The following is a 230,686-nucleotide window of genomic DNA, read 5'->3' as shown; positions in this document are numbered from 1 at the left end:
ACCATAGGTTGATGGATAGAGAATATTGCCTTTGATATCTTTTACTTCAGATACGGAATCAATTTGCTGATCGGTACCTGCTTCGCCGGTAATAAAAAATGTTTCTAACAGTTCATCCCGGTTGGAGCGCATGTTGCTTTGCAAACTGGTGTATGCACCAAGGTGTAATAAACTGGTTTTTTTATTTGCCGTATCAACTTTTAATTTGATCATGTACTGCACACCCAGGTCTAAGAATGGTGCACCAAAAGTGTTGCGTATCTTCTTTTGTCCGCTGCGGTACCGGCCCGGTACTGAATCGTTGTAGATATTTACACGTGTTGTATAATCGGCGGTTCCAAAACGATAACCTGTATTAAAACCGAAGCTGAAATTTTTGATGCCGATAGCCGAACCAAGAAATGCCTGGTAGCTACCACCTGATCCTTCGTAAAGATTAATGAGACTATCGCCAGCGGGTATGCTGGTGATGGATTGAATGCTGTAACTCACCTTAGTTAAAGGGCGAAGACCAAAGGCCAATCCCCAATCGTATTTTGCTTTGGGTGGTTTTATCTGAAAACCTGCTGCCAGGTAAGGAACCACCGCATTGTTGGATGTGTAAGTATCACCCCTGTTGTTACTCAATTTCCGGCTGTTGATATCGATTCCAATATCGAGGATCGACCGTTGCAGTCCAAAGCGGCGGTATGAAGCTGGATTAACGAAGTTGATGGTTTGAAAGTCGTTATAAGCAGCGCCAATATGACCCATGCCCCTGTTTACGATATTACCTGAAGGAACAATATCACCCAAACCATAACGGCTCCAAGGGGAATTATCCTGTGAAATAGCGGCAGAAATAACTGATAACGATAGCACGAACACCAACGAAACACGCTTACCGATTGAACTCACTGATTGCATACAGACCTTTAAATATTAGTTGAGGGTCTGCAAATATCATGTTTTTGAGCAGAGGAGCAAAATGAAGGGTATCGCCCCCGGTTAATTGCACGTTAAAGTTGCCATACTTTTCCCTGTATGCATCAATGATGCCATCGATTTCTTTGGCCATTCCCCAAGCCACACCACTGAGCAAATTGGTCTTGGTATCGTAGCCAATCAACGGGAAGTTCCACTCCATATTTACCAATGGCAGCTTGGCTGTAAACCCATGCATGGCTTTGAAACGCATTTCAAGTCCCGGCGAAATGCCACCGCCTAAAAACTGATTCTGATTATTGATGAAATTATAGGTAATGCAGGTGCCCAAACCAATGGCTAAATTATTTTTATTGGGGAACAGGTACACTGCGGCTGCACAAAGCGCCAACCGGTCGGCACCAATGGTTTCGGGTTTGCCAACAGGCGTGGTAAATGGCAGCTTGGTGGTATGCGATAATTTATGAAAATGCGTATGCGACGCCAATACATCTTCTACGATTGGCTGATGATCAATTACCGAAGAAAGAATTGTAAACTGTGGTTTGTATTTCTGAATGATCTCTTCAATGGTTGAACGGTTGTCGTCCGGAAGAATAATAATTTCTTTCAGTTGATCCTGTTCAAACACCGCCGCTTTTAAACGGGTGTTGCCGAAATCGAAACAGATGGTAATGCTCATGTGTGCAAGTTAAAGATCAAAATCAAACGATGTAAGATTCCTGAAATGCCCGTTTAGTTTTACTTTATCTTTTAAGCTTTCCATTTCAGTGAGCATAGGAATTACTTTTCCCAAATGCCTTTTTAAATACTCCTGCCGTTGTGCTTCCCTGAACAAACTGAGCAGTTCGTATTCTTCTTCTATATTCAATCCCATATGATGGGCTACATCAAAGGCTTTTAATTCTTCCTCAGGCTTTTTAAAATCTTTACTTACTTCCAGCAGTTTGTGCAGTTCTTTAATTCCTTTTACCACCTGCTGCATCAGTAACTGCTTGCCATCATCTTCATCTTCGGGATAAGTAACAATAGCTCCACTGTATAATTTATCGGGTACTTCTTTCACCACTTCCAGCAACCGAAACACTTTAATACCTCTTGTACTGATATCCATTTTCCCATCTTCATATACCTGTTTGATGGCTGTTATTTCGATCAATGTACCAAGGTCTTTTAATTCTTTGTTTACAACCGCAGGTATACCAAACGGTTTTTTCTGCTCTACACATTCCAGGATGAGTTGTTTGTAACGTGGTTCAAAAATGTGGAGGTTCAGCGTTTCGCCGGGGAATACAATAATGCTGAGAGGGAAGATGGGAATAAAATTGGTCATACTGCCTGGTTCTGTTTACAAAATAACAAAGAAACAGGCTTCACTGTTTGTTTGCTTTTTGCAGGCGGTACAATGTGTTGTATTTAGTGCGTGTGTAGCTATACGTTGTGCTGGCAATGAGGAAGCCTTCACGACCGTCTAAAAAACCCAGCTTCAAAATGTAATGATTGAAAAACGCAAAGAGCGGCGAAATGAAACGTTTGAGCCACGCTCCTTTTTTGCCGGCTTTGAAATACTGCTCACCACTTTTAATTCCATAGTTCGTCATCTTTTGCTGGTATTGCTCCAACGACTGCACTGTTTTGTGCAGCAATGATCCTTTTAAACGTTTTATGACACAGCCGGGCGGATAGATCAATTTTTCATGGACAAAATCATCGTTCCAGGCTGCATGTTCACGATGAAACAATCGAAACGGCTCATCTTTCCGCCATTCACCGTATCGTATTTGTTTTTCTTTAAAGAAATTTTTTCGACGGACGCTGAAGATCTGTTTCTCATCTTTTAAATTAAGCGACAGCAATGTTTGCAGCAACTCATCGTCCACTACCTCATCTGCATCTAATTGAAATATCCAGTCGTAAATGGCACGATTGTTTGCAATGTTTTTTGTGGGTCCGTGTCCTTTCCATTCTTCTTCGATCACCGAAGCCCCATTTTTTTTTGCCACCGGAATAGTAGCATCGTTACTACCGGTATCGCATACCAGAATATCATCAGTTAATTGCTGTACACTTTGCAGTGTGGCGGCAAGCAGATGAGCAGCATTTCTTGTTATAATTACAACTGAGATAGGTTGCATATCAGGTTTTGGGTTGGCGAATAGTTTGGTTCCAGAACAACGTGAAAAAGGTAAACAAATACACACCAAACTGATCGTCAATGGTGGTTTCGTAAAGAAATATAATATTCATGAATAACAGAAAAAAAAGAGCCTGTTTGTTTTGACGCCATTCTTTTTGAAAAAAGGGCATCAGTATAACTACTGTAAATAAAATAACTGTAGCAATACCTGCTCCGCTTCCACTGGTGATCCATTGATTGAGCGGCAGAAACTGTTCTGATGACGGAACAGCCGGTGCATCTGTTGCATACCATTTAGCAGTTTCGGAACGTATATCGCCATAGCCTACCCCGGTAAGCCAATTCTGTTTGAACACATACCAGCCGCTTTTAACAGACAGTAACCGGTTTTGATCGCTAAACCCACCGGCAAAATTTTCTGACTCCCAATTCTGCTGTTCAAAAAATACATACTGCACCCTTGCACGAAATGTAGAAAAACTATAATACGCCACTACCGGTAAGCAACATGCGCCCAGCAATACTGCTATTGCCAACTGTTTCATCTTTGCTTCCATCAATTTCCAGATCAACAACGGCAGCACAATTATATATACACCCAGCAAGCCGGTTTTTGCACCAAGCAAATGCAGATAAATGATCAGCCAAAAAGCCATGCTTCTGAACACCCATACCCACACAGCAGAATTGATTGCCTTCCATTCTTCCAGTTGCAGCCATAGTAATAACGCAATGATGATGGCCATACTGAAACGGATATGATCGTTATCGGCAGGAGTAGGTAACACTTTCGAAAAACGATACAGCGCTTCGTAGGTTTGTCCGTTGCCGATAAAATGAGCTGCACTCCAAAGTGAACCTGCAAACAACAAACTCATCCAGCAGATCGTAAACAATACAATATGTTTGCGCTCCACTCCTTTTTGTACTGCCATCGCAAATGGCAATAACAGCAATGGCAGTTTATCCTGCATCGCTTCCTGCCAGGTGCCAACATCACTACTCCATAAACCCGATAGAAAAGGGAAGAGAAACAAACAACTCATCCCGATGAGAAATTTATTGGCTGCAAAAACAGCCAGCCGTTCTTTCAAATCATTTTGTAAAAACCCATTGGCAATGACGACGAACATACCAATACTCAGCAAGGCCCGGCTAAGGAGAAAACCCACCAGCATCAATACAATACCTGTACAGAAAAGATAAAAATGTATGGTGGGTCTGCCGGTAGTCATGTTTTCGTTTACAAATAAACATTATTTCAATGGCTTCCTTTCTGCTTTTTATAGCTGTGTTCACAAACCACATAACTGTGTGCTGCTCTTCAATGAAACTGTATTGTAAGAAAGCCGTTTGTTCATTTGCATAATTTTTTCAATTAGGTTTGTACCATGTGGGAAAACTTATCTGCAGAAGTTCAACAGGGACATTTTAAAAGCCTGGCACGTTGTATTTCATTAATTGAAAACGAAGTGGCCGGCTATGAAACATTCCTGCAATCGCTTCCCGCTTCCTCTACTCCGATCATCGGTATCACCGGACCGCCGGGAGCCGGTAAAAGCACGCTCGTTGATTCATTGATCGGATTGTTAGTTGAGCAGAATAAAAAAGTTGCCGTGCTTTGTGTAGACCCTTCCTCTCCTTTTAATTTGGGCGCATTGCTGGGCGATCGTATCCGCATGAGCAATTGGTATAATCATCCGAACGTGTTCATCCGTTCGTTAGCAACCCGAGGATCATTAGGCGGATTGCATCCGAAAATTTTAGAGATCGCCGATGTGTGTAAAGTTGCTCCATTCGATTATGTAATTGTAGAAACCGTTGGTGTTGGTCAAAGTGAAATTGAAATTGCAGGATTGGCCGATAGTACCGTTGTGGTATTGGTACCTGAAGCAGGTGATGAAGTACAAACTATGAAAGCGGGGTTGATGGAGATCGCCGATATTTTTGTGGTGAACAAAGCCGACCGGCCGGAAGCAGATCTGTTTGTCCGGAATTTACGACTTATGTTAGCGCCTGCTTTTGCAACACATCAACAGGAGATACCGGTTGTAAAAACCATTGCAACGGCTCCGCATGCTGCGGCTGAGTTGCTGGAAAAAATACAGCAGTTATTAAATCTTCACCAGGTGAATGAACGTAAGAGTTGGTTGCTGGCTGAAAAAGCATACTATCTGCTGCAACAGCAACGGATGAAAGACATCAGCAAGCAAGTATTGAAACAACAAATTGCTGCAGCCATGCAGGAGTTGAATTTTAACCTATACCGTTTTATTCAACCATTCATTGAAAAAAAGAATTAAACGTTTGCATAAAAAAACCGCTTCGTACTGAAGCGGTTTTCTTTTTTATTTCGTGAGGTATTTTTTATACCAATCAATATGACGCTGGTAGCGATGCACAATGTAACTCGGTACACTGAGTCCGTGATTCTGGTTGGGGTATATCACCAACTCTGTAGGAATGCCTACTGATTTAAATGACTGGTACATTTGTTCAGCACCTGCAACGGGCACATTAAAATCATCTTCACTCGCCATAAATAACGTAGGTGTTTTAATTTTCTCCACGTTAAAGAATGGATACGAAACATCCATCCACTTCTTTGGATTTTTCCATGGTGCGCCTAACTCCTGCTCATATTGTTTGATGTATTGATCTGTTCCGTAGATGGACCACTGCAACGAACTGCCCGCTCCACTTACCGCTGCTTTAAACCGTTGATCGGTTGCAATGGTATAATTGGTGAGAATACCTCCGTAACTCCATCCACCAATGCCCATTCTGTTTGCATCGGCATAACCGGTCTTAACAAGATAATCGGCAGCGCCAATAATATCCATCACTTCTTTCTTCCCCCAATCAGCATAAATGGATTTTGTAAACGCTTGCCCTCTGCCGTTGCTGCCTCTGTAATTTACAGCAGCAACTGCAAAACCGGCACCGCAAAGAATCTCACGGTACTGATCAAACGCATAATCGTCCTGACTAACGGGGCCTCCGTGAATAAACATAATAGCAGGAAGATTTTTCGAAGTTGAATCAGGTAGATAAAGTATACCAGACACGGTTGTTCCATCTTTTGAAACGGACGTAAATCCTTTTTTGTAGGCTTTCTTCAAACTGCTCATAAACGGTTTATTCAACTGTGTAACCGCTCTGAATTTATTTTCATCCCATGCATAAATTTCTTCAGGCATATCAGGATTGCTGAACAATGTAATGAACTGGCCTTTTGCATTTGTGTTCAACGACTGATACACCACATCGCCTGTTGTTAATGCTTCAACTGTATTAGCTCCAACAGTTGCTTTGTGAAGATGTTGCTTCCGGTCGTCTTCTGCTAAAAAGAAGAGTTGTTTGCTGTCTGCTGACCAAACAACACTGGTGATAGGTCGGTCCAATGTACCGGCAATGGTTTGTGCAACACCTGTTGCAAGATTGATGACTTTGAGTTGATCGAGATCATACATATTGAATCCATCTTCTGTATTGGATTGTTTGTAAGCGATCCAGTTACCATCGGGACTAAACATTGGTGAATCGTCTGCACCTTTGAATGTTGTCAGCTGCTTTGATGTTTTTGTTTTTATATCCAACACAAACACATCGGTATTTGAATTAAGATCAGGATCTGCGGTTGTATTGCTGACATATACGATCTTACTTCCGTCAGGGTGAAACGAGGGATTGGTTTCATTCGCATTACCACGGGTAAGCGTATCAACTTTTTTCGTTTCCAGGTTGAACAGATAGAGGTGTGTTTTTCTATTATCCAGGTAACCTTCATTATCCTGTTTGAATTGATAACGATTGATCTCGTATGGCTTCCGCACTTTTGTTTTTGCTGTATCGGCCGTATTGGGATCTTTCATTGCCAGCACGATCTGCTTTCCATCTTTACTCCAGTTATACGATTGAATTTGCCCTTTCACACTGGTCAGCTGAATCGGTTCACCACCTCTTCTGTCCATTACAAAAATCTGTCGTACCAGTTCGTCTTTGGGTGTAGTGATAAAGGAAATATATTTCCCATCAGGACTCCAATCGTGTGCGCCGGGGCTTTGTGTTTGTTCGGTCAACGACACGGTTTCTTTTCCATCCCAACTTACCATGTATAACTTACTGTTGAATTTGTCTTTCACCGAATCGGCTTTTGAAACACTGTACAAGATCCATTGTCCATCGGGTGATAACTTCGGAGTACGAATACTCTGCAGTTTATAAAGATCTTTGGGTTGAATAAATGGCTGTGCGTACAACGAAGTAAAACAACCCAGCAGGATTGCCAGTAAAAGTAAACGTATCATAAAAGTTGGTTTTGGAATATACCTATAATATTAAGGCATTTTTTTAAAAGACGAAAGTTGTAAAAGAAACAAACCCTCGTCATCCAACGTAGAGTGGATGCCGCAGCCAGGCTCCATATATCAGTGCAACTAAGGCTTGCTTAGTTTTTCGATAATCAGCGGGGCAATACTGCGTTAAATACTTTTTTGGGTTGCAGGTTTCGATCGAACAGTAGTGGATGATCTTTTCTTCCCCGTACAGGGAAGTTATCCAGCCAGCTGGAGCGGTCAGAAATATTCCAGAACGTAACTGATTTAATACTGTGTTTGTACTTTCTGAATTTCTCAAAGCATAGTTTGTAGATCGCAATCTGCTTTGTTTCTTTTTCTTTACTATAGGCCGTATCACTGTCTTCCTGTTTGCGCTCCCTTGCGTTGTGTTCTTTTGGGTACACCGAAATATCGAGTTCGGTAATATGAAGTTGCAATCCCAGTTTACTGAAATCCGTCAAGGTTGCTTCCAGTTGATGCTCGTCGGGTTCATTCACAGCCCAATGTGCCTGTAACCCTACGCCATGAATGGGAATTCCTTTTGCCTGTAAACCTTTGATCATTTTAATGATCTTTTTCCGTTTTACAGGATTGATCTCATCATAATCATTGTAAAATAATAATGCTTTTGGGTCAGCTGCATGTGCAAACTCAAACGCTTTTGCAATAAATTCTTCGCCGATTATTTGATAGAACAATGAAGGCCGGTAAAATTCGTCGGCTTTATCGCTGATCACTTCATTAGCTACATCCCATGCATAGATCACATCTTTGTAACGTGTAACAACTGTTGTAATATGATCTTTCATGCGTTGCAGCAGTACTTCTTTACTCACTTGTTTACCTGTAGTATCTGTAAAAAACCAACGTGGCGTTTGCGTATGCCAAACAAGACAATGACCACGCATTTTCATTGCATTTCTTTTTGCAAATGCAGCAATTGAATCTGCACCTGCCCAGTTGTATTCATTTTCCCGTGGATGAACCGGACCCATCTTCATTGCATTCTCAGCAGTAATACTGTTGAAATGCTTCAATACCAATCCCGCTTCATCCGTCTTTAATGCTCTGGGAGAAACCGCTACACCAATATTGAAAAACTTTTGATAATAATCCTTCAGCCCTTTGATTGAATCTGTAAGAACAGTTTGTTGTTGAACCGAGCTTGTTTCATTGAAAGCGAATGCCAGAACAATAAAAGCAACTACAGCAGGAACAAATAATCGTTTCATACTTACTAAATAAACGTGTTAAGAATTAATACACCGATCAACCCCAAAACAGAAATAAGCGTTTCCATCACTGTCCACGATAAAAATGTTTGCTTGAGTGTAAGATTAAAAAACTCCTTGAACATCCAGAAACCGGAATCATTGATGTGCGATCCAAAAACACTACCCGTTCCTACAGCTAACACCATCAACTCAGGCGACACAACACCTGAAGCTACTAACGGTGTAACCACACCCGCAGCTGTAATACCGGCAACCGTAGCAGACCCAATGGCAACACGTAACAATGCTGTAACTACCCATCCGAAAATCAGTGGCGGCATTTGCCATTTACCACTGAACGAAGCAATGTATTTATCCGTGCCGCTATCCTGCAACACTTGCTTGAACACACCACCTGCTGTTATGATCAATAAGATAAGAGCAATACCTGCAATGGCATCAGCCAGCCATTTCATAGTTGTTTCCATTGTTTTACCTGCCCTGATACCAAAATACCAGATCGCAATAAAAACGGTTAACAATAATGCAATGGTTGTATCGCCAATGAAAAGAATTATTTTCTTCAACAGTTGATCGGGCAAAAAATTATCAGCAATTACAGCCAGTGTAATTAACAGCACGGGAAGTAACCCAATTAAAAAACTGGGAAATGCAGCCGGCAATTCCCGTTCAGGAGTTTGTTGAGGAGAAAGAAATGTTCCTGCAATTTTTACTTCAATACGTTGCAGTACACGGCCTAAAAAAGGACCAGCCACTATTACAACCGGTATTGTGATCATCAAACCATAGATCAATGTTTTGCCCATATCTGCATTAAATGCATTTACCAGGAAAACAGGACTTGGATGCGGCGGAAGAAAACAATGTGTGGTAGATAACGATGCAGCCATTGGAATAGCAACGTATAACAATGGAAGTTTTGCTTTGCTTGCAATGGAAAAAACCAGCGGCACTAATATGATAAAGCCTGCATTATAATAAAGTGGAATGCCAATTAAAAAACCAGTCAGCAGTACAGCCCATTGAATATTTTTTTGTCCAAACCCATTGATCAGCGTCGTGGAAATTTTTTCTGCAGCTCCACCTGCTTCCAGTACTTTCCCAAGTATTGCGCCAAGACAAATGATGAGCGCCAATCCTCCTAATGTATTGCCAACTCCTTTTTCAACTGATTTAATTACCTGCATTGGTTCCATGCCCAGAAAAAGACCGGCTAAAATGGCCACCAGCAACAATGATAAAAATGGACTTACTTTTTTATAAGTCAAAAATATCTGCAAACAAATGGCAAGAAAGATGACAAGCAATTCCATAATTATTTCGTTGAGTGCGCCGTATTATTATTTCAGCTTCGCCGGAACATTCAACACCGCATTGAGTGCAGGTTTCGGCTGATGATTTCGATCCCATAGCAACGGGTAATTCGTACGGTTCGGAATTGGATAATCATTTTTCCAATTCATTCCATCCTGCACACCCCACAAAGTAACTCTTGCAATTTTTTCTTTTCGCTTGTAAAAGATAGCGAATAGTTCTTCATAACGTTTGGTCAATAAATTTTGAATACTATCCGGCAGTCCATTGCTGTACGGATCAAGGAAGGTTTTAAATTCTTCGAGTTGAAATTGTTTATCACTCATTCCCTGCCCAATGATCTGTCCTTCCTTTGTTAATGGCAGTACATCTACATCCAGCTCGGTGATCATTACTTTTACACCACATGCTGCATATGCATCAATAGCTGCTTCAATGTATTCAGTTTTTGGATAGTTCAATCCCCAATGACCCTGTATACCCACTCCATCTATACGGATACCTTCTTTCTGCAACATTTTTACAAGTCGTACGATGCCATCTCTTTTTGCAGGACGCCATGCATTAAAATCGTTGTAATATAATTCTGTATTGGGAGCAAACTCGCTGGCAAACTTAAACGCATACTTTACCAAAGTATCACCATTGCCAAATGCATTCACCCATGTGGTGGGGCGATAGCTGCCATCGTTATCAATTACTTCATTCACCACATCCCATGCATGTACTTTACCTGCGTACCGTCCGGCAACTGTTTTGATATGATTACGAAGTTGTTCGATCTGTTCTGCTTTTGAATTTGGTTTGCCGGTTGCGTTGGTAAAGAACCAGGCAGGGGTTTGATTGTGCCAAACCAACGTGTGACCAATGATAAACATTTTATGTTTTTCACCAAAAGCTACAAATGCATCTGCCGGACCAAAATTAAAAACGTTTGGCTGCGGATTGATCAATGCAGCTTTCATGCTGTTCTCCAACGTAATTGTATTGAAGTGCTTCACCACAATATCCTGCGATGCTTTTGCTGAACCTGAAACGATTGGATCGTTCACAGCAACGCCCATAAGAAAGGCATCTTTGTAAACGTCTTTTAAAACTAATCCATTATTAGCTCCTTTACCTGCACGTTTCGATTGACTGCAACCCAATAACAGCGCTGTTGCTGTAACTGAAAAAAAGAATAGTTGTTTGAACATAATCTGTTTTAATGAACGATCAGTTATTCCTGTAAAAAGGAAATCATTATTTTACTGTGTTTTGCAATGTGCCGATGCCATCAATGCTGATGCTGATTTCATCACCACTTTGCAAAGTAAAATCGCTGCCCGGAACGATTCCTGTTCCTGTCATGATCAAACAACCATGCGGAAAACTGCTTTCACGATAGATAAATGAAACCAGTTCCTGTGGCGTACGTTTCATTTGACTGATAGCAATTGTTCCTTCAAATACTACTGCCGCATTTCGTTTAATCGAAAGATGAATGGATGTTTCGGGCTTGAGCGGTTCATTTGTAAGATAAACACATGGACCTACTGCTGCACAACCATCGTATGTTTTTGCTTGTGGCAGGTATAATGGATTTTCGCCTTCAATACTGCGGCTGCTCATATCGTTACCCACTGTATAACCAATGATCTTACCGGATGATGTCACCACTAATGTTAGCTCAGGCTCCGGTACATCCCATGTACTGTCTTTACGGATGCGGACAAAATCATTATGACCTACAACACGATGAAACGAGCTTTTGAAAAAACATTCAGGTCGTTCGGCTTCATATACTTTACTATAAAAATCGGCGCCACCTGCTGCTTTGCTTTCTTCCTGCCTGCCCACCATGCTTCGATAGTAGGTTACACCACAAGCCCATAACTCCTGGTTGCTGCCCATAGGTGGCAACACTTCACTAATTAATGTTTTATCGGATGCAGACAATTTAGAAGTAAGCGCTTTTGCTTTTTCAAACACATCATCATTGTTAATAAACTCATCCCAGTTTTCATCTGTAACTAAAAAAAACTGATCGGCCTGTTCAATAACAACTCCTGCTTTGGTCTTAAATAATTTCATGTTTGTATGATTATCTGTTTATTTATTTGTGATATCGCTCCATAGCCAGATCAATGATTCCGGCAATATACTGCCTCCATGTTTGCCGCTATGTGTGCCTGTGCCTTTTTCAAATTTAAATTCATAGCCTTTGAATTTTAAGGCCGATTCCATTTCCAAATTCGCAAGCCACCAGTTACCATGTTCATTGTTCAGATCGTTTGAGCCATCCTGCATAAAAATTCTGATGTCTTTCTTTTTATGCTTGCGGATGATCGATGGATAGTTATTTCCTCCACGGATATTTGTATAGCTGCCTATATGACTCAACACTTTGCTGAAGTATTCAGGATGTTCCCATGCAGCAGTAAATGCACAAATGGCTCCACTTGATAAACCACCTATGCCATGCATCTTCGGATCGTTGCTGATATTATAGTTCTTTTTCAGTTCAGGAATAATTTCATCCATCAGCATTATTGCATAACGATCATCCAGTACATCATATTCATCAGCCCGGTTTCTTGACGCATACCTGTTTTGCGGATAGTCCTTTGTATTGTGACCCGGATTTACAAACAAGCAGATCGTAACAGGTAATTTCTTTTCGTGAATTAAATTATCATACACAATGGGAACACGAAAATCACCTGAATCATTTACATAACTATGCCCATCCTGGAAAACCATTAATGCTGCAGGTTTCGATGCATCATATTGTGCAGGTATGTAAACATAGTACTCACGGAAATTATTATAGAGCTTGCTTTGCCATTCGTGTTTTGTAACGGTTCCTTTTGGTACGCCCTCTTTTCGTTGCGAATCCGGCCCCAGCTTATAAAGCGAATCCTGCGCTACACATGCAACGGATGTAGTTAGAAAAATGAGGAATAAAAATTTCTTCACGATGGCTGATAATTTATTTTCTCATTTTAAAACGTAATACCTGCATATCGTTACTGATGTACAAAGTTTTTTCATCAGCACTCAGTGCACAGTTCGATGTGGGGTTTTTCAGTTTTAATTTGCCCAGTACTTTTCCTTCTTTGTTGAAGATCCAGATACCGCCGGGTCCTGTTGCAAATACATTTCCTTTACTGTCAACTTTTAAACCATCAGGTAAGCCGGGTTGTCCTTTTGCAGAAGCAATATCATTATAAAAAAGTCGTCCGTTCGTTAACGAATCACCAACCACATCATAGATAAACCAGTTTGGGTTTTTCCAATCGGAGCTGGCGACAATGATTTGCTTTTCACCGGGGAGGAATGCAATACCATTAGGTCGGGGAATACTATCAACCAATAAGATCACTTCACCATTGGTTTTTACTTTGTATACTCCGTTGAATGGAATTTCTTTTTTGGGATCATTATCTCTTTGCGACTCTAAACCGTAAGGTGGATCAGTAAAAAACAATTCACCTGCACTGTTGTACACTGCATCATTCGGACTGCTCAAACGCTTGCCTTGATATTTATCTGCAAGCGTAACAAACTTCGCTGCGGGTTGATTGAGTGGCGCATCCATTCGTGCCATCTGCCTGTTTCCATGCTGACATAAAACCAGATTGCCATTTGCATCCAGCAGCAAACCATTGCTACCTGTTTCACCTCCACGCTTTACAGTATCGGTATAACCGGAAGGAGTGAGATAGACTTCTTTGCCCTTCGCTTCCGTCCATTTGTAAACTGTATTGGTTGGAACATCAGAGAACAACAGCATGTTTTCTTTTTCGATCCACAAGGTTCCTTCGCTCCATTCAAAACCTTCGGCGATGATCTCTGCCGTTGCATCTGTCTCAACAATTGAATCTAATGCAGCATCGATTCGTTCAACTGTTCCTGTTGTCTGATATTCACTCATAGTTTGTTTCTCTTCATTACTGCATGAAAGCATGACAATTATTGCAATAGTGAATGTTGATTTATGTAACCTCATATTTTTAATTAACCCTTTTTATCTTTTGTATCAGCGTCATCCGTGTTTCTATCATCAATGTGAATCCCTCGTTACTTCACTACCCGAACTTCCTTGTAAGAAATCAAGATCAGCACCTTTATCTGCGCCCATCACATGCTTAATATACATGCTTACATAACCACGGGTGGCTGCGGGCTTCGGAGCGAGCCATACTGCTTTACGTTTTGCTAATTCTTCATCACTCACATGCAATTGCAATAATCTTTTTTCTACATCCAGTTCGATCATGTCGCCATTGTGCACCAATGCCAATGCGCCACCAATTGCACTTTCAGGTGATACATGCAATACAGCTGTACCGTATGCTGTGCCACTCATACGTCCATCGCTGATGCGCACCATGTCTTTAATTCCTTTCTCCAATATTTTTTTCGGCAACGCCATGTTCCCAACTTCAGGCATGCCGGGATAACCAACAGGTCCAACATATTTCAACACCATCACGCAGGTTTCGTCTATATCAAGTTCCGGATCATCGATGCGTGCATTGTAATCTTCAATACTTTCAAACACTACCGCCCGGCCTGTATGTTTCATTAATGCGGGTGTAGCTGCTGATGGTTTGATGACCGCACCGTTTGTTGCAAGATTTCCTTTTACCACTACACAACCTGCTTCCGGTTTTATAGGCGATTCATATTTAGCGATCACATCTTCATTGTAACATTCTGTATTACCTGCAATGTTATCGTGATGATTTTTTCCGGTAACCGTGATCACATTTTTATGTAACACTTTTTGCATTTCATTCAGGATAACTGGTAAGCCGCCTGCATAATAAAAATCTTCCATCAGATATTTACCTGAAGGCATCAGGTTTAACAACAGAGGAATTTTACTGCCGAGTGTGTCAAAATCTTCTAAGTTCAAATCAACACCAATTCTTCCTGCAATAGCTGTGAGATGAATAATGAAATTGGATGAACCACCAACAGCAGCATTTACTTTGATCGCATTCTCAAATGCTTCTCTTGTTAATATTTTATCGATAGTTAAATTTTCTTTCACCATTTCTACGATACGTCGGCCACTCAATTGCGCCATTACTTTTTTTCTGCTGTCTGCAGCAGGTATGGCTGATGCCCCGCTCAATGTTAATCCCAATGATTCAACCATTACTGCCATGGTGCTTGCAGTTCCCATCGTCATACAATGTCCAATACTTCTGCTCATACAACTCTCAGCATATTCAACTTCTTCCTGGCTCATCTTGCCCGTCTTCATGTCTTCATCAAACTTCCACACATGTGTACCGCTGCCGATGGTTTGTCCTCTGTAACGTCCATTCAACATGGGGCCGCCAGGAACAACAATGGTTGGCAAACCAACACTCGCTGCACCCATTACTGTTGATGGAGTAGTTTTATCGCAACCTGTTAATAATACAACGCCATCAATAGGATTACCACGAATACTTTCTTCAGCATCCATGCTTGCTAAATTGCGAAACAACATTGCTGTTGGTTTCAACAAAGTTTCACCCAAACTCATGATCGGAAATTCCAATGGAAAGCCACCTGCTTCCAACACGCCACGTTTCACTGCTTCTGCATGGTCACGAAAATGTGCATTACATGGTGTGAGCTCACTGAATGTATTGCAAATGCCAATCACCGGCCTGCCATCAAACATATCCGTAGGCATTCCCTGGTTCTTCATCCAGCTCCGGTAAATAATGCCGTCTTTATTTTTTTTGCCAAACCAATCGTGGCTTCTTAAATGTGTACTCATCTTATTCTGTTTATAAATTTCATTGGTTGGCTTTTGTCGGCTAATTTAATTCTTTATTCGTCCTTTCTCCATTAATTAACCTCCAAATACCAAGCGTGTTTTTACTTTTTAATTCAAGCGGCAATAATGTGTCGGGCATGTTCTGATAACAAACCGGTCTTGTGAATCGATAGATCGCTGCTGTACCAACTGATGTAGACTTACTATCGGTAGTTGACGGGAATGGTCCACCATGCACCATTGCACTGCAAACTTCTACGCCGGTAGGAAAACCATTGATTACAAGCCGACCAACTTTTTGTTCGAGAACATCGATCAATTCTTTGTACTCTGCTAATTCATCTTCTGTTCCGTGAACAGTAGCGGTAAGATGACCGGAAAGTTTTTTAGCGATCTCGATCATTTCCTTTTTCCCTGCAGTAGTAACAGCAATACTTGCAGGTCCAAAAATTTCTTCACTTAATTCAGGGTTATTAATAAATGTTTCACTGTTAGTTGAGAAAAGTACCGGTGTTGCAATATTATTTTCTTTTGCAGCATTACCCACTGCCAGTTGTGCTACACCATTTACATGAACATGTTGCGCTACAGCTTTTGTATAAGACTGAAAAATAGAAGCTGCTAACATTACACCTCCGTTTGTTTTTTCAAACTCCTGTTTCAATGCACTTGTAAATCCGTCTTCATTCTCTTTATAAAATAAAATGCCCGGGTTTGTACAAAACTGTCCAACACCCATTGTTACAGATCCTGAATAGCCAGCTGCAATTGCTGCACCTCTTTCTTTCATTGCCTGCGGTAAAATAAACACAGGATTACTACTTCCCATTTCTGCATAAACGGGTATTGGTTCAGGCCTGCTTACAGCAGCATCATATAATGCCTTGCCTGCTTTAAAGGAACCTGTAAAACCAACTGCTTTTACCTGCGGATGTTTTACTAACTGTATACCTGTTGTAGTACCATCGCCAAACAACAACGAAAAAACACCATCGGGCATATTGGTTTTACGTGCAGCAATTTGTATGGCTTTACCAACAATTGAAGATGTAGCAGGGTGGGCACTGTGTGCCTTTACAATAACCGGACAGCCTGCTGCAAGTGCAGATGCCGTATCGCCGCCTGCAACAGAAAATGCCAGTGGAAAATTACTTGCACCAAAAACCACAACTGGTCCTATGGCGATATGCATAAAACGAATATCAGGTTTGGGTAACGGAACACGATCAGGAATTGCTGTTTCAATCCGTGCATCTACCCATGAACCTTCCCGCAGCAATGCAGCAAACATTCTCAGTTGATTTACTGTTCGTCCTCTTTCACCTTCAATACGTGCTTGCGGCAAGCCGGTTTCGTTGCAGCAAACTGTTAGCAACACATCGCCGGTATTCATAATTTCCGCTGCGATCGTTTCCAAAAAAACAGCTTTCTCTTCTCCGCTTTTCTTGTAATACTGTTGGAAAGCTGCTGCAGCTTTTTCAACTGCCATATCCACTTCAGCAAATGTAGCTTTCGAAAAAGTAAATTCGTTATTCAATGCCGTTGCCGGATTGTATGAAAAAAATGTTTCACTTCCTTCATCCGAAAATTGATACCCGATGATCTGTTTCTCTTTTATCATATTTATATTTTCATTCCCTGTAATTATGCAGTATCGAAAAGACCCTTTGTAGATACAAAAGGTCTATTGCTAACGATAGATTGCTGTTGCAAGTTTGATATTGCTTAGCTATTTACAATCAATTGTTTCAGTTGTACATGTTTAGTCAACCCATTTTGTGCTTATAACTTATCCCAAAATACTCTGGATGATAATTTATCTCCACCAATAGCCGTAGCGCCTGCGTTATAGTTTGCTGTATTGGAAGATGCTTCCAGATCAGGATAAGAAAGTCTCCTTGCAAAACCAACACTGCCAAGCGCACCTGGAACAGGATTGGGTGTTAACGCAGGGAAACCGCTTCTTCTAAAATTGGCAAATGCTTCTGTTCCGTTTCTGATGTTTACGATCCAGTATTGCGTGTTAATTAATCTCAATGCATCGGCAGGAGTATATACTACAGCAGGATCATTCAAATAAGCGGTTACATCTGCACCTGAGATAGGAGTAGTGCCCGTGTAAAGAGCATAAGCTGCCATGTCGGCGGTGATCGCATTATCATAATAGATCTTTGCTTGTACATCTGCACCAGGCACCCATCCTCTCTTCGCTGCCTCTGCTAACAGCAATGATGTTTGCGCATACGTTACCCAGAACTCAGGTACTCCCGGAGCAGCAACAATGTTTACGTTAAACTGAGAGTAATTAAGTCCTGATCCTCTGCCACCTCTGTAAGGGGCGCCAGCTAAGATAGCATCACTGGTAACTCCGATCGGTGCGCCATATTGATTTGCTAAAACCATATCGGGCGTAAGATTATTTGCAATAGCACCGGGATCCGGATATTGTGCAATCAGAAATTTACCTCTTGGATCGTTGGTTAATTTCAATTGATTTACAAATGGCTCTGCAGCATAATTAAATTGAGAGAAATTTCGCAACGCCGCATTATCGGGTTGTGAAAAAGCTGTTCCATCATTTTTTACAAATGCATTATCTGCGTTTGATGTCATTACTCCACCGGCAAATGCTTCAGCAACAATTGTCTGGGCTTTTGCAGGATCAAGTTTACTGTACCGCATTCCCAAACGTAACAATAGTGAATTGCCTAATTTTTTCCATTTTGCGACCTGGTCTGAAGCGGTGGTTGTTCTGGTTGATGGCTGTGCATTTGCGCCATAGAACAGATCAGCAGAAATATATTCACCACTTGTACTTAATGCAGCAATTGATTCTTTAAGCTCTTTATACAGGTCTTCATAAATGGCTGCATCATCATCATACTTAGGAAAAAATACAGCATCTGAAACCGCTTTGCCCGACTCTGAATAAGGAACGTCTCCATAGTTATCAACCAGACCCATAAATACCTGTGCTTTCCAGATGCGGATCATGCTCTTTAAATTAACACGAGGTGTATTATCTCCCAACAGTATCAATGCCTGCGTAAGGTTTTTGATGGGTGGTGCATTACCATTACTTCCATTTGCATACGATTGATCCCACTTGGCATTACTATTGAGATCAATATCCACATTGAAGCTAAAACCCTGATTTGCTCCCGTGTTGTAAGGAACCACAAATTGCTGCACAATGATATGTTCTGCATTCCATGTGCCGATATGAGTTCGTTGAGCGCCGGCAAGCAAAAGAGCAGGATCAATTGATGTTACCGCATACGGGTTCGTGTTTATCTTTTCAAAATCCTTATCACATGCCGTTAATAAACAGCCGCTGCAAACAATAAGGATCAGTTGTTTAAATATTTTAAGCATGTCGTTAGAATTTAACATTTAAAGTAAGATTGTAATTGCGTGTAGTTGGTAATGATGAATTCTCATAACCAGCTCTGATATCTCCGGATGACTGAACCGCTTCAGGATCAAGACCCGGCAGATCTTTATAAAGGATGGCCACATTGCGGCATGAAGCAGACAATGAAATTCCTTTTATAAAGTTGAACAGTGGAACTTTATTTAAAAGACTTGTAAAATTATACGCTACTGAAATGTTTCTGAGTTTTACAAAATCAGACTTGAATGTAAACGGATCGCCTATCTGATCGTTTCTGTAACCTGTCCATAAATTTTGTAACCCATTACCTGCAACAGTAATTGCAACAGTGTTGGGTAAACCTGTGTTTACATTAACTCCCGGGAAAACATAACCACCTTCACGACCGGTCAATGACAATTTGCTATGCCCTTGTCTTGTCATATTCAACAATGTGGATGTTAATACGGTACCTCCAAACTTGTAATCGATGTTTATTCCAACACTCAGATTTTTATACGTAAAGTTATTATTCCAACCACCTGTGAATTTAGGGATGGCACTTCCAACAGGGTTAAAACCTCCCGTAATACCTGCGGGATTTGTATTTGAAGGCAGCGGACGACCATCGTTACCTACCAGGATTTCACCTTTAGCATTTCTCCTGTATGTTCTTGTGTAAAGTTGGTTCATTGCCAACCCTTCTGTATATCTTATTTCGCCGAGGAATTCGTTTCCTGTGCCGTTAAAATAAAGCAACATGATTGTTCCGCTTGGATTACCCACATTCAGAACTTCTGTTTTAAGAAACGCATTGTTCCATGAAGTTGTCCAGCTAAAATCCCTTTTTTGTACGGCTTTGTATTCTATTAAACTTTCCAAGCCGCTGTTCTTTAAGGAAGCTTCATTTTGTTTTGAAGTAGAATACCCCGATGCAGTGGAAAGATTTACATCGATGATCTGTTCGGTGGTTACTTTATCAAAGTAGGCAACATCAACCAACAACTTGTTTTTAAACATCCTCAACTCAACACCTACTTCTTTTTCCGTTACGGTAAATGGCTGTAACAAAGGGTTCGGTGCGCCGGTGCCGTTAATACTTGCTGTAGTTTGACCATTGAACAGATTTGCACCGAGACCATATGTGAGTACACCATCATAAGGGTTCACTAAGGCAACACTACCTACCTGTGCCCATGAGGCTCTTAACTTTCCGAAAGAAAGCCAGTTTACATTACTTAACAGTTCGGAGAAAACAAAACTACCCGATACAGATGAGTAAAATTTACTGTTATTGCTTGGGTTTAAAATCGAAAACCAATCATTTCTTCCGGTAGCATTAATGAATAAAAGTCCATTGTATCCTAATTCAAGTGAGCCATAAAGTGAGTTAACACGTTGCTGACTGTAATTATAACCATCACCTGCACCTTTTACTGTACCGTTCCTGTAAGAGTAAAGATCAGGAACAGTAAAATTAGTTGCTGTTTGTACGATGTTTTTCCACTCCGAACGTAATGTGTTTCCACCAACGCTTGCATCAACAGAGAACTTTCCAATTTGATGACTGGTACCAACAAGGAAATCAGCATTGACATCGGTTGTTGTGGTTTTGTTCAGATTGTAACCACCTCTGTATGTAACAGTGGGAGTAGTAGTGGCAATTCTTGTGTTTGCACCAGTACCATTCAGCGTAAACCACTCTGCGAAATTATCGCCACGATCGTAGTTAAATCTACCCTGTGCATAAAGCCAGTCGGTAATATCATAACGTAATGTAGCAGTTCCAAGAAAACGGTTTCTGTCTTCCTTGTAGCGTTGACCGTTTTGTAAAGCAAAATATGGATTATTCACTGTGCCCTGGAAGCCGTTGGTTCTCCATTCGGCTCCTGTAGCCGGATCTTTCGCACTCTCCCGATAGGCAGAGAGTGGAGTGGAAATTGGCATGCGGGTAAAGAAGTTTACTGCACCATCGCCCTGTGTACCAATTTGTGGCGGATTGATATAATCCTCATCTGCGTAGTTAACGTTTACCAGCAACTTGAGTTTTTTAGCAATCGTTTGATTGATCCCCACATTGAAGATCCTGCGTTTATATTCATTGCTTGGCACAATACCTTTTGCACTTGTTGTTGAAATAGAAGTTCTGAAACTTCCGTTTGGACCACCGCCAGACAAACCAAGTGTATTGGTTAAGTTTGAACCGGTTTGCAGGAAGTCAAAAAGTTGATGCGGATTAGCAGAATAGGGCCGCATTTGTCCATCGAAATTGATCGTAGGTTGACCATCTAATTTTGCTCCCCATCCAAACTGTCCATTACCCTGTATCTGTGCAGCGGTTGTAAACTTGTTACCTCCCTGGCCTTGGCCATATTCAGTTTGTACAATTTCGTCCATGAAATTCAATGCCTGTGATGTAGTGTAACTGGAAGTAAAATCAACGCCGATACCGGAATTTTTTGAACCCGATTTAGTGGTGATGATGATGGCACCGGCAGCAGCCCTTGAACCATAAAGTGCCGCAGCAGCAGCTCCTTTCAACACAGTCATGCTTTCAATATCATCCGGATTAATATTTGCTAAATTATCGCCACGGTCACGTTGCTGGCCAGCGCCCTCAGCATTCCTGACGCCCTGATCCATAGGGAGACCGTTAATAACTAAAAGAGGTGAGTTCGTTGCTCCCGCAAAACCAACTTGTCCACGTAAACGAATCTGATTACTTGCACCGGCACCGGCAGCAGGAGGTGTGATATTTAATCCCGCAACTTTACCTACCATTGATTCTCCGATATTGGTGGTTCGCTGTCTTACAAGTTCATCCGCATTAACAGTGGTTGTGGAATAACCCAATTTCTTTGCTGCACGTTTTTCTCCCAACGCTATCACTACCACTTCTTCCATATTTGTTTCAGCGGGGGTGAGCGTTACAGAAACAGTTGTTCTGCCGTTGAGGGGAACTTCTAAGTTTGTAAATCCAATAAACGTAATCACCAATACATCTGTTCCCGCAGCATTAATGCTGAAATTACCGGAAGCATTTGTAGTGGTTGCTTTGCTTGTACCTTTTACTGTTACAGTTGCCCCGTTAACGGGTTTGCTTTCCTCATCCAGCACGGTGCCGGTAACTGTTTGCGCATTTGCTGCTGTAAAAATTGTTAAGAGGAAGAATGAAACCAGAAGCCGGATCAAACCCGTATTGGTTACGGCTTGAAATTTTACCTTCATAATGCAATCGTTTTGGTTATGTGATGAGTGACTTGGGGGAATTGGCATAATCCCACACTTTACTAAAACTTATGCTAAAGTATTTACACTGTGATGCAAAAACTTCCAATAAAAAACTTCGTTGATTTTTGCAAATGCAGATGAGATAAATTGATTTTCTTTATGCAAGCTGTTATTGATAACAACGATTGCGGAACGATGATTTCCTAAAGCTTGCCCTGGTTTTTATATGAATCAATTTGTGCTTTGCCATAATGTTGCCTCTGAGTTGCGATTGTTTCCGCATATTATTGAAATAGGCGTAATCAAAAATCCTGCAATACGTCTCAATGGGTTCCCTTGTGAAATTGATCGTTGTTTAAAACTGTATTATATACAGGAAGGAAAATTTGAATGGAGCATTAATGATCGGTCATATATACTTTTCCCCGGCGATGTTGCATTGATATTGCCCGGTACTTCGTTCGGCAATGAAAGTAATGTACTGGAGATCGGTTGCTTTTCATGGATCCATTTACAGATCGGCAAAAATGAAAAAGGTGAATTGGAAAATCCTGCGTGGAGCAGTTTATCTGAAACCGAAAGCTATGCCATCAATAAAATTCTGCAATCGGACCACACTCCTATACTTCAAAAATTTACAGATGCCGGTGTTATTCTGAAAGGAATACAAACGGAATTATTTAAACAGGAAATCGGTTTTCAGGCAAGGGTCAATCATTTGATCGATGAAATTTTTATACAGGTAAGCAGACAGTTTACCAGAATGTCGAACCCGGGTCGTGACTTTCCGAAAACATTCATGAAGCTGGAACAGGAACTACGTCAAAATCTTTCGCACCAATGGACGGTGGAAGAAATGGCGGCACTGGTAGGATTGGGTACAACACTGTTCAATGAGAAAGTAAAAAGTTATTCCGGTTTTTCTCCGCTTAACTATCTGATCAATATCCGTATTTCAGAAGCGATCAAGCTATTGAAGATACCGAAAATCAGTCTCACAGATATTGCACTGGATACAGGCTTTTATTCATCACAACATTTCTCGACAACGTTTAAAAAACTAACCGGCTATACACCCAGCGAATTCAGAAAAAACCATATTGGAACAAACTAATTTATACTCAAATGGAATGTATCATTACTATAGAACTCGGCACCAATGCAGTAAGAGTTTACGCATTTGATCTTGATGGAAATATCATTGGCTCGTTGAAAGGATACTGTCCCACTTTTCACAGTGAGCCCGATTACAGCGAGCAAGATCCCGACCAGATATTTATCACCATGCTTTATGTATTGAAAAATCTGTTGAATGAAACACTGCATCCAAAAAAATACAAAGTACGATGTATTTGTTTCAGCTCATCCATGCATAGTGTACTTGCAGTAGATAAACGAGGCAATCCAATGGGCCATGCTATTACATGGGCCGATAACAGAGCCAACAAAGAAGCAGCCGAACTTAAAAACTCACCACTTGGGAAAAAGATTTACAGTGCTACCGGCACGCCGCTTCATCCCATGTCGCCTCTTACAAAAATTGCATGGATCAAAAACAACGAAAAAGAAAAATTTAAACAGGTCAGTAAATTCTTATCGCTGAAAGCCTACATTCTGCAGCAACTTACGGGAGAGTATGTAATTGATTACAGTATTGCGTCGGCAACAGGATTGCTGAATATTCATAAAATAAAATGGGAACCGGAATCACTCAAGTTTGCAGGTATTACCGCTGCGATGTTACCAGACTTAGTACCGGTAGATACAAAGGTTGGAAAATTAAACAAAGCATACCAGGCATCGTTAGGTTTATCAGCCGATACAAAAATTCTGGTTGGTTCAAGTGATGGCTGCATGGCTGTTCTGGGAGATGGTGTAAATGAAGAAGGTGTAGCAACAATTACAGTTGAAGACAGTGGAGCTGTAAGGGTAGTGAGTGATAAAGTAATGCAGGACGACAAACAGCGCTTCTTCAATTACCTGCTTACAGAAAATAAATATATCTCAGGTGGGCCCACGAATAACGGCGGTGTCATCTTCGAATGGTTCACCCGTCAGTTTGGTGATTTTAAAAATCCATTTGACTTAGAGCATACTATGCTTGAGTTGATCAATGATGCATCAAAAGTTCCGGCAGGTTCAGATGGATTGATCTTCCTTCCTTATTTACTCGGTGAACGTGCCCCCATATGGAACCCCAATGCAAGAGGTGTTTTATTTGGCATAAATATTAAACACGAAAAATCACATTTTGTACGGGCTGCTATTGAAGGTATTCTCTATGAAATTTACAGTATTGGAAAAACGCTGGAAGAACACAGAACAATCAACAGCCTTTCGATCAATGGAAGTTTTGGCACGTTGCCTTTCTTTACACAAATGGTGGCCGACATTTATAACAAACCTGTTCGCTTACGACAAAACTATCAAAGCGTAAGTTATGGATCGTACTTATTAAGCGCAACCGAAATGGGTATTTACAAATCGCTTGATGAGGCTGCAAAAACTGTTGTGCTGCCCGACCTTGCTACGCCAGACAAGCAGAACAATAAAATGTATCTGAAATACTTTAAAATATTCGAACGGTTAAGTACCAAGCTCGCAAGTGAGTTTGCTGATATTGCTGCACTACAGCATCAGTAACTATCTATTGTCACAATTTGATCTCTGCTTTCAAGCAGAGATACCGGTCAGTTAAAAAGTTTGTATCAACTACTAAAAGAATCAATGAATCATGGAGCGTAAACCAAAACCAATTGTTTTCTCTGTACTTGCTGTATTGTTTGCAATCGTATCCATTGTACTTTGGTTCACAGGGTATATCAACCTATCCGGTTGGTCGTTGGTCCTGTTTTTTTTAAGCCTTGCATTTGCATTCAGAGGCATGGCATTATTAAAAGGCCTTTCGTTCACTGCTATCATTTTTGCTTCTGTAGTGTTGGCAATGTGGCACCCGGAATATTTTACTACCTGGGGTAATTTTTCGTTAAGCAGTACCATTATTCCGCTCATACAGATACTCATGTTTGGCATGGGCTCTTCCATGAGTTTAAACGATTTCGCTGCCGTTGTTAAATCACCAAAAGGAGTGGTGATCGGTGTAGCAAGTCAGTTTGTAATAATGCCATTGCTTGGCTTTACACTAGCGAGTGCAACCAACTTTCCTCCTGAAATAGCAGCAGGGATTATTCTGATCGGATGTTCACCAAGCGGGCTGGCATCAAACGTAATGGCTTACTTGTCAAAAGCAAATCTTGCATTATCGATCACCATCACATCCATCACTACATTAATTGCACCATTTGTTACACCACTATTGATGAAATTATTTGCCGGCGCCTTAATTGAAATCGATTTATTAAAGATGATGTGGGATATTTTTAAAATGATCATCATCCCCATTGGAGCAGGGCTATTATTCAATAAACTGTTGAAAGGAAAAATGAAGTGGTTGGATAGTGCAATGCCTTTCATTTCCATGTTTGCTATTACCTGTATTGTTACAATTATTGTAGCCTCCGGAAGAGACAACCTGCTTAAAATCGGATTACTGTTAATTGGAATTGCATTGGTGCATAACAGCTTTGGATACCTGCTGGGCTATTGGAGTGGCCGTTTATTTAAACTGAATGAAAGGGATTGCAGAACCATTGCCATTGAAGTGGGAATGCAAAATGCTGGGCTTGCATCAGGCATTGCAAAAGAATTAGGAAAAATTGCCACTATCGGTTTAGCAGCTGCTGTATTTGGACCATTGATGAATATCACAGGTTCGGCATTGGCAAGCTGGTGGCATAATCGTCCGCCTGTTGATAAAACAAATGAAAAAGAAATGAACCACATTACTCAATAAAAACAATCGCCATGATCAAAATTAAAAACGGATTGCTTGTGTTGTTGCTACTTGTATTTCTTCAAACATTGCAGGCACAACAAGTACAGATCAGCAAAGAACATTTGATTTCATTAACACCGCTTTGGACAGGTGAACGTTTCCCCGACGGTCGACCAAAAGTTCCCGATCAACTTTTACAACGCATGAAAAATGTAAGTGTTGAAGAAGCGTGGGCCGTTATGAAAAACGCAGGCTATGCATATCAAATTGCAGAAGGCTGGCAGATGATTCATCCCGACAGTGTATTGGTTGGTCGTGCTGTAACAGCAACGTTTATGCCCGGACGACCCGATGTTTGGAAAGCCATCGATTCAGTTGGGAAAAAAGCAGGCAAGCGTGGACAAAATACGTGGGCTGTTGACATACTTGTAAAAGGTGATGTATATGTGGCCGATCAATTTGGTGCACAAAAAAACGGGCCTACCATTGGAGACAATGTGGGTAATGCCATTTATGCAAAAACAGGAAACGGAATTGTGTACGATGGTGCCTTGCGTGATGTAGAAGGATTGAAAGAAATTCCGGGCTTCACTTCTTATTACACCAGCTACGATCCTTCCTTTCATAATCCGCCCGGTGATTTAACTACCATGATCGTAGGCATTAATCATCCTACACGTATTCGAAGAGTGACTGTAATGCCGGGTGATGTTGTGCTTGGTAAACTCGGAGTGGTGGTATTTATTCCACCTCACCTTGCAGAACGTGTTGTTACAACTTCAGAGATCGTTCGATTAAGAGATCTGTTTGGTCATCAACGTTTGCGTGAAGGAAAATATACTGCCGGACAAATTGATGCAAGATGGAGTGATGAAATTGAACGTGATTTTTCAAAGTGGCTCAACGATCATATCAGTGAGCTGCCTGTTCCAAAAGAATTTATACAGCAATACTTAAAAGACAGAACCTGGTAACATCTATTCAACAATCGATTCACTCACTACCTAAAAATATATTACATGAAGAATAATAATTCACGCAGATCATTTTTATCAAAAGCTGCACTTGCATCGGCATTGATGCCACTTGCTTCTATACAGGCTTTTGGTGAAGGCTACAAAGATGCAGTTGATCGTACACCCAAACCATCAGCTCCATCTGATCTCAAAATTACAGACATCAAATGTGGTTACATACGTGGAAGCCTGTTTGTAAAAATTTATACCAACCAGGATATTTATGGTGTGGGTGAAGGAGTGGATGCTGTTCCCGGCACGTATCATCTGGTGAAAAATTTTGGATTTCGATTAAGAGGAAAAAGTCCGTTGAATGTGCACCGTTTGTTTGAAGATATCCGCAAAGGTGGTTTTTTTCAAGGCGCACAGGCGGGTATGTATATTGCTGTTTTATCAGCCATTGAAACTGCGTTATGGGATCTTGCAGGTAAAGCATTGAACATTCCTGTGTATCAATTACTCGGCGGAAAATTTCGTGATAAAATAAGAGTGTATTGCGATACGGCTTTGTATCAACGCAATTTACCAACGCCAAAAGATTTTGCAGAAGCTGCATTGAATTCAAAAAAGATGGGTTTCAACGCTATTAAGTTTGATCTCGACCAGGCAAATGATCCCAATAAATATGATGCGTACAACTGGACGGCAAGTCCTATGGAACTGCAACGTATGTACGATCAGATAGCAGCAGCAAGAGAAGCAGTTGGACCAAACATTGACATCTGTGTGGATATGCATGGCCGTTATGATGCTGTTACAGCACAGGCAGTAGCAAAACGATTGGAACCACTGAATTTAATGTGGTTGGAAGAACCGATTCCTGCTGAAAACGTGGAGGCATATAAATTAATAACAGAAAGTACGAGTACACCTATTTGTGCAGGAGAAAATCATTATCTGGCTTATGGTTTCAGACGCATGCTTGAAATAGGGGCGGTTGATATTGTGATGCCTGATCTGCAAAAGGCTGGTGGACTTGGTGAAGGTCAACGTATTGCCAACCTTGCCAATTTGTATTACACGCCGTTTGCTCCACACATGGTGGCATCGTTCCTTGGTGCAATGGCTGCCGCACATGTTTGTGCATCAGTTCCCAACTTTTTGATATTGGAATGGCAATCGTATTTCCACACCAATCCTATGTTCAAAGAAATTGTAACGTATGATGGTGAGTGGGTGAAAGACAGTTACATCACATTATCGGAGAAGCCAGGTATAGGTGTAGATATTAATGAAACAGCCATGAAAAAATATGCAGTGCCAAACGTGCCGTTTTTTGAATAACCAGTTGAAAAGAAATTCTAACAGATAAAAAAATCCTGTAGCGAATTCGATTGCTACAGGATTTTTTTTAACGAACATATACAGTTACTGAATTTTTATTTTTTTACCGGTTGCCATTGCCTCATAAACGGAGGTGATCAGTTTCACATCTCTTCTTCCCATTTCACCGGAAGCAATCGATGGTTGATTTTTCATCATTGATAAAGCCATCGCATCCATTTGTTTCGCCTGCTGATTGATATTTGTAAAATTCATGGGACCTTCAGGTGTTTTGCCTCTTAATCCGCCATAGTTATAAGCAGGCGATAATTCAAACATTCCTTTCTCTGCTTCTGCTCTCAAAAAGTTCATGTTGCTTCCATAGCTTGCTTCTCCTTCAGCCATTAAACCGTTCGGCATTTCAAATTGCCATTTCAACGATTGTTCTACCTCTTTGAATTTATCTGCTATTGTTTTCGGCCCCTCCTGTGCTGTAACAGAAACAGGAATCATACCGGTTGTGTAGCACAAACCCTGAACACAATAAATACCGAGATCCTGCATGGGGCCACCGCCGGCTAAATCTTTTTTCAACCGCCATTGTGTTGGATCGCCGATCATAAAACCAAAACCCGCTGTCATTTTTTTAATATCGCCATAAACTTTTGTTGTACCCAATCGCATCATTTCTAAATTGTGTGGCTCAAATTGTAAACGATAACCAACGGATAATTGTTTACCTGCTTTCTTTGATGCAGCAATCATTTTATCACAATCAGCTACAGTAAGTGCCATTGGCTTTTCACAGATCACATGTTTACCCGCTGCAAAACCACGGATGACATATTCTGCATGCATACTGTTGGGCAATACAACATAGATGATATCAATATCAGGATTGTCTTTGATTGAATCATAATTATCGTAGTTGTAAATATTCTTATCCGGAATATTATACTTCTCTTTCCATACAGGAATTTTAGAAGGAGTACCCGTTACAATACCGGCGAGATAACAATGTTCAGTTTGCTGCAATGCAGGAGCCAATTGCCCGCCTGCATAACCGCCAAGACCCACTAACGCAATACCGAGCTTACCTTCTTTCTTTTGTTGCATGGTTGTTTGTTTTTGTTCATCAGCAAAGGTGGAAGAAGCCAGGGGGATACTCAATCCTGCCAGGCTTAACTGATAAAGAAATGCTCTTCTGGATTTAGTTGTGTTGTGTTCCATCTGAAACGTTTTAAATCGTTATAGAATGATTGCATTTGACTTGTTCTGAGAACGGATTATTCAAAACTGATCCAATCAACTTCCACCTGCTTTCCATCTTTTGAAACAACAAACAGATTTTGAACACCTGTTTGTGTTTTCAGCACGGTTGCTTTGGTCAACTTCCATTCATTGCTTTTTGCAATACGAAGTTCAGCAATTACAGGTCCGGTGATACTATTGGCACGAAGTTGCAACACACCTCCATCAGTTGAAATTGCATTTACTGAAACTGTTTTCAATGGTTTGCTCCCAAAATCAACACTGTTGTACTGCAGCCATGCACCTGCACCGTTGAAGATGGTTTTCCATCCTTTGAATGTGTTGAGTGTATCAAGAAATACAATCGATGTTCCCTGTTCACTCAGTTGAGTATAGCGATCGATCTGAATTTGTTTGTTGGCAGCGGTTACGCCAACACCACGTAATGTAGGAATTACTTTTTGAATAGTTCCATCTGCATTAAACGACAAACTATCTAAACGGATCGAACGGGCTTTATCAAACTTGGGTGAATAATCGTTGTGATGATAAAACAAATACCATTGCTTTTTGAACTCAATGATCGAGTGATGGTTGGTCCAGCAGCCCGTTGGTGATTCATCCATAATGGCACCAACAATCTTAAATGGCCCAAGCGGATTTGTGCCGATGGCATATTCCAGCCGTTCGATTTTATTTTCAACATGCGGATAGGTCATGTAATAAATTCCATTACGTTCAAATACAAACGGACCTTCTTTTAATCCTTTTGTTGGCAACTCACCCAATATCTTCACTTCTGAATCAAGCTCCAGCATATTTGCTTTTAATTTGGCGCCATAAATATTTCCTGCAGACCAGTAGAGATACGCTTGTCCGTCTTTATCAATAAAAACATTGGGATCAATCCCTCTCACACCTGCAATGGGTGTTGCTTGCGGAACATAAGGACCTTCCGGTTTATCAGCCACGGCCACACCAATGGTAAAGCCACGCCCATACGCAACAGTATCTTTCGCTGCTGTCGGGAAATAGAAATAATATTTCCCATTCCGTTCAATACAATCGGGCGCCCACATGCTGTAACTATCAGGACGAACCCAAGGCACTTTATTTTGTGTAACGATCACGCCATGATCGGTCCAGTCGGTGAGATTGGTTGATGAGAATGTATGATAATCTTCCATACAAAACCAACCGACACGACCTTTGCCTTCCTGTGCAAGAATATCATGCGAAGGAAAAACAAATACCCTGTCGCCAAATACACGTGCAGAAGGATCGGCAGTAAACTGATTGGTAATAAAAGGATTTTGTGCCTGTAACTCTGCAATGCTAAGCAACATTATTGCTACTGTGAGAAGGAATGAATGTATACGCATAGTTATTTGTTATTTCGATTGTTGTTTTGCCTGCCGTGGTCGGTGTCCTCACCGACCACTATTTCGATTGCTGTTTTTGTTTTACATATTCTGCTACATCGATCATGGTAGCGATCCAGAGTTCTTTTTCCTGTTGTTTGAGATAGCGTAAAAATTTCCGGTGCTCTTCAATCGATACATTCAAACCGTTACCGCCACCAACACCATGAAAAAGAATCACCAGCAGTGAATTGGTTTCCTTTGCTTTCTTTACCCATTGAATCATTTGTTCAGCAGTATGATTATTCACCATGTAACAATCAACATCAGCCAGGTTTACCTCGTTCAGCTTGTGCATTTCATTCCGTACACTTCGCATGGCAACAAAATCCCGTTGAATGTCTTTGCTGAAATCAATGCCACCTGCTTTTGTATCGCCACATGTAAATGCAAAAGTTCGTTTGGTTTTGCCATCGAGTGATTGAAGGAATGTATTCGTCATACGAACTTCATCTATCATTCGTTGCACAGTATAGTTGCTAAGATCATAATCGGGCTTCACCCATTCACGCCCAACACCACCTATGCAGGGGTGATAAAGTGTATGGTTACCCAACTCATGTCCTTTTACTGCAAGGGCTTTCCATTCTGTCAATCGCCGTTTTGTTGACTCAGCAAAAGCAGTGACATAAAACGATGCTTTTAACTGCAATGAATCCAACACAGGAATCGCATTATCCAAATGTTCATCAATCGCATCATCGTAGGTAATAACAACGGCAGCTTGTTTTCCATTCCAACTGCCTGAATTTTGTGCAGTACCATACCCGGTTAAAAAAAACGATAAGAGGCCAATGAAAATTTGTTTCCGGTTCATGTTATTTCTTGTTTACAAATCGTTTATGTTTTTTGTACTTACTTAATTCCCGGTAATTGAATCACTGATCCTGAAATAATCAAAGTCAGCAAACCCTCCTGTTTCTTTTGTTGCATAATTGAACAACGTAAAACGATAACCCATAAAATGCGGAAGGGTGTAGGTCATCTTTAATTGTGTTCCAATAGACTTCCAGCTTTTTCCATCAAGGCTGTAAAAGAAATTGGCTACATCTTTTCTGTCAGTAAAATTGCATTCGGCTTTAAAGTAAACTGTTGATTGATTGATTGGAATGTTTTCAACTTCAACAGGCTTTCCGGTACTTGCATTGATCATCACGATCATTTTACTTCCGCCATTAACTCTCACACCCACCAGGCCATAGTTCTTTTGTAAAAGGCCAAGCCCTGCAAAATCACCATCTTTCATGTTTGAAACATCCAGTGAAGTTGTACCTGTACAAACAGGACCAATGGTGCGTTGTGTTAACGAGTTTTTTGCTGATAAAAAACTTGTGTCAACTCTGCCGGTTGTTAATCGTAAAAAACCTTTCCGTGCTTTGAGCGACCACAAACTGTTATCAGGATTATGATTCCATTGCCAAGCGAGCGGAAGAGCAGCTTCTCCTTTTTTTCGATTGAATTCATCGGAAACAACAATACCCGGAATCAAACCTTTGCTTGCTGGTAAGTTGAGTGTTGCAGGTACTTTTCCATTTTCACCTAATACCGGCCAGCCATCTTCCCATTTCACAGGAACCAGATATGGAATACGACCTACTGCACCATTATCACGAAACAGATAAGAAAACCATCTGCCATCAGGCATATCGATCAATCCACCTTGTGCAACGCCGAGATCCTGTAACGCAACTCTTCCTTCCCATGGACCGGTTAATTTATCCGCACGATGAATCACTACTGTACGCATGCCGCCTCTTGGCCAGGTGATATTGAAGAGATAATACTTACCGTTTACTTTAAACAATTGTGAGCCTTCTCCTAAATTACTTTTTGCAACTTTTTCGCTGGGCGCACTTGCATTTTCTACCACCACTTGATTAAAGCCACCTGGTTTAATACCGGATACATCTTCATTCAATTCAACCAACGTGAGTTTATGGTTGCCATACAGCATATAAACTTTGCCATCATCATCAAAAAACAACGAATGATCATGAAGGCTTGGTTGAAATGAAACATGCTTCCAAGGGCCCTTCTCAATATTTTTTGTTGAGTAGACATGTGTTTTACCACTTGTAGCCGCAAATGTCGAAACATAGTATGTGCCTTTGTGGTAACGGATGCTGCTGGCCCATGAACCCCGGCCATAAGTAGATTTTCCATTCTCCAGATTCATATCATCATTGCTCACCAATGTATCATACGTATAGCCGATCAACTTCCAGTTTACAAGATCAGTTGATTTCATAATCGGCACGCCCGGACTCATGTGCATGGTAGTACTGCTCATATAGTAATTGTTGCCCACTCTTATCATGGCCATGTCCGGCACATCTGCATGAATAACGGGGTTGATTGCCTGTTTTGTTTGTGCAGTTACATGAACAATCATGCAAATCGATAATCCTGTTATAACTAAATACTTCTTCATCGTTTCAACTGGTAGCTTTAAAAAGTTATGCTGTTAATCTTTAATTACTTGACTGGTTTCACACCTTCTGTTGTTTGAATAATTTTTTGAATGGTTCCGTCTTCGTTGTAATACATGTAGTCCACACAAATGGAGCGTCGGTAACTGCCACCGGTTGGTAACGTGCCGTTATGATAAAAGAAATAGGATTTCCCTTTGTAATCAATGATGCCCGGATGTGTAGTAAAACTATTCGGTACATTTTCCTGTATAATGCCTTTGTATTCCCAAGGACCCGTTGCATTCTTGGCCATACAGTATTCAATCATTTCGGGTTTCGTACCTGCACTTGCATACACGAGGTAATACCATCCGTTACGTTTATAAATCCAGGGGCCTTCAATAAAATTTTTGATTGCTACTACATTGATAGGCCCATCCAGCTCAATCATGTTTTCTTTCAGCTTTACCCACTTGCAACTTCCGTTGCCCCAGTACATGTAGGCTTGTCCGTCATCATCGATCATTACAGTTGGGTCAATATCATCCCATGCGTGTTTCTTATCTGTTGTCATTTCGTTGATCACAAGTGCTTTTCCAATTGCATCTTTAAACGGTCCTGTTGGCTTGTCCGACACCGCAACACCAATGGCTGCACCACCATTACTCACACTGTCCTTTTTATGAAACGTTGAAACAAACCAGTAAAATTTTCCATTGCGTTCAATACACTGTGCCGCATACGCATCGCCGGTAGCCCATGAAAAAGTTTGCGGTGAAAGCTGTACACCATGATCTTTCCAGTTCTTCATATCGGTTGTAGAAAATACATGCCAGTCGGGCATTTTATAATTGGTAGCGGTTACTGATGCAGTATCATGACCTGTGTATAAGTATAAAGTGCCCTTGTGTACGATGGGCGAAGGATCAGCAGTGAACATGTGTTTAATGATGGGGTTTTGTGCAAAAGACAATGTGCTTATGAAACATGCAACTGATGCAAATAAGAATTTTTTCATGTTTGGTTTTATTTTGTTTTGATCCGAATCACCGTGAGCGACATAGCTGGTGTTTCGTAATTGAATTTTTTACTAATGTTGAATATTGATGTTACAGGTGCAATTGCAGTGCTGTTGACAAATGAATTTTCTGCCGCTCCAATTCCACTTAGCTGTGTAAGGCTTGCCGCAGGAATTAACTTCTGAAAAGCAGGAAGATTGATCTGAAACTTTTGTGCTGCTGTTCCGCCATTCACAAGTTTGAGAATAATATCACCGGTTTTACTATTGTACACACAAGAGCCTGCCAGCAATGAATCTGCATTGTTTTTTGAGATCACTTTGTCAACATAATAATCACCAGCGTTTGCAGAAAACATTTTTTGTACATGATAATTCGGTGTCAGGTAGTAACTGTTGTTGTTGAAAAAGATCATATCTGTTTTCCACTGCGTAAACTTATCTTTTGCCAACAGAGGTGCATACGATGCCATGCTTACAATGTCGCCATTGCGTTCAAGCCCCGTCATATACAACGCTTCGGCAATGGCATTCGATAATTTATTCCCCCATGATGCATATTCACCGAGATAAACTTTGCTGGCTTTGCGATTGTAAGCATCATAACGGTATTGATTGCTGATAAGCCATTCAGGCTGCACATAATAATGTTCATCAATTATATCTACTTTCAATTGATTGGCAACAGCCCATCCTTTGTCGAAATCTTCACCCGAATGAAAAGGTCCGCTTGTACCAACAAGAATAATGTTTGGATATTTTGCTTCTACAGCATCATGTATCATTTTAAACCGCTGTTCAAATTCAGGTGTGATCTTATCTTCATTTCCAATACCAATATATTCAAGATTGAATGGAGCAGGATGACCTGCTGCTGCACGTTTTGCTCCCCAAGTTGATGTAACAGGTCCGTTTGCCCATTCAATGAGATCCAATACTTCCTGGATATACTCCTGCATTTCTTCCATCGGCAATGCACGTTGACCCGTGCCACCAATGCGCCATGTGCCACCTGAATTCTGGCAACTGACTGCAGCCGGTAAAACAGGTAATGGTTTGGCGCCGATATCTTCACAGAACTGGAAGTATTCAAAATAACCGATGCCTGTTGTTTGATGATAGCCCCAGATATTGCGTTGTGCTTTTCGTTCTTCAATAGGACCAATTGTATTTTTCCAACGATACATATTTCCCAAACCATCGCCATGCACCAAACATCCACCGGGAAAGCGAATGAACGCAGGTTTCATATCAGCCAGTAATTGTGCAAGATCTGTTCGTAGTCCGTTCGGCCTGTTGCGAAATGTTTTTTCAGGAAACAGCGACACTACATCAATTGCTGTTTTTCCTTTTGTAGTTGCGAGTATCACTAATTGCGCCGTATCATGACTTTGATTCGCCGTTAAAACAGCCGTATATTTTTTCCAATCAACGGAAGATGTTGTCAGCTTTGTTTCCGCAAGTATTTTTCCTTGCGGTGTTTGCAACGTAATTGTAAATGATACAGGTTCTTTACTGAGTTGCCGTGCATGCATGGCAAAATTGTAGCGTTCATTTGCCTTTACAATCATTCCTTCAAAGCCGAAATTCTTAATGCCTACACCTGAAACTCCTGTAAATTTTTCTTCCTTGCCTACATGTTCTACATCAAGAACAATGTAATGTGGATTGTTTGCGTGAACAGGATTGTTTGTCTCTACACTGATTCTTCCGTATGAAAAACCAGTAGTGATGTATTCCCAATAAGAAAGCGGATGCCACTCTTTGCGTTCAGTTGGATTGTATTCGAACGATCTGTTTTGCACCTGCTCTGCATATAAACCTCCATCGGCTGCATAGTTGATGTCTTCAAAAAACAAACCGAATAAATCGGTGCTGATCTTTTTACTATTTGGAATGATTGCATTTTTTTGTTGTGCAAAGCTGAGTGAACATACTGCAACAAAAGCAACCAATATAGCTGCCTTCCTTAGTACCCGAATTCTTATACTAATTTTCATTTTTATTTTTTTACTAATCTCACATCATACACTGCCCCGGCCGTGTGTTCCGGTAATGCCTGAAACTTTACCCGTATTGTTTTCTTTCCTATGAGCATAGAAGCAGGAATAGCATATTCAACTTCCCTGAACTGTTGAACATTCCATTTGCCGTTGATATTTTCTGTAATAAGTTTTTCATCATCAATATAAATATCAAAAGTGCGGTTTCCTTTTTCTGCACCCCAAAAGCGAACAAGTAGTTTCAATGTCGTTTCACTATTCGTTGACAATTGATAACTGAAATAACCATTGCTGCGTGCCGACCGCCAGAAAGCATCAAGATAATTTCCTGTAGTTGAGTTATTCTGTTGAATAAAATGATCTGCTTCCGGTTGTTGCTCACCGGGAGTAACAGCATCAACGGTACGCTTTTGTAATTCTATACGCTTTTGCTCTATCACTGTTAATGAATCAATGTAATGTTTGTACTGATTGCTTGTCAACGTCATCCAGTACATCATATACCTTGCATCATGCAACTGGTAAAACGGTTGTAACTCCAAACGACTGTTGTTCTTGATTTCCACACCTGATAATGTAAAATGCAATGGCTTCCCTTTCACCGGTTTTACTGCAGCAACAACTGCAGATTGATTGTTGCTCACAATAACAGGTGCCTGATCGATAGGTAACTTTTTTCCGTGAGCAATATGACCCCAGCGACTGTTATCGGCAGTAAGTCCTTTCAAATCTTCTGTACCTGCTTTTGATGCAAGCAATACGGGGCCATGCAGAAATGCAATGTACTCCGGTACATTCGGCATCGTTTCGATCCTTGTCTGCATCGGCAGTTTTACCAATACCACATCACCTTTCTTCCAGTTGCGGCGAAGACTGATATAGGAATCCTTGTTCACCTGATACTGCACCGGTTTCCCGTTCACGAATATGCTCACCTGATTTTGTTTCACCCACGATGGATAACGGATGAGCAACGAAAAAGAAGAAGCACCTTCTGTAACAGTAAGTTTTGTTTGTTCTTCGTATGGAAAATTTGTTTCCTGTTTCAGCTTTATGCCTTTTTTTCTCCAATTGAGTTCGGATGCAATAAACAGATTTAAGAACAAGGAATCATTTTGATGCGTATAGATAAACTCATTGTACTTGCCGTGATTTTCCATGCCGCTTCCCACGCAACACCACATAGCTTCGTTCGGTGTTGAATACACTCTGTAATGACGTGGCCTCGCCGGTGTAAAATATACATAGCCTCCATGTTCCGGATGTTGAGTGGAGAGGATATGATTGTACAAAGTGCGTTCGTAATAATCAATATATTTTGCTGATGGATGCAGACGGAAAAGATCTTGTGTAAGCTTGAGCATATTGTACGAGTTGCAACTCTCAGGTCCTTCCACTTCATTTACAAACTCATGTGATGCAGCTACACTTGGAAAAAATTCACGTCTGCTGTTTCCGCCAAATGCCAGTGTCCGGTTCTTTGTAACTGTTTCCCAGAAAAAACTTCCGGCATTCAAATAAGTTTGATCATTTGCCAGTTCACCAATGCGTTGAAAGCCGATGGCTTTGGGCACCTGTGTATTGGCATGTTTATTATCCAGCTCATCTTTATTTACCGATAATGGTTCAAGGATTTGCCTGTGAGAAAAACGTTTGGCTGCAACAAGATATTTCTGATCGCCTGTTATTTGATAGGCATCTGCAAATACTTCATTCATGCCACCATGTTCATTGCCGAGCATCTCTTCCATCTTTGCATCGCTCAATGCTTTTGTAATTTCAATTGCCCAATCACAAAACTGCAGGAACATTTTTTTTGCATCTTCATCGCCTGCATACATCCATGCATCTTTTAAACCTGCATACATTTTGTGTACGTTGTACCAAGGCACCCAATATTTCCAGATAGCACTTGCATCACCTTCTTTGATCTTTGGCCAAAGATCTTTTCCATTTGGCACTGCACCTACATAACCAACTGCCCACGACGGATACAATGCAGCATTCGCTTCCATGCATAGCTTCAGTTCAGCAATCATATACTCCATGCGGCGTTTACATTCTGCATTTCCTGTGGCTGCATAGTTCATAGCTAATGCAGACAAATAATGACCACCTACATGACCATCCAATCCTTCCCAGTTGGCGAAGATGGTTGCTTTGGCGGGCAGACCTGCTTCTTTTCTGTAACCGGCCAGTAAACGACCCGTATCGTATTGTAACAATGTTTTAATGTTGAGATCACGTGCATGTTGAAACGGACCCTTCAACAATTGCACATCCTTTAAGGCAAATGCATTGGGATATAATTTATCCTGTGCGTTTACTGTTTGCAATAAACACATACCGCCAATGCATACATTCAACAACTTCTTCTGTATTGTACTTCGAATCAAACTCATAATTACTTCAAAAAAATTAATAACTTCTATTTACTATTCTTACTTCATTGTATAGCCTAAGAGTGCCAGCATTTTTTCTGCATATCGTTTTCCAAACTCCCGATAACCTTCCGCATTGAAATGAAGATTGTCCGGAGAGTCTGCACATCCTTTCGAAGAAATCACATGTGCTGTTGGAATGATGGCCGGCAACTGATTGATGATGGTATTCATACCGGCACAAACACCGCCCTGTTCCGCATGCACTACTTCACCAGCCAGCAATGGAACATTTTGTGCATTGAGTTGAAGATCGCTTATCAGATTTGTATAAACCATGTTTACTTTTCGTGGCCAACTTGTATCACCATTGTTTGATTCACCCTGGTGCATTAAAATTCCTTTGATCACACCTTCTTTTTGTGCAAGCTTTGCCATTTCAACCAAACGACCATACGGATTACCATCGTACTCTTTCAATGCATTCATCATCCAGTTTGGTGCTGCAGCTGTGTATGTTTGATAATTATCCCGATCAAACAATTCAATTTTACAACCACCAACAGAAACATTGATCACGCCAATTTTTACATTCGCCGGAAGATTCGTTAATAAAGTTCTTCCAAAATAATCAACAGGTGTTAAACCGGTTCTGCATCTGCATAAAGGTGGAACAGCCGTGTACCATTTTCCTTTTTCTCTGTTGATTGCCGGACAATCAACTGCTTCCAATACCTGAAAGCGAGGATCGACATTGGTTGTGTCCTGTGCTTCAATTCTTGCATAGCCTTCCATGTTGGATTGACCGAAGCTGAGAAAAATATAAAAGTTGGGATCCTGTGCAACAACTGTTGTATAAGTTGAGAGAAAAATGAATGCGGCGATTATAACTTTTTTGATCTTCATAATGTGTTTTCTTATTAATGAAATTGCATCTTATAGATACTGAATAAATCCTTTTTTGTTTGTTCTGATCTTGTATACTTTACTATAGCTGACAATGTACAACGTTTTCAGATCGGTATCTCCAAAACATAGACTTACGGGGAACGAAGGAAGATTGATCATACCAACGAACGTTCCTTTTGCATTAAATATCTGTACACCATAGTAAGTGGCCACGTAAAGATTTCCATCTGTATCAATAGCCATACCATCAGCACTGGATGATTTTCCTTTTCGATCCAATACATTTTCTGTAAGGAATAACGTGGCAAATTTCCTTCCGTTACTGATGCTGCCGTCGGCATTCACATCGTAGGCCCAGATATGATTATCCTTTTCGCTGTTGACAGGATACCACGATTCATTATCATAGCAGTTATTGATATAAAGTGTTTTGCCATCTGGAGATAACAGTATTCCATTGGGCATTGCGAATTCATTTGGCTCAACAACCCTTGTTATTTTTCCTTCATTAGAAACATAATACACTGCACGGCCGGGTTGAAATTTTGTTGGCTCCATCGTAAACTGCGGATCGGTAAAATAAAAACCTCCTTTCGCATCGGTGATCACATCATTGGGTCCGTCAATTGATTTGCCTTCATATTTATCTGCCAATACTTTTACCACTTCACCATTCGTGGTCATTTCCACAACACGGTGGCCCATCATATCACAAACAATCAGGTTTCCATTTTTATAAGGATACAATCCATTAGTTTGCATTTTTCCTTCCGAAATATTTCTGTACGTTCCGTTAAGATCAAGTTCAACCGTTGAACTTTTCTTTGGGTTCGCACCCCAGTTCTGATCAAAGAACATATTGGAGAGATAAATTTTTCCGTTCATCCATTTCGGTCCTTCTGTAAAAAATAATTCAGGCTTTGTTTTTTTGCCATCAACCAACAACTCCGGTTTTGCATCAGCAGGAATAATTTCATGATAAGCTGCAAGCCTTGCTTTTTCTTTTTCAAGATAATCTTCTCTAGCAGGCCAGAAAATATCCAATGCATCACAACCCAACTCGCCAATAGTCGCACCATGCACCATGTTACCGGGAATACGCACCATGCTGTTAGTTTTCATTTCCTGCTCACCGTCCAATAAAATCTCACGACAATCGCCCCGTAACACAAACATCAATTGCTCTTCCGGATGTATATGATGCGGAAAAACAGAACCCGGGTCCATCGAGATAAAACTCAACTGCATATTTCTGCCCGATAATATCCGTGAATGCGCATCGGGTGTAAGTGCGGTGAGTTGCAGGTTGTACAGATCATATAGTTTGTTTGCTGTGATATTTGGTTGCATCACATTCTTCAAATCCGGAATTTCTGTTGGTGCATTTGCTACACCTGCTTTTTGCAGATAGTCGGCACGCAGCGGACTATACACTTCCAATAACTTTGCTCCTGATGCACCGGCTTTAATCGTAGATGTTGTTCCTTTTTCTGAATAAACAAAATCTGTTCTTGATGTGCCGCTATGCGTTCCATCTGGACTTTCACGTTTTTGTGACAGCATCGAAAGTGTGGTACCGTTAACAGTATGTTCAACAGTTCCTTCCAACAGAAATAAAAACCGGTCGGCAGTTAATACTTCTTCAGGTATGATCGCATTCGGTTGAAGCTGCAATACACTCACCATATTTCCTGCTCCCCAGAAAATTTTTGCAGTCACGCCTGTATGCAGCACAGTACTATCTAACTGATCGAGGCTGGCTACTTTCGCAGGTTCAATATTCGATTCAACTATTGAAACAGGCAAGCCTTCTATTGTGCGTTTCTTGAGTTGATGCTGTTTGATCAGTTCATTGTTTGTTTTTTCCCAGGCTGCTTCGGGTACAGTGTTGCAATTTGAAAGACCTAAGGAAAAAAGCAACAATGCGCTTATATGTAAAATCGATTTGAATGAGTTTAACCGCATGATTCGTTCGTTTATTTTTTAAGTATTTATCTGTTTCGTTTTCTAGTCAAAGCTTTCTTCATCTTTCCCGATATTTTTTACAGCAGTTGCACCCAGCCGTTCTTTCAGTTGTGTTAAGTAAAGACTCCGTGGTGCTACATGCTGATCCATCCATTCCACATAACCATTGGGTTTGGAAAGATCCTGCAAAGCCCTGTTAAAGATCACTGATGCAAGACCTTTATGACCAATGGAATAGTTCTGTGCTGTTGGTGGTTGTTGAATCAGAAAATCGCCTTCGCAATTCCAGAATACAATGTTTGCACCTGCCCAACCAATGCTGATATCTTTCCAGAATCTGGCAGTAAGCGGCGCTTTTACATTATCATACAACGCACCATTTACCCAATTTGCATGCGGCTCGCTGGAAGAATAGGGTTGCGTTGCTTCGCAATTGAAAAATACATTTCCACTGGAGGAAGAAGTTTGCATTACAAACGAGTGACGCCCTTTTTGCGAATAACATCGCTGCACCAAACTCAACTGCCCATTCAGTTGATAGGTAAAACGTCTTGCTCCTGCCCGCATGGAAACAGGTTCTCTTGATTCACAATCCTGCACCGTGATCCATTTGGTACCTGCTGTTGTAAGTACAACGCTGCTGCCAAAATGTAAGGCACTGATATTTCGCACCCATGCATTTTTTGTATTGCTGAAATTGATAAAATTGAAATAGTGATTTTCGTCTGCATAGTATTCGCCTCCTTCATATTTCGAACCGGGTCCGTCGTATGATCCACGATCCATATTCCCATAATCTTTTCTTCTTACTGAAGGATTATATTCAGAGACGCCTCTGATATTTTCGATGCCAATCTGTTCAATACGACCGGTATCTGTGTACTTCACAATATCTCCACCGCCCCACCTGGTTTCAATGGCACAAAATACAGGTGCATCAATTGTTATTGTATTCCCATTGATGGCAGTGATCACCCGGTCGTAAGTGATCGTGAAAGGTTTCCAACGGTATCGCCCAACCGATAATGTATCCTGTCCAAGTTCTTTGATCCATTCTTCATTACCATATCTGCGAACGAGAATTTTGTTGCCCACCTTGAATCCTTTTGCTGAACCAACGTTGAAACTTTTTGCACCAACAGGAACATACTGATCAGTGATCAGTTGTTTTGGTTCACCTGCTTCCACAGCACCTGCAGTTCCGGTTACATTAATGAGTGCCGGTTGACGAAAGCCCGGCCCTTGCGTTTGTTCATTTGTTTTACCAATGAGGATTGTACCCAGGTCACTCATTCCTTCTCCACGAAGTACAATGCCCGAAGCACGGATGTAAATGGGTTTTGCAAGATGATAGATGCCCATCTTCAGCAGCACTGCTCCTCTGAAACCAGTTGCCTCAACCGGCATAGCAGCAACACGATCAATAGCAGCTTGTATCAATTCTGCATTATCGCCTTGCACCGGCCATACAGTTACTTTCACTGCCACATACGGAATACGAACACCACCGCCTTTGTAACCTGCGTTGGAAAAATCTGGTATTACATTTCCGATGCTATCAGCTACATACAACAGCTTGCCATCAACACCCGGATAAACGAGTGATGAAGTTGGCTGCATGTCCTGTGCGTTACTGCTGCTCACAGCAACACACAAATGCATACTGATTAATATGACAGGTGATCGAAAAAACATTTACATTCTTTATCGTTGCTCATCATCGCCCATTACATCGTAACCTTTCCACTTGAATTGTGTGGCCAAACCGGATGCTGCAGGCCAGGCAATATCGTGTTGTTTACTTGCCACCCATTTTCTGCGGTTCTCTTCTGTATCAAATGAAATTTGTATCTGGTAATTGTAAGTAGTAGGCTCGGCCTGAATTTCTTTTGATCTGTTTTCCGGAAACAACCGAAGCAATTTTGATCCGAGATAACCGGTTTGAACTTTCATCGCAGGAACATAAATGGAGTAGTACATTTTCTCAAACGCTTCGGCATTTTCCTTCGGCACAACAAATTCCATTTGCAAAGCCATTGCTTTGGGTTTGATCAATGGTTTATTGATCGTCAGATAATCCTGTTTGGATGCAGCAATACCAATCACCAATAGTTCAAGATCTTCTTTGCTGTTGTTGGCAATGATCGGTTGTTCGCCAAGCGAACCAAAGAACGATTCATCCTGTTTTACAGATGCGTTTTGATTATTTAACGTAACAGTTCCCTTTCCTTTTATTACATAGTACACTTCTTCTATGCCATTCAGTTGACGTGTTACTGAACTATCGGCCGGAATAACAATGTGATCTACATGGTTCCAGTTGGTAGAAAAAATATCCGGACCAAAAACCCTTCTGCTCATCGATGGTTTAAAACCGGGCGGCATATTTTGATTATTGGTTTGCTGTTTTTCCAGTTTACCTGAAACAAAAACAGGTACGGGATCAAGCGATGAACCCACTCTGTTATCTCCCAAATCAAATGCATCCGATTTTCCTTTTTGTTGACTCACTGCAAAATTCAACCAACGCACAGGTTCGTTTGATGCATTGTAAATCGCATGCGAATCCCCTGCTTTGCAGGGCACCACAGCAGGAGCTTTTATTTTTGATGTACGACCGTTGATGGTGAATTGTGCTTCTCCAGTAAGCAATACATACATTTCTTCAATACCGTGATGAAAATGATGACCAATTCCTGATTTCGCTTTTATAGTACCGACATGCAGATAAAGAAAATTGGTTGAAAGTTCCGTACGTCCGATCAATTGTGTGAATCCCATTTCACCAGCACCTGCATGCACCGCAGACAACATCCTGTATTTTGCCGGATCATTCAAAACAATTCGTTGCTGAATCGGTTGCGCAACTGTGTGAAGTGCTGCGAGTATAACGAAAGGGATGAATAATTTTTTCATGTTGCTTGCTTGTTTAACAGTTCATAATATGCAGAACAGTACTTTTATTTTTTAATGTCGGGTAATGCATAAACCAGATAGCCTCTTGGCAAAGCACCGGGTTTGGCAGCATGATTATAGCTGTCTTTCGCAAATGTGCCCGTTGCATTTACGACTAAATATTGCTTACCATTTTTTGTAAACATGATGGGCTGCCCATTGGTTTCATGACTCAATGTTGTTTCCCATAAAACAGTTCCATTATCTGCATCAAATGCATAGAGCTTACCACCTTTTGCAGTAGCGAATACAATTCCTGTTGATGTAACTACCATTCCTTTTCGTAAAACACCACTCGGTGCCCCGGTTGTTTTATCGCCTTTGCTGTAAAGTGAATCTTCACCAATTGGTTTTCTCCATTTGATGGTACCGGTATTCAAATCGTAAGCAACCAATGATGACCAGGGAGGTGATAATAATCCCATCCAGTCTAACCCATAATCAGTTGTATAGCGATCAACCGGATGATCTACTCCTTCGGGATAATCAAACATCGCAGCACCTCTGTTTGCATCTGGTTTTATTTTGGCACCACCGGATGCAACTACCGGTCCATTTACTTTTGATGTGGTATCTATTCTTCTGGAGAAATTTGGTCGTGCCGGGTTTCCTCCGAGATAGCGGTACAATGCAGTAATGGTTTGTTCGTCCACATGTACAAAGCCAGGCATCTGTCCACGACCATTCAGCACAATACCTTTGAACTCATCATAAAAAATTCGCTGGCCTGCATTTACCAATGATGGTGCAAGACCTCCTTCCATATTAGCACCATGACAGGTTTTACAAGTTGTGGTATAAAATGCTTTCACACGTTTTACTTCATCGTTCGACAAATTCGCTGAAGGAGGAAGTACTTTTTTTAATCGATAGGTGGAAGCATATTCCTGTGTCATCACATACATGATTCCTTTGCCGGGATTGGAACCTGTATTACCATAGTTGGCACCTCCCAATGCACCCGGCATCATCACCGTTTCATATTTATCTGATGGCGGAAGATATAAGCCAGACTTTGATGAATCAAGACGCTTAAGCCATTGTTGTTTGATGCTGTCAGGAAAAAATGGATTGAGTGTTTCCTTGGTTACAGCATGCCTTGTAAAATCAGGTAATGAAGAAATGGGTTGTGTGGGCCACGCCTGTTCGCCGGGCATTTCACTGGCAGGGAATGGTTTTTCCTCGATTGGGAAAAGTGGTTCACCCGTTTCCCGATTAAACACAAACATAAAACCATGTTTCGTGGCTACCGCAACTGCATCAATATTTTTTCCATTGTGCTTAACCGTTAGTAACTGCGGTGCGGAAGCAAGATCATAATCCCACAGATCATGATGTACCGTTTGGTAGTGCCAGATGCGTTTCCCTGTTTTTGCATCAAGTGCCACTAAACTATTGCCGAACAGGTTGGCACCAATGCGATCAGCGCCGTAATAATCATACGTGGGAGAACCCAGCGGCAGATACACAATGCCTCTTTTTTCATCGACGGACATTTCACTCCACACATTTACGGCGCCTGTATATTTGTAAGCATCTTTTGGCCAGGTATCGTATCCAAATTCACCGGGAAGCGGAATGGTATGAAAGGTCCATTCTAATTTTCCTGTAACTACATTGTAAGCTCTTATATGACCCGGTGGTGAAAAATAATTTTCGCCGGGAGCGGAGCCAAGTATAACAAGATCGTTGTAAATAATGCCCGGCATCATGGATTGCATTCTTCTGATAGAAGAAGGATCACGATCAAGGCCCTGCCGCAGATCAACATAACCACTATCGCCAAAACTCAGAATACTTTTTCCTGTAACCGCATCGATTGCCTGCAACGAATTATTCAACGTAAAGATGAGTCGTTTGTCTTTTTTATCACTGCTCTCCCAATAGTTGATTCCTCTTCTTGATAAACCCATCAGCTTGGTGTGTATCCAGACTTCTTTACCGGTATTTACATTCACGGCCACCAGTGAAAAGTTTTTCGCCATCACATACATCATGCTATCCACAACAACAGGACTGAAAAAGTAAGACAGACTATCTCCTGAATGATACATCCAAGCTACCTGTAACTGCTGCACATTGTTTTTCGTAATTTCAGGTGCATCGAAATATTTCGACTGATCGGGACCGCCACCGTATTGCGACCATGTAGTATGGTTATACGTGGATGCCCCCGAATTACAACTGATATAAAAAGACAACAACAGCAATGCAGCAACTGCAAAGCTGAGTTTGGCTGACAATCGTTTCATGATCATAAAGTGACCATTGTTTTATGGTTTTTTATCAATGAGAGAATCTTTCTATACAATATGCTCCCTGTTTATTTACCAATCGTTACTTGAACAGTAATTGTGCAAAATTGTACAGGTTGTTTCTCCATACCGGCCATGTATGTCCGCCGGGATATTCACTGTACGTGTATTTGATCTTCATTTCATCAAACCGTTCCATCATGGTTTGACAATTCTTCCAGGCAATATCTTCTTTCCCACCCATGGCGATCCAGAACTGTTTCAGATTTGTATTGATGGTACTTGCGTTTGTTTTCATGAATTCATATTGCGGATTGGAAAGTGCAGGTTGATTGCTCCACCATCCTGAACTGAATACACCGAGATAAGAAAACATGTTTGTATTTCGTACCCCTGCATGCAGTGTTTGTAAACCACCCATCGATAAACCTGCCAATGCTCTGCTGTTTGCATCTGTTGCAACACGATAATTTTTTTCAATGAAAGGGATGAGTGTTTGCTTTAGTTCATTTTCAAAAGCACGTAAAGCTTGTTCACCAAATCCACCGGGGCCGCCTGCTGAAACGTTGCCATCCATCATCACAATGATCATGGGTTTTGCTTTTTGCTCTGCAATTAAATTATCAAGGATGATATCTGTTTTGCCTTGCATGGCCCAACCACGTTCATCTTCACCACCACCGTGTAATAAATAAAGGACTGGATACTTTGCCGATGTGTTTGCATCATAACCGGGAGGTGTGTAGATATAACATTGACGCCATGAACGTGTTACGGCTGAATAATATTTTTTGATGCGAATGTCGCCATGCGGTACATCTTTCAACGCATAATAGCCATCACCTTTAAACGGAATTTCAATACCACTTGCCATGCGTCCCATACCGTAAAACGTTTCACTGGCAGGATCAGCTACTGCAACACCATCAATCAACAGTGAATAATAGTGAAAGCCTTCACTGATTGAATCGGTGGTAACGATCCAGTAACCACCGGTATCTTTCTGCAGATCATATTTCTTTCCTAAGTCAATCTGTACTTTTTGTGCATCAGGAGCTTTGATACGAAACATCACACGACTGTCGGGTAAGATCTGCGGATATTTTGCAGAACGGATATTTGTTGCAGCTGCTGTTCCCAAAACCGTGTACTTCGAAAACTGTGATGCATCTACCGGTTTAAATAAGAATTGCGAAAACATATACAATCCGTTTTTCCAAACTTTGAAATCATGTCCGCCCGGTTCTAAGTAATAAATATGTGGCACATCGTTTTGACGCAGGTAATCATGTGTGCGTTTACTAAATGAAAGCAATCCATCGTTATCACCGCAAGAGATAAATAATAATTTCAGTTGTTGTTTTGCTTTTGCAGGATCGGGCACTAATTCGTTTGGCAACTTCGTATTGGGGGCTGAAGAAAAACCACCCACCCATGCAAACTGATCAAGGTTTCCTAATCCAAAATTCAATGATTGTCCGCCACCCATAGATAGGCCTGCGATCGCTCTGTTTTCACGATCCTTGTGAACAGGAAATTTCTTTTCAATAAATGGGATGAGATCATTTAACAGGTCTTGTTCAAATGTTGCAAAGGCCTGCACTTTATCCGGCGCCATAATGTTGCCTGTTGCACGGTCGTCTTTCATTGCTCTGCCATTTGGCATTACAACGATCATTGGTTGCAGCTTTCCTTCCGCATACAGATTATCAAGAATTACCTGTGGTTTGCCGCCATTCAACCATTCTTTTTCGTCACCACCAATTCCATGCAATAAATACAGTACAGGATATTTTTTCTTTTTGGAAAAGCCGGGTGGTGTGTACACAAGCGCTCTTCTGTTTGCACCTACTGTTTTTGAATTGTATGTTATCGTATCAATTTTTCCCTTTGCAATTTCTGTACGCACTTCATCAAATCCTTTCGGCATCTGCTTCTGTATTTCCTGTGCCTGCATATGCACCATTGAACAAATTAAAATAGCAGCACTAAATAGTTTTTTTATCATGATCGAAATTTATCGGCTTTGAATGAACCGGTTGTAAACGGATGCTTAATTAAAAAGAGATGGTGCCATTTCGTATAAACTTCTCCGCCAGCTTTGAAATTCATGTGCTGTGCCTGGCGAAACATAGGTAGCCACTTTATAGCCTGCAGCTTTTAAATCTGCTTCTACTTTAGGAAGCGCTTCAGCACCACGGGTTTCTTTACTTCCGTAGGAAATAAAAATATATTTTGGTTTCATTTTACCTTCCAGTTGCGCAGGTGTATAATTGCCACCGCTTAATAATCCCCAATAACCAAATACTTCCGGCTTTGCTAATGTGATCGTATGCGTTTCAAAACCACCCATTGATAAACCGGCCATCGCCCTGTTGTCTCTGTTGGCTTTTGTGCGGAAGTGTGCATCGATGTAAGGAATTAATTCATCGAGTAATACAGTTTGAAATGCACCCACGCCGGTAATTTCACCAGCAGTAATTCCTGTAGCTACTCTACCCGGTGCACCCATTCCACCTCCGGCGGGAGGTGCAGGAGTAGGGGTTGTTGTTGTTGTACCAGCCGGAGCAGGTGGTGGCGTTGGTCTGCGACCGATTGGCATACCGGTATTCGTCATACCATACGTCATTACAACAATGAAAGGTTTTATTCTTCCTGATGCGATCATGTTATCCATGATGAGGTTTGTTTTTCCCTGTACAGCCCATGAGGTTTCATTCTCGCCCCAGCCATGTTGCAGGTAGAGCACAGGATATTTTGTATTGCCTTTTTCATAGCCGGGAGGAGTATATACCACTGCTGCTCTTTGCGTGTTGGTACTTTTCGATGGAAAAATGATGTGCTGCATATTGCCATGTGGTACATCTTTCAATGCATAAATGTCCTGGTCTTTTGCAGGAATTTCAATGCCGCTTTCCCAGCGTTGCGATCCATAAAAGAATCCGGTGCCGGGATCATTAAACGTAGCACCATCAACATTTACTCTGTAATAATGAAAACCTTCATCCATCGGGCCTGCAGTAGTTCCAATGAAATAGCCGCTATCTGCCTTCAGTAATTTTGTTCCTCCTTGGCCACCAAGACCAAGACTTACTCTAACACTATCTGCATTGGGTGCATAAATTCTAAACCTTGCATAACCTTGTGAGTTTACCTGTGGGTATGCCTGAAATGGTTGATTAAATGGAGATGGTTTAAAATCTTCTTTGATCTCGGTTTGCGAAAAACACATTGTGCTTACAAGCAATGCAGCGAATAAAAAAACTGATTGACGATTCATATGTCAGGTTTTAAGGTTAAAGAGATATTTATTGGTTTATCGAAAAATTTCCTGAAGTGTAGTTGCTAAATACAATTTGCAATTCATCCATGTATGTCCGCCGGGTACGATGTAACTTTTTAGTTTGATCTTTTTCTCTTCAAACATGGCGATGTTCTTCTTTACCGGTTCGTATAAAAAATCTTCTGTGCCAACACTGATGGTAAAGAGTTTTAGCTGTTGATTGATCTTATCAGCATCAGGTGAGTAGTTGGCAAAATTTTTCTGAAACTCTTCCGTTGCTGTAAACGGTGCATACGAACTGATATAAGCAAACTTGTCGGTGTTGGTTAAACCAATATTCAGAGTTTGTCCGCCGCCAACAGAGAAGCCTGTAATTGCACGATGTTTACTATCAGTATGCACCGGATAATTTGCTTCAATAAATGGAATGATATCGTTCATCACATCTTTTGTAAAGTCGGGCATTGGTTTGGGCCGCACATTACCATAAGGCATTACAATGATCATGGGCACTGCTTTGCCTTGTGCAATCAGATTATCTGCAATGAAATTTGCGTTACCAACTTTTGTCCATGTTTCTTCTGTATCCGATCCGCCATGAATGAGATACAAAACAGGATATTTTGTTTTGCTGTTGGCATTAAAGCCCGGCGGTGTGTACACCAGCAACTGGCGTGTAGTACCTAATGTTGCCGAGTTATAATAGCGATAGCTGACTTTTCCGTGTGGTACATTTTGCAATGAATGAACCAATGGCGTTTTGCCGGGAACATCAACAATACTTCGTTTGAAACGTTCGTTGGCGAAGATGTAAGTATTGTTTGGATCGGCTATCTCAACATTATCTACGTTAAAACTATAGGGATAGATATCCGGCTTTATATTCGGAACAGTAACTGACCATATCCCGGATGTATCTTTTACAAACGGAAGCGGAGCAGAAAGAAACTCGCCCTTAAGTATAACACTTTGTGCAGTTCGTGAATAGTAGCGAAAAGTAACGCTGCCATCAGCATTCACATCTGGTGAACTGATAACAGGTGGCCGTTGTTGTGCACATACAATACAGCCAATAAATAAACATACAGTTGCTATGAAGAATGATTTCATTTTTATACTTATTTAAAAAGTAAGGGGACTGTTTGTGTTACATAATCTTTCACATTCATCCAGGTATGTCCACCACCGGTGATTAGACTTTTGTGATTGATGTTCTTTGCTTTTAAATAATCGATGAACTCCACAGTTGATTTGTATAAAAAATCTTCGTTGCCCACACTTACCCAAAGCAGTTTGAAATCTTTATTTGTTTGCGCAGGGTTGTCCACTAAATTTTTATACCTGCTGTCCATTTCCTGCGGGGAGAGGTAGGCACTGTAACAACAGATCCATGAAAACTTATCGGTATTACTGAAAGCTGTTCGTAAAGTTTGTCCTCCACCTCTTGAAAAACCACCAATCGCTCTGCTGTTCTTGTTGTTGATGGTGCGGTAATTTTTTTCGATGTAAGGAATAACATTGCTTACAAGATCTGTTTCAAACAACTTTGCACGAGTAACCGCATCTTCACTATCTCTTCCAACAATATCACCCGGCTTTGGTTGTTTTTTCTGTTCTGCAATACGAGCCATGGGATTACCGTAAGGCATCACAACTATCATCGGAACAGCTTTTCCTTCAGCGATGAGATTATCGAGAATGAAATTGGTTTTACCCACTTTGAAAAAGGTTTCTTCAGTATCGGTTGTTCCGCTGATGAGATAGAAGACAGGATATGTTTTACCGGACGATTGATCATAACCCGGCGGCGTGTAAACTACTACTGATCCGGTTGAACCTTCAACAGAAGGATAATATTCATAAGTAACTGTACCATGCGGAACATTTTTGATCGAATGGATCAAGGGTGTTTCGCCCGGAATATCAACAAGGCTTGCTTTGAACCGTTCGTTTGGGAAAAAGGAAACATTGGCTGGGTCCATGACCGTTACGCCATCAACAGTAAAACTGTATGGATAGATATCAGGTTTGATGGGTCCCACTGTTATGCTCCAGATACCAATGGAATCTTTTGTCATTGGAAGTTGAGCAGCACCAAACTGGCTTCCACCCAGTTTCACTTCTTTCGCTGCAGGAGCGAGATAACGGAACGTTACTTTTTTATCTGAATGTACCTGTGGGGAAATGACAAACGGCCCACGTGGTGGCTGTGCAGTTGTATCTAATGCGCAGACAATAATTGCTGCCAAAAAAACAAGCCGCCGAAAGGATGTAGTTATCATTTTTTTGCTTTCGTTTAAGTTTTGCGTGAGTACCTGACTGTGCTGAACTAATACCGAAGGTTTAAGATCTTCTTGAATGGCTGATTACGGGCTTTGGACAATACAGGCTATTCCTGTTGCCAAAATTGCCCGCAACAGTGGCGGCAGTTGATGAAATAGTCAAGCAATTTTTCGTTAGTGGTTGAATTGTGTTAAACGCTACAAGTTACCGAGGCCTGCTATCTTAAACTTCCAAAAAACCACAGCGGAAAATATTACACAATACATCAGAATTAAATACCAATCGTTCGTAAAATGGCTGGACAAAAACCGGGGTTCACTTTTGTTTCGATGCTGGTTTATCGTGTCGAGATCATTCTGCTATCAGCGTTATCGTTTGTCCGGGTTTTGTAGCGATATCGTACAAAAACGTTTTGCTTAACAGCAGAGGTGCAATGGTTGCTTTTTCAGAAACAACAGGTTCTTTGATGGTTTCTGTTGCATAAAAGGGATTTGGGTTTTCACCAACTGCATTCTTGAAAGCTGAGCCACCCGTTGACCTCATTTGATTGGGCACCCTTACTCTCAAATTGCCGCCTAAGGTTGATTTGATCACTGCTTTCACAACTGTTCCGTTTTTCCATTCCATGCTTACAATTTCAAAACCACCTCTTGCACGCAGCCCGGTAATACTTCCACCGCTTTTCCAGACAGCAGGTAATGCAGGAAGCAAATTAATCGCTCCGTCTGCACTCTGCATCAGCATTTCAGTGATGCCCGATGTACAACCAAAATTTCCATCGATTTGAAAAGGAGCGTGTGCATCAAACAGATTGTTGTATGTACCACCGCCACCTTCAACAGTGCCAACCGGTGTTAATTGATTCTGGATGAGTTTGTATGCATGATCGCCATCCAGCATTTTTGCCCACCAGTTTACTTTCCAACCCATGCTCCATCCTGTTGAAATATCGCCCCGATGCAATAATGTAATTTTTGCTGCACTGTGTAGTTGTGCTGTTCGGTAAGCTGAGATCTGGTTGGAAGGAAACAAACCATAGAGGTGTGAAATATGACGATGCTTGTCGTTCGGATCATCAATATCATCGAGCCATTCCTGTAATTGACCATGCTGACCAATATGCATCGGCGCCAAACGATCACGCATTTTTTTGAGTGAGTCAACAAACGATTTGTCTTTCTTCAAAATTTCTGCTGCACGTATCGTTGAACTGAATACATCAAACACAATTTGATTGGTCATGGTTGTTCCTGCATCAAGTGAAGATCCTTGATGTGCTTTAGGTGCGTTCTCCGGCGACATATCGGGATTCATCAGTAACCATTTTTTAGTTGGATGCTCCATTAAAAAATCAACATAAAATAACGCTGCACCTTTTAACACCGGATAAGCAGTTGCCAAAAACGTTTTATTGCCATTGTACAAATAATGTTCCCACAAATGCTGACTTAACCAACCGCCACCATTGGCCCATGCTCCCCAAAATGCACCATCCACTGCACCGGTTGCACGCCAGATGTCTGTATTGTGATGCGCCATCCAACCTCTTGCACCATACATATCTTTTGCCGTTTGCACACCTGTTATCGATAACTCTTTCACCATTTGTAACAATGGCTCATGCAACTCCGACAAATTTGTTTTTTCTGCCGGCCAGTAATTCATTTCTGTATTGATGTTGATGGTGTACTTGCTGTCCCATGGTGGACGGAGTTTATTATTCCAGATACCTTGCAGGTTTGCAGGTTGTCCTCCGGGTTGCGAAGAAGAGATCAGTAAGTAACGACCAAACTGATAGTACAATGCAACAAACTGCGGATCGTTGACGGTATTAAAATTCTTCAACCGTTCATTGGTTGGATGAATTGCTGCATCGGTTGTACCCAGATCGATCTTTACACGATTGAAATATTTTTGATACGCTGCAATATGCAATGGCTTGATCTGTAAAAATGATTTTGCAACTGCTTTGTTGAGATAAGAAGCTGCACGTTCATTTTCATTTCCGCTTACATCATTGTAGTTATTAAAACTTGTTGCAATGGAAATATAAATAGTAACGGCGTTTGCATTTTTAATATTGATAGAAGTATCATTTGAAGAAGAAGTACCACCTTCTGTTTTTATTTGTGAAATGCCTTTGTAGCGAAGCATTCCTTTTACGCCTTCATGATCAACCGTTGTGCCGGCGATCGTCAATTGTTTTCCGCCAACGGTTTTTCGTTGCGTATTCGGAAGAACAGATGTATAGAAAGCAGTGAATGAAATACTGTTGGGTTTACTGGCGGTAAGATGCATCACGATCACACGATCAGGAAAGGAAGCCAGCACTTCTCTTGTATAATTGATGCCTGCAACGCTGTATCTTGTTTTGGCAATTGCTTTTTCAATATCCAGTTCACGGTAATAGTTACTGTAGCTATCATGGCCTTCAAAACGAAGATGCAATTCACCGGCAGGTTCAAACATTTGCCCGTGTGATTTTTTGCTGATGATGACTCTGTTGGCTAAACGTTCAGCTTCTTTTTGCTTGCCATCAAATATCAATTGGCGAAGCTGAGCTAACGAATCCAATGCAAGCGGATTATCGTTTCTGTTCGGGCTTCCGCTCCACAATGTATGTTCGTTCAACTGAATTGTTTCGGTTGAAACGTTGCCGTAGATCATCGCACCTAATCGTCCGTTGCCAATGGGCAATGCATTTTCCCATGTTTTACCCGAGGGTGTGTTGTACCATAGCTTCAACCCCGGATTCGTTTGTGCAAAACTGGCAACTGAAACGATCAAACTAAAAAATAGGAAACTGTTTTTCATTTCTCAGAGATGTTTTTTTAACGGGCTGCTCTTGTATAAGAAAGCATTCTGTTTGCCCACGGTATAAAGAATTTAAAGTTCGGTGCATCGGTATGTCCTCCATCATGCTGTCGCCATGCTAAATGTCCATCCAGCATATCGGTTAACATGGGTGGCATTTTTTCATTCATATAATCATTACTCACACCAAGATCTTTTGCACCGAGTAATTTAAATACCGATCCTGCAGCGATCGTTGCCTGGTAACTTCCTTTCTGATCGAGCCAGTTTGCATCACCTTTCTCCGGAATACCATAGCTTACAAAAACAGCACGTGGTGCACATAGCGCCAATAGCTCATGCGAATCAACCGGAAGATCACAACCTGTTTTACTGCCGAATGAAGATTCTGCGGTTGCATATTTTAAATAGTTACCTGCCATCCAGTGATGAGCACCACTGCCTGCAAGATTTTCAACTGTTTCACCAAACACACGACGATGAAGTGTAACACCACCTTTGCCCGATGAACCAATTAAGCCAATTGCAAAACGTTGATCAAATGCCATCGTTACTAATGCTGCTTTTCCATAACGGGAAACACCTTCAATACCCACTTGCTTTGCATTGATCAATGTATCTGTTTCAAAAAAATCCAATGCACGTGATGCACCCCAGCCCCATGCACGTAAAGCGCCCCAATCGTAGGGCTTGCGTGGTTGTCCTTTATTCACCAAACCAATAATACCTCTTGTAAGTCCGGCACCATTATCGGCTTGTATACTATTTGGTTCTATTACACAATAACCCCAACCGGCAGCCAACAATTGTTCTGTTGGTGAAGGATCACTTGCGGGTGGCGGTGCAAAAAAGTTAGGCCCGGCTAGTCGTGTAATAGGATTATATGCAGGATAGCGTTCGAAGATCGCTTTCATTTCAGGATCGGTTTTGATCATCAGTTCTTTGAATGCCTGATTGATCTTTTCCATATCAGCCGGATTCGGTTGTGCAGGCGCAGGCAATGAAGGAAAACCAAACATGATCAACACCGGTACGGGTCCTTTTACATTCGTAGGTAACACCAACACCATGTTGATGTTTACATTGATGAGCGGATAAGCACTGTTGTCAACACGACCAATCATTTGTCGTGCAATAACCGGTGTGCGTCCCACAAATTCATAATCGGTAATTTTTGTGATCCATGTAACCTTGGGTGTGTTGGCGGGAATTTTTCCATACACTTCTGTTTCAAAATCGGCTACAATTTCTCCTCTGCGTTGTTTCCACCATTGATCAGCCGTTGTAATTTTCTTTCCGTTTTTCAACGTAAGTGCATCGGGCAATTGCGGACAAGGGTTTGCTAAAGCTTCATCATAATTTGCTGAGTTCGGATCCTGTACATTTCCGCTTTTGCCCGGTCTCAGTTTTTTAATTCCTAACTGCTGCATCATATTCGCCTGATCCTGTTGTGCAGTAAACATTGTTAGCTTTGGATACTTACTGCTGTCAATAACAGAAACCTGTGCATTGCTGATGCAAGTACTGATGATAGCTATGAGTAAAAAGAATCTGTTTTTTTTCATGTGTTCATTTTTATTTTAGGAATTGGTCACATGTTATTCGCCATAAAAATTATCATCACTATTGGTTTAAATTACTCGATAATTTTTATGGCTCATTTCATGTTCGTTTTTTATTGATGCGATGAAAGGATCAGTCGTAATTGTATAAGGTTACTTTTTGTATCGCAATTTGATTGGTTGGGATATTTACATGCCGGCCTTGATGTGTTTGATCACCATTCAAATGACGGATCACTTTCCATACGTTGTTATCAAATATTCCTTCATCAACTTTCAGCAAACCCACGTTTTGATTTTTGTTTTTACTGTTTGAAAAAGTGATCACCACTCCGGTTCCTGCAACATAAAATTCATCTTCACCGGTTTGAATGATCATGGCGCTTGCATAAGGCCAATCATCGGTACGGCTGCCGGGAGTCCAGCTTAATGTATAATCATGCTTACATTTAAATTCATAATTCCCTATTGTGATCACTGTATCCTGGTTCGTTTTCGTAAGCAGTACACCTTTGATCTTATTCTTGCCCTTGTTACTTGTAATGAGCGGAGTTAATGAACGTATCAGTGCATACATTTTTCCCAACGATTCACTGTGGTTTGATTCAATTGAGAATGGTGAAAAGCCAATGCCTTCATAATTGGCAAATGTGAACAATGCTTTTGCTGCTACGGTAGCATCAAACGCATGCTCAGGAATAAACAACGGATCGCCTTGACGTGTATACAGATCGTTCCAATGTTTAAAATCAGGGTTATAAAAATCAGGACTTAAAAAATCAATAGCTGTTCCGCCAGCTTTCCATACATCCATCAAATGCGGGAGCGGACCTGCGCTTGGATATTCACCGGGCAACTTACCGGGACGATTGAGTGCTGCATTTACAAACATCGGCAGCGGATAGATTTTTTTTCCTGCAGCGATCAGCTTGTTCATAAATACGGAATAGTAATACGCCATGAATAATTCATCGGTGTACAATCCTTTTCCAAACAACTCCTGCCAGTTTCCTTTTGTTTTAGAACCGGCTTGTTTCCATGCGTTTTGTAATTCAGGTACAAGTTGATCTTTCTTTTTTTGCAGATAGCTGATCACTTCAGCCGGTACATTTGTTTTGAACGCTTCTTCAGCCAATGGATGATAATCTCGTGCAGAGGATAACATGCCGATCTCATTTTCCGGCTGAATCATGACCACTGTTTGATACTGCTGATCTACCGTTTTTATAAATGTCATGAGTTGTTCAAATGCTTTGATATCGGCATCCAACACATCTTTACTGAACGAACTTAAAATTTCAAGGCTCTTTCCCTTTTCATCTTTTACACGTGGATATTTTTGTTGATTGCGTTTGATCCACGCAGGAGCGTGACTGCTCATGCTATTTTTCCATGCACCAAACCACAGGAATATAATTTTGAGATTGTTTTTTCTTGCTTCCTTGATCAATGCTTCATAAAGTGAGAAATCAAAACGACCTTCTTCTGCTTCAATCAATTCCCAATAAACGGGCACAAGCACTGTGTTCAAATTCATAGCTTTCAGCCGTGGCCAAACCGGCTCCATGTTTTCCATGGTAGTAGCAGTTGAGTTGCCCAATTCTCCGCCTAATACCAAAAACGGTTGATCCTGTACAATGAGTTGCGTTCTGTTACCCACTTTGGCTAAATGCGGCAATTGTCCCTGACCGTTAGAGCGTACAAGGAATGTAATGATGAATACTGCAACTAAACAGAATGCTTTGTTCATTTTTACTTTTCAGTTGTAAAGGGTGAAGCAGGTAAACCTTCTTTGTTATATAGGTTCGGTTGCACCGGATTATCGGCCCAGGCATAGCGTACATAGATTGGTTCTTTCACTTCATCGCTCCACACAATTACTTTGTCGCCCTCAATTTTTGCTTTGGCCCATACAAATTTTTTATCAGTACCTGCAATAGCAAACTCACTCAACTCTTCTCCATCATTTGTAATTAAACCGCTGCCTATATGTTGAAATGAAACAACGATCTTATTGCCGTCGATTTGTGCCGATTGAAATAACGGGCCCGAGTAAATGATGTTTTCGTTGTAAGCAAGTTTGCGTGCTGCCAATGCCAAACGAATACCAACATCTTTTTTATTATCCGGATGAATATCGTTCCACTCACCCAGATCAATAGCCACGGCCATTGCTGTATTTGGAACAGCAAGCGTTTGTAATTGCTGTTGACGAAGTGTGGCCCAGCCACTTTCGGAAGGGAGATAATTATAATCCATAAAGCCGGGCAATTGCACATACAGAAAAGGCAACTCACCTTGGTTCCATTTGCTGCGCCAGTCACGAATTTGTGCAGTTTGCAAAGCGCCGTATTCCTGTGGCCTGCCTGCATTGCTTTCGCCCTGGTACCAAAGAAATCCTTTGATGGTATAATTTATTTCAGGCGCAATCATTGCATTGTACAATGCCGCCGGTTGATTTTGTGCATTGATACCGCCGCCACCAAAACCACCTCCGGCAAATGGACGGTTTACAAGACCCACTTTGTATTGCCATGTTCCTTTTAAATCAACAGTATCAGTGCCAGCAAAAATGCAATACGGTTTATCGGGTACAAAACCACCCTTGCCTGCGTTGTTCGTAACACGAACAACGAAAACATTTTTTCCTGCTTTTAATACAGTTGCAGGAACAGTGTATCTGCGTTGTGGATATTGATAGGTTGTGTTGCCTACACGCACACCGTTGATGTATAATTCATCTGCATCAATGATCCGTCCAAGAAAAACTTTGGCCGCTTTGCCAACCATGGATGCAGGAATATCAATTTCCTTTCTGTACCAAACAACACCATTCAAATCTTTAATGCCTTGGTCTTCCCAATAACCCGGGATGTTGATTGAACGCCATCCTTTAGGAACAAAGTTTACATCAAACCATTTTGTTGTTCCGCTCAAACCAGCATCAACTGGTGGTGCTGGTCTTGGTCCACCACCGGGAGGTCTGCGAGTAAGACTGTTGAGATAAGCTGTGTCCTTATTTTTGTTGATCGTTGTTTGCAATGCAGCAAAATCTTTTAATCCTTCTTCACTCGTCCATGCTTCTATCGGTGTACCTCCAACACTTGCATTGATGATGCCGATGGGTACTTTGTATTTTTCGTGTAAATGTTTGGCAAAGAAATAAGCTACTGCAGAGAATGGTCGGATGTCTTCGCCCACGGCTGCTTTCCAGTATCCACTTGGCAAATTTTGTTGCGGGCCTTGCAAACTGGTGAGTGTTGGCACCCAGAATTGACGAATCTGCGGATCATTTGCTTCGGCTATTTCTTTTGCATAGGTTACATCATGAATGTTGAGTTGATGCACCATATTTGATTGACCGCTGCAAAACCAAACATCGCCAAATAAAATTTCTTTGAGGCTGATCTTGTTGCTTGCAGTTATGTCGATAGTATAAGGTCCACCTGCTTTTGTTGCGGGTAGTTTGATGAGCCACTTGCCTTCGGCATTACCTTTTGTCTTGTATGTTTTCCCATTAAACTTTACACTTACTTTTTCATTCACTGCACTCCATCCCCAGATGTTTACCGGAATATCTCTTTGCAGAATCATACTGTCCCTTACGATCTGCGGCAACTTTACTTGTGCGTTTAGTTTGTAAGTATTTACAACGGCTAAAACGAAAACACAGGCAATGACCAGCTGTTTCATGATGGATTGTTTATTTTTTGATTCGACACTTTTCATTTGGAGACTATATCACTTCATATCCTTTCCGTTGCGGTCGGGATAACATGCCGTTTGCTTCCGCATCATTTTTGAATTGTTCTTTTGCAGGATCCCAATACAATTTCCGTTTCAGCTTCATGGAGATGTGGTGCAACAAACAAGCGGAGCATGCACGATGTGCTTCTTCAACAGGTGCGATCGTTTTTTTATTATCACGAATGGCTTCCAGCCAATTACCATGATGATCGTTACTTACGGTAAAATGAAATTCGTTTTCGCCAATTACAGATGTGAGTAGTTTAGGATCGCTTGCATCAATCTTCTTGGCCTGCACAGTTCCTGCATTGGGGTCGCTGGATGTTGCCTGGTAATCGCCTCTCGAAACAAAGATCCATCCTTTCGTTCCTTCAAATTTTATCCCATTCGGAAACTCATTACTCACCATCATTGTTACACCGCTTGCATATTTCGCACCCGTTTTAAAAATACCATGCACATCCCATAAACCATCTTTTGCAAATTCAACATGTTGTGTCCAGATTTCTGTTGGGCCGCTTGCTTCCATACCCATGCCCCAATGTGCACTGTCAATATGATGTGCTCCCCAACCTGTGATCATACCTGCACCAAATTGTTCGCAACGCAACCAACCGGGGCGGCCATAACCATTTTGTGGATGAACTCTGTCTTCTGTATAATACACATCAGGTGTTGATGCAAGCCACATATCGTAATTGAAATTTGCAGGAAGCGGCATTTCATCTTTCTTACCACCGGGAGGATCGCCGGGTAAACCAACATACACTGTCTTCAATTCACCAATGCGTCCATTGCGAACAAGCTCTGCTGCATAACGAAATTGATCACTGCTTCGCTGCTGACTTCCTATTTGAAACTTCACACCACTTTTCTGTACAACATTGCTGATAATCCTTCCTTCTGCAATAGTTAACGATGCAGGCTTTTGCATGTAGATATGTTTTCCTGCACGTGCCGCTGCAGCACCAATCATTGCATGTGTATGATCTGGTGTGCTGATCAATACGGCATCAATATCTTTATTAAGCAGTAGCTCCCGGAAATCGGTATAAAGCTTTACACCATCGTATGGTTTGTTGTCTCTCTTTGTATAATAGTCATTCACTAATTTCTTACCTTCTGTTGCTCTCTTTAGATCGAGATCACAAACAGCCATGATCTGTGCGTAATCATGTTTCCAAACTCCCGGCATATCATGACCACGGGAGATTCTTCCTGTACCAATAGCTGCAACATTAATACGATTGCTTGGTGCATTTTTTCCAAATACGCTTGCTGGCACAATGGATGGTAAATGCAAGGCAATGGCAGTGCCTGCTGCTGTTTTAATGGTATCTTTTAGAAATTTTCTTCTTCCAATACCTTTTCTTTTTTCATTTTGCATGGCAATATTTTTAGTTGACCATTTCATGGCATTTGCAGAAAATTATTTTTTCAAATTCATCACCTTTGCTTTTTTCTGTGCAATTAAGGCAAGCTCTGTTGCCAAAAAACAATGCGCCTGGCTCATGGCGGTTTCAGTCCGGTTCACTACATCATCAACAAATAATGGCCCGAATGGAAGTGCTTCATTGTTGCAATCCATGTGAATTGTTTCTTTTTGATTGACCAAGTATAATTGATTGCCGCCTTTATTACCGGAAAGAATGTCGATGTTCTTTCTTACCTCAATATATCCGTCGGTACCTAAAATGGTTAATCTTCCATCGCCCCAGCTATCGAGACCGTTAGGTGTAAACCAATCTACCCTTATATAACCCACGCCACCATTTCCACTCAACATCACATCTCCAAAATCTTCAAACAATGGAGCTTCGGGAAAATGTACATTGCCTACCTGCGACATCAGTACAGTTGCTTCTGTTGTATTTGTAAAATGTAAGTACTGATCAAATTGGTGAGAGCCAATATCAGTTAATATTCCACCATAGCGTTTTTTATCCCAGAACCAATCTGGTCTTACGGCTAAGCCCGAAGTGCCAAACTTGTTGCTGATGCGATGTGGCGCTAAATTTATTGTTTGTATAATCTTACCGATTGCACCGGCTTTTACCAATTGACTGGCTTTTTCTGTGCCTTTGTTCTCCAGCCTTTCACTATACATGATGGAGTAAATCCGTTTTGTTTCCTTTTGTACTTTCTTTACTTCAGCCAATTGTTGTAAAGTAATAATTCCGGGTTTATCGGTTAAATAATCTTTCCCGTGCTTCATCACACGAATACCAAGCGGAGCTCTTTCATCCGGAATGCCTGAACTTAAAACCAAATGAATGGAAGGGTCTTCTAAAATTTCGTTTTCATTTTTTGCCAATTTCGCTTCAGGATATGCTTTAGAAAATGCAGCCAATAAATCAGCTTCCTTTGCATAGACCGCCACTAATTCTCCACCACCTCTTTTAATTGCATCCGTCATTCCATAAATATGGGGATGATTGATACTGATAACGGCGAATTTTATTTTGCCCGGTGGAATAACAAGTTCCTTTTTCTTTTCTGTCGATTGGATCGATTTAAACTTGCCGGCCATTGGCGCAAACAGCATTAAGCCGGAAGCTTTTGTTGCGTCTTGCAAAAATTTTCTTCTGCCTGATTTATTGCTGCTCATAATGACTGATGTTTAATGTTATTGAATAAGAAGCTGTGAGCTTACTACATTGCTTGTTGTTTTGTTTTTCACACCCGGTTGCCCGCCACCGACACTGATCTGTACTTTTCCTTTAGGTTGATAATACTTACCAGTTGTTTCATTCACCAATGCTAATTCTTCAGGAGTAAGTTTAAAACTGATGGTTTTACTTTCACCTGCTTTTAAGGCAATGCGTTTAAATCCTTTCAATGCACGAATTGGTGCTTTGCTTTTTGTTTGTTGGTGTGATACATACAACTGTACCACTTCATCTCCATCCCGCTTTCCTGTATTTTTCACGGTTACTGTAACAGTAACAGGTTTATTTGCTGCAATTGTTTTTGGTAACTGTAAACCACTGTAGTTAAACATTGAATAACTCAAACCATGACCAAACGGATACAATGCTTCGCCTTTGAAATAACGATAGGTTCTTCCTTCCATTGAATAGTCAAGGAAACCTGGAAGATCATTATCACTCTTGTAAAATGTAACAGGTAAACGACCGGCTGGATTATAATCACCAAACAAAACATCTGCAACAGCAGTACCTGCACTTTGTCCACCGTACCATGCGTTCACAATAGCAGGAATATTTTCACTTTCCCATGGAGTAGCAATGGCACTACCTGTGAGCATTACAAACACAACAGGCTTCCCCGTTGCATGTAGCTTTTTCATCAATTCAGTTTGCACAGTTGGTAACGCAATAGTTGTACGATCGCCGCCATTAAAGCCCGGATAATCCACACGCATTTCTTCACCTTCCAATTGTGGAGAGATACCACCTGCATAAACAATTGCATCAGCATCACTCACTTTTTTGAGTAGGTCAGCATAATTCAATTGTTGCAAGTTGCCTGCTTTTAATTTTACATTGGCTTTTCCTTCACCCTGCCAATATTCAAGAACCAGTTTGTAGGTTTTCCCTTTTACTGTATTTAGTTTATAGGTTCTTGCACCCCAGCGGTTTCTTGTCCATGCATTCAATACTTCTTTATCATCAACGGAAAGTTTATAACCATCATCTGCTTCCACTTCAAACAGAATAGATCCATCAGCTGCCGCAGTGAAGTTGGTTGTATAACGAGCAGAAAAATTATTTGCACGGATGTTTCCCAATACCTGCTGACCTTCTTGCCAGAAATGATCAACGCCTGCTTCAGTTTGTACAACAGCAGGTTCTCCCTGCAATTCTTTATTTGAATAATACTCTGCTTTAAATCCTTTTTTGCCTTCATACAAATACTGATTACTTACATCAGCATACACCAAAGATGTATCGTTGGTAAAATTGATAGCCTTTTCATAAACCACTTCGACTGTATTGCCAACCTTGTTTTGAATTCCTTTCAGTATCGTTATAATTTCTGAGGGTGTACCATTATAGTTGCCAAGAACAGCAATGCTGTTATCAGCATTCGGACCCAGCACCACGATCTTCTTAATTTTTTTGCTGAGTGGCAATGTATTTTTTTCATTCTTCAACAGCACGATCGATTGTTGTGCCATTTTTAATGCATGTGCCTGATGCGGTGCACTCTCCAACACAGAAGAGGGAGTTTGTGCATACTTCACCATTGATACCGGATCGAACATGCCCAAACGGTAACGTATCGTAAACAAACGCTTCAGTGAAATATCCAGTTGTGCTTCTGTGATCATTCCGGTTTTTACGGCATCTACCAATGTTTTATACACTGTAACACCGCACTCCAAATCTGTTCCATGGATCACTGCATCCACAGCTGATGTTGTTGCATCCTTATGCGTTTTGTGATATTTATAAAAATCATCTACGGCCCAGCAATCGCTGGTTACATAACCATTGAACTTCCATTGTTTGCGGAGAATATCATTCATCAGTTGATCATTACCGCAGCAAGGTTGTTTATCAACCGCATTGTAAGCACACATTACACCCGCCACATTTGCATCAACAATCAATTCTTTGAATGCAGGCAGATAAGTATCCCACAAATCATAAGCAGTAGGATTAAAATTATCGGAGTGACGGGATGGTTCAGGTCCGCTATGAACAGCATAATGTTTTGCACAAGCCGCTGCTTTTAAATACTTCGGGTCTTCGCCTTGTAAGCCACGTACAAAAGAGCGACCAAGCATTGCCGTTAGGAACGGATCTTCGCCATATGTTTCCTGTCCACGACCCCAGCGTGGATCACGAAAGATGTTGATGTTGGGCGTCCAGTAGGTGAGACCGAGATAACGTTCAGCAGTACGTCCCTGTTCAACTGCTTTGCTGTAAATGGCTCTTCCTTCCAATGCAGAATAATCGGCCATGCGGTACAATGAATTTGTATCCCATGTTGCTGCCATACCAATCGCCTGTGGAAATACAGTTGTCTTGAAAGGCGTTCTTGCCACACCATGCAATACTTCATTCCACCAATCATAAGCAGGGATGCCGAGTCTTGGAATCGCAGGTGTTGCATTGAGCATCTGCGCAACTTTTTCTTCCAGTGTTAAACGGCTCACTACATCATTCACCCGTTGTTCAATGGAAAGTTTTGTATTCCACATCGGGAACGATTTGTAATCCTGCGCTGTTGCTGTTAAGCAAACAACAGTTGTAAGAATGGCAAGAAATGATTTCATTGTAATATGATTTGATCCTGGTTTAATTGAACAAAATATAACAGCCAATTACATCTTTAATAATGTAACTGCTTATTTTTTAAAAGCGTCATCGTCTCCTTTATACTCAAACCAATCGTACAAAGCCACTGATGATGTAGGTGCACCGTTGGACGTGCCGTATAATGCAAACAGACTCCCTACAAATCCACCTGCAACTTTTGTTGTAAGGAACGAACCATCAACTCCTTCTTTCAAAAGTTTCCATTGGTTTTTCTTTTCTCCAAAAAAGAAAGCATAGGTATCTGCTCTTGCTTCAATTTTTAAAAACAGTTCTTTTGATGAATTTAATTTTTGCGATGCCAGCAGTTCAGCTTCTGTTTTACCTCTTGCCGGAGATTTGAATAACTGAACAACGGGCTCTCCGTTTTCAACAGATTTGCAGAGGAAGTAATAGAAGTTCTCGCTCTGAAAAATCAGCATGCCTGCTTTTTCTTTTTCTGATGCTGCTGTGAAATTGATGCAGGTAGAAGCATATCCTTTCAGATTATTCTGACGGTAGCCAAGAAAAGAAGGGCTTTTCCGTTCAGTAGCAGTTTGCGGACGTAATGCTAATTGCAGCGATCCTTTTTTTGCTGTTAAACTGTACACATCTTTTTCAGGATTTCTAAGGAAGAGATAACGGAAATCAAATTGATCGTTCTTGAAGTCATCTCTGAACGTAACGTTACCGCCAAAAGGATTATTTACTTTTTTAGTAATGGCAGGCATCGGAACAGGTAATGTGTAGGGTACTGTTGCTTCTCCTTCGAGTATATGCGGCCAGCCATCTTTCCATTCAACAGGCAGCAAAAATGTTTCACGACCGGTTGTATAAAAATCATCATTGTAAGGACGACAGGCAAGAAAAACAGCATACCATTTTCCATCGGGTGTTTCTACAAAATCAGCATGACCTGTAGTTGTGATAGGATTAGGTCGTTTTTTATCCAAATGCTTTTGTGTAAGAATCGGATTCTTCTCATATGAAACATACGGCCCTTTTACAGATTTGCTTCTGAACACAACTTCTGTATGATTGTATCCTGTTCCCCCTTCAGCACAAATCAAATAATACCAATCATCTTTTTTGAAAATATGCGGCGCTTCAATCCAGATTGGTTTTTTTGAAAGATCGGTTCCGCCATTCACCAATAAAATTTCTTCACCTACTACTTTCATTGCATCAATATCAAATTCATACATGCGGATAGTGCGGTGACCATTGTACAATGGCTTGTTATCTGGTGCATCATTATTGTAAACAACATAGGCTTTGTCATCAACAAAATCAATCGATGGATCAATGCCACGTACCTGCGGTAACCAGATGGGATTGCTCCATGGGCCTTTGGGATCTTTTGCTGTGATGATGAAATTTCCTTTCTTATCGATCAATGTACAAAGAATGTAAAACGTTCCTTTATGGTAGCGAATGGTTGGAGCAAACAAACCTCTTGATACACCTGCATTGGTTTGATCCAATTGCTCTTCACGATCCATGGCGTTGCCGATCTGTTTCCAGTTCACCAAATCAGTACTGTGAAAAATCGGCAGACCGGGAAAATAAGCGAACGTAGAAGTAGTTACATAATAATCATTTCCCACTCTGCAAATACTTGGATCAGGATAGAACCCTGCGAGTATGGGATTATTAAAGGTTTGTGCGTTTGTAAAAAACATTACAATTGCAAAAGAGAGGGTTAAGAGAAATTTCTTCATCTGATTTTATTATTTAATCGTTGTAAGGCTTAATTGTTTTGATGAAACCATTTTCATCATGAATAAGCTCGGTTACTTTCACACTGCGTAAATGCGTAACACCTTTACTTAAACTGCTGTCGTGATAAAACAAATACCATTTGTTTTCGATTGCACAGATCGAATGATGTGATGTCCATCCAACAACAGGTTCTAAAATTCTGCCGGCATATTTAAATGGGCCATAAGGATTATCGCCAATGGCATAACAGAGATAATGTGTATCGCCGGTTGAATAGGAGAAATAATATTTGCCGTTGTATTTGTGTATCCAGCTTGCTTCAAAAAAACGTCGGTCGGTATCACCTTGCAAAAGCGGTTGACCGTTTTCATCAGTTATCAAAATATCTTTTACATCTTCAGCAAATTCTAACAGATCATTTGTAAGCTTTGCTATCTTTGGACATAATGCCGGTTCGTTTTCTTCCGGTAAAAATGCAACCGGACTTTCAGGTTGATCAGCATTAAATTTCCCAGTGCGCCAACGTTGTAATTGTCCGCCCCAGATACCACCGAAGTACATATAATAACTTCCATCATCATCTTTGAACACAGCAGGATCAATGGAGAAACTGTTCTTGATTGCTTCCGGTTGTGGCGTAAACGGCCCAACAGGTGAATCACTTACGGCCACACCAATTTTGAAAATACCTTTGTGATCTTTTGCCGGGAAGAATAAGTAATACTTGCCATCTTTTTCTGCAGCATCGGGTGCCCACATTTGCTTTGCGGCCCACGGCACATCGTTTACATGCAATGCAAGACCGTTATCAACAGCTTCACTTGTTGGTGAATCCATAGAAAGAATATGATAGTCTTCCATGGCGAAATGGCTTCCGAGATCATCAAACGCATCACCGGCATCGACATCATGCGAAGGATAGATATAAATTTTTCCATTAAATACATGTGCCGACGGATCAGCGGTGTAAATATGTTTCACCAACGGTTGCGAAATGGCCCGTTTGTTTAATTCGTCGAAGTCGATATGATCAATGCTATCTTCTGGCATAGAATAGTTTTAAGTTTCAGGTTATAAGTTTTAAGCCCGGCGTGCTTTTAAATCGTTTTCAATCTGAGTCTCCATCTTCTTGTTGATCTCATAAAAGAATAACAAGCCTGCTCCAAGTAAAAAAGGAATCGATGGGAATACACTCACTAACAGTTTGGTTCCTTCTATGGCCGTTGCTGTCTGTGCCGTTTCACTGTTGGCAGTATAATCAAACAGTCCCAATATCCATGTCAGTAGTGCATTGCCGACACTTAATCCTGTTTTCAACCCAACCATCATGGCTGAGAAAATGATGGCGGTTGCCCGACGGTTGTTTTTCCATTCGCTGTAATCGGCCACATCAGCGATCATGGCCCATAGAAGTGGAATCGTGATGCCATAGAAAAAGCCATGCAAAATTTGTGAACCAAACATCAGCTCAACCGAGGTTGATGAGAAGAAATAAAATAAAAAGATAAACAGGGTTGAAATAACCAAGGCTACTCCAAATACATCCCGTTTACCATATTTATCTGCAAGACGTTTGGAAAAACCAATGCCCACAATCATGAAAATAATTCCGCCTGCATTAAACAAACCAAAACCTGCTGACACAGGATCTTCACCAAAAAAGTTGATACCAATATTCGAAAAACCATTTAAGATGGGTGTGATAAATTCCGTTAAACGACTTTTGTCGACGTAATTTTCAAAATAGTAAACATAGGAACCACCTTTCATCGCCAGCGTAATAAACACAAGGATGGTCAACACCAACATAATTATCCAAGGCTTGTTTTTAAAGATATCTGCCAGATCTTCTTTTAAACTTGATTTCTGTTCCGGCTTTGGTACAATGCGCTCTTTGGTTGTGAAGAAAGTAATAAGTAACATCACGGTTCCGATGATGGCTAGCCACGTCATTACTTTTTCAATACCAACGGCTTTATCGCCTCCGCCAGCTGCTACTATGATTGGCAGCATAAATACCTGTACAAAAAACTGTGCAAACATCACCGCTACAAATCGATAAGCCGATAAACTGTTGCGTTCTTTCATATCGCCGGTAATCACACCACTCAATGCAGAGTAAGGAAGATTGTTGGCTGCATACAATAACAACAAGAGCGTGTAAGTAACTACTGCATAAATCACTTTCCCCTTATACGAAAAATCAGGTGTGCTGAAAGCAAGTAGTGCAATTACACCCAAAGGGACAGCTGTAAACAAGATCCATGGACGAAATTTTCCCCACTTGGAAACCGTTCTGTCTGCAATGGCACCAATGATAGGATTAAATGCAAACGCAGCAATCAAGCCTACCACCAACATCAGTGCCGATGCATGATTGGTATCGAGTCCGTAAATATCTGTATAGAAGTAAGCCAGGTAAGTTACGAGAGTTTGAAATACAAGGTTAGCTGCAAGATCGCCCAAGCTATACCCAACTTTTTCTTTTACTGATAATTTTTGTGATGATGATTCCATGTGTATTGTTTATTGACCGGCCAATGAATTATTTTTTTAAAGCCATTACTGCATGATATGCAGGTTTGGGTTGAAATGCACGATCGAACAGCAAAGGATAATTCGTTCTGCCACGCACCGGCCATCCGTTAAGCCAGCTTTGTCCATCATCAACACCCCAAAAAGTAACACGTGTAATTTTATCCTTGTGTTTCAAAAACAATTTGAACAGGTTGGCATAATCGTTTGCCTGTTTTTGCAGTAAGCTGTCGGGAATTCCATTTGCATAAGGATTCAATTCAGGATTGGAAGCCTGGCGTTGATTAACGTCTGCACCTTGAAAATTGCGGGGCAGCATTTCGATATCAAGCTCAGTGATCATTACCTTCAAACCCAATGCATGATAAGCAAGAATACTTTCTTCAATATCCTTGAACGGTACACGACCTAAATGCCAGTGGCCTTGTATGCCTACGCCATCAATACGCACACCGGCAGCCTGTACTTTCTTCACGAGTGCAAGACAACCTTCACGTTTTTTTGGTTGTTCATTATTATAATCGTTGTAATAGAGTTCAGTACCGGGGGATGCTTTTTCTGCAAGACGGAAAGCTTCTGTTACAAAACCATCTCCCATTCTGTCAAGAAAGATTGATTTGCGCATAGTGCCATCTTCGTTCAATGCTTCGTTCACTACATCCCATGAAAAGATCTTACCGCTGTAACGGCTGGCAACCGTGTTGATGTGATTGGTGAAAAATGTTTTGAATGAATCAACATCTTTAATTCTTCTTGCAAATTGCGGCAGTTGACTATGCCAGATGAGTGTATGGCCATTCACTTTCATGTTATTCTTTGCGCCATACGCAATAATTTTATCGGCCAGGTCAAAATTATATCTGTCCCATTCAGGATGAATAATCTCTGCCTTCATAATATTTTCCGGGGTAATAGCATTGAACTGCTGTACGATCAATGCATTAGCTTTACTGTCTCGTTCTTCGATCTGTTGCGTATTTAATGCAGTGCCGATAAGGAAATCATTTTTATAGGCATCCTTCAGCGAATTGCCGGCAGCACCCATTCTGCTTGTGCTTGTACAGTATGCAAAGCAAGCCAGTATTGCTGCAGCAACAGCGAATTTCGAAATGAACTTTTTCATGTTTTTTGATTTAGGCAAGATGTATAAATATTATTTGTTGATTCTTGTTTCAGGTGGACCCAGATAACTTGGTTTCATGTCACCAAAATCAGCCACCAATTTTTGCAATACCACGCCACTGTTCACCATCCAGTATTTGATCACATGCTTACCGGGTTTGTTGATCTTATGTTTACTTGTTTTAATGATAATATTTTCGCCCACCCATTTATTCCAGATACCGCTGATGCTGTTTTTATCTTCTTTATTCAGGCTGATGATTTGTGGCGCTTCATCATCAACAGAAATGGCATACTGCAAACCATTTTCTGTATTATGAAAATTCAATGAAGGAGAGAAGTATGCGTGGATCGTGAAACTGTCTTTACTGTAGGTATACATTTCATATTCCAGAAACGGAGTTGATGCGGAAGGTTGCTGTTCGGGTGCTGTTACAGGAACTGTTGTAACTGCATCACCTGTTCTGCCATGATCGGGCAACAGCTTCCATGAAATTGTTTTGCTGTTGTTTGCTTTGGTGAAATGCGCTGCTTCAATTGATACAACAGCAAATCGTTCGATAAAACTATTTGGCTTTGCATCAGCCGGTGGTTTTGCTGCGGGTACAGCGCCTATCTGTATGATCTCATCTTTAAATACAGTGCCTTCCGGCAGATAATTCACTTTCGGCATTCTGTTAAACGGAGGTTGCTGCCAATAGGTATAACCAATATGTGTTTGACTCATCATGTGATTCCACTTCCCGTTATTGAGTTTGTGGTATTCAATGGTAATGAGCGAATCTTTGTTGTATAGCTCTTTTACCCTATCAGCATATTCAACAGTTGATTCATACTTTTCTTTAAACGCCTCTTTATTCATCGCAACGTTGTAATACATGTCGTTGAGATTTGCACAAGCTTTAATTGGATGCAGCACCAGTTGAAAGAAGGCGTCTTTTTGTTCGGCTGCTAATTCACTGTTGATCTCTTCTGCTTTGGTAAGTAAGTCATTGTAATCATTTACTACATTTTCCCATTCGCCATAAAATAAACTGTATGTTCTGTCGTCCAGCAGTTCAGGTTTTCTTCTGCCATTGTACTTCGCATATTTCGCAAGCAGTTCGGCAATAGCAGTTGCATGTTTTGTTCCGAATTGTTGTGCAGCCCATTTTACTGTGTACGCTTGAATTTCTGCAGCGTCAATCTTTGTTGGATCCCATGCATAATCTAAAAAGAACGAAATGGGAAGTTCCATTGGTTTGATATCACCCACATTTACTATCCAGATATCTTTTACATTATGCTCGTATGCCAAATGCATCTGCTCCCAAATACGTGGCAGCGGATTTGTATTAAGCCATTTGTAATTACGTGGACCACCTACATAATCGAAGTGATAATAAATACCGTAACCACCTTTGCGTGGCTTCTCTCCAACTTTGGGCAACTTGCGTAGATTACCCCAGTTATCATCGCACAACAAAAGCGTTACATCATCGGGCACTCGCATGCCTTTATCATAGTAATCCTGCACTTCTTTGTACAAAGCCCAGAGTTGAGGTGTTTTTTCAGCCGGCTTGCCGGTTACATCTGCAATAATTTTTCGTTGGTCTTTTACAATTCGCTCAAGAAGCGAGGTAGCTGTTTCCCTGCTCATTGGTTCATCACCATCACCACGCATACCAACGCTTACAATTTTTTCGTTCCATGCACGCTGCATACCACCTCGCCAGAATTCTTTCAGTCCGGCTTCTGTACTGTCGTAATTCCATTTTTGTTTTTTGCCATATCTGGCCCATTCAGCATGTGCACGCATCAATGGCTCGTGATGTGATGTACCGATCACAATGCCATATTCATCTGCAACTTTTATATTGAGTGAATCATCATCGTAAAATGCATTGCCCCACATAGCAGGCCAGATGTAGTTGGATTTTAAACGAAGCATCAACTCAAACACCTTTGCATAAAATTTTGAATTGAAGCCGCCGAATTTTTCTTTGCTCCAATTGCTGAGTGCAGGTGCTTCATCGTTAATAAAGATGCCACGGTATTTCACTTTTGGAGCATCGCTGATCGTTGCACTTGCATTGATATAGATTTCTTTTTTTGTTTGAACAGGTACATCGGCCCACCAATACCAGGGCGATACACCAATTTGTTTACTCAATTCAAAAACAGCGAATGCTGTTGCTCTTCTGTCGCTGCCGACAATTACAAGCGCCTGATCAATTCCTTTTACCGGATTTTTTACAGTAAGTATCTTATACGCTTCCCACTTGCCTTTGATATCTGCAACTGAGATTTTCTTTTGTTGGATGAGTTGTTTGATGAAAGATGATTTGTCAGCAGAACCAATAATGATGGCTGTACCTGTTGCATTTGAAACGGTATTGCTGATCGGCAATTGTTTCAATGTAACCGATTGCATATCACTTGCAAAAAAAAGTGCCGACTTGTTTACAACAGCATGATCATCCTTATCAACGAGAATTGTAGCGTTGGATAACGCATAGGACGAAGGGCTTGCAGTTTCTGCAAGCAGTTGTGCATTGCTATATGACATGCAAACACAAGAAAGTACGACAAGCAAGATCGTTTTTTTCATACCTGTTTTCTATATTAAACCTGTTCTGCACTGCATGCAATACAGAACAGGTTGAGATCAATCGTTCATCACTTTAGAAACCAATGCTGTTGCCACCATCAACCGGCAACACAACACCTGTTACATATTTTGCTGCATCACTGGCTAAGTATAAAGCTGCTCCACCAATATCTTCGGGTTGTCCCATGTGGCCCATTGGTGTGCGGTTAAATACTTTTGCTTTCCGTTCGGGATCGCTGTTCAATGCTTTTTCTGTCATTGCACTATAAATAAACCCGGGTGCAATTGCGTTTACACGAATACCATTTGGTGAAAGCTCAACCGCCATTGCTCTTGTCATTCCATCGATCGCTGTTTTGCTTGCACTGTATGCAATTACTTTTGGCAATCCATATTGTGCTGCCATTGAACTGATGTTGATGATGCAACCACTTTTTCGTTTCAACATATCTTTCACCACTTCACGACTGATGCTGAATACAGCTGTCACGTTTGTTGTAAGAATGCGTTGAAATTCTTCATCGGTTACTTCTTCAAATACTTTCTTTTGATTGATGCCTGCATTATTTACCAGAATATCAATTTGTCCAAACTCAGCAAGAATATTTTCGATCAAAGCAGGAATAGATGAAAGGTCACTCAGGTCGCAGGTCTTATAAAAACCATTTTCGCCCAATTCAGCTTTTGCGGCTTTTAATTTTTCTTCATCCCGTCCAACAATAATTGTTTTGACGTTGTTTGCTGTAAATGCTTTCGCAATTGCTAATCCTAATCCTGATCCACCTCCCGTTACAATCGCTACTTTTTTACCCCCATCCCCTAAAGGGGCGCTTTGAATACTCATTTATTTTATTTGTTTTGTTAAACAATAATATTAATTCATTTAGTCAGACTATTAGAACAATTCAGTTCTTATCCCCCCTTTAGGGGATAGGGGTTTAGTTGCCCGGTGCAAACGGGAAACGTAAACTTTTATAATAGTCTAATGTTTTATCGGGCTGTTCGTAGTTCGAAGGAATTGGTTGTTTGGAGAAGGTCTGGAAGTAGAGCAAACATGCGTTGCGCCACCACTTTGCTTCGTCCAGTTGCGTATCGAGCAACATGCTTACTTCTCTGAAACGTTGCTCATCAATTTTTGATTGTTGTTTCAACCATTCCTGTTTCATCCATTTTACACTATCTGCACCTGTATAATATCTGTAAACAAGTTCGTTCCATAAGCTGCGGCCGCTTTTCATTTTATGTGTCCATGATGCATGATGAAACCAAAGCAAATACTTTTCATCGATTGTTGAAATATCTTCCCAATGTTTCCTTGCTTCAGGATGATATTGCCCAATTGCATTACTGCCGGTAGCAGTGCGATTAAAACCAATCCCCACACTATCTGCTTTGTGATAATAAACAGGATTCCATTCAGGACGATTGAGATTACTTACCCACGGACCGGGGCCGTAATGATGACCTGTTGCCATGATATGATGCAATCCAATCGGGTTCATATAATCAACCATAATTTCTCTGCTGCGTAACATCACATTTTTTGTTGTTGCTACAAACGCAGCATCATTGGAAAACGTCATCCGCAGCCATTCATCTGCAATGGCATCACTGGTAGTATTGTAGTCCCATGCCAGTCGTCCCAATGCATACCAATTGGCCTGCGCCATTGGATGCCCTGTCCAATTAATATCGTTACCGATGTTTGCAACACCCGTCATCCCATTCAGTGCATGATCATCTAAACTGCCATCGATCACTTTCGCAACCGTGCTTCCTTTTCCTTTTGCATAGGTGTCGCTGTCTAATACCTCTTTAAATAAAGGTGCAAGAAAAACCCAATTGGTTGCCTGCCCTAAATATTCCTGTGTTACCTGGAATTCCATCATCAACGGCGTTTTCGGCATGGCACCAAACAACGGATGAAAAGGTTCACGTGGCATAAAATCAATGGCACCATTCTTTACCTGCACCATTACATTGCTATTAAACTTTCCATCGAGCGGAACAAAATCATCGTTTGCCTGCTTGTGTCGATCAACCGGATTTTCTGCTGCATACACAAATGCACGCCAGATCACAATTCCTTTATGCGGAGCTACAGCAGCGGCCAACATATTTGCACCGTCGGCATGGGTACGTTTATAATCCTGCGGACCGGGTTGTCCTTCGCTGTTTGCTTTTACCAAAAACCCACCAAAGTCCGGAATGAGTGAGTAGATCTCATTCGCTTTTGCAGTCCACCATTGTTGTACAGTTGCGTCCAAGGGATCAGCCGTTTTCAATCTGCCGAGTTCAATTGGTGAACTGAAGCGTGCAGTTAAAAATACTTTTATACCGTATGGACGAAATACATCCGCCAGTTTTTTTACTTTTTCAAGATAAGCAGGCGTAAGGATAATGGAATTTGCATTGACGTTTGTTAATGCAACAGCATTAATGCCGATAGATGCATTCGCTCTTGCATAATCAATATAACGTTGATCGATAAACGTAGGAAGCCGATGCCAATCCCAAATCGAAAATCCTGCATAGCCACGCTCAACTGTGCGGTTAAGATTATCCCAATGGTTGAGCATACGTAATTTCAGCTTGGGTACTGAAACAATATTGAGATTACTAACCTGCTGATTAGTTTGTAATAATCGCAAATAATGAAAAATACCATAGAGCACAGCTATATCTGTATTGCCGGTAATAAATGTTTTGCCCGGTTTTGCTTTTATGATGAAGCCTTCATCACCAATGCGATTCAATTCTTCTTTTGTAACTAGTGCAGCTAAAACAGCAGATGACTGTACAGTGCCTGCTATGAATGCACTTGATGAAGCGATCGTACTATTGACTATGTATCGGTTTCTTGTTAATCCAGTAAAAGCAGTTGACAATTCTTTTCGTGCTGCCGCCGCAGTTGCTGATGAACCCAGTACAACAGGTGTTGCAATTTGTTTTTTGTATTGAACAAGCAGAGATGTGTTTTTGATGGGCACATAACGTAACCACAGATCATATCCATTCTCAGCCCGTACAAGCGAACCACAGATCAATAACAGCAGCAATACGTTTAATCTCTTCATGTTGGTAATCATTACAGCATCATCCTTTACGAAGCGAGGATTGACGGATAATTAATTCTGACTTTACAATGATGGTGTTTGTCTGTGTGATCTTGATATCACCTTTCAGGTGTGCAATTAAATTACGTGCAGCAATTTCGCCGATATCAATACCGGGATAGTCGATGGTGGTAAGTTGGGGTTCAATCAATGTGCTGATCGCATCGTTATTAAAGCCAACAATGGCAATATCTTCAGGAATGCGGTAGCCATGTTCTTTCAATGTTTTAATACATACAGCAGCCGAAAAATCATTGGTGATAAATGCTGCATCCGGCATAGGATGCATTTCCATGATCTGTAAAGCAGCTTCACGACCGCATTTTTCACTCAGATCTTTGATAAGCACAAGACTTTCGTCGAATGGAATACTGTGATCAAACAACGCATCTTTATACCCTTTGAAGCGTTGCGAATAAACGTTCCGATTTAGATTGGCTGTTACAATCACGATCTTTTTACAACCCTGCTCAATTAAATGATTCGTTGCCTGGTAACCGCTTTTATAGTTATCGATCACCACTTTGGCGTTATCTGAATTTTCTTCCACCCTGTCAAAAAAGATAACCGGAATATTTTTATCGAAGAAAGGCTGAAAATGATCCAACCCCTTTGTATCAAAAGATAGTGAAGCAATAATGCCATCCACCCTTTTGTGAAATAAGTTGAGTACATTGGCAGCCTCTTTTTTAAAACTTTCGGAGGAGTGTGTTATGATCAGGTCGTAACCTGCTTCGGTACTGATCTTCTCAATACCTGCCAATACAGATGTTATGAAGTTACTGTTCAATTCATGAACGATAATACCGATGGTGTTTGTCTTTTGTTTGCGCAGGTTACTGGCAAAGTTATTATGACGGTACCCCATTTCTTTCGCTGCATCCTGAATTTTCTTTTTTGTAACCTTACTGATCGCCGGATGATCTTTCAGCGCACGGCTGATGGTTGCAGTAGAAAGATCCAGCAACTGTGCAATATCATAAATAGTAACTTCCTTTTTTTCTTTCATGGCTCTGGTTGGTTTTGAAAAATACGCTAACCTTTCAATCGTTTCGATGACGCTCTTACTAAAAGGGGTGACTTCAACACAAGCTTGTTTGTTTTCAGTGCTGTTTCATCGCCTTTCAAAACATTGAACAATCCTGTTGCAGCCGCTTCGCCAATCGCATAACCCGGGTTATCAATCGTTGTTAAGTTTGGTTCGATCACTCTGCTTAACGCATCGTTGTTAAACCCAACAAAAGCAATCTCTTCCGGTATTTTAATGCCATGCTCTTTTAACCGACTCATGCAGTATGCAGCCGAAACGTCGTTAGCACAAAATACGGCATCTGGTCGTTCACGCATGCTTAATGAAAGAATATAGTTGGCGGCATCGATGCCATCCTGCTCATTCAATTCGCAGATAAAAACAAGATGTTCATCGTAGGCGATGTTATTATCTTCCAGCGACTGCCTGTAACCCCTGAGTCGTTCTGCATAAACATCTCTCAATAAATTTCCGCCAATATGCATAATGCGACTGCATCCCTGCGCAATTAGATGGGTTACCGCATTGTGGGCGGCCTGATAATTATCAATTACTACACAGGCACTTTTATCAGAGGGTAACGGCCGGTCAAAGGAAATTACCGGAATATGTTTATCAAAGAAGGGCTCCAAATGTGTGAGATCAGTGGTATCGAATGCAAGAGAAATCAGTAAACCGTCCACTCGTTTGTCGAACAAAGTTTGAGCATTCGTTTTCTCCAACTCTTTTTTTTCCAATGACTGCGTGATGATTATATGATATCCCTCTTTCCTCGCAACATCTTCAATGCCGGCCACCACCGTTGCCATAAAATAGCTATTCATCCGGTGAACGATGACGCCAATGGTTTGTGTTCGTCTGTTGCGGAGACTACTGGCAAAGTTGTTGTGACGGTAGCCCATCTCTTCTGCTTTGTTTAATATCCGGGCCAGAGTATCATCATTAACGGCATTGCTCTTCTTTAGCCCCCTGCTGATAGTAGCAGGCGATAAGTTAAGCTCACGGGCAAGGTCGTAAATAGTTACATCTTTATGCATCTTAGAAGCAGAAGAAAAATATGGTTGATCGCTCTAAGGTAGAAGTTTTTTTAAAAAATTAATGTAATCGGTTGCATTTTTAAAAATAATTCCTACATTAGCTTTCGGAACTTAAGTAGTCAGGGTAGTTTTAAGTGTACTCTGCCGCTTTATTTGCATTTCACTAGAGAGGAAATTTTTTCATTTAATCAATTAATAAAGATTGAGCACCGAAGAAAATATTCTTTGCGGCATTAACTGGATTTAATGCTATTTTTTTAGAGGTTTATGCAACCGATTGCAACTTAAAATCACCACATCCAACACCAATCGGATTGTGGTTTAACGATAACTGCTGATATGAGAAGATTGATTGCCTTGCGTGTAATTTTCACGACTGCCTTCTTCAAAGACAAATTCAGGTCTTTGCATTCGAGTGCAGTTTCTCTATTGTATAATACGCCTGTCAGTCACGACTTCCCGCAACAGCACTTTGTTTCCTTGATTTATTTCCCTCATCCTGACCCATAGGATCGCATTACTTTTTCTCTTCACACTGCTCATAATTTAACTGTTAAACTCAAAACTAGAATTGACTATGCCAAAGAAAAAAATCAGTTTGCCCCTATTCAAAAAACTGGCGGCAAATTTTCCTGCTTTTGTATTTGCGATCCTGTTACAGGTATTGCTCATACCAAATCAGGTATCAGCTCAAGACATTACTGTAAAAGGTACAGTGAACGGTGAAAATGGCACTCCATTAAGTGGTGCTTCGATCACTCTTAAAGGAACCAACAAAGGAACCACCACCGATAATAATGGTGCCTTCACGATCAGTGCTTCCAGAGGAAACACCTTGGTAGTTTCAGCGGTAGGTTATGCTGACAAAGAAGTTCGCATCGGCGACCAGACCACCATTACCATTGATCTGGTAGTAGGTGGCGAAGCACTTGAAGAAGTGGTTGTTATCGGTTATGGCACACAACGCAAAAAAGATGTAACCGGATCTACTATTACAATTAAAGGTGAAACCTTGAACGAGATCAAGGCGCCGAATATTTTTAACCAGCTACAAGGGCGTGCTCCGGGTGTTGATATTGTGAATAACAGCACGCAGATTGGCGCAGGGGGTCAAATCCGCATTCGTGGTAACCGTTCACTTACCGGCAACAACAATCCGTTGATTGTAGTTGACGGAATGGTGTATGGAGGTAGTGTGAATGATATTAATCCGGATAACATTGCGAGTCTGGATATCTTAAAAGATGCGTCTGCAACAGCTATTTACGGATCACGTGGTTCTAATGGTGTAATCATCATTACAACCAAACGTGGTACTTCGCAAAAAGCAACCGCAACCTATAACGGGTATGTAGGTGTTGTAAATGCAATTGGCACGTATCGTTTGTTTAATGGTGAAGAATATGCGCAGTTTAAAACAGATGCAAGACAAGGTCAACCAAACCCTGCCAACAACAATCCTTATGCATTAAATGCAACGGAACAGGCAAACCTTGCGGCAGGTGTGAGCACCGATTGGCAGGATCTGTTGTTGACACAAGGGATTCGTACCAGTCACGACATAAGTGTTAGAGGAGGTACCGACAGAACACAATACTCTTTTGGTGTGGGCTATTACAATGAGACCGGCATTATACATGACCAGAGCCTCAACCGGTATTCCTTTAATGTAAACATCGATCATAAAATTTCGGATCGCATTAAGGTTGGATTTACCAGCTTTAATACTTTGTTGCGTGCCAACAGACTTGGTACAAACGCATACGGCGCAGGTACAAGACTGGGGCCGTTGTACAAGCCTTATAATGACGATGGAACAATTAACTTTAAACCCGCTGCTTTACAAGGGGTTGATAACGCACAGATCAATCCGCTTACTGCTATTGGCAATAACGACCTGATCAAGGAATTTAACAGGAGATATCAGTTCCAGCATAATTTTTATGCTGAGATCAAGATCCTGAAAGATCTGAAATTCAAATCAACATTTGGTTATGGCTGGTCGCAAACACTTGCAAGCAACTATACAGGACCAAACACTGTATTTAACATCAATGCAACTCCTGCCGGTTCTAACTTGAGTCAGAACAATTCAGAAGGATGGCAATACACGATCAATAACTCATTGGAGTATAATAAAACCTTTGCCGGTAAGCATAAACTGACAGTGTTAGCGCTTCAGGAAGTTCAAAAAAATCATTTCCGTGCACAGCAATTTAACGGACAAGGTGTGCCTGCCGATTTTTTGCAGGATTATAACTGGCTTCAGGTAAATACGATCAACCCTCAGGGCGGTAATTTCAATGAATCTGCTTTGATTGGTTATATGGGCAGAGCTGTGTATTCGTTTGATGACAGATATCTCCTTACTGCTACGGTGCGTACAGATGGTGCATCTGTGTTGGCTCCCGGTAATCAGTGGGTAACCTATCCTGCCCTTTCTTTAGGTTGGAATATCGCTAATGAGAAGTTTATGCAGAATGTTACAGCTATTTCAAGCCTTAAATTAAGAGCCGGCTGGGGTATCAGTTCGAATGCTGGTATCGGAGCATACACAACATTGGGCAGCTTGGGTAACAACTTCTACAATTTCGGATCAGGTACGGCCATTGGTGTCAATTATGTAAATGGTTATCTTATTAACACGAGCCCGAACCCAAATCTTACATGGGAGAAAACATCGGGCATCAACATCGGTCTTGATTTCGGTTTGTTGAAGAATCGTATTACGGGCTCTGTTGATTTTTACAGAAACAACACAACCGATATCCTGTTGAACCGTGAGTTGCCACGCAGTAATGGTGTGAACAGCATCCTTGTGAATGTAGGCGAAACTGCAAACTATGGTTTAGAGTTTTCAGTAAGCAGTGTCAATATCGAAAGCAAAAGCGGTTTCAGATGGACCACTGATTTCAATGGCTTCTTTAACCGTGAAAAAATTGTTGCGTTGCAGTTAGGACTTCAACAAGATCGTGCCAACGGATGGTTTGTTGGACAACCAATCACGACTATTTTTGATTACAAAAAAGTTGGTATCTGGCAAACATCTGAGGCAGCCCAGGCTACTGTATATGGAGTTGCTCCTGGTGATATCAAAATTGAAGATGTAAATAAGGATAACGTGATTAACGATGCTGACAGGCAGATCGTAGGTAATTTCCAACCAAAACTTGTAGCAGGTTTATCCAACCGTTTTGAATTCAAAAATTTTGATCTGAACATCGTGCTGTTTGGCCGTTTCGGACAAACAGTGGTTGCTAACTATCTGTCTGCTGATGGTGGTGGTGCCGGTTACCCCTTCTTCCTGAATAGCCGTGTAAACCAACTGAAAGTTGATTACTGGACTCCAACTAATCCAACCAATGCATTCCCGCAGCCAGATGCAAGTAAAGATGCCTTGCTCTTTACTTCAACGCTTACTTATCGTGATGGTTCTTTCATTAAACTCAGAACAATTGACTTCGGATATAATATCCCTGAGAAGTTTTTGAGCAAAGCAAAAATAAGCGGAATCAGAGCCTATGTATCAGCACAGAATCCATTCATTTTATGGGCTCCGTTGGTAAGAGATGGTTTAGGTATTGATCCGGAAGGTAATGGTACAGGTAATGCGGTGGCTTCCCAAGGTGGTGGTTTGAACCCTGTTCAGGGACGTGCTATAACTGTAGGCATGGGTGTCCCTCCTTCACGTCAGATCATTTTTGGAGTTAATGTTCGATTTTAATCTTCTAAACTTTATAGTATGAAACATAAGAAAATAATATTCAGTCTGTTTCTGGGCTCCTTGCTTCTTGCCGCCACCGGTTGTAAGAAATTATTGGACGAACAGCCAAGAACAGGGTTTACGCCCTCATTCTTTTCTACCTCCGATGGTATTCAGGGAGCAATTGCAGGTATTTATTCCAGCTTCCGTGGACATTGGGGTACGCAAATTTTCACCCAGTTATTTAACGCAGGTACTGATGAATCTCTGAAAGGTGCTGCGGCTGATGTACAGCACTGGTTTGAATATAACAATGCGGTCATCAAAAGTAACACCGATAATTACTTAGGTTTTTGGAACGGCTTGTTCATCAATATCAATACAGCCAACGGTGTATTGGAATATGGTGCTGCTGCGAATATCCCGGCTGCACAAAAAACACAGTTGCTGGCACAAGCTAAATTCCTGCGTGCGTTCAATTACTTTTATTTGGTAACAACGTTTGGTTCTGTTCCATTAAAAACAACCTTCAATACGTCTGCCTCTGCTGCTGATGCACCATCTCCAATTGCAGATGTGTATGCACAGATCATCAAAGATCTAACGGAAGCGGCTGCTGATTTACCGAATACACCTGCAGCAGGTTTAGGTAAGCCGGCAACCAAGTCAACCGCTCTGTTCCTTTTGGCTAAAACCCATCTCTGGAGAGGTTGGTCTACAGTAGCGCAGCCAAATGATTTTCAGCAAGCATATACCATTTCAAAATCGTTGATCGATAACAAAGCAACCTACGGTTTAAATCTCTTGCCTTATTTCGGAAATATTTTCAGAGAAGGACAGGAATACAGTTCTGAAGTATTGATGGTGATCGATCATACGAAAGATCTGAAGTTCGGTCAAAACTCAGCAGTAGGTGCCGGTGCTACCAATGGAGCAGAAAACAAAGCCAATTTCTTCTGGCGTCCAAACTATCCCACTATCAATGCAAATTATCCGGCAGGTGGTGGTGCTAATGTTACGGTTCGTGATATCAACAATGGTCGTCCATTCCAACGGATCCGCCCCAACACAAGGTATATTATGGATGTTGCCTTTGCTAACAGAGCAACAGATGCACGTTATGAAGGAACCTTCCAAACAGTTTGGCTTTCTAACAGCTCCGAAATGTCTGTAAGAGGATCCAACGGTGCAGTAACACCAAGAGGTCAGCTGATCAACGGTATTGATACATCGATCTGGATGCGTGATCGCCTGGTTACACCGGCAGAAAGAGCGGCGTTCAAAGGAATTATGTTTGAACCAAATCACTTACCGGGAGCTACAGTTCCTTATACTGCGAGCTACTATCCGAATGTTCGGAAATTTGATGACTCAACAAGAGGAAATCTGAATGACTATTCAGACAGACCATATATCCTCTTCCGTTTCTCTGAAGTGTACCTCATTGCTGCAGAAGCTGCGTTGAAAGGTGGTGGTACTTTACAGGATGCTGCGGATATGATCAATGTGTTACGTACACGTTCCGCATTAAAATTAAATCAGTCTCCCGCAGAATACGCTGCCGCTGTGATCGCACAACAGGTTACCGCCGGTCAGATAACACTTGATTTTATTCTGGATGAACGCAGCAGGGAATTGTATGCAGAAGATACCCGCTGGTGGGATCTTGCCCGTACAAAGAAACTGGTGGATCGTGTAAAATTGTATAATCCTGAAGGTGCTGCCGGTGTTCAGCCATTTAATATGCTTCGGCCAATACCACAAACGCAGATCAACCTTGTGTCGGAAGGACCAAAGTTCCCACAGAATCCGGGATATGAATAAGAACTAATCGTTCAGTTCGATACTATCAGAATCTTTGCAAACCGGGAACCAGTTCGTCTGGTTCCCGGTTTGTTCTAAAAAAGAGAGCCTATTGCCAAAAATTTTACTTTAATTGTATTGTTATTATGAAGGGTAAGAGTCGCTATATCCAACTTTTTATTCTTGTTGTTGCTCTCTGTTCTTGCAGCGGCAACAACAAACAACTTACAGAAGAACCAACAGGTACCAATAACAGAGCGTACCAATGGGGGAAAATCTCATTAGAAGCAACTGCCAATGATACCGAAACATTTCGACCACGCCCTACTGTAACAGCACGAATGTTGGGACTTGTGTGGACGGCTGTTTTCGATGCATGGTCGAGGTACGATGAAAAGGCCCGACCCCTATACCTGCAACAGGTTGAGCGGGTACCGGAAGAAGAACGGACAATAAAAAACAAAGAAATTGCCATCAGCTATGCAGCTTACCGTGCTATGCTGGAATATTTTTACAGCGATTCAACAATGCTTCGCAACAAAATGAAAGAATTTGGTTTGGATCCGGATAATAACTCAACAGATCCAACCACACCAGAGGGTATTGGCAATCTTGCTGCCAAAACAGTTATCGAAGCAAGATTGAATGATGGATCCAATCAAACAGGCACAATGCCCGGCTCCAATGGAAAAGTCTATTCAGATTATACCGGTTATATACCCATCAACAGCGCCGATACACTCATCGATATTAAACGTTGGCAGCCAAAATATTTTGCAGACGGTAAAGGCGGAAAATTTGCTCCCGCCTGTTTAACCCCACACTGGGGTAAAGTAAAGCCGTTGTTATTAGACTCCGGCAGCCAGTTTCGTTGTCAACCTCCGCCTGCCATTGGCTCTGCACAATTAGAAAAGGAAGTGAAAGAAGTAGTGGAATTACAAGCTGCACTTTCCAATGAGCAAAAAGCATTGGTGGAATTTATGCGTGACGGACCAAAATCGGTTCAACAAGCAGGGCATTGGCTCATTTTTGCGCAGGATGTTTCTATTCGTGATAACCATTCATTAGATCAGGACGTAAAAATGTATTTTGCTGTTGAAGCTGCTGCTATGGATGGTTTTATTGCATGTTGGGATACAAAAATGGAATATGATTTTGCACGACCTTATACACTGGTGCATTATTATTTTAAAGATAAAACAATCAAAGGTTGGGGTGGTCCTGATAAAGGAATGATTGAAATGCCGGGACAGGAATGGCGACCCTATTCCCCCGAAACATTTTTATGTCCGCCTTTCCCTAGTTACATTTCAGGTCATAGTACTATCAGTGGTGCCTGTGCCGAAATTCTGCGGCTCTTTACCGGGAGCGATAAATTTGGAGTGGAGGTAAAACGTAAACCTGGTGAAATGACTGAGCCAGAACATACAGGAGCTGAAGTAACTTTATCATTTCCCACATTTACTGAAACAGCGAATATGGCTGGTCTATCAAGAGTGTTGGGAGGCTATCATATTCAATGTGAAAATGAAGAAGGCTTGAAGTTAGGACGTAATGTTGCTGCACTGGTGTGGCAGAAATATTTATACCACACAGGCGAAAAAAACTGAACACTCAGTAAAACGAAATAAGATGACAAGAAAAACTGTATTCGCATGCACTGCATGTATCATTGGCATGTTCATACTCATCCTTTCATCAGGATGTAAAGAAAAAAATACTACGGGAGATACCACCACATCTTCTGCCGATCCTGTTTTTAATAAAGTGACTACATCGCAAAGTGGCATCAATTTTACCAACATGGTAGAAGAAAATTACCATCGTAATTATTTCGACACATTTGCGTATGTGTACAATGGTGCCGGCGTAGCCACAGCAGATGTGAACAACGATGGATTGATGGATATTTATTTTACAGGAAATGAAGTGCCTAATAAACTATACCTCAACCAAGGGGGAATGAAGTTTAAAGATATTACCAGCACTGCAAATGTTGATGGTGGCAAGGGTTGGGATAACGGTGTAACGTTTGTTGATATCAACAGCGATGGGTTTATGGACATCTATGTTTGCAGAGGTGGTTATAAGGATACAGATGAAGAACGGACAAACCTGTTATTCGTTAACAATGGCGATCTCACATTTAAAGAAGAAGCAAAAAAATACGGACTGGACGACAAGAGTTATTCGATCAATGCGGCTTTTTTTGATATGGATAATGATAATGATCTGGACATGTATCTAACCAACCGTCCCGATTCATTCTACTTAGGTCTTTCACGAATGGTATCCGGCAAACGAAACCCTCCGGATCTTTGCAGGGATAAATTGTACCGGAATGATAATGGCAAGTTCACTGAGATCGGGAAACAGGCAGGGATCAAAAATAATTTCGGCTATGCATTGTCGGTAGTTACTGCCGATCTCAATAACGATGGTTGGGAAGATATTTTTGTTTCCAACGATTATGCCGATAATGATTACATCTACATCAATCAAAAAAACGGAACGTTTAAAGATGAAGTGAAATCGATGACCAATCATCTTTCGCTTTTTTCCATGGGCGCTGATATCGCCGATCTCAACAACGATGGATTTGAAGATATTCTGGTGATGGAAATGCTTCCGGAAAATTATAAGCGTTCCAAAGTTTCCATGCCACGTATGGATGTGCAGGGATTTTGGGCGATCGTTGACAGCGGTTTTCACAAACAATACATGCACAATGTGCTTCACCTGAATCATGGTAATGGATTTTTCAGTGATGTATCGCAAATGGCAGGTATTTCGAAAACCGAATGGAGCTGGTCTACACTTGCATCTGATTTTGATAACGATGGATACAGGGATATTTTCGTTGCCAATGGATACCGTCGTGATCTGTTCGATGGAGATATTCAGCAAAAGCAGGAAATGTACATCCGTGCAAACATGAACAAGTACAACTCGGCTGAAGAAATGTTTTCAAAAGGATTTAAAGAATACATGAGTATCTATGATCCCATTAAAGTGAGGAATTATCTTTTCAAAAATAAAGGCGGACTGAAATTTGAAAATGTTTCTGAAGCATGGGGCTTCAAAGACAGTACGTTTTCAAACGGAGCTGCTGTTGCTGATTTTGATAATGATGGTGATCTCGATCTTGTGATCAACAATCTTGATGGAGAATCTGATCTGTACGAGAATGTAACTGATAAGAAAAATAATTTCCTGCGCTTGAAGATGGAGGGTCCGGCACAAAACAGAGATGGTATTGGTGCAAAGATCTCTTTGTATTACGAAGGCAAGCTGCAGCAATTCTTTCAACAAAAAACAGTGCGTGGCTATCTTTCGTCCAACGATCCTGTTGTACATTTTGGTGTTGGAAAAACTAACAAGATCGACAGTGCAGTAATTGTATGGCCCGATGGAAAATCAAACAGCTTGCAAAATCTTACCACGAACCAGGTTGTAAAAGTAAACTATCAACAAGCCGTCCAATCAGGTAATCCTCGTTATGTGTACGATCCCTTATTTGCTGAAGTAACCAATCAATTTCTTTCAACTCCATTTCTGCATACTGAAAATAAGCTGGATGAATATGTTGACCAGGTATTACTACCGCATGAATTCAGCCGCAGTGGTCCCTTCGTTGCTACTGGTGATGTAAATGCTGATGGTACAGAAGATTTTTTTATTGGCGGAGCAAAAGATCAATCGGGTAGTTTGTATTTGCAGTTAAATGGAACGTTTGTAAAACAAACTATTGCTGCGTTTGACGCAGATAAGAAATATGAAGACATGGGTACGTTGCTGTTTGATGCAGACGGTGATAAAGATCTGGATCTTTATGTGGTAAGCGGTGGCAGTGAATTTAATGAAGGTTCCGGTATGTATCAGGATCGATTGTACATCAATGATGGCAAAGGAAATTTTACAAAATCGGTTCTGCCTGCCACTATCAGCAGTGGATCATGTGTAGTTGCATTTGATGTTGATGGTGATGGCGATCTTGATTTATTCAGAGGTGGAGAAGTAATGGCACATAAATATCCTTATCCGCCAACAAGCTATTTATTGATCAACGAAAAAGGAAAGTTTGTTGACAAAACAAATGAACTGGCGCCGGACTTGCTCAATATCGGCATGGTTAAATCAGCGATCGGAGCTGATTTAAATGGTGATAAAAAAGTTGAGTTAATATTGGCCGGCGAATGGATGCCTGTTAAAGTATTTGAATACACAAAAGGAAAAATGAAAGATGTTTCCGTCAACTACGGCGTTGATCAAACAGCAGGTTGGTGGAACAAACTGGTAGCAGATGATATTGATGGTGATGGTGATCTTGATTTAATTGCGGGTAACCTTGGAGAAAATTATAAGTTCCAGGCAAGCATTGAAAAACCATTTGAAGTGTATGCAAAAGATTTTGACGGCAATGGTACCAACGATATTTTTCTTGCCAAGCATCTGAGCAATAAAATGGTTCCGATCCGTGGAAGAGAATGTACATCGCAACAATGCCCGATGATCACAGAAAAATTTCCAACTTACTTATCGTTTGCAGAAAGTGATCTCACAGGTATTTTAGGTGATGATGCTTTAAAATCAGCTCTGCATCATCAAGCCCATCTTTTTTCTACAGTCGTATTTGTGAACGAAAAAGGAAAGTTCACCGCAAAGAAGTTGCCGATGGAGGCACAGCTTTCAACAGTTAACGGCATTATTGTAAAAGATTTTGATGGAGATGGCATTAAAGACATTCTCATGGCAGGAAATAAATTTGATGTGGAAGTGGAAACTACTCCTGCTGATGCTTCTCCGGGTGTTTTTCTGAAAGGGTTAGGCAATAACGAATTCAAAAGTTACATGCCAATGGCAAGTGGATTTTTTGTTCCCTATAATGTAAAGGATATTCAGTTGATCAATACAGGAAATCGCTCCGCTATTCTTGTAAGTTCGAACAATGACCGCCTGCGTGTTTTTGAAAAGCGCAACTAATTGAATTATTTCATGCTTGCAAAAACAAAAAAAGAGTTGTGTAGAAATTCGTGTTATGGGATCATGCTTTTGTTCTTGTTTGTATCAGGTTGTACAAACCTGCAACAGAAACAAACACAAAACCGTTTGCAGCATGCGTCAAGTCCATACCTGAAAGAGCATTCAGATAATCCTGTTGACTGGTATGAATGGGGCGATGAAGCACTCGCCAAAGCAAAACAGGAAAACAAACCTTTATTGATCAGCATTGGCTATGCATCCTGCCACTGGTGTCATGTAATGGAACGTGAAACCTTTATGGATACTGCAGTTGCCAGAGTAATGAACGAGTCTTTTGTGTGCATCAAAGTGGATAGAGAAGAACGTCCTGATCTTGATAATATTTACATGCACGCTTGTCAACTGTTGAATAAAGGAGAAGCAGGTTGGCCACTCAATGCATTTGCACTTCCTGACGGCAAACCTTTTTTTGCAGGCACCTATTATACAAAAGAAACCTGGCTTACACTGCTCCAACAAATCAGCGACAGTTATAAAAATAAATACAGCAAGGTTGTGTTGCAGGCAAATTCGCTTACCTATGGTATCATTGACAGCGACAGTCTTCTGTTTAAAAATATTACGACAGCGGATCGAGGAAACAAAGCCGGCTATCAGGCAATGTTTCAAACAGCGATCGATCAAATTGATCTTGTTAACGGAGGTCTGCAAGGAAAACAAAAATTTCCCACTCCGTCCGTTTGGGAATTCTTATTGCAGTACCATTATCTCACAGGTGATACTACTGCATTAAAAACCGCCACGACTACACTTGAAAAAATGGCATTGGGTGGATTGTATGATCATATTGGTGGTGGGTTTGCCCGTTACAGTACCGATAGTTTATGGCGTGTTCCTCATTTTGAAAAAATGTTGTACGACAATGGTCAGTTGATCAGCCTGTATGCACACGCCTATCAATTGACCAACGATGAATTTTATAAAACTGTTTTTACTGAAACACTTGATTTTATTGATCGGGAACTTTCATCGCCTGCTGGAGGTTTTTATAGCTCGTTAAATGCAGAAACAGATGGCGACGAAGGTGCATTCTATGCATGGGACTATGATGCGTTTGTAAAAACAACCGGCAAAGAAAACGCTGCATCCATTGCTGCCTATTATCATGTTCGGCCACAGGGAAATTGGGAAAAGAAACGAAATATTCTTTACACAACTCAACGGCCGGCTGCATTTGCAGTTGCCAACAACATCAATGTGGTTGACTTTACTACGCAGTTGAATAAAACCCGACAAACACTATTTGCAGAACGGAATAAACGAAGGAAACCCGCAGTTGATGATAAAATTCTAACCTCCTGGAATGCCATCATGCTCAAAGCATACCTCGATGCGTTTGCAGCAACGGGCAACGAAACGTATTTGCAAAAAGCAACTACAAATGCGGAGTTCCTCGAAAAAAATATGTTGGGAAAAGACGGGCACTTGTTGCGTAGTTACAAAGATGGTAAAGCTTCGGTTGATGCTTTTCTTGATGACTATGCATGGCTGGCATCTGCCTATTTAAAATTATATCAGCTTACGTTTAACAAACATTGGCTCATGCAGGCAAAGCTGATCACCGATTATTCGTTGGGTCATTTTTACGATCCATCATCGGGCATGTTTTTTTATACAGCTGCAAATGCTGCTAATCTGGTTGTAAGGAAAATAGATATTCAGGATCACGTGATTCCTTCATCCAATGCAGTGATGGCCGGTGTTCTTTATTCGCTTGCTACATTTCTATCTGATACTACCTATTTGAACAAAAGCACACGCATGCTAACTGTTGCTGCCAGTAAAATAAACGAACAACCGGCCTGGCATGCACAATGGTGTTCATTGTCGGGGTTGATGACTTACGGAACTTACGAGGTAGCTGTAATGGGAAGCGAAGCACAAAGCCGGAATCGTGAGTTGCAGAAAAAATATTTACCCGATTGTCTGTTCATGGGTTCAGCAAACGAAGAGAACCTCCCCCTGTTGCAGGATAAATTACAGGTCAATAAAACGATGATCTATGTATGTACCAATGCTACGTGCAAACTTCCGGTGGAGAGTGTAACGAAAGCATGGAATCAAATCAAACGAAATTAAGGCTAAAGGAACAAGCCTCCCCCCAAGAAACCTATTGAATATTGGTCACTGAACCCAGTTATTGCGCAGCGAGTTTCAATAAAATTTAAACAAATATGCAATCGGTTGCATTTTAAAAAAAAATCCCTACATTAGCTTTTGAATTCAACCTGCCAAATGTCTGGGTTAATTGTTTCGCAACAGTGGGAATTACTGAGTTTGAGTTGACCGTTAATAGGAGGAAAAAGTGGCTGATCGCTGTTGTAAACAACGTAACAGAAATCTGTAAGCAATTGGAAAAGTCATCTGTTTTCTGGCTCCCGCCATGCAACCGATTACAATTCTGACTTCCTTCATTTTCCGGAAATAGGCTTCTACTTAACATCAGTGCTTTTTATGATAGAATTGATTGTTTTGCCAGCACCACTTGCTTCTTTGTTGCAACGTTCTGTACTGTTACAGAAATGCTGTTGCTGTTTTACCGATGTTTTATCTCATCGAAACAGCAAGTATTCGCTAAAGCACAGCCAACAAATTTACTTTTCATGACCATCAATAAAATTTTCCCATTTCTGTTTTTGGTTCTGCTTTCCTGCAAGAAAAGTGAGAATAAAAATACAACTCCCGTCATCGCTACACTTGATGCTGCTGCTACTGTTCTTACAAATGAAAATAAACAAGTGATTCAAGGGTTTGGTTGTGCAACCGTTTTTACACCGCCGAATACAACTGCATTAACTTCAGAAGAGTTTGACCGATTGTTTGGTTCAGCAAACGGACAAGTGGGATTGAATATTCTCCGAATAAGAATAGCTTCTGATGATGCATGGAGAGCAACTGAATTGAACTATGCAAAGGCTGCCATACAACGTGGAGCAATTATTCTTGCCAGTCCGTGGAGCCCACCAGCCCGGATGAAAACAAACAACAGCATTATCAGTGGCAAACTGATTCCGGATAGTGCCGCTGCATATGCAAAATACCTGAATGATTTTGCGCTGTATATGGCGAACAACGGTGCCCCTCTACATGCAGTATCTGTGCAGAATGAACCTGATTGGGATACCAATTATGAAAGTTGTGTTTGGACCGGAACAGAAATGAGAGATTTTTTAAAGAACCACGGTGCTGCCGTTACTGCTACTAAATTAATGGCGCCTGAACTGGTGAATAACAATCAAACCTATATCAATACAATTTTAGCCGACGATGCTGCCGTTGCCAACCTCGATATTTTCGGTACGCATATTTATGGTGGTGGCATTATCGATAACCCGCAGATCAGAAGTAAAGGAAAGCAGATCTGGATGACAGAACATCTGGATACGCTTTCAACCTATTCATCTGGTATTAGTACTGCTGTTGAAATACACGATTGTTTGACAAAAGCAAATTTCAACGCCTACATATGGTGGTATGGTAAACGATTTTACGGACCGATAGGACAGGATGGGATTGTTACAAGACGTGGATATATTATTTCGCATTTTGCAAGGTTCATTAAACCCGGCGCAGTAAGAGTAGGTATGTCGGCAAATTCAAGATTGGATGTATTGCTATCAGCTTATAAAAATGGATCTAAAAAAGTAGTGGTAGCGATCAATGTAGGTTCGTACAATGTGAAGCAGAAAATTACATTTGATGGTGTAACTGCAGCTTCATTTGTTCCGTATGTAACCACCTCAACCAAGAACGTTGAGCAAGGCACAGCTGTAGCATCAGCTAATAACAGTTTTGAATTTACATTACCTCCCAACAGTGTGGTAACGTTTGTAGAACAATAGTAGAAAACAGAAAATGATAATCATGTTAGTTTGTTAAGGGTCATAATCAACAACGGGGGGATGTGTCTTCATTCCCCCTCTTTTAAAACCAAAATGTACATTTCGTTATGTTGTTATTAGGAATTGATATTGGTACTTCATCTATAAAAGTGTCGGTTGTTGATGCGCAAACGCAGGAGCGTATTGTGTCGGTGAGTTATCCCGAAACTGAAACGGAGATCATTTCAAAACAACCCGGCTGGGCCGAACAGTCACCTCTCAATTGGTGGGAACATACACAGCAGGCAATTTTAAAAGCGAACGCAACGAAAAAATATAACCCGATCGATATTCAAGCGATTGGCATCTCCTACCAGATGCATGGATTGGTAGTGCTTGATAAAAACAACAACGTGTTGCGTGACAGCATCATCTGGTGCGATAGTCGTGCAGTTGAAATCGGTAACCAGGCATTCGATGAAATTGGTCCATCAAAATCATTACAACATTTATTAAACTCACCGGGCAATTTCACGGCAAGCAAACTGGCTTGGGTAAAACAACATGAACCTGCTCTTTACGAACAGATCAGTAAAATCATGTTGCCGGGCGATTATATTGCTTTGCAACTAACGGGCTCTGCCACAACAAGTATCTCTGCATTATCGGAAGGCGTGTTCTGGGATTTTGTGAAGAATGAATTGTCGGAAGATGTGTTCAATCATTATGGTTTTAGTAAATCAGTAATCCCTGAAATCAGAGATGTGTTTACCGAACACGGACAGCTTTCACCTGCAAACGCTGCGACGCTGGGATTAAAATCAGGAATACCTGTTACCTACAAAGCAGGTGATCAACCAAATAATGCACTCTCATTGAATGTACTGGAAGCTGGTGAAGTAGCAGCCACGGCTGGTACAAGTGGTGTAATTTATGGAGTGAGCGATCAGCTTACGTTTGATCCGCAATCACGTATCAATAGTTTTGCACATGTTAACCATACCGCAACACAAAAGCGTATTGGGGTGTTACTTTGCATCAATGGAACCGGTATTCTCAACCGTTGGGTAAAAAACACAACCGGAAATCAATCATACAAAGAAATGAATGAAGCTGCAGCAACGGTTTCAATTGGCAGCAATGGTTTATTCGTACTCCCGTTTGGCAATGGCGCAGAGCGAATGCTTGAAAATAAAATTGCGGGCGCACATGTGCAGCAACTTGATCTCAACATTCATACAAATGCGCATCTGTACCGTGCTTCGCAGGAAGGCATCGCATTCGCATTCCGCTATGGCCTGGATATTATGCGGGAAAATAAAATGAATCCGTCGATCATTCGTGCAGGCAAAGCCAATATGTTTTTAAGCGATGTGTTTACCAAAGCATTTGTAAATACATTGAATATACCGGTAGAGCTGCACAATTGTGATGGAAGTGTAGGTGCAGCGTTGGGTGCAGGTATTGGTGCAGGTATTTACAAACATCCGAAAGAAGCATTCAGCCATGCAACACCATTAGCTGTGGTTGAACCAGACGGTACAGCACAACAGTATAATGCTTTATATGAAGAATGGAATACATTGCTTCAGAAACAACTGAGTTAAAAACAACCAATCGATAACGCTGCTGCACAACAGCAGGCAAATAAACAACCAATGACAGTAGTAACAGGACAAACAGAATTTTTCAAGGGTATTCCTCAAATCAAATTTGAAGGAGCAGGAACCGATAACCCATTGGCATTTCGCTGGTATGATGAAAACAGGATCGTAGCCGGTAAGAGTATGAAAGAATGGTTACGGTTTGCCTGTGCTTACTGGCACAGCTTTGTAGGCAGCGGTGCAGATCCGTTTGGCGAACCAACGCATATTTTTCCATGGGATTCGAAGAGCGATGCAGTTGAGCGTGCAAAAGATAAAGCTGATGCTGCATTTGAATTTATCACCAAATTGAATCTGCCTTATTATTGTTTTCATGATGTGGACGTGGTGGATTATACCAACGACATCAATGAAAATGATCGCAGGCTTCAGGCATTAACACAATACCTCGGCGAAAAGCAGGCAGCAAGTGGTGTAAAGCTTTTATGGGGTACTGCCAACCTGTTTTCAAACCGCCGTTACATGAATGGTGCTGCTACCAATCCCGATTTTCATGTGCTCACTCACGGAGCAGCACAAGTGAAAGCGGCATTGGATGCAACCATTGCATTGGGTGGTGAGAACTATGTGTTCTGGGGTGGACGTGAAGGATATATGAGCTTGCTCAATACCAACATGCAACGTGAAAAAGAACATCTTGCCCGTTTCTTACACACAGCAAAAGATTATGCACGCAAAAATGGTTTTAAAGGAACGTTCTTTATTGAGCCAAAACCTTGTGAACCAAGCAAGCATCAATACGATTATGATTGTGAAACAGTGATTGGCTTTTTACGTCAGTACGATCTGTTGAATGATTTCAAAATTAACATTGAAGTAAACCATGCAACATTAGCCGGTCATACATTCCAACATGAATTACAGGTAGCTGCTGATGCAGGTGTGCTTGGTTCAATGGATGCCAACCGTGGCGATTATCAAAACGGCTGGGATACTGATCAGTTCCCGAATAATGTAAATGAATTAGTAGAAGCAATGCTGGTGGTTGTTGAAGCCGGTGGTCTTGCAGGTGGAGGTATCAACTTCGATGCGAAGATCCGCCGTAACAGTACCGATCCGGAAGATCTGTTCCATGCTCACATTGGTGGTATGGATACATTTGCCCGTTCACTCATTATTGCAGATGATATTTTACAGAAATCTGATTACAAAAAAATCAGAACTGATCGTTACGCTTCATTTGATAGTGGTAAAGGAAAAGAATTTGAAGAAGGGAAACTTTCGCTGGAAGATCTGCGTGCTTATGCATTAGAAAACGGTGAACCTGCAGCGAAAAGCGGCAAACAGGAATATCTGGAAAATATTGTGAACCGCTTTATTTAAAATGAACAGTTGTTTGTTTACAACGTTGTCGTTTTAAACAAACAAATTTATAAAATGAGTTGCGACTGTGTTGCCGTAAACGGGTAAGTTACAGTTGCAACTCATTTTTTATTTTCTCAGTGCTGAAAATGAAGGATAAGAAACTCTTCTGTATTAATTTCGTAAAAAAGAAATACTATGTTGATGCATCAAACCATGCGCTGGTATGGACCAAATGATCCGGTAAGTTTAGCTGACATTCGCCAGGCCGGTTGTGCAGGTGTTGTTACAGCTCTTCATCATGTGCCTGTTGGCGACATCTGGACAAGCGATGAGATCCTCCTCCGTAAACAACTGATCGAAGATGCAGGTATGACGTGGACGGTAATCGAAAGTCTGCCTGTGAGTGATGATATCAAACGTCAGTCGGGCAACTATATGTATCACATAGAAAACTATAAAGCAAGCTTGCGTAATATCGCCGCTTGCGGATTGAAAGTGGTAACGTATAATTTTATGCCGGTGCTCGATTGGTTACGTACAGATATTGCCTACCCGATGCCGGACGGCAGTACAGCACTTTATTTCAACCGAATTGATTACGTAATTTTTGATTTGTTCTTATTACAACGCCCTGATGCAATTGCGGATTATTCAGCAGAAGAGATTGCAAGAGCGAATGAACGCTTTGGTGCGATGGATAAGGAACAACGTACAAAACTCTTCAGCAATATGATGCTGGGCCTTCCCGGCAGTGATGATGCATTTACGCCAGAACAGGTATTGACAGAATTAAAAAAATACGAAGGCATTACTGTTGCAAAACTCAAAGAACATTTGTTTTATTTTTTACAACAGGTGGTTCCGGTTGCCGAAGAATGCGGTTTGAAAATGGCGATTCATCCCGACGATCCTCCCTACTCTGTGTTGGGCCTGCCACGTATTATGAGTACGGAACAGGATGCTGCTGATCTGTTAGCTGCAGTTCCTTCACCTGCAAACGGATTGTGTTTCTGCACAGGTTCGTTTGGTGCAAGGAAGGATAATAATGTTCCTGCCATGTTGAAACGTTTTGGTGACAACATTCATTTTCTTCATTTACGGAATACCAAGCGTGATGCAGAAGGAAATTTTTTCGAAGCCGATCATTTAGCTGGTGATACAGAAATGTTTGATGTAATCAAAGAAATTGTATTACTGCAACGCAGAAGAAATATTTCACTTCCGATGCGTCCCGATCACGGTCATCAAATGCTCGACGATCTCAAGAAGAAAACATATCCCGGTTATTCTGCAATTGGCCGCTTAAAAGGTTTGGCTGAATTGAGAGGGGTAGAATATGCATTGGATAAAGCGCTTTAATTTTCGGAGGCTGGTATCAGGACGTTGAAAACGTCAGATACCTTGCTTATATCATCCCATCAAACAAAAGCTTCTTACTTTCGATGAAAGAAGAGTCGTAGTATGCCTGTAAACAAAAGTGCCGCTATCCGCTATCGCATCATCGATCGTTGTTTGCGTAACCGTCAACACAAATACCCTACGAAGGAATACATCCGTCAGCGGTGTATGGAAGAGTTATACGGCGATATGGCAGATGACATTTCAGTTTCCACCATTGAAAAGGATATGATCGCCATGCGTGAAGATGCGGGACTGGGTTATTTTGCTCCCATTAAATACGATCGTTTACACAAAGGTTATTTTTATGAAGATGCTGAGTACAGCATCGATGGCATGTCGTTGAATGAAGATGAGAGTGAAGCGTTACGCAGCGCCGCACATACGCTGAGTTTATTTGCCGATGTTCCGCTGTTTGAAAATCTGAAAGAAGCGATTGAAAAGATCAATACCCGTTTATCGCTTTCAGCAAATCTTGAAGACCCTTCGATTAATCAATATGTACAGTTTGAAAAACCGGTGACACAAAAGGGGAAAGACTGGATCAAACCATTGTATGAAACCATTGTCAACCGGTTGCCGATCACGTTTACCTATTTCAATATTTACAAAAACGAAACACGTTCACACGAACTGGAACCCTACTTGTTGAAAGAAGTGCGTAACAAATGGTATCTCATCGGCTGGACGAATAAGCACAACAATTTTACTACCTATGCACTCGACCGTATCACTGGTTTAGAGAAGGGAACCAAAGCATTTAAATACCGTCGTGATTTTAATCCGGATGATTTCTTTAAATATTCCACCGGCATTATGGAAGGTCCAAAGCCAAAAGAGAAAGTTGTAATGGAAGTATATGGTCCTGCATCCCGCATGTTGCAGGTAAGCCCGATGCATCATACACAACAGATCATTAAAGAATCAAATGATAAACTGGTAGTTGAATTAGAAGTTACCGTGACAGAAGAGTTTGTTCATCAGCTATTGGGTATTTGTAATGAAATGAAAGTGATCAAACCTGCGTCGTTAAAAAAACGAATGAAGGAAGAACTGAAGAAAGCGATGGGGTATTATTAACAATTTTTCTTTGCGCCCTTCGTGCAAAGCTTTGTGAACTTTGTGCTGCAATTTTTTTACACGAAGAACACGAGGGATTCACAAAGTGCACAAGTATTAACGCCTACCCTTCCTCCAATCCCAAGGTGCTATAGGATCTTTTACAGACCACAATCCCACTCTTTTTTTCTTGCCAGCAACTCAGCATTTGCCAATTCCCTGTTCGATGAGTATTGCTTGAAGTGCCATGCCATACCCTGCAACACCAGCTCTTTGTTGATCCATTTCTTTTGTGCATCATACAGCTCAGCAATTTTTCGCTTGTTACGATCAACATCTGTTACCACAACCGTTAACAGCTGACCATTGCACAATTGAGCCAGCAATTGCTTCGATGCATTGGAAAAATCCTGTTTCTTTTCAGGCGCATCAATACCAGCGAGTCGAATGCGATGAAGGGTTGTGCCAACCAACAAATCGAATGTATCACCATCAATAATCTTCACCGCCTTTCCTTTCAATACAGTTGTACGACTGATCGGTATTGCAGAGATAGTCATCAATAAAATGTAAATCAACAATAATCGCATGCTTCTATGGTCTTTCAGCTTAAACGTATTTAACTCACTTTTCGTTTGTGCAGGAAGGTAAACGATGTAAGTTTAGCGGTTGTATCCATTTCACGTACACCCCACTTTTTGCAAAAACCAACAGGCGCCAGAATAGCGTACGCATAATCAACAAAAAACTGTACAAACAACGCATCGCCTTCCTTGTGCTTTGGCATTACAAATGTTTTGCTGATCGCTCCTTGCGCATCTACCAATATCACTTCCACATCAAACGAATACCCAAACCAAACAGCACTTTGCTGATCGGTACCGGGAAAATGTAAAACCAATGGTTTACGGAAACTATGTACCGAACGATGGTTGAGCGATTGATAAATTTCAGCTGTGGTAACGGCTTCTTCCGCTTCAACCGGTGCCAGTTGCTGCTTACCATTGCCGAAACTGAAGTAGCATTTATTCGAAAAGGGAAACGAAAGCTGGTTCATATACACTGTTTTAGAATGTAAAAGAACGAACTCACTTTGCAGCCTATTTGCGGAGTGAATGTTTATTTTAAAGCCGGGTAGAAAGTTGAGGCATCAACCAACTACCCGGCTCCGGTTACCGTGCAGGAACTGTTACTTTACTTTACAACTTCTGCTTTATAACCTGCTTCTTCCACAGCTTTGATCACTTGTTCGGCAGTAACCGATTGATCAGCTTCAATACGAAGTATTTTTTCAGGATTTGCAACATCAACTTCCCAATTATCTTCGCCAGCTACTTTATCCAAAAAAGGAGTTGCAGTCGCTATACAGCCGGAGCATTTGATGTTTGTTTTAAATGTAAGTGTGTTCATTGTTGTTTATTTTAAAATGTAAAATTAAAATTTGGTTGAGCTGTTGTTGTTATACAATTGATACAGCCGGTTATAACATTTTCAGATTAGAGTGTTGCAAGTTTCAAGCGCAAGCTGTTACTTACAACGCTTACGCTGCTCAGCGCCATGGCAGCACCTGCAAGCATAGGGTCAAGTAAAAATCCATTGATGGGATATAAAATACCTGCCGCAATTGGAATACCAACGAGGTTGTAAATAAATGCCCAGAACAAATTTTGTTTGATGGTTCGTACTGTTTTATCAGAAAGCTTCAAAGCCTTCGGAATACTATTCAAATCAGAAGTGATCAATGTCATCTTTGCAACATCCATTGCAATATCACTCCCTTTGCCCATGGCAATACTTACATCGGCTTGCGCAAGTGCATGACTGTCGTTAATTCCATCGCCTACCATTGCTACCGTTTTTCCTTGCTTTTGTAGGGTTTCAACAAAAGCTGCTTTATCAGCCGGCAATACTTCTGCCTTGTAATGCTTCAACCCTACTTCTGCAGCAATTGCTTTTGCCGTTTGTTGATTATCGCCCGTGAGCATATACACTTCAATACCTTGTTGCTCCAGTGTTGCAATGGCTTGCTTTGAACCCTCCTTTACACGATCGGCTATCGCAATAATACCAATTACCAATTGGCCTTCTGCAAACAACAACACTGTTTTTGCCTGCTCCTGTAACTGCGTAACCTGCTGTTGTAAATTTTCAGGAATGCGTATTTCTCTTTCCTGCATCAGCCTGCTGTTACCAACAACATATTTCTTTTGCTGATACTTTGCAGCAATCCCTTTGCCTGTAATACTTTCAAACTGTTGTACTGAAACAGCTTTGCTGTTTTGTTCTTCCAGGTACTGTGTCACAGCTTCTGCCAAGGGATGTTCCGATTGCTGTTCAATTGAAAATAAAATATTTTTTACGTCCTGTTGATTTACTGCCGGATCTAATACCATATCGGTTACTCTTGGTTTCCCTTCTGTAATGGTTCCTGTTTTATCAAGTATCACTGCATCTACTTTATGCGCCAGTTCAAGACTCTCCGCATCTTTGATCAGTATATTATTTTCTGCTCCTTTACCAACGCCCACCATAATGGCAGTTGGTGTAGCCAACCCCAATGCACAGGGACAAGCAATCACCAATACGGTAATAGAAGTTAACAACGCATGCGTAAAAGCCTGTTCGCCACCAACGATCATCCAAATGATAAACGTAAGAATTGAAATACCGATCACAACCGGCACAAAAATGCCTGCAATTTTATCAACCAGTTTTTGTACGGGCGCTTTACTGCCTTGTGCCTGTTGCACCATTTTTATAATTTGTGCCAGCAAGGTTGCAGCTCCTACTTTCTCTGCTTTGAAACGAAAACTTCCTTTTTGATTGATGGTGCCGGCAAATACTGCATCATTTGCTTTCTTCTCTACGGGAATTGGCTCACCGGTGATCATACTTTCATCTACAAATGATTCGCCTCCAGTCAATCTTCCATCCACCGGAATTTTTTCACCGGGCTTTACCAACAACACATCATTGATCTTTACCTCGCTCACCGGTATTTCTTTTGTTTGCTGATCTGGCAATAAGAGAGTAACTGTTTTCGGTTGCAGCCCCATTAATTTTTTAATAGCAGAGGAAGTATTTGATTTTGCTTTTTCTTCCAGCATTTTACCCAATGAAATAAATGCAATTACAACGGCGGCTGCTTCAAAATAAACATGCGCATGTAAACCACGGTTGTGCCAAAACGAAGGATAGAACGTATTGAATGCACTAAACAAATAAGCAATACCTGTACTCAACGCAACCAGCGTATCCATATTGGCTTTGCGATGTGTTGCCTGTTTATATGCGTTTACAAAAAAGCTTCGGCCAAAATAACCAACTACCGGTGTTGCCAATATCAGCATGATCCAGTTGGCATACGGCATATCCATCAAAAACATGCCGATCACAACAATGGGTACTGAAAGTATACTTGACCAAATGGTTCGTTGCCGGATGGCTTGGTATTGTTTTTCCTGTGCAGCTTCTTTTACTTCCTGTTGATTTTCTTTTTCAATCACCAGATCATAACCAATCGAGCGGACTGTATTTTGCAACATGGCAGGCGTTGCAACAGCCGGATCGTATTCAACCCATGCATCCTGATTGGCAAAGTTTACACCAGCATTTTTTACACCTTCTACCGATTGCAACATCGATTCCACACTCACGGCACAAGCCGCACAGGTCATTTCAAGAACAGGAAATGTTTCTTTGATAAAATCACCTGACTTTTGTGATTTCTTTTTTACTTCCGGATAGGTGGCTTCGTGTATCATAACAATGTTTTTACAAAGCTACCACCAACCGTTGCCGCTGCTCTTACAGCATTCGTCAGGAATTGTATAAAATTTTCAGGAGTTGATCTTGTCAAGCGGTTTGCGCCTGTTATCTTTCACTTGTTTGAAGTGTGTGGGAGTTAAACCTGTAACTTTTTTAAACTGTTGTGACAGATGTTGTACGCTGCTATAGCCCAATTCAAATGCAATATCACTGAGATTTTTTTCGTCGTACATCAAGAGTTCTTTCACTTTTTCGATTCGTTGAAGGATGCTGTACTTTTCAATCGTAATTCCTTCTACCGATGAAAACAATGTACTGAGGTAATGGTAATCCATCCCGAGTTTTTCTTCAAGTATAACAGATAGTTTTAGATTCAACTCATCTGCATCTTTTCCATGTATCAATGAAACGATGGTTGTTTTTATTTTTTCAACCGTCTTGGATCGCTTATCATCAAGTAATTCAAAGCCCTGCTTTTCTAAGTTTAATCGTAGTTGATCGAGTTGAGCCTGATAGGGATTTTCGCTCAACTCCACTTCACCCAACTGAATATTTTTATAGTCCAACTGCAACTCATCCAATTGCTGCCGCACCACCATTACGCAGCGGTCGCACACCATATTTTTGATATGAAGCGTTGTACTCATTCTCGTACAAAAGTAGTTAAAGCAGAAATAAAAAAATGCATAGCTCTTAGCTATGCATTTACGATTGGACTAAAAACGGGAATTATAAGTCATCGATCACCTTATACTTTGGCACTAAGGATTTCATTACCAACCACGCAATCAAATATGCAACTGCACAAATGGCAAACATAATTGTATAAGAGGTGGTCATTTGTGCCAGCACCAATGGTTTTTGCAATTGCAGCAACTGATCAAACGAAGCAGCATCTACTGTTTTCAATTGATCTGATACTTCTTTTGCAAGTCCACTCAATTCAGATTGATTCAGATCAATTGAATCGCCATATTTATTTACCAGCTTCATATTCTGGATCTTCGAAAGATAATCGCCCAGCCCATCTGCTTTTGCTTTTACCCATGCATCAGCAATACCGGCTGCTTTATAACTATCAAACAAATAACCTCCAAGCTTCGACATAATCACACCACCTAAGCCACCTGCCATACCACCGATACCCACCACCGAGCCAATTGCTTTTTTTGGAAACATATCACTTACTGTAGTAAAGATGTTGGCACTCCATGCCTGGTGTGCAGATGCACCAATACCGATCAGAATTACCGGAACCCAAAAACTATAACCACCAAACGGCTGTGCAAATAATACGACCAATGGAATAAGTGCAATCAAAAACATTGCTTTCATCCGACCATCGTATGGTGAATATCCTTTCTTGAAATAATAAACAGGGAACCAACCACCACCAATGCTGCCAAACATTGTCATACTGTAAAGAACAGTTAACGGAAGAGCAATTTCTAAACTCGTCATCCCGTATTGTGCTTTTAAGTAAGCAGGCAACCAGAACAGAAAGAACCACCACACACCATCGGTCATAAACTTACCAAACGTAAACGCCCATGTTTGTTTATAGCCTAAGAGTTTTGTCCATGAAACTTTTTCAACTTTTGCATCCGTTGAAACAACCTGGTCTTCTTTATCGCTGTTGATATAATCGAACTCAGCTTTGCTTAAACGTTTTTGTTCGGTTGCTTTATCATAAAAAATTAACCAGAAGATCAACCATAAAAATCCGGTTGCGCCAATTAAAATAAAAGCCATTTCCCATCCCCAGTTTGCACCGATCCAAGGAACTGTCAATGGTGCAAGAATAGCACCTACGTTTGCACCTGAGTTGAAGATACCTGTTGCAAAAGAACGTTCTTTCTTCGGAAAATATTCGGCTGTTGCTTTAATAGCTGCAGGAAAGTTACCGGCTTCACCAAGTGCAAGTACAGCACGACCGATCATAAAACCAACAACGGATACACTAACGGATGCCATACCTAAAAAACCAAGAACGGTAGCGGCCGACTGACCAATTGGAATAGCCAACGCATGCAGAATAGCACCTATGCTCCAGATGATGATGGCCCATGCATAACCTTTCTTTGTGCCAAGCTTATCAATAAACCTTCCGGCAAACAACATACTGATGGCATAGCCAAATTGAAATACTGCGGTGATGTTTGCATAATCACTGTTGCTCCAGTTGAAACGTTCTGCTAATACAGGTTGTAATAAACTCAATACCTGTCTGTCGAGATAGTTCACTGTGGTAGCAAAGAAGAGTAGAGCACAGATCGTCCACCTGTATTTACCTATGGCTTGTTGCATGTTCGTTGTTTTGTCCGCCGCTTATAAACGCTTTGATCCGTTCTTAAACGAGAAGTGGTTATTATTTTTTTACTGATGCAATAATGGCAAGCACGTCTTTGGTTGCTTCTTCCATCGCTGCATAATCTTTTGCTTCCATTAATTTTTTGCTGATGAGTTTGCTACCCATACCCACTGCACATACACCTGCCTTGTACCAGCTCTCAATACTTTCTTTGGTTGTATCTACACCACCTGTTGGCATAAACAACAATTTAGGGAAGATATCTTTAATAGTGGTTAAAAACTCTGTACCCATCATATTACCGGGAAATAACTTGATAAACTTAATGCCTGCATTTTCTGCTGCAATAATTTCAGTTGGAGTCATACAACCCGGTGCATAAAAAATATCATTCGCTACGCAATAGGCAGCAACTTCAGGAACAAAGCCGGGGCTTACTAAAAAGTCAGCGCCTGCTGCCATATAATCTGTTGCATGTTGCATGTTCTTAATAGTACCAACTCCTAATAACAAACCGGGCATTTCAGCATTACGCAGTTGCACCATTTTGGTGAAGTTGGCCAATGCCGCATCGCCACGATTGGTGTACTCAACTGCTTTGATGCCTGCTTTGTAAATCGCTTTTAAAACATCAAGACTTACTTCTTCGCTTGGATTAAAATACAAAGGGAGAATACCCTGTTGTACAATTGCATCTGATATCTGTTGTGTTTTGCTCATTTGAATCGTTTTAGTTTTTACTCATTATTCATTACTCATCACTCATCATTCATCACTCATATCTTCACTTTGATCACCAACTTCTTAATCTCTCCCTCACCGATCATCGGTGCATGCACATCTTCCGGATAGAAGATCGCAAACTGCCCATCGGTCAATTGGAAATACGTATCAGGAGCATCGTCGTAAAACAACACATCCTTTTCATCGTTGTACTCACCTTTTGGAGTTACACATTTTTCTCTCGGTTTCCAGCCAATGGTTTCAACACCTTTAATGCAAAGCTGAATGTCGATATTCTTATTATGACATTCAAATTTCTGCAGACTGGTTTCTTTTGTTTTACCGGGTGCATTGCTGATGATGGCTTTTAAACCTTCTGCAATATCACTTTTACCATCGGCAGCATTTGCCAGGTCGGTTTGCTGGATGTACTCAAATGCTTTTGCAAACAACGGATGTGCTGAAAAGTATTTGGGCGCATTCTTGATTGTATCAATGATCATCGTCGTAATTTATAAAATGAATGATGAGTAATGAATGATGAGTAACTGAGCACTCATCATTCATTACTCATTACTGATTAACGTTGTACCCTTCCGCTGCCATCGCCTTTCATCAGGTCTTTAACTTCACCTAATGTTGCGTGGTTCAGATCACCAGGAATTGTGTGTTTCAATGCACTTGCAGCTACACCAAACTCTGCCGCTTCGCCCATTGGCATGCCTGTAACCAAGCCGTAGATCAAACCACTTGCAAATGAATCACCGCTACCTACACGGTCAACGATACGTACACTATATTGTTTTGTGTGATAGTAATCAGTACCATCATATACCAATGCACTCCAGCCATTATCAGAAGCACTATGGCTTTCACGTAAGGAAGAAGCAATGAATTTGAAACCAAACTTCGCTTTCATTTGCTGGAATACATCTTTGAAACCATCAAGGTTCAATTCACCTTTTGTAACATCAGTATCTTTTGCTTTGAAGCCAAGACATAAGTCAGCATCTTCTTCGTTACCAATACAAACATCAACAAATTCGCAAAGGCCAGTCATTACTTCACGGGCTTTTTCTTTTGTCCATAATTTTTTACGGAAGTTAAGATCGATCGAAGTGGTGATACCTTTTGCTTTTGCAGCTTTCAATGCAGCCAACGTTAAAGCAGCAGCTTTATCGCTCAATGCAGGCGTAATACCTGTTGTATGAAACCAGTCGGCGCCATCGAAAATTTTATCCCAGTCAAATTCACTTGCATCAACATCTGCAATAGATGCACCTGCACGATCATATACTACTTGTGATGCACGCATAGATGCACCAGTTTCGAGGAAGTAAATACCTAAACGGTCACCACCTCTTGCAACAAACTGCGTATCTACACCATAGCGACGTAAATGATTAATGGCCGATTGACCGATTGGATTGTTAGGTACTTTGGAAACAAATGTTCCGTTTAAGCCATAGTTACATAGTGCAGCAGATACGTTTGCTTCACCACCACCATAAGTGATATCAAATGTATCAGCTTGTACAAAACGTTTAAAATCGGGGGTTGACAAACGCAACATAATCTCTCCGAGTGTTACTACTTTTTTCGACATATCAGTTGTTTTAAATGCTAGGAAATAAATGATTGTTGTTTAGTTGTTTCAAATTTTGCTCTTACCTGTTGAATATACTCTACTGTGTTTTGTGTTGAATCGCCTTTTTCGTGCAGCTTGGCAAAAGCAGCAGCTGCAGCAAAACCGATCACATCCTGTATAGCATGTTGTGATTTTAATCCATAGATCAGGCCTGCCATAAAGCAATCGCCACTGCCTACTTTGTCAACAATGGCATCGGTTGCAAACACAGGGCTCACAGCCTGTTCTTCTTTTGTATTGAGTGCTGCATAGTAACTGATATTACCGGCCTCTGCATCAAAACGAAATGTATTGGCAACCCACTTACAGTTTACAAAACGTTCGAACAATTGCTTACCTGTGTAAGTAGCATGTTGCAAAAACACTTCTTTGCTTCGTGGTTGTAACAGTTTATCATCAACAGAAACACCAAGCAATGTTTGTGCTGACCATATATTGCCCATAATGACATCGCAATACTTTACGAGACTGGGCATGATTTCCCAAGGCTGTTTACCATACTTCCATAACAGTGAACGATAATTCAAGTCAACAGAAATGGGAATGTTCCGTTGCGATGCGGCCTTTACTGCTTCCAGGCATAGCGCTGCAGCTTTTTCACTCACAGCAGGAGCAATGGCACTGAAGTGAAACCATTCGACATCCTGTAAAATTTCATCCCAGTTTACCACACCTGTATTAAGCGTAGAGAAGGATGAATATTTCCGATCGAACACATTCTCTTCACTCTTCATATCAGCGCCTTCTTTCAGATAATACAATCCAATGCGTTCGCCTGAAAGAATGATAGGAGAGGTGTCGATGTTTTTTGTTTGCAGGAAAGAAATAATATCACGTGTAATGATATTGTCTGGCAATGCTGTGCAATACTTCACCGGCATTTGCCAGGTAGCGAGTGCTGTTGCTACATTGAGTTCGGCACCACCAACAAACACGGGCACCTGGTTGGTACGCAACCATTCACCTCCGTTGGCAGGCGGCAATCGAAGTAACAATTCTCCAAAACAAAGCACTTTACTCATAAACTATTTCAGCGTTGGAACCGGAGCCGGGTCCATATCAGTATAAACTAAATTTTCACCGGCCATTCCCCAAATGAAACCATAGTTGGTGGTGCCGCAACCAAAGTGTGTACTCCATGGTGGAGAGATCACAGCTTCGTTGTTGGTCATTACCATATGTCTTGTTTCCATTGGGTTACCCATGAAATGGAATAAGCGTTGTCCTTCCGGTAAATCGAAATACAAATACACTTCCATTCTGCGTGTATGTGTGTGTGGTGGAATTGAATTCCATACACTACCAGGAGCAAGCACTGTTAAACCCATTACCAATTGACAGCTTTTCAAACCATCGAGGTGAATGTATTTATAAACCGTACGCTTATTCGCTGTTTCAACTGCGCCCAATTCAACCGGTGATGCCTGTTCTTTTGTGAACATGGCATTTGGATAAGTTGCATGTGCAGGTGATGATAATAAATAGAACACAGCAGGATTCTTTTTTGATGCAGAAGTAAAACTTACTTTCTGTGTGCCTTTACCGAGGTACAAACAGGAAAGTTTATCGAGGTCAAACTTCTTACCATCTGCAATTACAGTTCCTTTGCCACCAATGTTAATGATGCCGAGCTCTCTTCTTTCCAAAAAATACTCAGCTCTTAATTCGGGATGATTAGGAAGCGTTAATGTTTTTGATACAGGAACTGCACCACCAACAATTACACGATCGTAATGCGTATAAACTAATTTCAGTTTATCAGCTACCAGAAGATCTTTCACCAAAAAATTATCGATGAGTTGTTGTGTATCGAAACCTTTTGTTTCTTCCGGTCCCACAGCAAAACGTACTTCCATATCTCCATCCATGTAAGTATTGCTGTTATAATCTTTCAATTGAACTGCCGGAACTTTTGCCTTTTTTGTTGCCATGACTATCTTATTACTAATGACTAATTACTGTTAACTATCGGCTTTGTTATCTCGCCATCCATCCACCATCAACAAACAACACCGTGCCATTTACATAATCTGATGCTGATGATGCAAGGAAGGTAACCGGTCCTTTAAAATCGGCAGGAACACCCCAACGACCAACAGGAATACGATCAAGAATTGATTTGCTTCTGTCTGCATCTTCACGCAAAGCCTGTGTATTATTTGTTGCGATATACCCTGGAGCAATACCATTTACACAAACACCTTTGCTTCCCCACTCATTACCAAATGCACGCACCAAACCAGCTACTGCAGATTTTGTTGCAGTATAACCTGGTACATTAATACCACCCTGGAAACTTAACAATGAACAAGTGAAGATGATCTTACCACCACCGTTATCGATCATGTGTTTACCAAACTCACGACCAAGAATGAATTGTGCATTGAGGTTGATGTCAACTACTTTATCCCAATACTCATCAGGATGTTCAGCAGCAGGTTTGCGCATAATGATACCTGCATTGTTCACAAGAATATCAATTTTATTTTCTGCTTTTACTTTATTGATGAATGCATAAAGTGCTTCACGGTTGCCAATATCAACACGGTGATAAGTGAACTTGCGGCCGGTTGCTTCAATAGCTGCTTTAACAGCAGAATAATCTTCTACAATAGAAGCGCCCACAATATCTGCACCTGCTTCTGCCAATGCTGTTGCCATTCCCATACCAAGACCGGTATCGCAACCGGTTACCAATGCAGTTTTGCCTGAAAGGTTAAAAAGATCCAATGTTTGCATGTTCGATTATATGTTTTTTGATGTTACTGTTTCTGCTGCATCGAGATGCTGCAGGTTGAAATATTGTTTTGCGTTGTTGTAACAGATATCCTGTATGGTTTTGCCGATCAATGCAATATCATTCGGCAATTCTCCATTCTCAACCTCTTCACCATACATATTACAAAGTATACGACGGAAATATTCATGACGTGGAAAGGATAAGAAACTGCGGCTATCAGTCAACATACCAACGAAGCGACTGAGTAGTCCCATGTTGCTGAGTGCATTGATCTGTTTGGTCATTCCATCTTTCTGATCGAGGAACCACCAACCGCTGCCCCATTGTACTTTACCTGCAACAGAACCATCATTGAAATTGCCGATCATGGTTGCGAACAATTCATTATCGGCAGGATTCAGGTTATAGATGATGGTCTTTGCCAGTTTATCATTACTGTCTAAACGGTTTAAGAATTTTGATAAAGCTCTTGCTTGTGAGAAATCACCGATGCTGTCCCAACCTGTATCAGGACCTAACTGCTGCAACATGCGGCTGTTGTTATTGCGCAATGCACCTAAATGGTATTGTTGCACCCAACCTTTTTCATGATCCCATTCAGCAAAGATCACCAGCATGGCACTTTTGAATTTTTTCTTTTCTTCAAGTGTTAAGTTGCCGCCGCTGCGTACCTGTGCAAAAATGCCAACGATCTCTGTTTGGGTATAATCTTCTGCATAGATCTCTTCCAATCCATGATCAGATACCGCACAACCATTCGCTGCAAAATAGTCATGACGCTTTTTCAATGCAGCTAAATAATCGTTGAACGTGCTGATAGATGTATCGGCTGCCTTCTCTAATAAGGTGAGATAATTATTGAAGCCGATGGTATCATCAACATTCATTGCTTTATCAGGACGGAAAGCAGGATTCATTTTAGTGAAGCTGCCTTGCTGACGAAGTTGTTGATGGTATTTCAAATCATCAACAGGATCATCTGTTGTGCAGATGAGTTTCACATTCATCTGTTGCAATAAACCTTGCACACTATGCGATGCATTCTGCAATTGTGCGGTAGCATCGTCATAAATACGTTTGGCGCTGTCAGCATTCAATACTTCTTCAATGTTGAAATAGCGTTGCAGTTCAAGATGCGTCCAATGATATAATGGATTGCGTAAAGTATAAGGAACAGTTGCTGCCCATTGTTCAAACTTTTCCCAATCGCTGGCATTACCGGTGATGAACTTTTCATTCACACCATTCGTACGCATTGCTCTCCATTTATAATGATCGCCATACAACCACACCTGCGTAAGATTTTCGAAGTTGATATTATTTGCTACCTGCTCTGGTGGCAGGTGATTATGATAATCGATGATAGGCATTTGCTTTGCATACTCGTGGTAGAGTTGCTCGGCTGTTTTGCTTTGCAGTAAAAAGTTACTGTCTAAAAACTTTTTCATGTCGTTTGTTTTGCTAAGAAAATATGGTCGATTTCAATCGTTGCTATACTTACAGACTCACACCACGTTTCCATGGAATGAAATCATCCTGGTTCAATATCACTGCTTTTGGTGTTACTTCGCCGCTTGCTGCTTTAATACAATATTCAAGAATGGCTTCACCCATTTCTTCAATTGTTTTTTCACCTTCAATCACCGGTCCGCAATCAATATCAATGATATCGTTCATGCGTTTGGTTAAATTACTGTTGGTGGAAACTTTAATAGTTGGACAAACAGGATTACCTGTTGGTGTACCAAGACCTGTTGTAAACAAGATCAATGTGGCGCCACTTGCCGCTTTACCTGTTGTTGCTTCCACATCGTTACCTGGTGTGCAAACCAAACTCAAGCCGGGTTTTGTTGCCGGTTCTGTATAATCTAATACATCAACCACAGGAGAAGTGCCGCCTTTCTTTGCAGCACCTGCACTCTTAATGGCATCCGTAATTAATCCATCTTTAATATTACCGGGCGAAGGATTCATGTGAAAACCTGAACCCACTTTCAATGCCTGGTCGTTATAAGCCGTCATTAAGTGAATGAACTTTTCTGCACTTTCTTTTTCTTTTGTGCGATCGATGAGTTCCTGTTCAACACCACATAACTCAGGAAATTCAGCCAATAATATTTTACCACCTAATGCAACAACAAGATCTGATGCATAACCAACAGCAGGATTCGCAGAGATACCACTGAAGCCATCACTACCACCACACTTCACACCAATACAAAGTTTATCGAGTGATGCAGGCTGGCGTTCAAGTTTGTTGATCTCGATCAATCCTTCAAATGTTTTACGGATCGCTTCAGCGATCAATTGCTCTTCACTCTGCGATTGCTGTTGTTCAAAAACATACAGCGGTTTATCGAAGTTGGGATTGTGCTGCTTGAGATCATTCCTGAAATCCTGTACCTGTAAATTCTGGCAACCCAAACTCAATACTGTTACACCACCAACGTTTGGATGATCAGCATATGCTGCTAATAATTTACTCAGCACGGCAGCATCCTGGCGAATACCACCACAACCACCCTGGTGATTTAAAAACTTAATACCATCAACATTTTTAAACGGACGTATCTTTTGTGAAGTAACAGAAGGAGAGAGGTCAACATCTTCAATGTTTTCACCCTTCTGATATGCTTCGAGTAATTGATGAGTATAGCTTTTGTATTTCGCTGTTACTGCATAACCTAATTCATTATGCATGGCTTCACGTATCACATCGAGATTTCTGTTCTCACAAAAAACTGTTGGAATGAACAACCAGTAATTGGCAGTACCTACACGACCATCGCTTCGCTTATAACCATTAAATGTTTTTCCCTGAAACTTTGACACATCAGGTGGCTGCCATTCGTAATGCGAAGGGCGATATGTAAATGGGAGAGCGGCATGTTTCAGATTTTCTGTGGTCATCAATCCGCCTGCAGGAATAAGTTTTTGCGCCTTGCCTACCAATACACCATACATGATGGCTTCATCACCCGGCTGCATTTCTTTTTCAAAAAATTTATGCTTGGCATTGATATCGTCCTGCAACACATACTCATTACCCTGGAATGAAATGGTTTCTCCTTTTTTCAAATTGGTCAACGCCACGATCACGTTGTCCTTCGGATGTACTTTTAAAACTTTATGCTTCATTACTCTCTACTTTATCTCTGTTTAACTGGTAATTTTTTACAGTGTTCAACACACCTTCCTCCATCATCGCATCCATATAAGAGCTCACTGCAAATGCAAAACCGGGTAACTCTGAAAGATCATGTCCAAGGATTTGCTCATTCGCCAATGCCTTCTTCACTACATCTGATGGTTTATTGTTTTTCCAAAGCTGATGGAAAAAACCGGCGTGTTCATCCTGTATCGGGTAAACTACACCGTTAGCTTCACCATAGTAGGTGCCACTTTCACTGTGCTCACACTTCATAAATAAAATATAAGCTGCAAAACCCAATGCCATCGAACCGGGAACATAGAGATCCTGTTCAAAATGTTTGAGCAGTAAAGGTATGTTACGCATGCGCATTTTGTGCGAATAATTTAGCGTAATACTAATCCATTTATGCTCAATAAACGGGTTACGGAAACGGTCGATAACGTTACCGGAGAACTCACGTGCTTCCAACACCGAAATCTTATCATTACTAACACATGGTGCTATTTCATGATGCATGAGATCATACACGTACAAACCCATTGTTTTGTTTTCCATTGCTTCTTTCACGGTTTCAAAACCTGAAAGGAAAGCAATGCCGCACGAGAATGTATGTGTACCATTGAGCAAACGAAGTTTCAATTCACGCTGTTTGGTAATATCATTGGTAATAACAACCCCATCGTCTGCTTTTGCAAAACTTAATACCTCTTGTACTTTTGGGTTTGATGTTTCAATAGCCCACAAGCTGTAAGGTTCACTCATGATCATTAGTTCGTCTGTGAAACCTAGTTTTGCTTCTGTTGCTTTTTGTTGTGCAACAGGAAGTTTACCGGGCACAATACGATCGACCAATGAATTGCAGAATGTATTTGCATTTTCCAGCCAATCAATAAATGCATAATCAAGATTGTTGAGATGCGCCAGTTCCATGACAATGGCCTGGAGTTTTGTTCCATTGTCGGTGATGAGTTCTGTTGGTACAATCACCATTCCTTTAGTTACATCGCCATTGAATGCTTTATAACGTTCATGAAGGAATGCAAGGAGTTTGCCCGGGAACGATACTGGTGGGTTGTTAGTGATCTTATCTTCTTCTACCAATACAATTCCAACTTCGGTTGTGTTAGAGATGATGATCTCCATTTCAGGATTGGAAGCGCAATCCAATATCTGCTGCCATTGCGATTTTGCAGAAAGCACACGACTCACAGAGGCATTGATGATATACTCTTCTGTAATTTTTTGCTGACGGATACCGCTGATGCAATGAGTGAATAAACCATCCTGCACTTCATATGCATCTGTGCCACCACTGTCAGTTGATTTTACAATCACTACACGGCCATTGAACATGCCTTTCTTATTTGCCTTGTCGATAAAATAATCGGGCAAACCACGTAACAACACACCTGTACCAAACTGAAGTACTTTTTCAGGTAATGCAAACAATGCATCTGCAGGAACAGACTGTACCGTGCCGTTTAATTTCGATAACGTTTCTTTTGATAACTGCATCTTGTGCTCACTTTAAATTATTAACTGAACAGCAATGATCTTCTTATTTGATGATCATCGCTATTCTTGTTTTATGGTTTCCATCGTTCACCAAACACCCATTGTGCATTGATCTTTTGAACCAATTCCTTACTGATATTATTATTGAACCAGGCATAATTGCCTGCTTTCCGGTGACAATTGTAATAGTAGATCCGTTCGCCCCATTGAATGTTATTGGTTGTTGAAACACGATAGATGGGCGCATCTTTCATGTTATCTGCAAACAAACAATTGATGAGATAAAACTGTGCATCACGATGATAGCGACCCAACAGAAACCCATCATAACCTTTAAACCTGCAATTGAGCAAAACAGTTTTTGAATCTTCATGTCTTGAACCGTCATGCCATATTGCAGCAGAGCCGGTGTTGGCAATAAACTCACAGTTCTCTGCAAATGCCCAGCCACGTGGACAATAAAAATCAACACCACCCTCCATTACACAATCTTTGAAATACCACATGCCATTCTCTACTTCCCATGGACTCACTGTATCGCCTGCATAAGCTTTGAAATTACAGTTGATGGCTTTTAACCTTGTGCAGCCCATTGTTCGCAGTGCCATCTGGTGACCACCCTTTGTGATCGTTTTCTTTTTGTTCACAGTATCAGCAGCACAGGCAACAACTCTGTCTTGCAAAAAATCAAAACCATAGCTGTTGCTGACGGTGAGGTTTTTCAATGTAATATCATTGGCGCCAACATTCATGGTGGCAACGCCCCAATCATCTATATGATCGCAGCGCCATTCATCTCTTGCAATGGCGGCTGTTATAGTAGTGGTTGTTCTGTCTTCGCCTTCGAGTACGAGATTATTTTTCTTGATGAAGATCTTTTCTTTGTAGATCCCTTTCTTAATATAGATCGATCTTGTAACTGCTGATGAATCACTTAAACTATTGATGGCTTCCTGTACTGTTTTGTAATTTCCACTTCCATCCTGTGCAACCACCAATCTTTGTTGACTGTTTGCTGAAAAATTGATCAGCAAATAAACCATTACAAAACTCAATATCGTCAGCTTCGTCCTCACTTCTTAACTGCCTGCTGCAATAGCCATTTTACAAGGTCTTCTGCTGCTTTATAATTTTCGAATTCTGCGGGTAGCAGTTTCCTGTTATCAATATATTCGTTATACACCCATGGATCGCCCACAGCAAACACAGTTCCTTTGCCATATTTTGCAACAGCAATGATCACAGCATTGTCTTTTGTTACCAATGCTTTTGCCGGTGCTTTTACAGTGAGTTCGCTGAGTTCTTTCAGGAACATTCTTTTTGTTGTTTTGAAAACAGGATTGTTTACGCCGGGCATTACTTCACCTTGCACATAGGTATCATTCTTCACCATGTTCAAACTGTTGTTGGTGAAGTTGATGCCAAACTTATTTGCAAGCAGATTTAAATGAGGCAGATCACAGTTGTTACTGTCGTTGGCCAATATTACCAACACACCGCCTGCATTTACCCAATTGCTGATTGCAGCTACATCTGTTGCTGTAACATAATTTGGTTTTGGATTATCACGGATATGATCAGGATCAACCATTACATAAACCGATGCTTTGCTGAGATTGCTCGCTGTTGGCGCAACATCTAATGATTTAAGATTTGCACCATAGCGTTCGAAAATAGTTCCGAGTGTATAATAACCACCATGACTTCTTTCTTCCCATGTATAATGCCAGTAACTCATTTGGTCGCCAGCATCTTTCTTTTTCTCACTGTTGAACCAACGGTCGAGCAAAACAGTTTTGCCTTTCCCAATGGCTTGTGTGGGCAACTGTTCCATTTCTCCTGCTGCCAATAAAAATGCACCAACACCTTTTGCATCATTCACAATCACATCTTCACTCATGTAGTATGCAAAACTTCCATCACGGTAAGGCTTGCCACCAAGTCCTGATACTTTCACTGTGCCATGCAAATTCGTTTGACCGTTCTCTTCTTTGATGAAACGTTTTACAATTCCATCATATCCTTTTTTTGCAATCGAAAGTTTAGCAGCTGGTAAATATCCTTTGCGAACACCTTTTGCAACTGCATATACAAATTGAGAAGAAGCAGATGCTTCAAAATAGTTTTTCTCTTTACCGGGACCATTGTATACCATCACATCGTACCACAAACCAGTTGTTGGGTCTTGTTGTTTTTCAATGGCATTTACCAAACGGTTCAATATTGCAATGAGGTCTTTGCGTTTTGGATGATCAGCAGGGAAGTAGTCGAGTGCATCAACCAATGCATCTGCATACCAACCCATTGCTCTTGCCCAGAAGTGCGGTGAAGTGCCTGTTGTTTTATTGGCCCATTGCTGTTCTTTACTTTCGTCCCATGCATGATAGAGTAATCCTGTTTTTGGATCCCGTGCATGTTTCTCCATCCAGATAAACTGGTTGGCAATATCGTTAAAGGCTGTGTCTTCGTGAAAGAGCATGGCATACTCTGCATAGAACGGAGCACCCATATACAAACCATCCAACCACATCTGGTTGGTATAAATCTTCTTATGCCAGAAACCACCTTCCTTCGTACGAGGATGTGTACGCAACTGATCACGGAGATGCATGGCTGCTTTCTTGTACTTGTCTGCACCGGTAATACGATACAGCATTAACACCAGCTTACCATTGTTTACATGATCGATATTGTATTCTTCTGCTTCATATCCTTTGATCGTTCCATCATTTTGTACGAAATAATCCATACGGTTTTTGATGGAATTGTAATAAGCCACATTACCTGTACGCATCCAAAGGCTTTCAAAACCTTTCAGCACCACGCCCATGTCGTAGCTCCATTTGGTTCTGCTGCCGATGGGTAAACTATCGGGCCAGATTTTATCAACTGTGGCAGCAATCTTCTCGCTATATTTTGTTTGAGCAGTTGACTGAAGCGTAATTGCAAGTAGTACTATTGTAATAAGTTTCTTCATGTTCCTTTTTTATGTGCTACGGCCAATCGTTTTTATTTAGATAACCAATTAATTTCTTTTGCATCAGCACCAAATTCCAAAAGCAATTTTTCTTTGGCGTTGCTGGCGTTTGTATTTTTAATCGTGATGTTTTTATTACGATCACCACTTACACGAAACAGTACTTCACTGCCATCTTTGTAAGTGATCTTATCAAATGAAATATTATCGCTGTTGAGAATATCCACTACCGGTTTTGTATCAGCAGAAATGATCTGGATATTTTTGAACGTAATACCGCTTGCTTCCTGCACATCAATTCCTTTATCGGCCTGCAATACCATATTCTCTAAAACAATATCTTTAACATGCATTTCAGGAAGTCCTCTAACAAAAATGCCTTTTGCTGCACCATTGCAATACACATTGCTGATATGGAAATTCCTGAACACCGGGGTTGTTTCATCAACGGGTTTTACTTCCACTTTTGGTAATTCTCTTTTTTCACCTAAGAGTGGAACAGGATCTTTCGCCATGTAATACATGTCAAACAAAATGGCTTCAGCAGGAATATCTTTCATGTAGATGTCTTTGATGAAGATATTCTCAACCACACCACCACGGCCTCTTGTTGTTTTAAAACGAAGACCAATATCTGTTCCAATGAATGTGCAATTGCTGATGTACATGTTTCTTGCACCACCACTCATTTCACTGCCAATAACAAAACCACCATGCGATGCATACACAGTACAGCCACGAATGATCACATTTTGTGTGGGCATTGCACGTTTGCGGCCTTCTGCATCACGACCACTCTTCATACACAATGCATCATCACCCACATCAAACACGGAATTTTCAATGAGTACATTGCTGCAACTTTCTACATCAATACCGTCACCATTCTGTGCATACCAGGGATTTTTTACAAAAATGTTGCGGACAGTTAAGTGCTCACTCATCAATGGATGCAAACACCAAGCTGCTGAATTTTGAAAGGTTACGCCTTCTAATAAAATGTATTTGCACTCAGTGATCAACACCATGTTTGGACGAAGAAAATCTTTGATGCCTGCAAAGTAAGCTGCATCACGTTCAGGTTTAATTTCACCAGGGTTTGCCGGTCCTTTGCTTGCTTTCATAAAAGCTTCAGAAGGATACCATGTTTTTTTATCATCACTCACCACACCGCCACTCGCAACTAATTTTTTCCATTGACCTGCAGTTAACTTATCACTTTTTACTGAGCGCCATCCATCACCATTACCATCAACAATTCCTTTACCTGTAATAGCAATATTACTTACGCCGGTTGCAGAGATAGGAGATTGGTTACGCATTTGAGGTAAACCTTCCCAGTTTGCTTTCACTAGTGTGTATTGCGATTTATCAGCTGTAAACAGTAACGTTGATCCTGTTGCTAAATGAAGATTCACATTACTCTTCAGTACAATCGGTCCTGTTAACCATAAACCTGCAGGAACCAATACAACACCACCACCTTTTTTACTGCAGGCATCAATTGCATTGTTGATGGCTTTTGTATTGAGTGTATTACCATCGGGAACAGCGCCAAACTTCTTAATGTTGGTTGTATCTTTTTTGAATTTGGGAGCAACCACCACGGGCATTTTTACATTGAACTGTGCAAACGCTGCGCAAACTGTTAAAAGAAAAGGAAGTATAAGAATGATTTTTTTCATGACATCGTTGAATCGTTAAGGAATAGAATTGGCGCAGGTTTCGAGTGTACAATTTTACCCTTATGTGGCAGCATATTCAAGGAAATACAGGGATTTATTTACGCAATCGTTATCGGGAATTGTTGCGTAAAAATGATTCAAAATCAACCAGATAAAATTACAGGTTTAATAACCTGCGAAGGAGTACGTTTGTCTGTTTTATGGGGTAATTCTGACTGCCTGACGGGCCAATAATTTCCACTCTTTTCCTTGTTTTTGCCAAATGAGCAGGATCTTGAGGTGTACTTCGCCGGGTTTGTTGTTATCGTTGGTAACAGCATGCAGTTCGTGACGCACAATTGCTGTGTTTTTGCTGATGCTGATGGTTTGATTCTTAAACTCAATTGAAACAAAATCGGATTGACCACTGGCGATCTTCTCTACAAACTGCGCTTTTGTTTCGATCAAACCACTTGAATGGCCATAACTGAGCTGCTCAGCAGCTATTGCATCAAGTGTTGCACGTTCGCCACTAACCATTGCAGTGCGTAGCTTTTCAACAGCATTACTAACGGCTGTTTCCTGTTTGCTTTGTGCTGATATAGTTGTGCTGATCAATAATACAAGAACAGCCATCAAGAATCGTTGCTTTATCATACTTCAATTTTTAGAATCTGTTTGCCATTGGTACAAGATCTGTAAGCTCACTGATCTTCACCGGGCGTTTGAGTTGAATACTTTTCCGTGCTGCAATACCAATGAGGATGCTCATGGCACCTTCTCTCGTTCCTGCCATTACATGGTGTGGATTATCGTTGGTATTGGTAAACATTCTGCGCTGCATACGAATATCACCACCACCATGCCCGCCACGAATTTTTGGCGTAGTATACACTTCATGTTCTTTTCCAAAATTATCCCAGGCCATGATCTCCCGTACTTCGCCGGGTACAGCATCATCAGCATTACTCATTTCAATTGCATGACGTTTGCCTTGATCTTCCTGCGTTTTTTGCAGGTAAGGAATATCTTCCCATGTTTCAATTCTTCCTTTCATTCCGTTGAATGCAATTTGCCATCCTTCGTAGGGCGAATATGTGGTAAGTGAATAGTTAACAGTTACACCATTTGCATAAATGATCTGCGCACTCATCTTGTCGTAAATATCGATGTCGTTGCTCCACACACAACCATCACGGATATAACCATCGTGGTGCTCGTTGTTAACGTACAGGTTGACATTGTGTTTGTTGGCAGTAATGTCCCAATAGAATTTACAATTGGGTTTGTGTTCGCAACCACGGCATTTGGTTCCCCGGAAGGCATTGTTTTTTCCGTAATGCTCCAACGAACCATAGGCACTTACTTCAACCGGTTCACTATTGAGCCACCAGTTGAGCAAATCAAAATGGTGTGTTGCTTTGTGCACCCATAATGAACCACCTTTTGCCATGCGGCCATGCCAACGACGGAAATAATCGGAGCCATGATTCACATTCAAATACCAATTAAAATCAACAGAGGTTATTTTTCCAACACGGTTAGCTGCCAGCAATTCTTTCAACTGCATGGCATGTACACTGTGGCGATAGTTAAACGCCACCGTTACTTTTTTGCCTGATTTTTTCTCTGCTTCTAAAATTCGCCGACACTTGTCTTCGTCAGTCGTCATTGGTTTTTCAGTAATTACATTGAAGCCTGCGTTCAAGGCCTTCACAATTATTTCGTCGTGTGTAGAGTCAACAGTTGTGACAATTACATAATCGGCTTTGATCTGTTTCAGCATTTCATCTACGTTGATAAACGTAGGACAGCTTACACCCATGTACTCTTTGCCGTAAGCAAGCCGGCCGGGATTGATATCACACAAACCCACAAATTCGCAGGCATCTTTAAATTCAGTGACAATTTGTTTGCCCCACAAGCTTGTACCACGTACACCTGTACCAACAAGTGCGAGTTTTAATTTAGTGGCTGAACCGGCAGCAATTGAAGAGAAAGGATGCAGCATTAAGGATGCACCTGCTGCTGCCGTGTATTTTACGAATGATCTTCTTTCCATATGGCAATTTTAGTAGTTGTAGTATGTATACAATCGTTGAAAACTTATTGTGTAATTCGAAACCAATCAACATCCGTTACACCCGCATCGTTTGTTTTATTCGTCCGTGTAAAAAACATACCCACTTTGGCGCCCACCCATCTGCCGGGTTTTGCTTTCAACTGGTCGCCAATCTTTTTGAAACTGATTCCATCTTCACTGTAACTGAATTCGCACACTGCTCCCTGTGTTACTTTTACACGTAAATAAATATCCTTACTGTTGAGTTTTTCACCGTCCTGTACTGTTTCCTTTTTCCCTCTGTCTGCTTCTTTGCACATCGCAAAAGAAATGTAGTTCCCATCTTTCCGTTTGATCACAGAAACAGTCGCATAATCGGCGCCGTGTATGGTCAACCCAAACCGTTCGCCTTCCCATTTTGGCTGGAACAAAATTTTCGTTGTAGCAGTAAATTCATCGGCCGGAAATTTTTGGCCTAGGATGTTTGGATAATCCCAGGCAGATGTAATAGAGTCGGGCTTCAGCACCGAAAACATCCGTAAAGAACCGGCTGGCGTTGCCATCGCCCAATATTGTTGCGGATTGGCTTCCCACTGCCATTGCAAACCCAATGAAGGAGAATTGAATTCATCCGATTCAGGCGGAGTAGCAAGCGGAAATGTTTTTCCTACGTTTGGCTTTTTGTAAGTGAGAACAGGTTCACCTTTACCGTCACCATCTTTATCTGCACCGATCACCGGCCAGTTATTCACCCATTTCATTGGTTGCAGGTGCACTACTCGTCCGTACGCATCTTTATCCTGAAAATGCAAAAACCAATCTTCACCTGTTTGTGTAGATACCCACGCACCTTGGTGCGGCCCATTGACAGTAGTAGTTCCCTGATCCATCACCACTTTGCGTTCATACGGCCCATAAATATTTTTTGAACGAAGTACTAATTGCCAACCTGTACTTACACCACCTGCCGGTGCAAAAATGTAATAGAAGCCATTGCGTTTGTAAAACTTTGGTCCTTCCAGTGTTGGGTCGCTTTCTCTTCCATCGAATACCAATACCGGATCGCTGATCGTTTTTGTTCCTGCTTTGTTCATCTCTTTTACAACAAGGATCGACTTAATACCTGCACGACTACCTGCATATGCATGTGTGAGATATACTTTACCGTTATCATCCCACAACGGACATGGATCGATCAAGCCTTTTCCGCCTTCAACCAACACAGGTTCGCTCCACGGACCGTTGATATTTTTTGCTTTGGTGAGATAAATACCAAAATCAGGATCGGGGTAGTAGATATAAAATTCATTATTGTAATAACGGATCGATGGTGCCCATACACCACCACCATGTTGTACAGTTGAGAAATGGTCGAATGGTGGTTGACGTTTTAATGCATGACCGATCAGTTTCCAGTTCACCAGATCTTTTGAATGAAGAATAGGTAAGCCGGGAATATGATTAAATGAAGATGAGACCATATAATAATCATCACCAACACGAATGGCGTCGGGATCGCTGTAATCTGCATTCACTACCGGATTCTTGTAAGTGCCATTACCATTATCAGCCACCCACACTTTCGAAACACTCTGTGCCGAAACAGCGAGGCTTACCAAAACAAAGCCTATCGTTAAAACACGTTTCATAATTCAATCACACTTTTTTCTTCACTACTTTTAAATGCAGCTTCAATAATTTTTATCACCTGCATCCCTTCTATTGCCGTTACAGGCAATGGCGCATTGTTACGAATGGCTTGATAAATGCCTTCGTAGTAATCTGTATAGTTTCCTTTGTATGAAGGAATATATTCTTTGATGATGTTGCCATCCACTTCTGTATGCAACAATCCTTTTTCAGATTCGGGTTCAATGCCATAAGCGGCATCAGTCGGCAACATATGTGTTTGCAGTTGTGCTTCCTGCATATCCGTTTTTGGTTTGATGAATGAACCTTTACTTCCATGCAATACATAACCGGGCAATGCTTCACGCACCTGGTAACTTCCTTTGATGCGTACTCTTGATGAAGGATAATACAGCAACACTTCAAAATAATCATCCACTTGTGAAACAGGACGCATCGCTGTAATATCAGCAAACACCGCTTGCGGCATGCCAAACAATTGCAATGCCTGATCAATAAGATGCGAACCAAGATCGTACAACGCACCTGTTCCCTTCATCGGCACTTCTTTGTGTGCTTTCGGACTGATCTCTTCTTTAAACCGATCGAAATGAAATTCTGCTTCAACAATATTGCCTAACAGTTTTTGATCAAGTACCGATTTGATGGTTTTATAATCACTGTCATATCTTCTGTTTTGAAATACAGACAGTTTTAATTTTTTTTCATCGGCCAGTGCAATGAGTTCTTCTGCTTCAACAACTGTTACGGTAAATGGTTTTTCGCTTACAACATGCTTACCTGCAAGCAATGCCCTTTTTACATAATCGTAATGTGTAATGTTGGGTGTGTTCACTACAACCAGTTCAACATTTTCATCTCCCAGCATCTCTTCTAAAGTTCGGTATGTTATTACAGCAGGATATTTTTCCTGTGCCAGATTCTTGCTTCGTTCCCATACAGCGTAAAAGTTAAAGCCGGGATGCGTACTGATGAATGGTGCATGAAATACCCAGCCACTCATACCAAAGGAACAGATTGCTGTATTGATCGGTTTCATAAAATTACTTTAGTGTGTTAAGCCAGTTTTGCAAACGCTCCATCCAGTTATCCGTTGTTGTTTTATTATACATTCCAAAACCATGACCACCTTTTGGATAGAGATGCATTTCTGCAGGCACTTTGTATTGAATACAAGCCTGATAATAACGAATACTGTTTTCAACCGGCACTGTAGCATCATCGCCTGCATGTACCAAAAACGAAGGAGGCGTTTTTGCATTTACCTGCAATTCGTTGGAATATAATTTTATCTTCTCTGCTGATGCAGTTGCACCAACTAAATTATTTCTTGATCCTTTGTGTGTGATGGTACTGTCGAAACTGATGACCGGATAAATAAGAATGGTAAAATCGGGACGAACAGAAGTTGTATCGTTGTTTGTTGCATCTGCTTTTCTGGAAAAATGTGTTGCTGCAGTTGATGCTAAATGTCCTCCGGCAGAAAAACCCATGATGCCGATCTTATCTTTCTTCAATCCCCATTCTGTTGCTCTGCTTCGCACTAAACGAACGGCCTGTTGTGCATCCTGTAACGGAGCAAGACTTCTGTCGATATTGGTAGTATCATCGGGCAAGCGGTATTTCAACACAAAAGCAGTGATGCCCCATTTGTTCATTTCTTCCGCTACACGTGTACCTTCTTTATCAAAAGCTAAAATGCCATAACCACCACCGGGGCAAATGATCACCGACATACCATTAGGTGTTACAGGTTTGTAAACCGTAAGCGTTGGCACACTCACTTTTGAAATGCGTGTAACATTATCTCTGGTCAACGAACTTTCTTTATTCGGCGCAGGTTTTGAATTAGGAACGGAACCACTGTATAACGGTATTTCTGTTTGTGCCAGCAACACAATTGAACTAAACATTGCTGCAATTATAAGACCTGTCTTTTTCATGTTGCTGTATAATTAAATCTATTTGAAAAACAATCGATCTGCTTTGACAGACGGAAATAATGAAATAACCGTTGCTGCCATTTAAACTTCTTTATGCATTTGCCAACGCTCTGTCGAGATGCACATAACCACCATCTACATACACCAACTGACCGGTTGTATGACTGGACCTTTCTGATAACAGGAACACAACTGCATTTGCAATTTCTTCTGCTGTGGTCATTCTGTTGCCCAATGGAATTTTGGATTCGATCTCTTTTAATTTTTCCTGCGGGTTGGGTAATGTTTCGATCCAGCGTGCATACAGCGGTGTAAAACATTCTGCCACCACAACTGCATTTACACGAATGCCATATTTCAACAATTCAACAGCCCATTCTCTTGTTAATGCATTTCGTCCTCCATTACTGGCAGCATAAGCCGATGTGCCACCTTGTCCTGTATCCGCAGTTTTTGAAGTAATGTTTACGATCGCACCTTTTGTTTTCTTTAATTCCGGCAATGCATGATGTGCCAATAAATAGTAATGAATTAAATTCTTATGCAGAGAGGCCATGAATTTTTCATAGTCTCCGTTTTCTAATCCCACGCCATCATTTGCACCGGCATTGTTCACCAGCCCATCAATTCGGTTGAATTGTTTAATGACTGCTTCTACTGCATGTTTGCATTCATCCGGGTTAGAAAGTTCGGCCTTTACCTGAAAACATTTGCCACCGGTTGCTTCAATTGCTTTTACGGTTATTAAATTATCTTCTTCACTTCTTCCAATGATCACCGGTATGGCTCCTTCGGCCGCCAATACTTTTACAATGCCCTCACCAATACCTTTGGCACCACCGGAAACAATGATCACTTTCTCTTTCAATTGCAGATCCATACGATTGTATTTTCAAAGTTCTATAAATGATAAAAGTGCATGGCATTTTTACCGAACACTTTTACTTTGTCTGTTTCACTGAAGTTCCGCATATAACTATCGAGCACTTTCACCCAACTGCTATAACCACCCGACACTAATACTACCGGCCAATCACTACCAAACATTAAACGATCGATACCAAATGCATCAAACACCACATCGAGATAAGCATGCAAGTCGGCCTCTGTCCAATCGTTCCACTTTGCTTCTGTTACTAAACCCGATAGTTTGCAATACACGTTGGGCGCCTTTGCTATTTCCTGCATCAAATTTTTCCAATCATGGATTTGTTGATTGGCAATATCCGGTTTTGCACAATGATCGATCACCAGTTGCTGCTCCGGAAACTGCGATACAAATTCAATGGCCGGTTGCAGTTGATGATGATAGATGAGAATATCGTACGTGTAGCCAAAAGGTTGTAATGCTTTTACTCCACGTTGAAATTTGGGTCGTGATAAAAAATCGTTTGGTTCCCCTTGCACCACATGCCGCCATCCTTTAATGATCGGGTATTGTGAAAAATGCTGCAACCGCTCTTCAATATTTTCATTTTGCAGATCGATCCAGCCAACAACTCCTTTAATGAATTGATGTTTGTTTGCCAGATCAACCATGAACATTGTTTCCTCTTCCGATTGACTGGCCTGCACCGCTACACAACCGTCGATCTTATTTTCTTCCAATGTCAAAACCAGACTACCTGGTAAATAATTCTGTTGCAATACAGGCATACTGTCCATCCAATCATCACGCTGTTGATCGTACTCCCAAAAATGTACATGTGTATCAACCCGCATACGCCACGCATGTTTGTTTTGATTCACCTAAACCGTCAATACCCAGTTCCATTACATCGCCGGGTTGTAAATACACAGGCGGATTAAATCCTAATCCAACTCCTGCGGGTGTGCCGGTTGAAATAATATCACCGGGCAGCAAGGTCATAAACTGACTGACATACGCTACAACAAAAGGAACATTGAAGATGAGATTGGCTGTTGTACCATTCTGCATTTGCTTGCCGTTTACTTTCAACCAAAGTTTAAGATCATCTACATCGGTTATTTCATCTTTTGTAACAAACCAGGGACCCAATGGTGCAAACGTATCGCAACCTTTTCCTTTATCCCAGGTACCGCCTCTTTCCAATTGAAATGCACGTTCGCTGATATCGTTATGCAAACAATATCCTGCTACATAATTCATGGCATCAGCTTCAGAAACATAACTTGCTTTTTTTCCGATGATGACGGCTAATTCTACTTCCCAATCGGTCTTCTCCGAATTTTTTGGAATCACTACATCATCAAACGGACCACAGATCGCCGATGTTGCTTTCATAAAGATCACCGGCTCGGTTGGTGGGGTTGCATTGGTTTCTTTTGCATGATCGGCATAGTTTAATCCAATACAAATAATTTTTGATGGACGTGCAACAGGAGCACCCAATCTTGTATCGCTTGCAATTTTCGGCAACGCAATTTTATTTTGTTCGATGATAGTTGCAAGGTTTGCAACACCATCGGTTGCAAAAAAAGTTTCATCATAATCTTTTACAAAACCAGATACATCAAAGTATTCCTGGTTGATACAAACGCCGGGCTTTTCGTTGCCGGCTTCACCAAAGCGAATCAGTTTCATAACCCCCTCCCGACCTCCCCCTTTCGGGGAGGCCATCCTGGCACAGCCCCATCAGCGGTAAGATCATTTTATTTTTATAGTTAATAATACATTATACAAGTAAGAATCAAATCAATTACTCAGTTTAATAAATCCACCATCGATCGGATAATCACATCCGGTAATAAAAGATGCTTCATCGCTGCAGAGATACAAAACCAAATGAGCAATTTCATCGGGTTTGCCCATACGACCGATGGGTTGACTCTTTGACAACTTTTCAAACATCTCTTTCTCTTTTCCCGGATAATTTTTATTGATAAATCCATCTACAAAAGGAGTATGTACTCTAGCAGGTGAAATACAATTACAACGAATTCCTGTATTGAGATAATCTTTTGCAGTAGATAAAGTCATTGCTGCAACGGCTCCTTTTGTCATCGAGTAAGCAAACCGATCAGGAATACCAACCGAAGAAGCAACAGATGCCATATTCAAAATACTACCGCCATTCGCTTTCATGTGCGGAATGGCAGCCTGCATACAATTATATACACCTTTTACATTTACATTGAACAGGCGTGTAAAATCCTGCTCGGAAGTAGATTCCACAGTACCAACATGGGCAACACCGGCATTGTTGAACAAAATATCAATGCGACCGGATGCAGAAGCAATGTTATCGATGATTGCTTTTACTTCCTGCTGATTGCTCACATCAACTTTTACAGAAGAACAGTTGCCGCCTTCTTCTGTAATTTCTTTGACTGCTTCTAATGCAGACGTTTCATCAAAATCAAGAATATGAACTTGTGCTCCCTGTTTTGCAAACAGTTTGGCTGTTGCTTTTCCAATACCACTTCCGGCACCGGTAATAATTGCGATCTTATTATTTAAACTGAACATTGTTATATTGAAAATATATTTTCCATTAGTTTCCATTTCTCACCGGGCTTGCTGCCGGGCAGTGCCTGTTGGTACTTCCACATCAGCGTTTCCCATTCCTGTACTTTTTCATTGGCAGCATCTGCGGCTGCTTTGCTTTCAAAATTGAACGCATCATTTACTTCCATGATCATGAACAAACGATTTCCCGTTCGGTAAATATCCATGTGTTCAATTCCGGATTCTTTGATGCTTTGCAAAATTTCCGGCCATACATTTTGGTGATAGGCTTCGTATTCAGCAATCAATGCTTCATCATCTTTTAAATCCAAAGCCAGGCAATATCTTTTCATGGTTAATGTGCGGTTGACGTGTTATCGGTAAACAGATTCCTGAAACGGTACGCAAACAAACCAATTACAGCAAAACACACAATGGGTACGATATATGCCAGTTGAATATTACCACCGCTTGCATCCGATATCTGTCCCATGAACAATGGAAATATTGCGCCACCTACGATCGACATCACAATAAAAGACGAAGCTATTTTTGTTTCTTCACCCAAATTCGAAATGCCCATTGCGAAAATGGTGGGGAACATGATCGACATAAAGAACGGTACCGCCATCAATGCATACACAGCTGCATCTCCTTTTGCAAATACAGCCACACTGAGTAATAACATATTGATCACTGCGTAAATGCCCAATAGTTTTGCGGGTTTGATGTAACGCATTAAAAACGTTCCTGAAAAACGACCGATCATAAAACCCACCATGGCAACCGAACCCCACAGAAAAGCAGCTCTTTTTTCAGGCATGTCTTCTGCAAACCGGGCGAAGCGTATAAAAAAACTACCAACACAAGTTTGTGCACCTACATAAAATAATTGTGCAACAACAGCCCATTTCAAATGCGCATGTCTAAAAACACGAAACGAAAATTTTGAACTTTTTGCATCGTCACCATTCTCTTCTTTTATTTCCGGAAGCTTTGTTACAAAGAATAAAGCAAGTAAGATCATAACGATTGCACCAATCACGAGATAAGGAATTTTTACTGTTGCCGCTTCTCCATCCAGATAACTGGCGAGTGTTGCTGCATCCATTTGTTGCAATTCTTCTTTCGAATGCTCAATACCGGATAAAATGATCTGCCCGCCGATAATGGGAGCAATAAATGCACCCACGCCATTAAACGACTGTGCAAAGTTCAAGCGTTGTGCAGCAGTTTTTGCATCGCCCAGTTTGGCGATATATGGATTGGCAACTGTTTCTAAAAAAGTAGCGCCCGCTGCACTGATAAATAAAGCAACGAGAAAAAAGGAATATTCTCTGGCATTTGCTGCCGGAATAAATAATAACGCTCCTACTCCATACAAAAGCAAACCAAACATGATCCCTTTTTTATAGCCGTATTTGTGCATGAACCAACCTGCCGGTAGTGCAATTGAGAAATAACCCAAATAAACTGCCGTATCGACAAATGCAGATTGCGTATCAGTTAACTGGCAGGCTTTCTTTAAATGTGGAATTAAAATGGGATTGATATTATGCAGAAAAGCCCAGAGAAAAAATAAACTGGTCACTAGAATAAATGGGAAGAGATACTGATTGCGTTGGCTCATATGGAAAGTTGATCGTTCGAAAGGTCAAGATATTAATTGTTGACTAAAGTACAGATCATTTTTCATGCAATCGTTGCCAGCTATTCCAATTATTAAGCATTTATAGCAAGATAAAATACATGGATCATTTCGCTGCAGGCCATTCAAACGCTTTTGTACGGATCTGCTGAAACCACTGCGAATCCTGCTGAACAGTAGAGTTACAATTTGAAAAAATGTTTTCGAGTGTATATTCTTTCGCTTCTTTGTCAGTTAACTGTTTGCTCCATGCTACCCGCTTTGCTGCAGAAGCACCTACTCCGGTAGATTTATATTCAACATAACGAACGGTTGTTTCGTTTGCAGGATTGCTCCAGTTATTCCAACCTTCGTCTGCAATTTGTTTGGGTAGTTCACAACGGATGAAAGCGGTTTTAGCATGTGCACGCCACGGTCTTCCTAAAAATAATTTTGTAACAGTTGAATCGGCCATGATCTTACAATCAAGAAATACATAACCGAAGTTTTTCCCTTCAGTTGTGCTGGCGGCTGTAATGTAGGAGTTTGATTTTGCCCGGATCGTACAGTTTTGAAATACCGCCGTTGATGGACCAAAAATAAAATCGGTTGTACCTTCTATATAACAATCAACAAATAACTGTCGTGCATTTTCGCCAGCTGCAAAAATGGTATCCTGGTTGCCGAGGAAACGACAATTCCGAAAGACTGCTTTATCAGCATCAACATACAAAGCCAATGCTTGTCCAACAGCACCGGCACTATTGGCAAACGTAATATTCTCTGCAATAAAACGATTGCCCGAAATTTTTGCCGTGTACGAAGTGAAGGTTGTATGCTTTCCTCTTCCCGAATAATCATTGAAGCTGATGATCGTTTTTTCTACACTCTCCCCAATAAATGTTACGTCGGTATTATTAGCCGGCAGTTCGATCTTTTCGTTGTACACTCCGTTTTTAATATACAGTGTAATACGTGCCAATGGATATACACGCATGGCATCGATCGCATCCTGGATATATTTATAATCACCAGTGCCATCCTTTGCAACAGTAAATATATATTTATACTGTTGGGGGTTGGAGGTTTGTGCTGTTACGTCATATATACTAATCAATATCAACAGTATCAGGAGTTGTATCTTTTTCATCTTGATCTCTACTTTTTAGGAAATACGTTTTGCAGGAATGTGTCAATAGCTTCAACCGTAGGTGTGAACCACGGTTCAAATAAACAAAAGGAATGTGGTGAGTTTTCAAATTCTTTTACTTCTGTGTAAATATTATTGTTGCGAAGCAGTTGCATAAAATCATTACGGCCTGCGTGCATTCTTGCAACAGAGCTGTTGATGAATAAGGTGGGTGGAGTAAAAGCACCGGCATGTGTTAAAGGCGATGCCTGCTTCCATAGTTCAGGATTTTCTGTTTTGGAATAACCAAACCAATACGTAGCGGCTGAGGTACGTTTACTGTCGTCGCCTTCTCCCGATTCAGGATGTACAAATGATAGCGTACCATCAATATCAACGATTGCGTGAACGTTACTTGTTGCCTTTGCTCTAAATGCAGGTTCTAGTTTTTGATAACCGTTTGTAGTTCCAACCAATGCTGCTAACTGTCCGCCTGCTGAAAATCCAAGCACAACGATCCTGTTTGTATCCACATGAAATTTATCTGCGTTTGATTTCACCCATTTCACTACAGCTTTTATATCCTGTACTGCCGCAGGATATAATGCTTCCGTTGATAATCGGTATTCAGGTGTAAAACATGCATAGCCTTTCGCTGCCAGATTGAACGCTAATGCATGGTGTTGACTTTTGTTGCCTGAACGCCAGCCGCCACCATGAATAATAATAATTGCAGGAGTTTTTTTACTGTACCCCTTGTTTTGCTTTGGAAAAAATGCATCCAGTTCCAGGTTTCTGTTGGCAGGTTTGTAATAACGAATATTTCGTTGTTCGGCAATAAATGCACTGCGTTGGTCAACAGGAATTGAAATAGCGGGGTATTGTTTTTTTACTTTTTCAAATTCGTTTCTCAGATTGAAAGTGGTATCGGTTACGTTGGTAATACCATTGTAAGATTGTGCAAATACCTGAAAACGGCAGCTGCAAACCAACAATATAATGAGCAACCTATTCATTCTATTTATTGACACGTGTTATAATTCGCTCAGATAATTCAGGGTTCAATGTTTTGATTTCCTGCAATACAATTTGTGCAATCATTCTCGCCCCTAATTCATTAAAATGTGTATTGTCTTCTTTCCCTTCGGGATAGTTCGGATGTTCTCCCGGTTTTAATTGCAGGAATAAAAGTCTCGAATACTCTACGCCAAATTGCTGATATAACACCTGGCTCTTTTTATCGAGATCAATCAACAAAACTTTCTCTGTTTCGGCAACAGTTCTTACAATTTGCGCATACACATCATGCGTTCCTTCTATTTTTCCATCCGCACTGAATTTCCTTCTGGCAACCGGCGTTAGTAACACAGGCGTTGCTTTCTTTTCTCTGGTTTCTTTTACGAATTTTTTCAGATTATCTCTAAACTGTGTTTCAGTTGTAAACGTTTTCTTCGTTGGCACTTCATCGTTATGCCCAAACTGAATGAACACATAATCACCTTCGCCTGCTTCATCCATGATCGACTTCCATAAGCCTTCTGTTTGAAAAGAAGAAGTGCTTCTTCCGTTCTTTGCTTTATTCACTACTGTAACAGTTGAATCCCAGAAATAAACAAAGGGCATTCCCCAACCTGTTTCAGGATACGCTTTTACATCTTTAATGCTGGCAGTAGAATCGCCGGCAATAAAGATTTTGATCTTTTTTTTCTGTGGCATAAGAAAAGCAAACATCGGTAATGCGAATAATAAAACAACTTTCTTCATCTTACTTAATTAAACTGTTGATGTAAACTTCAATATTGGTATAATGCTGATGCAGTTTGATTGTACTTGCATCAGCTGCATCATTTGCATTCAAACCATTTTTCTTTTCCCATTCATCTGGCATGCCATCTTTATCGGTATCGGTCAGCGCAGGTACGGATTTTAAAACGGGCCATGCGTTCGTTGTTAGTTCAAAGGCTGAATGATGCGGAAATCCGCCTTGTACATCAATGATGGCTCCTGTTCTGTTGATCACATCGTTGATGATGCGTGCATCCATTGTATCTCTTTGGAATGATGCACCAACTTTTAATAAGATTTCTTTATAAGCATCTTCTGCTGTTTGAACAGCAATCGCATCTGTTGGAAAAGCAACCGTCTTTACAACTGTTTTCTTTTCTTCTTCTGTTCCTTTCGGATCTATGTGCACACCGGCAAGATTGTCTTTTGTTACTTCAGGCGCATCATCAACAAAATTGCCTGCCACATAAAACTGTCCGTACGGCTGGTTCTCTATTTTCGAAGGATTCACAATCCGGCTTCGCACATTTTTATTTGTAACCGGACCATACTTGAAATAATTGTTGACCATATTATACAGTCCACCTTCGCCGCCATAAATATTGTTGTGTTGCCAGTTATAGATCAAATTATTTCTGAAATCAACAAACTCTGCGTCAGCACCAAGCCTTGCACCATTAAAACGTGGGGTGCGGCTTACACAATGTGCAATTAAATTATGATGAGCCGACAAATGACTTCCACCCCAGATACCGCCGTAGCCATGATGCTCCCAATCTTTATCGCCTGTTTCAAAATGATAGGAATAGTTGAGTGGTTCAGTTATGATGTTCCATTGCAGTGTGGTACTGTCACCTTTGTAAACAGAAAACACTTCATCGGTACTCCAGCTGAATGAGCAATGATCGATGATGATGTGTTTGCGGCCAGATGCACTAAACGCATCATCTCCACCACTGCCATTTACCTGTCCGGCTTGACGTTGGTATTTATCCCCCATGCGCACACGGATATAACGAACAATAATATTATCACCACTTAAACTCACCGGTTGGTCTGCGAAACAGATACCATCACCCGGAGCGGTTTGTCCGGCAATGGTTACATCTCCTTTAATTGAAAGTTTTGTTTGGAGGTGAATAGTGCCCGACACTGCAAATACAATGATGCGTTTGCCTTTTGCTTCTGCTGCATCACGAAAACTACCGGCACCATCGTCGTTGAGGTTTGTAACGATCAGGACTTTGCCGCCACGTCCACCCGTTGTATATTTTCCAAATCCTTCCGCACCAGGAAAAGCAATGGTAGTAGTTGTTGAAACAGTGGTGGCTGACTGTTGTTGCGACATACAGCCGCTGCCGGCTAAGAGGAGTAAAAGAAAAACGGAAGTTGATTTTAGTTGATTCATGTTTCAAGTTAAAAAAGGCTGCCCGCACGGTACAGCCTTTTAAGAGCTATTTTAAAATATCAAATAGTGAGCGGATTAATAATTTGGATTCTGTTTTAATATTCCCTGATATGCAGCTAACGTGGCCTGATCGTAAGGGAATAGTTCGCTTTTACCGGGCGTAAAGAATCTTGCCAGACCTTGATACAATGGCAACCCGTCAATTGCATTGTTAGTAGTTAAATGCTGTGCCCAATCTGCACGTGTCCATCCGGTTGTAGGAGATGGAACTTGGGTGGGTCTCCAGAATGGTTGCGCATTAGCCGGTGCACCAACACCTGCATAGTATTGAATTTCTTCACCATTATTACGCCAGTAAATATATTGCGGCACGTTGTTGTAGGGAGCAGTACGTGTTCGCATTAGTAGTATTTTATCTCTCGCTTCCTGAATTTTTGCAGCAAGTAGGTTCCAACGAAGCAAATCATACTTTCGGATGCCCTCATGACCAAATTCAAGAAATCGTTCGTTAACAATTGCATTAAAGAAACCTGCTTTATCGGTTGCTGTAGTTCCAATCATTGATTCGTTAGCTCCATATCCACGCTTTCTTACTTCTTCAAAAGCTGCAATTGCCTCGGGAGTCGGGCCGTTATTAATTTCGTTTACTGCTTCAGCATACATCAGTAAAACATCAGCGAAACGAATTACCGCCCAATTATAACCAACATTCAATACGGTACCTGGCAATAACGGTACCCGCCAATCACGACGATACTTACCGGTATTCAACTCACCCAAACGACGTTGTGATTTTATATTCGTTGCAGACGTTACCTGGTAATGTGTAATGGTAATATCTCTTCTGGTATCAACCGAGTCAAACGCATAAAAAAAGTTGGGTAACATTACAATACCACCACCACCGGTTCCATAGCGTGATGCTGCATTAAGGTTCGGCCCGTCATAATTTCCCATCCTGCTATCGCTGTTGCTGTTACCCCCACCTGCTCCAACTTCAAATAAAATTTCGCCATAGGGGTCGTAAGTAAAAGCTGTTACTTTTCGCCAAACGTCACTGTAGCTTGGATTGATTGTGTGCTGATTTCTGTTGGCCATTAACTCTTCACATTCCTTCTTTGCAATTTGGTAGTATGTGAGATAGTCGTTCCGGCGTTCCATTTGTCCATTGCTGCGCAAAGAATAACCACCACGGAAAAGTGCAAGCCTGGCACGCAATGCTTTTGCTGCTCCTTTGGTGATGCGTTCGTTACGTGGCACTTCTAAACGCCATGGCAAGAGGTCAATTGCCGTTGCAAGATCTGCGATCAGTTTATCATACGTTGAATCACGGTTTGTTTGCGGTATAAATAAATTCGTTTGCTTGTAGGCAGGAATCATTGGCGCAGGCACATCTCCCCAGTTGCGGATAAGTTCAAATAAAAACTGTGCCCGGAGAGTTAATGCTTCGCCATATAAACGTCTGAGTTCTTTTTTCTCTGCCTCTGTACCGTTGTTGTATTGTTCCATTAAAGGGATCTGTTCAATGCACAGATTGGCTTTTTCCAAACCACGATACAACTGGCGGAAAGGATTTGCTATTTCTGAATTGGTAAGTAACAATTGATAACGGCCAACACCACGACGACCATTATCAATATTACCACTTACAATACCTTCATCAGTATCGTATGGATAATACATGCTGATGCGAATGCCATAACCATTATCGCCCTGCAGTTCGTCATATACACCTACTACTGCTGAATAGGCGTTGGCAGGATCAGAAAATGCCTGCGCAACACTGTATTGCGACACTGACTCAACTTCAGTATATTTTTTACAGCCTGTCATCGAGAATGATAACAGCGCAGTAAAAGCAACAATAACTATTTGAAAAATTCTTTTATTCATAGCAATCATTTTTTATTTGATTAAAATGCAACGTTTACACCAAATACCCATGTTCTTGCTCTTGGATACGCAGCAAAGTCAACGCCTGGCGTAAGCGGATCGTTTCTTCTTGCTGTTACATCAGGGTCATAGCCTGTATAACCGGTAATCGTAGCCAAATTGTTTACTGTGCCAAATACACGTAATGATGAAATTTTCACACGACCTGTAATTTTCTTTGGCAATGTATAACCAAGCGTAAGGTTATTGATGCGGAGGTATGATCCGTCTTCAATGGCCCATGAATGTAACCACCAACGTTGAACACGAACGGGGCTCCAGATTTTTGCATTGGCATTGAGTTTTGCAAGAGCATCCGGATCTGTTACTGTGGTTCCATTAGCATCAATATTGGTCCATCTGTCTTTCATAATATTGAGCATATTCAGGTTGGCAAAAGCGCCATCAGTCCACTCGAGTTTATTTGCATTGTAAAGATCATTTCCAACCACAAAGTTGAAGAAGATACTGAGGTCGAAATTTTTATAAGAAAACTGATTGTTCCATCCTCCAATGAATTTTGGGTTGGCATTGCCAATAACTGTTCGGTCACTGTCTGAAGTAATAATACCATCGCCATTAAGATCTTTCCACTTCAGCATACCTGGCTGCGGAGTTCCGTACACACTGTTTACTGCAATACCAGGCTTAATGGTATAGGTTGCGGTTGTGCTGTTGTAATTAAAATCGCTGATCTGGTAAAAGCCATCAGTAACAAAGCCATACATTAAACCTGTTGGTTGTCCCACACGCACCAGAAAATCAGGAACACCGTCACTTCCCTGCCAACCGGAGTTACGCACCAGTTCAGTTACACCACCGAGACTTTCTACTTTGTTTTCATTGAACGAAATATTAAAGTTTGATGTCCACGTGAAATCACGTTTACTTACAGGCGTTGCATTAATCTGAAACTCCAGACCTCTGTTGGATGTTGAACCAATGTTCTGTATCTGCGAAGTGTAACCGGTTGTTGGTGGTATTGCCACATCGAGCAACAAATCGTTTGCCGAGTTTTTATATGCATCAAATGTGAATTGCAGCTTTCCATTAAAGAACGAAAGATCGAGGCCAAGATTACGTGTAATATTTTTTTCCCAGCGCAACCCCGGATTTGCCAACGATATTGGTGCGAAGCCCGGAACAATCGAATGATTAAATGCATACTGGCCGGTTACACCATACAATTGCTGATAAAGCAAATTACCAATGCGGTTATTACCTACAGCACCATAACCAAAGCGAATTTTTCCATCGTTAAGCCAGGTTATTTTTTCAAAGAATTTTTCTCTGGAGAAACGCCATGCAATGGAGCCCGATGGGAAAATGAGTGTGCCATTCTCTGATGCAAACTTCGATGAGCGATCGGCCCGCAGATTAAACGTTGCAAGATACTTATCATCATATGCATAGCTTGCACGGCCAAAGAAAGAAAGTATTCTGTCGGCCGGTTGTACAAATGACGTTGGCAACGGCTGTTGTGCAGTTGAACCGGAAGGTACTGAACCAAGGCCCATATTTGCCAATGCCTTTTGTGCACTTATTTCGCTTGGGAAATATCGTGTTTCAATTGAGTTTTGGCTGGAACGACGATCAACTGTTTCCTCACCAACAAGCAAAGAAATATCGTGGTGCTTTTTATAATTCTTTACTGCATATTGCAACGTATTGGAATTACTTATCTGCCAGTTATCCTGCGTACCAATAGAGGCAACAGGTAAAGAAGCAAAGTTTCTTGCAGTTGGAGTTATTTTGCTGTAAAACAAATCTGTGCCCACACCTGCATTATCGTAACCAACGGTTGAACGAAACACTAAATTCTTTGTGATATTGAAATTAAGATAACCCGTCAGGTACAATGCATTTGTTGTTTGCTTACGGTATTCTGCGTCTGTAAGAATAACAGGGTTAATGGCTCCTGCTGAAGCAATATAATATGCTTCATCAAAATCATCAGCACCGCCACCATTGAACGGAATCTCAAACGGCCGATAATTTATCGTGTGGCGTAAACGGTTGGTTGTTCGTGTACCACTGTTGGTTGTGCCTGCACCACGTATTACCTGATTAAGGTAACGGGTTGTGAATCCTACTTTTACTTTTTCAGAGATCTTATGATCTAATTTGAAATTAACGAGGTTACGGTCAAAACCCGATTGCAGCTGAATACCTTCTTCACGGTTAGCTGTAATACTTAAATTGAAACTGGTATTTTGATTGCCTCCGTTTACTGCTACATTGTGATTCTGAAACTTTGCCTGGCGACCAAACACACGATCTTGCCAATTTATAGCGTCGATGTTTTTATACACGTTCAATGTATCCCAGTTTGTGCCATAGGTTTGCGCAAAGCTGCTGCTGTCGGTGGTATTACCTCGGCTGCGCTCATACTGCCATCTCACAAATTCATAAGGACTTAGTACATCAACCGTTTTAGGTATTTGTCTGAAACCAACTGTTCCATTATAAGTTACTGTTGTTTTACCCGGACGCCCAGCCTTTGTAGTAATAATCACCACCCCATTGGCACCCCTTGCACCATAGATTGCAGTGGTAGAAGCATCTTTCAATACATCGATCGATGCTATATCCTGTGGCGAAAGAACAGTTAATGCATTTTCTACTTGTACACCATCCACAATATATAATGGTCCATTATCTTGTGTAATGGAACTGCCCCCACGCACCCGAATAATTATATCTGCACCCGGAGCACCTTCTGATGCAATAGCTTGAACACCAGCCAAGCGCCCTTGAATTGCTTCGGCTGCTGAAGAAATGGGAATGTCTTTTAATTGTTTTGAATTTACGGATGATACTGAGCCGGTAAGATCTTTACGGGCAATTGTTGAGTAGCCAACCACCACTACATCTTCCAAGGTACTCACATCTTTTTCTAAACTGATCGATACTGCTGATTTGCCATCAACTCTCAGCGTTTGTGTTTTAAAGCCGCTATAACTGATTACCAGTGTTACCGTACCTGTTCCCGGTGCATCAAGAGCAAAACTTCCGGTTGCATCTGTTTGCACTCCTTTTTGTGTTCCGCTTAGTAATACGTTTACGCCTTGTAAAGGTGCGCCCGCATCGTCCATTACTTTTCCTTTGATCTGGCGGCTTTGGGCAAACAATAATGTACCGCACATCATCAGCAAAAGCAGGAAGAAAGATTGTTTCATACTGTGCTTTGTTTTTAAGAATTGATCATTCATTCCGTGTAGTAAGCAGGTAAAGCAGGAAGGAATGTTTAAATAAAATAGTTACTCAGAAATTTGAATCGTTAACAAATGGCTTGTGAATTGAAACCGTTCGATGGCAAAGAATGGAACAAGCAGTTTCGTCATTTTCTCAGAACAAGTCTATGCAGTTTTTGAGGATTCCCGAAGCGTTTAAAACCTTTTATTTACGCAATCGTTCCCGAGAACGATGCCATTTTTATTTAACTGTCCTGCGCTGTCTGTTTTTTAAAAAAATTTGATTCACAATTGGTTACGCTGTTTTGCCTCAACGCCCTGCCCTTTTTACGTTCTGAATAAACTATCTTTACTTCAACTCTGCCAATATGAAATTTGAAGCTGTTACCATCAAGGATATTGCGAAGGCATTGGGGCTTTCCACCTCTACCGTTTCAAGAGCGTTACGTGATAGCCACGAGATCAGTTCCGAAACCAAACAGCTGGTGCTGGACTGTGCAGAAAAGCTGAATTACAAGCCCAATCCCATTGCACTCAGCTTAAAAGAAAAACGCAGCCGCTCCATAGGCGTGGTGGTTTGCGAAATTGCCAACACCTTCTTCTCACAGATCATCAACGGTATTGAATCGATCGCCTACGATCGTGGTTATAATGTAATTGTATCGCAAAGCCGTGAGTCGTACGATCGTGAAGTGATCGATCTGCAGTTCCTTGCGTCCCGCTCAGTGGATGGTGTGCTAATTTCTCTTTCAACCGAAACAACAGATCTTACGCATATCAAAGCATTGCACGACCGAGGTATGCCCATTGTATTGTTCGACCGTGTGCACGATGAAATTGATACGCACAAAGTGATCGTTGATAATTACAGAGGCGCTTACGATGCTACCGAACATCTTATCAAAAACGGTTTCAAACGTATTGCAGCCATAGCAGGTTCTGAATTTTTATCCATTACATCCGAACGGTTGGCCGGTTATCATGATGCGTTGAAAGCACATAACCTTTCGTACAGTAAAGAATATGTACAGCATTGTTTTTATGGCGGTATGGTTTTTTCAGAAGTGGAAGAAGCCGTGAACAAATTGCTGACGCTGAAACAAAAGCCCGACGCACTCATTACCACCAGCGATAAATTAACCACCGGCTGCTTAAAAACATTAAAACGCCGTGGCATTGTAATTCCAAGCGATATAGCCTTGATCGGATTCAGTAATTCTGATATTGCTGAATTGGTTGATCCGCCGTTGACCGTGATCCGTCAACCGGCTGAAGAAATGGGCAGAGCTGCCACCGAATTGTTATTGCAGTTGGTAGAAAGTAAACGACCGGTAAAAGATTTTGAAAAACGTGTACTTACACCTGAGTTGCAAATCCGTGGGTCGGCCATTAAATTATAGTTGACTTATTCTTCTTTCTTTTTCACAATTAGAAACCAATCATTCTCTAAAGGCAGGTAGCCATAATCGTAACAATAAAAATAGGTTTTGCCTGTTTTGGTTGTGTAGAGATGTGTGATGTATTTGAAATGAAAGCCGAGCCGTTGCAGTTTATCTTTATTGGCTTTGGCTGTTTCTTCTGCTTCGGGTAAAAGACTTTCCAGGATCTTTCGGTTCTTTAATAATGTATTGTTGATGTTGCGTACAAAACTGCTGTGGCTCCCTTTTGCTTTTTGTTGATTGTTGTAATTATTGCGGCAGTAATCATCACAGAATTTCTTATCCACTCTTCCTTTTAATGCTTTGCCACAGGCAAGGCAGACTTTGTTGTCAGATGCAGTCATAGTCGATGTTTGAGCCAATAAGATACAACTTATTTATCCGTGTGCAAACGTTTCTACACGTTTAGCTTCGGGAAGAAACGGGTAACAACCGACTCTCGTTTTTGCAGCTGGGCATCTTTGTGTTGTCAACGGGAAAGCAAGTACTGTTCGACTGAGATAACAAATTTTAAACCTCGCCTGTACAATAACTGCAGGCGGCAAATTTCAAAGTTATGTACGCATTAAAAAACAAAGTGCAGCTGATTGGTAACCTGGGCAACGCTCCGGAAGTAAGAACATTAGATGGTGGTAAAAAGATGGCCCGCTTTAGTGTAGCCACCAATGAAAGTTATCGTAACGCCAAAGGCGAAAAGATAACAGAAACGCAGTGGCACAGTTTGGTGGCTTGGGGCAAAGTAGCCGAGATTGTTGAAAAATACCTGGTGAAAGGAAAAGAGGTGATGATTGAAGGAAAACTCATCAACCGCAGTTATAACGATAAAGAGGGCAACAAAAAGTATATCACCGAAGTGCAGGTGAATGAAATACTGATGTTGGGTGAAAAAGCGACAGCGTGATTATTTAAGCCACGAATTATACGAATGCACACGACTTGAATTCGTGAAGATTTGTGCAATTCGTGGCTTTTTAAAATAATTTCCATGACAAATATTTTATTTCGAGCAGAAGTATACAAGATTGTTGGTGTATGTCTTGAAGTTTATAATACACTTGGTTTGGGATTTCAAGAAGTGGTTTATAAAGATGCAATGGAGATTGAGTTCCAGGAAAGGAATATTACTTATGTGCGTGAGAATAAGATTTATGTTGACTATAAGGGAATAACCCTGAAACATTCTTTTAGTGCAGACTTTACACTACGGGAGCAAATCATTGTGGAGGTAAAAGTAAATAAGGATGGCATTGCTGACTTTGCAATTGCACAAACACTTAATTATTTAAAAGCCTCCGGAATGAAGTTGGGTTTGATCATTAACTTTGGCGGAACTTCACTCGACTATAAACGTCTTATCTATTAATTTCATCATCTATGCAATCTGTGGAACGCAATGAACGGTTTGAATTAGCGTATCGGTTTGTTACCGAAACGCAGGAAAGCGTGTTCCTTACCGGTAAAGCAGGAACAGGTAAAACAACTTTTCTAAAATACCTCAAGGAACATAGCGCCAAAAATACCATCGTAGCTGCACCAACAGGCGTGGCCGCCATCAATGCAGGTGGAGTTACGCTGCATAGCTTGTTTCAACTGCCGTTGCATCCGTTGTTACCAACCAATACAGGTAAGCAAGAATTATTAGCAAAGATCCGCTATAACAAACAACGCTTGCAATTGCTCCGTAAAATGGAAGTACTCATTATTGATGAAGTGAGTATGGTGCGTTGCGATGTGATGGATGCCATCGATACCATTCTGCGAAGCGTACGCTACAAACACGATGAACCGTTTGGTGGTGTGCAACTGTTGTTCATCGGCGATCTGTTTCAATTACCACCCGTTGCACAAAATCATGAATGGGCCGTACTGCAGGAATATTATACCACTACTTTCTTTTTCGACAGCAAAGCCATACAGGAACAAATGCCGTTGTTGATTGAATTAACAACCATCTACCGGCAGAAAGAAGAATTGTTTGTGCGACTGCTCAACAAAGTGCGGAACAATCAAATGGACGCAGAGGATTTAGAAATACTAAACGAACGCTATCAACCCGGCTTTCGTCCTGATAGCGATGAAACATTTATTACGCTTACATCACACAACAACCAGGCAGAGTTAATCAACCGGCAACAGTTGCAACGCCTAAGTACTCCTCCTTACACTTACACCGCAAACATCGAAGGCGAGTTTCCCGAGAATAGTTACCCCGCAGATGCAGAGTTGGTATTAAGAGAAGGCGCACAGGTGATGTTTTTAAAAAATGATGTGCTGGGGAAACGATTTTTCAATGGAAAGATCGGTGTGGTTCATTCATTAACTGATGAAGAAGTGATTGTGCGTTGCGGCAATGAAAACATCCGTGTGCAAAAAGAAACCTGGGATCACTCACGTTACTCTTTGAATCGGACCGATGGCAAATTAGAACAGGATGTGCTTGGAACATTTGAACAATACCCATTGCGGCTGGCATGGGCCATCACCATTCATAAAAGCCAGGGCTTAACTTTTGAAAAAGTAATGATCGATGCAGGGCTGTCGTTCACAAGTGGACAGGTGTATGTAGCATTGAGTCGCTGTACCAGTTTAAATGGCATTGTGTTGCTGTCAAAAATCCAACCCAATGTTATTTTCAGTAATCAACAGGTGGTGAATGGACAAGCTGCACTTACACCAAAAGGATCATTACCCGAACGTTTTGAACAGGCAAGGAAATTATTTTCACAGCAACTGCTGGAAGAAATGTTTTCGTTCGCTCAAACAGCATTGTCGTTGAAACAATTGCAACAATCCATCAGCAAACACAAACACGATCTGAATGAACATGCGGAAGACTGGATCGCAGAACTGCTGCTGCAGTATCAACAGGAACAAAGCGTCGCACTCAAATTTATTCAACGCATCAATGAGTTGTTAAAAGAAGAACCTATTGTTGAAAAAAATACTGCACTTCAAAAACGTGTACAGGATGCGGCTGCATATTTTCTTCCACGATTAGAAAATCTGCAACAGCAGGTGAAGCAACATCCTTTGGTAACTGAACTGAAATCAGCTGCGGATGAAGTGGATGAACATTTACAGGCATTATACCTTGCGTTTCATACAGCCATTTATCAATTGCATTTTGGAGAACAACAATTTGCAGTAACCGATTATTTAAAACATAAGTTGAATCTCGCTGTACCGAGGGTAAAGGTTAGCTGCTATGCTGCCAATCAAAAACAAGCGACGGTGACAGGTATCAGTCATGCCGCTTTGTACTTCAAATTAAAAGAGTGGCGGGATGCTGTTTGCAACGACAATAATATGCCGATCTATATGCTGGCCAACAGTAACAGTCTGCAGGAGATCTGCACTTATCTGCCACTGACAAAAGAACATTTGCTGCAACTCAGCGGCTTTGGAAAAGCCAAAGTTGAAAAGTATGGAGAGGAAATTCTGGAAATGGTGAAAGACTATTGCGACGAGCATCATATTGCGACAAATATCGATGCAAAAAAAGAGCATCCTAAACGGGAACGAAAAGAAAGATCAACCGAAGTAAAAGAAGATACACGCACTACATCGTTCAACTATTTCAAAGAAGGAAAAACGATCGCCGAAATAGCTGCTCTGCGGAAGCTTACACCTAGTACAATCGAAGGGCACCTTGTTGAGCTAATAAAAACGGGAGCTGTAAAAGCAGAACAACTCATGAGCCCTGCCAAACTGCAAACCATATTAAACCGGCTTGAGTTATTCAGTGACCAATCAACAACTGAACACAAAATTGCTTTGGGAGATGACTATAGCTTTGCTGACGTGCGTGCCGCACAAAATCATTTACAGTTTCTGCAATTGAACGTTGAGTAAGATCAGCGCTTACCTTCTAATTTATTTACATAGTCGAGTGAACCAAGCCTGACCCTTAATGGAATGCCGGTTTTCTGCTCCAACTTGTACTCGCCCACACACATAAACCCCCAGTGGGCAAAAGGACTTCCTAAATTTGGTTTTTGGAGCTTGCTGTTTGCAGGATTGGCCTGCAGTAAACTGTATTTGTTAAAAATTTGCGGTTGGATAATAATTGGTTTTGGATTTAAAACCTGCACAGAATCAGTTTGTTGTGCTCTTCCAAGTATGGGGATTGTTAAGAAAAGAACCGCCAAACCACAAAAATTGTTCCAATTTTTACACATAACCATATTTTTTTCTAATTTAGCCCCCTCGAACAGCATTGTAATCATATAAATGTACTGCGAAAATGTCACTGAGTCAGGGGTTACATCAAAAATTACTGCAAAAGTTATCGCCTCAGCAAATTCAGTTAATGAAGTTGCTGCAGGTACCTACGGCAAATCTGGAAGCACGGATCAAAGAAGAGTTGGAAGAAAATCCGGCACTCGAACAATCCGACGAAGAAAGCGATGATCAATATACTGATGAAGTGAAAGATGAGTTTGATACTTCAGATGAAGAAGAATACGATCTCGATGGCAGTGATGATGAATATGACAATATTGACATCACTGATTATGTAAACGAGGGAGATGATGAAGTAGCTGAATACCGCACAAGAGATGATAATTATCCCGATCAGGAAGATCATAAAACAACGCCGGTTCGGTTAGAAACCAGCTTTTATGAATTACTGTTACAGCAACTGGGTATGCTCAACCTCGATGCCAAGCGGAAGGTGATCGCAGAACAGATCGTTGGAAGCATTGATGATGATGGGTACCTGCGCCGTGAAAACAGTGCGATCGTCAATGATCTGGCGTTCCGCCAGAATATTGAATCATCTGATCAGGAAGTGGAAGAAGTAATCGAGTTGATCCAGCAGTTTGAACCCGCCGGTATATGTGCACGTGATCTGCAGGAATGTTTGCTGATTCAGCTCCGGCATAAATTAAAAGCCAATCCGGCTTCTGATATTCATGCGGCCATCAACATCCTCGAAAAATATTTCGATGAGTTTACCAAAAAGCATTACGAAAAAATTCAGCGTAGCTTATCGTTAGATGATGAGCAGTTAAGAGCGATTATTCAACAGATCATCAAGCTCAATCCCAAGCCTGGTGGAAATGTGGGCGAGGTAAATAAAGCGGAAACCTATATTGTTCCGGATTTCTTTATCCTCAACAGCGGTGGTAAACTGGAGCTTACACTTAACTCCCGCAATGCGCCTGATCTCCGCATCAGCGAAGGTTATAGGGACATGCTGAAAGAATATGACAAAGGCAGCAAACGTGATAAACGTCAAAAAGAAGCGGTTCTTTTTATCAAACAAAAAATTGATGCGGCCCGTTGGTTCATTGATGCCATCAAACAACGGCAAAACACATTGCTGCATACCATGACTTCCATCATGGAACATCAGGAAGAATTTTTCCTGACGGGTGATGAAACAACACTCCGCCCAATGATCTTAAAAGATATTGCAGAAAAAACCGGACTGGATATCTCCACCGTGAGCCGTGTTGCCAACAGCAAGTTTGTACAAACTGAGTTTGGTACCTATCGTCTTAAATTTTTCTTCAGCGAATCACTCAGTACAGAAAGTGGCGAAGAAGTATCTACACGGGAAGTGAAGAAAATTTTGTTTGATCTGGTAGATGCTGAAGAGAAAAGAAAACCTTTAAGCGATGAGCGCCTTACCGAACTTCTTCAGGAAAAAGGCTATAATATTGCACGCAGAACTGTGGCTAAATACCGGGAACAGTTGAATATACCGGTGGCCAGGTTGCGTAAACAATTATAATCATGAAGCAGGTGCTTGTTACGGAAGAAGGTGATTTACTGGAAAAGAATGAAGATCGTTCACCGGTATTGCATGCACTTGCAACCCTTCTTTCCTATATTTTTCATCCGTTATTTGTAATTGCATGGGTTGTATTGTACCTGTTGTACAGAAATAACCTGGTGTTTATTGGTGTACCCACTGAACAAAAATTGATTGTTTTCCTTCGTGTATTCAGTACGAGTATTTTTCTACCGCTGGTAACTGTGTTGTTATTAAAAGGACTTGGTTTTATTCAATCCATTCAACTACGCACACAAAAGGATCGCATTATTCCCTACGTTGCCTGTATTACATTTTTCTTCTGGACATTTTACGTTTCCAAAACATTGGGCGACCCGGTTGAACTTCGTGCATTTTTGCTTTGTGCTTTTATAGCTGCTTCTGCATCACTCATCATCAATAATTATATGAAAGTGAGTATGCACGCTATGAGTGCTGCCGGTTTGCTCACATTCTTCACGCTGCTGTTATTTGCAAACAAACTGGATGATGTGGTATCGCTGTTGTTAGCTGTTCTTATTACAGGAGTTATTTGCACGAGTCGTTTTATTGCCAGCGATCATAAGCCGGCAGAAATTTATGTAGGTTTTATTGTGGGCGTCATACTCCAATTGGTTTCCTGGTTTATTGTGCATTAAAAAAACCCCGTCAGGAATGGCAGGGTTAATCATCAGGAATCGAATCTCAATCGGTTAATTCGTTTTATTATTTCATCAACTGTTGAGGATCGTTGATTTTTCTTTGTATTGTTCTGTTGGGTGATAAATGAATAACAAACTTCCGCCCTTAATGTTGTTGATAATAGCTTTTGTTTGTTTCATTGGTACAGCAGGGCATCCAAGACTACGGCCTAAATATCCGTTGCTATTGGCGAATTGATTGGTTACGTAATCGGAACCATGTAATACAATTGCCCGCTCAAATGCTTTGTCGTTGATGCCTTTTTCCAAACCCTGTAAACGCATGGCATAGCCTTTTGATCCATAATAACTTTGAAGCGTTAAGAAGAAACCAAGACTGCTTTTGTTTGATTCAGGTTTATTTGAAAAATCGGTAGCATAGATCAACCCGCTTTTACGGCCATGCGCCACCAATGTTCTATGTAGAATTTTTCCTTGCTCCATATCAATTACAAACAAACGGTCTTGTGAAGATGGTTTTGAAAAATCAGCGATGGTTAGTACATCTTTTTTCTGCACTCTGCCCTGCTCCATTAGTTTGTAGTAGCCTTTGTAAGCCAACTCAAAGGCTTCTTCTTGCAAACCAGCTTCCAAAAGGTGAAGCGTATCATAAATACTGTCTGCCTTGAATTCAATCATTTCTTCCATGCTTACCTCGGCAGCAGGTTCTGTTTTTTCCTCTAAATAATGTGTAAGTGTTGCAGCGTCGTGATTATTGCCCGCAATAGCAATAGGGATTTGTAAAAAAATGCAGGCTGCAATAGCCAGATACAGTGCATTGGCACGGAATAGTTTCATAGTTGTGTTTTTTAACGGATATTGGATATTTAAAAATACAAAAACAATCTTCTTCACCAAACTCATAGCCGGTAACGTTTTAAGATGAGAAATATTTCCTCTCGCAGCAGAATTGTTCTGGAACTAAGTGTTTATAGCTAGTGGGTGGTGAAAGCATTGCAAAGGTAGCCCGGCACGTTAAGAAAGAATGTTAAAAAGCGGTCTTGAATAGGGCCATTCTTTGCCCGCATCGTCTGAACTGTTGTTTTGTCCTGTTCTTTTAAACCCTAACTGATTGATTATAAATCGCATAAACAGTGGCATTGAGAAACGGAGTTATTCTATAATTTGCAGAATAGAAACAATGATCAAATCTCCCGTTTATCTCGACTACAATGCCACCACACCCTGCGACCCCGGGGTGCTGGAAACCATGATGCCCTATTTCAGCACCAATTTTGGTAATGCAGCCAGCAAAACACATCCTTTTGGTTGGGTAGCTGAAGAAGCGGTGGCAATAGGTCGTGAACAAGTGGCCAAACTGCTTGGAGCTGACCCAACTGAAATTATTTTCACTTCTGGTGCCACAGAAGCGATCAACCTTGCCATGCAAGGCGTGTTTGAAACTTATCACGCAAAAGGCAACCACATTATTACACTGCAAACAGAACATAAAGCAGTGCTGGACACTTGCGATGCCTTGGAACGAAAAGGTGCAAACATTACAAGATTGGAAGTTAATGCCAATGGTTTGCCCGATCTTTCAGTTATCGAAAAAGCCATTCAGCCAAACACCATTCTGATTGCCATGATGTATGCCAATAATGAAACGGGAGTCATCATGCCAGTAAAGGAAGTGGGCAAATTGGCGAAGCAACACGGCGTTTTGTTTTTCACTGATGCCACACAGGCTGTTGGAAAGATTCCTGTAAATGTGGTGGAAGATGAGATCGATCTGCTTGCATTATCGGCTCATAAATTATACGGACCAAAAGGAGTAGGCGTATTGTATGTACGACGAAAAAATCCACGGGTCAAATTGACTCCATTGCAATATGGCGGCGGACATGAACGTGGTATGCGAAGCGGCACGTTAAATGTGCCCGGCATAGTCGGGCTTGGAAAGGCATGCGGTATTTGCAGCAACGAACTGCAAACAGAAAGTGTTCGTTTGTCTGCACTGCGAGATAAATTACTTGATGGATTGCTGGCAATCGGCAACACCCAACTAAATGGAAGCAGGGCCCATTTACTACCACATGTTGCAAATGTTTCGTTTTTATTTCCTGGTGCAGATCAATTGATCGGCCGACTCAATAAGTTCATGGCTGTTTCGGCAGGATCGGCTTGTACATCTGCTTCCATTGAACCTTCCCATGTTTTACAAGCCATGCATATTACGGATGAAGCAGCAGCCGGCTCGATTCGGTTTAGTTTGGGACGATTTACAACAGATGAAGAGATCGCCTTTGTGTTGGAAAAAATTGCTGAAGTAGTGAAAGAGTTGAGGTAACTATTTTTTCTACCACACTATCCTACATCAAGATCCCTTTCACAGGTTCTATACGGGGCGGCAATTCTTTTTCGCTCAGCATTTCTCTTAATTCAATTTCAATGTTTCGGCAAATAGCTGTCATCGGAATATCGTTTACTCCATTGTCGAATGGATTTTCACTTGCATCTCCAATCTGTTCCATCACGGCAAATATCCAGGCGATCAACATGGTGAACGGAATTACCAACCAGTTGATATTCGCATTCAGCTTTGCTAATTCGCCGATCAATGAAAAAGGCAGCAACGTAATAAAGATGAATACGAACACTGTACTGAAGCTTGCATACTGCCGTGGAAAAGGAAAACTTTTGATACGTTCCGATGCTCCTTGCTGATTATAAAACTCAAGAACCAACCGGCCCATATCACCGTGTTCAAATTCATCGAGCCAACCTCTATTTTTTAAATGGATCAATTCTGCGTTCTGTCTTTTCATTAAGAATGATGCAACATTTGGTTTATTTTCAACTTCTTTTCGTTCAGCAGCACTTAAAAACTTTGTCATTACTGCCTCTGCCTGGTCTTCAAACTTCTCATCACCAAATACATCTCTCACAACCTGCAGCTTTGGGGACGACACATACCATGATTCATGAAAAACAGGTTTACGTCGCAATTGCAAACGAAGCATATTTAACCAGGCGATATGCCTGTACATTAGTTCTTTTTTCACCGCAGTTGCTTCTTCGGGAGAGCTGGCACGTGAAGCAACTACGTCTGCCACCATTGCACCCCACATGCGGCTGGCATTGGTTATACTTCCCCAAATACGCCGGGCTTCCCATAACCGATCATAGGCAGAGTTATTTTTAAACCCAACATAAAATGCAACTGCAGTACCAATCGTTGCTACCGGTAAAAAAGGAATTGCTATTGATTGAATTTGTAAGAAATCATGTGCAATAAATACAAGACCACTGATGACAAAACATACTGCCTGTAAACGCCAGGCAAACTGAATGATCATTTTTGGATTGATGATCCGGTTGGTGAGCATAAATGATTGTTTGTTTAATAAATCTACATAAAAAAGCCCCTTGTAAAACAAGAGGCTGCACATAAGGCTAATGGTTGACTATTTTTTTACACGCTTAAATGTTGCTTCCATAAACTTTGCTTCTTTGCCATCAGGTCCATCACCATACATCGTTAATACATAATTATCATCATCAATAAATTTCTGTTCCTGGCGAACCTTTGAATCCTTACCGGTTGCCGGATCGGTTTGTGTACCGTTCAGGTGCATTGTTTTTGTTGCAGCATCGTATTGACCTGTCATGAGCATAAGACCTGAGCCCAGGTTATCGATCCATGTAAGTGCAAATTGTTTCTTGGCATTGTCATAAGCCATTATACTTTTTCCGGTGAAAGGCATACCCATCATGGTGCCCGAAAGATTTCCTTCCTGGTACAATCCATTCATCACCATCTTCACCACTTCTGTTGCTTTTGATGTTGATGGTGGAGCTCCGGGCATAAATGAGGTTACTTCAGCGTCCCATGTTCCTGCATGACTCGCCATCCATTTGTGCATTTCACCCGGCGTCATAAAATTCTCCCATGCTTTGGCCATTGCAGCTGAATCCATTGGTGGTGCTTCAGAAGTTGTTGTTGGTGCAGCAGCGGTTGTATCTGTTGCTGTTGATTCTGTTTTGGTTTCGTTATTGCAGGCAGTAAAAAAGAACGCAATCAACGAAAGAAAAAGAGCATTTCGTTTCATGTTAATTGTTTTAAGGAACAATAAAATACGCTATTTCCTTTCTTTTTGCAAGTAGAAAAAAGATGAAGCCGGAAAAACAAGTTGATAAAGATCAGCCCATGGCTGCAAATAAACGTTCAGCATCTGCTTTGTGAAAGAGCTGCGTGCCGGCATTCATTGTAGCCGCACTGCCACAAGCCACACCAAACGAGATCACTTCTTTTAGTGAACGGTTTTGTTGCAGCATATAGGTCATGCCTGCCACCATACTATCGCCTGCACCTACCGTACTTTTCTTTTCAACTTTTGGTGCTGCTGCAAAATGTTTTTCATCGGTGCTCATGAGCCATGCACCATCAGGACCCATACTCACAGCGATCAATTCAGCAAAGCCATCACGAATAGCCTGTTGTGCAGCATCAGGTACTTCATTTTTATCAAGCCATTCTACATTCAGCATTTTACACAACTCACCAATATTTGGCTTGATGAGATAAGCGCCTTTGCCTTGCAATGCCTGCAATGCAGGTCCGCTTGTATCAACAATGCAACGTGCACCAACAGTTTTTGCATTCTTAACGATCAATCCATAAAAATAATCAGGTAAACCGGGAGGTAAACTTCCACTCGCAATAACATACGATGGAGAAAAACTGCGGATATGATCGATCAGTGTGATCATCGTTTCTTCCAGCACAGCACGACCGGGAAAAGTAAAACGGAATTGATTGTTGGTTGATGATTCCAAAACGATCCAGTTCTCTCTTGTTTCCACTTTTGTATCTACTGCATGAAATTCGAGATCGGCTTCTCGCAGTAATGAGCAAAGCATATCACCATTATGCCCACCCGATGGAAACAAAGCAATGGATGCAGTCTCGAGTTTTTTTAATGCTTTGCTTACATTGATGCCTCCACCGCCCGGTTCGTTCACCACTTCTGTACAACGGAGTTTGCTTTCGGGTTTCAGTGCCTCAGCAATAGAACTTTTATCAATGCAGGGGTTGAGTGTTACAGTAAGGATCATGTGGCGGGTTGAATTAATTATAAGAATGATTTTCTATTTCGGTTAACACAAGATCAATGCGTTTGGCAAGTGTATCATAATCCGTATAACCTCTTGCAAGCAGATGGAATTTTGTTTCTGTTAGCTGTATCAATACTTGTGGGAAACCGGTTACCTGTAACTGTTTGCACAATTGAAACTCGTAGTAAGCTTTCTCTTTATACTCTTCTGATTTCAGTTTCGTATAAAAATCATCTGCGTCAATAGTATATTTTTCAAGCAAATGACGGTAGGCTTCATTATCTGTCAAGTCTCTTCCTTCATAATGCAGACTGTATTGCAGGTCAGAAGCGAATTGCACTTGTTGCTCTGGGAACAGCTCTTTGAAAATGGATAATGCAATGGCAGGTTTTTCAGATGAAGGGAACCAATCACTTTCTTCAGGATTTTTGATATGCCAGAGATAGTCTTCGCCAAATTTTATTCCGGTATGATCTTCAACTGTTTTGTACGCTTCTTTAATATAACCAGCCGTTGCACGTATATGTACAGGTTGCTCAGGTAAGATCATACCACCACTCAATACTTCGCAATGAAGTTTTTGTTGATATACTTCACTTATTTGTTTGATAACAGGACTGAAACCGTAACACCAGCCGCAATATGCATCATAACAATAGATCAGGATCGGTTGCATAGCTCAAAGGTAAAATCTTCTGCAATATGAACTTTCATTACCATAAAATCACTCCTTGCTTTACACGAAGAGAAATATTGTAAGCGTTTTCAAAATCTTCTATTGGATTTTTCTTAAGAATAAGAAAACTTGCTTCATAACCTTCCTGCAATTTGGCAATTTTTCTGTTGGGGAAAATAGCAGAGGGTGTAACCTCGCACCACATTTTTAATAATTCGAGATTATTGTAAATATTCAGTTTGCGTAAATACTCAATTTCGGTTTGAGCAGTAAGATTATAACTATCGCAACCAACCGTTACAGGTACACGATACTTTTTTAACAACTGCAGGTTCTCCCTCTGCACATTCATCTGCACTTCACGCTGCTGATTACTCATTGGTTTTATTTCTGTTTGCAGCAAAGAATAAGTGGGGTCAACATGCACACCCTTGCGTTTCATACTTCTTGCAAGTTTCGGAGTAAGCTTATAATATTTTTCTGTATAACCATCTCTCCATCTTACTTGATAACCCGGTAAATGATTGATCTCATCAACGCCTGCTGCTAATGCAACTTTCAAGTCACTTGGTGTTTCTGCATGTGCACTTACTTTCAATCCTGCGGCATGTGCTTTTTTGGTGATCGACTTTGCCAGCTTTGGATCAATTCCTTTTTTTCCGTTGAAGGCTGTATCATCTTTTCGTTGGTCATACTCTTCTGAAAAAATGAGATAGAATTTAATAAAGCCTGGTTTTTGTGAAAGAATAAACGGCCATTTCTTTTCCAACTCTTCTTTTGAATTGATGAGATAATAGGCTTCGCCTTCAAAACTTTTTGTTGTCCAGCCGGGCAGTGCTTTTTTATAAGTAGTGCCCAGCATGTAGTTATACAATACTGTCGGATGCCCGCCATTTGCAGTAAGTCCGCCATTAGCATAGATCACATCCACACTTCGTGGATGATTGATCTTGTTTTTTATCTTATTGGTTGCAAACGGAATGCTGTTTGGATTTTTGATGTAGAAGATACCATCAGCAATGTAACGTTCAATAAACACATCAAGATCCTGGTCGGTTTCGGGTGAATGATTGTGTGCTTCACCAAATGGTGGAATAATAAATTGTTGTTTGAGATCAACAACTGTATCAACAGCTGATGGTGCATTCTTTGTAAGAAATCCGTTCACACTATAAAAATCAGTAGCAATAAACTCTTTGCCGTTGAACCATTGCCCGTTGACAAAGTGAATAGACTTAACCTGCGCTGCAAGAGCGGTTTTTATAGAGATACAAACAATCAATAAGAAAAAACGCATCACCGTTTTTGTTTAATGTGCTTCTAACCAATTATCGCCTGTTCCTGCTTCTGCAATTACCGGCACACCATGTGTGAGCGGCATAGCCGTTTGCATACAATCAATGATCAATGCTTTGATGTCCTCTGCTTCTTCTTTCAATACATCAAATACCAATTCATCATGCACCTGCAAGATCATTTTACTTTTGAATGTGCTCTTCTTTAATGCATCATGTGTTTTGATCATGGCCAGTTTGATCATATCAGCAGCCGTTCCCTGTATGGGTGAATTGATGGCGTTTCGTTCTGCATAACCACGCACTGTAAAGTTGCTGGAGTTGATATCACGTAACCAACGCTTACGCCCCATCAAGGTTTCCACATAACCATTTTCACGTGCAAAGTTCACGGTATCATCCATATACTTTTGAATGCCTGCAAACTCCCGCTTGTAATTGTCAATGATCTCTTTTGCTTCTGTTCTGCTGATACCTAAATTATCAGCCAAGCCAAATGCACCTTGACCGTAAATGATCCCGAAGTTTACACTCTTTGCTTTGTAACGCATTTCTTTGGTTACATCTTTCTCTTCGATCTTGTACACTTTAGCTGCGGTAGCAGTATGAATATCTTTCCCTTGAATAAATGCATCACACATAGCAGGATCGCCACTGATGGCAGCTACAATGCGTAACTCTATTTGAGAATAATCGGCACTCACCAATACATGATTCTCGTCTCTTGGTATAAACGCCTTACGTATTTCTCTTCCACGTTCAGTACGAACGGGAATATTCTGCAGATTGGGATTGTTACTTGCCAAACGACCGGTTACGGCAACAGCCTGTCCATAAGTTGTATGAACACGACCTGTTTTTCGATTGATCAGTTGCGGCAAAGCATCCACATAAGTTGATCTTAATTTCGTCAATTCACGAAAAGCAAGAATATCTTCTACGATCGGACTTGTGTGTGCGAGTTTCAACAACACATCCTCACCGGTTGCATACTGTCCTGTTTTTGTTTTCTTCGCTTTAGGATCAAGTTTCAAATGATCGAACAATACTTCGCCTAATTGTTTTGGCGATGCAAGATTAAATTTCAAACCGGAAGAACTATAAACCCGTTGTTCTGCTTCCTTTGCATCTTTATCGAGTTGTTTCGAATACTCATTTAAGAATTCAACATCAACACGTATCCCTTCAAACTCCATATCGGTCAACACTTTCACCAATGGATTTTCCACTTCGTAAAATACACGTTCCACTTCTTTCTCTTTCAGCAATGGAAACAACGAATGTTTTAATTGCAAAGTAATGTCTGCATCTTCAGCCGCATACTCAGTGATCTTTTCTAATTCCACATCACGCATTGTTCCTTGTTGTTTGGAGGTTGAGTTCTTTGGAACTTTTTTGCCGATCAGTTCTTCAATATGCACCGGCTCGTAACCAAGAAACTGTGCACTCAACTCATCCATGCTTCGTTTGCCATCGGGTTCTACCACATAATGTGCCAGCATGGTATCAAACAAAGGCCCTTTCAATTCCACATCATACCACTTCAACACCAGCAGATCATATTTTATATTCTGCCCGATCCATGTTTTGCTCTCATCATCAAACAATGGTTTGAAGATGGAGAGCACTTTTTTTGTTTCTGTTTGATCAACAGGACAAGGAACATACCACGCTTTATGTGGTTGATACGAAAAACTCATTCCCACAATTTCACAATCATTTGCATCGATACCGGTTGTTTCTGTATCAAAACAAATTTCGTTTTGCTTTGATAACTCAGCAACAAGTTCTTTCATTGCTGCTTCTGTTGTTACAGCAATATATTCATGCTCGGTGTTATTGATATTTTTTGAAGCACCAAGATCCAACACAGCAGAACCTTCTTCTTCAGCGGTTTCTTCAGCTTCTGTTGCATCAGTTGACGCAAAGATTTCTGTTTGTGCAGATTTTGGTGGCGCCTTCTTTTCTTTCCGCACTTCACCCATTGTTGTATCGATCACATTACCGAACAGATCTTTCTGCACACCAACCGGTGCTGAACTGAATGCATTAAAGTCATCACCTAAAATCCGTTTGCCAATTGTTTTGAATTCCAGTTCAGCAAATACTGCTGCCAACTCTTCTTTGTTCCATTCTTTCAATCGAAAATCTTCTTCATGAAATTCAACAGGCACATTGGTAATAATAGTGGCGAGTTTTTTACTCATGATCGCAAGATCTTTTCCGGCTGCCACTTTTTCACCCATCTTTCCTTTAATGTTGGCAGCATTTGCCAATACATTTTCCAACGTATCATACTCAGCCAATAGTTTGGCGGCCGTTTTTTCGCCCACACCCGGTATACCGGGAATATTATCAACCGAATCGCCCATCATACCAAGTATATCAATTACCTGGCTTACATTTTTAATGCCCCACTTTGCACACACTTCTTCCGGACCCATAATTTCCACATCACCGCCTTGGTAAGCTGGTTTGTAAATTTTTACTTTCTCTGTTACGAGCTGGCCATAATCTTTATCGGGCGTAACCATAAACACTTCATAACCGGCCGCCTCTCCCTGTTTGCTTAGTGTACCGATCACATCATCAGCTTCATACCCATCACTTTCAATTACCGGAATATTAAATCCTTTAATGATGCGCTTGATATCGGGGATGGCCAGCAACAGATCTTCCGGTGCCTCCTGACGGTTGGCTTTGTATTCTGCAAAATCGGTGTGACGTTCAGTCGGTGCAGCCGTATCAAAACAAACAGCCATGTGCGAAGGCTTTTGTTTTGTAATAAGTTCGATCAATGCATTGGTAAAACCAAACTGTGCATTGGTATTTTTTCCTTTGGATGTATTACGTGGACTGCGAATAAGTGCATAATATGCACGGAAGATGAGTGCAAACGCATCGAGCAGAAAAACTTTTTTATCATTGGCCATGCCGCTAAGGTAAGCTGCCTGCAGAGCTATCCCAACTATCGCTGCTTAAATTTTTATAAACAACAAAAGCCCCGTTTATTCAACGTGGTTCACTTGTAAGCAAAAGAAAAAACAGGAGGTGGTGGAAACCACCTCCGCAAAACTTACATTATGAGAAAATTCAACACCGGCAGCATAAAATAGTATAGGGTACGGATCGCCGGTTCGTTGACTGCTTAACGAAATAGTTGTTGTACGATATGTACAAAGGAATTACTTGCCGCTATTATCAGCGAGCTCATTTTCTAAAGGCTTTGCTTCCTTTACAGATTGTTTTTGAGCTGTTTGTTGTCTTGCTACTTCAGATTTGCCTGCAACGACACGTGCTAAGAAAGAATCTTCCTTATAGAACACGTTTAAATAAATAGCGAATAGGAAAAATACGAACGAGAAGAAACGCAATGGTTTTTTCATGACATTTGGATTTAGTTTTTTCAAAAGAATTGGACAATTCAAATGTAGATACAGTTTTTGAATTATGCAACAGTTCCCAAGCTAATTTCCAAAATTCAGGGTTAGTACTTAATGCGGGTCTGGTAAATTTACGGTCGGCTGAAAACCGCTACAGTATTGAGTTACAGCACTCCTTCTTTGATCTCTTCCCACAGGTCCCGATAGCATTGCGCAGCATAACTGCTGCGTGCAAATTCTTCTAGCGGAGCTTTGTGTACACCCATTTTTTCTACATCACTTAAGTACGGAATATAGTTTTCGAAGAAGCGTTTGTCTTTGTATAATTCTTCCATTACTTCGTTGTGCATGTTGCGGCGAAGATCCGTCATGGTAAAAAAGCATGTCATCTTTTTTGCATCAATTTCTTTTTCTTTAAAGAAATCCTTCACCATGTGATATGTGCGAACAGATAATGTAGTTGGTATGATCGGCATTAAAACAATATCAGCTGCATTAAAAATATTTTCTGCTAATGAACTTAATCCCGGAGGGCAATCAATGAAGATGAAATCATATTCATTCTTCAATTGTTTTAAAATTGTTGCCAACCGTTTTTTTGATCCCTGCATTTCACCAATCATTACATCGTGTGCTTTTGCAGTAACATCAGCAGGAATAATATCCAGGTTTTCGTATTCAGTTGCCATTACACTTTCGAGCAGTGATGCATCTTTCCCAACCAGATCACGCATCACTACTTTTTGCTTGGGCTTTACTTTATAATAAAACGAAGTGGCTCCTTGCGGATCAATATCCCATAGCAAGGTTTTATACCCATCTTTTGCAGCGAGGTATGCAAAGTTTACACAACTGGCCGTTTTACCAACACCTCCTTTGAGGTTAAATAAAGCAAATGTGAACATGGCTGATTTTTTTGAGGAGCTTCAAGTTAAGGAAATACAGGGAATTTCAATACTCCCCTTCAGTGACTTTATAACTGTCAAGGGTACACGGAGAATATTATTGGATCAAAACCGCCGTCTATATCTTCAACCAATTTTTTGTGGCTCCGCTCATCAACTTTTCATCCCCTCCAGCTCCTTCTGCATTCTGAACATTTCATCCCGTAACCTTGCTGCTTCCATAAAATCGAGATCACGTGCTGCCTTTTCCATTTGCTTTTTGGTTTGCGCAATGGCCCGTTCCATTTGCGGAATGCTTTGGTATACTTCCTGGTCTTCGGCTGCCTCCACCAATTCGCCGTCGGGCGACATTGCATATGGCTTCGACACATCGTATCCTTTAATATCTAAAACAGATGTTTGGCCCATTACCTGCTCAATACTTTTTTTGATGGTGCGTGGTGTAATGCCATGTTCAATATTATACTGCACCTGTTTTTCCCTGCGCCTGCTGGTTTCTTCAATGGTGCGGCGCATACTTTCCGTCATTTTATCTGCATAAAAGATCACTAATCCATCAACATTTCTTGCTGCACGGCCTGCTGTTTGCGTCAAACTTTTTTCATTCCTTAAGAATCCTTCTTTGTCTGCATCAAGAATTGCTACTAATGATACTTCGGGCAAATCCAATCCTTCACGCAACAGGTTTACACCTACCAACACATCAATGACTCCTAAACGCAGATCACGTAAAATTTCAATACGCTCCAACGTGTCCACTTCACTGTGAATGTATTTTGATTTGATGTTGATCCGCTTCAGATACTTATCCATTTCTTCTGCCATGCGTTTGGTAAGGGTTGTTACCAATACACGATCACCCTTTTTAACACGTTTATCAATTTCATTGAGCAGATCATCGATCTGGTTTACACTTGGGCGTATTTCAATTGGTGGATCTAATAACCCTGTAGGACGTACAACTTGTTCCACTACTACGCCACCGGTTTTTTCTAACTCATAATCATCCGGTGTAGCACTTACAAACACAACCTGGTTGAGTAAACTTTCAAATTCATTAAAATTCTGCGGACGGTTATCCATTGCACTGGGCAAACGGAAACCATAATCGACCAATACCAATTTTCTGCTTCTGTCGCCGCCATACATACCACTCACCTGCGGAATAGTTTGATGGCTCTCATCGATCATCATCAAATAATCTTTCGGAAAATAATCCAGCAAACAGAACGGCCTTGTACCCGGCATACGACGATCAAAAAACCGGGAATAGTTTTCGATTCCATTGCAATAACCAAGCTCACGGATCATTTCAAGGTCGTATTCCGTCCGTTCTTTGATTCGTTGCGCTTCAATGTATTTGCCAACGCTTTTAAAATATTCTTCCTGTGCAGCCGCTTCATCCTGAATTTCATAAATGATTTGCTGCATCTGATCTTTTGGTGCAATGTATAAATTGGCAGGAAAGATGGCTGCGTTCTCCACTTTGCCAATGCGCTTTCCTGATTTGATATCGATGGTTTCAATTTCTTCGATCTCATCACCAAAGAATGTGATGCGGTAACCAAAATCAACATAAGGTAAGTTGATATCAACCGTATCACCCTTTACACGAAACGTTGCCCGGCTGAAATCGCCTTGCGAACGACTGTACAAACTGTTGACCAGTGAATGCAAAAATCCCTGACGTGACAGTGTTTGCTTTTTCTGAATCCTGATGATACCATTTTCAAAATCAACCGGGTTGCCCATACCATAAATACAACTCACACTCGCCACCACAATAATATCTCTGCGCCCACTCAGCAATTCACTCGTTGCATGTAAACGAAGTTTGTCCAGCTCTTCATTAATGCTCAGATCTTTTTCAATGTACGTACCGCTTACGGGCATGTAGGCTTCGGGCTGATAATAATCGTAATAGCTTACAAAATAACCCACCGCATTGTCCGGAAAAAACTGTTTGAACTCGCCGTACAACTGTGCCACCAATGTTTTGTTGTGCGTTAACACCAAGGTTGGCTTCTGCACATTCTGGATCACATTGGCCATGGTAAATGTTTTACCGCTGCCGGTTACACCTAATAGTGTCTGGTATTTTTCACCATTGAGAATTCCTTCGGTGAGTTGTTGAATGGCCTGCGGCTGATCGCCGGATGGCGTATAAGGTGAATGAAGTTGAAAAGGCATCTGTAAAGTTAAGAACTGTTCAGTTTACTTGTTGATTGGAGAGACGACCAACAATGGCCAACAAACCTTTCGCTCTCTACCAAACAATCCAGATGTTTCTTGTAGTTAAAATAACAGACACCCTAAGATTATACATATAAAAAAAATTATTTATTGCTCTCGTATGCTGTTAAAAAATTACGGTAAAATATCTTTGCACATCAATATCCTTAATTCACTGACATGTTATCAAAATCCAATTCATCCTTAGGGAAAACACAAGCCTTTACTTTCCTGTTTATTTTTCTTTCTCTTATTACGTTTGCCGGAACCCCAATTAACGGAACCACTGCATTTAACTCTGTAAGTGGTGGCTTAAAAGCAAGCGGCTCAGCTTCAGGAAGTGGTATAACCGCTGCTGATATTGAAGGATTTGATTTTCGGCTAACAACAACAAATGGCGCTCCAACGATGAATATAGAGGTGTGGGATGGTAGTGTTAGCAGCGGAAACGGTGTAGCCCTGTATGAATCAACATCTACAACTAATCCGCTATTTTCCGGCATTTTTATTACAGCAAACAGTAGTGCACAATTCGATTTAATTTCTATTGGCATCAATGCTCAAAGTTCAGCGAGTGGTGATGCCACGGTAACCATAACCGGTCTTGATGGCTCTGGAAATCCTATCAGCGGCGCAACAACATCAGGTACGGCAAGTGTTTCATCTTTAACAACCTTCAACGTCAACAGCATTAACCAGTTTAAAGGCATTCGTGGAATACGCATAACAAGTTCAGATGTTGTTTATGCTTTCATCGATAATATCGAATTACAGAATGTAGCCTTATCTACACTTCCCGTAAGCTGGATTGATTTTACGGCTAAGCCAGAAAACCAATCTGCAGTACGTTTAAACTGGTTGACATCATCTGAACAAAATACAGATCATTATTCTGTTTTACATAGCACAAATGGTCAAAGTTGGGAAACGATTGGCACTGTGGCAGCAGCAAGTAACAGTACCACTGTAAGCAGTTACATTTTCTTACACAATCATCCATTTGCCGGAAACAACTATTATCGTCTGCAACAAGTAGATTTAGATGGCAACCGCAGTTACAGCAAAATTATCAGCATCGTTACAGGACTAAAAAACAATCGTTCAGTTTTTCCAAATCCTGTTGTAAGAAATACGTCCTTTTCAGTTCAGTTAAAACAAAGCTGCACGATTGAATTGTATAATAATACCGGTCAATTAGTGCTGCAGAAGTATCTGCCTGCGGGTATGCATTCAATTTCTGTTGGCTCAATACCGGCCGGGGTTTATCGATTGAAAGAAGACAATAAAAGCAGTTCGATCATAATCCAGTAACGAAAGATTTATAGAAGAAGTAAGATTACAGTTCGACATGCTTTCGTTTCATTAAACAAATAACCGGCTTTCGCCGGTTATTTGTTAATTATTTCCTTGTCCACCATCTCGTCTGCGTTGCTGCATCTGCTCCTGCATTTCTTTCTGCTTTGCTTTCAGTTTTTCTTTTTGTTCTGCGGTGAGTAATGCTTCGATCTGCTCACTGTATTTTTTGCGCATGTCCATCATCTTTGAACGCTGCTCTTCACGGCTAAGAGAGCTGTTGTTACGAATGGCTTCCATCTCTTCCCGTTGCTTTTCCTGGATAGCTTTTACCTTTTCCTGCTGGTCTTTGGTCAAATTCAGATCCTTGTACATATCTACACGTGGACCTCTGCCTCTTGATGTATCTGCAGGTGGTTGTGCTTTTGCAACTACGCCGATGAACATAAAAGCTAATAAAAATTGGAGTAATTTCATTTTTATAATATTTAGTTTGAACAGGATTAGACGGCAGTTTTCAAAAAAGTTTACGCCGTTTGAAAAATACTTTACATGAATTACCTCGCCCATGCATACCTATCGTTTCACCAGCCCGACATACTTGTCGGCAATATGATCAGCGATTATGTGAAGGGGAAAAAGAAATTCGACTATTCGCCCGGTATTCAACAAGGGATGAATCTTCACCGTGCCATCGATACGTTTACCGACGACCACGCTGTAACCAAAGAAGCAAAAGAGATCTTCCGGCCACATTACCGTTTATATGCAGGTGCTTTTATTGATGTAGTGTACGATCATTATCTCGCAACTGATCCAGCGATCTTTACCGATTCCTCATTACAGGAATTTGCGGCAGCTACTTACGAACATCTTGAACCTTACTCGGCCGTTTTTCCAGAACGCTTTGCCGGAATGTTTCCTTACATGAAAACACAAAACTGGCTCTACAATTACCAGGAGCGCTGGGGCATTGAAAAAAGTTTGCACGGCGTAGTACGCCGTGCAACATATTTAACAGAAAGCGCTACTGCCTTTCGTTTGTTTGAAGAAAATTATGACCTGCTGCAAAACTATTATCAACAGTTTTTTCCTGAACTCTTGGCCTTTGTACAAATCTGGCTTAATGAATATAAGAATCGTATACCAGGAACTGTTTGAATCGTTCCACACAGGCACGTTCCAGCATTTCACGGTCATCGGGGTGGGCAATATCAATCAACGCTTTTGCCCGCTGACGTAAATTTTTTCCATACAACTGTGCAACGCCATATTCAGTTACCACATAATGAATGTGTCCACGAGTGGTTACCACACCGGCTCCCTGTTTCAAAAATGGCACAATACGGTTCACGCCTTTTGCAGTGCGTGATGTAAGTGCAATAATGGGTTTGCCTCCTTCGCTCAACGCTGCACCACGCATAAAATCCATTTGTCCGCCAATACCACTGTATTGTGTGGTACCAATACTATCGGCACATACCTGGCCAGTAATATCCACTTCAATTGCACTGTTGATCGCAACCACTTTTGGGTTACGACGGATCACATGCGGATCGTTCACATAATCAATATCCAGAAAAACAAATGCAGGATTATCATCTACATAATCGTAGAGCTTGCGTGTACCCACTGCAAACCCTGTTACGGTTTTGTTGGGGTGAATTTTTTTGTTGACGTTGTTGATCACATCCCGTTCAACCAGATCAATAATACCATCGCTGCACATTTCAGTATGCACGCCCAGATTTTTATGATCGTGTAATGATTTCAACACAGCATCCGGAATTGTACCAATGCCCATTTGCAACGTACTTCCATCTTCGATCATACCGGCAATGTATCTGCCGATCTTCAGTTCATCTTCGCCCACTTTTGCTCCATAATCCACTTCCGGCAGCGGTTCTTCTGTATAAACAAGTGATGTAAACCGATCGGTATGGATCAAACTGTCGCCATGTGTGCGTGGTACATTGGGGTTTACCTGTGCAATAATATGCTTGGCTGTGTTTACAGCACTGCGGGCAATATCAACACTTACACCCAGCGAACAATAGCCGTGTTTATCGGGTGGAGACACATGCACCAATGCAACGTCAATGGGCAAATATCCTTTCTTGAACAGATCGGGAATATCGCTGAGGAACACAGGAATAAAATCGGCCCTGCCTTCGTTCACTGCTTTGCGGATGCTGTTGCTCACAAACATGCAGTTAATGTTGAAGATACCTTCGTATTGTGGCTGATCAACGGTAATGTCGCCCTGCACCGTAATAAATACGAGCTCCACGTTTTCAAGCCGGTGCGATTGTTTCGCCAACTCACGTAATAAATAAAGAGGGGTTTGGGCGCTGCCCTGCACAAACACCCGTTGCCCGCTTTTGATCACGGAGAGTGCCTGTTCAACTGATTGGTAATGGATGTGCCTGTACATATGCTAAGAATTAAAATGCAAAAATAAAATACCAATAACCTGCTCCAACTGCCTACAAACAGCACAATTAGTGATTACGGACAGCAATCTTTGAGCTAAATTTGCGTTTCGAAAAACAACCATTGCAGGCCAAACCCAGTCATAACAACTGTATGGCCTATTCTCAACAAAAAATACAACAAAAGAGATGAAATTTCTATCGATGATCCTTGTTTTTGTGGCTATTGGTTTTGCAGCAACCGCACAGAATGGAACCAAATTGCCACCGCTCGATAAATCACCTATGGACATGTCTTATTACCCGGTGAATTATCCGGTGCTTCGCATTCAACCCAACAAAATAACCGAGCCGTTGATCGCAAGGGTTGTGTACAGCCGTCCCTCCAAAAGTGGCCGCAAGGTTTTTGGCGAACTGGTGGAAGATGGAAAGATCTGGCGACTGGGTGCAAACGAGGCGACCGAAATTGAATTTTTCCGTGATGTGAAGGTGGGTGGGAAAACAGTAAAGAAAGGACGCTACACGATGTATGCGTTGGAAAGCCCGGCCAAATGGACGGTGATCATTAATAAAGAAACCGATGTGTGGGGCGCATTTAAATATGATGCGGCAAAGGATGTTGTACGGGTTGATTGTCCGGTAACGAGAACGGCCGACATTACTGAATCGTTTTCGATGATGTTTGAAAAGGCAACCGAGAAAAGTATTAATCTGATCATGGATTGGGATGATGTGATGGTGAAGATGCCGATTAGCTGGTGATTGGAAGTACGATATTAGATGTACGATGTACGTAGTGAACTAAATTTAAATTGTTTGATAAATAGTTGATAAAGCTCTGTAGAAATGCAGGGCTTTTTTTATTTGTTTAACTGCAACGTCTGATAGATCACAAAAAAATAGTACTCAAAGTTGTTCAGTCACTCTTCAGTTGAGCAGACAACAAGCTCTGTTTTTCTTTTTGGTTTATCTGCATCGAATGTTCGATTTTTACAGCATGTGTGGTATAGCCGGAATTATTTCAATAAACCCCCATCATGTTTCAACAGATCGGTTGAAAGCCATGACAGATTCAATTGCGCATCGTGGACCGGATGGTGAAGGTTTTTGGTTGAATGAAAACAAAACAGTTGGTTTTGGTCACCGGCGCTTGGCCATTATTGATTTAAGCGAAACCGGCAAGCAACCGATGCACTTCCCTTTTCTTACAGGAGAAGTACGCTTTGGTTTGACAGAAAGAGGGCCAAGAGAAAGAGCCCGTTACAGCATTACCTACAACGGAGAGATCTATAATTATCTGGAGCTGAAAGAAGAGCTAAAACAAAAGGGTTATACTTTTTTTACGCATTCTGATACAGAGGTGATCCTTGCTGCATACGATCATTGGGAAGATGAATGTCTTCAACAGTTCGATGGCATGTTTGCCTTTGCCATTTGGGATGAACAGGAACAAACGCTGTTTACTGCACGTGACCGTTTTGGTGAAAAGCCATTCTACTATTTTTTTGATGGTGAACAGTTTTTATTCGCCAGTGAAATGAAAGCTCTCTGGGCTGCAGGTGTAGAGAAAAAGATCAACCACAGCATGCTGCTCAATTATATCGGGTTGGGTTGGGTAAAAAATCCTGCTGATCTGTCGCAAACATTTTATGAAAACATCAGCAGCTTGCCACAATCGCATTATCTCAAACTGGATATGCGTACCGGTAAAAATGAGATCGGGCAATACTGGGATCTTGATAAAGAAACAACATCAACAATAACAGAAGCTGAAGCAATTGAACAGTTTCAACAACTACTCAATACATCTGTTACAAGAAGATTGAGAAGTGATGTGGAAGTTGGTACATCGTTGAGTGGCGGATTAGATAGTTCAAGCATTGCTGCAATTATCAAAATCCAAAATCCAGATTCCAAATTACAAACCTTCACCGCTTCGTTTCCTGGCTTTGAAAAAGATGAAACAGCTTATGCCAAACAGGTAGCAAATCAGTTTCAACTACAGCAACACTTTGTTACTCCAACAGCAGAAACATTATTGAATGATATAGAAAAATTAATTCATCAGCAGGAAGAACCATTTCAATCGAGCAGTATTTATGCGCAATACAAAGTATATGAACTTGCGAAGCAACGGGGCGTAAAAGTTATTCTTGATGGACAAGGTGCAGATGAAACACTTGCGGGTTATCATAAATACATTCATTGGTTTCTCCAGGAGAAAAGTCGTGATTCGTCAACCGTTAGTCGTGAGTTAAAGGCATTCGCACAAAACAATATTTCAGTTGATTGGGGTTGGAAAAACAAACTTGCTGCAAAGTTTCCCGAAATGGCAGCAGTACAATTAGAAAACAAAGCCAACAAAGAAATACTGAACAATAAATTCATTGCGAATAATTATCGTAAAACAAATTTTAATAAGAAAAGTATTTTCAAACCAACTGTCAGCAAGCTCAACGATCTGCTGTATTATAATACCATGCGGCTGGGATTAGAAGAATTGCTGCGTTATGCTGATCGTAACAGCATGGCACATGGCGTGGAAGTGCGTTTGCCATTTTTATCGCATGAGTTGGTGCAGTTTATTTTTTCATTGCCTTCGCATTATAAACTGCAAAACGGTTTTACCAAATACATCTTAAGAGAAAGTATGAAGCAGACGCTACCTTCTTCCATTGTTTACCGAACCGACAAGATCGGTTATGAACCACCGCAGCAACAATGGATGCAATCGGTAGGTTTTAAAGAATTTTTACAAAACAGCCGACAAAAACTGGTGAAAGAAAACATCCTGAAAAAAGAAATTCTGCAGCAACCTGTGAATGCACAATCAGCACATGCTGTTAAGAATGATGATTGGCGTTATTTCTGTGCGGCGCATCTGTTGTAATTCCTCATCTTTGCAATCCCCGTCTGACGCCCTCGTCTGACGGACCAGACATCTCAACTCATTTGTCAGACGAAAAAAATATAGATATGAAACTAGATACTAAAATGATCCATGCCGGTTCGCATCCCGATCCTTCAACCGGTGCAATTATGACACCTATTTATCAAACCAGTACGTATGTGCAGGAAGCGCCGGGTGTAAACAAAGGATTTGAATATGCAAGAAGTCAGAACCCAACCCGTTTTGCATTAGAAGAAGCAGTGGCAGTGATTGAAAACGGAAAGTTTGGTTTAGTGTTTGGCAGCGGCGTAGCAGCAACTGATGCAGTCATCAAATTACTTGCTCCCGGTGATGAAGTGATTGCAGCAAGTGATATGTACGGTGGTACGTATCGCCTGTTCATGAAAGTATTTGAAAAATTCGGGTTGAAGTTTATTTATGTGGATACCACCAATCCTGATAATGTAAAAGCGGCGATCACTGTTAATACAAAACTCATCTGGCTTGAAACACCTACCAATCCGTTGATGAATATTACCGACATCAAAGCGGTTTCCGTAATTGCAAAAGAAGCGGGTGCATTGCTTTGTGTTGACAACACCTTTGCTTCTCCCTATTTACAAAACCCGTTAGATCTTGGTGCTGACATTGTGATGCACTCCGCTACAAAATATCTCGGAGGCCATAGTGATGTAATACAAGGTTGTTTGGTCATGAATGATAAAGAATTGCGTGAAAAATTATACTTCATTCAAAAAAGCTCCGGTGCAGTTCCCGGACCAATGGATTGTTTTCTGGTGTTGCGTGGTATTAAAACCTTGGCGGTACGTATGAGAGCGCATTGTGCCAACGGTGCAAAAATTGCACATTGGTTAAAAGCAAATCCAAAAGTGGCGAAAGTATATTGGCCTGGCTTTACTGATCATCCCGGGCATGAAATTGCGAAAGCACAAATGCGTGACTTTGGCGGTATGATCAGTTTTGAATTGAAAGACGATAGTATTGAAGAAGCAAGACGTGTATTATCATCCACACATTTATTTGCATTGGCTGAAAGTTTAGGAGGCGTGGAAAGTCTCATCAATCATCCGGCAAGCATGACGCATGCCTCTATTCCAAGAGAAAAACGAATCAAAGATGGCTTGCACGATTCGCTGATCCGTTTGAGTGTTGGTATTGAAGATGCAGATGATCTGATTGAAGATCTTGCGAAAGCGATTGGATAATGAAACAACAAGATTTAAAAAAGTTTCTCAATGCGAAGGTTGATTTCTACAATCAACCTTCGTTCATTAAAGATGATCCCATCTGCATCCCTCATCTGTTTACCAAAAAACAGGATATTGAGATCGCCGGTTTTTTTGCAGCCATCTTCGCCTGGGGCAACCGCACTACTATCATCAACAAATCAAGAGAACTCATGCAGCTGATGAATATGCAGCCGCATAATTTTTGTCTGAACCATGATTTGGGTGGATTGAAAAGATTAACAGGATTTAAGCATCGCACATTTACTACAGATGACCTCTATTACTTCATTGAATTCTTTCATCAACATTATTCAAAACATGATTCATTGGAAACAGCCTTCTTTCCAAAAAAAGGAATGACGGTGGAAGAAGGATTGAATCATTTCAAAAACTATTTCTTCTCATTCGAGCATTTGAAACGAACAGAGAAGCACGTTTCGGCACCCATGCAAAAATCAACCTGTAAGCGATTGAATATGTATTTGCGCTGGATGGTGAGAGATGACAACAAAGGCGTTGATTTTGGCATTTGGAAAAACATCAAACCAGCTGACCTTATTTGCCCACTGGATGTACATGTGTCAAGAGTGGCACGACAGTATGATCTGCTTTCCCGCAAGCAAGACGATTGGGAAGCGGCGCTTGAACTCACAGCCAATCTGCGTATCTTAGATAAGAACGATCCAGTGAAATATGATTTTGCGTTGTTTGGAACAGGTGTAATGGAAAATAAATTTTAGAAACAATTCAAATGAACCCCGTTAAGCTCATCCAGTTTTTGATTCTTCTTGTTGTCAACTTCGTTATCGTTACATTGATCAACTATGCCTTTTTGGTGTGGGTGGCCAACAAAGCAGATACGACCATCAGTTCTGTACTGGTAAAAAGTAGCATCATCGCCATTGTATTAACGGTGCTTTTTACGTTTTACAATAAAAGGAAAGACAAGTCAGATGAGTGATCCTAACCAGGATATCATCCCCTTACTCAACAAAGAATTATCGCTTGATCTTTCTGAGAAGTTAGCGATGAGTGAACTGGAACAGCAGCTAACCGATCATATCAACCTACTTATCAATACAGATTTTGAAAAGCTGGTCTATTATCTCTACCGCATTGATGTAAACGAAACAAAAATGAAACAACTGTTGCAGCAACAGGGCGGAGAAAATGCCGCACAATTGATCGCAAGGCTCATCATCGACCGGCAATTGCAAAAGATCAAATCACGGGCTGAGCATAGATCGGATACTATAGATGACGAAGGAGCTGAACGTTGGTAAGATCGCTGCTCAATCGTTTGCCCTGTTAACGTTTGGTAAACAGTAAATAAGTAATTTTAAGTATCAACTTAAACAAGGCTTATGAAATTCTTTAAACGATTGTTGAAATGGATTGTCATTCTTCTTCTCGTTCTTACAGTCATTTATTTTTTAGGTCCTGACCCATCTACTCCTGTTTATACAACTACATTACCTGCTGTTCCAACTGAAGCCGCGGCATTGGAAAACTATATTACACAAAATGAAGCTCAACGAAAGGTAAAACCTGAAAATGAAGCAAGGATCGTTTGGCAAAATGATTCTTTGAAACAAAAAACAGAATATGCGATTGTTTATCTGCATGGTTTTTCTGCTTCGCAGGAAGAAGGCGATCCGGTACATACCGCCATCGCCAAAAAGTTTGGCTGCAATTTATATTTAGCAAGGCTCTCTGAGCATGGTATTGATACAAGTGACGCTATGTTTCATCTTACTTCAGAAAACTATTGGGAAAGTGTAAAGCAGGCTTATGCTATCGGGAAGCAACTCGGCAATAAAGTAATTGTAATGGGCACTTCTACGGGCGGAAGCAATGCATTACAGCTGGCGGCCAATTATCCTGAGATCGCATCCATTATTCTTCTCTCCCCCAACATTGCGATCAATGATCCCAATGCGTGGCTGGCGAATAATCCTTGGGGTTTACAAATTGCAAGATTGGTGAAGGGATCTGATTACCAGATCACCAGCGATCAACGGGATATTTACAAAGCACATTGGTATTCAAAATATCGTTTGGAAGCGGTTGTGAATCTGCAGGAATATTTAGAAACAGTGATGGTGCCGGAAACATTCGGGAAAGTGAAACAACCAACACTCATGCTCTATTATTACAAAGATGATGTTCACCAGGATAATGTAGTGAAAGTAAGCGCAATGTTGAAAATGTATGATGAGCTTGGCACAGTATCTGACCAAAAAAGAAAAGTGGCGATGCCCAATACAGGCGATCATGTGATTGGTGGTTATATTAAATCGAACGACTATCAAGGTGTGGAAACAGAAATAACAAAATTCATGACGGATGTGTTGAAAATGCCGCTTCAAACTAATTGATCATTTTAAAACAGAATATATGCCTTCATTATCACGCAGAGATGCGTTAAAAGCATTAGGTATTTCCATTGGCAGTTCAATGTTGCCGCTTTCATCATGGGCCACCAATGATCAAGGTGAACGCATCTATCTTCCTGAATTCAGCAGCAGTTTTGTACCTGATAAACCCATCACTGTTATTACCTGCGGTGCCGGTTCAAGAGGAAATGTGTATGGCAATTATGCTGTTCAATATCCTGCCCAGCTTGATGTTGTTGGTGTGGCCGAACCTATTGTTATTCGTAATGAACGTTATGCAAAGAAGCACGCAATAAAAGATGAAAATCGTTTTAAAACATGGGAAGATGTATTTAAACGTCCAAAATTTGCAGATGCAATTCTCATCACCACACCGGATAATCTGCACTACGGCCCATGTATGAAGGCATTAGAAATGGGTTATCATGTATTGCTGGAAAAACCAATTTCACCCAGTGAAAAAGAATGCCGTGATATATTAGCGATGACAAAGAAAACAGGAAAGATCGTTGCAGTTTGTCATGTACTGCGTTATGCTCCTTACTTTGAAGAGTTGCGTAAGATCATGCAAAGTGGCGTGTTGGGTAAAGTGGTAAGCGTACAACATATCGAACCAATTGAGCACACACACATGAGTCATTCTTATGTTCGTGGCAACTGGCATAACAGTAAAGAAACAACTCCTATCATTCTTGCAAAGAGTTGTCATGACCTGGATATATTACGTTGGATGATAGATAAACAAAGCAAGAGCATTCATGCATTGGGCGATATTAGCTGGTTCAAAAAAGCAAATGCTCCCGAAGGAAGTACTGCACGTTGTACCGATGGTTGTAAAGTGGAAGCAAGTTGTCCTTATTCCGCTCTGAAACTTTATTATCGTGAACGAAAACGAACCTATGTATTTGACATGCCTGAAGAAAAAGAGAAACATGCCGATCATATTATGGAGAAACTAAAAACAACCAATTATGGTCGCTGTGTGTACAGAATGGAGAACGATCAACCCGATCATTATACTACCAACATATTATTTGAAGATGGTGTTACCTGCAGTTTCAGCATGGAAGCTTTTACTTCCTATGAAGGTAGGAGAACAAGAGTAATGGGAAGCCTTGGTGATATTGTGGGCGATATGACAACGATGGTACATACCGATTTCCTCACCGGTAAAAAAACAGAATGGAAAAACGCAACTGATATGCATGGTGGCGGCGATTGGCGGCTTGTTGCCAACTGGATCGAAGCAATTTCCAAAAATGACGCATCACTACTCACCTCAACAATTGATGCATCCATTGAAAGTCATTTAATGGGTTTTGCAGCAGAGCAAAGCAGGAAAGGAAATAAAGTGGTGGAGATAAAGCTGTAAATAAAACATCGTCTTTTGTAAACAAGTTGGGCCCCGATAGACATCGTGGGCCCTTTTGCTTACCTCTGAAACCACAAAAAAATCGTTTTTTTGGCTCAGTAAGAGTTATGGAATCAAACCATATTCAGTTACCTGAATAAGTACAGTAAATAAATAATGAGGTATGGAACTATTTGTTCATCAGCGGGATATCGTGGAATATGAGGAGCTCTGCAACGGAGATTGGAAGTGGGATGGACGGGGACCAGATGTGACGAGATAAATATAGACCAGTCTTTTGGATTATGCAAGAAAAATCAACGGCTTCTTTTTGCAGTTATAGCAATTCCTTTTCTGCAGCAGCAAATGCTTTCTTTGTTTTGAACGAATACCACCAATGAGGAGCTGTTTTCTTCAACAAAGTATCAATGCCCCGCATGCCAAACAGGTTCCATGCACCATGTAACTTTTGAGCAATCCCCTCTTGCATAGCCCGCAAACTCATGGCAAACCCGCTATCCATATACTCCATGTGGTGCCAGCAACCGGCGGGCATAAACAGGGTATCGCCATGTTCCAGAATTATTTCGTAACCGTTGGCACGTTTCAGGGCAGGAAACTTTTTATAATCCGGCGTACCGTTCATTTCATGGTAGTGGCTGAAATCGGCAAGACTCAATACCTCATAAGGTTTTCGGTATAATTTGTATTGTTCTTCGTACGGAAATAACAACACCCGTTTACGACCAACAAATTGTGTATGCAAAATGTGCGACAAATCAATATCAAAATGCATATGAGTGATGGACGTTGCCCCACCTACAAACAGCATTGGATATTTTTTTACAAAGCCTCTCATGTACTCTTCTGGCCAGGTAAAATCGTTGGTAAGCTCAGGTGAATGGTCGAAAATATTGAAGAGGAAAATGCGCCAACCAGCCGGGCCCTGTGAGATCATATCAATGTATTCGCCAAAACTCTTGTAATCATCAGCCGTATTGATAGGCGTGTATGCATCACTTTTGATATTATTATAAATACCTACTTTATGATGCCCGGCAGCAGATTTCAAATAATCCCAGTTCCACTTGTTATAGGCAGGCCATGCCTTTGCAAGCGATTTGATCACCACAGGTTTTCCAGGCAAATAGTACTCCAGGCGAAACTGCTCAGGACTGATTTCATTAAAAGAGTCAACAGGTTTTAGTTGCATAACAGATCAGGGCTATGAAGCTACCTTCAAATATAAATGAACAAAAGCAGATAATTGATTTGCCTGCTGATAAAATTGGAAGGATTGCATCGTACTTTTAACCATGCTTTTGCATGTACATCCAGACAATCCGCAACCCAGGCAGATCAAAACCATAGTTGACTGTCTGCAAAGCGGCGGCATCATCATCTATCCAACCGATACCATCTATGGTTTGGGTTGCGATATTTTTCAGCACAAAGCCATCGAACGAATTTGTCGTATTAAAAATGTTGATCCGCAAAAAGCGCAGCTCTCCTTTATTTGTAACGATCTCAGCGATCTCAGCACCTATACCAAAAGTATTTCCACCCCTTTGTATCGTACGCTTAAACAATACTTGCCCGGTCCATACACATTTATTTTACCTGCCAGTCGTGAAGTACCTAAGATCCTGAAGAGTAAAAAAGATACCATTGGGTTACGTGTACCCGATAATGAAATTGCACGTACTATTATCCGTGAGTTAGGTCGCCCCATTCTCAGTGCATCATTGCCCGGAGAGATGGTGGAAGAATACACCGATCCGGAATACATGCATGATAATTTTAAAAAGCTGGTTGATCTTGTTGTTGATGGTGGTATTGGCGGTATGGTTCCTTCAACCATTGTTGATTGTACAGAAGATGAACCGGTGGTATTAAGAGAAGGTTTAGGTGAATGGAACGGATAAATATGGAAATGAAGAATGAGAAATGTGGAATGAAAAATGAAAAAGTAATATCGTTTATAGGATGAACTCTTCACACTGTTCACAGCAACAATTACTACCTGATGGATTAAAATAGTGATACCTACCTGCTTATTGCATGGCAATAGATTTCCAGCTGATATGGAAGAATAAAAAGAAGAGTAAAGCGATACAGCACCGCTCCCTCTCTGTTGAAGGGGGAGGGTGAGGCCTCAAAACAACTCCACCATCTTTTCCGGATCAATATTAAACGACTTACGGTGGTGTTCACATAACCCATGCACTTCTATCGCCTTCCGGTGTTCTGCTGTTCCATAGCCTTTGTTCTTTTGCCAATTGTAGTGCGGAAACTGTTGGTGAAGGTTCAGCATGTATTCATCACGATAGGTCTTGGCCAAAATACTGGCCGCAGCAATGGAAGCAAAACGTCCATCACCTTTTACAAATGTTTTGTGTGCCGTTCGTTTGTATTTAATGAAGCGGTTTCCATCGATCAACAGTAATTGTGGTTTTTGTATGAGTTGATCAATTGCCAAATGCATGGCCTTGAACGATGCTTTGAGAATATTGATCTGATCGATCTCTTCCACTTCCACTTTTGCAACTGCATAAGCCATTGCCTGCTCTTCAATGATCAATCGTAACGTGGTTCTGTTTGTTTCGTTCACCTGTTTACTGTCGTTGAGCAACGGATGATGAAACTCCTTTGGCAAAATCACTGCAGCTGCAAACACAGGTCCGGCATAACAACCACGCCCCGCTTCATCGCAGCCGGCCTCAAGCAGTTCTTCCTGGTAAAACGACAGTAAAGACATGGCCTCAAAAGTAAGTTAACAAGCTATTGTTTCTTCAATCCAAATAAAATTTCAACATTTGTATATGGCTACGCAACAGGTACACGACGATCTTCTCCGCAAGAGTTATCCCTTATTTGAAGATCAGCTAGTAGATGAAATTGAAGAACAAGGTGAGTTCAAAACTTTTCCTGCCAATGAGATCCTCATGCGAAAAGGGCAGTACATCCGCAGTACCATGCTGGTTTTAAATGGTCTCATCAAGATCTATCGGGAAGATGATGATGGCAATGAATTTCTCATGTATTATTTAAAACCGGGTGAAGCCTGTGCTTTATCACTCGTTTGTGCAGCCAAGCATGAAGCAAGTCCTATTATGGCAAAAACAGTTGTTGAAACAGAAGTGATGATGGTGCCTGTTGATACAATGAGCGAATGGATGAGTAAATTCAAAAGCTGGTACCAGTTTGTGATTGAAACCTACCGTAACCGTTTTGATGAATTACTTGTTACATTAGATAATGTTGCCTTCCGCAGTATGGATGAGCGTTTGGAATTTTACCTGAAGCGGGCAAAGGATGCGCAGCAAACAACCCTACTCAATATCAGCCACCAGGAAATTGCACAGGAGTTAAATACATCTAGAGAGGTAATATCAAGACTACTCAAAAAAATGGAGCAAAAAGGTTTGGTGGGTCTGCACCGCAATGCCATTGAGTTGAAAAATTTATAATTGTTTGCCTGTGTGATTTGTATCACCTTCCGATGCTGAAATTGCATCCACATTTGCAGCATGGAAATAATCGGCTACATCGCTTCTATTGTTATTGGCATTTCGTTAGGACTCATCGGCGGAGGTGGTTCTATTCTGACAGTACCGGTATTGGTCTATCTGTTTGGTGTGAACCCGGTATTGGCAACTGCTTATTCCTTATTTATTGTTGGGGCCACTTCGCTGGTAGGCGTTTTCCCGAAATACAAGCATGGACTGGTAAATATTAAAACAGCCTTGATCTTTGGCGCACCAGCCATTGCAGCCGTTTATGCCACACGGAAATTTATAGTACCGGCTATTCCCGATGAAGTGTTTACCCTTGCTGGTTTCACCGTAACCAAACCCATTTTAATGATGCTGCTGTTTGCAGTACTGATGGTGTTTGCATCGTACTCCATGATCAAGGGAAAGAACGAAGATGAAAATGGTAACGGTGGCGAACAGAAATTCAATTACCCATTGATACTCGTCGAAGGAACTGTCGTAGGTATCTTAACCGGATTGGTTGGTGCCGGTGGGGGGTTCTTAATTATTCCTGCATTGGTATTACTCAGCAAACTTCCAATGAAACAAGCCGTTGGAACTTCTCTATTAATTATAGCAGCTAAATCACTGATCGGCTTCCTTGGTGATGTTGGGCATCAAGTCATCGATTGGAAACTACTCATCATTGTAACAGCATTGGCCATTGCCGGCATTTTTGTTGGCAATGCACTCAGTAAAAAAATCTCCGGTGATAAATTGAAAAGAGGGTTTGGCTGGTTTGTATTGGTGATGGGCATTTACATTATTGTGAAAGAATTGTTTATTCGCTAAACTTCTTTTCCTCCGGCGCTTCTATGTGACAAAAGTCATAGTTCACTGTCTCCTGAAAACACAACTTTGTATCATTCGAATCAACAATAAAAAAACAAAAAAATATAAACATGAAAATTGAACAGATCTATACCGGTTGCTTAGCACAAGGTGCATATTACATTGAAAGTGAAGGCGAGGCCGTAGTGATCGATCCGTTGCGTGAAGTAAAACCTTACCTGGAAAAAGCAAAGCGCAATAATGCCAAGATCAAGTATGTATTTGAAACACATTTCCATGCAGATTTTGTGAGTGGACATATTGATCTTGCAAAAGAAGCTGGTGCAAAGATCGTGTACGGTCCAAATGCACAACCCGATTTTGAATTTCATTCTGCGAAAGATGGTGAAGAGCTGAAAGTTGGCAAACTTACATTCAAAGTATTGCATACACCGGGACATACAATGGAAAGTACCTGTTACCTGTTGAAAGATGAACATGGAAAAGATATTGCCATCTTCACCGGTGATACATTATTCATTGGTGATGTTGGTCGCCCTGATCTTGCACAAAAAATTGTAGTGGATCTTACACAGGATATGCTTGCAGGCTATTTGTATGATTCTCTTCGTAATAAGATCATGCCGTTGGCAGATGAGCTCATCGTATATCCCGCGCATGGTGCAGGAAGTGCATGCGGCAAGAACATGAGTAAAGAAACTTCTGATACATTGGGTCATCAAAAAGCAACCAACTATGCATTGCGTGCAAACATGACCAAAGAAGAATTCATTAAAGAAGTAACAACAGGCTTGGTGGCACCTCCACAATATTTTCCTTTGAATGTAATGATGAATATTCATGGTTACGACAGCATTGAAGAAGTGTTGAAGCGTGGCACACAAGCACTCAGCCCTGAAGCATTTGAAACAGCAGCAAACGAAACCGGTGCTTTGATCCTCGATACAAGGGATGGAGAAGTTTTTGCAAAAGGATTTGTACCAAACTCCATCAACATTGGTATCGATGGAAGCTTTGCTCCATGGGTTGGCAGTATGATCCCCGATGTAAAACAGGAAATCTTATTGGTAACAGATGAAGGTCGTGAAGAAGAAGTGGTTACCCGTTTGGCCCGTGTTGGTTACGATTATTCACTGGGTTATCTGAAAGGCGGATTCAATGCATGGAAAGAAGCTGGAAAAGAAATTGACCAGATCAAACGTGTATCTGCAGAAGAGTTAGCCGAGATCGTAACAAAAGATAATGATGCAAACATTCTCGATGTACGTAAAGAAAGTGAGTACCAGAGTGAACATTTGTTTAATGTAGAGAACACGCCATTAGATTTTATTAACGACAGCATGTTAAAGGTTGATAAAAATAAAACCTACTATGTGCATTGTGCAGGTGGCTATCGCTCAATGATCTTTGTATCTATTCTTCGTGCACGTGGTTATGATAATTTAATTGATGTGCGTGGTGGTTTTAAAGCAATGAAAGAAAGCGGTAAGTTTAATTTAACCGATTACGTGTGTCCAACCACGCTGTTGTAACAAGCAATTTTAACAATACATGAAGGTGTATTACAACCTCCTTCATTTCAAATCATACTATGAAAAACCGATATTTTTTCCTGGCAGTTGGATTCTTTGCTGTTCTCTCAGCAATGGCGCAAACAAAAAATGTAGCGCCTGCATTTGCTGAAAAGAAATTCAATAAAAAGAAAGTGGTAGTACTGGATGTACGCACCACACAGGAATTCAACGAAGGTCATTTGCCCAACGCAGTTCATATAGATGTGATGGATTCAGTTGCATTTGTACAACAAATCAATCAGCTGAAAAAAGGAAAGTCCTACCTGGTTTACTGCAAAAGCGGACGACGCAGTGCCAAAGCAGCAACCATCATGGAGCAACAGGGCTTTCGCCGTATCTGGAATATGGAAGGCGGCATCACTGCCTGGAAAGGAACAATTAAACAATAAACGAAAAACCATTTGATATGAATCTAAAAGAAATCGTTCAGAACCCACAGACAAAGTTTGTTGATGTGCGTTCAAGAGAAGAATTTGCCGACGGGCATTTCCCTGGTGCAACAAATATCCCTTTGCCTGAAATAACAAGCAATGTAGAGGAATTAAAAACATTTAACGGCCCGGTGGTATTGTATTGCCGCTCTGGTGCAAGAAGTATGAATGCATACTTTCTTTTAAAACAACTGGGACTTGAGAATGTACACGATGCTGGCGGCTTGTACGATTTATTAACCTTGAAAAATCTAAATTAACATGTTCAACTTCTTCAAAAAATTATTTGGCCCGGGTACAGATTTTAAAACATTACAACAACAAGGTGCTGTTATTATTGATGTGCGTACTGCCGGTGAATTTAGCGGCGGCCATATTAAAGGAGCCATTAACATTCCGGTTGACAGTATCCGTTCAAAGATCAACGACATTAAGAAAAAAGGAAAGCCTGTTATTACTTGTTGCGCCAGTGGTATGCGTAGTGGTTCTGCCACATCTATCTTGAAACAGGCAGGCGTTGAAGCATATAACGGCGGATCATGGATGAGCTTACAAAATAAAATGGCATCATGATCATTCAATGGTTGAAACAATGGAATGGTATACGCCTGCTTCGCCTTGGCATAGGTGTAGCAGCAATTATTCAAGGGCTTCATTCGCCTACTCCTTTTCTTTGGGTAATAGGTGCAGTATTAGTGATCCAGGCTTTTATGAATATCGGATGCATGGGAGGTGCCTGTGCTGTTCCGCAAAACAAACAACAAATCAAGCAAGTAAATAAGCATGAAGAATCTATTTAAAAAAGCAACCTGGGTTTTACCGGGATTGCTGTTGGGTGCTGCAGGTGGCTTCTTCTATTGGAAATTCTATGGTTGTGATGGCACTTGCCTTATCACTTCAAGCCCGGTAAGAAGTATGATCTATTTTGGGGTGATGGGAGCCATTGGCAACAGTATGTTCAAACCAAAGCAAAAGGAAACAAAAGAACCAAGCGAGGTTTCGAACAACAATTGATCTGATCCGTTTCATTCTTCTGTACCTTACAGAAACACCTGTTCTCAATGTAATATTTATCACATAATTCCGGCAGGTGGATATCTACCTTGCAAGAACTTAAACGAAACAATTCATGAGCCTGATTGAATTTATTAAACAACCGTGGCCTTGGTATGTAGCTGGTCCATTGATCGGGTTAACAGTACCCACGCTACTCATCATTGGTAACAAAACCTTTGGTATCTCTTCTTCCCTGCGGCATATCTGCGCAGCATGTTTGCCTGCAAAAATTCCTTTCTTCAATTATGATTGGAAAAAAGAAGTATGGAACTTATTTTTTGTAGGCGGTATTTTATTAGGAGGCTTCATTGCGTTTCTCTTTCTGCAAAATCCTGAACCAATGATCGTGAATCCAAAGCTGAGTACAGAGTTGGCCACGTACGGAATTACAAATTACGATTCACTTGTTCCAACAGAAGTGTTTAACTGGAGCAGCCTGTTTACGCTGCGTGGTTTTATTATGATGGTGGTGGGTGGTTTCCTCGTTGGGTTTGGAACACGCTATGCCGGTGGATGCACAAGCGGACATGCAATCATGGGTCTTTCTACTTTGCAATGGCCTTCATTGGTAGCAACCATCAGTTTTATGGTGGGTGGTTTTATCATGGCCAATCTCCTTCTTCCTTTCATTCTTAAACTCTAACGATTCATGGAACAACATAAAAATATAGCTGAAGAAGAAATAGTGGTGGAACAAAAACACCATGAGTTCCTTACGGAGAATACAGATTTTGAAATGCGTTCGATGGATGCTACCTGCTTCAACGAATCAGAACTTCAACATCCATGGTGGCATAATTTCAAATATGCATTTGTAGGGTTACTGTTTGGTATCCTCTTCGTAAAAGCAGAAGTGGTTTCCTGGTTCCGTATACAGGAAATGTTTCGACTGCAAAGTTTTCACATGTATGGCATCATTGGTTCTGCAGTAGTAGTGGGTATCATCAGTATTTGGCTTATTAAAAAATTCAAAGTCAAAACTATCTATGGTGAACCAATTGAATTTGTTGATAAGAAATTCAATAAGGGTCAGATTTATGGTGGACTTCTGTTTGGTTTAGGTTGGGCTGTTACCGGCGCATGCCCGGGACCGTTATTTGCGCAGATAGGAAATGGCGCTACTGTTATAGCCGTAACACTGCTGAGTGCAATTGCCGGCACATGGGTGTATGGGAAATTCAGAGAGCAACTGCCACATTAAATTTAGTAACACAAAAAAGTGAATACACAGAGAACCATACTTGTATTTCTTATTCTGTTGCTGCTGATTACAGCTACACAGTTTAGCTGTAATGAATCAGGCAAAGAGGAATCAACTGCAGTTGACTCAACCATTCAGCAAACTGTTTGGAAGGGGCCACCTGCTAGCCAGATTCCTTATTACTCAAGAGAAGATGGAAAACTCATCTGGTATGGTCATGAACTGATCGCTAATACATCGAAATATCTAGGCCCGAAAGGATCGGTACTGCAGATCACGAATGGCATGAATTGTCAGAACTGTCATTTAGATGCAGGTACAAAACCATGGGGGAATAATTATGGGGCTGTTTATACAACCTATCCAAAATTCAGAGATCGCTCAGGTGGTATAGAAACCATTTACAAACGGGTGAACGATTGCATGGAACGGAGTTTAAATGGAACAGCACTTGATACAAATTCAAAAGAGATGCGGGCCATTTATGCCTACATCAAATGGTTGGGCGAAGATTTGAAGAAAGGCGATAAACCAAAAGGCTCCGGTATTGTTGAGCTGCCTTTTTTGAGCCGTGCTGCCGATCCGCAACAAGGCAAAACAGTGTACGTGCAGAAATGCCAAACCTGCCATGGAGCAAATGGTGAAGGATTAATGAACATAGATGGTAATGCGTATGCATATCCACCATTATGGGGTAAGAACAGTTACAATAGCGGCGCCGGTTTATTCCGTTTATCACGCTTTGCAGGTTATGTAAAAAATAATATGCCACAGGGAACCGATTATCATGCCCCGCAACTGAGCGACGAAGAAGCATGGGATGTGGCAGCATTCGTTAACTCGCAACCACGTCCTTCAAAAGATCTGAGCAGCGATTGGCCCGATATTTCAAAGAAACCAATCGACCATCCGTTTGGTCCCTATGCTGATTCATTTACTGAACAGCAACATAAATATGGTCCTTATGGTCCCATCAAGGATTTTAAGGAGCAGCAAAAAAAATCCGTTTCTCAAAAATCAAAGTAAACGATTGCAATGCCAGATACAAAAATTACCCATCTGAACAATTGTTCATGCAGCAGTTGTTCAGATGGTCAACAAATCGCACCCATCTCGCAAAACTCAAGAAGAGATTTTTTTAAGTCAGCATCTGCTATTGCAGCAGGTGCTGTGTTACCCGCATCCATTGTAAATGCTGTAAGCGGCGACGATTATCATGCAAATGAATTGTTAGGGAATAAAGCGGTGAAAGATGGTAAAGCAAAAGTATTTACCCTTTTGCACACATCCGATATTCATGCACAGCTATACACACACGATGAATTCTTTTTTGAAAACAACCAACCGGTTTATAAAAAACGTGGCGGGTTTGCGGTATTGAAAACAATGCTGCATACCCTCAAAGCACAAAACCCAACAAACACCATTATTATTGACGGTGGTGATTGCTTCCAGGGCGGTGGTGTAGCTGCATTAACTGAAGGAAAAGGAATTGTACCACTGATAAACAATATTGGGTATGATCTTATTCTGCCAGGTAACTGGGAAGTAGTGTATGGAAAAGATATGATGCTGAAAGATCTTGGTGGTTACAATAGTGCAAAGATCTGTGCCAACATGTTTCATGATAATTCGGATGAAAATAAAAACGATCTGATTTTTCCTCCTTACTGGACAAAAATGTTGGGTGGAGTTAAAATTGGATTCATTGGTTATAACGATCCGCTTACACCTAAACGTCAATCGCCTGCTTACAGTAAAGGCATCACGTTTACAAAACCGGAAATAAATGTGGCGAAGTATGTCAAAATTCTTAAAGAGTATGAGAATTGCGCAATGATATTTTTAGTAACACATATGGGTTTGGCGCAACAGGTTGATCTTGCCAATCAACCCGAATTACAGGGAGTTGACTATATACTTGGTGCCGATACGCATGAACGTGTGCGTGTGCCCATACAAGGTAAGTATGCAAAGGTTACAGAGCCCGGCGCCTTTGGTTCTTTTGTTGCCAAGCTTGATATCGTTATTGAAAACGGACAAATAAAAGATGAGAACTACCAATTGCTCGATGTGGATCCTGAAAAATATAAACCCGATCCCGCAATGGAAAGGCTGGTTGAAGAAGTAAGTGCTCCACATAAAAAAGAACTCAATAAAGTAATTGGCAAAACCAAAACAACATTGGTACGCTATTATGTTATTGAAAACCCAATGGACAACCTGATCACCGATGCATTGATGTGGAAATTTAAAGATGCAAACGTTGATGTGGTGGTGAGTAATGGTTTTCGTTTTTGTCCCCCATTAGTTGCCGATGCAAAAAAAGGATATGCAGAGATCACCAATGATTTTTTATGGAGCATGCTCCCGGTTGAAAGCGATGTAAAGATGGGTGAAGTAAGCGGCGCACAGTTACATGATTGGATGGAACAGGAGTTGCACAATGTGTTTGCTAAAGATCCCGCCAAACGTTTTGGAGGCTGGGTGGTTCGTTTCAAAGGAATGGAGATGAACTTCACCATGAATAATGATTTGGGAAAACGTGTAAACCGGATAACCATCAATGGCAAACCTCTTGATAAAAAGAAACAATATACCATGCTCGCCTGCGAACGTGATGGTGATCCTGATGACACCTTATGCCGTCTGGAAAAAGTAAAGAACCCCCGCAAACCCGGCCATACATTACACGGCATTATGCGTGAATATCTGGCTGCACATCCAATGGTAGCGCCAAAAATTGAAGGCCGTGCAACAGCAACCGATGCTCCGTCAACATTATTATCGCAACTGGAAGGATATAATTATACATTTATCTGATAAAACAACTCATATGCAAGGATTAAAATTCTTACTCGTATCAGCACTGGTTATCAGTTCATCTTTTTTAAAGGCGCAATCGAAAATTGTATGGGAAATGGCATCGGGTGATACTGCCCAGCAACGTATCCTGTTCAGACAGGTAGGTAATGTACTTGCAGCCGCACCTGATACAAAAATTGAAATTGTATTTCACGGAAATGCTGTTTGGGGTCTGCTGAAAGACACCGGTTATTTTAAAGAACAGATCATTGGCTTTCATAAAAAGGGAGTGGTAATGGCTGTTTGTAACAATGCTTTAAAAATGAGGAATATTAAAACAGACAGAGTGATACCCGAAGGAACCGTTGTTCCTGTTGCCATTCTTGAATTAGTAAAAAAACAGGAAGAAGGCTGGAGTTATATTAAAGCAGCCAATTGACCCGATTGAAAAGAGGAGTGTGAATGATGAAGCAAGGTTTAAATGAAAATAGAAATCAATTCATCCTGCTGGTGCTGGTAAATGCATTCGTAGGTGCAATGGTTGGTTTGGAGCGAACAGTGATGCCCGACTATGCAGCTGCACGTTTTCAAATGGATTCAACGGTTGCATTGGTTTCATTTATTGCAGCATTCGGCACAACCAAAGCCATCTTTAATTTACTCACGGGTTATTTACACCAGCACTACAATCGCAAACAGATCTTACTACTTGGCTGGGCAGCCGCAATACCTGTTCCTTTTCTTTTACTCTTTGCACAAGATTGGTGGATGGTAATTGTTGCCAATATTTTCTTAGGCATCAATCAGGGGTTGGCATGGTCATCAACAGTTGTTATGAAAGTGGATTTAGTAGGAGCGAAGAACCGTGGACTGGCGATGGGCATTAATGAATTTGCCGGTTATGTGGCTGTTGGGTTAGCCGGTTATCTTGCAACAAGTCTTGCACATACATACGGTGCAGGATTTTATCCGTTTGTACCGGGAATCTTTTTTGTGGTGATCGGTTTTTTACTATCGTGGTTATTGGTAAAAGATACAACTGCATTTGTAACACATGAACAGCAAGCAACTGAACAACGAACATTCAAATCGCTTTGGAAAGAAGTAAGCTTCCGTCATTATAACATGGGTAGTGTGAACATCAATGGGTTTGTTAATAATCTGAATGATGGTGTGTTGTGGGGACTATTACCCATTTGGTTATTATCGAATGGGTACAGCATTTTAGAAACAGGAAGTATTGCTGTTATCTATCCGGCAGTGTGGGGCATCAGTCAATTGTTTGCAGGAAAACTGGGTGATCACTTTTGTAAAAAGCAACTGCTTACTGTTGGCATGTTGTTACAGGCAGCAGGTCTTGTACTCCTTGTAATTGGTACAGCAAAATTATTTGTGATAACTGCTATGCTGTTGATGGGATTGGGAACAGGGTTGGTGTATCCAAACTTCCTCACCGTTATTGCAGAAAATCTTTCACCTGCGCAACGTTCAAAAGGATTAAGCATTTTCCGTTTCTGGAGAGATTTAGGTTATGTTGCCGGTGCATTAGGTGCAGGACTAATTGCAGAACTCTTCAGCATACCTGTTGCGTTTACAGTTGTTGCTGTATTAACAGCAGCAGCCGGCATAATGGCCAATGTACGGATGTGCTGCACCTTTAAACTATTATGGCGCAGCCACACCTGCACAGAAGCTGCTGCTTTTTGAGCCGCTCCAATTAAACAAAACAACTACGTTCGCCAGCTATATAAACAGCATGTGAACGCCTTCGCCTTCGCTGCGTTTATAAAAATCACCAACGGTTATAATATCATCAACGCCTTCGTATAAGTCTTCTTCTTTGTAATGGAACATATCAAACGCAAGTTTGCAGGCCCACATTTTTACTCCTGATGCATAGAGGATATCGAGGAATTCAGGAATCTCCGGCATATCTACTTTTTCCATTTCTTTCTTCATCATGGTTGTTGCCAATGCTTCCATACCGGGGAGCCCGCCAATCATGGTGGGCATATGCATAGCAGGGTTGCCAACTGTAGCAATATGCAGACTATCCATTTTCTTTTTATTGATCGCTTCCAATCCAAAAAAGGTAAAGAATAACTCTGATTCAATTCCTTCCATACGTGCTCCATTAGCTAATACAAAAGCAGCATATACATTTTCCAATGATGCTTTTGATAAGATGATCATCATCTTTTTTATTTTGCCTTTATCTTCATTCATGATTGACAAATTGAAATTGTTTAAATACAACTGGCAGGCTTGGGGATACCCGCAATTTTGGTAGAGGTTTTCAATGGTGCATTGGGGAACAAAGAATAGAACTCTTTAATATCCACTACGCCACTTTTACCCACACGCCTGATGCTGAGTGCAATCTGGTTCTGCTGTTCCTTTTGCAGATATTTCAGCACTTCCCAATGGCGGGGCGTAAGATCAATGTTGGCTTCGGTTGCTAATTCCTTTCCAACACTCTCATCCCATTGGCTGAAATCAGTTAAATAACCTTCTTCGTTAACGGCAATTGTTTTACCTGCTATTGTCTTTTCCATAACATGTATTTAATTAGTGAATGATTTAGTTATAATTTTTTCCGCTTTCGCTCATGGTTGCTGATACAAACGGAATATGTGTTCCTTTGAGTAATACATTCCAATAGATCCAGCGAAAGGCGAGTTTACCCATGTGGTTCATGCGGCTTTCTTTCAACAAACGCAACGGACCAATTCCTGCAAAAGGAAAACTTCCTTCTACCGGTTCATGCGTATAGTTGAAATCGATCAATAACGCTTTCCCTCCACCTGTTTCAATAAAGCAATTCGCATGTCCATCAAATTCTTCTTTCAATGGCTCGTCTTTTACATAGCGAAGAATATTTTCTGTTAAGATCTCCGCTTCAAAGTGTGCAACCGATCCTGCCTTTGATGCAGGTATATTACTTGCGTCACCAATTACAAATACATTCGCATAGTCTTTCGATTGGAGGGTTGCTTTATGAGTTGGTACATAGTTGAGATCATCGCCCATGCCTGAACGTTCCATCAACGCATCACCTTTGTTTGTAGGAACTGTAACAAGAATATCAAACGGAATTTCTCTGCCGCCATAGTCAACAATGGTTTTGTTTTCGTTATCTACATGCTCAATTGCAAAATCACTTTCAATGTTGATTCCTTTTTCATGCAGCAAATGTTCCAGTGCTTCTGTTGCTTTAGGTTTTGTAAACGCACCGCTTAACGGAGTTACATAGGTGATCTCTACTTTATCACGCATGTGCTTATGCTTAAAGAAAGAATCAGCCAGGAAGGCAAATTCCAACGGTGCAACCGGGCATTTGATCGGCATTTCGGTGATATGCACCACCAGTTTACCTCCTTCCCAATCTCTCAATTTATTACGTAATGCCAACGCACCTTCAAATGTGTAGAAATCGAAAACAGATTTCTGCCACTCCTTTCCTCCCATGCCTTCTGTTTCTTCGGGTGCAATTTTTGCACCTGTAGCAACAATGAGAATATCATAATTTAATTCAGCACCATCTTTCAATTGAATTTTATTTTCGGTAGGAACAATGCGTTCAATTTTACGTTTCAGCAGTGTTACATCATTTGGAATAAACTCTTCTATTGTTTTAACAATATCATCGGGTGTATAAATATCAAACGGGAGAAAAAGATAACCAGGTTGATAGTGATGTTCATTGCGCTCATCGATAATCGTAATCTGCCAATCGGGTTGTTTTAATTCATGATGCAGATGATTGGCCATCATGGTACCTGCAGTGCCGGCTCCGAGTATAACTAAATTTTTCATTTGCTGATTGTTTTGTTGTGTGATTTATGACGCAGTAAAAGTCGATCAGCAACAGTTATTGTTTAATGACCACTATGCGTATGTAAAATGATCCTTATCAAGAAAAAATGCAGAACCGTTTATATGCTTGCTGTTGTGTGATTTTTGTCACAACAAAAACTTCTGAAACCCCTGTTCTATGTGATTTTTAACACATAACAAGGCCTTTCCAATAACAGGACTTCATATGATTAAAATCACAAGTTGCACTTACTGCTTGCTCTACTTTTGACTCATTAAAAAAGTATAAAAAGTAAAGAATGAAGTACATCATTGTAGGTGCCGTTGCAGGCGGAGCCAGTACAGCAGCAAGAATCAGAAGATTAGATGAACATGCCGAGATCATCATCTTTGAAAAAGGTGAATACATTTCGTTTGCCAATTGTGGACTGCCATACTATATCGGCGATGTGATCAAAGACCGAAACAAACTCTTTGTACAAACAGCAGCCGCTTTCAATCAACGCTTCAATATTGATGTGCGTGTACAAACAGAAGTAACTGCTATTAACCCATCAGCCAAAACCATTACTGCGGTTAAACAGTTGACCGGCGAGATATATGAAGAAACGTACGACAAACTGATTCTTTCACCCGGAGCAGAACCTGTTCGTCCACCTTTACCCGGCATTGGAATCGAAGGTATTTTCACCTTACGCAATGTACGAGACACTGATTATATTAAAGCGTATGTTCAGCAAAAGCAGGTAACCCGTGCAGTGATCATTGGTGCCGGCTTTATTGGATTGGAAATGGCAGAAAACTTTTATGAGCTTGGTTTGGATGTAACCGTTGTTGAAATGATCAACCAGGTAATGGCTCCTGTTGATTATCCCATTGCTTCGTTTGTGCAGCAACACATCCGTTCAAAAAAAGTACAACTTCGTTTGAACACAGCCGTTACCGGCTTTACAAAAGTGGGCGAAAGAATTGAAGTGACATTGAATAATGGCGAAGTATTGATTGCCGATGTGGTGCTGCTTTCTATTGGTGTTCGTCCCGATACAAGACTCGCAGCAATGGCCAACTTAAAAATCGGACTGGCAAAAGGTATTTGGGTAAATGAATTTCTGCAAACATCCGATCCGGATATTTATGCAGTGGGTGATGCAATTGAATTTGAAAATCCTATTACACATCAACCGATGATCACTTACCTCGCAGGCCCGGCTAACAAACAAGGACGCATCTGCGCCGATAATGTGGTGCTTGGTAATGTTCGCTCCTACAAAGGTTCAATCAATACGGCAATTGTAAAAGTATTCGATAAGACGGTGGGTACAACCGGTACTGCATCAAAACATTTAACTGCTGCAGGCATTGAACATATTGTTTCCACCACACATAGCGGATCACATGCAGGTTATTATCCCGGATCCAAACAAATGACTATACAACTTGCGTTTACACCAAATGAAGGACGCTTACTCAGTGCACAAATTGCAGGTTACGATGGTGTTGATAAACGCCTCGATGTATTTGCATCATTTATCAAACAAGGAAAAACAATTTACGACTTGATAGAGTTTGAACATGCGTATGCACCTCCCTATTCATCAGCCAAAGACCCGGTGAACATGGCTGGTTTTGTTGCGGAGAATATTTTATTGGATCGGTTGCGTGTGTTTTATTGGAATGAAATTGAACAACAAAAACCAGCTGATCTGTTGATTGATGTTCGCCGCAAAGATGAGTTTGAAGCAGGTAATATTCCCGGAGCAATCAATCTGCCTGTTGATGAATTAAGAAACAGGTTAAGTGAAATTCCTAAGAACAAGCCAATTTATATCTATTGCGAAGCAGGTTTACGTGGCTACCTGGCGCAACGTATACTCCGTCAGAATGGATACAACAATGTAGCCAATCTTTCCGGCGGATATTATTTGTGGAAATCATGTACTAACGAACAAAGCAAGCTAATCAGTAAGCCACAGGATTTTCTTGTTCATCAATAAAAATGAGAACTGTTCCTCGCCTACCTTTGCCAACGTTATGACGCAAACTTCCACTTCGCAAAAAGCCGTTGCCAACTGGTTACTCTTCGGCGTGTTCATGTTAATTATTCAGATCTTACTAGGCGGTATTACCCGTTTAACAGGTAGCGGTTTAAGTATTACCGAGTGGGAAGTTGTAACGGGCACCTTGCCACCGTTGAATGAAACAAAGTGGCTGGAAGAATTTGCAAAGTATAAAGGAACACCGCAATACCAATTACTCAATACTGATTTTACACTCAGCGATTTTAAATTCATTTTCTTTTGGGAATGGTTCCATCGTTTATGGGCACGTGTGATGGGAATGGTGTTTGCAGTTGGTTTTATTTACTTTTTAGTACGCAGGTATTTTAAACAGGAGATGATCAAACCGTTGCTCATCTTGTTTTTGCTCGGCGGATTACAAGGTGCTGTTGGTTGGATCATGGTAGCAAGTGGTTTAGTTGGAGATGCCGTGTATGTAAAACCCACAAGACTGGCACTCCATTTTATTTTAGCAATGGGTTTACTTTGTTATACTTTTTGGTTTGCATTGCAGCTGCGTGTAAAAAAAGAACAGATCACACATAACCGTGCTATCAACAGCTTTACATTGTGGCTATTGGTTTTGCTGGTTGTACAATTAATGTTTGGTGCATTGATGGCCGGACATAAAGCAGCCACCGCTGCACCATCGTGGCCCATGATCAACACCGAATGGATTCCTGCTGCATTATTTAAAGATTCACCGTGGCTCATCAACTTTATTGAGAACAAAATCACCATTCATTTTGTACATCGTGGTCTTGCATACTTACTTACTGCACTCGTTATTGTTTGGTATTATAAAGCTGCCAAAGTAAAAGGCTCCGATCTGTTTCAGGTAACACGTTTTCTTCCTTTGTTCCTGGTAGTTCTGCAGGTAGTATTAGGTATTGCTTCAGTACTTACATCACCACAAATTATTCCCAACCGCTGGGGTTTGTTTGAGTGGATGGCGCAACTACATCAACTGGTGGGTATGTTCTTATTGCTCAGCTTTATCTGGGTACTTTACCTGGTACGCCGAAAACAAGTGGCATAACATTTACATCCAAGCAGCGTTCTTACGTAAATTGTTTTCTTTTACGTAACTTCTGTCCCATGAAGAAATACCTGCTTGGCATATGGTATTCATTCCCTGTTCAATTGATCTTTCTGCATTTCCGGAAATATCAGCTGTTGCTGTTATTCTGGATACTGTTGAGCAGTGCCGTAAGCGGTAGCTTTATGAACAATTATGGTGCTGATTCATTATTTCTTTCACCTGAATACCTGGGCGAAGTAAATTTTTTCAGTGCATTATTTGTTGGCGCTGCGTTCGGTGGTTTTTTAATGAGCTGGAATATCACTACGTTTATCCTCTTCAGTAACTACTTCAAGTTTCTGGCTACTACTTCCAAACCATTTTTAAAATATTGTATCAACAACGCAGGCATTCCTGTTCTTTTCATCATTAATTATTTTATCCAGGTTGTACGGTTTGGTAAATACAAAGAATTAATGGCCGATGGAGATATTCTGTTGATCATGTTTGGCTTTATTGCAGGGCTTGTGATTTTTCTTCTTTTCTCCATGCTGTATTTCTTTGGATCGGAAAAAGCGATCATGCGGGATATGCATCCCGTGTTGAGCAATCCGCAACAGTTCATGGAAAAATACAAGCCGGTTCCGGTGAAAGATGCACACGAACCGGTGATCTCTGTCAATTATTTTCTCACAAACTTTTTTACGTATAAAAAAACCAGGAACGTAGCACATTACAGTCATTTGCTATTGGATGTAATTTTTAAACGTCATCACTTTTCTGCTGTGCTGGCCATTATCCTTGCTTTTCTTACGTTGATGATCTATGGTCTTTTTCTCGATCTTCCTTCATTTCAATTGCCGGCAGCTGCAAGCATTTTTGTCTTCTTTTCAATTCTTATAGCAGCTGCAGGTGCGTTGGTGTATTGGCTCGACACATGGAGTATTCCTGTTTTTATCTTGCTGATATTCGTCTTTCATACCTTATTCCAGTATGAGTATATTGATATTCGGAATAAAGCATTTGGATTGAACTATGAAGATCGCAACAAACGTCCTGCCTATTCATTGGCGAATATGCTACGGCTTTGCACTACTGAACAAATGCAGAACGACAGTATGCAAATGATCAAAGTACTTGAAAACTGGAAACAAAAACAAGGAGTTGAAAAACCACTCCTGTATGTTTTGAATGTGAGTGGTGGTGGCAACCGTTCTGCCACATTTACTGTAAACATGCTTTGCCGGCTTGATAGTGCTATGAATGGTGAGTTGATGAAGAAAACATTTTTGTTTTCCGGTGCATCGGGAGGCATGTTGGGTTTAACGTATTACCGGGAGTTATACCGTCAGCAACAAAAAGGAAAAACAGTTGATTTTTCGAATGATAAAATTGCGGGTGATATTTCTAGAGATTTACTCAATCCTATTTTCTCGGCGTATGTAACCAGAGATCTGATTACACCTGCACAAAAATTTTCGGTTGGGCCCTACCGCTTTGTAAAAGACAGAGGCTATGCTTTTGAGCAACAGTTAAATTATAATACCGGTAATATTCTCCAAGATCAGTTGAAAGATTATAAAGAAGATGAGTTTACGGCAAAGATCCCGTTAGGTATTTTCAGTTCTACTGTTTCGCAGGATGGCAGGAAACTGATGATCTGCAGTCAGCCCATTAGTTTTTTGATGCGACCGCAACACGATAGTACAAAAGGAATTATTGCTGAACCTGATGCCATCGACTACACTGCTTTCTTTAAAGATCTTGATCCTTACAATCTCCGCATTCTTACAGCACTTCGTATGAATGCAACATTCCCATACGTGTTACCCAATGTTTGGTTACCTACCAAACCGATTGTGGATGTAATGGATGCCGGTCTTCGTGATAATTACGGACAGGAAATTACTTTACGTTTTCTGCATGTGTTTGCGGAATGGATCAAAGCCAATACATCAGGCGTGGTATTTATTCAGATACGTGATCGGAAAAAAGGTGAATGGAATGATGACTTGACGGAGCCGGGTATCGGAGATATTTTATACAAGCCTGTTACCACGCTGCAGAATAATTTTTACAAAGTGCAGGATTATATGCAGGAAAGTATGATCAGCTATTCACGGTATTCATTTCCGTTATATCGCTTTTCATTCATGTATCAACCGAAGGACAGTAAGAAAGGAGCTGCACTCAGTTTTCATTTAACCACAAGAGAAAAGAAAGATATTGCAGCAGCCGTGCAGGATTCCACTAATGAACAGTCCGTTCGTTCATTAATGAGTTTGGAAGATATTCTTCAACCGGGAAAATTAGCTCAGGGCATTAATAAAGAATAAGCAGCAGGAATTATTTGTACTTCAAATGCTGCTGCCGTTTGTTTTCCATCACCATCAATATGAAAGGGGGCAGCTTCTTTATTCTCAATCAGCAAATGATCTGTTTGAAAATATGTGATGCCCTTTCGCTTTCCAAAATCGTTTGTAAATGTTCCAAAGCGGATATGCCACAATACACGCAGCAATACAAACAACAAGTTTGTTTTTTCAACTGCTACAATATCCAGCATGCCGTCCTGCAAACTCGCCTTCGGTGCAATGGTAAATTGATTTCCAAACTGGTTGCTGTTGGCAATACTGATGAAGTAGGCGTCCAAATTTAAATCAATGTCGTTTGCTTTGAGATTGAATGCATACGTTTTGATACCTGCCAAATTCTTCAGCGTAAGTTGTGCATACTTCCAAAATCCTCTTTTTTCCTGTCGATCAAAATCATGTGCAACCTGTGCATCAAAACCAATTCCGCTGAGCATGCAGGAAAAATGTTTGTTGATGAGAAACGCATCCACAGGTTGTGCTGTGCCGTTGAAAATAATATCCAATGCCTTGTCGGGATCTTTCGGAATACCGGCAGCAAATGCCAATCCATTCCCCGAACCTCTTGGTATGATACCGATGTTTACGGGTAAGTCTCTGATGGCTGCAATAATTGTACTGATAGTTCCATCGCCACCTGCTATTACAACATCGGTTACTGCATCAGCAATTATTTTTTCACGTAGTGAAGAATAGTCTGCATCAGCACGACTATGTTCAATACTGAAGTGTACGGCAGCCGTTGCACAACGTTCGCTGATGAGTTGTTGCAAGGGCTTCCCTTTTTGCACACCTGCCCTGGGGTTGAATAAAAAAATAAAGCGACGCTGCATAGCGTCGCAAAACTAATATTGAAAAGATTAATGAAACAAAAAACCTTTACCGTTTTGGGAAAAGAATATCCCGGTTATAATGCCAGATGGCATCCTGCAGTTTAATAGATGCTTTACGCCTGAACAATGAGCCGATAAGATTAATACTATTACCACTCAGCACCATAATATACCCGGGTGTTCGGTTTTTTTGTGCTACGAGAATTCCGCTGATCACTGCCGCTGTTCCAAACAACGGAAGTATGGTTGATACTCGCTTGCTCTTGATATACTGTTTGTAATAGTTTGTAGCATCGGGAGATATCAGCATCAGGTTTTGCACCGTTGTGTTTTCTACCAAAAATCCATTCATTGTAATACGGCCGCCGAGGCGCATTGTTTTCTGGTTGTATTGCAGCCGCATTGAATCGTTATTGACCTGACTGAATCCTTGCATACTTACGAGCAGCAGCATGAAAGAAAGAATTTGTTTTTTCATATTGTTACGTTGTTTGATCGTGAATTACAGCAACTTCGCTTATGCATTACTGAAAGTATCCATATTCTGTTAATGAATAAGAAGCAGAACGAGTTCTTCTATTCCACAAACCGAATGTTCATCGGTTCTTAATACAGGTTTAAATACTCCTTTGCCCCCGTTCCCTTACTTTTGCCGAAACTTACAGCTGAATATGAAACAATACAATATAAGAATGACACTTTCGGTATTACTTACAGTTGCTGCTTTCATTTTCGTTGCTCAATTGCTGATTCATGAGTTTGACAAAGATCAGCAATTCTTCCTCATCGTTCAATCACTGTTGTTTATTTACCTCGCTGCAATCAACTACTCTGATAGGTTTACACCATTACTTGGCCGTAAACAAACACATTCAGCCATTATCATCATTCTGGCCGTTGTACTTACGTTTAACAACTACGTCTTGGTTACAAGAGAAGCCACTGATGCAGGCATAAATGCTGTTGTAGCATACTTCAGTTTCTAAAGTTTTCATGCTGCTAGATAGACCTGAGGTTACCATTTCAAGAGCGCACTCGCCCAGGTAAATCCGCTGCCAAAAGCTGCGAGGCAAACAAGATCACCGTCTTTTATTTTTCCCTGCTCCCATGCTTCACATAAAGCAATGGGTACCGATGCGGCTGTTGTATTTCCGTACTTCTGAATATTGTTATATACCTGATCGTCACGCAATTTTAATTTTTGTTGCACGAACTGTGCAATGCGAAGGTTTGCCTGGTGCGGGATCAACATTGCTAAGTCAGCAGGTTGATATCCGTTTGTTGTCAACGCTTCCATGATCACTTCCGGAAATTTTACCACCGCTGTTTTGAATACTGCCGGACCATCCATATTTGGAAATAGCTCAGCATTATCAATCATTTCATGACTCATGAACATATCTGCCAACTCAGCTTCATTAAAACTTGCCAGTCCTTCTTTCCAATGGTTGGCATGCGTTCCGGGATTATACATAGCCAGAATTTCGGCATCATTTCCATCACTATGCAAATGCGTACTGAGAATTCCCCGGTTCTCATCAGTTGTTGGCTGTAAAACAACAGCGCCTGCGCCATCGCCAAAGATCACACTTACATTGCGCCCACGTGTACTGAAGTCTAGTCCGAACGAATGTTTCTCTGCGCCCACCACTAAAATATTTTTATACATGCCGCTTTTTATAAACTGATCGGCAACCGAAACAGCATACACAAAACCACTGCATTGATTACGTACATCCAATGCACCCACCTGTTTCATTTTCATCGCCCGTTGCAACAAAACACCGCAACCCGGAAAGTAATAATCAGGGCTTAAGGTTGCAAACACTATAAAGTCGATATCCTGCGGAGTAATGCCTGCACGTTCAATGGCAACTTTGGCAGCTTCCACACCCATGGTAGTGGTTGTCTCCTCAGTTCTGTGCGCATATCTTCTTTCCTTGATGCCGGTTCGTTCCTGGATCCATTCGTCGTTGGTATCCATGTATTTTGTGAGATCATTATTCGTAACAACATGCGATGGAACATACATACCGATGCCGGCAATTTTACTTCTGGTCATATGGCGCAAACATTTGGAAGAGAAAGTTAGGCAATAGAAACGAATTGTAACTGTTTCAAACGATACCATTCAAGCTTACATAAAAAAAGGAGGCAATACCTCCTTTTCTATTCTTGATTTCAATTGTTACATAATTTCCCATACTTCATTACCACGAAGTAGTTTGTCGAGATTGCCTTTGCCTTTTGTAGCAATCACTTCATCAATCTGCAACGTCATTACTTCTTCATAGCAGGCTCTTTCTGTTTCATAAAACACACCGAACGGCCTTGGCAAATGACCAACATTCCGTGGATCATCAAACATGCGTACCAATATCTGTGCTTTGTAAAAATCATTTTCATCATGGATCCACAGATCATCTTTACTTTGTCCTTCCTCAAGATTCACCACTACCGGTTTAAAGCCATCGAGTTTAATCCCTTTATTCTTTGCTGCACCAAATACAAGTGGTTCGCCGTGAGTAAGAAACAATGTTTCTTCCGGCTTACTTGCTTTTTCAGTAAACACTTCAAATGCACCATCGTTAAAGATGTTACAGTTTTGATAGATCTCAAGAAATGAAGCGCCTTTGTGTTTCTGGCTGCGGATCAGTGCTTCCTGCAAATGTTTCGGATCACGATCCATACTGCGTGCAATAAATGTTGCATCAGCACCCATCGCCAATGCCAATGGATTAAATGGATGATCGATACTTCCAAACGGTGTGCTCTTTGTTACTTTTCGTTCTTCAGATGTAGGTGAATATTGTCCTTTGGTTAAACCATAGATCTGGTTGTTGAACAACAGAATATTTACGTCGAAGTTTCTGCGGAGCAAATGAATGGTGTGGTTGCCACCAATACTCAATCCATCACCATCGCCGGTAACGATCCACACACTCAAATCCGGTCGGGCTGCTTTCAACCCGCTGGCAACGGCTGTTGCACGGCCATGGATCGAGTGCATGCCATATGTGTTCATATAATAAGGGAACCGGCTGCTGCAGCCAATACCACTTACAATTACAATATTCTCTTTGGGAATACCCAAGGTTGGCATCACTTTTTGTACCTGTGCCAAAATGGAATAATCACCACAACCAGGGCACCAGCGTACTTCCTGGTCGGTTGCAAAATCCTTTGCGGATAGGGCAGGGGCTGTTATTACGTCGCTCATAGAATTGTATTGCTTCAAAGTTACTGATTATGACAAAACAACGGCTGAAGACGCAAATGAATATTCCGCATTTGTAAAATACCGGTTTGGAATGCTTTGATTTTTTAGAATTAGACATTACCTTATTGTACCAAAATCAACCGCCATGCAGCTTACAGTCAGCAATCTCACCAAAACGTATAGCAACGGGGTGCAGGCCCTGAAAAATGTAAACTTATCGATTCCGCAGGGAATGTTTGGTTTGCTCGGTCCCAACGGTGCAGGAAAATCATCACTCATGCGAACCATTGCTACGCTTCAGGAAGCTGACAGTGGTAGTGTTTTCCTCGACGATCTGGATGTGCTAAAGGAAAAAGCCGCCGTACGAAAAATTCTTGGCTACCTGCCGCAGGAGTTTGGCGTGTATCCGAGAATAACTGCAGAACAAATGCTCGATCATATTGCACGGCTAAAAGGTATTAGTAATGGCAAGGAAAGAAAAGATACTGTGACGGCTTTGTTGAGCCGGGTGAACTTATATACAGAGCGTAAAAAAAATCTGGGCACGTTTTCAGGCGGCATGAAACAACGGTTTGGTATTGCACAGGCTTTGCTTGGCAACCCCAAACTCATTATTGTTGATGAGCCTACTGCCGGCCTTGATCCTGCAGAACGAAACCGTTTTTATAACTTATTAAGTGAATTAGGCACAAACACAATTGTTATTCTTTCTACCCACATCGTTGAAGATGTAAAAACCTTGTGCAGTGATTTTGCGATCATCTGCAATGGTGAAGTGTTGCGACATGATAACCCTGATGAAGCTGTCAATGAAATGCAGGGAAGAATATTTGTAAAATCTGTAGATAAAACTGCTGTTGAAGAACTAAGGCAACAGTACGAAGTTGTTTCTGTACAGATGAAAAGTGGTCAGTTAAGCGTACGTATTTGTAGCGAAACCGATCCGGGTAATGGTTTTATGCCAACTCCTCCAACGTTGGAAGATGTGTATTTCCACCAGATATCCAATCGCATGGATGTAGTTACACTTTAATCATCTGCTAAAAAACTGCTGTATGTTTTTACAAATATTTCTATTTGAGATCAGGTATCGTTTAAAGCGGCCTGCCACTTATATCTACTTCCTGGTATTTTTTCTTTTCGCTTTTCTGTCAATTTCAACGGGTTCAACACCTGCATCAGAAAAAGTATTTCACAATGCACCGTGGACCATGACAAACCTCAACATCACCTTCAGTGTTATTATGCTGCTTGTATGTTCGGCAGTAATGGGTGTTCCGTTGTATCGTGATATTGAACATCAAACGAGGAATTATTTATTCAGTTACCCGATCACCAAAGCAGGATATTTCTGGGGACGATTCTTTGGCTCATTCGTATTTGTATTATTGATCGGCTCATCGCTCAGTTGGGGTGCAATGGCAGGCGCTGCTATTGGTCCGGCGTTTGGATGGGTGCCGGCCGAACGTATTGGCGATTTCGGTATGTGGAATTATTTTCAATCCTTCTTCTTTTTTGGTATTACGAATTTGCTGCTTGCTTCAGTGATCTTCTTTTCGCTTGTAGCAGTTACCCGAAATGTAAAAGTGATCTATACTGCCAGTATATTTTTATTGATCGCTTATTTGGTCGCATCTTTCTTAACAACAGACCTGGAACAAAGAGAACTGGTAAAGTTGCTTGATCCGTTTATGATCAATACGTTTGATCTTGAAACAAGGTATTTCACACCTGCTGAGAAAAACAGCCTGCTGTTACCTGTTACAAAAACCATTTTACTCAATCGCCTTATATGGATTGGCATTTCAATCCTTATTACCTTCTTTGCTTACAGCCGATTCAGTTTTGTACGTTTTCTGCAGCCTGTTACAGAAAAGCTTAGCAAACGGCAAAAGAAAGAATTTGCAACTGCGGCAATACCAAAACATATACCATTTGCAACGCAACTATTCAGTCCGTCACAAATGCGCAGTACCTGGTGGCAGCTCACAAAAATTGAATTCCTGAACATTATTAGAGACAATTATTTCAGAGCCATCTTACTTGGCGGGGTCATTTTTCTCATTCTTGATTTCTGGATCGGTAATACCAATTTCAGTGTGCCCGACAGGCCACTTACGATCTTTTTGATGGATTATAAGAACTTCAACTATCAGATTTTTAATTTCATTATCCTGCTGTTTTATACAGGCGAAACGATTCATCGTGAAAAAACAACAGGTTTCAATATTATAAATGATGCATTACCGGTAACCAATACTGTTTTCTTTTTTTCAAAGCTTTGCGGCCTGATTGCAGTAGCAGCGGTATTGGTAACGATTCCACTTGTTGCAGGTGTATTGATACAAACGTTGAAGGGGCATACAACCTACCAGTTTGATGTATATTTTACCGAGCTATACCTGCTGACACTTCCGGGTTTTGTATTAATGATCCTTCTTTCTTTTGCTGTACACCTGCTGGTAAACAATAAATTTGCAGGACACGGTGTAGCATTGCTCATCTGGATCACCATATTTCTGCTTCGCAATGTTGGCAATATGGATTACAATCTCTTCTTTTATTTCTATACACCAAATTACACCTGGAGCGATATTAACGGGCTTGGCCATTTTGCTTCTCCTCTGTTTTGGTTTAACCTGTATTGGTTATTCTTTGGAACAGCACTGGTAACAATTGCATTTCTGTTTTATCAACGTGGTGTTTCTGGTTCTTTCAAAGAAAGATGGAGTGTTGCAAAGCAGCGATTCAAAGGAGTGCCATCACTCATTATCATTCTATGCTTTGCAGGTTGGCTGGGCACAGGTGCCTACAATTATTATAATGTGAGTTATATTAACAACTACGTCAGTACATCTAAATCAAGATCGAATCAAGCATTGTTTGAGAAAACATTGAAGAAATATGAGAACCTCCCACAACCAAAAATAACAGCAGTTTATTTAAATACAGATATCTATCCTGATGAACGAAAGATCAGCATGTACTCGAAAGTGCATATAAAAAATAAAACCGGGCAAGCGATAGAAGCCATGCATCTGAAAGTTGGTTACGATCTCAAGTATCATCTTTTGTATAATGGAAAAGCACTCAGCTACGAATCTCCTTTGGCTTACTTACATTCGGCATTCAATTTTTTGAAGAAAGGCAAGGATACCGCTAATTACCGCATCTATAAACTTCCTGCTGCTATGCAACCCGGCGATAGTGCTTTGCTTGAAATTTTTTCTGAATATGCTTACAAGGGATTTGTTAACAGTGGTTATGGCCGCCACATCGTTCATAATGGAACTTTTTTTGATGGCGGCATTCCAACTTTTGGCTACGATGATACAGATGAGTTAAGCAGCGATGAACAACGAAAAAAACATAAACTTCCAGCAAAGAATGATGAATATCCTCCACAAACAGATTCACTGGGCAAACGTACATTTCTGTTTTCTGATGATGCTGATCTCATTCACTTTGAAGCAACGGTAAGCACGAAAAAAGGTCAACTGGCGATTGCGCCCGGCTACCTGCAAAAAACATGGACCAAAAACGATCGCACTTATTTTCAGTACATACAGGATACAAAAATTGCAAATATGTTCAGTGTAATTTCCGGCGACTACAATGTGTTTCGTGACAGTGTAACCATATCAAACGGAAACAAGGTGAACATAGAGATCTATCATCAAAAAAATCATGCGTTTAATATTGATCGTTATAACGCTGCATTAAAAGAAGGTCTTGAATATTTTTCAACTGTGTACGGACCTTTTCAGTTCAGACAAATGCGGATTATTGAATTTCCTCGCTATGCAGAATTTGCACAAAGTTTTCCTAACACTGTTCCTTATTCTGAAGCGTTGGGATGGGTTGCAGATTTTTCTGATCCTGATGCGTTTGATTATACCTATTTTATTACTGCACACGAACTCGCACATCAATGGTGGGGACACCAGGTGGGCCCAAACAGAACAAGAGGATCCAATTTAATTGCAGAAGCATTGGCAGAATATACAGCACTCCTGTTAACAGAGCGCAAGTATGGTAAGGATAATATGAAACGCTTTTTGAAAGATGAATTAGACAAATATTTAAATGGAAGAGCTGGCGAATCAAAAAAAGAAAACACGTTTATCAATTGTAACCGAGCATACCAATGGTATAATAAAGGAAGTCTCATCTTATATGGCTTGCGTGATTTAATTGGCGACCAGGCTCTCAATACAGCCTTGCGTGAATTCAGAGATAGTTTTGCTTTGAAAGAAGAACCGCCATTCCCGGGTAGCGATGATCTATACGCCTTTATCAAAAAACATACGCCCGACTCATTGCGTTACTATTTATCTGATACATGGGAGAAAATTACTCTGTACGATAACCGATTCGTCAACGCTACATCGAAAGAAGCAGGTAATGGTTATTACGATGTGAGCATTACAATTTCAAGTAAGAAGTTTTATGCTGATAGCACAGGGAAAGAATCTGTGGCAGCAATGAATGACTATATCGACATTGGAATTTTTGCAGCAGAAAGCAAAAACAAAGATGGTCGCAAACAAACCAATCCATTGTATTTGCAAAAGCACAAGTTAACGCCCGGCATAAAAACCATTACAATACGAGTGAAAGGAAAGCCGATAAAAGCAGGCATTGATCCTTACAACAAACTGATCGATCGCATTCCCGATGACAATACCGGTGATGTGGACTAAGAAAAAGGCAGAGAAGTTCTCTGCCTTTTTTTATGACGCATTTGAATTGATCAATTCTTCCCAATATTCAGCTGCCCTTCTTGTGTGTGGGATCACGATGGTTCCGCCTACAATATTAGCCACAGCAAAAATTTCATACATCTGTGCAGTGCTGATTCCTTCTTCATGGCATTTACCGAGATGATATTTGATACAATCATCACAACGCAACACCATGCTGGCAACAAGACCCAGCATTTCTTTTGTTTGCGTTGACAGCGCCCCCTCAGCATACGTATTGGTATCGAGGTTCCAAAGGCGTTTGATCACCAGATTATCTTTACTTAAGATCACCTCATTCATTTTGGTGCGGTAGTCATTAAATTCCTGTACAAGATTGCTCATAAAAAAAATTTGTTCAAAGATATTGGGTTGTTGGTTGATGTAAATAAAAAGCCCGGCATCAACTTTTGTTTGATAGCCGGGCAACAAACACGCTCAGCATAACCGAACATGGTATGAAGTAATTCTTAATCGAAATTCTTATTCTCCCCTGCTTTGGCGATCTGCACATTCAACACACCTTTCCGGTTTTGTGAATTGGCATCGTACAATACAAAGCCAATCACCCGGGTATTCCCAACCACGTAGCCTGTTGCATCAAACGAATATTGTTTCTCCCATGTATTTCCTTTCGTGATTTGTGCGGCCGGAATCAGATCACCAAAAATATCAGTAGCGGCCGAACGCAATACATTCTTCTGCCGAAAATTGGGAATAGGGTTCGGCAATCCGAAATGACCATAGTTTGCCTGATTATAGAATATGCTATCCTGCACCAACACCAGCACTATTTTCAAAGGCAGCGATGTTGAAATATCAAACTTCACTTTCGCCTTCACCGAAATATTGTTTCCGCTCACCGATGTTTCCAATGCCAACCCAAGTGGTGCCCGTCGTTGCGCCAATTCATCCAATGTCGCCGTCATGTTATTCCATTTTGCATCCCGGTTGAGTACAACAGTTGGTACGCCAGTAACACCTAGGGCTGTGCGCAGCTGTGCATCATAAATGTATTTGAACGGATCATTGCTGCCTGCAGGACCATGTATACCCATCGAAATGAGATTTGGTTTTGTATCTGTATAAGCATCTAACGGAATAACTGTACCGGGACAAATTCCACACCAGGTTCCCGTAAAATCTTCAATCAATACTTTTTGCGTAAATGGTGAAGGGCCGGGGGCGTTGGCAGTAAGAGCAACAACTGCTGATTCAACATTTCCTCTGGTTGCTTTCAGCTGATAGTTGCCGCTTGCAGTTGTAAAAAAGGTTGTTCCGGTGTACACCGTATTATTCAAATAAATAGTTGATGACGATGTTACATCCGCATTATTCTGATCTTTTACTGAAATGGTTACTTCATCAAATCCATCGGCTGTTAGCTGCGCCTTACTTAATTGCACAGTTAATGGTGCCGCCGGTGGTTGTGTTACGGGGTCATCAGTTCCATCCGATTTTGAACAGGAGATGAAAACAAACACGATGAACAACAGCGATAAAAAGGAATTTGTAGTACGCATGACAAATTAGTTTTGAAAAGGGCTTTTTATTTACATCAAATTAGAAATCAAAAGTTGTGATCATTTCAGCAATCTTTCGTCGGCTAACTGACAGCAGCACATATTTAACAATCACCATGAAACAACTCAGTCTTTTTTTACTCGCCCTTCTTACCTATACGTTGTCTGTGGCACAATCAGATTTACCTCAGGTAAAAATCAAGGCATTATCCGGTAGCGAAATATTGTTTTCTACGTTGGCATCATCAAATGATACAGCACTCATCGTTAGCTTTTGGGCTACCTGGTGTATTCCCTGTATTACTGAATTGGAAACGATCAATGATCAGCTGGAAGAAAGGCAGCAGATAACGCCATTTAAACTCATTGCTGTTTCCGTTGATGATACCCGTAGTGCAGCACGTGTACCATCCTTTGTAAAAGGAAGAGGCTGGAACTTTCCTATTTACTTCGACACAAACAGCGATCTAAAACGTGCACTCAACATCAATGACATTCCTCATATCCTTATCATAAAAAATGGAAAGATCATCTATCAGCATACCGGGTATGTGCCGGGTAATGAAGAAGAATTATTTGAAGCTATCAGCAAACAATAACAACCATTCTAACGAAACCACACAATGAAAAACTGCTTCCTGATCTTACTCTGCTTTCACTGCATTGATGCGTTTGCACAAACAACCGATAAAGGACACCTCAGTGGAAGCTTTGATTCGTACACACAATTTTATCAGAAAGATGAGAAGATCAATGCGATACTTCCGCAAGATCGTGTTGGCTCCAATAATTTTCTCAAGCTCGATTATAATTACAAAAATTTCACGGCTGGGGTGCAGTTCGAAAGTTACTTGCCATCTATCGCCGGGTATCCCTTCAACATCAATCAAAGCAAATTAGTAAATCGGTATTTCAAATACACAGCTAAAAAATTTTCGGTGCAGGTTGGTGATTTTTATGAACAGTTTGGAAGCGGTTTGGTCTACCGTTCGTGGGAGAACAGACAGATCGGTATTAACAACGCATTGGAAGGTGTGAATGTGCAGGTAACGCCATTACCTTTTTTACATATAAAAGCGATTGCCGGCAAACAACGTAAAGTATTCGAACGGGCCAACTCTGTTGTGCGTGGCGCTGATGTTGCAATTGACTTTTCCAGATTCAGCAAAAAAGAAAACCCAACTACAAGAGTAGAAGCCGGGTTGAGTTATGTAACACGCTATCAGCAATACACTGGACCTGATCCTGAATTTCCGGCAACAGTTAAAGCCGTGGCTGCAAGACTTGACATTGCCGGACCCGTTGCATCTCTATCGGTAGAGTATGTAAATAAAGCAAAAGATCCATCTCTTACAAACAATCAGGATGTAAGTGATGGAAAAGCATTTTTGGTAAATGGCTCTGTGGCTGCCGGTAAATTTGGCATGAATGTGAGCTTTCGCAGCATGGAGAATATGGATTTTCGTGGTGAGCGTGATGCGATCGGCACGTCAGTACCCGTAAATTTTGTTCCTGCACTCACACGTCCGCATGATTATTTAACTACAAATATTTATGTGTACAATGCTCAAGCACTTGGTGAAATAGGTGGACAGGCCGATCTGTTTTATACGATTTCTAAAAATTCAAAAAAACCTTCACGCATTGGTATCAACTTTTCGCACTATCGATCGTTGAAGACAACAAATAATATTTTCAGCATCGGAAAGAATGCGTACTTCCGTGATTTGAGTATTGAATGGAAAAAGAAATGGAGCAGTAAATGGAACAGTATTGTTGCCTATCACAATTTGTTTTACAACAAATCAGTTGTAGAAGGAGGTATTTATGATGACATTACAGCGAATATTGTTGTGTTGAATACAACTTATAAGTACACAGCAAAAAAATCGTTCCGGTTTGAATTGCAACATTTGTCTACACAGCAAGATAACGGCAATTGGGCAGCAGCAGTAACAGAGTTCAACTTTGCACCTTCGCTAAGTTTTTACTTTAGTGATCTCTATAACTATGATGTTACAAATACACACTACCCAAATGTTGGGGGCAGTTTTACAAAAAACGGAAGTCGCTTTTCGTTGGCGTACGGCCGTCAACGTGCCGGTTTATTTTGTGTGGGAGGTATTTGCCGGTTTGTACCTGCTGCAACAGCCATTACCGCAACATTGACCGTTACATTTAACAGCAATTAAAAAGTCCTGCAATGCAGGACTTTTTAATTAATTTTTATGCGATTTATTTACAACACTTCTTTCACCACATTATAAATCACTTTCGGGCTGCCAAGCGTATAATAATGCAACACCGGAACACCAAATGCTTTCAGTTCTTTCGATTGTTGTATCAACCATTCTGTTCCTACTTTCTTGCAATCATCATCCGTTTTTGCTTTCATGATCTCATTGCTCAATTCAGTTGGAATATCAACATGAAATGTACGTGGAATAACAGAGAGTTGTTTTTTACTTGTCAATGGTTTTAAACCGGGAATAATAGGTACTTCAATTCCATTATCACGACACTGTTTTACAAATGCAAAAAACTTGCTGTTGTCAAAAAACATCTGCGTCATAATATACTCAGCACCTGCATCCACTTTATCCTTGAGGCGTTGCATTTCAATTTCAAGGTTGGGCGTTTCGAAATGCTTTTCAGGATAACCTGCAACTCCTGCACAGAAATCGGTACGGAATCCGTCACGGATATCTTCTTCGAGATAAATTCCATGATTGAGGTTGATGGTTTGTTTCAACAGATCGATCGCTAAGCGATTTCCATCGGGGTGTGGTTCGAAATTGGCTTCGTTCTTCGCCGCATCACCACGCAGCACCAACACATTCTGTACACCAATAAAATTGAGATCGATCAATGCATCTTCCGTTTCTCGTTTGGAGAACCCACCACAAATCAAATGCGGAACAGCATCAATATCATAATGGTTTTGCAAAGCCGCACAAATACCAACAGTACCGGGGCGCTTTCGTATCTCCACTTTTTCAAATGTACCATCAGCCTTTTTCTTAAACACCTGTTCGGCCCGGTGATAGGTAACATTGATCCACGATGGTTTAAATTCCATCAACGGATCCAGATGATCGAAAATTGAATTGATGGTTTTTCCTTTTAAAGGGGGAAGAATTTCAAACGACACCAATGTATCTTTTGCCTGAGCGATATGTTCGGTTACTTTCATTTCTTGTTTGGTTTGGCGCTGTTGCTTTTCCGGTTCAATGCCTGCACAGGCCCTGAAGAGATTGCGATGCAACGATGTTTAACCGGAGTACCAGAAGCCGGTATCAAAAAATTTCATGCAAACATATAACAGCAGCGGTTCTTAATCAAACAATGTTTGCTACTACAGCAAAGGTTGCCAACCTTCTTCCCTTACTGATTTACCTCTGCTTTTGATGCAAGGTTGGCAACCTTGTAGGCCCATTGATCAAACAATGTTTGCCTGTTACTTTCACATTTTAAAAGGGAATGAACAAATGTTCATAAAGAAGAATGCGGTATTTTCGCAACTACAAATTTTTACTTTGAGTTTAAAAATTCATACATCTGAGCTGGTAAAACGATATCGCAACCGAACGGTTGTAAACCATGTGAGTATTGAAGTGAACCAAGGCGAGATCGTTGGGTTACTAGGTCCAAACGGTGCAGGTAAAACCACAACGTTTTACATGGTGGTAGGGTTTATTAAACCCGATGAAGGCGAGGTGTTTTTGAATGATGATAATATCAGCAACCAGCCCATGTACAAACGGGCGCAAATGGGTATTGGCTACCTGCCACAGGAAGCCAGTGTGTTCCGCAAACTCACAGTGGAAGAAAATATTGCGGCTGTACTGGAAATGACCAAGCTGAGCAAGCAGGAACAACGGGAAAAATTAGAAGACCTGTTGAGTGAATTCCGCCTGCATCATGTGCGCAAGAACCAGGGCGATTCGTTGAGCGGTGGCGAACGCCGTAGAACTGAAATTGCACGTGCCTTAGCAGTAGACCCCAAGTTTATTTTACTGGATGAACCGTTTGCAGGTGTGGATCCAATTGCAGTAGAAGATATTCAGGCAATTGTAGCCAAACTCAAATACCGCAACATCGGCATATTGATCACCGACCATAATGTAACTGAAACCTTATCGATCTGCGACCGTGCCTACCTGTTGATCGAAGGAAAGATATTTAAACATGGCTCGGCCGAAGAGTTGGCCGATGATGAGCATGTACGTCGTCTTTATCTTGGTCGCAACTTTGAATTGAAGCGGAAAGATTACCTGCACGAAGAGGCTAAAACGCCTGTTAACGAAGAACCATCTTAACACACCTGAAGTCGTTTAACTTTTTTATCTTGCCGAAGGATGAGACTGCTTAGCCCTGCTATATCAAGACTTGCACGCCTGCGGATGTGGCGTATTGAAAGCTGGATGAATAATCCGGTGGCAGCGCAGCGGGAAGTATTGCAGGATTTGGTGACTACCGCTCAGTACACGCAATTTGGTCAGCAGTATAATTTTGGAAAGCTGTTTAATCTGCGTGATTTCAAAAACACAGTTCCTGTGCATGAGTACGACGACATCAAGCCGCATATTGAGCGGATGATGAAGGGTGAAGAAAATGTACTATGGCCTACACCTGTTACATGGTTTGCAAAAAGCAGCGGCACCACCAGCGATAAAAGCAAGTTTATTCCCGTGAGTGATGAGAGTATGAAAGATGGCCACTTCCAGGTAAGCAAAGATGTGCTCACACTTTATTACAATAATTTTCCTGCGTCTGATCTGTTAACCGGTAAAGGATTGGTAATTGGTGGCAGTCATAATATCTACGCACTTAACGAAGACATACAATATGGCGATCTAAGTGCAGTGCTGATGCAGAACGCTCCCTTCTGGACCAACTGGATACGCACACCAGAGCTGAGTATTTTGTTGATGGATGAATGGGAGAGCAAAATTGAAAAGCTGGCTGAAGTAACTATTAAAGAAAATGTAACATCGATTTCGGGTGTACCTACCTGGAGTATGGTGCTGTTCCGTCGTATTTTAGAAATAACCGGTAAGCAAACCATTGCTGAAGTGTGGCCGGAGCTGGAACTGTTTATGCATGGCGGCGTATCGTTTGTGCCATACCGTGAGCAATTCCAACAATTGATCGGAAAGCCGATCAATTATCTGGAAATGTACAATGCCAGCGAAGGTTTCTTTGCAGCACAGGATAAGCCAGGCGAAGAGGGTATGTTACTGTTTGCTGATCACGGCATTTTTTATGAGTTTATGCCGCTGGAAGAATACGGTAACCGTTTCCCCAAAACAATTGGTTTAAATAAAGTGGAGCTTGGTAAAAACTATGCACTCATTATTAGTACCAATGGCGGTTTGTGGCGATACATAGTGGGCGATACTGTTCAGTTTACAGCGCTGCAACCCTTCCGTATAAAAGTAAGTGGCCGCTTAAAACATTTCATTAATGCATTTGGTGAAGAGTTAATGGTGGACAATACAGACAGAGCTGTTGCCATCGCCTGTGAACAAACGGGTGCTATTGTAAGCGAATACACGGCTGCTCCCATTTACTTCAGCCACAGCAGCAATGGTGCACATGAATGGTTGATTGAGTTTGAAAAAGATCCGGTTGGCTTAAACGATTTCGTGTATGAGCTGGATACTGCTTTGAAAAATCTCAACAGCGATTACGAAGCCAAACGACACAAGAATATTGCACTTCGTTTGCCATTTGTACAGCCGATGCGAAAAGGAACGTTTCACGCATGGATGCAGAGCAAGGGTAAATTAGGTGGTCAACACAAAGTGCCACGGTTGAGCAATGATCGTCAGTATGTTGAAGATATTCTCCGTTTCAATCAATCACATGAAGCTGAAAGATAAACTGAAAGATTACAAACCGCTCCACTGGATCTATAACCTGCTTCATGTAAAACAACTACATCACAACAAAGAAGCATACAGTAAGTATCGTGTACACAAGCCGCTGTTTGATTCCATCAGCAGCAAAGATTTCCCCGATAAAATTTCAAGTGCATGGCTCGATATTAATGATTCGGCTACCGTTGTTGCAACCAAAGAAAGCTATCAACAATTTCCACCCGATGTACAGGAACAATTACAACAATGGAGCAGCAATGGATTCCTGCACATCAAACAACATTTCAGCAGTCAACAAGTAGACGATGTAAACAAAGCAATGGATGAACTCATTCATCAACAACATTTGCCCATCACCCACGATAACAAGGTGATGTATGGCTACAAACATTCGCCCGTTATTAAACAGATGATGCAGGACGAAGGACTGAAGAATTTACTTTCCTTCATTTTAGATAAAGAAGTAGTTCCGTTTCAAACACTCAACTTTGTAAAAGGCAGCGGTCAACGTGCTCACAGCGATAGTATCCACATGACCACTTATCCATTGGGTTATTTAATTGCTGCATGGATCGCATTGGAAGATATTCATCCCGACAGCGGACCACTCTTTTATTACAGAGGCAGCCATAAACTTCCGTATTTGCTCAATGATGATTTTGAAAACTACAGCACACGGTTAAAGCTGGGCAATAAGCAATACAGCGATTATGAGGATATGACCGATGAAATTCTTTCGCAAAATCAATTTGAGAAGGAAGTATTTCTCCCGAAAAAAGGTGATGTACTTATTTGGCATGCCAACCTGATTCATGGCGGTGTACCCGTTGCAAATCCTTCACTTACACGCAAAAGCATGGTGGTGCATTACTACGCCAAAGATGTGATCAAGTACCACGAAATAACAGAACGGCCATCTTTGATGGAAGAAGAATAAACTGCCTGTATTATATTTAAGAATGAATCAGCCAAAACTTATCTGCAAAAACTGCGGTAATCATTTTTACGGCAAGTACTGTAACAAATGCGGTGAAAAGGTTTATGGTGAACATGATAAATCGATTATTCACTTTCTGGAAGAGGGTGTACATTTTATAACACACCTGGAAGGCACGCTGTTTACTACATTGCGTACCATCTTTTCAAAGCCGGGTAAACTCAGTCTCGACTATTGTAATGGCATCCGTAAGAAATATTTCAAACCTCTTTCCTTTTTTATTCTTTTAGTGATTTTCTATCTGTTCTTCCCGGTTTTCGAAGGGTTAAATATGAAAATGGAATACTATCCAAAGCAAGATCTTTATGGGGCTTATGCGCAACAAAAAATAGATCAAAAATCGAATGAACTGGGGATAACCGTTAGCGAACTCTCAGAAAAATTTCATACAAAATCTGAGAAAGCTTCAAAATTTTTACTGCTGGTTATTATTCCTTTTACTGCCCTATTATTCTTTGGTTTAGCCTTTTTCAGACGTAAATACTTCTTTGATCATATAGTATTTGCAGCAGAAGTTAATTCAGTGTATCTGTTATGGGGGTTTCTATTGCTGCCTTTACTGATTTCGACTATCAATTTAATTGCTCACTGGCTGTCGGGTATCTATATTTCTTTTTACGATCGAATACTTGGTATTCTTATTTACGGTGGACTATCTATTTACCTTGGTATTGCTGTAAAACGGTTCTATGCATTCAAATGGTGGCAATCGTTGCTTTTTGTAATTGCTTTTTTCTTTGTTCATTCATTTATTGTTTACAGTTTGTACAAATTCCTTTTATTTGTAACAGTTATTAATCAAATTCACTAGTATGAAATTACTTGAAGGAAAAGTTGCCATTGTAACCGGTGCCGCACGTGGAATTGGCGAAGCCGTTGCCATTAAATTTGCTGAGCATGGTGCAAATATTGCGTTTACCTATGTAAGCGATGGCAGTAAAGAAAAAGCCGCTGTACTTGAAGCAAAGCTGCAGGGAATGGGCGTAAAAGCAAAAGCATATCAAAGCAATGCAGGTGATTTTGCTGCCTGTGAAACCTTTGTAACCGATGTGCTGAAAGAATTCGGCACTGTTGATATTTGTGTAAACAATGCAGGTATTTCGAAAGACAATCTGTTGCTGCGTATGAGTGTGGAGCAGTGGGAAGATGTGATCAAAGTAAACCTCAACTCGGTGTTTTATATGACCAAGCAGATCATTAAACCGATGATGAAAGCCAGAAGCGGCTCCATCATTAACATGAGCAGTGTGATCGGTGAAATGGGAAATGCAGGACAAACCAGTTATGCAGCCAGTAAAGCCGGAGTGATCGGGTTTACAAAGTCAGTGGCCAAGGAACTTGGTAGCCGCAACATCCGTTGCAATGCTGTTGCGCCGGGTTTTGTTGAAACCGATATGACGAGTTATTTAAAAGAAGGCGAAGCTGCCGATAAATACAAAGCCGGCATTCCGTTGGGGCGCTTCGCAAGTGCCGAGGAAATTGCCAACACCTGCCTGTTTCTGGCCAGCGATATGGGTGCCTATATTACCGGACAAACCATTAGTGTTTGCGGAGGTTTAAATATTTGACAAACAGTTGATAGTCAACTGTTGTTTAACTGTAAAATGATAAAGGTTTTCGAACCTTTATCATTTTTTTATGTTAATCTCGCAGTTATAGGTATATTTTTGCATCCCGGTATGAAGAAAAAACTGATCAGCATAGTACTTACGCTCGTATTGAGCATACAGCTGCTTCCTTTGGCGCAGATCAGTGCTATGATGTACCAGAATCAACAGATGACGGAAGAAATTCCGCATAGCGATAAGTCGGTAACTCCTTCTTTTACTGAAGAAATTCACAAGCACTTTGTCACTGCCAGTCATGAAGAATTAATGCAACTGGCTGAACTTCGTGTCGTTGAAAGCATTCATCATGCTGAAACTATTTACTCCCGCTTTTCAGATGATGTGCAAACGCAACCTCCAAATGCCTGATGGCTTTCATTGCCGGTAACTTCAATGCCGTAAACAACGGATAACGGAGTTGCCTGAACATAATTCATTTCTTTTCCCTTATTAGATTCTGAATCTGTATTCGTATTAGAACATGTACGTGTTGATATTAATTGATCGAATCAAATCATCATTTTAATTTCTGCATGGTTTTAATTGGTAACAGATGTGTTTACAACCAACAGATGCAAATTTGAATTTGCCTGTTAAATCAACTGAATAATGAAATCGTATACAAAGTATTTAAAAACAGATTTGCTGTCCGGCCTCATCGTCTTCCTGGTAGCATTACCATTGTGTCTAGGCATTGCGTTGGCCAGTGGTGCTCCGCTTTTTTCAGGAATTATTGCCGGTGTAATCGGAGGTATTGTAGTAGGTATGTTGAGCGGTTCACAGTTGAGTGTAACCGGACCAGCGGCCGGACTTACAGCAATTGTATTGGCAGGTATCAGCACGTTGGGATCGTTCGAATTGTTTTTGCTTTCTGTTATGATCGCCGGAGCCATTCAACTTATTCTTGGCTTTTTGAAAGCGGGAACAATTTCCAATTACTTTCCTTCCAATGTTATTGAAGGAATGCTGGCCGGTATTGGTATCATTATTATTTTGAAACAAATACCACATGCGGTAGGATACGACAAGGATAGTGAAGGCGATTTTGCGTTCATTGAAAACAATACCGGTCATAACACCTTAACTGCAATTACCGATGCGATCAATTCTGTTCATTACGGTGCTATTATTATTACTTTGATCTCAGTTACTATTCTCATTGCATTCCAAAAAGTGCCTTTCCTGAAAAAGATCAAAGTGATCCCAGGTGGATTAGTAGCTGTTGTTGCAGGTGTATTGATCAACGAGCTTTTTATTGCAACAGGTTCAAACTTTGCCGTTGGGCAGGAGCATCTGGTAAACCTTCCGATTGCCAGTTCGTTCAGCGATTTTTTAAGCCAGTTCTCAATGCCTGACTTTTCGGGTTTCACCAACAGTTCCGTTTGGATTTTGGGAGTTACCATTGCTGTAGTTGCCAGTATTGAAACATTGCTTTGTCTTGAAGCAGCCGATAAAATGGATCCATTGAAACGTTATTCAAGCGGAAACAAAGAGTTAAGAGCACAGGGTGTTGGTAATTTATTATCGGGTTTAATTGGCGGTATCCCAATGACCTCAGTAATTGTGCGTACTTCCGCAAATATCAATTCCGGAGGTCGTACAAAAATGGCAACCATTGCACATGGTACATTCTTATTACTGGCGGTTATTCTGATCCCTTCTATCCTCAATAAAATACCATATGCTACACTAGCAGCGATCCTGATCCTTATTGGTTTGAAACTGGCAAGTCCGAAAGTATTCAAACACATGTGGCATAACGGTCGCTTTCAATTTATTCCATTTGTAATTACTGTTGTTGCTGTTGTGTTTACCGATCTGTTGAAAGGTGTAGGCATCGGCCTTGTATTCAGCATTCTGTTTATTCTGCGTGGTAATATGAAACTTGCTTACTTCTTCCGTAAGGATAAACATAAAGAAGGCGAGATCATCAAGATCAAACTGGCACAGGAAGTATCGTTCCTCAACAAAGCAGCCATCAAGCAAACACTTGTGCATCTGCCCGAAAACAGCAACGTAATTATTGACGCCAGTGAAACCGTGTACATAGATTATGATGTGCTGGAATTGGTAAAGGACTTTGTTGAATTTACCGCCGCTGATAAAAATATCAAAGTTGACCTGGTTGGTTTTAAAGAAGCTTACAAAATTGAAAATACGTTAAGCCATGTATCCGGCATGAAAAAAGAAATGCAGGAAGAATTAAATTAATACATTCATTCAATAAAAATCAAAATCAAACCTAAACATGAAATCATACGAAAAGCTTTTAATAGAAAACAAGGGATGGGCCGAAAGAAAAGTAAAGGAAGATCCCGAATTCTTCAGTCGTCTTGTTAATGTACAAACCCCTGAGTTTCTTTGGATCGGTTGCAGCGATAGCCGTGTACCACCAAATGAGATCACACAAACGCAACCCGGTGAAATTTTTATTCATCGTAACATTGCCAACATGGTTGTGCACACCGATCTGAATATGTTAAGTGTACTTGAATACGCCGTAAATGTGTTGAAAGTAAAACACATTATTGTGTGTGGGCACTATGGTTGTGGCGGTGTAAAAGCTGCAATGACAAGAAAGAGCATTGGTTTAATTAATAAGTGGTTACGGAACATTAAAGATGTGTATCGTTTTCACCGTGAAGAAGTAGATGCAATTGAATCGGAAGATGCAAGAACCAACCGTTTGATTGAATTGAATGTACAGGAACAGGTGATGAACCTGGCTAAAACTTCTATTGTACAAAGAGCATGGAAAGACAGGCAAGCTCCTCATTTACATGGATGGGTGTACGACCTGCACGACGGTATTATTAAAAATGTATTTGAAATGGAGGCCGGCACTCACCTTGATGAGCTATACGAATTTGACAATCTCTAAAATAGAATCCCCCGTTTGTAACGGGGGATTTTTTTATGCTTCCACTTTCAGGTTTCGTTTTTTAATGTATGCATGCCACAACATCATGGCTGCCACTGTCCGGTAAGGTCTCCATGGCTCGGCAATCGCCAGCATTTCTTCTTTGCTGACATTTGGTTCCAGTTGTTTGGTTTCTTTTAAACTGTTCACCAATGCAATATCACCTAACGGAAAAAGATCAGTTCGTTGCAATGCATGCATGAGATACACATCGGTTGTCCAGTTACCAATTCCTTTGATGGAAGTTAAATGTGTACGCACCTCTTCATCTGTCATTGAACTGAATTTTTTCAATGGCAATTGCTTTGTTACAACTGCTGTTGCCAATTCTTTTGCATACACTTGTTTCTGCCTGGTAAAATAACACTCACGTAATTCCTCGTTACTCATTGCCAGTATTTTGGCAGGTGTAACAGCACCGATCTTTGCCTTTAAGCGTTTGTACGCTGCAAACGCTGCTGCTAACGAAACCTGCTGTTCGAGAATGGTGAGAATAAGCGTTTCAAACCCTTGCTTCCTCGTCCACATAGGCGGATAACCATGTTCGTTGATGATTGCTTTGAGATGTTTGTCTTTTTTTGAAAGAAGATCACAGTATGTTTGAAAGTTATCGGCAGAGAAAGTTTGAATCATTACGATGTGATAAAGAATAAAAAGAGTTGAACAGCATCTCCTACAACATAAAATTCTGTTGAAAGTTTAAACCAGCACGTTCTCTCTTTTTAGCTTTTTGCTTTAAATTTTTCGATTGCAGTTCTTGTAAACTCACTCAACACCAATCGTCCGCTGATCTTTGCACGTTCGATCAACAGTTCGTCCCAATGCTCGGTTCCTTTCCAGAATATTTTTTTCATTTCAGCCATTGCTTCCGGTGAAGAATGGGAAAGTGTAGTTACTAATTTTTCAATGGACTCATCCATGGCTTCAATAGTGGGATGCAGCTCAGCGAACAATCCTTTACGTTTCGCCCAATCGGAATTGCGCCAGTTGGAAGCATCGATGGAGAGTTGTGAAAAAGCAGATGTGCCGATCTTGCGTTCAACTGCAGGACCTACTACAAACGGACCAATGCCCACCGCCAGTTCACTCAACTTTACATCCGATCCTTCCACCGCAATTGCATAATCAGCTGCAGCCGCAATACCTACACCGCCGCCAACACATTTTCCATGGATACGTGCTACAATAAACTTGGGGCACTTCCGCATAGCGTTGATCACTTTTGCAAATCCGCTGAAAAACTGCAGACCTTCCTGTTCATTTTTGATAGCGATCAATTCATCAAAACTTGCACCGGCGCAAAATGCTTTTGTACCAGCCGATTTTAAGATCACCACATGTGTTTTAGGATCTACCGCAGCATGTTGTATACTATGCGCCAGTTCATTCAATAAATGGCCGGGCAACGAATTACTTTGCGGATGAAAAAACTCGATCGTTGTTATTCCCTGATGTGTTTCGGATTTTATGTAGGCTTCGTTTACTTGTGTTGTCATGGCTTCTGTTTTTAATCCACACTTAAATTACGCAGCAGTTTCCAGATTTGCAATGAGTTATTGTTTCAATTTTTTTACCATCGTTAAAATAGTTGCAACCCCCGTTAATTCATCTGTTTCATCCAAAAATTCAACCAACCACTTTACAATTCCCTTTTCAATATCATCACCCCGTTTGAAGTCTGCAGGATTTTCAACGATGCGTTTATCATTCGGCAATTTTTCTTTACAGGTAAAGCGGATATACACTTCTGCACCGGGATAAACTGGTTTCGTAAATCGCAATTCATCAATCCCATAATTCAACAGCACAGGATTAATTTCATAACTGTCCACAAACAAACCGGCGGCAATACTCATAATAAAATAACCATGTGCCACCTGTTGCTCAAACATTGTACCGGTGAAATCAGTTGTTTTGATATGTGCGTAAAAATGATCTCCACTCAAATCAGCAAAGCGGTCAATATCTTCACTGGTAATGATTCTTTTTTCAGTAATGATCTGATCGCCGATCTCCAGCTCTTCGAAATATTTTTTAAACGGATGCTTGCCTGGCTCTTTTCCTTTGGCGTTTGGTTGATATACGTTTGTGATAGCTGTGATAGTTGTTGGTGAACCTTGTATTGCTGTACGTTGCAGGTAATGTTTTACACCACGCAATCCGCCCATTTCTTCACCACCCCCTGCACGACCCGGACCACCGTGCACCAATAATGGTAACGGTGAACCATGACCTGTACTTTCCTTGGCACACTCATTATTCAATACAAGTATTCGTCCGTGATGTGTTGCTGCACCAATTACATATTGCTTTGCAATTTTATGATCGGCTGTTACAATTGAAGAACACAAGCTACCCTTTCCAAGTTTGCTTAAGGCTATTGCTTCATCCATTGTTTTGTACGGCATAATGGTACTCACCGGACCAAACGCTTCTACTTCATGCACTTCAGTTGAAGCCCAAGGCGATTCATTCTTCAATAAGATGGGTGAAAGAAACGCACCTTTGCTTGCATCTGCATCCACCACATTTACACTATCCAAACTACCGTATACAATTTGTGATGATGCTAATAATTTCTGCACCTGCTCTCTTACTTCTTTACGTTGTGTTTCACCAGCCAACGAACCCATCCGCACTTTTTCGTTGAGCGGATTACCGATGGTTGTTTGCGATAGTGAAGTTGATATTGCTTTCCACAGATCTTCCATCTTACTTTCAGGAACAAATATTCTGCGGATGCCGGTACAACGTTGTCCGGCTTTTAACGTCATTTCTTTTCGTACTTCTTTAATAAAAATATCCCACTCGGGCATACCCGGGTTTACATCATCACCTAACACAATACAGTTGAGCGAATCTGCTTCCATATTGAACGGTACATTTTCTCGAAGAATATTTGGATTCGATTTCAACATTAAGCCCGTTGATGCACTTCCGGTAAACGTTACCACATCCTGGCTGGTTACATGATCTAATAAATCACCTGCACTGCCACAAAGCAATTGCAATGCACCTTCGGGTAAAATATTTGATGCAATAATTTCTTTTACCACCGCTTCCGTTAAGTAAGAAGTAACCGTTGCCGGTTTTACAATAGCCGGTACGCCGGCTAATAAATTCACGGCGATTTTTTCGAGCATTCCCCACACGGGGAAATTAAATGCATTAATGTGTACAGCCACTCCTTCTTTCGGCACAAGAATATGTGTGCCCATGAACGTATTGTTCTTACTAAGGTTATGACTATCGCCATCAATACAAAACACTTCATCGGGAAATTTGCGGCGAAGCGATGCGTTGGCGAACAAGTTGCCAATACCTCCCTCAATATCTACCCAGCTATCTGCTTTGGTAGCACCGCTTTGATAAGAAATTACATAGAATTTATCGAGATGATTGCGAAGATGGATCGCTACAGCTTTCAACATATTTCCACGTTCGTGAAACGTCATCTTTCGCAAAGCAGGATTGCCCACTGTACGTCCGTATGCAAGAATGGATTTGAAATCTAATCCTTTGGTGGAAGCTGAACCGATTGCTTCGCCGGTTACTGCATTGTACAATGCCTGTCCTTCACCATCGCCATTGATCCAATGACCGGTGATATAATTACCCAGTTTATTCATATTTGCTAATAATCGTTAGGCTGCTAAGTTACTGCAGAAGAGAGTTCAGTAAATACCTTGCTTCATTTTTAACGCATCAAACCAAACTGACGCAGGTGATGGGTAACATGTTTGTAGTGCAGCCGCACCCATTCTTCAAAGTTCAATTCGCCAAATACAGGATGCACAGCTGTGGCTGCTGGGTTCGTTTCATAAAAATGAAAGAAATGGTTTACTTCTTTTTCCAGTTTGGCAACAGCTTCCTCGGGTGAAGCATAATGAACAGGAAAGGGTTCTTCACCAATAATACTTGCGGGAGCTTTTGTGTTTTCTCTGAACTGTTTATCGCTCATTAAAAATTCTTTGAGCTTGGGCATATGTTCAGGTGGGGAAACAAGATCGAACTTGAGTTTATGTGTTGATACTTTAAAGAACGCAGCCACATGTTCGGCCATTTGCTGAAAATTCATTTTGCCCCATTGGGGTACAATGGCAGTATCGGCTGATTTTACCAGCAAGATGTATTGATTTTTCAGGAAATCTATTTTTTCATCCATACAATTGTTTTATAGCCAAATGTAAGTCATTAATTTTTTGGCGAATCCTATGCAGCGTACACTAAAAAACCGCAAACTTTCGCTTGCGGCCTTAACCAGATTTTGGGTAACCCTGTCTTCTTATTCAAAAGAAAATTTTCCCAGCCATATTTTTTCATAATCATCATCATGGCCAATATAATATCGTGTATTTGTTTTCTCGTCGGTTAAACTTGTGTGATATCGATAAACGAGAAACTTTCCTTTTTCACCTAACCCTGTAAAATCTCCAACAGTGCTTGCTGAAAGATTGATCTTAGCAATACGTGGAAAATAATGTGGCGCATAAGAAGCACTTCCATTATATGCATCTGCAATTGACTCGTAAAACTTCACTACTTTAATTTCCATCAACTCCCAGTAAGCAGTACTGCCGTCGGCACTAAGAACAAAGCTTTGAGCACCTGGATACGATTCACTTTTACTATCATCAAATTCTTTTTCTACTGCATACTGTGCCTTTAATGTTCCGTTCTTATCAAAATGAAGACAAACATAATCGTAGTACTGATAGCTATACGAACTGCCTTTATTCGTAATTTTTTTGTCATTCAATTGACCGGCAACCAGATAATCACCGGCAGGTGTTATAACAATATTCTGTACCACCATTTTCTTCCCCTCATAAGGATGGCTTTTCTTTTGCGAAGGAGGTGTTAGTACTTTTTTTTTGAAATCTTTCACCGGCGTAGTAGTTGCCAACAGCAATTGTCCTTTTGAAATACGTAGTAAATGAAAATTATCAAACTCATGACCCATCACCTTTTTTTCATACTTATCCATTTGCTTGTTGGCGCCGGTTGAATAACCCGGATTGTCAATCGGCGCATAACTGGTAAAGACTTCGCTATAGGCATCATTACTTTTATCGGAACCTGCAACAAAGAAAAGATCGCCGTTCACTTCAGTATAGTCCATGATCAGTGTATTGGGAGAAGGCGCATTGAATTCATTGCTGCTAACCAGTTCACCTTTGATGGTAAATTCTGTAATAGTATATTTTTTTGTATCTGCTGCTCCTTTATTTGGTGCAAATACTGCGAACACATTTCCTGATTGCAACTTGCCGCAATACACCAGTGAATAATTTCCATTGAGTGGCACCTTTGTTTCTTTCAAATTCAGATCATTACTGATATGCAGGTAAACAAACTGATCATCATCATCCTTCCCTTTATCATAGCTTGCCAGCACCAACACACTTCCATCATCGTCATTATCATAAGAAGCAAAGCCTTTATACTTGCTGTCGTTATTCTTTGGCTTTACAGTTTCTTTTGATAACCTTTTTCCAAATTGATAGGTTTGGCGATCGTAATTCCAGTTAACTTCCCACACCTGCTGCTGAAGTGTAAGATTCATGCTTAACACATTGAAGGAGTTTGACCCTCCAACAAAAGCAGAAACAGAGGTCATTTTTTTATCAGGATTTGTTTTCTTGTTTTCTTTCGTTGGTTGAATGCCAACATAACCAAGACTTTTATCAAACACATAATCTTCATACGCTATCTGATCGCTTTTCTTATCAACCTTCATTTTATAAGTGAGCTTGATATTACCGTCGTCTGCAAAAACAGCATCGACCAACATCCCTTTTTTTGCAGCCTTTGAAAGTTCCTGGCTGGTTTCTTTTGTTTGTGCTGAAAGACAACTATACGTCGTCAGTGCCAGAACGGCAATAACTATCCTTTTCATACTGTGTGATTTTGGTGAAGACTAAACTAAAACCAATTACAGGTTTTAAAAATGTGAGAATAGTAGTAGTACAGAAATCTATTTTTTTAGTGACAGTAATCTTGAATTCACCCTGCGAATATCTTGAATCGTTTTATGTTGATAGGTTAAGTAAGCAAAGGATGAACTAAATGCAATTATTCTTCACAAAATCATTCTAAATAACTTATTGCATTTTTGGGTAGCTGATAGAGGTAACCTGGCCAATATGATACATCAATTTCTCTTTCTCCCAATTGGATGGCATTTTTAAAGAGAATTGGGCAAAACGTATGCTTATTGGAATATCAGGAATTTGATACTGGAAAAGCTTTTCTGCATTAATAAAAAAACTAACTGTGTTGAACTCATCTTTCTTTACGGTGATTTCATTCCAGTCACCTTCCTTCCATGCTTTGGTTTTACCCGATTTTAATTCGTCGTAAGTGTCTTTACAGTTATTACATCGTGCACCGATTTTAAATTGGCCGTTATCGTTTATTTCGAAATTGGTATAATCCTCTCCGTTTGTATATGGAAACTCCGTGGTGAGTTTGATATACATTTTATCAGGGCCCGATTTTCGTTTTACCCAGAAACTTATTGAACGGCTAAATTCATATTCACGGCCCTTTTTATACCCCCGTTCGTTTGCAATGTTATACCAGCTTAGTTTCATCAATGAATCATACATAGGGAAGGGAAGCCCGTCGTTTAAGGCAGCCGTCATTCTTTGCTGCAGTTGTTTGCACTTTTCCTCCTCGGACTGACTAAATAAATTGGCCGCCCAAGGTATAGTACCATTTCCGCTAAAATCATCGGCTGTTATAATGGTATCATGCGGGAATGTTGCCCTGTTATATTCATTTTCTGAAACAGCTTCGTTGTATCTCGATTTGTTATAAGAAGCCGGTGGCCTGTAACGGCAATAACCATCTATCCAAATCTCACCCAAACTATTCGGCCCTTTTCTTGGTTTGACAAATTTACGGGGAGTATTTACTGAACCCGTGGACGCCTGGGCCGATTCCCTTCTTATCTCATCAGAAGTTTTATTCTTAAAAGTTCCGTTCTCATATTTAAAGGGACTGATATAACCCTGCGCATAGCTGCTGACGGAACCTAGCATGATAAAAAAAAGCAAAGCGGCAAATGCGAAAATTATTCTTTCATTCATAAAAAAATATTTGATGTTTTAAGAATAAACATTACAAAACTGAAAATTTTGAATGCTTATTAATAAACTACAAAATGAAAATAGAATAATGCTTTATCAGAAAAAATGTGAGAATAGTAGTATTACAGCAATCCCGTCTTTTTCAGTGCCTCCACTCTTGAGTTCACCTGGAGCTTTTCATAAATATTACGTATATGAGTACGCACTGTTTCAATACTCAGGAATAGCTGATCGGCAATTTCTTTGTAGCGATAGCCTTTGCTTAGCTGTTCCAGTATTTCCTGCTCCCGCCTGCTCAGTTCCTGGAAATAGTCATTCGTTTTTTCTCTTACTGCAAACGCTTCGATTACTTTACGAGCGATCTGGCTGCTAATGGGTGAACCACCGTTAAAAACATCTTCAATAGCTTCTACTACTTTTTCAGGTGGCGTACTTTTTAATAAATAACTTGTTGCGCCTGCTTTCAATGCCTGAAAAATTGTATCTGTATTATCATACACAGTCAGCACCATCATTTGCATGCGGGGGTGCAGCATTTTCAAACGTTGAATGCAATCAATGCCGCTCATTCCTGGAAGGTTCACATCAAACAATGCAATATCAACGGGATGAGAAGATAGTTCTTTCAAGGCCGTTTCTGCATCTGCAAAAAGCCGCAACTCCTCTACATCAATTTGCAATTGAATTTGCTCAGCAAGGTAGTGTCTCACCTTTTCATCATCTTCCGTAATTGCAATGGAACTTATTTTCACGTTTTAAAGATTGATGTATTCGATTATGTTATCAATGTGGGTTTAGTAGTAATTATCCAACGGGAATCGTAAATACATACTTCGTTCCGCTATCCCCGTTTGATTCTACATTCAAGCTGCCTTGTAATTCACTTATTCGTGCATGAATATTTTTTAACCCGTTACCGCTGTATTTCTTTTCGGTGTCAAAGCCGGTTCCATTGTCATTTATTTCGAAATGCAGAACCTGCTCCCGCAATGATGCATTAACAGATACTTGCTTTGCGCCACTATACTTAACTGCATTATGAACAATTTCTTTTACTACCAACAACAGATTGCGTCGTTGTTCATTGTTGAGAAAAATATGATCTGCATCCCCGGGAAAATGAATGCTGTATTCGATGCCGCTATATTCTAGCAGCTTGTGCATCTGCTCACGCAAATAAGCAAATAGCTGATCCAATGTTTTGTTTTCGGGATGAAGGCTCCAGATGATCTCACTCATATTGCTTACCAATTTTCTGCTGGCATCTGCAATACCTTCCAGTTCTTTATCGCCGTTTCCTGCTGATTTACTCTTGGCAGATTCACTCATCAAAATAATCTGCGTTAAGCCGGCTCCAATATCGTCGTGCATCTCTCTCGAAATACGCAAACGTTCTTTATCAAGTTGTGCCTGTTTCTTCAGTTCATTGAGTTTATGTTTCAACTTTCGTTGAGAAAGATATTTTGTAATTGCGATTGATACTGCCAGTATAATAAATGCAATTAAAATATAGAACCATACAGTTTCTGTAAATGGAGGTGCGGGCTGTTTGATCTGATACTTTGTTGCGAGGTATTCATTTACTGCTGCAAACTCTTCTTGATCAAGCGCTCTGTTATACAGGATGATCTCTGCAATATCACCATTCAATACTTCAAGTCGACCATTGGAGCCAATTTTTACCGGATTGGTATCCGGTTGATTATTGGTGATCGGAACTTTTATTTTCGGATCCCCTCGTCTGTAAATTGTAATGCTTGAATCGTTGGTACGCATTAACGACCCAACTTCCCATTGTTTCATTGCAACTGTAGCAAGCGGCATTCCTTCCGAGCCAACTCCATCATAATAAATATAAACATACTGGCTCGCACATAACTGCCAGGTAATTCCATTTCCCAGATATGTTGAAACCAGAGAACTGACGCCTCCGCCTGATGTAAAACTTGGGCCATTTAATCTGAAAACAATGAGAAGCGTACCTCGCTTGTTTTCGAACGTGACAAACGGAACAGTTTGCATATTATTATCCTTGCCATTGAACCGAATAACTGGAAAGCCATTTAGTTCATTCGGAACAAGAATTGGTTTGCTTTCGCCAACTACAAATGCATCGTGATGATTTCCGCTTTCATCGGCCCATACAAGAACCTTTGAGCCATCTGTTCTAACCGACGATCCTGTTTTTAGCCAAAGACCCAACCCATTCATTGGAATTTGTGCTGATGTTCTACTTACGTTCAGTAGACAGACAATAAAAAAAAGTACCTGCACATGATAGCGCATTTACATTTGAGATTTTGGTAGTTCAATATAACCAATTCTGCAGGTACAAAAACAAAAATCCCGTGCACTTTCGTACACGGGACCATATCAGGATTTCATTTAGTATTATCCTAAAGCTACACGCTTAAATTCAGTCACCTTTACATCACCTGCACTTTTCAGGTAATCACCTACACTCTTCGATGCATCTTTCACGAAAGCCTGTGCCAGCAATGTTTGCTCTTTGAAGAAGGCATTCATTTTTCCTTCAGCAATTTTGGCAATCATTTCATCGGGCTTACCTGCCATCTTCGGATCCTGCTTCATCAAATCAACAATGATATCTCTTTCACGTGTAACCACATCGGCAGGTACACTTTCAGGATCAACAGCAACAGGATTCATAGCAGCGATCTGCATCGCTACATCTTTGCCGGCATCTGCTGCTTCCTTGCTTAAGCCAACCAATACACCCATGCGGTTTGCACCGTGAATGTAAGAAGCAACATAAGGAGCTTCTACACGTTCAAATTTGCTGATACCGATTTTCTCGCCAATAGAAGCCAACTTATCATTAATAAGGTCGGCTACTTTCGCACCGTTCACAACCACTTCATTCAATTCGTCAACACTCTTTACGTTATTTGCTACAGCTGCATCTGCAATAGATTGTGCAAATGCAACAAAATCAGCATTCTTACTTACAAAGTCTGTTTCGCAACTAATGCAAACAACAAACCCTGTTGTACCATCCGCACTTGTTTGTGCAATTACCACACCTTCTTTCGCTTCACGGTCGCTACGTTTAGCAGCAACTTTCTGTCCTTGTTTACGCAACCAATCGATCGCTGCTTCAAAATCGCCGTTTGTTTCAGTTAATGCTTTACGGCAATCCATCATACCCGCACCAGTAGCCTGGCGGAGTTTATTAATATCCTGTGCACTTATTGTTACAGTAGACATATCGTTTAATTTGAAAATTTCTGAATTTGAAAATTTGAAAATGCTTTCTGCAAAAGTTCATATTTCAACTTAAGCAGAAAGCATTTCCGTTTTATAAGCAGGTTAATTTCTTAACCTTTACTTCCTGCCAATTATCTGGTTGAAGTACGCTTCTGTGTGCTTGGTACACGACGCTTTGGTGCGCCACCAGGACCACCGGCGTTACCACCAGGACCTCTTCCGGGGCCACGACCACCACGTCCGCCTCTGTCTCTTCCACCTTCTTCACCTTCATCAAAGCGTGGACCTTTGTCTTCTACTTCTTCTGAATCATCTTCTTCTTTTTCAACCTGGCGCTCAGCTAAACCTTCAGCAATTGCTGCAGTAATGTATTGTGTAATGATAGCGATCGACTTTGTAGCATCATCATTACCCAGAATAAAGTAATCTACTTTATTTGGATCGCAATTGGTATCTACCACACCAAATGTAGTTACACCTAAACGTTTTGCTTCAGACAATGCGATGTGCTCGTGACCAATATCAACCAGGAACAAAGCAGCAGGGATACGGCTCATGTTTGCGATACCGCCCAATACTTTTTCCATCTTTTCTTTATCACGGCTCAATTGTAAACGCTCTTTCTTGGTAATACTGTCGAATGAACCATCGCTCAGCATTTTTTCAATGCTTTGCATTTTCTTAACGCTCTTACGAACGGTATTGAAGTTGGTCAACATACCACCTAACCAACGGTCAGTTACGTAAGGCATGTTTACTTTTTGTGCACACTCAGTCACAATTTCTTTTGCCTGCTTCTTTGTAGCCACAAACATGATCTTTTTTCCGCTGCGTGCCAGTTGTTTCATAGCAGCTGCAGTTTCCTGCAAACCTTCAACGGTTTTATTGAGATCAATGATGTGAATGCCTTTCTTCTCAGCAAAGATGTAAGGCAACATCTTGGGGTTCCACTTCTTTTTCAGGTGACCGAAATGCACACCTGCTTCGAGTAATTGCTGTTGTAATGAAGTGTTATTTTCCATTGTATACTTTTTGTTATTGTATGTAATAGTTTGTAAGCGATCAGCTTTGAGCAGCGAGTTATGAGCAGTAAACTCATAACCCGTGGCTGTAGGCTCGAAGCTTGTTTGTTAACGTTTAGAGAACTGGTAGCTTCTACGTGCTTTCTTCTTACCAAATTTCTTACGTTCAACACCACGTGGGTCACGCTTTAATAAACCTGCAGCTTTCAATACAGGACGGTGTTCAGGATTCACTTCCAGCAATGCACGGGCAATACCCAGTTTCACCGCTTCAGCTTGTCCTTTAATACCGCCACCACTAGCGTTTACTTTAATATCAAACTTATCTAATGAATCAATTGTTTTTAAAGGCGCTTCTACCTGATTTTGTAAATACACCAGGCTGAAGTATTCTTTGTAGTTCTTGTCGTTCACGATAATTGTTCCGTTACCCTTGCTCAGAAATACACGGGTAATGGCTTCTTTACGGCGACCAACTGCGTTTTTTTGCTTTTCCATTTATGAGGAATTTGAAAATTTGAAAATTTGAAATTAGAACTTCAGTTCTTTAGGTTGTTGTGCTTTGTGCTGATGTTCAGCGCCAACGTACACAAATAATTTCTTGTACATTTTGCGGCCGAGACTGTTTTTCGGTAACATTCCCTTTACTGCACGCTCAACAATCACCTCAGGACGACGACGCATCAAATCCTTTGCGATTTCAATTTTCTGACCGCCGGGGTAACCACTAAAATTGTGATACTCTTTGTACTCGATCTTTGTACCTGTAAATACAACCTTATCGGCGTTAATTACAATTACATAATCGCCACAATCTACGTGTGGTGTGTAATACGCTTTGTTCTTGCCACGTAAAATAGCAGCAATCTTTGAACACATGCGGCCAACGGTTTGATTGGTGCCGTCTACAACGTACCAGTTACGCTGCACGGTAGCCTCGTTCGCATGTTTTGTAGTGAAATGTAGTTTACTCATTGTTTGTTGTTTTTCCACGCCATCCCGTGGTTTGTTGAAAAATTCCGTTTTTAGCAACGGGTCGCAAAGGTAGGCCTGCTGTTGCCACATCTCCAAAGAATTACAGGACTATTTTTTAGCGCACTTTCACAACCAGTTGATTTACAGTAAATATTTTGCACAATTTTTTTCATTGGTTTTCAAACACCTGAAAATAAAGGACTTTTTTGGGGCTATCGCCAGCAAAATCCTTAGGCAGCGTTGGTTCGGGCTGTACGCTGTAGTCCTCGTTTCGCTAAAGCTACACTACGGGCTGCCGCTTCCATCCCGCAGCCCATCAGGTATTAAGCTTTCAAACCACCGATTTCGTTACTCATTGCATTTCATTAAAATAAGATGTACTTTCAGAATGGCATCAGTTCACCCAAGTCCTCTTAACAGAAAAATTCTTTCCAATGCGAAAAGGGTTCCTCTTTCTGTTCATTGTTTGTACGGTAACGGTTTCGCTTGCGCAACCTTATGTTGATGTGTTGAATATGCGTACCATTCAATCGCCCGATCAAGGTCTCATCCGGCGGAACAATCATAAAAATTCATTTGAGTATTTTAATGCGTCGCTTACATTACCCATTCGTTTCAAAAAACCCGGTGGCGCACTCATCATTAGCCCGTATGTTGAAAACTGGCAGGTACATCTTCCTGATATCAATAAACAAGCATCGCTTGTTACAGAAAGAGATCAGTTTTTTCCAACCGGCATCGGACTTCCTATCACACTTCTCACACCTATTCCAAACTCTAAGTTATTGCTCAACATGACTGTGATACTGCGCAACAATGCAGAAAAACTAAACTTACCCGGATCGTTTCAGGCAGGGGGATATGTTGTTATGAATTATAAGATCAACCCAAAACTTACATTAAAAGCAGGGTTGTATTATAACCGTGAAGCCTTTGGTAATTTCTTTATGCCCATTGCCGGGTTAGAATATAAAATTGACAGCACGTTACAAATGTGGGGCGCATTACCCGGTTCATTCTTCCTTGAAAAAAAGCTAAAAAAGCGCTGGTATGCCGGTGTTACGTTTAAAGCCGTGAATAACAGCTACCAGTTATTTCATGGAAAGTATATTCAATTTAACGACAATCAACTTAGCCTGTTCTCCGATTTTTATTTCACCAAAAATCTTGTATTGAATCTTGAAGCAGGGCATAGTTTGTTTCGCCGAATAAGGATCGGAAGATCGGGAAGCATCAGGCAATACGTGTATGACGAAAAGGTAAATGACAACCTGCTGTTTCGTGTTTCAGCCATTTATCGTATTCGCTTATAAAAAATCGAAAAGAAAATTAATTAGAAGTAGGGCACTTATAAGAGGTGATACTAAACGTAACACCAACTGTTGCCATAATATATTGATCACGCTGGCCGCTGAAGCCACGTTGTGTGCCGGCAACGCCAATAGGAGTTCCTGTCTCGTAACTGCGATCCTGTAAAAAAGAGGCGGGTGAGCCAACCGGAAAAGCTGAGATACCGGCATACGTACCGGATACATCATCAATAAAATCTGTGGTAGTAAACCGATGTACAATTTCAAAATTAAAGTTTACTCTGTCGTTCCAGGCATATTTAACCCCAAGGCCCAAGGGAAATGCAAAGGCTGTTGTGGAATATAATTTACGGTCAGGATATGCAGCTGAACCCTGGCCTTCGGTGCCTAATGGACGAAGAAAGTATTTGGTATCGTTGAGGTAAGCGTATGGATCGAAACTGATAAATCCTGCACCAAAGGTTAAATAGGGGGTAAACCGCTGATTGGGATTGGTGGGATTGAAACGGAAAAAATTAAAATCGCCTTGCAACATCAGTTCCCACAAATTGGTATTAAAACTGAGATTACGACGCATTTGAAATTCATTCTTCTTTTCATACACATCGCTGTAACCTAACTGAGCAAAGTTGGCACCAATGCGAACAGCCACATAATCGTTGATCTGTTTACGAAAGAAAATACCGGCTGCAATTTTGGGACGGTTGAGCCTTTTATCCGGATTAAGATCGCCAAAATAATGGGCGGCCCCTACCTGTACACCAAATTCTCCATCATGACGGTATCCATCGTATTGTGCAGTTACAACAGATGGCAGTACAAATGAGCAAAATGCCAGTAAACAAAACAGTAATTTTTTCATCAGTAAAAATTCTCAGGAAAGTAATAACGCAAATATCAGGGTTTTCATATATCGTGCAGCGCTTACTGCTAATTTCTCCTGTCGAGACCCCACGATAATTTGTTGCGTAGGGTTTGCAGAAAATTATTTTCATTCAAACGAATGAGGCTTACTGTAAACTTTTCCTTTTTTACAGCCAGTTGAATGGTTTTCTGAACGATCTCCTTGCGGGAATCAAGTGTACACAAAAAGCTATCGGCTCTTCCTTCTATTTCAAAGGAAATGATATTGTCGTCTGGTACCACGATCGGCCTTACGTTTAGATTATGCGGAGCAACCGGTGTTATTACAAAACTACCTGAATCGGGAAATACAATGGGACCGTTACAACTAAGTGAATAGCCGGTTGAACCGGTTGGTGTGGCTACGATCAAACCATCAGCCCAGTAACTGTTTAAAAATTCGCCATTAAGATAGGCGTGAATTTTTATCATGGATGATGTATCCAGTTTGTGAATGGCAAATTCATTCAACGCATAGGGTGTTTCGCCAAAGAGTGGCATATTACTATCAAGATGAATCAATGTACGTTCATCTTCCACAAATGTTCGGTTTTTTAATGATGCAACCACTGTTTCCAATTCTTCCCGACCAATGCTGGCTAAAAATCCCAGTCTTCCAAAATTGATCCCCAACAATGGAATATCCTGGTTGCGGACCATGGTAACGGTGTCGAGCAGGGTACCATCGCCACCAAGGCTGATCATACATTCAAATGTATCATTGAGATCTTGTGATGAATGAAAAAGCGTTGGCTCAGTATCAAATGAAATATCCTGTTTTATTTGCTCATAAAACCCCCTGTACATACTTACATCAATATGTTGATCTTTCAATTCCTGAAGTAATCGCTGAATATCTTCTTTCTGATCCGATTCATATACCCTGCTGTAAATAGCTACTTTCATCAGCTGTTATTTTTTCGTATGGGTTGAAGTTTGTTGATTTTATGAGGTAAGCAACAATTCATCAACCGCTGCAGTATTTTTTTAAAAATCTCTGCGTACATGTAAAAATAATCCCTTTTCACCCAACTGGTTAAAGGAATATTCGAAGCGTGCAACAAAATCGTAATAGCTTAATACATCTATACCTGCACCATATGTATATAAAAACCTGTTGTTTAGAATACTGTTTGTATAAGCCG

At 41.0% G+C, this 230,686-nt stretch carries 189 protein-coding genes (2 of these 189 only partly in view); 65 read left to right on the top strand and 124 right to left on the bottom strand.

Annotated elements, in window-relative coordinates:
• The 5 genes in view from bamG to WG989_RS07220 are tightly spaced (at most 40 nt apart) and all read right to left on the bottom strand, a layout consistent with a single transcriptional unit that may run on beyond the window.
• Positions 1-906: the 5' portion of a BamG family beta-barrel-assembly machinery protein gene (gene bamG / locus WG989_RS07240; protein ID WP_340428361.1), read on the bottom strand. It extends 453 nt beyond the left edge of the window; only the first 906 of its 1,359 coding nucleotides appear in the window; its start codon is at positions 904-906; its stop codon lies off the left edge, out of view.
• Positions 881-1,606, bottom strand: coding sequence for a type III pantothenate kinase (locus WG989_RS07235; protein WP_340428360.1), 726 nt, complete (start codon positions 1,604-1,606; stop codon positions 881-883). Before WG989_RS07235 ends, bamG begins: the two co-directional genes overlap by 26 nt.
• Positions 1,607-1,615: 9 nt before the next feature.
• Entirely contained in the window at positions 1,616-2,257 is a 642-nt protein-coding gene (locus WG989_RS07230; protein ID WP_340428359.1) for an LON peptidase substrate-binding domain-containing protein, read from the bottom strand.
• Between the two features lie 40 nt (positions 2,258-2,297).
• The gene (locus tag WG989_RS07225) at positions 2,298-3,059 is read right to left on the bottom strand and encodes a glycosyltransferase family 2 protein (protein ID WP_340428357.1); all 762 of its coding nucleotides are present in this window, start codon (positions 3,057-3,059) and stop codon (positions 2,298-2,300) included.
• Between the two features lies 1 nt (position 3,060).
• Positions 3,061-4,296, bottom strand: a complete 1,236-nt coding sequence (locus WG989_RS07220) for an O-antigen ligase family protein (RefSeq protein ID WP_340428356.1) — start codon at positions 4,294-4,296, stop codon at positions 3,061-3,063.
• Between the two features lie 156 nt (positions 4,297-4,452).
• On the opposite strand from WG989_RS07220, the gene meaB reads away from it, so the two are divergent.
• Complete coding sequence (gene meaB / locus WG989_RS07215; RefSeq protein WP_340428354.1) at positions 4,453-5,364, top strand: methylmalonyl Co-A mutase-associated GTPase MeaB; 912 nt, start codon at positions 4,453-4,455, stop codon at positions 5,362-5,364.
• A gap of 45 nt (positions 5,365-5,409) precedes the next feature.
• On the opposite strand, the gene WG989_RS07210 is transcribed toward meaB, so the two are convergent.
• From WG989_RS07210 to WG989_RS07160, 11 genes are all read right to left on the bottom strand, one after another.
• On the bottom strand, positions 5,410-7,371 hold the full coding sequence (locus WG989_RS07210) for a S9 family peptidase (protein WP_340428352.1): 1,962 nt from the start codon (positions 7,369-7,371) through the stop codon (positions 5,410-5,412).
• Between the two features lie 155 nt (positions 7,372-7,526).
• Positions 7,527-8,633, bottom strand: coding sequence for an endo-1,4-beta-xylanase (locus tag WG989_RS07205; RefSeq protein ID WP_340428350.1), 1,107 nt, complete (start codon positions 8,631-8,633; stop codon positions 7,527-7,529).
• A 5-nt stretch (positions 8,634-8,638) separates the two neighbouring features.
• A complete protein-coding gene (locus tag WG989_RS07200) occupies positions 8,639-9,949 on the bottom strand; it encodes a gluconate:H+ symporter (protein ID WP_340428348.1) in 1,311 nt (436 codons plus the stop codon).
• A gap of 27 nt (positions 9,950-9,976) precedes the next feature.
• Positions 9,977-11,146: an endo-1,4-beta-xylanase gene (locus WG989_RS07195; protein WP_340428346.1), complete on the bottom strand. Its 1,170-nt coding sequence runs from the start codon at positions 11,144-11,146 to the stop codon at positions 9,977-9,979.
• 46 nt (positions 11,147-11,192) lie between these two features.
• A complete protein-coding gene (locus WG989_RS07190; RefSeq protein ID WP_340428344.1) occupies positions 11,193-12,023 on the bottom strand; it encodes a fumarylacetoacetate hydrolase family protein in 831 nt (276 codons plus the stop codon).
• A gap of 18 nt (positions 12,024-12,041) precedes the next feature.
• The gene (locus WG989_RS07185; protein WP_340428342.1) at positions 12,042-12,908 is read right to left on the bottom strand and encodes an alpha/beta hydrolase; all 867 of its coding nucleotides are present in this window, start codon (positions 12,906-12,908) and stop codon (positions 12,042-12,044) included.
• 13 nt (positions 12,909-12,921) lie between these two features.
• Complete coding sequence (locus WG989_RS07180) at positions 12,922-13,866, bottom strand: SMP-30/gluconolactonase/LRE family protein (protein WP_340428341.1); 945 nt, start codon at positions 13,864-13,866, stop codon at positions 12,922-12,924.
• 129 nt (positions 13,867-13,995) lie between these two features.
• The gene (locus WG989_RS07175) at positions 13,996-15,714 is read right to left on the bottom strand and encodes an IlvD/Edd family dehydratase (protein WP_340428339.1); all 1,719 of its coding nucleotides are present in this window, start codon (positions 15,712-15,714) and stop codon (positions 13,996-13,998) included.
• 40 nt (positions 15,715-15,754) lie between these two features.
• Positions 15,755-17,335: an aldehyde dehydrogenase (NADP(+)) gene (locus WG989_RS07170; RefSeq protein ID WP_340428338.1), complete on the bottom strand. Its 1,581-nt coding sequence runs from the start codon at positions 17,333-17,335 to the stop codon at positions 15,755-15,757.
• Between the two features lie 161 nt (positions 17,336-17,496).
• Positions 17,497-19,089, bottom strand: a complete 1,593-nt coding sequence (locus WG989_RS07165) for a SusD/RagB family nutrient-binding outer membrane lipoprotein (RefSeq protein WP_340428336.1) — start codon at positions 19,087-19,089, stop codon at positions 17,497-17,499.
• 4 nt (positions 19,090-19,093) lie between these two features.
• A complete protein-coding gene (locus WG989_RS07160) occupies positions 19,094-22,315 on the bottom strand; it encodes a SusC/RagA family TonB-linked outer membrane protein (RefSeq protein ID WP_340428335.1) in 3,222 nt (1,073 codons plus the stop codon).
• Between the two features lie 229 nt (positions 22,316-22,544).
• Here WG989_RS07160 and WG989_RS07155 point away from each other — a divergent pair, with 229 nt between their 5' ends.
• From WG989_RS07155 to WG989_RS07135, 5 genes are all read left to right on the top strand, one after another.
• Complete coding sequence (locus tag WG989_RS07155) at positions 22,545-23,432, top strand: AraC family transcriptional regulator (RefSeq protein ID WP_340428334.1); 888 nt, start codon at positions 22,545-22,547, stop codon at positions 23,430-23,432.
• Between the two features lie 11 nt (positions 23,433-23,443).
• Complete coding sequence (locus WG989_RS07150; protein WP_340428333.1) at positions 23,444-24,961, top strand: gluconokinase; 1,518 nt, start codon at positions 23,444-23,446, stop codon at positions 24,959-24,961.
• 91 nt (positions 24,962-25,052) lie between these two features.
• The gene (locus WG989_RS07145) at positions 25,053-26,171 is read left to right on the top strand and encodes a bile acid:sodium symporter family protein (protein ID WP_340428331.1); all 1,119 of its coding nucleotides are present in this window, start codon (positions 25,053-25,055) and stop codon (positions 26,169-26,171) included.
• A gap of 11 nt (positions 26,172-26,182) precedes the next feature.
• Positions 26,183-27,127 (top strand): RraA family protein, encoded by a 945-nt coding sequence (locus WG989_RS07140; RefSeq protein ID WP_340428330.1) that lies wholly within the window; start codon positions 26,183-26,185, stop codon positions 27,125-27,127.
• A 45-nt stretch (positions 27,128-27,172) separates the two neighbouring features.
• The gene (locus WG989_RS07135) at positions 27,173-28,453 is read left to right on the top strand and encodes a mandelate racemase/muconate lactonizing enzyme family protein (RefSeq protein WP_340428329.1); all 1,281 of its coding nucleotides are present in this window, start codon (positions 27,173-27,175) and stop codon (positions 28,451-28,453) included.
• A gap of 84 nt (positions 28,454-28,537) precedes the next feature.
• Here the strand turns inward: WG989_RS07135 and WG989_RS07130 are convergent, their stop codons facing one another.
• From WG989_RS07130 to WG989_RS06975, 32 genes are all read right to left on the bottom strand, one after another.
• The gene (locus WG989_RS07130) at positions 28,538-29,662 is read right to left on the bottom strand and encodes a Gfo/Idh/MocA family protein (RefSeq protein WP_340428328.1); all 1,125 of its coding nucleotides are present in this window, start codon (positions 29,660-29,662) and stop codon (positions 28,538-28,540) included.
• 56 nt (positions 29,663-29,718) lie between these two features.
• On the bottom strand, positions 29,719-31,065 hold the full coding sequence (locus WG989_RS07125) for a family 43 glycosylhydrolase (RefSeq protein ID WP_340428327.1): 1,347 nt from the start codon (positions 31,063-31,065) through the stop codon (positions 29,719-29,721).
• A 58-nt stretch (positions 31,066-31,123) separates the two neighbouring features.
• Complete coding sequence (locus WG989_RS07120; protein ID WP_340428326.1) at positions 31,124-31,921, bottom strand: polysaccharide deacetylase family protein; 798 nt, start codon at positions 31,919-31,921, stop codon at positions 31,124-31,126.
• Between the two features lie 42 nt (positions 31,922-31,963).
• Positions 31,964-33,535: a glycoside hydrolase family 43 protein gene (locus WG989_RS07115; protein ID WP_340428324.1), complete on the bottom strand. Its 1,572-nt coding sequence runs from the start codon at positions 33,533-33,535 to the stop codon at positions 31,964-31,966.
• A gap of 44 nt (positions 33,536-33,579) precedes the next feature.
• Positions 33,580-34,533 (bottom strand): glycoside hydrolase family 43 protein, encoded by a 954-nt coding sequence (locus WG989_RS07110; protein ID WP_340428322.1) that lies wholly within the window; start codon positions 34,531-34,533, stop codon positions 33,580-33,582.
• Positions 34,534-34,541: 8 nt separating this feature from the next.
• Positions 34,542-36,533 (bottom strand): alpha-L-arabinofuranosidase family protein, encoded by a 1,992-nt coding sequence (locus WG989_RS07105; RefSeq protein ID WP_340428320.1) that lies wholly within the window; start codon positions 36,531-36,533, stop codon positions 34,542-34,544.
• A gap of 2 nt (positions 36,534-36,535) precedes the next feature.
• On the bottom strand, positions 36,536-38,938 hold the full coding sequence (locus WG989_RS07100) for a glycoside hydrolase family 127 protein (protein WP_340428317.1): 2,403 nt from the start codon (positions 38,936-38,938) through the stop codon (positions 36,536-36,538).
• A gap of 39 nt (positions 38,939-38,977) precedes the next feature.
• Positions 38,978-39,823, bottom strand: coding sequence for a sialate O-acetylesterase (locus WG989_RS07095; RefSeq protein WP_340428316.1), 846 nt, complete (start codon positions 39,821-39,823; stop codon positions 38,978-38,980).
• Between the two features lie 30 nt (positions 39,824-39,853).
• Complete coding sequence (locus WG989_RS07090) at positions 39,854-41,791, bottom strand: SMP-30/gluconolactonase/LRE family protein (protein WP_340428314.1); 1,938 nt, start codon at positions 41,789-41,791, stop codon at positions 39,854-39,856.
• A 42-nt stretch (positions 41,792-41,833) separates the two neighbouring features.
• On the bottom strand, positions 41,834-43,453 hold the full coding sequence (locus WG989_RS07085) for a hypothetical protein (protein WP_340428313.1): 1,620 nt from the start codon (positions 43,451-43,453) through the stop codon (positions 41,834-41,836).
• Positions 43,454-43,495: 42 nt separating this feature from the next.
• Entirely contained in the window at positions 43,496-44,707 is a 1,212-nt protein-coding gene (locus WG989_RS07080; RefSeq protein ID WP_340428311.1) for a cupin domain-containing protein, read from the bottom strand.
• Between the two features lie 44 nt (positions 44,708-44,751).
• On the bottom strand, positions 44,752-46,998 hold the full coding sequence (locus WG989_RS07075) for an outer membrane protein assembly factor BamB family protein (protein WP_340428310.1): 2,247 nt from the start codon (positions 46,996-46,998) through the stop codon (positions 44,752-44,754).
• A gap of 85 nt (positions 46,999-47,083) precedes the next feature.
• Entirely contained in the window at positions 47,084-49,009 is a 1,926-nt protein-coding gene (locus WG989_RS07070; protein WP_340428309.1) for an alpha/beta hydrolase-fold protein, read from the bottom strand.
• Between the two features lie 45 nt (positions 49,010-49,054).
• Positions 49,055-50,281 carry an alpha/beta hydrolase-fold protein gene (locus tag WG989_RS07065; protein ID WP_340428307.1) on the bottom strand — a complete coding sequence of 409 codons (1,227 nt, stop codon included), beginning with the start codon at positions 50,279-50,281 and terminating at the stop codon, positions 49,055-49,057.
• 36 nt (positions 50,282-50,317) lie between these two features.
• The gene (locus tag WG989_RS07060) at positions 50,318-51,394 is read right to left on the bottom strand and encodes an esterase (RefSeq protein ID WP_340428306.1); all 1,077 of its coding nucleotides are present in this window, start codon (positions 51,392-51,394) and stop codon (positions 50,318-50,320) included.
• An 8-nt stretch (positions 51,395-51,402) separates the two neighbouring features.
• Complete coding sequence (locus WG989_RS07055; RefSeq protein ID WP_340428305.1) at positions 51,403-52,566, bottom strand: alpha/beta hydrolase-fold protein; 1,164 nt, start codon at positions 52,564-52,566, stop codon at positions 51,403-51,405.
• Positions 52,567-52,918: 352 nt separating this feature from the next.
• Entirely contained in the window at positions 52,919-55,381 is a 2,463-nt protein-coding gene (locus WG989_RS07050) for a glycoside hydrolase family 95 protein (RefSeq protein WP_340428304.1), read from the bottom strand.
• Between the two features lie 17 nt (positions 55,382-55,398).
• Positions 55,399-56,946 (bottom strand): glucuronyl esterase domain-containing protein, encoded by a 1,548-nt coding sequence (locus WG989_RS07045; RefSeq protein WP_340428302.1) that lies wholly within the window; start codon positions 56,944-56,946, stop codon positions 55,399-55,401.
• A 130-nt stretch (positions 56,947-57,076) separates the two neighbouring features.
• Positions 57,077-58,693 (bottom strand): GH35 family beta-galactosidase, encoded by a 1,617-nt coding sequence (locus WG989_RS07040; protein WP_340428301.1) that lies wholly within the window; start codon positions 58,691-58,693, stop codon positions 57,077-57,079.
• A 2-nt stretch (positions 58,694-58,695) separates the two neighbouring features.
• On the bottom strand, positions 58,696-60,636 hold the full coding sequence (locus tag WG989_RS07035) for a sialate O-acetylesterase (protein WP_340428299.1): 1,941 nt from the start codon (positions 60,634-60,636) through the stop codon (positions 58,696-58,698).
• A gap of 43 nt (positions 60,637-60,679) precedes the next feature.
• Positions 60,680-62,077, bottom strand: coding sequence for a Gfo/Idh/MocA family protein (locus tag WG989_RS07030; protein WP_340428298.1), 1,398 nt, complete (start codon positions 62,075-62,077; stop codon positions 60,680-60,682).
• A gap of 42 nt (positions 62,078-62,119) precedes the next feature.
• Positions 62,120-63,298, bottom strand: a complete 1,179-nt coding sequence (locus tag WG989_RS07025) for a Gfo/Idh/MocA family protein (protein ID WP_340428297.1) — start codon at positions 63,296-63,298, stop codon at positions 62,120-62,122.
• Between the two features lie 18 nt (positions 63,299-63,316).
• On the bottom strand, positions 63,317-65,935 hold the full coding sequence (locus WG989_RS07020) for a glycoside hydrolase family 3 C-terminal domain-containing protein (protein ID WP_340428296.1): 2,619 nt from the start codon (positions 65,933-65,935) through the stop codon (positions 63,317-63,319).
• 72 nt (positions 65,936-66,007) lie between these two features.
• On the bottom strand, positions 66,008-67,675 hold the full coding sequence (locus tag WG989_RS07015; RefSeq protein WP_340428295.1) for a glycoside hydrolase family 43 protein: 1,668 nt from the start codon (positions 67,673-67,675) through the stop codon (positions 66,008-66,010).
• A gap of 13 nt (positions 67,676-67,688) precedes the next feature.
• Entirely contained in the window at positions 67,689-68,726 is a 1,038-nt protein-coding gene (locus tag WG989_RS07010; protein ID WP_340428294.1) for a glycoside hydrolase family 43 protein, read from the bottom strand.
• A gap of 30 nt (positions 68,727-68,756) precedes the next feature.
• A complete protein-coding gene (locus tag WG989_RS07005; RefSeq protein ID WP_340428293.1) occupies positions 68,757-70,193 on the bottom strand; it encodes an MFS transporter in 1,437 nt (478 codons plus the stop codon).
• Between the two features lie 28 nt (positions 70,194-70,221).
• Entirely contained in the window at positions 70,222-71,334 is a 1,113-nt protein-coding gene (locus WG989_RS07000) for an endo-1,4-beta-xylanase (RefSeq protein ID WP_340428291.1), read from the bottom strand.
• A 30-nt stretch (positions 71,335-71,364) separates the two neighbouring features.
• Positions 71,365-73,881, bottom strand: coding sequence for a glycosyl hydrolase 115 family protein (locus WG989_RS06995; RefSeq protein ID WP_340428290.1), 2,517 nt, complete (start codon positions 73,879-73,881; stop codon positions 71,365-71,367).
• A gap of 115 nt (positions 73,882-73,996) precedes the next feature.
• Entirely contained in the window at positions 73,997-74,767 is a 771-nt protein-coding gene (locus tag WG989_RS06990; RefSeq protein ID WP_340428289.1) for an SDR family NAD(P)-dependent oxidoreductase, read from the bottom strand.
• A 94-nt stretch (positions 74,768-74,861) separates the two neighbouring features.
• Positions 74,862-77,000, bottom strand: coding sequence for an alpha-glucuronidase family glycosyl hydrolase (locus WG989_RS06985; RefSeq protein WP_340428287.1), 2,139 nt, complete (start codon positions 76,998-77,000; stop codon positions 74,862-74,864).
• 19 nt (positions 77,001-77,019) lie between these two features.
• Positions 77,020-78,048, bottom strand: a complete 1,029-nt coding sequence (locus WG989_RS06980) for a LacI family DNA-binding transcriptional regulator (RefSeq protein ID WP_340428285.1) — start codon at positions 78,046-78,048, stop codon at positions 77,020-77,022.
• A gap of 26 nt (positions 78,049-78,074) precedes the next feature.
• Positions 78,075-79,106 carry a LacI family DNA-binding transcriptional regulator gene (locus WG989_RS06975; RefSeq protein WP_340428284.1) on the bottom strand — a complete coding sequence of 344 codons (1,032 nt, stop codon included), beginning with the start codon at positions 79,104-79,106 and terminating at the stop codon, positions 78,075-78,077.
• A gap of 577 nt (positions 79,107-79,683) precedes the next feature.
• On the opposite strand from WG989_RS06975, the gene WG989_RS06970 reads away from it, so the two are divergent.
• From WG989_RS06970 to WG989_RS06925, 10 genes are all read left to right on the top strand, one after another.
• Complete coding sequence (locus tag WG989_RS06970) at positions 79,684-82,830, top strand: SusC/RagA family TonB-linked outer membrane protein (RefSeq protein ID WP_340428283.1); 3,147 nt, start codon at positions 79,684-79,686, stop codon at positions 82,828-82,830.
• A gap of 18 nt (positions 82,831-82,848) precedes the next feature.
• Entirely contained in the window at positions 82,849-84,633 is a 1,785-nt protein-coding gene (locus tag WG989_RS06965; protein WP_340428282.1) for a RagB/SusD family nutrient uptake outer membrane protein, read from the top strand.
• A gap of 125 nt (positions 84,634-84,758) precedes the next feature.
• Positions 84,759-86,222, top strand: a complete 1,464-nt coding sequence (locus WG989_RS06960; RefSeq protein WP_340428281.1) for a vanadium-dependent haloperoxidase — start codon at positions 84,759-84,761, stop codon at positions 86,220-86,222.
• A 22-nt stretch (positions 86,223-86,244) separates the two neighbouring features.
• Positions 86,245-89,595 carry a VCBS repeat-containing protein gene (locus WG989_RS06955; protein ID WP_340428280.1) on the top strand — a complete coding sequence of 1,117 codons (3,351 nt, stop codon included), beginning with the start codon at positions 86,245-86,247 and terminating at the stop codon, positions 89,593-89,595.
• Positions 89,596-89,658: 63 nt separating this feature from the next.
• Positions 89,659-91,734, top strand: a complete 2,076-nt coding sequence (locus tag WG989_RS06950; RefSeq protein ID WP_340428279.1) for a thioredoxin domain-containing protein — start codon at positions 89,659-89,661, stop codon at positions 91,732-91,734.
• 524 nt (positions 91,735-92,258) lie between these two features.
• A complete protein-coding gene (locus tag WG989_RS06945) occupies positions 92,259-93,497 on the top strand; it encodes a glycoside hydrolase family 30 protein (protein ID WP_340428278.1) in 1,239 nt (412 codons plus the stop codon).
• 107 nt (positions 93,498-93,604) lie between these two features.
• Entirely contained in the window at positions 93,605-95,083 is a 1,479-nt protein-coding gene (locus WG989_RS06940) for a xylulokinase (protein WP_340428277.1), read from the top strand.
• 51 nt (positions 95,084-95,134) lie between these two features.
• Positions 95,135-96,463 carry a xylose isomerase gene (xylA, locus tag WG989_RS06935; RefSeq protein WP_340428276.1) on the top strand — a complete coding sequence of 443 codons (1,329 nt, stop codon included), beginning with the start codon at positions 95,135-95,137 and terminating at the stop codon, positions 96,461-96,463.
• Between the two features lie 177 nt (positions 96,464-96,640).
• Positions 96,641-97,804 carry a mannonate dehydratase gene (uxuA, locus tag WG989_RS06930; RefSeq protein WP_340428275.1) on the top strand — a complete coding sequence of 388 codons (1,164 nt, stop codon included), beginning with the start codon at positions 96,641-96,643 and terminating at the stop codon, positions 97,802-97,804.
• Between the two features lie 102 nt (positions 97,805-97,906).
• Positions 97,907-98,923 (top strand): helix-turn-helix transcriptional regulator, encoded by a 1,017-nt coding sequence (locus WG989_RS06925; RefSeq protein WP_340428273.1) that lies wholly within the window; start codon positions 97,907-97,909, stop codon positions 98,921-98,923.
• Between the two features lie 140 nt (positions 98,924-99,063).
• Here WG989_RS06925 and WG989_RS06920 read toward each other — a convergent pair whose 3' ends face one another.
• The 35 genes from WG989_RS06920 to WG989_RS06750 all read right to left on the bottom strand — a co-directional run bounded on the left by WG989_RS06920 (position 99,064) and on the right by WG989_RS06750 (position 139,547).
• Positions 99,064-99,492, bottom strand: a complete 429-nt coding sequence (locus WG989_RS06920) for a thermonuclease family protein (RefSeq protein WP_340428272.1) — start codon at positions 99,490-99,492, stop codon at positions 99,064-99,066.
• 29 nt (positions 99,493-99,521) lie between these two features.
• Entirely contained in the window at positions 99,522-99,959 is a 438-nt protein-coding gene (locus WG989_RS06915; protein ID WP_340428271.1) for a hypothetical protein, read from the bottom strand.
• A gap of 137 nt (positions 99,960-100,096) precedes the next feature.
• Entirely contained in the window at positions 100,097-100,312 is a 216-nt protein-coding gene (locus WG989_RS06910; RefSeq protein ID WP_340428270.1) for a heavy-metal-associated domain-containing protein, read from the bottom strand.
• Positions 100,313-100,398: 86 nt separating this feature from the next.
• Positions 100,399-102,666, bottom strand: coding sequence for a heavy metal translocating P-type ATPase (locus tag WG989_RS06905; RefSeq protein WP_340428268.1), 2,268 nt, complete (start codon positions 102,664-102,666; stop codon positions 100,399-100,401).
• Positions 102,667-102,741: 75 nt separating this feature from the next.
• Entirely contained in the window at positions 102,742-103,317 is a 576-nt protein-coding gene (locus WG989_RS06900; RefSeq protein ID WP_340428266.1) for an AraC family transcriptional regulator, read from the bottom strand.
• A gap of 82 nt (positions 103,318-103,399) precedes the next feature.
• The gene (locus WG989_RS06895; protein ID WP_340428265.1) at positions 103,400-104,977 is read right to left on the bottom strand and encodes an MFS transporter; all 1,578 of its coding nucleotides are present in this window, start codon (positions 104,975-104,977) and stop codon (positions 103,400-103,402) included.
• Positions 104,978-105,038: 61 nt separating this feature from the next.
• Positions 105,039-105,701, bottom strand: coding sequence for a beta/alpha barrel domain-containing protein (locus WG989_RS06890; RefSeq protein ID WP_340428264.1), 663 nt, complete (start codon positions 105,699-105,701; stop codon positions 105,039-105,041).
• A 56-nt stretch (positions 105,702-105,757) separates the two neighbouring features.
• A complete protein-coding gene (locus WG989_RS06885; RefSeq protein ID WP_340428262.1) occupies positions 105,758-106,207 on the bottom strand; it encodes a NanQ anomerase/TabA/YiaL family protein in 450 nt (149 codons plus the stop codon).
• A 77-nt stretch (positions 106,208-106,284) separates the two neighbouring features.
• Positions 106,285-107,310: a PfkB family carbohydrate kinase gene (locus tag WG989_RS06880; protein WP_340428260.1), complete on the bottom strand. Its 1,026-nt coding sequence runs from the start codon at positions 107,308-107,310 to the stop codon at positions 106,285-106,287.
• A 17-nt stretch (positions 107,311-107,327) separates the two neighbouring features.
• Positions 107,328-108,374, bottom strand: coding sequence for a PfkB family carbohydrate kinase (locus WG989_RS06875; protein WP_340428258.1), 1,047 nt, complete (start codon positions 108,372-108,374; stop codon positions 107,328-107,330).
• A gap of 3 nt (positions 108,375-108,377) precedes the next feature.
• Positions 108,378-109,283: a 5-dehydro-4-deoxy-D-glucuronate isomerase gene (gene kduI / locus WG989_RS06870; protein WP_340428256.1), complete on the bottom strand. Its 906-nt coding sequence runs from the start codon at positions 109,281-109,283 to the stop codon at positions 108,378-108,380.
• Between the two features lie 46 nt (positions 109,284-109,329).
• On the bottom strand, positions 109,330-110,091 hold the full coding sequence (locus tag WG989_RS06865) for an SDR family NAD(P)-dependent oxidoreductase (RefSeq protein WP_340428254.1): 762 nt from the start codon (positions 110,089-110,091) through the stop codon (positions 109,330-109,332).
• 6 nt (positions 110,092-110,097) lie between these two features.
• The gene (gene uxaC / locus WG989_RS06860; RefSeq protein WP_340428252.1) at positions 110,098-111,540 is read right to left on the bottom strand and encodes a glucuronate isomerase; all 1,443 of its coding nucleotides are present in this window, start codon (positions 111,538-111,540) and stop codon (positions 110,098-110,100) included.
• 49 nt (positions 111,541-111,589) lie between these two features.
• Positions 111,590-113,230 carry a UxaA family hydrolase gene (locus WG989_RS06855; protein ID WP_340428250.1) on the bottom strand — a complete coding sequence of 547 codons (1,641 nt, stop codon included), beginning with the start codon at positions 113,228-113,230 and terminating at the stop codon, positions 111,590-111,592.
• Positions 113,220-114,761 (bottom strand): tagaturonate reductase, encoded by a 1,542-nt coding sequence (locus WG989_RS06850; protein ID WP_340428249.1) that lies wholly within the window; start codon positions 114,759-114,761, stop codon positions 113,220-113,222. Before WG989_RS06850 ends, WG989_RS06855 begins: the two co-directional genes overlap by 11 nt.
• A 71-nt stretch (positions 114,762-114,832) precedes the next feature.
• Complete coding sequence (locus WG989_RS06845) at positions 114,833-115,816, bottom strand: pectinesterase family protein (RefSeq protein WP_340428246.1); 984 nt, start codon at positions 115,814-115,816, stop codon at positions 114,833-114,835.
• A 17-nt stretch (positions 115,817-115,833) separates the two neighbouring features.
• The gene (locus WG989_RS06840) at positions 115,834-117,738 is read right to left on the bottom strand and encodes a glycoside hydrolase family 88 protein (protein ID WP_340428244.1); all 1,905 of its coding nucleotides are present in this window, start codon (positions 117,736-117,738) and stop codon (positions 115,834-115,836) included.
• A 32-nt stretch (positions 117,739-117,770) separates the two neighbouring features.
• The gene (locus WG989_RS06835; RefSeq protein ID WP_340428243.1) at positions 117,771-119,423 is read right to left on the bottom strand and encodes a glycoside hydrolase family 28 protein; all 1,653 of its coding nucleotides are present in this window, start codon (positions 119,421-119,423) and stop codon (positions 117,771-117,773) included.
• 198 nt (positions 119,424-119,621) lie between these two features.
• Positions 119,622-120,059, bottom strand: a complete 438-nt coding sequence (locus tag WG989_RS06830; RefSeq protein ID WP_340428242.1) for a nuclear transport factor 2 family protein — start codon at positions 120,057-120,059, stop codon at positions 119,622-119,624.
• 10 nt (positions 120,060-120,069) lie between these two features.
• Positions 120,070-121,464, bottom strand: coding sequence for a Gfo/Idh/MocA family oxidoreductase (locus WG989_RS06825; protein WP_340428241.1), 1,395 nt, complete (start codon positions 121,462-121,464; stop codon positions 120,070-120,072).
• Between the two features lie 44 nt (positions 121,465-121,508).
• Positions 121,509-123,113: a glycoside hydrolase family 43 protein gene (locus WG989_RS06820; RefSeq protein WP_340428240.1), complete on the bottom strand. Its 1,605-nt coding sequence runs from the start codon at positions 123,111-123,113 to the stop codon at positions 121,509-121,511.
• Positions 123,110-124,153 (bottom strand): Gfo/Idh/MocA family oxidoreductase, encoded by a 1,044-nt coding sequence (locus WG989_RS06815; protein ID WP_340428238.1) that lies wholly within the window; start codon positions 124,151-124,153, stop codon positions 123,110-123,112. The genes WG989_RS06820 and WG989_RS06815 overlap by 4 nt, the downstream gene beginning before the upstream one ends.
• 4 nt (positions 124,154-124,157) lie before the next feature.
• Complete coding sequence (locus WG989_RS06810) at positions 124,158-125,057, bottom strand: alpha/beta hydrolase (RefSeq protein WP_340428237.1); 900 nt, start codon at positions 125,055-125,057, stop codon at positions 124,158-124,160.
• A gap of 91 nt (positions 125,058-125,148) precedes the next feature.
• A complete protein-coding gene (locus WG989_RS06805; protein WP_340428236.1) occupies positions 125,149-125,937 on the bottom strand; it encodes an L-fucose dehydrogenase in 789 nt (262 codons plus the stop codon).
• A 20-nt stretch (positions 125,938-125,957) separates the two neighbouring features.
• Positions 125,958-126,779 (bottom strand): amidohydrolase family protein, encoded by an 822-nt coding sequence (locus WG989_RS06800; RefSeq protein ID WP_340428235.1) that lies wholly within the window; start codon positions 126,777-126,779, stop codon positions 125,958-125,960.
• Entirely contained in the window at positions 126,769-127,623 is an 855-nt protein-coding gene (locus WG989_RS06795; protein ID WP_340428234.1) for a fumarylacetoacetate hydrolase family protein, read from the bottom strand. Before WG989_RS06795 ends, WG989_RS06800 begins: the two co-directional genes overlap by 11 nt.
• Before the next feature lie 111 nt (positions 127,624-127,734).
• Positions 127,735-128,508 carry an SDR family NAD(P)-dependent oxidoreductase gene (locus tag WG989_RS06790; RefSeq protein ID WP_340428232.1) on the bottom strand — a complete coding sequence of 258 codons (774 nt, stop codon included), beginning with the start codon at positions 128,506-128,508 and terminating at the stop codon, positions 127,735-127,737.
• A 2-nt stretch (positions 128,509-128,510) separates the two neighbouring features.
• Positions 128,511-128,840, bottom strand: a complete 330-nt coding sequence (locus WG989_RS06785) for an L-rhamnose mutarotase (protein ID WP_340428230.1) — start codon at positions 128,838-128,840, stop codon at positions 128,511-128,513.
• Between the two features lie 2 nt (positions 128,841-128,842).
• A complete protein-coding gene (gene fucP, locus WG989_RS06780) occupies positions 128,843-130,117 on the bottom strand; it encodes an L-fucose:H+ symporter permease (protein ID WP_340428229.1) in 1,275 nt (424 codons plus the stop codon).
• Between the two features lie 124 nt (positions 130,118-130,241).
• Positions 130,242-131,264 (bottom strand): pectinesterase family protein, encoded by a 1,023-nt coding sequence (locus WG989_RS06775; RefSeq protein WP_340428228.1) that lies wholly within the window; start codon positions 131,262-131,264, stop codon positions 130,242-130,244.
• 8 nt (positions 131,265-131,272) lie between these two features.
• Positions 131,273-132,259: an alpha/beta fold hydrolase gene (locus WG989_RS06770; protein ID WP_340428227.1), complete on the bottom strand. Its 987-nt coding sequence runs from the start codon at positions 132,257-132,259 to the stop codon at positions 131,273-131,275.
• Position 132,260: 1 nt separating this feature from the next.
• On the bottom strand, positions 132,261-133,007 hold the full coding sequence (locus WG989_RS06765) for a rhamnogalacturonan acetylesterase (protein WP_340428226.1): 747 nt from the start codon (positions 133,005-133,007) through the stop codon (positions 132,261-132,263).
• Position 133,008: 1 nt separating this feature from the next.
• Positions 133,009-134,436 (bottom strand): pectate lyase family protein, encoded by a 1,428-nt coding sequence (locus WG989_RS06760; RefSeq protein WP_340428225.1) that lies wholly within the window; start codon positions 134,434-134,436, stop codon positions 133,009-133,011.
• A gap of 75 nt (positions 134,437-134,511) precedes the next feature.
• Positions 134,512-136,329: a RagB/SusD family nutrient uptake outer membrane protein gene (locus tag WG989_RS06755; RefSeq protein WP_340428223.1), complete on the bottom strand. Its 1,818-nt coding sequence runs from the start codon at positions 136,327-136,329 to the stop codon at positions 134,512-134,514.
• Between the two features lie 20 nt (positions 136,330-136,349).
• The gene (locus WG989_RS06750; RefSeq protein ID WP_340428222.1) at positions 136,350-139,547 is read right to left on the bottom strand and encodes a SusC/RagA family TonB-linked outer membrane protein; all 3,198 of its coding nucleotides are present in this window, start codon (positions 139,545-139,547) and stop codon (positions 136,350-136,352) included.
• Positions 139,548-139,930: 383 nt separating this feature from the next.
• Between WG989_RS06750 and WG989_RS06745 the strand changes: the two genes are divergently transcribed.
• A complete protein-coding gene (locus WG989_RS06745; RefSeq protein WP_340428221.1) occupies positions 139,931-140,962 on the top strand; it encodes a LacI family DNA-binding transcriptional regulator in 1,032 nt (343 codons plus the stop codon).
• 5 nt (positions 140,963-140,967) lie between these two features.
• On the opposite strand, the gene WG989_RS06740 is transcribed toward WG989_RS06745, so the two are convergent.
• Positions 140,968-141,345: a DUF2116 family Zn-ribbon domain-containing protein gene (locus WG989_RS06740; protein ID WP_340428220.1), complete on the bottom strand. Its 378-nt coding sequence runs from the start codon at positions 141,343-141,345 to the stop codon at positions 140,968-140,970.
• Positions 141,346-141,557: 212 nt separating this feature from the next.
• Here WG989_RS06740 and WG989_RS06735 point away from each other — a divergent pair, with 212 nt between their 5' ends.
• From WG989_RS06735 to WG989_RS06725, 3 genes are all read left to right on the top strand, one after another.
• Positions 141,558-141,902: a single-stranded DNA-binding protein gene (locus tag WG989_RS06735; protein WP_340428218.1), complete on the top strand. Its 345-nt coding sequence runs from the start codon at positions 141,558-141,560 to the stop codon at positions 141,900-141,902.
• A gap of 84 nt (positions 141,903-141,986) precedes the next feature.
• Positions 141,987-142,364 carry a GxxExxY protein gene (locus WG989_RS06730; protein ID WP_340428216.1) on the top strand — a complete coding sequence of 126 codons (378 nt, stop codon included), beginning with the start codon at positions 141,987-141,989 and terminating at the stop codon, positions 142,362-142,364.
• Between the two features lie 11 nt (positions 142,365-142,375).
• The gene (locus tag WG989_RS06725; RefSeq protein WP_340428215.1) at positions 142,376-144,853 is read left to right on the top strand and encodes a helix-turn-helix domain-containing protein; all 2,478 of its coding nucleotides are present in this window, start codon (positions 142,376-142,378) and stop codon (positions 144,851-144,853) included.
• A 2-nt stretch (positions 144,854-144,855) separates the two neighbouring features.
• Here the strand turns inward: WG989_RS06725 and WG989_RS06720 are convergent, their stop codons facing one another.
• Entirely contained in the window at positions 144,856-145,227 is a 372-nt protein-coding gene (locus tag WG989_RS06720) for a hypothetical protein (RefSeq protein WP_340428213.1), read from the bottom strand.
• A 17-nt stretch (positions 145,228-145,244) separates the two neighbouring features.
• On the opposite strand from WG989_RS06720, the gene rpoN reads away from it, so the two are divergent.
• Together rpoN and WG989_RS06710 are read left to right on the top strand one after the other, a co-directional pair.
• Positions 145,245-146,741, top strand: coding sequence for an RNA polymerase factor sigma-54 (gene rpoN / locus WG989_RS06715; RefSeq protein WP_340428212.1), 1,497 nt, complete (start codon positions 145,245-145,247; stop codon positions 146,739-146,741).
• Between the two features lie 2 nt (positions 146,742-146,743).
• Positions 146,744-147,421, top strand: a complete 678-nt coding sequence (locus WG989_RS06710) for a hypothetical protein (protein ID WP_340428210.1) — start codon at positions 146,744-146,746, stop codon at positions 147,419-147,421.
• A gap of 75 nt (positions 147,422-147,496) precedes the next feature.
• Here WG989_RS06710 and WG989_RS06705 read toward each other — a convergent pair whose 3' ends face one another.
• Positions 147,497-148,261, bottom strand: a complete 765-nt coding sequence (locus WG989_RS06705) for a murein L,D-transpeptidase catalytic domain family protein (RefSeq protein WP_340428208.1) — start codon at positions 148,259-148,261, stop codon at positions 147,497-147,499.
• A 343-nt stretch (positions 148,262-148,604) separates the two neighbouring features.
• Between WG989_RS06705 and WG989_RS06700 the strand changes: the two genes are divergently transcribed.
• Positions 148,605-149,753, top strand: coding sequence for a cysteine desulfurase family protein (locus tag WG989_RS06700; protein ID WP_340428207.1), 1,149 nt, complete (start codon positions 148,605-148,607; stop codon positions 149,751-149,753).
• Positions 149,754-149,775: 22 nt separating this feature from the next.
• Here WG989_RS06700 and WG989_RS06695 read toward each other — a convergent pair whose 3' ends face one another.
• The 9 genes from WG989_RS06695 to uvrB form a co-directional block, all read right to left on the bottom strand.
• Positions 149,776-150,792 carry a bestrophin family protein gene (locus tag WG989_RS06695; RefSeq protein ID WP_340428205.1) on the bottom strand — a complete coding sequence of 339 codons (1,017 nt, stop codon included), beginning with the start codon at positions 150,790-150,792 and terminating at the stop codon, positions 149,776-149,778.
• Positions 150,793-150,870: 78 nt separating this feature from the next.
• Positions 150,871-151,515 (bottom strand): DUF1579 domain-containing protein, encoded by a 645-nt coding sequence (locus WG989_RS06690; protein WP_340428204.1) that lies wholly within the window; start codon positions 151,513-151,515, stop codon positions 150,871-150,873.
• Between the two features lie 91 nt (positions 151,516-151,606).
• The gene (locus WG989_RS06685) at positions 151,607-152,521 is read right to left on the bottom strand and encodes a 1-phosphofructokinase family hexose kinase (RefSeq protein ID WP_340428203.1); all 915 of its coding nucleotides are present in this window, start codon (positions 152,519-152,521) and stop codon (positions 151,607-151,609) included.
• Positions 152,522-152,534: 13 nt separating this feature from the next.
• Positions 152,535-153,197: a DsbA family protein gene (locus tag WG989_RS06680; protein ID WP_340428202.1), complete on the bottom strand. Its 663-nt coding sequence runs from the start codon at positions 153,195-153,197 to the stop codon at positions 152,535-152,537.
• Between the two features lie 37 nt (positions 153,198-153,234).
• Positions 153,235-154,494 carry an amidohydrolase family protein gene (locus WG989_RS06675; RefSeq protein ID WP_340428200.1) on the bottom strand — a complete coding sequence of 420 codons (1,260 nt, stop codon included), beginning with the start codon at positions 154,492-154,494 and terminating at the stop codon, positions 153,235-153,237.
• Positions 154,495-154,506: 12 nt separating this feature from the next.
• Positions 154,507-157,425, bottom strand: coding sequence for a DNA polymerase I (gene polA / locus WG989_RS06670; RefSeq protein ID WP_340428199.1), 2,919 nt, complete (start codon positions 157,423-157,425; stop codon positions 154,507-154,509).
• A 252-nt stretch (positions 157,426-157,677) separates the two neighbouring features.
• Positions 157,678-157,878 (bottom strand): hypothetical protein, encoded by a 201-nt coding sequence (locus WG989_RS06665; protein ID WP_340428198.1) that lies wholly within the window; start codon positions 157,876-157,878, stop codon positions 157,678-157,680.
• A 161-nt stretch (positions 157,879-158,039) separates the two neighbouring features.
• Positions 158,040-158,780, bottom strand: a complete 741-nt coding sequence (locus WG989_RS06660; RefSeq protein ID WP_340428197.1) for a ParA family protein — start codon at positions 158,778-158,780, stop codon at positions 158,040-158,042.
• 153 nt (positions 158,781-158,933) lie between these two features.
• A complete protein-coding gene (gene uvrB, locus WG989_RS06655) occupies positions 158,934-160,970 on the bottom strand; it encodes an excinuclease ABC subunit UvrB (RefSeq protein WP_340428196.1) in 2,037 nt (678 codons plus the stop codon).
• Between the two features lie 222 nt (positions 160,971-161,192).
• Between uvrB and WG989_RS06650 the strand changes: the two genes are divergently transcribed.
• Complete coding sequence (locus WG989_RS06650) at positions 161,193-162,323, top strand: T9SS type A sorting domain-containing protein (protein ID WP_340428195.1); 1,131 nt, start codon at positions 161,193-161,195, stop codon at positions 162,321-162,323.
• Between the two features lie 84 nt (positions 162,324-162,407).
• Here the strand turns inward: WG989_RS06650 and WG989_RS06645 are convergent, their stop codons facing one another.
• The gene (locus tag WG989_RS06645) at positions 162,408-162,782 is read right to left on the bottom strand and encodes a Spy/CpxP family protein refolding chaperone (RefSeq protein ID WP_340428194.1); all 375 of its coding nucleotides are present in this window, start codon (positions 162,780-162,782) and stop codon (positions 162,408-162,410) included.
• Positions 162,783-162,857: 75 nt separating this feature from the next.
• Here WG989_RS06645 and WG989_RS06640 point away from each other — a divergent pair, with 75 nt between their 5' ends.
• The gene (locus WG989_RS06640) at positions 162,858-163,466 is read left to right on the top strand and encodes an acyl carrier protein phosphodiesterase (RefSeq protein ID WP_340428193.1); all 609 of its coding nucleotides are present in this window, start codon (positions 162,858-162,860) and stop codon (positions 163,464-163,466) included.
• On the opposite strand, the gene WG989_RS06635 is transcribed toward WG989_RS06640, so the two are convergent.
• Complete coding sequence (locus WG989_RS06635) at positions 163,429-164,739, bottom strand: acetyl-CoA hydrolase/transferase family protein (RefSeq protein ID WP_340428192.1); 1,311 nt, start codon at positions 164,737-164,739, stop codon at positions 163,429-163,431. The two genes, WG989_RS06640 and WG989_RS06635, sit on opposite strands and share 38 nt — an antisense overlap.
• A 187-nt stretch (positions 164,740-164,926) precedes the next feature.
• Here WG989_RS06635 and WG989_RS06630 point away from each other — a divergent pair, with 187 nt between their 5' ends.
• From WG989_RS06630 to WG989_RS06595, 8 genes are all read left to right on the top strand, one after another.
• Complete coding sequence (locus WG989_RS06630) at positions 164,927-165,499, top strand: DUF2911 domain-containing protein (protein ID WP_340428191.1); 573 nt, start codon at positions 164,927-164,929, stop codon at positions 165,497-165,499.
• Positions 165,500-165,716: 217 nt separating this feature from the next.
• On the top strand, positions 165,717-167,627 hold the full coding sequence (asnB, locus tag WG989_RS06625; RefSeq protein ID WP_340428189.1) for an asparagine synthase (glutamine-hydrolyzing): 1,911 nt from the start codon (positions 165,717-165,719) through the stop codon (positions 167,625-167,627).
• 86 nt (positions 167,628-167,713) lie between these two features.
• Positions 167,714-168,853 (top strand): cystathionine gamma-synthase, encoded by a 1,140-nt coding sequence (locus WG989_RS06620; protein ID WP_340428188.1) that lies wholly within the window; start codon positions 167,714-167,716, stop codon positions 168,851-168,853.
• Entirely contained in the window at positions 168,853-169,617 is a 765-nt protein-coding gene (locus WG989_RS06615; RefSeq protein ID WP_340428187.1) for a TIGR02757 family protein, read from the top strand. The genes WG989_RS06620 and WG989_RS06615 overlap by 1 nt, the downstream gene beginning before the upstream one ends.
• 11 nt (positions 169,618-169,628) lie before the next feature.
• Entirely contained in the window at positions 169,629-169,838 is a 210-nt protein-coding gene (locus WG989_RS06610; RefSeq protein ID WP_340428185.1) for a hypothetical protein, read from the top strand.
• Entirely contained in the window at positions 169,831-170,160 is a 330-nt protein-coding gene (locus WG989_RS06605; protein WP_340428184.1) for a hypothetical protein, read from the top strand. The genes WG989_RS06610 and WG989_RS06605 overlap by 8 nt, the downstream gene beginning before the upstream one ends.
• A gap of 81 nt (positions 170,161-170,241) precedes the next feature.
• Positions 170,242-171,255, top strand: coding sequence for an alpha/beta hydrolase (locus WG989_RS06600; protein ID WP_340428183.1), 1,014 nt, complete (start codon positions 170,242-170,244; stop codon positions 171,253-171,255).
• A gap of 19 nt (positions 171,256-171,274) precedes the next feature.
• Positions 171,275-172,645 carry a Gfo/Idh/MocA family protein gene (locus tag WG989_RS06595; protein ID WP_340428181.1) on the top strand — a complete coding sequence of 457 codons (1,371 nt, stop codon included), beginning with the start codon at positions 171,275-171,277 and terminating at the stop codon, positions 172,643-172,645.
• A 316-nt stretch (positions 172,646-172,961) separates the two neighbouring features.
• On the opposite strand, the gene WG989_RS06590 is transcribed toward WG989_RS06595, so the two are convergent.
• Positions 172,962-173,837 (bottom strand): cupin-like domain-containing protein, encoded by an 876-nt coding sequence (locus WG989_RS06590; protein WP_340428180.1) that lies wholly within the window; start codon positions 173,835-173,837, stop codon positions 172,962-172,964.
• Between the two features lie 103 nt (positions 173,838-173,940).
• Between WG989_RS06590 and WG989_RS06585 the strand changes: the two genes are divergently transcribed.
• Positions 173,941-174,549 (top strand): L-threonylcarbamoyladenylate synthase, encoded by a 609-nt coding sequence (locus tag WG989_RS06585; protein ID WP_340428178.1) that lies wholly within the window; start codon positions 173,941-173,943, stop codon positions 174,547-174,549.
• A 230-nt stretch (positions 174,550-174,779) separates the two neighbouring features.
• On the opposite strand, the gene rnhB is transcribed toward WG989_RS06585, so the two are convergent.
• Positions 174,780-175,382, bottom strand: coding sequence for a ribonuclease HII (gene rnhB / locus WG989_RS06580; protein ID WP_340428177.1), 603 nt, complete (start codon positions 175,380-175,382; stop codon positions 174,780-174,782).
• Between the two features lie 64 nt (positions 175,383-175,446).
• Between rnhB and WG989_RS06575 the strand changes: the two genes are divergently transcribed.
• From WG989_RS06575 to WG989_RS06510, 14 genes are all read left to right on the top strand, one after another.
• Entirely contained in the window at positions 175,447-176,094 is a 648-nt protein-coding gene (locus WG989_RS06575) for a Crp/Fnr family transcriptional regulator (protein WP_340428176.1), read from the top strand.
• A 60-nt stretch (positions 176,095-176,154) separates the two neighbouring features.
• Positions 176,155-176,952: a sulfite exporter TauE/SafE family protein gene (locus WG989_RS06570; protein WP_340428174.1), complete on the top strand. Its 798-nt coding sequence runs from the start codon at positions 176,155-176,157 to the stop codon at positions 176,950-176,952.
• A gap of 110 nt (positions 176,953-177,062) precedes the next feature.
• Complete coding sequence (locus WG989_RS06565; RefSeq protein ID WP_340428173.1) at positions 177,063-178,484, top strand: MBL fold metallo-hydrolase; 1,422 nt, start codon at positions 177,063-177,065, stop codon at positions 178,482-178,484.
• Between the two features lie 59 nt (positions 178,485-178,543).
• Positions 178,544-178,915, top strand: a complete 372-nt coding sequence (locus WG989_RS06560; RefSeq protein WP_340428172.1) for a rhodanese-like domain-containing protein — start codon at positions 178,544-178,546, stop codon at positions 178,913-178,915.
• A 17-nt stretch (positions 178,916-178,932) separates the two neighbouring features.
• Positions 178,933-179,217: a rhodanese-like domain-containing protein gene (locus tag WG989_RS06555; protein WP_340428170.1), complete on the top strand. Its 285-nt coding sequence runs from the start codon at positions 178,933-178,935 to the stop codon at positions 179,215-179,217.
• Position 179,218: 1 nt separating this feature from the next.
• A complete protein-coding gene (locus WG989_RS06550) occupies positions 179,219-179,530 on the top strand; it encodes a rhodanese-like domain-containing protein (protein WP_340428168.1) in 312 nt (103 codons plus the stop codon).
• Entirely contained in the window at positions 179,527-179,757 is a 231-nt protein-coding gene (locus tag WG989_RS06545; protein ID WP_340428166.1) for a hypothetical protein, read from the top strand. Before WG989_RS06550 ends, WG989_RS06545 begins: the two co-directional genes overlap by 4 nt.
• The gene (locus WG989_RS06540; protein WP_340428165.1) at positions 179,741-179,971 is read left to right on the top strand and encodes a hypothetical protein; all 231 of its coding nucleotides are present in this window, start codon (positions 179,741-179,743) and stop codon (positions 179,969-179,971) included. Before WG989_RS06545 ends, WG989_RS06540 begins: the two co-directional genes overlap by 17 nt.
• A gap of 115 nt (positions 179,972-180,086) precedes the next feature.
• A complete protein-coding gene (locus tag WG989_RS06535) occupies positions 180,087-180,656 on the top strand; it encodes a YeeE/YedE family protein (protein WP_340428163.1) in 570 nt (189 codons plus the stop codon).
• 6 nt (positions 180,657-180,662) lie between these two features.
• Positions 180,663-181,214 carry a DUF6691 family protein gene (locus tag WG989_RS06530; protein ID WP_340428162.1) on the top strand — a complete coding sequence of 184 codons (552 nt, stop codon included), beginning with the start codon at positions 180,663-180,665 and terminating at the stop codon, positions 181,212-181,214.
• Positions 181,215-181,232: 18 nt separating this feature from the next.
• Positions 181,233-182,240 carry a c-type cytochrome gene (locus WG989_RS06525; protein ID WP_340428161.1) on the top strand — a complete coding sequence of 336 codons (1,008 nt, stop codon included), beginning with the start codon at positions 181,233-181,235 and terminating at the stop codon, positions 182,238-182,240.
• A gap of 9 nt (positions 182,241-182,249) precedes the next feature.
• The gene (locus tag WG989_RS06520; RefSeq protein WP_340428159.1) at positions 182,250-184,037 is read left to right on the top strand and encodes a 5'-nucleotidase C-terminal domain-containing protein; all 1,788 of its coding nucleotides are present in this window, start codon (positions 182,250-182,252) and stop codon (positions 184,035-184,037) included.
• Positions 184,038-184,050: 13 nt separating this feature from the next.
• On the top strand, positions 184,051-184,458 hold the full coding sequence (locus WG989_RS06515; RefSeq protein WP_340428157.1) for a DsrE family protein: 408 nt from the start codon (positions 184,051-184,053) through the stop codon (positions 184,456-184,458).
• Between the two features lie 26 nt (positions 184,459-184,484).
• Positions 184,485-185,726: an MFS transporter gene (locus WG989_RS06510; RefSeq protein WP_340428156.1), complete on the top strand. Its 1,242-nt coding sequence runs from the start codon at positions 184,485-184,487 to the stop codon at positions 185,724-185,726.
• A 36-nt stretch (positions 185,727-185,762) separates the two neighbouring features.
• Here the strand turns inward: WG989_RS06510 and WG989_RS06505 are convergent, their stop codons facing one another.
• From WG989_RS06505 to sqr, 3 genes are read right to left on the bottom strand one after another with little or no spacing between them, the layout of a single operon-like run.
• Positions 185,763-186,245, bottom strand: a complete 483-nt coding sequence (locus WG989_RS06505) for a DsrE/DsrF/DrsH-like family protein (RefSeq protein WP_340428155.1) — start codon at positions 186,243-186,245, stop codon at positions 185,763-185,765.
• A 20-nt stretch (positions 186,246-186,265) separates the two neighbouring features.
• The gene (locus WG989_RS06500) at positions 186,266-186,574 is read right to left on the bottom strand and encodes a TusE/DsrC/DsvC family sulfur relay protein (protein ID WP_340428154.1); all 309 of its coding nucleotides are present in this window, start codon (positions 186,572-186,574) and stop codon (positions 186,266-186,268) included.
• Between the two features lie 25 nt (positions 186,575-186,599).
• Positions 186,600-187,835, bottom strand: a complete 1,236-nt coding sequence (gene sqr, locus WG989_RS06495) for a type III sulfide quinone reductase, selenoprotein subtype (protein WP_340428153.1) — start codon at positions 187,833-187,835, stop codon at positions 186,600-186,602.
• A gap of 299 nt (positions 187,836-188,134) precedes the next feature.
• Here sqr and WG989_RS06490 point away from each other — a divergent pair, with 299 nt between their 5' ends.
• Genes WG989_RS06490 through WG989_RS06480 form a run of 3 tightly spaced genes read left to right on the top strand, consistent with a single transcriptional unit; the run spans position 188,135 to position 193,249 of the window.
• Positions 188,135-189,829, top strand: a complete 1,695-nt coding sequence (locus WG989_RS06490) for an FAD-dependent oxidoreductase (RefSeq protein WP_340428152.1) — start codon at positions 188,135-188,137, stop codon at positions 189,827-189,829.
• 37 nt (positions 189,830-189,866) lie between these two features.
• Positions 189,867-190,931: a COX15/CtaA family protein gene (locus tag WG989_RS06485; RefSeq protein WP_340428151.1), complete on the top strand. Its 1,065-nt coding sequence runs from the start codon at positions 189,867-189,869 to the stop codon at positions 190,929-190,931.
• A gap of 59 nt (positions 190,932-190,990) precedes the next feature.
• Entirely contained in the window at positions 190,991-193,249 is a 2,259-nt protein-coding gene (locus WG989_RS06480; protein ID WP_340428150.1) for a hypothetical protein, read from the top strand.
• Here WG989_RS06480 and WG989_RS06475 read toward each other — a convergent pair.
• Positions 193,228-194,118, bottom strand: coding sequence for a diacylglycerol/lipid kinase family protein (locus WG989_RS06475; RefSeq protein ID WP_340428148.1), 891 nt, complete (start codon positions 194,116-194,118; stop codon positions 193,228-193,230). The two genes, WG989_RS06480 and WG989_RS06475, sit on opposite strands and share 22 nt — an antisense overlap.
• 46 nt (positions 194,119-194,164) lie before the next feature.
• Positions 194,165-194,596, bottom strand: a complete 432-nt coding sequence (locus WG989_RS06470) for a hypothetical protein (RefSeq protein WP_340428147.1) — start codon at positions 194,594-194,596, stop codon at positions 194,165-194,167.
• Between the two features lie 193 nt (positions 194,597-194,789).
• Here WG989_RS06470 and WG989_RS06465 point away from each other — a divergent pair, with 193 nt between their 5' ends.
• Positions 194,790-195,104 carry a hypothetical protein gene (locus tag WG989_RS06465; RefSeq protein ID WP_340428146.1) on the top strand — a complete coding sequence of 105 codons (315 nt, stop codon included), beginning with the start codon at positions 194,790-194,792 and terminating at the stop codon, positions 195,102-195,104.
• Between the two features lie 29 nt (positions 195,105-195,133).
• Here the strand turns inward: WG989_RS06465 and WG989_RS06460 are convergent, their stop codons facing one another.
• Together WG989_RS06460 and WG989_RS06455 are read right to left on the bottom strand one after the other, a co-directional pair.
• Positions 195,134-196,180 (bottom strand): 3-oxoacyl-ACP synthase III family protein, encoded by a 1,047-nt coding sequence (locus WG989_RS06460; protein ID WP_340428145.1) that lies wholly within the window; start codon positions 196,178-196,180, stop codon positions 195,134-195,136.
• Between the two features lie 126 nt (positions 196,181-196,306).
• Entirely contained in the window at positions 196,307-197,338 is a 1,032-nt protein-coding gene (locus tag WG989_RS06455; RefSeq protein WP_340428144.1) for a 2-oxoacid:ferredoxin oxidoreductase subunit beta, read from the bottom strand.
• A 145-nt stretch (positions 197,339-197,483) separates the two neighbouring features.
• Here WG989_RS06455 and WG989_RS06450 point away from each other — a divergent pair, with 145 nt between their 5' ends.
• Both WG989_RS06450 and WG989_RS06445 read left to right on the top strand, forming a co-directional pair.
• Entirely contained in the window at positions 197,484-198,371 is an 888-nt protein-coding gene (locus WG989_RS06450; protein WP_340428143.1) for an ABC transporter ATP-binding protein, read from the top strand.
• A gap of 22 nt (positions 198,372-198,393) precedes the next feature.
• Complete coding sequence (locus WG989_RS06445) at positions 198,394-202,041, top strand: ABC transporter permease/M1 family aminopeptidase (protein ID WP_340428141.1); 3,648 nt, start codon at positions 198,394-198,396, stop codon at positions 202,039-202,041.
• 30 nt (positions 202,042-202,071) lie between these two features.
• Here the strand turns inward: WG989_RS06445 and WG989_RS06440 are convergent, their stop codons facing one another.
• Positions 202,072-202,425, bottom strand: coding sequence for a carboxymuconolactone decarboxylase family protein (locus WG989_RS06440; protein ID WP_340428140.1), 354 nt, complete (start codon positions 202,423-202,425; stop codon positions 202,072-202,074).
• A 125-nt stretch (positions 202,426-202,550) separates the two neighbouring features.
• A complete protein-coding gene (locus WG989_RS06435; RefSeq protein WP_340428138.1) occupies positions 202,551-203,603 on the bottom strand; it encodes an Omp28-related outer membrane protein in 1,053 nt (350 codons plus the stop codon).
• A gap of 116 nt (positions 203,604-203,719) precedes the next feature.
• On the opposite strand from WG989_RS06435, the gene WG989_RS06430 reads away from it, so the two are divergent.
• Both WG989_RS06430 and WG989_RS06425 read left to right on the top strand, forming a co-directional pair.
• Positions 203,720-204,202 (top strand): TlpA family protein disulfide reductase, encoded by a 483-nt coding sequence (locus tag WG989_RS06430; protein WP_340428137.1) that lies wholly within the window; start codon positions 203,720-203,722, stop codon positions 204,200-204,202.
• 24 nt (positions 204,203-204,226) lie between these two features.
• Positions 204,227-205,795: a DUF6029 family protein gene (locus WG989_RS06425; RefSeq protein WP_340428136.1), complete on the top strand. Its 1,569-nt coding sequence runs from the start codon at positions 204,227-204,229 to the stop codon at positions 205,793-205,795.
• A 47-nt stretch (positions 205,796-205,842) separates the two neighbouring features.
• On the opposite strand, the gene WG989_RS06420 is transcribed toward WG989_RS06425, so the two are convergent.
• On the bottom strand, positions 205,843-206,796 hold the full coding sequence (locus WG989_RS06420; RefSeq protein WP_340428135.1) for a methylenetetrahydrofolate reductase: 954 nt from the start codon (positions 206,794-206,796) through the stop codon (positions 205,843-205,845).
• 343 nt (positions 206,797-207,139) lie between these two features.
• Here WG989_RS06420 and lptB point away from each other — a divergent pair, with 343 nt between their 5' ends.
• From lptB to WG989_RS06380, 8 genes are all read left to right on the top strand, one after another.
• Positions 207,140-207,922, top strand: coding sequence for an LPS export ABC transporter ATP-binding protein (lptB, locus tag WG989_RS06415; protein ID WP_340428134.1), 783 nt, complete (start codon positions 207,140-207,142; stop codon positions 207,920-207,922).
• A 39-nt stretch (positions 207,923-207,961) separates the two neighbouring features.
• The gene (locus tag WG989_RS06410) at positions 207,962-209,488 is read left to right on the top strand and encodes a GH3 auxin-responsive promoter family protein (RefSeq protein ID WP_340428133.1); all 1,527 of its coding nucleotides are present in this window, start codon (positions 207,962-207,964) and stop codon (positions 209,486-209,488) included.
• On the top strand, positions 209,472-210,422 hold the full coding sequence (locus WG989_RS06405) for a phytanoyl-CoA dioxygenase family protein (protein ID WP_340428132.1): 951 nt from the start codon (positions 209,472-209,474) through the stop codon (positions 210,420-210,422). Before WG989_RS06410 ends, WG989_RS06405 begins: the two co-directional genes overlap by 17 nt.
• Before the next feature lie 22 nt (positions 210,423-210,444).
• Positions 210,445-211,293, top strand: coding sequence for a DUF3667 domain-containing protein (locus WG989_RS06400; protein WP_340428131.1), 849 nt, complete (start codon positions 210,445-210,447; stop codon positions 211,291-211,293).
• Between the two features lies 1 nt (position 211,294).
• The gene (fabG, locus tag WG989_RS06395) at positions 211,295-212,050 is read left to right on the top strand and encodes a 3-oxoacyl-[acyl-carrier-protein] reductase (RefSeq protein WP_340428130.1); all 756 of its coding nucleotides are present in this window, start codon (positions 211,295-211,297) and stop codon (positions 212,048-212,050) included.
• Positions 212,051-212,161: 111 nt separating this feature from the next.
• Positions 212,162-212,458, top strand: coding sequence for a hypothetical protein (locus WG989_RS06390; RefSeq protein ID WP_340428129.1), 297 nt, complete (start codon positions 212,162-212,164; stop codon positions 212,456-212,458).
• A gap of 240 nt (positions 212,459-212,698) precedes the next feature.
• Positions 212,699-214,300 carry a SulP family inorganic anion transporter gene (locus WG989_RS06385; RefSeq protein ID WP_340428128.1) on the top strand — a complete coding sequence of 534 codons (1,602 nt, stop codon included), beginning with the start codon at positions 212,699-212,701 and terminating at the stop codon, positions 214,298-214,300.
• Positions 214,301-214,337: 37 nt separating this feature from the next.
• Complete coding sequence (locus tag WG989_RS06380) at positions 214,338-214,970, top strand: carbonic anhydrase (protein ID WP_340428127.1); 633 nt, start codon at positions 214,338-214,340, stop codon at positions 214,968-214,970.
• A gap of 33 nt (positions 214,971-215,003) precedes the next feature.
• On the opposite strand, the gene WG989_RS06375 is transcribed toward WG989_RS06380, so the two are convergent.
• From WG989_RS06375 to rplM, 12 genes are all read right to left on the bottom strand, one after another.
• Complete coding sequence (locus WG989_RS06375; protein WP_340428126.1) at positions 215,004-215,642, bottom strand: DNA-3-methyladenine glycosylase family protein; 639 nt, start codon at positions 215,640-215,642, stop codon at positions 215,004-215,006.
• An 89-nt stretch (positions 215,643-215,731) separates the two neighbouring features.
• Positions 215,732-216,505, bottom strand: coding sequence for an enoyl-CoA hydratase/isomerase family protein (locus tag WG989_RS06370; protein WP_340428125.1), 774 nt, complete (start codon positions 216,503-216,505; stop codon positions 215,732-215,734).
• Between the two features lie 57 nt (positions 216,506-216,562).
• Complete coding sequence (paaZ, locus tag WG989_RS06365; protein ID WP_340428124.1) at positions 216,563-218,638, bottom strand: phenylacetic acid degradation bifunctional protein PaaZ; 2,076 nt, start codon at positions 218,636-218,638, stop codon at positions 216,563-216,565.
• 68 nt (positions 218,639-218,706) lie between these two features.
• On the bottom strand, positions 218,707-219,174 hold the full coding sequence (locus tag WG989_RS06360) for a DinB family protein (RefSeq protein WP_340428122.1): 468 nt from the start codon (positions 219,172-219,174) through the stop codon (positions 218,707-218,709).
• Between the two features lie 120 nt (positions 219,175-219,294).
• Positions 219,295-220,908 (bottom strand): hypothetical protein, encoded by a 1,614-nt coding sequence (locus WG989_RS06355; protein WP_340428121.1) that lies wholly within the window; start codon positions 220,906-220,908, stop codon positions 219,295-219,297.
• 205 nt (positions 220,909-221,113) lie between these two features.
• Positions 221,114-222,103, bottom strand: coding sequence for a hypothetical protein (locus tag WG989_RS06350; protein ID WP_340428120.1), 990 nt, complete (start codon positions 222,101-222,103; stop codon positions 221,114-221,116).
• A gap of 122 nt (positions 222,104-222,225) precedes the next feature.
• The gene (locus tag WG989_RS06345) at positions 222,226-222,855 is read right to left on the bottom strand and encodes a response regulator transcription factor (RefSeq protein WP_340428119.1); all 630 of its coding nucleotides are present in this window, start codon (positions 222,853-222,855) and stop codon (positions 222,226-222,228) included.
• 52 nt (positions 222,856-222,907) lie between these two features.
• Positions 222,908-224,314 carry a sensor histidine kinase gene (locus WG989_RS06340; protein WP_340428117.1) on the bottom strand — a complete coding sequence of 469 codons (1,407 nt, stop codon included), beginning with the start codon at positions 224,312-224,314 and terminating at the stop codon, positions 222,908-222,910.
• 180 nt (positions 224,315-224,494) lie between these two features.
• A complete protein-coding gene (gene tsf / locus WG989_RS06335) occupies positions 224,495-225,331 on the bottom strand; it encodes a translation elongation factor Ts (RefSeq protein ID WP_340428116.1) in 837 nt (278 codons plus the stop codon).
• Between the two features lie 131 nt (positions 225,332-225,462).
• Complete coding sequence (gene rpsB / locus WG989_RS06330; RefSeq protein ID WP_340428115.1) at positions 225,463-226,353, bottom strand: 30S ribosomal protein S2; 891 nt, start codon at positions 226,351-226,353, stop codon at positions 225,463-225,465.
• A gap of 108 nt (positions 226,354-226,461) precedes the next feature.
• Positions 226,462-226,851 (bottom strand): 30S ribosomal protein S9, encoded by a 390-nt coding sequence (gene rpsI, locus WG989_RS06325; RefSeq protein WP_340428114.1) that lies wholly within the window; start codon positions 226,849-226,851, stop codon positions 226,462-226,464.
• A gap of 33 nt (positions 226,852-226,884) precedes the next feature.
• Positions 226,885-227,328, bottom strand: coding sequence for a 50S ribosomal protein L13 (rplM, locus tag WG989_RS06320; protein WP_340428113.1), 444 nt, complete (start codon positions 227,326-227,328; stop codon positions 226,885-226,887).
• A 434-nt stretch (positions 227,329-227,762) separates the two neighbouring features.
• On the opposite strand from rplM, the gene WG989_RS06315 reads away from it, so the two are divergent.
• Entirely contained in the window at positions 227,763-228,641 is an 879-nt protein-coding gene (locus WG989_RS06315; RefSeq protein WP_340428112.1) for a hypothetical protein, read from the top strand.
• 16 nt (positions 228,642-228,657) lie between these two features.
• Here WG989_RS06315 and porG read toward each other — a convergent pair whose 3' ends face one another.
• From porG to WG989_RS06300, 3 genes are all read right to left on the bottom strand, one after another.
• Positions 228,658-229,500 (bottom strand): type IX secretion system protein PorG, encoded by an 843-nt coding sequence (gene porG, locus WG989_RS06310; protein WP_340428111.1) that lies wholly within the window; start codon positions 229,498-229,500, stop codon positions 228,658-228,660.
• Positions 229,501-229,568: 68 nt separating this feature from the next.
• Entirely contained in the window at positions 229,569-230,447 is an 879-nt protein-coding gene (locus WG989_RS06305) for an NAD kinase (protein ID WP_340428109.1), read from the bottom strand.
• Between the two features lie 81 nt (positions 230,448-230,528).
• On the bottom strand, positions 230,529-230,686 hold the 3' portion of the coding sequence (locus WG989_RS06300) for a POTRA domain-containing protein (protein WP_340428108.1). Its footprint extends 1,336 nt past the window's final position; the window shows 158 of its 1,494 coding nt (coding positions 1,337-1,494); its start codon lies beyond the right edge, outside the window; its stop codon occupies positions 230,529-230,531.

It is taken from the genome of Lacibacter sp. H407 (assembly GCF_037892605.1).
In the GTDB taxonomy this organism is placed as follows: domain Bacteria; phylum Bacteroidota; class Bacteroidia; order Chitinophagales; family Chitinophagaceae; genus Lacibacter.
This window is presented reverse-complemented; position numbering and strand designations above follow the sequence as displayed.

What these genes read in the sequence shown, in the direction of transcription:
- WG989_RS06575 (WP_340428176.1), top strand. Translation starts at nt 175,447, where the DNA reads ATGGCTACGCAACAGGTACACGACGATCTTCTCCGCAAGAGTTATCCC.
- WG989_RS06510 (WP_340428156.1), top strand. Translation starts at nt 184,485, where the DNA reads ATGAAGCAAGGTTTAAATGAAAATAGAAATCAATTCATCCTGCTGGTG.
- WG989_RS07055 (WP_340428305.1), bottom strand. Translation starts at nt 52,566, where the DNA reads ATGATAACTACATCCTTTCGGCGGCTTGTTTTTTTGGCAGCAATTATT.
- porG (WP_340428111.1), bottom strand. Translation starts at nt 229,500, where the DNA reads ATGAAAAAATTACTGTTTTGTTTACTGGCATTTTGCTCATTTGTACTG.
- WG989_RS07150 (WP_340428333.1), top strand. Translation starts at nt 23,444, where the DNA reads ATGGAATGTATCATTACTATAGAACTCGGCACCAATGCAGTAAGAGTT.
- WG989_RS07025 (WP_340428297.1), bottom strand. Translation starts at nt 63,298, where the DNA reads ATGAGCAGCAATAAATCAGGCAGAAGAAAATTTTTGCAAGACGCAACA.
- WG989_RS06635 (WP_340428192.1), bottom strand. Translation starts at nt 164,739, where the DNA reads ATGTACAGGCACATCCATTACCAATCAGTTGAACAGGCACTCTCCGTG.
- WG989_RS06545 (WP_340428166.1), top strand. Translation starts at nt 179,527, where the DNA reads ATGATCATTCAATGGTTGAAACAATGGAATGGTATACGCCTGCTTCGC.
- WG989_RS06825 (WP_340428241.1), bottom strand. Translation starts at nt 121,464, where the DNA reads ATGGAAAGAAGATCATTCGTAAAATACACGGCAGCAGCAGGTGCATCC.
- WG989_RS07235 (WP_340428360.1), bottom strand. Translation starts at nt 1,606, where the DNA reads ATGAGCATTACCATCTGTTTCGATTTCGGCAACACCCGTTTAAAAGCG.
- WG989_RS06680 (WP_340428202.1), bottom strand. Translation starts at nt 153,197, where the DNA reads ATGCAACCGATCCTGATCTATTGTTATGATGCATATTGCGGCTGGTGT.
- WG989_RS06835 (WP_340428243.1), bottom strand. Translation starts at nt 119,423, where the DNA reads ATGAAAAAAATCATTCTTATACTTCCTTTTCTTTTAACAGTTTGCGCA.
- rpsB (WP_340428115.1), bottom strand. Translation starts at nt 226,353, where the DNA reads ATGGAAAATAACACTTCATTACAACAGCAATTACTCGAAGCAGGTGTG.
- meaB (WP_340428354.1), top strand. Translation starts at nt 4,453, where the DNA reads ATGTGGGAAAACTTATCTGCAGAAGTTCAACAGGGACATTTTAAAAGC.
- WG989_RS07195 (WP_340428346.1), bottom strand. Translation starts at nt 11,146, where the DNA reads ATGTTCAAACAACTATTCTTTTTTTCAGTTACAGCAACAGCGCTGTTA.
- WG989_RS06890 (WP_340428264.1), bottom strand. Translation starts at nt 105,701, where the DNA reads ATGAGCAAAACACAACAGATATCAGATGCAATTGTACAACAGGGTATT.
- WG989_RS06445 (WP_340428141.1), top strand. Translation starts at nt 198,394, where the DNA reads ATGTTTTTACAAATATTTCTATTTGAGATCAGGTATCGTTTAAAGCGG.
- WG989_RS06800 (WP_340428235.1), bottom strand. Translation starts at nt 126,779, where the DNA reads ATGCGGGTTGATACACATGTACATTTTTGGGAGTACGATCAACAGCGT.
- WG989_RS06630 (WP_340428191.1), top strand. Translation starts at nt 164,927, where the DNA reads ATGAAATTTCTATCGATGATCCTTGTTTTTGTGGCTATTGGTTTTGCA.
- WG989_RS06850 (WP_340428249.1), bottom strand. Translation starts at nt 114,761, where the DNA reads ATGCAGTTATCAAAAGAAACGTTATCGAAATTAAACGGCACGGTACAG.
- WG989_RS06505 (WP_340428155.1), bottom strand. Translation starts at nt 186,245, where the DNA reads ATGAATGAAGATAAAGGCAAAATAAAAAAGATGATGATCATCTTATCA.
- WG989_RS06855 (WP_340428250.1), bottom strand. Translation starts at nt 113,230, where the DNA reads ATGAAGCATAAAGTTTTAAAAGTACATCCGAAGGACAACGTGATCGTG.
- WG989_RS07100 (WP_340428317.1), bottom strand. Translation starts at nt 38,938, where the DNA reads ATGAGTTTGATTCGAAGTACAATACAGAAGAAGTTGTTGAATGTATGC.
- fucP (WP_340428229.1), bottom strand. Translation starts at nt 130,117, where the DNA reads ATGAGCCAACGCAATCAGTATCTCTTCCCATTTATTCTAGTGACCAGT.
- WG989_RS07115 (WP_340428324.1), bottom strand. Translation starts at nt 33,535, where the DNA reads ATGAAGAAGTATTTAGTTATAACAGGATTATCGATTTGCATGATTGTT.
- WG989_RS06420 (WP_340428135.1), bottom strand. Translation starts at nt 206,796, where the DNA reads ATGAAAGTAACCGAACATATCGCTCAGGCAAAAGATACATTGGTGTCG.
- WG989_RS06475 (WP_340428148.1), bottom strand. Translation starts at nt 194,118, where the DNA reads ATGCAGCGTCGCTTTATTTTTTTATTCAACCCCAGGGCAGGTGTGCAA.
- WG989_RS06610 (WP_340428185.1), top strand. Translation starts at nt 169,629, where the DNA reads ATGAACCCCGTTAAGCTCATCCAGTTTTTGATTCTTCTTGTTGTCAAC.
- WG989_RS06640 (WP_340428193.1), top strand. Translation starts at nt 162,858, where the DNA reads ATGAATTACCTCGCCCATGCATACCTATCGTTTCACCAGCCCGACATA.
- WG989_RS06435 (WP_340428138.1), bottom strand. Translation starts at nt 203,603, where the DNA reads ATGCGTACTACAAATTCCTTTTTATCGCTGTTGTTCATCGTGTTTGTT.
- WG989_RS06460 (WP_340428145.1), bottom strand. Translation starts at nt 196,180, where the DNA reads ATGACCAGAAGTAAAATTGCCGGCATCGGTATGTATGTTCCATCGCAT.
- WG989_RS06905 (WP_340428268.1), bottom strand. Translation starts at nt 102,666, where the DNA reads ATGATACACGAAGCCACCTATCCGGAAGTAAAAAAGAAATCACAAAAG.
- WG989_RS07165 (WP_340428336.1), bottom strand. Translation starts at nt 19,089, where the DNA reads ATGCTTAAAATATTTAAACAACTGATCCTTATTGTTTGCAGCGGCTGT.
- WG989_RS07070 (WP_340428309.1), bottom strand. Translation starts at nt 49,009, where the DNA reads ATGATAAAAAAACTATTTAGTGCTGCTATTTTAATTTGTTCAATGGTG.
- WG989_RS06940 (WP_340428277.1), top strand. Translation starts at nt 93,605, where the DNA reads ATGTTGTTATTAGGAATTGATATTGGTACTTCATCTATAAAAGTGTCG.
- WG989_RS06315 (WP_340428112.1), top strand. Translation starts at nt 227,763, where the DNA reads ATGCGAAAAGGGTTCCTCTTTCTGTTCATTGTTTGTACGGTAACGGTT.
- WG989_RS06605 (WP_340428184.1), top strand. Translation starts at nt 169,831, where the DNA reads ATGAGTGATCCTAACCAGGATATCATCCCCTTACTCAACAAAGAATTA.
- WG989_RS07035 (WP_340428299.1), bottom strand. Translation starts at nt 60,636, where the DNA reads ATGAAACAGCTGGTCATTGCCTGTGTTTTCGTTTTAGCCGTTGTAAAT.
- WG989_RS06515 (WP_340428157.1), top strand. Translation starts at nt 184,051, where the DNA reads ATGCAAGGATTAAAATTCTTACTCGTATCAGCACTGGTTATCAGTTCA.
- WG989_RS06865 (WP_340428254.1), bottom strand. Translation starts at nt 110,091, where the DNA reads ATGCAAACATTGGATCTTTTTAACCTTTCAGGCAAAACTGCATTGGTA.
- WG989_RS07095 (WP_340428316.1), bottom strand. Translation starts at nt 39,823, where the DNA reads ATGAAGATCAAAAAAGTTATAATCGCCGCATTCATTTTTCTCTCAACT.
- WG989_RS06660 (WP_340428197.1), bottom strand. Translation starts at nt 158,780, where the DNA reads ATGTTCACATTTGCTTTATTTAACCTCAAAGGAGGTGTTGGTAAAACG.
- WG989_RS06500 (WP_340428154.1), bottom strand. Translation starts at nt 186,574, where the DNA reads ATGGAAAAGACAATAGCAGGTAAAACAATTGCCGTTAACGAAGAAGGT.
- WG989_RS06705 (WP_340428208.1), bottom strand. Translation starts at nt 148,261, where the DNA reads ATGAAACTATTCCGTGCCAATGCACTGTATCTGGCTATTGCAGCCTGC.
- WG989_RS06665 (WP_340428198.1), bottom strand. Translation starts at nt 157,878, where the DNA reads ATGAAAAAACCATTGCGTTTCTTCTCGTTCGTATTTTTCCTATTCGCT.
- WG989_RS06685 (WP_340428203.1), bottom strand. Translation starts at nt 152,521, where the DNA reads ATGATCCTTACTGTAACACTCAACCCCTGCATTGATAAAAGTTCTATT.
- WG989_RS07225 (WP_340428357.1), bottom strand. Translation starts at nt 3,059, where the DNA reads ATGCAACCTATCTCAGTTGTAATTATAACAAGAAATGCTGCTCATCTG.
- WG989_RS06970 (WP_340428283.1), top strand. Translation starts at nt 79,684, where the DNA reads ATGCCAAAGAAAAAAATCAGTTTGCCCCTATTCAAAAAACTGGCGGCA.
- rnhB (WP_340428177.1), bottom strand. Translation starts at nt 175,382, where the DNA reads ATGTCTTTACTGTCGTTTTACCAGGAAGAACTGCTTGAGGCCGGCTGC.
- WG989_RS06975 (WP_340428284.1), bottom strand. Translation starts at nt 79,106, where the DNA reads ATGCATAAAGATGTAACTATTTACGACCTTGCCCGTGAGCTTAACTTA.
- WG989_RS07125 (WP_340428327.1), bottom strand. Translation starts at nt 31,065, where the DNA reads ATGCGTATACATTCATTCCTTCTCACAGTAGCAATAATGTTGCTTAGC.
- WG989_RS06790 (WP_340428232.1), bottom strand. Translation starts at nt 128,508, where the DNA reads ATGTTCAGTTTAAATAATAAGATCGCAATTATTACCGGTGCCGGAAGT.
- WG989_RS06305 (WP_340428109.1), bottom strand. Translation starts at nt 230,447, where the DNA reads ATGAAAGTAGCTATTTACAGCAGGGTATATGAATCGGATCAGAAAGAA.
- WG989_RS06840 (WP_340428244.1), bottom strand. Translation starts at nt 117,738, where the DNA reads ATGAAGAAACTTATTACAATAGTACTACTTGCAATTACGCTTCAGTCA.
- WG989_RS07020 (WP_340428296.1), bottom strand. Translation starts at nt 65,935, where the DNA reads ATGAAATCATTTCTTGCCATTCTTACAACTGTTGTTTGCTTAACAGCA.
- WG989_RS07005 (WP_340428293.1), bottom strand. Translation starts at nt 70,193, where the DNA reads ATGGAATCATCATCACAAAAATTATCAGTAAAAGAAAAAGTTGGGTAT.
- WG989_RS07040 (WP_340428301.1), bottom strand. Translation starts at nt 58,693, where the DNA reads ATGAACAAAGCATTCTGTTTAGTTGCAGTATTCATCATTACATTCCTT.
- WG989_RS06990 (WP_340428289.1), bottom strand. Translation starts at nt 74,767, where the DNA reads ATGAGTATTCAAAGCGCCCCTTTAGGGGATGGGGGTAAAAAAGTAGCG.
- WG989_RS06955 (WP_340428280.1), top strand. Translation starts at nt 86,245, where the DNA reads ATGACAAGAAAAACTGTATTCGCATGCACTGCATGTATCATTGGCATG.
- WG989_RS06725 (WP_340428215.1), top strand. Translation starts at nt 142,376, where the DNA reads ATGCAATCTGTGGAACGCAATGAACGGTTTGAATTAGCGTATCGGTTT.
- WG989_RS07015 (WP_340428295.1), bottom strand. Translation starts at nt 67,675, where the DNA reads ATGAAGAAATTTCTCTTAACCCTCTCTTTTGCAATTGTAATGTTTTTT.
- WG989_RS06480 (WP_340428150.1), top strand. Translation starts at nt 190,991, where the DNA reads ATGAAGAAATACCTGCTTGGCATATGGTATTCATTCCCTGTTCAATTG.
- WG989_RS06470 (WP_340428147.1), bottom strand. Translation starts at nt 194,596, where the DNA reads ATGAAAAAACAAATTCTTTCTTTCATGCTGCTGCTCGTAAGTATGCAA.
- WG989_RS07090 (WP_340428314.1), bottom strand. Translation starts at nt 41,791, where the DNA reads ATGCGGTTAAACTCATTCAAATCGATTTTACATATAAGCGCATTGTTG.
- WG989_RS06530 (WP_340428162.1), top strand. Translation starts at nt 180,663, where the DNA reads ATGGAACAACATAAAAATATAGCTGAAGAAGAAATAGTGGTGGAACAA.
- WG989_RS06815 (WP_340428238.1), bottom strand. Translation starts at nt 124,153, where the DNA reads ATGAAACCGATCAATACAGCAATCTGTTCCTTTGGTATGAGTGGCTGG.
- WG989_RS06485 (WP_340428151.1), top strand. Translation starts at nt 189,867, where the DNA reads ATGACGCAAACTTCCACTTCGCAAAAAGCCGTTGCCAACTGGTTACTC.
- WG989_RS07030 (WP_340428298.1), bottom strand. Translation starts at nt 62,077, where the DNA reads ATGCAAAATGAAAAAAGAAAAGGTATTGGAAGAAGAAAATTTCTAAAA.
- WG989_RS06600 (WP_340428183.1), top strand. Translation starts at nt 170,242, where the DNA reads ATGAAATTCTTTAAACGATTGTTGAAATGGATTGTCATTCTTCTTCTC.
- WG989_RS06960 (WP_340428281.1), top strand. Translation starts at nt 84,759, where the DNA reads ATGAAGGGTAAGAGTCGCTATATCCAACTTTTTATTCTTGTTGTTGCT.
- WG989_RS06620 (WP_340428188.1), top strand. Translation starts at nt 167,714, where the DNA reads ATGAAACTAGATACTAAAATGATCCATGCCGGTTCGCATCCCGATCCT.
- WG989_RS07200 (WP_340428348.1), bottom strand. Translation starts at nt 9,949, where the DNA reads ATGGAATTGCTTGTCATCTTTCTTGCCATTTGTTTGCAGATATTTTTG.
- WG989_RS07160 (WP_340428335.1), bottom strand. Translation starts at nt 22,315, where the DNA reads ATGAAGGTAAAATTTCAAGCCGTAACCAATACGGGTTTGATCCGGCTT.
- WG989_RS07180 (WP_340428341.1), bottom strand. Translation starts at nt 13,866, where the DNA reads ATGAGTGAATATCAGACAACAGGAACAGTTGAACGAATCGATGCTGCA.
- WG989_RS06675 (WP_340428200.1), bottom strand. Translation starts at nt 154,494, where the DNA reads ATGCGTTTTTTCTTATTGATTGTTTGTATCTCTATAAAAACCGCTCTT.
- WG989_RS06965 (WP_340428282.1), top strand. Translation starts at nt 82,849, where the DNA reads ATGAAACATAAGAAAATAATATTCAGTCTGTTTCTGGGCTCCTTGCTT.
- WG989_RS06380 (WP_340428127.1), top strand. Translation starts at nt 214,338, where the DNA reads ATGAAATCATACGAAAAGCTTTTAATAGAAAACAAGGGATGGGCCGAA.
- WG989_RS06440 (WP_340428140.1), bottom strand. Translation starts at nt 202,425, where the DNA reads ATGAGCAATCTTGTACAGGAATTTAATGACTACCGCACCAAAATGAAT.
- WG989_RS07175 (WP_340428339.1), bottom strand. Translation starts at nt 15,714, where the DNA reads ATGAGTACACATTTAAGAAGCCACGATTGGTTTGGCAAAAAAAATAAA.
- WG989_RS07075 (WP_340428310.1), bottom strand. Translation starts at nt 46,998, where the DNA reads ATGAAACGATTGTCAGCCAAACTCAGCTTTGCAGTTGCTGCATTGCTG.
- WG989_RS06550 (WP_340428168.1), top strand. Translation starts at nt 179,219, where the DNA reads ATGTTCAACTTCTTCAAAAAATTATTTGGCCCGGGTACAGATTTTAAA.
- WG989_RS06425 (WP_340428136.1), top strand. Translation starts at nt 204,227, where the DNA reads ATGAAAAACTGCTTCCTGATCTTACTCTGCTTTCACTGCATTGATGCG.
- WG989_RS07120 (WP_340428326.1), bottom strand. Translation starts at nt 31,921, where the DNA reads ATGAACCGGAAACAAATTTTCATTGGCCTCTTATCGTTTTTTTTAACC.
- uxaC (WP_340428252.1), bottom strand. Translation starts at nt 111,540, where the DNA reads ATGAAAAAGTTTTTAGACAGTAACTTTTTACTGCAAAGCAAAACAGCC.
- polA (WP_340428199.1), bottom strand. Translation starts at nt 157,425, where the DNA reads ATGGCCAATGATAAAAAAGTTTTTCTGCTCGATGCGTTTGCACTCATC.
- WG989_RS06750 (WP_340428222.1), bottom strand. Translation starts at nt 139,547, where the DNA reads ATGAAACAATCTTTCTTCCTGCTTTTGCTGATGATGTGCGGTACATTA.
- WG989_RS07230 (WP_340428359.1), bottom strand. Translation starts at nt 2,257, where the DNA reads ATGACCAATTTTATTCCCATCTTCCCTCTCAGCATTATTGTATTCCCC.
- WG989_RS06755 (WP_340428223.1), bottom strand. Translation starts at nt 136,329, where the DNA reads ATGAATAAAAGAATTTTTCAAATAGTTATTGTTGCTTTTACTGCGCTG.
- WG989_RS06795 (WP_340428234.1), bottom strand. Translation starts at nt 127,623, where the DNA reads ATGAAACTGATTCGCTTTGGTGAAGCCGGCAACGAAAAGCCCGGCGTT.
- WG989_RS06915 (WP_340428271.1), bottom strand. Translation starts at nt 99,959, where the DNA reads ATGAACCAGCTTTCGTTTCCCTTTTCGAATAAATGCTACTTCAGTTTC.
- WG989_RS06770 (WP_340428227.1), bottom strand. Translation starts at nt 132,259, where the DNA reads ATGAATAGGTTGCTCATTATATTGTTGGTTTGCAGCTGCCGTTTTCAG.
- rpoN (WP_340428212.1), top strand. Translation starts at nt 145,245, where the DNA reads ATGTCACTGAGTCAGGGGTTACATCAAAAATTACTGCAAAAGTTATCG.
- WG989_RS07110 (WP_340428322.1), bottom strand. Translation starts at nt 34,533, where the DNA reads ATGAAAAAATTCTTATTTGCATCAGTTGCATGTTTCATAAGCACATTG.
- WG989_RS07050 (WP_340428304.1), bottom strand. Translation starts at nt 55,381, where the DNA reads ATGAAAAACAGTTTCCTATTTTTTAGTTTGATCGTTTCAGTTGCCAGT.
- WG989_RS07170 (WP_340428338.1), bottom strand. Translation starts at nt 17,335, where the DNA reads ATGATAAAAGAGAAACAGATCATCGGGTATCAATTTTCGGATGAAGGA.
- WG989_RS06570 (WP_340428174.1), top strand. Translation starts at nt 176,155, where the DNA reads ATGGAAATAATCGGCTACATCGCTTCTATTGTTATTGGCATTTCGTTA.
- WG989_RS06775 (WP_340428228.1), bottom strand. Translation starts at nt 131,264, where the DNA reads ATGAAAAAGATACAACTCCTGATACTGTTGATATTGATTAGTATATAT.
- WG989_RS06985 (WP_340428287.1), bottom strand. Translation starts at nt 77,000, where the DNA reads ATGAAGAGATTAAACGTATTGCTGCTGTTATTGATCTGTGGTTCGCTT.
- WG989_RS07145 (WP_340428331.1), top strand. Translation starts at nt 25,053, where the DNA reads ATGGAGCGTAAACCAAAACCAATTGTTTTCTCTGTACTTGCTGTATTG.
- WG989_RS07045 (WP_340428302.1), bottom strand. Translation starts at nt 56,946, where the DNA reads ATGAAAAAAAACAGATTCTTTTTACTCATAGCTATCATCAGTACTTGC.
- WG989_RS06765 (WP_340428226.1), bottom strand. Translation starts at nt 133,007, where the DNA reads ATGAAGAAAGTTGTTTTATTATTCGCATTACCGATGTTTGCTTTTCTT.
- WG989_RS06350 (WP_340428120.1), bottom strand. Translation starts at nt 222,103, where the DNA reads ATGAATGAAAGAATAATTTTCGCATTTGCCGCTTTGCTTTTTTTTATC.
- tsf (WP_340428116.1), bottom strand. Translation starts at nt 225,331, where the DNA reads ATGTCTACTGTAACAATAAGTGCACAGGATATTAATAAACTCCGCCAG.
- WG989_RS06585 (WP_340428178.1), top strand. Translation starts at nt 173,941, where the DNA reads ATGCTTTTGCATGTACATCCAGACAATCCGCAACCCAGGCAGATCAAA.
- WG989_RS06650 (WP_340428195.1), top strand. Translation starts at nt 161,193, where the DNA reads ATGTTATCAAAATCCAATTCATCCTTAGGGAAAACACAAGCCTTTACT.
- WG989_RS06925 (WP_340428273.1), top strand. Translation starts at nt 97,907, where the DNA reads ATGCCTGTAAACAAAAGTGCCGCTATCCGCTATCGCATCATCGATCGT.
- kduI (WP_340428256.1), bottom strand. Translation starts at nt 109,283, where the DNA reads ATGGCAACAAAAAAGGCAAAAGTTCCGGCAGTTCAATTGAAAGATTAT.
- WG989_RS06945 (WP_340428278.1), top strand. Translation starts at nt 92,259, where the DNA reads ATGACCATCAATAAAATTTTCCCATTTCTGTTTTTGGTTCTGCTTTCC.
- WG989_RS06745 (WP_340428221.1), top strand. Translation starts at nt 139,931, where the DNA reads ATGAAATTTGAAGCTGTTACCATCAAGGATATTGCGAAGGCATTGGGG.
- WG989_RS06520 (WP_340428159.1), top strand. Translation starts at nt 182,250, where the DNA reads ATGCCAGATACAAAAATTACCCATCTGAACAATTGTTCATGCAGCAGT.
- WG989_RS06370 (WP_340428125.1), bottom strand. Translation starts at nt 216,505, where the DNA reads ATGACAACACAAGTAAACGAAGCCTACATAAAATCCGAAACACATCAG.
- WG989_RS06910 (WP_340428270.1), bottom strand. Translation starts at nt 100,312, where the DNA reads ATGAACACACTTACATTTAAAACAAACATCAAATGCTCCGGCTGTATA.
- WG989_RS07010 (WP_340428294.1), bottom strand. Translation starts at nt 68,726, where the DNA reads ATGCCAGAAGATAGCATTGATCATATCGACTTCGACGAATTAAACAAA.
- WG989_RS07140 (WP_340428330.1), top strand. Translation starts at nt 26,183, where the DNA reads ATGATCAAAATTAAAAACGGATTGCTTGTGTTGTTGCTACTTGTATTT.
- WG989_RS06455 (WP_340428144.1), bottom strand. Translation starts at nt 197,338, where the DNA reads ATGAGCGACGTAATAACAGCCCCTGCCCTATCCGCAAAGGATTTTGCA.
- WG989_RS07210 (WP_340428352.1), bottom strand. Translation starts at nt 7,371, where the DNA reads ATGATACGTTTACTTTTACTGGCAATCCTGCTGGGTTGTTTTACTTCG.
- WG989_RS06465 (WP_340428146.1), top strand. Translation starts at nt 194,790, where the DNA reads ATGAAACAATACAATATAAGAATGACACTTTCGGTATTACTTACAGTT.
- WG989_RS07085 (WP_340428313.1), bottom strand. Translation starts at nt 43,453, where the DNA reads ATGCATTTGTGTGTTGCTGTGAGCAGCAGTAACGCACAGGACATGCAG.
- WG989_RS06540 (WP_340428165.1), top strand. Translation starts at nt 179,741, where the DNA reads ATGAAGAATCTATTTAAAAAAGCAACCTGGGTTTTACCGGGATTGCTG.
- WG989_RS06735 (WP_340428218.1), top strand. Translation starts at nt 141,558, where the DNA reads ATGTACGCATTAAAAAACAAAGTGCAGCTGATTGGTAACCTGGGCAAC.
- rpsI (WP_340428114.1), bottom strand. Translation starts at nt 226,851, where the DNA reads ATGGAAAAGCAAAAAAACGCAGTTGGTCGCCGTAAAGAAGCCATTACC.
- WG989_RS07105 (WP_340428320.1), bottom strand. Translation starts at nt 36,533, where the DNA reads ATGAAAATTAGTATAAGAATTCGGGTACTAAGGAAGGCAGCTATATTG.
- WG989_RS06400 (WP_340428131.1), top strand. Translation starts at nt 210,445, where the DNA reads ATGAATCAGCCAAAACTTATCTGCAAAAACTGCGGTAATCATTTTTAC.
- WG989_RS07000 (WP_340428291.1), bottom strand. Translation starts at nt 71,334, where the DNA reads ATGAAAAAGTTCATTTCGAAATTCGCTGTTGCTGCAGCAATACTGGCT.
- WG989_RS06810 (WP_340428237.1), bottom strand. Translation starts at nt 125,057, where the DNA reads ATGAAAAAGACAGGTCTTATAATTGCAGCAATGTTTAGTTCAATTGTG.
- xylA (WP_340428276.1), top strand. Translation starts at nt 95,135, where the DNA reads ATGACAGTAGTAACAGGACAAACAGAATTTTTCAAGGGTATTCCTCAA.
- WG989_RS06375 (WP_340428126.1), bottom strand. Translation starts at nt 215,642, where the DNA reads ATGATTCAAACTTTCTCTGCCGATAACTTTCAAACATACTGTGATCTT.
- WG989_RS06355 (WP_340428121.1), bottom strand. Translation starts at nt 220,908, where the DNA reads ATGAAAAGGATAGTTATTGCCGTTCTGGCACTGACGACGTATAGTTGT.
- WG989_RS06555 (WP_340428170.1), top strand. Translation starts at nt 178,933, where the DNA reads ATGAATCTAAAAGAAATCGTTCAGAACCCACAGACAAAGTTTGTTGAT.
- asnB (WP_340428189.1), top strand. Translation starts at nt 165,717, where the DNA reads ATGTTCGATTTTTACAGCATGTGTGGTATAGCCGGAATTATTTCAATA.
- WG989_RS06880 (WP_340428260.1), bottom strand. Translation starts at nt 107,310, where the DNA reads ATGTCGAAAAAAGTAGTAACACTCGGAGAGATTATGTTGCGTTTGTCA.
- WG989_RS07190 (WP_340428344.1), bottom strand. Translation starts at nt 12,023, where the DNA reads ATGAAATTATTTAAGACCAAAGCAGGAGTTGTTATTGAACAGGCCGAT.
- WG989_RS07130 (WP_340428328.1), bottom strand. Translation starts at nt 29,662, where the DNA reads ATGGAACACAACACAACTAAATCCAGAAGAGCATTTCTTTATCAGTTA.
- WG989_RS06720 (WP_340428213.1), bottom strand. Translation starts at nt 145,227, where the DNA reads ATGATTACAATGCTGTTCGAGGGGGCTAAATTAGAAAAAAATATGGTT.
- WG989_RS06730 (WP_340428216.1), top strand. Translation starts at nt 141,987, where the DNA reads ATGACAAATATTTTATTTCGAGCAGAAGTATACAAGATTGTTGGTGTA.
- WG989_RS07060 (WP_340428306.1), bottom strand. Translation starts at nt 51,394, where the DNA reads ATGAAATCATTCTTCATAGCAACTGTATGTTTATTTATTGGCTGTATT.
- uxuA (WP_340428275.1), top strand. Translation starts at nt 96,641, where the DNA reads ATGTTGATGCATCAAACCATGCGCTGGTATGGACCAAATGATCCGGTA.
- fabG (WP_340428130.1), top strand. Translation starts at nt 211,295, where the DNA reads ATGAAATTACTTGAAGGAAAAGTTGCCATTGTAACCGGTGCCGCACGT.
- WG989_RS06560 (WP_340428172.1), top strand. Translation starts at nt 178,544, where the DNA reads ATGAAAAACCGATATTTTTTCCTGGCAGTTGGATTCTTTGCTGTTCTC.
- WG989_RS07065 (WP_340428307.1), bottom strand. Translation starts at nt 50,281, where the DNA reads ATGAATCGTCAATCAGTTTTTTTATTCGCTGCATTGCTTGTAAGCACA.
- WG989_RS06760 (WP_340428225.1), bottom strand. Translation starts at nt 134,436, where the DNA reads ATGAATCAACTAAAATCAACTTCCGTTTTTCTTTTACTCCTCTTAGCC.
- WG989_RS06615 (WP_340428187.1), top strand. Translation starts at nt 168,853, where the DNA reads ATGAAACAACAAGATTTAAAAAAGTTTCTCAATGCGAAGGTTGATTTC.
- WG989_RS06950 (WP_340428279.1), top strand. Translation starts at nt 89,659, where the DNA reads ATGCTTTTGTTCTTGTTTGTATCAGGTTGTACAAACCTGCAACAGAAA.
- WG989_RS06595 (WP_340428181.1), top strand. Translation starts at nt 171,275, where the DNA reads ATGCCTTCATTATCACGCAGAGATGCGTTAAAAGCATTAGGTATTTCC.
- WG989_RS06820 (WP_340428240.1), bottom strand. Translation starts at nt 123,113, where the DNA reads ATGAAACGTGTTTTAACGATAGGCTTTGTTTTGGTAAGCCTCGCTGTT.
- WG989_RS06690 (WP_340428204.1), bottom strand. Translation starts at nt 151,515, where the DNA reads ATGAAACGAAATGCTCTTTTTCTTTCGTTGATTGCGTTCTTTTTTACT.
- WG989_RS06995 (WP_340428290.1), bottom strand. Translation starts at nt 73,881, where the DNA reads ATGTCATATAGCAATGCACAACTGCTTGCAGAAACTGCAAGCCCTTCG.
- WG989_RS06565 (WP_340428173.1), top strand. Translation starts at nt 177,063, where the DNA reads ATGAAAATTGAACAGATCTATACCGGTTGCTTAGCACAAGGTGCATAT.
- WG989_RS06980 (WP_340428285.1), bottom strand. Translation starts at nt 78,048, where the DNA reads ATGAAAGAAAAAAAGGAAGTTACTATTTATGATATTGCACAGTTGCTG.
- WG989_RS06875 (WP_340428258.1), bottom strand. Translation starts at nt 108,374, where the DNA reads ATGAGTAAAGTGCTTTGTTTTGGAGAATTGTTACTTCGATTGCCGCCT.
- WG989_RS06390 (WP_340428129.1), top strand. Translation starts at nt 212,162, where the DNA reads ATGAAGAAAAAACTGATCAGCATAGTACTTACGCTCGTATTGAGCATA.
- WG989_RS07220 (WP_340428356.1), bottom strand. Translation starts at nt 4,296, where the DNA reads ATGACTACCGGCAGACCCACCATACATTTTTATCTTTTCTGTACAGGT.
- WG989_RS06830 (WP_340428242.1), bottom strand. Translation starts at nt 120,059, where the DNA reads ATGATAAAGCAACGATTCTTGATGGCTGTTCTTGTATTATTGATCAGC.
- WG989_RS06900 (WP_340428266.1), bottom strand. Translation starts at nt 103,317, where the DNA reads ATGAGTACAACGCTTCATATCAAAAATATGGTGTGCGACCGCTGCGTA.
- WG989_RS06450 (WP_340428143.1), top strand. Translation starts at nt 197,484, where the DNA reads ATGCAGCTTACAGTCAGCAATCTCACCAAAACGTATAGCAACGGGGTG.
- WG989_RS06895 (WP_340428265.1), bottom strand. Translation starts at nt 104,977, where the DNA reads ATGCAACAAGCCATAGGTAAATACAGGTGGACGATCTGTGCTCTACTC.
- sqr (WP_340428153.1), bottom strand. Translation starts at nt 187,835, where the DNA reads ATGAAAAATTTAGTTATACTCGGAGCCGGCACTGCAGGTACCATGATG.
- WG989_RS06410 (WP_340428133.1), top strand. Translation starts at nt 207,962, where the DNA reads ATGAGACTGCTTAGCCCTGCTATATCAAGACTTGCACGCCTGCGGATG.
- WG989_RS07205 (WP_340428350.1), bottom strand. Translation starts at nt 8,633, where the DNA reads ATGAAACGATTATTTGTTCCTGCTGTAGTTGCTTTTATTGTTCTGGCA.
- WG989_RS06385 (WP_340428128.1), top strand. Translation starts at nt 212,699, where the DNA reads ATGAAATCGTATACAAAGTATTTAAAAACAGATTTGCTGTCCGGCCTC.
- WG989_RS06700 (WP_340428207.1), top strand. Translation starts at nt 148,605, where the DNA reads ATGATCAAATCTCCCGTTTATCTCGACTACAATGCCACCACACCCTGC.
- WG989_RS06785 (WP_340428230.1), bottom strand. Translation starts at nt 128,840, where the DNA reads ATGAAAAGATATTGCCTGGCTTTGGATTTAAAAGATGATGAAGCATTG.
- WG989_RS06710 (WP_340428210.1), top strand. Translation starts at nt 146,744, where the DNA reads ATGAAGCAGGTGCTTGTTACGGAAGAAGGTGATTTACTGGAAAAGAAT.
- WG989_RS06360 (WP_340428122.1), bottom strand. Translation starts at nt 219,174, where the DNA reads ATGGATGAAAAAATAGATTTCCTGAAAAATCAATACATCTTGCTGGTA.
- WG989_RS06920 (WP_340428272.1), bottom strand. Translation starts at nt 99,492, where the DNA reads ATGCGATTATTGTTGATTTACATTTTATTGATGACTATCTCTGCAATA.
- WG989_RS06695 (WP_340428205.1), bottom strand. Translation starts at nt 150,792, where the DNA reads ATGCTCACCAACCGGATCATCAATCCAAAAATGATCATTCAGTTTGCC.
- WG989_RS07155 (WP_340428334.1), top strand. Translation starts at nt 22,545, where the DNA reads ATGAATCAATTTGTGCTTTGCCATAATGTTGCCTCTGAGTTGCGATTG.
- WG989_RS06340 (WP_340428117.1), bottom strand. Translation starts at nt 224,314, where the DNA reads ATGAATGGGTTGGGTCTTTGGCTAAAAACAGGATCGTCGGTTAGAACA.
- WG989_RS06805 (WP_340428236.1), bottom strand. Translation starts at nt 125,937, where the DNA reads ATGGATCTGCAATTGAAAGAGAAAGTGATCATTGTTTCCGGTGGTGCC.
- paaZ (WP_340428124.1), bottom strand. Translation starts at nt 218,638, where the DNA reads ATGAATAAACTGGGTAATTATATCACCGGTCATTGGATCAATGGCGAT.
- WG989_RS06405 (WP_340428132.1), top strand. Translation starts at nt 209,472, where the DNA reads ATGAAGCTGAAAGATAAACTGAAAGATTACAAACCGCTCCACTGGATC.
- uvrB (WP_340428196.1), bottom strand. Translation starts at nt 160,970, where the DNA reads ATGCCTTTTCAACTTCATTCACCTTATACGCCATCCGGCGATCAGCCG.
- WG989_RS07135 (WP_340428329.1), top strand. Translation starts at nt 27,173, where the DNA reads ATGAAGAATAATAATTCACGCAGATCATTTTTATCAAAAGCTGCACTT.
- WG989_RS06490 (WP_340428152.1), top strand. Translation starts at nt 188,135, where the DNA reads ATGAAGTACATCATTGTAGGTGCCGTTGCAGGCGGAGCCAGTACAGCA.
- WG989_RS06740 (WP_340428220.1), bottom strand. Translation starts at nt 141,345, where the DNA reads ATGACTGCATCTGACAACAAAGTCTGCCTTGCCTGTGGCAAAGCATTA.
- rplM (WP_340428113.1), bottom strand. Translation starts at nt 227,328, where the DNA reads ATGAGTAAACTACATTTCACTACAAAACATGCGAACGAGGCTACCGTG.
- WG989_RS06590 (WP_340428180.1), bottom strand. Translation starts at nt 173,837, where the DNA reads ATGCAACTAAAACCTGTTGACTCTTTTAATGAAATCAGTCCTGAGCAG.
- WG989_RS06645 (WP_340428194.1), bottom strand. Translation starts at nt 162,782, where the DNA reads ATGAAATTACTCCAATTTTTATTAGCTTTTATGTTCATCGGCGTAGTT.
- WG989_RS06535 (WP_340428163.1), top strand. Translation starts at nt 180,087, where the DNA reads ATGAGCCTGATTGAATTTATTAAACAACCGTGGCCTTGGTATGTAGCT.
- WG989_RS06885 (WP_340428262.1), bottom strand. Translation starts at nt 106,207, where the DNA reads ATGATCATTGATACAATCAAGAATGCGCCCAAATACTTTTCAGCACAT.
- WG989_RS06430 (WP_340428137.1), top strand. Translation starts at nt 203,720, where the DNA reads ATGAAACAACTCAGTCTTTTTTTACTCGCCCTTCTTACCTATACGTTG.
- WG989_RS07080 (WP_340428311.1), bottom strand. Translation starts at nt 44,707, where the DNA reads ATGAAAAAATTATTCATCCCTTTCGTTATACTCGCAGCACTTCACACA.